This is a genomic window from Crossiella cryophila, from assembly GCF_014204915.1.
GTDB lineage: Bacteria > Actinomycetota > Actinomycetes > Mycobacteriales > Pseudonocardiaceae > Crossiella > Crossiella cryophila.
This window is the reverse complement of the sequence record NZ_JACHMH010000001.1, coordinates 8,396,609-8,627,294: the sequence shown is the minus strand read 5'-3', so window position 1 is coordinate 8,627,294 and position 230,686 is coordinate 8,396,609. Positions and strand designations below refer to the sequence as shown.

At 70.8% G+C, this 230,686-nt stretch carries 196 protein-coding genes (2 of these 196 cut by a window edge); 102 read left to right on the top strand and 94 right to left on the bottom strand.

What is annotated here, in order from left to right; translation table 11 throughout:
- The 5 genes from HNR67_RS37025 to HNR67_RS37005 form a co-directional block, all read left to right on the top strand.
- Positions 1 to 532 carry the end of a branched-chain amino acid ABC transporter substrate-binding protein gene (locus HNR67_RS37025; RefSeq protein ID WP_312988910.1) on the top strand. 677 nt of this gene lie to the left of the window's left edge, so the window shows 532 of its 1,209 coding nt (coding positions 678-1,209); its start codon lies beyond the left edge, outside the window; it ends in the stop codon at positions 530 to 532.
- Between the two features lie 99 nt (positions 533 to 631).
- Positions 632 to 1,642, top strand: a complete 1,011-nt coding sequence (locus HNR67_RS37020) for a branched-chain amino acid ABC transporter permease (protein ID WP_312988908.1) — start codon at positions 632 to 634, stop codon at positions 1,640 to 1,642.
- Positions 1,639 to 2,781, top strand: a complete 1,143-nt coding sequence (locus HNR67_RS37015) for a branched-chain amino acid ABC transporter permease (protein WP_185007686.1) — start codon at positions 1,639 to 1,641, stop codon at positions 2,779 to 2,781. The genes HNR67_RS37020 and HNR67_RS37015 overlap by 4 nt, the downstream gene beginning before the upstream one ends.
- Positions 2,782 to 2,843: 62 nt before the next feature.
- Positions 2,844 to 3,701: an ABC transporter ATP-binding protein gene (locus HNR67_RS37010; protein WP_185011551.1), complete on the top strand. Its 858-nt coding sequence runs from the start codon at positions 2,844 to 2,846 to the stop codon at positions 3,699 to 3,701.
- Positions 3,688 to 4,401, top strand: a complete 714-nt coding sequence (locus HNR67_RS37005; protein WP_185007684.1) for an ABC transporter ATP-binding protein — start codon at positions 3,688 to 3,690, stop codon at positions 4,399 to 4,401. The genes HNR67_RS37010 and HNR67_RS37005 overlap by 14 nt, the downstream gene beginning before the upstream one ends.
- 120 nt (positions 4,402 to 4,521) lie before the next feature.
- On the opposite strand, the gene HNR67_RS37000 is transcribed toward HNR67_RS37005, so the two are convergent.
- A complete protein-coding gene (locus HNR67_RS37000; protein ID WP_185007683.1) occupies positions 4,522 to 4,950 on the bottom strand; it encodes a PaaI family thioesterase in 429 nt (142 codons plus the stop codon).
- Between the two features lie 124 nt (positions 4,951 to 5,074).
- On the opposite strand from HNR67_RS37000, the gene polA reads away from it, so the two are divergent.
- On the top strand, positions 5,075 to 7,717 hold the full coding sequence (gene polA / locus HNR67_RS36995) for a DNA polymerase I (protein ID WP_246493877.1): 2,643 nt from the start codon (positions 5,075 to 5,077) through the stop codon (positions 7,715 to 7,717).
- A gap of 43 nt (positions 7,718 to 7,760) precedes the next feature.
- Here polA and HNR67_RS36990 read toward each other — a convergent pair whose 3' ends face one another.
- Entirely contained in the window at positions 7,761 to 8,057 is a 297-nt protein-coding gene (locus tag HNR67_RS36990) for a hypothetical protein (protein ID WP_185007679.1), read from the bottom strand.
- A gap of 97 nt (positions 8,058 to 8,154) precedes the next feature.
- Between HNR67_RS36990 and HNR67_RS36985 the strand changes: the two genes are divergently transcribed.
- The 5 genes from HNR67_RS36985 (at position 8,155) to HNR67_RS36965 (ending at position 12,220) form a co-directional block, all read left to right on the top strand.
- Positions 8,155 to 8,703: a P-loop NTPase family protein gene (locus HNR67_RS36985; RefSeq protein WP_312988904.1), complete on the top strand. Its 549-nt coding sequence runs from the start codon at positions 8,155 to 8,157 to the stop codon at positions 8,701 to 8,703.
- Between the two features lie 78 nt (positions 8,704 to 8,781).
- Entirely contained in the window at positions 8,782 to 9,675 is an 894-nt protein-coding gene (locus HNR67_RS36980; protein ID WP_185007675.1) for a carbohydrate ABC transporter permease, read from the top strand.
- Positions 9,672 to 10,514 carry a carbohydrate ABC transporter permease gene (locus HNR67_RS36975; RefSeq protein ID WP_185007673.1) on the top strand — a complete coding sequence of 281 codons (843 nt, stop codon included), beginning with the start codon at positions 9,672 to 9,674 and terminating at the stop codon, positions 10,512 to 10,514. The genes HNR67_RS36980 and HNR67_RS36975 overlap by 4 nt, the downstream gene beginning before the upstream one ends.
- Before the next feature lie 6 nt (positions 10,515 to 10,520).
- Positions 10,521 to 11,123 carry a hypothetical protein gene (locus HNR67_RS36970; RefSeq protein ID WP_185007671.1) on the top strand — a complete coding sequence of 201 codons (603 nt, stop codon included), beginning with the start codon at positions 10,521 to 10,523 and terminating at the stop codon, positions 11,121 to 11,123.
- Positions 11,120 to 12,220 (top strand): Gfo/Idh/MocA family protein, encoded by a 1,101-nt coding sequence (locus HNR67_RS36965; RefSeq protein ID WP_185007669.1) that lies wholly within the window; start codon positions 11,120 to 11,122, stop codon positions 12,218 to 12,220. The genes HNR67_RS36970 and HNR67_RS36965 overlap by 4 nt, the downstream gene beginning before the upstream one ends.
- A gap of 7 nt (positions 12,221 to 12,227) precedes the next feature.
- Here the strand turns inward: HNR67_RS36965 and HNR67_RS36960 are convergent, their stop codons facing one another.
- From HNR67_RS36960 to HNR67_RS36925, 8 genes are read right to left on the bottom strand one after another with little or no spacing between them, the layout of a single operon-like run.
- Complete coding sequence (locus HNR67_RS36960; protein ID WP_185007667.1) at positions 12,228 to 13,322, bottom strand: hypothetical protein; 1,095 nt, start codon at positions 13,320 to 13,322, stop codon at positions 12,228 to 12,230.
- A 5-nt stretch (positions 13,323 to 13,327) separates the two neighbouring features.
- Positions 13,328 to 14,404 (bottom strand): hypothetical protein, encoded by a 1,077-nt coding sequence (locus HNR67_RS36955; protein WP_185007665.1) that lies wholly within the window; start codon positions 14,402 to 14,404, stop codon positions 13,328 to 13,330.
- A 5-nt stretch (positions 14,405 to 14,409) separates the two neighbouring features.
- The gene (locus HNR67_RS36950; RefSeq protein WP_185007664.1) at positions 14,410 to 15,504 is read right to left on the bottom strand and encodes a hypothetical protein; all 1,095 of its coding nucleotides are present in this window, start codon (positions 15,502 to 15,504) and stop codon (positions 14,410 to 14,412) included.
- A 5-nt stretch (positions 15,505 to 15,509) separates the two neighbouring features.
- On the bottom strand, positions 15,510 to 16,601 hold the full coding sequence (locus HNR67_RS36945) for a beta propeller repeat protein (RefSeq protein WP_185007662.1): 1,092 nt from the start codon (positions 16,599 to 16,601) through the stop codon (positions 15,510 to 15,512).
- Between the two features lie 4 nt (positions 16,602 to 16,605).
- Positions 16,606 to 17,715: a sialidase family protein gene (locus HNR67_RS36940; protein ID WP_185007660.1), complete on the bottom strand. Its 1,110-nt coding sequence runs from the start codon at positions 17,713 to 17,715 to the stop codon at positions 16,606 to 16,608.
- Between the two features lie 46 nt (positions 17,716 to 17,761).
- Complete coding sequence (locus HNR67_RS36935) at positions 17,762 to 18,823, bottom strand: WD40/YVTN/BNR-like repeat-containing protein (protein ID WP_185007658.1); 1,062 nt, start codon at positions 18,821 to 18,823, stop codon at positions 17,762 to 17,764.
- Complete coding sequence (locus HNR67_RS36930; RefSeq protein ID WP_185007656.1) at positions 18,823 to 20,046, bottom strand: WD40/YVTN/BNR-like repeat-containing protein; 1,224 nt, start codon at positions 20,044 to 20,046, stop codon at positions 18,823 to 18,825. The genes HNR67_RS36935 and HNR67_RS36930 overlap by 1 nt, the downstream gene beginning before the upstream one ends.
- Complete coding sequence (locus tag HNR67_RS36925) at positions 20,039 to 20,530, bottom strand: RNA polymerase sigma factor (RefSeq protein WP_221490176.1); 492 nt, start codon at positions 20,528 to 20,530, stop codon at positions 20,039 to 20,041. Before HNR67_RS36925 ends, HNR67_RS36930 begins: the two co-directional genes overlap by 8 nt.
- 68 nt (positions 20,531 to 20,598) lie before the next feature.
- Between HNR67_RS36925 and HNR67_RS36920 the strand changes: the two genes are divergently transcribed.
- Positions 20,599 to 22,827: a tetratricopeptide repeat protein gene (locus HNR67_RS36920; RefSeq protein WP_185007652.1), complete on the top strand. Its 2,229-nt coding sequence runs from the start codon at positions 20,599 to 20,601 to the stop codon at positions 22,825 to 22,827.
- A 144-nt stretch (positions 22,828 to 22,971) separates the two neighbouring features.
- On the opposite strand, the gene HNR67_RS36915 is transcribed toward HNR67_RS36920, so the two are convergent.
- The 4 genes from HNR67_RS36915 to HNR67_RS36900 form a co-directional block, all read right to left on the bottom strand.
- On the bottom strand, positions 22,972 to 24,624 hold the full coding sequence (locus tag HNR67_RS36915; protein WP_185007650.1) for a serine/threonine-protein kinase: 1,653 nt from the start codon (positions 24,622 to 24,624) through the stop codon (positions 22,972 to 22,974).
- Positions 24,625 to 24,726: 102 nt separating this feature from the next.
- Complete coding sequence (locus tag HNR67_RS36910) at positions 24,727 to 25,326, bottom strand: TetR/AcrR family transcriptional regulator (RefSeq protein ID WP_185007648.1); 600 nt, start codon at positions 25,324 to 25,326, stop codon at positions 24,727 to 24,729.
- Positions 25,326 to 27,290 carry a YhgE/Pip domain-containing protein gene (locus tag HNR67_RS36905; RefSeq protein WP_185007646.1) on the bottom strand — a complete coding sequence of 655 codons (1,965 nt, stop codon included), beginning with the start codon at positions 27,288 to 27,290 and terminating at the stop codon, positions 25,326 to 25,328. Before HNR67_RS36905 ends, HNR67_RS36910 begins: the two co-directional genes overlap by 1 nt.
- Positions 27,287 to 27,949, bottom strand: a complete 663-nt coding sequence (locus tag HNR67_RS36900) for an ATP-binding cassette domain-containing protein (RefSeq protein ID WP_185007644.1) — start codon at positions 27,947 to 27,949, stop codon at positions 27,287 to 27,289. Before HNR67_RS36900 ends, HNR67_RS36905 begins: the two co-directional genes overlap by 4 nt.
- Positions 27,950 to 28,120: 171 nt before the next feature.
- Here HNR67_RS36900 and HNR67_RS36895 point away from each other — a divergent pair, with 171 nt between their 5' ends.
- Positions 28,121 to 28,828, top strand: coding sequence for a hypothetical protein (locus tag HNR67_RS36895; protein ID WP_185007642.1), 708 nt, complete (start codon positions 28,121 to 28,123; stop codon positions 28,826 to 28,828).
- Here HNR67_RS36895 and HNR67_RS36890 read toward each other — a convergent pair.
- Together HNR67_RS36890 and HNR67_RS36885 are read right to left on the bottom strand one after the other, a co-directional pair.
- Positions 28,803 to 29,732: a GNAT family N-acetyltransferase gene (locus HNR67_RS36890; RefSeq protein ID WP_185007640.1), complete on the bottom strand. Its 930-nt coding sequence runs from the start codon at positions 29,730 to 29,732 to the stop codon at positions 28,803 to 28,805. The genes HNR67_RS36895 and HNR67_RS36890 overlap by 26 nt on opposite strands.
- On the bottom strand, positions 29,729 to 30,577 hold the full coding sequence (locus tag HNR67_RS36885) for a class I SAM-dependent methyltransferase (protein ID WP_185007638.1): 849 nt from the start codon (positions 30,575 to 30,577) through the stop codon (positions 29,729 to 29,731). The genes HNR67_RS36890 and HNR67_RS36885 overlap by 4 nt, the downstream gene beginning before the upstream one ends.
- Positions 30,578 to 30,795: 218 nt before the next feature.
- Here HNR67_RS36885 and rpsA point away from each other — a divergent pair, with 218 nt between their 5' ends.
- From rpsA to coaE, 3 genes are all read left to right on the top strand, one after another.
- Complete coding sequence (rpsA, locus tag HNR67_RS36880; RefSeq protein ID WP_185007637.1) at positions 30,796 to 32,280, top strand: 30S ribosomal protein S1; 1,485 nt, start codon at positions 30,796 to 30,798, stop codon at positions 32,278 to 32,280.
- A gap of 1,073 nt (positions 32,281 to 33,353) precedes the next feature.
- Positions 33,354 to 33,989: a hypothetical protein gene (locus tag HNR67_RS36875; protein ID WP_185007635.1), complete on the top strand. Its 636-nt coding sequence runs from the start codon at positions 33,354 to 33,356 to the stop codon at positions 33,987 to 33,989.
- A gap of 19 nt (positions 33,990 to 34,008) precedes the next feature.
- Entirely contained in the window at positions 34,009 to 35,205 is a 1,197-nt protein-coding gene (coaE, locus tag HNR67_RS36870) for a dephospho-CoA kinase (RefSeq protein ID WP_185007633.1), read from the top strand.
- 1 nt (position 35,206) lies between these two features.
- Here the strand turns inward: coaE and HNR67_RS45310 are convergent, their stop codons facing one another.
- Together HNR67_RS45310 and HNR67_RS36860 are read right to left on the bottom strand one after the other, a co-directional pair.
- Entirely contained in the window at positions 35,207 to 35,467 is a 261-nt protein-coding gene (locus HNR67_RS45310) for a hypothetical protein (RefSeq protein WP_246492678.1), read from the bottom strand.
- 410 nt (positions 35,468 to 35,877) lie between these two features.
- Positions 35,878 to 36,414 (bottom strand): DUF402 domain-containing protein, encoded by a 537-nt coding sequence (locus HNR67_RS36860; protein ID WP_246492677.1) that lies wholly within the window; start codon positions 36,412 to 36,414, stop codon positions 35,878 to 35,880.
- A 148-nt stretch (positions 36,415 to 36,562) separates the two neighbouring features.
- Between HNR67_RS36860 and HNR67_RS36855 the strand changes: the two genes are divergently transcribed.
- The 4 genes from HNR67_RS36855 to HNR67_RS36840 all read left to right on the top strand — a co-directional run bounded on the left by HNR67_RS36855 (position 36,563) and on the right by HNR67_RS36840 (position 41,716).
- Positions 36,563 to 37,783, top strand: a complete 1,221-nt coding sequence (locus HNR67_RS36855; RefSeq protein ID WP_185007629.1) for a DUF5685 family protein — start codon at positions 36,563 to 36,565, stop codon at positions 37,781 to 37,783.
- A 19-nt stretch (positions 37,784 to 37,802) separates the two neighbouring features.
- The gene (locus tag HNR67_RS36850) at positions 37,803 to 38,933 is read left to right on the top strand and encodes a DUF5685 family protein (protein ID WP_185007627.1); all 1,131 of its coding nucleotides are present in this window, start codon (positions 37,803 to 37,805) and stop codon (positions 38,931 to 38,933) included.
- Between the two features lie 96 nt (positions 38,934 to 39,029).
- Positions 39,030 to 41,171, top strand: coding sequence for an excinuclease ABC subunit UvrB (gene uvrB, locus HNR67_RS36845; protein ID WP_312988895.1), 2,142 nt, complete (start codon positions 39,030 to 39,032; stop codon positions 41,169 to 41,171).
- On the top strand, positions 41,168 to 41,716 hold the full coding sequence (locus HNR67_RS36840) for an alpha/beta hydrolase (protein ID WP_221490174.1): 549 nt from the start codon (positions 41,168 to 41,170) through the stop codon (positions 41,714 to 41,716). The genes uvrB and HNR67_RS36840 overlap by 4 nt, the downstream gene beginning before the upstream one ends.
- A gap of 735 nt (positions 41,717 to 42,451) precedes the next feature.
- Here HNR67_RS36840 and HNR67_RS36835 read toward each other — a convergent pair.
- The 5 genes from HNR67_RS36835 to HNR67_RS36815 all read right to left on the bottom strand — a co-directional run bounded on the left by HNR67_RS36835 (position 42,452) and on the right by HNR67_RS36815 (position 50,316).
- On the bottom strand, positions 42,452 to 45,598 hold the full coding sequence (locus HNR67_RS36835; protein WP_185007625.1) for an AfsR/SARP family transcriptional regulator: 3,147 nt from the start codon (positions 45,596 to 45,598) through the stop codon (positions 42,452 to 42,454).
- A 215-nt stretch (positions 45,599 to 45,813) separates the two neighbouring features.
- Positions 45,814 to 46,710 (bottom strand): ABC transporter permease, encoded by an 897-nt coding sequence (locus HNR67_RS36830; RefSeq protein ID WP_185007623.1) that lies wholly within the window; start codon positions 46,708 to 46,710, stop codon positions 45,814 to 45,816.
- Positions 46,707 to 49,619, bottom strand: coding sequence for an alpha/beta fold hydrolase (locus HNR67_RS36825; protein WP_185007621.1), 2,913 nt, complete (start codon positions 49,617 to 49,619; stop codon positions 46,707 to 46,709). The genes HNR67_RS36830 and HNR67_RS36825 overlap by 4 nt, the downstream gene beginning before the upstream one ends.
- 116 nt (positions 49,620 to 49,735) lie before the next feature.
- Entirely contained in the window at positions 49,736 to 50,041 is a 306-nt protein-coding gene (locus tag HNR67_RS36820) for an antibiotic biosynthesis monooxygenase family protein (protein ID WP_185007619.1), read from the bottom strand.
- On the bottom strand, positions 50,038 to 50,316 hold the full coding sequence (locus HNR67_RS36815) for a putative quinol monooxygenase (RefSeq protein WP_185007617.1): 279 nt from the start codon (positions 50,314 to 50,316) through the stop codon (positions 50,038 to 50,040). The genes HNR67_RS36820 and HNR67_RS36815 overlap by 4 nt, the downstream gene beginning before the upstream one ends.
- Before the next feature lie 246 nt (positions 50,317 to 50,562).
- Between HNR67_RS36815 and HNR67_RS36810 the strand changes: the two genes are divergently transcribed.
- The 3 genes from HNR67_RS36810 to HNR67_RS36800 all read left to right on the top strand — a co-directional run bounded on the left by HNR67_RS36810 (position 50,563) and on the right by HNR67_RS36800 (position 54,157).
- On the top strand, positions 50,563 to 51,561 hold the full coding sequence (locus HNR67_RS36810; protein WP_185007615.1) for a TerC family protein: 999 nt from the start codon (positions 50,563 to 50,565) through the stop codon (positions 51,559 to 51,561).
- Positions 51,562 to 51,613: 52 nt separating this feature from the next.
- On the top strand, positions 51,614 to 53,560 hold the full coding sequence (locus HNR67_RS36805; RefSeq protein WP_185007613.1) for a S9 family peptidase: 1,947 nt from the start codon (positions 51,614 to 51,616) through the stop codon (positions 53,558 to 53,560).
- Between the two features lie 72 nt (positions 53,561 to 53,632).
- Positions 53,633 to 54,157 carry a GNAT family N-acetyltransferase gene (locus HNR67_RS36800; RefSeq protein WP_185007611.1) on the top strand — a complete coding sequence of 175 codons (525 nt, stop codon included), beginning with the start codon at positions 53,633 to 53,635 and terminating at the stop codon, positions 54,155 to 54,157.
- Between the two features lie 611 nt (positions 54,158 to 54,768).
- On the opposite strand, the gene HNR67_RS36795 is transcribed toward HNR67_RS36800, so the two are convergent.
- On the bottom strand, positions 54,769 to 55,425 hold the full coding sequence (locus HNR67_RS36795; protein WP_185007609.1) for an RES family NAD+ phosphorylase: 657 nt from the start codon (positions 55,423 to 55,425) through the stop codon (positions 54,769 to 54,771).
- A gap of 63 nt (positions 55,426 to 55,488) precedes the next feature.
- On the bottom strand, positions 55,489 to 56,073 hold the full coding sequence (locus tag HNR67_RS36790; RefSeq protein ID WP_185007607.1) for a MerR family transcriptional regulator: 585 nt from the start codon (positions 56,071 to 56,073) through the stop codon (positions 55,489 to 55,491).
- A 285-nt stretch (positions 56,074 to 56,358) separates the two neighbouring features.
- On the opposite strand from HNR67_RS36790, the gene HNR67_RS36785 reads away from it, so the two are divergent.
- Positions 56,359 to 57,591, top strand: coding sequence for a glycosyltransferase 87 family protein (locus tag HNR67_RS36785; RefSeq protein ID WP_185007605.1), 1,233 nt, complete (start codon positions 56,359 to 56,361; stop codon positions 57,589 to 57,591).
- Positions 57,592 to 57,702: 111 nt separating this feature from the next.
- Here the strand turns inward: HNR67_RS36785 and HNR67_RS36780 are convergent, their stop codons facing one another.
- From HNR67_RS36780 to HNR67_RS36760, 5 genes are all read right to left on the bottom strand, one after another.
- Positions 57,703 to 60,000 (bottom strand): glycosyl hydrolase family 18 protein, encoded by a 2,298-nt coding sequence (locus HNR67_RS36780; RefSeq protein ID WP_185007603.1) that lies wholly within the window; start codon positions 59,998 to 60,000, stop codon positions 57,703 to 57,705.
- A 152-nt stretch (positions 60,001 to 60,152) separates the two neighbouring features.
- A complete protein-coding gene (locus HNR67_RS45305; RefSeq protein WP_185007601.1) occupies positions 60,153 to 61,862 on the bottom strand; it encodes a sigma-70 family RNA polymerase sigma factor in 1,710 nt (569 codons plus the stop codon).
- A gap of 136 nt (positions 61,863 to 61,998) precedes the next feature.
- Positions 61,999 to 62,664, bottom strand: a complete 666-nt coding sequence (locus HNR67_RS36770; protein ID WP_185007599.1) for an NAD(P)H-binding protein — start codon at positions 62,662 to 62,664, stop codon at positions 61,999 to 62,001.
- A 96-nt stretch (positions 62,665 to 62,760) separates the two neighbouring features.
- Positions 62,761 to 64,029, bottom strand: a complete 1,269-nt coding sequence (locus tag HNR67_RS36765; protein ID WP_185007597.1) for an aminotransferase class I/II-fold pyridoxal phosphate-dependent enzyme — start codon at positions 64,027 to 64,029, stop codon at positions 62,761 to 62,763.
- A gap of 17 nt (positions 64,030 to 64,046) precedes the next feature.
- Positions 64,047 to 64,544 carry an OsmC family protein gene (locus HNR67_RS36760; RefSeq protein ID WP_185007595.1) on the bottom strand — a complete coding sequence of 166 codons (498 nt, stop codon included), beginning with the start codon at positions 64,542 to 64,544 and terminating at the stop codon, positions 64,047 to 64,049.
- A 394-nt stretch (positions 64,545 to 64,938) separates the two neighbouring features.
- Between HNR67_RS36760 and HNR67_RS36755 the strand changes: the two genes are divergently transcribed.
- Positions 64,939 to 66,255 carry a bifunctional o-acetylhomoserine/o-acetylserine sulfhydrylase gene (locus HNR67_RS36755; RefSeq protein WP_185007593.1) on the top strand — a complete coding sequence of 439 codons (1,317 nt, stop codon included), beginning with the start codon at positions 64,939 to 64,941 and terminating at the stop codon, positions 66,253 to 66,255.
- Between the two features lie 2 nt (positions 66,256 to 66,257).
- A complete protein-coding gene (gene metX, locus HNR67_RS36750) occupies positions 66,258 to 67,397 on the top strand; it encodes a homoserine O-acetyltransferase MetX (protein WP_185007591.1) in 1,140 nt (379 codons plus the stop codon).
- On the opposite strand, the gene HNR67_RS36745 is transcribed toward metX, so the two are convergent.
- The 4 genes from HNR67_RS36745 to HNR67_RS36730 form a co-directional block, all read right to left on the bottom strand.
- Positions 67,387 to 67,773, bottom strand: a complete 387-nt coding sequence (locus HNR67_RS36745) for a VOC family protein (protein ID WP_185007589.1) — start codon at positions 67,771 to 67,773, stop codon at positions 67,387 to 67,389. The two genes, metX and HNR67_RS36745, sit on opposite strands and share 11 nt — an antisense overlap.
- 176 nt (positions 67,774 to 67,949) lie before the next feature.
- The gene (locus HNR67_RS36740) at positions 67,950 to 68,786 is read right to left on the bottom strand and encodes a carbohydrate ABC transporter permease (protein ID WP_312988885.1); all 837 of its coding nucleotides are present in this window, start codon (positions 68,784 to 68,786) and stop codon (positions 67,950 to 67,952) included.
- Positions 68,783 to 69,667, bottom strand: coding sequence for a carbohydrate ABC transporter permease (locus HNR67_RS36735; RefSeq protein WP_246492676.1), 885 nt, complete (start codon positions 69,665 to 69,667; stop codon positions 68,783 to 68,785). The genes HNR67_RS36740 and HNR67_RS36735 overlap by 4 nt, the downstream gene beginning before the upstream one ends.
- Before the next feature lie 34 nt (positions 69,668 to 69,701).
- A complete protein-coding gene (locus HNR67_RS36730; protein ID WP_185007585.1) occupies positions 69,702 to 71,012 on the bottom strand; it encodes an extracellular solute-binding protein in 1,311 nt (436 codons plus the stop codon).
- A gap of 212 nt (positions 71,013 to 71,224) precedes the next feature.
- Here HNR67_RS36730 and HNR67_RS36725 point away from each other — a divergent pair, with 212 nt between their 5' ends.
- Positions 71,225 to 72,241 carry a LacI family DNA-binding transcriptional regulator gene (locus HNR67_RS36725; protein WP_185007583.1) on the top strand — a complete coding sequence of 339 codons (1,017 nt, stop codon included), beginning with the start codon at positions 71,225 to 71,227 and terminating at the stop codon, positions 72,239 to 72,241.
- A gap of 45 nt (positions 72,242 to 72,286) precedes the next feature.
- Here HNR67_RS36725 and HNR67_RS36720 read toward each other — a convergent pair whose 3' ends face one another.
- Complete coding sequence (locus HNR67_RS36720) at positions 72,287 to 72,748, bottom strand: PPOX class F420-dependent oxidoreductase (RefSeq protein WP_185007581.1); 462 nt, start codon at positions 72,746 to 72,748, stop codon at positions 72,287 to 72,289.
- A gap of 46 nt (positions 72,749 to 72,794) precedes the next feature.
- Here HNR67_RS36720 and HNR67_RS36715 point away from each other — a divergent pair, with 46 nt between their 5' ends.
- From HNR67_RS36715 to HNR67_RS36700, 4 genes are all read left to right on the top strand, one after another.
- Positions 72,795 to 74,198 (top strand): purine-cytosine permease family protein, encoded by a 1,404-nt coding sequence (locus HNR67_RS36715; protein WP_185007578.1) that lies wholly within the window; start codon positions 72,795 to 72,797, stop codon positions 74,196 to 74,198.
- 29 nt (positions 74,199 to 74,227) lie between these two features.
- Positions 74,228 to 76,165 (top strand): beta-propeller domain-containing protein, encoded by a 1,938-nt coding sequence (locus tag HNR67_RS36710; protein ID WP_185007576.1) that lies wholly within the window; start codon positions 74,228 to 74,230, stop codon positions 76,163 to 76,165.
- Positions 76,166 to 77,047: 882 nt separating this feature from the next.
- Positions 77,048 to 77,392 (top strand): PadR family transcriptional regulator, encoded by a 345-nt coding sequence (locus HNR67_RS36705; protein ID WP_185007574.1) that lies wholly within the window; start codon positions 77,048 to 77,050, stop codon positions 77,390 to 77,392.
- Complete coding sequence (locus HNR67_RS36700) at positions 77,389 to 78,339, top strand: hypothetical protein (protein ID WP_185007572.1); 951 nt, start codon at positions 77,389 to 77,391, stop codon at positions 78,337 to 78,339. The genes HNR67_RS36705 and HNR67_RS36700 overlap by 4 nt, the downstream gene beginning before the upstream one ends.
- Here HNR67_RS36700 and HNR67_RS36695 read toward each other — a convergent pair.
- Complete coding sequence (locus HNR67_RS36695; protein ID WP_185007570.1) at positions 78,299 to 83,095, bottom strand: tetratricopeptide repeat protein; 4,797 nt, start codon at positions 83,093 to 83,095, stop codon at positions 78,299 to 78,301. The two genes, HNR67_RS36700 and HNR67_RS36695, sit on opposite strands and share 41 nt — an antisense overlap.
- Before the next feature lie 107 nt (positions 83,096 to 83,202).
- On the opposite strand from HNR67_RS36695, the gene HNR67_RS36690 reads away from it, so the two are divergent.
- Complete coding sequence (locus HNR67_RS36690; RefSeq protein WP_185007568.1) at positions 83,203 to 84,150, top strand: phosphotransferase family protein; 948 nt, start codon at positions 83,203 to 83,205, stop codon at positions 84,148 to 84,150.
- Here HNR67_RS36690 and HNR67_RS36685 read toward each other — a convergent pair.
- The gene (locus HNR67_RS36685) at positions 84,147 to 85,280 is read right to left on the bottom strand and encodes an alcohol dehydrogenase catalytic domain-containing protein (RefSeq protein ID WP_185007566.1); all 1,134 of its coding nucleotides are present in this window, start codon (positions 85,278 to 85,280) and stop codon (positions 84,147 to 84,149) included. The two genes, HNR67_RS36690 and HNR67_RS36685, sit on opposite strands and share 4 nt — an antisense overlap.
- Before the next feature lie 68 nt (positions 85,281 to 85,348).
- Positions 85,349 to 85,762 (bottom strand): hypothetical protein, encoded by a 414-nt coding sequence (locus tag HNR67_RS36680; protein WP_185007564.1) that lies wholly within the window; start codon positions 85,760 to 85,762, stop codon positions 85,349 to 85,351.
- 64 nt (positions 85,763 to 85,826) lie between these two features.
- Between HNR67_RS36680 and HNR67_RS36675 the strand changes: the two genes are divergently transcribed.
- On the top strand, positions 85,827 to 86,213 hold the full coding sequence (locus HNR67_RS36675; protein ID WP_185007562.1) for a VOC family protein: 387 nt from the start codon (positions 85,827 to 85,829) through the stop codon (positions 86,211 to 86,213).
- Here the strand turns inward: HNR67_RS36675 and HNR67_RS36670 are convergent.
- From HNR67_RS36670 to HNR67_RS36655, 4 genes are read right to left on the bottom strand one after another with little or no spacing between them, the layout of a single operon-like run.
- On the bottom strand, positions 86,210 to 87,412 hold the full coding sequence (locus HNR67_RS36670) for an ABC transporter permease (RefSeq protein WP_185007560.1): 1,203 nt from the start codon (positions 87,410 to 87,412) through the stop codon (positions 86,210 to 86,212). The genes HNR67_RS36675 and HNR67_RS36670 overlap by 4 nt on opposite strands.
- On the bottom strand, positions 87,409 to 88,092 hold the full coding sequence (locus HNR67_RS36665; protein ID WP_185007558.1) for an ABC transporter ATP-binding protein: 684 nt from the start codon (positions 88,090 to 88,092) through the stop codon (positions 87,409 to 87,411). Before HNR67_RS36665 ends, HNR67_RS36670 begins: the two co-directional genes overlap by 4 nt.
- Entirely contained in the window at positions 88,089 to 89,195 is a 1,107-nt protein-coding gene (locus tag HNR67_RS36660) for a peptidoglycan-binding domain-containing protein (protein ID WP_185007556.1), read from the bottom strand. The genes HNR67_RS36665 and HNR67_RS36660 overlap by 4 nt, the downstream gene beginning before the upstream one ends.
- Entirely contained in the window at positions 89,182 to 89,748 is a 567-nt protein-coding gene (locus HNR67_RS36655) for a hypothetical protein (RefSeq protein WP_185007554.1), read from the bottom strand. The genes HNR67_RS36660 and HNR67_RS36655 overlap by 14 nt, the downstream gene beginning before the upstream one ends.
- 124 nt (positions 89,749 to 89,872) lie before the next feature.
- Here HNR67_RS36655 and HNR67_RS36650 point away from each other — a divergent pair, with 124 nt between their 5' ends.
- The 3 genes from HNR67_RS36650 to HNR67_RS36640 are packed head-to-tail and all read left to right on the top strand — an operon-like array spanning position 89,873 to position 94,556.
- On the top strand, positions 89,873 to 90,580 hold the full coding sequence (locus tag HNR67_RS36650; RefSeq protein WP_185007552.1) for a response regulator transcription factor: 708 nt from the start codon (positions 89,873 to 89,875) through the stop codon (positions 90,578 to 90,580).
- Positions 90,570 to 92,321: a sensor histidine kinase gene (locus tag HNR67_RS36645; RefSeq protein WP_185007550.1), complete on the top strand. Its 1,752-nt coding sequence runs from the start codon at positions 90,570 to 90,572 to the stop codon at positions 92,319 to 92,321. The genes HNR67_RS36650 and HNR67_RS36645 overlap by 11 nt, the downstream gene beginning before the upstream one ends.
- A gap of 60 nt (positions 92,322 to 92,381) precedes the next feature.
- Complete coding sequence (locus HNR67_RS36640) at positions 92,382 to 94,556, top strand: M28 family peptidase (RefSeq protein ID WP_185007547.1); 2,175 nt, start codon at positions 92,382 to 92,384, stop codon at positions 94,554 to 94,556.
- Positions 94,557 to 94,598: 42 nt separating this feature from the next.
- Here HNR67_RS36640 and HNR67_RS36635 read toward each other — a convergent pair whose 3' ends face one another.
- Positions 94,599 to 95,042, bottom strand: coding sequence for a DUF6228 family protein (locus tag HNR67_RS36635; RefSeq protein WP_185007545.1), 444 nt, complete (start codon positions 95,040 to 95,042; stop codon positions 94,599 to 94,601).
- Positions 95,043 to 95,141: 99 nt separating this feature from the next.
- On the opposite strand from HNR67_RS36635, the gene HNR67_RS36630 reads away from it, so the two are divergent.
- From HNR67_RS36630 to HNR67_RS36610, 5 genes are all read left to right on the top strand, one after another.
- On the top strand, positions 95,142 to 95,486 hold the full coding sequence (locus HNR67_RS36630; protein WP_185007543.1) for a YciI family protein: 345 nt from the start codon (positions 95,142 to 95,144) through the stop codon (positions 95,484 to 95,486).
- A 71-nt stretch (positions 95,487 to 95,557) separates the two neighbouring features.
- The gene (locus HNR67_RS36625) at positions 95,558 to 96,907 is read left to right on the top strand and encodes an MFS transporter (protein WP_185007541.1); all 1,350 of its coding nucleotides are present in this window, start codon (positions 95,558 to 95,560) and stop codon (positions 96,905 to 96,907) included.
- Between the two features lie 93 nt (positions 96,908 to 97,000).
- Complete coding sequence (locus HNR67_RS36620; protein WP_185007539.1) at positions 97,001 to 99,052, top strand: DNA gyrase/topoisomerase IV subunit B; 2,052 nt, start codon at positions 97,001 to 97,003, stop codon at positions 99,050 to 99,052.
- A gap of 32 nt (positions 99,053 to 99,084) precedes the next feature.
- Positions 99,085 to 102,879 carry a DNA topoisomerase (ATP-hydrolyzing) gene (locus tag HNR67_RS36615; protein ID WP_185007538.1) on the top strand — a complete coding sequence of 1,265 codons (3,795 nt, stop codon included), beginning with the start codon at positions 99,085 to 99,087 and terminating at the stop codon, positions 102,877 to 102,879.
- An 8-nt stretch (positions 102,880 to 102,887) separates the two neighbouring features.
- The gene (locus tag HNR67_RS36610; protein WP_185007535.1) at positions 102,888 to 103,535 is read left to right on the top strand and encodes a DUF6518 family protein; all 648 of its coding nucleotides are present in this window, start codon (positions 102,888 to 102,890) and stop codon (positions 103,533 to 103,535) included.
- Here HNR67_RS36610 and HNR67_RS36605 read toward each other — a convergent pair.
- Both HNR67_RS36605 and HNR67_RS36600 read right to left on the bottom strand, forming a co-directional pair.
- Positions 103,508 to 104,335: an arylamine N-acetyltransferase family protein gene (locus HNR67_RS36605; RefSeq protein WP_185007533.1), complete on the bottom strand. Its 828-nt coding sequence runs from the start codon at positions 104,333 to 104,335 to the stop codon at positions 103,508 to 103,510. The two genes, HNR67_RS36610 and HNR67_RS36605, sit on opposite strands and share 28 nt — an antisense overlap.
- A 40-nt stretch (positions 104,336 to 104,375) precedes the next feature.
- Complete coding sequence (locus HNR67_RS36600; RefSeq protein ID WP_185007531.1) at positions 104,376 to 104,660, bottom strand: cupin domain-containing protein; 285 nt, start codon at positions 104,658 to 104,660, stop codon at positions 104,376 to 104,378.
- A gap of 75 nt (positions 104,661 to 104,735) precedes the next feature.
- Here HNR67_RS36600 and HNR67_RS36595 point away from each other — a divergent pair, with 75 nt between their 5' ends.
- Together HNR67_RS36595 and HNR67_RS36590 are read left to right on the top strand one after the other, a co-directional pair.
- On the top strand, positions 104,736 to 105,266 hold the full coding sequence (locus HNR67_RS36595; RefSeq protein ID WP_185007529.1) for a MarR family winged helix-turn-helix transcriptional regulator: 531 nt from the start codon (positions 104,736 to 104,738) through the stop codon (positions 105,264 to 105,266).
- Between the two features lie 4 nt (positions 105,267 to 105,270).
- Positions 105,271 to 106,518 carry an RNA polymerase sigma factor gene (locus HNR67_RS36590; RefSeq protein ID WP_185007527.1) on the top strand — a complete coding sequence of 416 codons (1,248 nt, stop codon included), beginning with the start codon at positions 105,271 to 105,273 and terminating at the stop codon, positions 106,516 to 106,518.
- Here HNR67_RS36590 and HNR67_RS36585 read toward each other — a convergent pair.
- Complete coding sequence (locus HNR67_RS36585) at positions 106,476 to 107,426, bottom strand: RluA family pseudouridine synthase (RefSeq protein WP_185007525.1); 951 nt, start codon at positions 107,424 to 107,426, stop codon at positions 106,476 to 106,478. The two genes, HNR67_RS36590 and HNR67_RS36585, sit on opposite strands and share 43 nt — an antisense overlap.
- Positions 107,427 to 107,672: 246 nt before the next feature.
- Here HNR67_RS36585 and HNR67_RS36580 point away from each other — a divergent pair, with 246 nt between their 5' ends.
- Both HNR67_RS36580 and HNR67_RS36575 read left to right on the top strand, forming a co-directional pair.
- On the top strand, positions 107,673 to 108,821 hold the full coding sequence (locus HNR67_RS36580) for a sensor histidine kinase (RefSeq protein WP_185007523.1): 1,149 nt from the start codon (positions 107,673 to 107,675) through the stop codon (positions 108,819 to 108,821).
- Positions 108,818 to 109,429 carry a response regulator gene (locus tag HNR67_RS36575; protein WP_185007521.1) on the top strand — a complete coding sequence of 204 codons (612 nt, stop codon included), beginning with the start codon at positions 108,818 to 108,820 and terminating at the stop codon, positions 109,427 to 109,429. Before HNR67_RS36580 ends, HNR67_RS36575 begins: the two co-directional genes overlap by 4 nt.
- Before the next feature lie 26 nt (positions 109,430 to 109,455).
- Here HNR67_RS36575 and HNR67_RS36570 read toward each other — a convergent pair whose 3' ends face one another.
- The 5 genes from HNR67_RS36570 to HNR67_RS36550 form a co-directional block, all read right to left on the bottom strand.
- Entirely contained in the window at positions 109,456 to 111,627 is a 2,172-nt protein-coding gene (locus tag HNR67_RS36570) for a xanthine dehydrogenase family protein molybdopterin-binding subunit (protein ID WP_185007519.1), read from the bottom strand.
- Positions 111,624 to 112,604: an FAD binding domain-containing protein gene (locus HNR67_RS36565; protein WP_185007517.1), complete on the bottom strand. Its 981-nt coding sequence runs from the start codon at positions 112,602 to 112,604 to the stop codon at positions 111,624 to 111,626. The genes HNR67_RS36570 and HNR67_RS36565 overlap by 4 nt, the downstream gene beginning before the upstream one ends.
- Positions 112,601 to 113,227 (bottom strand): (2Fe-2S)-binding protein, encoded by a 627-nt coding sequence (locus HNR67_RS36560; protein WP_185007515.1) that lies wholly within the window; start codon positions 113,225 to 113,227, stop codon positions 112,601 to 112,603. Before HNR67_RS36560 ends, HNR67_RS36565 begins: the two co-directional genes overlap by 4 nt.
- Before the next feature lie 140 nt (positions 113,228 to 113,367).
- Complete coding sequence (locus tag HNR67_RS36555) at positions 113,368 to 114,258, bottom strand: SDR family oxidoreductase (protein WP_185007513.1); 891 nt, start codon at positions 114,256 to 114,258, stop codon at positions 113,368 to 113,370.
- A 117-nt stretch (positions 114,259 to 114,375) separates the two neighbouring features.
- Positions 114,376 to 114,759 (bottom strand): PPOX class F420-dependent oxidoreductase, encoded by a 384-nt coding sequence (locus tag HNR67_RS36550; RefSeq protein WP_185007511.1) that lies wholly within the window; start codon positions 114,757 to 114,759, stop codon positions 114,376 to 114,378.
- Between the two features lie 206 nt (positions 114,760 to 114,965).
- Here HNR67_RS36550 and HNR67_RS36545 point away from each other — a divergent pair, with 206 nt between their 5' ends.
- On the top strand, positions 114,966 to 117,155 hold the full coding sequence (locus tag HNR67_RS36545; protein WP_425554145.1) for an RICIN domain-containing protein: 2,190 nt from the start codon (positions 114,966 to 114,968) through the stop codon (positions 117,153 to 117,155).
- 82 nt (positions 117,156 to 117,237) lie between these two features.
- Here HNR67_RS36545 and HNR67_RS36540 read toward each other — a convergent pair whose 3' ends face one another.
- Entirely contained in the window at positions 117,238 to 117,744 is a 507-nt protein-coding gene (locus HNR67_RS36540) for an ATP-binding protein (protein ID WP_185007509.1), read from the bottom strand.
- Positions 117,745 to 117,888: 144 nt separating this feature from the next.
- Here HNR67_RS36540 and HNR67_RS36535 point away from each other — a divergent pair, with 144 nt between their 5' ends.
- A complete protein-coding gene (locus HNR67_RS36535) occupies positions 117,889 to 118,110 on the top strand; it encodes a hypothetical protein (RefSeq protein ID WP_246492674.1) in 222 nt (73 codons plus the stop codon).
- Between the two features lie 27 nt (positions 118,111 to 118,137).
- Here the strand turns inward: HNR67_RS36535 and HNR67_RS36530 are convergent, their stop codons facing one another.
- A complete protein-coding gene (locus HNR67_RS36530; RefSeq protein ID WP_185007505.1) occupies positions 118,138 to 118,503 on the bottom strand; it encodes a DUF2203 domain-containing protein in 366 nt (121 codons plus the stop codon).
- Between the two features lie 184 nt (positions 118,504 to 118,687).
- On the opposite strand from HNR67_RS36530, the gene HNR67_RS36525 reads away from it, so the two are divergent.
- The 3 genes from HNR67_RS36525 (at position 118,688) to HNR67_RS36515 (ending at position 122,034) form a co-directional block, all read left to right on the top strand.
- On the top strand, positions 118,688 to 120,568 hold the full coding sequence (locus tag HNR67_RS36525) for an ABC transporter ATP-binding protein (RefSeq protein WP_185007502.1): 1,881 nt from the start codon (positions 118,688 to 118,690) through the stop codon (positions 120,566 to 120,568).
- 69 nt (positions 120,569 to 120,637) lie between these two features.
- Positions 120,638 to 121,471, top strand: coding sequence for an HAD family hydrolase (locus tag HNR67_RS36520; RefSeq protein ID WP_407645160.1), 834 nt, complete (start codon positions 120,638 to 120,640; stop codon positions 121,469 to 121,471).
- 257 nt (positions 121,472 to 121,728) lie between these two features.
- A complete protein-coding gene (locus HNR67_RS36515; protein WP_185007500.1) occupies positions 121,729 to 122,034 on the top strand; it encodes a DUF3040 domain-containing protein in 306 nt (101 codons plus the stop codon).
- A gap of 236 nt (positions 122,035 to 122,270) precedes the next feature.
- Here the strand turns inward: HNR67_RS36515 and HNR67_RS36510 are convergent, their stop codons facing one another.
- Positions 122,271 to 123,254 carry a helix-turn-helix transcriptional regulator gene (locus tag HNR67_RS36510; protein WP_185007498.1) on the bottom strand — a complete coding sequence of 328 codons (984 nt, stop codon included), beginning with the start codon at positions 123,252 to 123,254 and terminating at the stop codon, positions 122,271 to 122,273.
- A gap of 93 nt (positions 123,255 to 123,347) precedes the next feature.
- Here HNR67_RS36510 and HNR67_RS36505 point away from each other — a divergent pair, with 93 nt between their 5' ends.
- The gene (locus HNR67_RS36505) at positions 123,348 to 124,418 is read left to right on the top strand and encodes an epoxyqueuosine reductase (protein WP_185007497.1); all 1,071 of its coding nucleotides are present in this window, start codon (positions 123,348 to 123,350) and stop codon (positions 124,416 to 124,418) included.
- Entirely contained in the window at positions 124,415 to 125,635 is a 1,221-nt protein-coding gene (locus HNR67_RS36500; protein WP_185007495.1) for a beta-ketoacyl-[acyl-carrier-protein] synthase family protein, read from the top strand. The genes HNR67_RS36505 and HNR67_RS36500 overlap by 4 nt, the downstream gene beginning before the upstream one ends.
- A gap of 187 nt (positions 125,636 to 125,822) precedes the next feature.
- Here the strand turns inward: HNR67_RS36500 and HNR67_RS36495 are convergent, their stop codons facing one another.
- Together HNR67_RS36495 and HNR67_RS36490 are read right to left on the bottom strand one after the other, a co-directional pair.
- Positions 125,823 to 126,278 carry a winged helix-turn-helix transcriptional regulator gene (locus HNR67_RS36495; protein WP_185007492.1) on the bottom strand — a complete coding sequence of 152 codons (456 nt, stop codon included), beginning with the start codon at positions 126,276 to 126,278 and terminating at the stop codon, positions 125,823 to 125,825.
- Positions 126,279 to 126,509: 231 nt separating this feature from the next.
- On the bottom strand, positions 126,510 to 127,697 hold the full coding sequence (locus HNR67_RS36490; protein WP_221490171.1) for an HNH endonuclease signature motif containing protein: 1,188 nt from the start codon (positions 127,695 to 127,697) through the stop codon (positions 126,510 to 126,512).
- 390 nt (positions 127,698 to 128,087) lie between these two features.
- Here HNR67_RS36490 and HNR67_RS36485 point away from each other — a divergent pair, with 390 nt between their 5' ends.
- On the top strand, positions 128,088 to 129,011 hold the full coding sequence (locus HNR67_RS36485; RefSeq protein ID WP_185007488.1) for a proteasome assembly chaperone family protein: 924 nt from the start codon (positions 128,088 to 128,090) through the stop codon (positions 129,009 to 129,011).
- Between the two features lie 664 nt (positions 129,012 to 129,675).
- On the opposite strand, the gene HNR67_RS36480 is transcribed toward HNR67_RS36485, so the two are convergent.
- The 3 genes from HNR67_RS36480 to HNR67_RS36470 form a co-directional block, all read right to left on the bottom strand.
- Entirely contained in the window at positions 129,676 to 130,803 is a 1,128-nt protein-coding gene (locus tag HNR67_RS36480; protein WP_185007486.1) for a phosphatidylinositol-specific phospholipase C domain-containing protein, read from the bottom strand.
- A gap of 222 nt (positions 130,804 to 131,025) precedes the next feature.
- Entirely contained in the window at positions 131,026 to 131,220 is a 195-nt protein-coding gene (locus HNR67_RS36475; protein ID WP_185007484.1) for a ferredoxin, read from the bottom strand.
- A 44-nt stretch (positions 131,221 to 131,264) separates the two neighbouring features.
- Positions 131,265 to 132,497, bottom strand: a complete 1,233-nt coding sequence (locus HNR67_RS36470; protein ID WP_185007482.1) for a cytochrome P450 — start codon at positions 132,495 to 132,497, stop codon at positions 131,265 to 131,267.
- Positions 132,498 to 132,931: 434 nt separating this feature from the next.
- Between HNR67_RS36470 and HNR67_RS36465 the strand changes: the two genes are divergently transcribed.
- The 4 genes from HNR67_RS36465 to HNR67_RS36450 all read left to right on the top strand — a co-directional run bounded on the left by HNR67_RS36465 (position 132,932) and on the right by HNR67_RS36450 (position 135,912).
- Complete coding sequence (locus HNR67_RS36465) at positions 132,932 to 133,531, top strand: TetR/AcrR family transcriptional regulator (protein WP_185007479.1); 600 nt, start codon at positions 132,932 to 132,934, stop codon at positions 133,529 to 133,531.
- Positions 133,532 to 133,535: 4 nt separating this feature from the next.
- Positions 133,536 to 134,210, top strand: a complete 675-nt coding sequence (locus tag HNR67_RS36460) for a TetR/AcrR family transcriptional regulator (RefSeq protein ID WP_185007478.1) — start codon at positions 133,536 to 133,538, stop codon at positions 134,208 to 134,210.
- Positions 134,211 to 134,500: 290 nt separating this feature from the next.
- Positions 134,501 to 135,103, top strand: coding sequence for a hypothetical protein (locus HNR67_RS36455; RefSeq protein ID WP_185007476.1), 603 nt, complete (start codon positions 134,501 to 134,503; stop codon positions 135,101 to 135,103).
- 92 nt (positions 135,104 to 135,195) lie between these two features.
- Entirely contained in the window at positions 135,196 to 135,912 is a 717-nt protein-coding gene (locus HNR67_RS36450) for a fibronectin type III domain-containing protein (protein ID WP_312988857.1), read from the top strand.
- Between the two features lie 6 nt (positions 135,913 to 135,918).
- Here the strand turns inward: HNR67_RS36450 and HNR67_RS36445 are convergent, their stop codons facing one another.
- From HNR67_RS36445 to HNR67_RS36435, 3 genes are read right to left on the bottom strand one after another with little or no spacing between them, the layout of a single operon-like run.
- Positions 135,919 to 136,773, bottom strand: a complete 855-nt coding sequence (locus tag HNR67_RS36445) for a protein NO VEIN domain-containing protein (RefSeq protein ID WP_185007474.1) — start codon at positions 136,771 to 136,773, stop codon at positions 135,919 to 135,921.
- Between the two features lie 23 nt (positions 136,774 to 136,796).
- Positions 136,797 to 137,465 carry an endonuclease V gene (locus HNR67_RS36440; RefSeq protein WP_312988855.1) on the bottom strand — a complete coding sequence of 223 codons (669 nt, stop codon included), beginning with the start codon at positions 137,463 to 137,465 and terminating at the stop codon, positions 136,797 to 136,799.
- The gene (locus HNR67_RS36435; protein WP_185007472.1) at positions 137,453 to 137,989 is read right to left on the bottom strand and encodes a hypothetical protein; all 537 of its coding nucleotides are present in this window, start codon (positions 137,987 to 137,989) and stop codon (positions 137,453 to 137,455) included. The genes HNR67_RS36440 and HNR67_RS36435 overlap by 13 nt, the downstream gene beginning before the upstream one ends.
- Positions 137,990 to 138,099: 110 nt before the next feature.
- Between HNR67_RS36435 and HNR67_RS36430 the strand changes: the two genes are divergently transcribed.
- The 6 genes from HNR67_RS36430 (at position 138,100) to HNR67_RS36405 (ending at position 145,972) form a co-directional block, all read left to right on the top strand.
- A complete protein-coding gene (locus HNR67_RS36430) occupies positions 138,100 to 139,110 on the top strand; it encodes a LacI family DNA-binding transcriptional regulator (protein ID WP_246492673.1) in 1,011 nt (336 codons plus the stop codon).
- Positions 139,111 to 139,254: 144 nt separating this feature from the next.
- The gene (locus HNR67_RS36425) at positions 139,255 to 140,616 is read left to right on the top strand and encodes an ABC transporter substrate-binding protein (RefSeq protein ID WP_246492672.1); all 1,362 of its coding nucleotides are present in this window, start codon (positions 139,255 to 139,257) and stop codon (positions 140,614 to 140,616) included.
- A complete protein-coding gene (locus HNR67_RS36420; protein ID WP_185007468.1) occupies positions 140,591 to 141,517 on the top strand; it encodes a carbohydrate ABC transporter permease in 927 nt (308 codons plus the stop codon). Before HNR67_RS36425 ends, HNR67_RS36420 begins: the two co-directional genes overlap by 26 nt.
- A gap of 2 nt (positions 141,518 to 141,519) precedes the next feature.
- Positions 141,520 to 142,395, top strand: coding sequence for a carbohydrate ABC transporter permease (locus HNR67_RS36415; RefSeq protein ID WP_185007466.1), 876 nt, complete (start codon positions 141,520 to 141,522; stop codon positions 142,393 to 142,395).
- 25 nt (positions 142,396 to 142,420) lie between these two features.
- On the top strand, positions 142,421 to 144,079 hold the full coding sequence (locus HNR67_RS36410) for a glycoside hydrolase family 13 protein (protein ID WP_312988851.1): 1,659 nt from the start codon (positions 142,421 to 142,423) through the stop codon (positions 144,077 to 144,079).
- Positions 144,080 to 144,223: 144 nt separating this feature from the next.
- Positions 144,224 to 145,972, top strand: a complete 1,749-nt coding sequence (locus HNR67_RS36405; protein WP_185007464.1) for a helix-turn-helix transcriptional regulator — start codon at positions 144,224 to 144,226, stop codon at positions 145,970 to 145,972.
- On the opposite strand, the gene HNR67_RS36400 is transcribed toward HNR67_RS36405, so the two are convergent.
- Positions 145,966 to 146,466, bottom strand: coding sequence for a hypothetical protein (locus HNR67_RS36400; RefSeq protein WP_185007462.1), 501 nt, complete (start codon positions 146,464 to 146,466; stop codon positions 145,966 to 145,968). The two genes, HNR67_RS36405 and HNR67_RS36400, sit on opposite strands and share 7 nt — an antisense overlap.
- Positions 146,467 to 146,756: 290 nt before the next feature.
- On the opposite strand from HNR67_RS36400, the gene HNR67_RS36395 reads away from it, so the two are divergent.
- The 3 genes from HNR67_RS36395 to HNR67_RS36385 all read left to right on the top strand — a co-directional run bounded on the left by HNR67_RS36395 (position 146,757) and on the right by HNR67_RS36385 (position 151,726).
- Positions 146,757 to 148,994, top strand: coding sequence for a discoidin domain-containing protein (locus HNR67_RS36395; protein ID WP_185007459.1), 2,238 nt, complete (start codon positions 146,757 to 146,759; stop codon positions 148,992 to 148,994).
- 218 nt (positions 148,995 to 149,212) lie between these two features.
- A complete protein-coding gene (locus HNR67_RS36390; protein ID WP_185007457.1) occupies positions 149,213 to 150,349 on the top strand; it encodes a S1 family peptidase in 1,137 nt (378 codons plus the stop codon).
- A gap of 186 nt (positions 150,350 to 150,535) precedes the next feature.
- Complete coding sequence (locus HNR67_RS36385; RefSeq protein WP_185007455.1) at positions 150,536 to 151,726, top strand: glycoside hydrolase family 64 protein; 1,191 nt, start codon at positions 150,536 to 150,538, stop codon at positions 151,724 to 151,726.
- 70 nt (positions 151,727 to 151,796) lie between these two features.
- Here the strand turns inward: HNR67_RS36385 and HNR67_RS36380 are convergent, their stop codons facing one another.
- The gene (locus HNR67_RS36380) at positions 151,797 to 152,507 is read right to left on the bottom strand and encodes a GntR family transcriptional regulator (RefSeq protein ID WP_312988848.1); all 711 of its coding nucleotides are present in this window, start codon (positions 152,505 to 152,507) and stop codon (positions 151,797 to 151,799) included.
- Positions 152,508 to 152,703: 196 nt separating this feature from the next.
- Between HNR67_RS36380 and HNR67_RS36375 the strand changes: the two genes are divergently transcribed.
- The gene (locus tag HNR67_RS36375) at positions 152,704 to 154,095 is read left to right on the top strand and encodes a cellulose binding domain-containing protein (RefSeq protein WP_185007452.1); all 1,392 of its coding nucleotides are present in this window, start codon (positions 152,704 to 152,706) and stop codon (positions 154,093 to 154,095) included.
- Between the two features lie 1,081 nt (positions 154,096 to 155,176).
- Positions 155,177 to 155,518, top strand: a complete 342-nt coding sequence (locus tag HNR67_RS36370) for a hypothetical protein (protein ID WP_185007450.1) — start codon at positions 155,177 to 155,179, stop codon at positions 155,516 to 155,518.
- Positions 155,519 to 155,622: 104 nt separating this feature from the next.
- Here HNR67_RS36370 and HNR67_RS36365 read toward each other — a convergent pair whose 3' ends face one another.
- Positions 155,623 to 156,012, bottom strand: coding sequence for a VOC family protein (locus tag HNR67_RS36365; RefSeq protein WP_185007448.1), 390 nt, complete (start codon positions 156,010 to 156,012; stop codon positions 155,623 to 155,625).
- Positions 156,013 to 156,585: 573 nt separating this feature from the next.
- Here HNR67_RS36365 and HNR67_RS36360 point away from each other — a divergent pair.
- The 7 genes from HNR67_RS36360 to HNR67_RS36330 all read left to right on the top strand — a co-directional run bounded on the left by HNR67_RS36360 (position 156,586) and on the right by HNR67_RS36330 (position 165,851).
- Complete coding sequence (locus HNR67_RS36360) at positions 156,586 to 159,198, top strand: sensor histidine kinase (RefSeq protein WP_312988846.1); 2,613 nt, start codon at positions 156,586 to 156,588, stop codon at positions 159,196 to 159,198.
- A 52-nt stretch (positions 159,199 to 159,250) separates the two neighbouring features.
- Positions 159,251 to 159,676 carry a roadblock/LC7 domain-containing protein gene (locus tag HNR67_RS36355; protein ID WP_185007446.1) on the top strand — a complete coding sequence of 142 codons (426 nt, stop codon included), beginning with the start codon at positions 159,251 to 159,253 and terminating at the stop codon, positions 159,674 to 159,676.
- Between the two features lie 4 nt (positions 159,677 to 159,680).
- Complete coding sequence (locus tag HNR67_RS36350) at positions 159,681 to 160,052, top strand: DUF742 domain-containing protein (RefSeq protein WP_185007444.1); 372 nt, start codon at positions 159,681 to 159,683, stop codon at positions 160,050 to 160,052.
- Entirely contained in the window at positions 160,033 to 160,662 is a 630-nt protein-coding gene (locus HNR67_RS36345) for a GTP-binding protein (RefSeq protein ID WP_185007442.1), read from the top strand. Before HNR67_RS36350 ends, HNR67_RS36345 begins: the two co-directional genes overlap by 20 nt.
- Positions 160,663 to 160,849: 187 nt before the next feature.
- A complete protein-coding gene (locus tag HNR67_RS36340; protein ID WP_312988844.1) occupies positions 160,850 to 161,947 on the top strand; it encodes a tryptophan dimethylallyltransferase family protein in 1,098 nt (365 codons plus the stop codon).
- Between the two features lie 20 nt (positions 161,948 to 161,967).
- Positions 161,968 to 163,335: a tryptophanase gene (locus HNR67_RS36335; RefSeq protein ID WP_185007438.1), complete on the top strand. Its 1,368-nt coding sequence runs from the start codon at positions 161,968 to 161,970 to the stop codon at positions 163,333 to 163,335.
- A gap of 1,601 nt (positions 163,336 to 164,936) precedes the next feature.
- Positions 164,937 to 165,851, top strand: coding sequence for a hypothetical protein (locus HNR67_RS36330; protein WP_185007436.1), 915 nt, complete (start codon positions 164,937 to 164,939; stop codon positions 165,849 to 165,851).
- A gap of 13 nt (positions 165,852 to 165,864) precedes the next feature.
- Here HNR67_RS36330 and HNR67_RS36325 read toward each other — a convergent pair whose 3' ends face one another.
- Positions 165,865 to 167,346: an SDR family NAD(P)-dependent oxidoreductase gene (locus HNR67_RS36325; protein WP_185007434.1), complete on the bottom strand. Its 1,482-nt coding sequence runs from the start codon at positions 167,344 to 167,346 to the stop codon at positions 165,865 to 165,867.
- A gap of 65 nt (positions 167,347 to 167,411) precedes the next feature.
- Complete coding sequence (locus HNR67_RS36320; protein WP_185007432.1) at positions 167,412 to 168,596, bottom strand: M28 family metallopeptidase; 1,185 nt, start codon at positions 168,594 to 168,596, stop codon at positions 167,412 to 167,414.
- Positions 168,597 to 168,743: 147 nt separating this feature from the next.
- Here HNR67_RS36320 and HNR67_RS36315 point away from each other — a divergent pair, with 147 nt between their 5' ends.
- The 3 genes from HNR67_RS36315 to HNR67_RS36305 all read left to right on the top strand — a co-directional run bounded on the left by HNR67_RS36315 (position 168,744) and on the right by HNR67_RS36305 (position 171,634).
- Positions 168,744 to 169,700 carry a M28 family peptidase gene (locus tag HNR67_RS36315; protein WP_185007430.1) on the top strand — a complete coding sequence of 319 codons (957 nt, stop codon included), beginning with the start codon at positions 168,744 to 168,746 and terminating at the stop codon, positions 169,698 to 169,700.
- Between the two features lie 84 nt (positions 169,701 to 169,784).
- The gene (locus tag HNR67_RS36310; protein WP_185007428.1) at positions 169,785 to 170,804 is read left to right on the top strand and encodes a helix-turn-helix transcriptional regulator; all 1,020 of its coding nucleotides are present in this window, start codon (positions 169,785 to 169,787) and stop codon (positions 170,802 to 170,804) included.
- A complete protein-coding gene (locus HNR67_RS36305; protein WP_246492670.1) occupies positions 170,801 to 171,634 on the top strand; it encodes a hypothetical protein in 834 nt (277 codons plus the stop codon). Before HNR67_RS36310 ends, HNR67_RS36305 begins: the two co-directional genes overlap by 4 nt.
- Here the strand turns inward: HNR67_RS36305 and HNR67_RS36300 are convergent.
- Entirely contained in the window at positions 171,631 to 171,954 is a 324-nt protein-coding gene (locus tag HNR67_RS36300; RefSeq protein ID WP_185007426.1) for a hypothetical protein, read from the bottom strand. The two genes, HNR67_RS36305 and HNR67_RS36300, sit on opposite strands and share 4 nt — an antisense overlap.
- A 33-nt stretch (positions 171,955 to 171,987) precedes the next feature.
- Complete coding sequence (locus HNR67_RS46510; RefSeq protein WP_185007424.1) at positions 171,988 to 172,821, bottom strand: GNAT family N-acetyltransferase; 834 nt, start codon at positions 172,819 to 172,821, stop codon at positions 171,988 to 171,990.
- Between the two features lie 42 nt (positions 172,822 to 172,863).
- Between HNR67_RS46510 and HNR67_RS36290 the strand changes: the two genes are divergently transcribed.
- Positions 172,864 to 174,636, top strand: a complete 1,773-nt coding sequence (locus HNR67_RS36290; RefSeq protein ID WP_185007422.1) for an HSP90 family protein — start codon at positions 172,864 to 172,866, stop codon at positions 174,634 to 174,636.
- Positions 174,633 to 177,434, top strand: coding sequence for an ATP-binding protein (locus HNR67_RS36285; RefSeq protein WP_185007420.1), 2,802 nt, complete (start codon positions 174,633 to 174,635; stop codon positions 177,432 to 177,434). Before HNR67_RS36290 ends, HNR67_RS36285 begins: the two co-directional genes overlap by 4 nt.
- A gap of 2 nt (positions 177,435 to 177,436) precedes the next feature.
- On the opposite strand, the gene HNR67_RS46505 is transcribed toward HNR67_RS36285, so the two are convergent.
- Positions 177,437 to 178,282: a helix-turn-helix domain-containing protein gene (locus tag HNR67_RS46505; protein ID WP_185007418.1), complete on the bottom strand. Its 846-nt coding sequence runs from the start codon at positions 178,280 to 178,282 to the stop codon at positions 177,437 to 177,439.
- Between the two features lie 18 nt (positions 178,283 to 178,300).
- Here HNR67_RS46505 and HNR67_RS36275 point away from each other — a divergent pair, with 18 nt between their 5' ends.
- From HNR67_RS36275 to HNR67_RS36265, 3 genes are all read left to right on the top strand, one after another.
- Entirely contained in the window at positions 178,301 to 178,771 is a 471-nt protein-coding gene (locus tag HNR67_RS36275; protein ID WP_185007417.1) for a VOC family protein, read from the top strand.
- 439 nt (positions 178,772 to 179,210) lie between these two features.
- On the top strand, positions 179,211 to 181,256 hold the full coding sequence (locus HNR67_RS36270; RefSeq protein WP_185011522.1) for a glycoside hydrolase family 2 protein: 2,046 nt from the start codon (positions 179,211 to 179,213) through the stop codon (positions 181,254 to 181,256).
- A 204-nt stretch (positions 181,257 to 181,460) separates the two neighbouring features.
- Complete coding sequence (locus tag HNR67_RS36265) at positions 181,461 to 185,300, top strand: nSTAND1 domain-containing NTPase (RefSeq protein WP_185007414.1); 3,840 nt, start codon at positions 181,461 to 181,463, stop codon at positions 185,298 to 185,300.
- Between the two features lie 984 nt (positions 185,301 to 186,284).
- On the opposite strand, the gene HNR67_RS36260 is transcribed toward HNR67_RS36265, so the two are convergent.
- The 3 genes from HNR67_RS36260 to HNR67_RS36250 all read right to left on the bottom strand — a co-directional run bounded on the left by HNR67_RS36260 (position 186,285) and on the right by HNR67_RS36250 (position 189,202).
- Entirely contained in the window at positions 186,285 to 187,112 is an 828-nt protein-coding gene (locus tag HNR67_RS36260) for an aldo/keto reductase (protein ID WP_185007412.1), read from the bottom strand.
- A gap of 41 nt (positions 187,113 to 187,153) precedes the next feature.
- A complete protein-coding gene (locus HNR67_RS36255) occupies positions 187,154 to 187,939 on the bottom strand; it encodes an SDR family NAD(P)-dependent oxidoreductase (RefSeq protein WP_185007410.1) in 786 nt (261 codons plus the stop codon).
- A gap of 66 nt (positions 187,940 to 188,005) precedes the next feature.
- Complete coding sequence (locus tag HNR67_RS36250) at positions 188,006 to 189,202, bottom strand: MFS transporter (protein ID WP_185007408.1); 1,197 nt, start codon at positions 189,200 to 189,202, stop codon at positions 188,006 to 188,008.
- Positions 189,203 to 189,353: 151 nt separating this feature from the next.
- Here HNR67_RS36250 and HNR67_RS36245 point away from each other — a divergent pair, with 151 nt between their 5' ends.
- Together HNR67_RS36245 and HNR67_RS36240 are read left to right on the top strand one after the other, a co-directional pair.
- Positions 189,354 to 189,800, top strand: a complete 447-nt coding sequence (locus tag HNR67_RS36245) for a MarR family winged helix-turn-helix transcriptional regulator (protein ID WP_185007406.1) — start codon at positions 189,354 to 189,356, stop codon at positions 189,798 to 189,800.
- Between the two features lie 125 nt (positions 189,801 to 189,925).
- The gene (locus HNR67_RS36240) at positions 189,926 to 191,584 is read left to right on the top strand and encodes an FAD-binding dehydrogenase (RefSeq protein WP_185007404.1); all 1,659 of its coding nucleotides are present in this window, start codon (positions 189,926 to 189,928) and stop codon (positions 191,582 to 191,584) included.
- 1 nt (position 191,585) lies between these two features.
- Here the strand turns inward: HNR67_RS36240 and HNR67_RS36235 are convergent, their stop codons facing one another.
- Positions 191,586 to 192,017: a glycine cleavage system protein H gene (locus HNR67_RS36235; RefSeq protein WP_185007402.1), complete on the bottom strand. Its 432-nt coding sequence runs from the start codon at positions 192,015 to 192,017 to the stop codon at positions 191,586 to 191,588.
- A 315-nt stretch (positions 192,018 to 192,332) separates the two neighbouring features.
- Here HNR67_RS36235 and HNR67_RS36230 point away from each other — a divergent pair, with 315 nt between their 5' ends.
- The 4 genes from HNR67_RS36230 to HNR67_RS36215 all read left to right on the top strand — a co-directional run bounded on the left by HNR67_RS36230 (position 192,333) and on the right by HNR67_RS36215 (position 195,311).
- A complete protein-coding gene (locus HNR67_RS36230) occupies positions 192,333 to 193,082 on the top strand; it encodes a DUF998 domain-containing protein (protein ID WP_312988833.1) in 750 nt (249 codons plus the stop codon).
- A gap of 108 nt (positions 193,083 to 193,190) precedes the next feature.
- Positions 193,191 to 193,520 (top strand): hypothetical protein, encoded by a 330-nt coding sequence (locus HNR67_RS36225; protein ID WP_185007400.1) that lies wholly within the window; start codon positions 193,191 to 193,193, stop codon positions 193,518 to 193,520.
- The gene (locus HNR67_RS36220) at positions 193,517 to 194,113 is read left to right on the top strand and encodes a DUF3558 domain-containing protein (RefSeq protein WP_185007397.1); all 597 of its coding nucleotides are present in this window, start codon (positions 193,517 to 193,519) and stop codon (positions 194,111 to 194,113) included. Before HNR67_RS36225 ends, HNR67_RS36220 begins: the two co-directional genes overlap by 4 nt.
- Before the next feature lie 16 nt (positions 194,114 to 194,129).
- The gene (locus HNR67_RS36215) at positions 194,130 to 195,311 is read left to right on the top strand and encodes a hypothetical protein (protein WP_185007395.1); all 1,182 of its coding nucleotides are present in this window, start codon (positions 194,130 to 194,132) and stop codon (positions 195,309 to 195,311) included.
- Here the strand turns inward: HNR67_RS36215 and HNR67_RS36210 are convergent.
- The 11 genes from HNR67_RS36210 to HNR67_RS36160 all read right to left on the bottom strand — a co-directional run bounded on the left by HNR67_RS36210 (position 195,245) and on the right by HNR67_RS36160 (position 206,600).
- A complete protein-coding gene (locus HNR67_RS36210; RefSeq protein WP_185007393.1) occupies positions 195,245 to 196,027 on the bottom strand; it encodes a hypothetical protein in 783 nt (260 codons plus the stop codon). The genes HNR67_RS36215 and HNR67_RS36210 overlap by 67 nt on opposite strands.
- Positions 196,028 to 196,144: 117 nt before the next feature.
- Positions 196,145 to 196,981, bottom strand: coding sequence for a hypothetical protein (locus tag HNR67_RS36205; RefSeq protein ID WP_185007392.1), 837 nt, complete (start codon positions 196,979 to 196,981; stop codon positions 196,145 to 196,147).
- Complete coding sequence (locus tag HNR67_RS36200) at positions 196,974 to 199,025, bottom strand: hypothetical protein (RefSeq protein ID WP_185007373.1); 2,052 nt, start codon at positions 199,023 to 199,025, stop codon at positions 196,974 to 196,976. Before HNR67_RS36200 ends, HNR67_RS36205 begins: the two co-directional genes overlap by 8 nt.
- Entirely contained in the window at positions 199,022 to 199,933 is a 912-nt protein-coding gene (locus HNR67_RS36195; RefSeq protein WP_185007372.1) for a hypothetical protein, read from the bottom strand. The genes HNR67_RS36200 and HNR67_RS36195 overlap by 4 nt, the downstream gene beginning before the upstream one ends.
- Positions 199,934 to 200,047: 114 nt before the next feature.
- On the bottom strand, positions 200,048 to 200,728 hold the full coding sequence (locus tag HNR67_RS36190; protein WP_185007370.1) for a Crp/Fnr family transcriptional regulator: 681 nt from the start codon (positions 200,726 to 200,728) through the stop codon (positions 200,048 to 200,050).
- A complete protein-coding gene (locus HNR67_RS36185) occupies positions 200,725 to 201,327 on the bottom strand; it encodes a hypothetical protein (RefSeq protein WP_185007368.1) in 603 nt (200 codons plus the stop codon). Before HNR67_RS36185 ends, HNR67_RS36190 begins: the two co-directional genes overlap by 4 nt.
- A gap of 144 nt (positions 201,328 to 201,471) precedes the next feature.
- Entirely contained in the window at positions 201,472 to 202,659 is a 1,188-nt protein-coding gene (locus HNR67_RS46500) for a cytochrome P450 family protein (protein ID WP_185007366.1), read from the bottom strand.
- Complete coding sequence (locus tag HNR67_RS36175) at positions 202,656 to 203,819, bottom strand: MAB_1171c family putative transporter (RefSeq protein WP_312989685.1); 1,164 nt, start codon at positions 203,817 to 203,819, stop codon at positions 202,656 to 202,658. The genes HNR67_RS46500 and HNR67_RS36175 overlap by 4 nt, the downstream gene beginning before the upstream one ends.
- A gap of 40 nt (positions 203,820 to 203,859) precedes the next feature.
- The gene (locus tag HNR67_RS36170) at positions 203,860 to 204,342 is read right to left on the bottom strand and encodes an ImmA/IrrE family metallo-endopeptidase (protein WP_221490169.1); all 483 of its coding nucleotides are present in this window, start codon (positions 204,340 to 204,342) and stop codon (positions 203,860 to 203,862) included.
- Positions 204,343 to 204,425: 83 nt separating this feature from the next.
- A complete protein-coding gene (locus HNR67_RS45285) occupies positions 204,426 to 204,893 on the bottom strand; it encodes a helix-turn-helix domain-containing protein (RefSeq protein WP_185007360.1) in 468 nt (155 codons plus the stop codon).
- A gap of 672 nt (positions 204,894 to 205,565) precedes the next feature.
- A complete protein-coding gene (locus HNR67_RS36160; protein ID WP_185007358.1) occupies positions 205,566 to 206,600 on the bottom strand; it encodes an LLM class F420-dependent oxidoreductase in 1,035 nt (344 codons plus the stop codon).
- 36 nt (positions 206,601 to 206,636) lie between these two features.
- On the opposite strand from HNR67_RS36160, the gene HNR67_RS36155 reads away from it, so the two are divergent.
- From HNR67_RS36155 to HNR67_RS36135, 5 genes are all read left to right on the top strand, one after another.
- The gene (locus HNR67_RS36155; protein WP_312988830.1) at positions 206,637 to 207,461 is read left to right on the top strand and encodes an AraC family transcriptional regulator; all 825 of its coding nucleotides are present in this window, start codon (positions 206,637 to 206,639) and stop codon (positions 207,459 to 207,461) included.
- Between the two features lie 4 nt (positions 207,462 to 207,465).
- Complete coding sequence (locus tag HNR67_RS36150; protein WP_185007357.1) at positions 207,466 to 207,858, top strand: VOC family protein; 393 nt, start codon at positions 207,466 to 207,468, stop codon at positions 207,856 to 207,858.
- A 13-nt stretch (positions 207,859 to 207,871) separates the two neighbouring features.
- Entirely contained in the window at positions 207,872 to 209,212 is a 1,341-nt protein-coding gene (locus HNR67_RS36145; protein WP_185007355.1) for an MFS transporter, read from the top strand.
- Between the two features lie 120 nt (positions 209,213 to 209,332).
- Positions 209,333 to 210,127: an ion transporter gene (locus HNR67_RS36140; RefSeq protein ID WP_185007353.1), complete on the top strand. Its 795-nt coding sequence runs from the start codon at positions 209,333 to 209,335 to the stop codon at positions 210,125 to 210,127.
- A complete protein-coding gene (locus HNR67_RS36135; protein WP_185007351.1) occupies positions 210,120 to 211,250 on the top strand; it encodes an ABC transporter substrate-binding protein in 1,131 nt (376 codons plus the stop codon). The genes HNR67_RS36140 and HNR67_RS36135 overlap by 8 nt, the downstream gene beginning before the upstream one ends.
- On the opposite strand, the gene HNR67_RS36130 is transcribed toward HNR67_RS36135, so the two are convergent.
- The 5 genes from HNR67_RS36130 to HNR67_RS36110 all read right to left on the bottom strand — a co-directional run bounded on the left by HNR67_RS36130 (position 211,240) and on the right by HNR67_RS36110 (position 215,519).
- Positions 211,240 to 211,746: an allene oxide cyclase barrel-like domain-containing protein gene (locus HNR67_RS36130; RefSeq protein ID WP_185007349.1), complete on the bottom strand. Its 507-nt coding sequence runs from the start codon at positions 211,744 to 211,746 to the stop codon at positions 211,240 to 211,242. The two genes, HNR67_RS36135 and HNR67_RS36130, sit on opposite strands and share 11 nt — an antisense overlap.
- Positions 211,747 to 211,766: 20 nt before the next feature.
- Positions 211,767 to 212,528, bottom strand: coding sequence for a bestrophin-like domain (locus HNR67_RS36125; RefSeq protein WP_185007347.1), 762 nt, complete (start codon positions 212,526 to 212,528; stop codon positions 211,767 to 211,769).
- A 123-nt stretch (positions 212,529 to 212,651) separates the two neighbouring features.
- Positions 212,652 to 213,065, bottom strand: a complete 414-nt coding sequence (locus tag HNR67_RS36120; protein ID WP_185007345.1) for an SsgA family sporulation/cell division regulator — start codon at positions 213,063 to 213,065, stop codon at positions 212,652 to 212,654.
- Positions 213,066 to 213,185: 120 nt separating this feature from the next.
- A complete protein-coding gene (locus HNR67_RS36115; protein ID WP_185007343.1) occupies positions 213,186 to 214,646 on the bottom strand; it encodes a glycoside hydrolase family 28 protein in 1,461 nt (486 codons plus the stop codon).
- 216 nt (positions 214,647 to 214,862) lie between these two features.
- Positions 214,863 to 215,519 carry a TetR/AcrR family transcriptional regulator gene (locus tag HNR67_RS36110; protein ID WP_185007341.1) on the bottom strand — a complete coding sequence of 219 codons (657 nt, stop codon included), beginning with the start codon at positions 215,517 to 215,519 and terminating at the stop codon, positions 214,863 to 214,865.
- 82 nt (positions 215,520 to 215,601) lie between these two features.
- On the opposite strand from HNR67_RS36110, the gene HNR67_RS36105 reads away from it, so the two are divergent.
- Together HNR67_RS36105 and HNR67_RS36095 are read left to right on the top strand one after the other, a co-directional pair.
- Positions 215,602 to 216,927, top strand: a complete 1,326-nt coding sequence (locus tag HNR67_RS36105) for a flavin-containing monooxygenase (RefSeq protein WP_221490168.1) — start codon at positions 215,602 to 215,604, stop codon at positions 216,925 to 216,927.
- A gap of 1,283 nt (positions 216,928 to 218,210) precedes the next feature.
- Positions 218,211 to 218,849 (top strand): dihydrofolate reductase family protein, encoded by a 639-nt coding sequence (locus tag HNR67_RS36095; RefSeq protein ID WP_312989683.1) that lies wholly within the window; start codon positions 218,211 to 218,213, stop codon positions 218,847 to 218,849.
- 45 nt (positions 218,850 to 218,894) lie between these two features.
- Here the strand turns inward: HNR67_RS36095 and HNR67_RS36090 are convergent, their stop codons facing one another.
- Together HNR67_RS36090 and kstR are read right to left on the bottom strand one after the other, a co-directional pair.
- A complete protein-coding gene (locus HNR67_RS36090) occupies positions 218,895 to 220,544 on the bottom strand; it encodes a discoidin domain-containing protein (protein WP_185007337.1) in 1,650 nt (549 codons plus the stop codon).
- A 243-nt stretch (positions 220,545 to 220,787) separates the two neighbouring features.
- Positions 220,788 to 221,414, bottom strand: coding sequence for a cholesterol catabolism transcriptional regulator KstR (gene kstR, locus HNR67_RS36085; RefSeq protein WP_185007335.1), 627 nt, complete (start codon positions 221,412 to 221,414; stop codon positions 220,788 to 220,790).
- 200 nt (positions 221,415 to 221,614) lie between these two features.
- Here kstR and HNR67_RS36080 point away from each other — a divergent pair, with 200 nt between their 5' ends.
- From HNR67_RS36080 to HNR67_RS36055, 6 genes are read left to right on the top strand one after another with little or no spacing between them, the layout of a single operon-like run.
- The gene (locus HNR67_RS36080) at positions 221,615 to 224,221 is read left to right on the top strand and encodes an acyl-CoA dehydrogenase (RefSeq protein WP_185007333.1); all 2,607 of its coding nucleotides are present in this window, start codon (positions 221,615 to 221,617) and stop codon (positions 224,219 to 224,221) included.
- Entirely contained in the window at positions 224,113 to 225,702 is a 1,590-nt protein-coding gene (locus HNR67_RS46805) for an acyl-CoA dehydrogenase family protein (protein ID WP_407645159.1), read from the top strand. Before HNR67_RS36080 ends, HNR67_RS46805 begins: the two co-directional genes overlap by 109 nt.
- On the top strand, positions 225,692 to 226,840 hold the full coding sequence (locus HNR67_RS36070) for an acyl-CoA dehydrogenase family protein (RefSeq protein WP_185007329.1): 1,149 nt from the start codon (positions 225,692 to 225,694) through the stop codon (positions 226,838 to 226,840). The genes HNR67_RS46805 and HNR67_RS36070 overlap by 11 nt, the downstream gene beginning before the upstream one ends.
- A gap of 10 nt (positions 226,841 to 226,850) precedes the next feature.
- Positions 226,851 to 227,744, top strand: coding sequence for a bifunctional MaoC family dehydratase N-terminal/OB-fold nucleic acid binding domain-containing protein (locus tag HNR67_RS36065; RefSeq protein ID WP_246492669.1), 894 nt, complete (start codon positions 226,851 to 226,853; stop codon positions 227,742 to 227,744).
- Positions 227,741 to 228,139: a MaoC family dehydratase gene (locus HNR67_RS36060; RefSeq protein WP_185007327.1), complete on the top strand. Its 399-nt coding sequence runs from the start codon at positions 227,741 to 227,743 to the stop codon at positions 228,137 to 228,139. Before HNR67_RS36065 ends, HNR67_RS36060 begins: the two co-directional genes overlap by 4 nt.
- Positions 228,136 to 229,305, top strand: a complete 1,170-nt coding sequence (locus HNR67_RS36055; protein WP_185007326.1) for a lipid-transfer protein — start codon at positions 228,136 to 228,138, stop codon at positions 229,303 to 229,305. The genes HNR67_RS36060 and HNR67_RS36055 overlap by 4 nt, the downstream gene beginning before the upstream one ends.
- Here the strand turns inward: HNR67_RS36055 and HNR67_RS36050 are convergent.
- Positions 229,295 to 230,095, bottom strand: coding sequence for a Rossmann-fold NAD(P)-binding domain-containing protein (locus tag HNR67_RS36050; protein WP_185007324.1), 801 nt, complete (start codon positions 230,093 to 230,095; stop codon positions 229,295 to 229,297). The two genes, HNR67_RS36055 and HNR67_RS36050, sit on opposite strands and share 11 nt — an antisense overlap.
- Before the next feature lie 142 nt (positions 230,096 to 230,237).
- Positions 230,238 to 230,686 carry the 3' portion of a MaoC/PaaZ C-terminal domain-containing protein gene (locus HNR67_RS36045; RefSeq protein ID WP_185007322.1) on the bottom strand. 385 nt of this gene lie beyond the right edge of the window, so 449 of the gene's 834 nt are visible here — the last part of the coding sequence; its start codon lies beyond the right edge, outside the window — the gene reads right to left on this strand; the stop codon is at positions 230,238 to 230,240.

Sequence of the window (230,686 nt, the reverse complement as noted above, 5' to 3'; positions counted from 1 at the left end):
CTGCGAGGACCAGATCAAGACCAACCAGCGCGAGTTCTCCGCCACCGCGAGCAAGCTGAAGTCCGCCAACGTGGACGCCATCTTCTTCGCCGGCTACTACGCCGAGGGCGGCCCGCTGGCCTCCAAGCTGTTCGACGAGGGCATCAAGGCGAAGTTCGTGGCGCCGGACGGCACCAAGGACGATGAGTTCATCAAGGGCGGCGCGGACGGCGCCGAGGGCGCGTACCTGACCTGCCCGTGTGTGCCCGCGGACGCCTTCACCGAGTTCTCCACCGCCTACAAGCAGCTCTCCGGCAAGGAGCCGTCGACCTACTCGGCCGAGGGCTACGACGCCGCGACGATCCTGCTCAAGGGCATCGACAAGGGCCTCAAGGACCGGGCCGGTCTGCTGGACTTCGTGAAGAACTACGAGGGCCAGGGCCTGACCAAGAAGTTCAAGTGGGACGCCACCGGCGAACTCACCGACACGCCCGTCTGGTCGTACAAGGTCGAGGGCGGCAAGATCGTCAAGTTCAAGCCGATCACCAAGTAATCCCGACCTGAGACATCACCGCACTGGGGCACGGATGCACGCATTCGCCTGCGTATGTCCGTGCCCCAGGCGTGTGCACCGTAAGAAACGGGCGGATCTGTGATTCAGCAACTAGGCACAGTTCTCGCGCAGGACTCGGGAAGCGGAATCGGCTTCAACGTTGACCTGCTGCTGGAGAACTTCTGGGCGAACACCGTGGACGGTTTGTCCTACGGCAGCATCTACGCGCTGATGGCGTTGGGCTACACCCTCGTCTACGGCGTGCTGCGGCTCATCAACTTCGCGCACTCCGAGGTGTTCATCGCGGGCGCCTTCGGTATCTGGTTCACCTTCGACGCACTCGGCTTCAAGCCGGGGCCGACTCCCTCGCTGGGCACGGGGGAGATCATCGCCACCCTGGTGCTGGCCATCGGGGTCGGCATGATCGTCTCCGGCGCGGTGGCGGTGATCGTGGAACGCGTCGCGTACCGCCCGCTGCGCAAACGGAACGCGCCATCGCTGGTCTTCCTGATCACCGCGATCGGCGCGTCCTTCGTGCTGCAGCAGATCTTCTTCGTCTGGCGGGGCGGCAACGCCGAGGGTGCGATCCGCATCATCCGGCCCACCACCCAGTTCGAGATCTTCGGCGCGCGGGTCACCAACGTGCAGATCATCGTGTTCCTCGCCGCGCTGGTGCTGATGTTCGCCGCGGACACCTTCATCAAACGCAGCAGGCTCGGCCGCGGCATCCGCGCGGTGGCCCAGGACCCGACCACCGCGACGCTGATGGGCGTCAACCGGGAGCGGGTCATCATGGTGACCTTCCTCATCGGTGGTCTGCTGGCCGGCGCCGCCGCGTTGTTCTACGTCATGCAGATCCCCTCCGGTGTCATCTACACCGGCGGCTTCCTGCTGGGGCTCAAGGCGTTCACCGCCGCGGTGCTCGGCGGGATCGGTAACCTGCGGGGGGCGGTGCTCGGCGGATTGCTGCTGGGTGTGGTGGAGAACTACGGACAGTCCCTCTTCGGCGGGCAGTGGCGCGATGTGGTCGCGTTCGTCCTGCTGATCGTCGTCCTGATGTTCCGGCCCACCGGCATCCTCGGCGAGTCCCTCGGGAAGGCACGGGTATGAACGCACAACACGAGAAGACCGCGGCCGTGCCCTTCGGCCAGCGCGTGCGTGACTGGTGGAACGGCCTGAACCGGTTCCAGCAGTGGGGTGTGCTCATCCCGCTGGTGGCTCTGCTGTACCTGCTGCCGCTGATCAACCCGCCGCTGCTGACCACTGAGCCGGGCACCGACTTCCAGATCGCGCTGTTCAACGCGGCCCGGTTCGCGCTGATCGCGATCGGGCTCAACGTGGTGGTCGGCCAGGCCGGTCTGCTCGACCTGGGCTACGTCGGCTTCTTCGCCGTCGGCGCCTACGTCGCGGCGCTGCTGACCTCGCCGGAATCCCCGCTGCGCTGGGACTACCCGTGGATCGCGGTGATCCCGGTCGCGATGCTGGTGACCATGGTCTCCGGCGTGTTGCTGGGGACACCGACACTGCGCTTGCGCGGGGACTACCTGGCGATCGTGACCCTGGGCTTCGGCGAGATCGTGCGCCTGCTGGCCGACAACGTCCCTGGGCTGCGCGGCAACCGCGGCTTCCAGGAGGTCGGCCGCCCTGAGCTGGAGAACGCGGCGGGTCTGCCGATCTTCAACTCCACCAACGGAACCCCGTGGTACTGGCTGACCATCACGATCATCATCATCGTGCTGGTCTTCGTCGGGAACCTGGAGCGCAGCCGGGTCGGCCGGGCCTGGATCGCCATCAGGGAGGACGAGGACGCGGCCGAGATCATGGGCGTGCCCACGTTCAAGTTCAAGCTGTGGGCCTTCGCCATCGGCGCCGCGATCGGCGGTCTGTCCGGGGTGTTGTACGCCGGCCAGATCGGGTTCGTGAACAACCAGAAGTTCGACGTGGTCACCTCGGTGCTGTTCCTGGCCGCGGTGGTGCTCGGCGGATCGGGGAACAAGGTCGGGGTGATCCTGGGCGCGTTCGTCATCTCCTATCTGCCGGATAGGTTCCAGGAGATCGCCGAGTACAAGTACCTGATCTTCGGTATCGCGCTGATCGTGCTGATGCTGTTCCGCCCGCAGGGTCTGCTGGGCGCGCGGCAGCGGCTGCTCGCCAGGGGCAGGCAGGCTTATCAGAAGCTGCTGGGCAAACCGGAGCAGATCGCCACGGAGAGTTCGATGCTCGACTCGAAGAAGGGGGTGCAGGGGTGAGCGCGGACAAGCGCGACGACGAACCGGTCGTCGAGGGCGGTCTGGTCGCCGAGCTGGAGCGGATGACCCCGGAGGAGCGGGCCGCGCACGAGGCGGAGGTGGCCGAGGCGGTCGCCGCCGACCGGGACATCGCGGTCGAGGTCGGGGACACCCTGCTCAAGCTGGACGAGGTCACCATGCGCTTCGGCGGGCTGGTGGCGCTGGACGGGGTGAACTTCGAGATCCGCCGCGGCGAGATCCTCGGGCTCATCGGCCCCAACGGCGCCGGCAAGACCACCTGCTTCAACGCGATGACCGGCGTCTACCGGCCCACCAGCGGCCAGGTGCTGCTGGAGGGCAAGCCGATCGGCAAGCGCAAGCGCTTCCAGATCACCCGGCTGGGCATCGCCCGCACCTTCCAGAACATCCGCCTCTTCGGCGAGATGACCGCACTGGAGAACGTGGTCGTCGGCACCGACGCCCGGCACAAGACCAGCGTGATCGGCGCCCTGCTCCGCCTGCCCCGGCACCACGCCGAGGAGAAGTCCGCGGTGGAGAAGGCCATGGCGCTGCTGGAGTTCGTGGGCATCGCCGACCGCGCGGCGGAGAAGGCGAAGAACCTGCCCTACGGCTACCAGCGCAGGCTGGAGATCGCCAGGGCGCTGGCCACCGAGCCGAAGCTGCTGTGCCTGGACGAGCCCGCTGCCGGGTTCAACCCCGCGGAGAAGGAAGAGCTGATGGGGCTCATCCGCAAGATCCGCGACGACGGGTACACCGTGCTGCTCATCGAGCACGACATGAAGCTGGTCATGGGCGTGACGGACCGGATCGTGGTGCTGGAGTTCGGCAAGAAGATCGCCGAGGGCCTGCCTGCCGAGATCCGGGACAACCCGGCCGTGATCGCCGCCTATCTGGGGGTGCCCGACGATGGCGCTGCTTGAGCTGAACAACATGTCCGTGCACTACGGCCGGATCCAGGCCCTGACGGGCGTCTCGCTGCACGTGGAGCAGGGTGAGATCGTCAGCCTGATCGGCGCCAACGGCGCGGGCAAGTCCACCACCATGCGCGCCATCAGCGGCGTGCGCCCGCTCTCCGGCGGCACCATCCGCTTCGACGGCGAGGACATCACCAAGCTGCGCGCCGACCTCCGGGTCGTCCGCGGCATCTGCCAGTCCCCGGAAGGCCGGGGCGTTTTCCCCGGCATGACGGTGCTGGAGAACCTGGAGATGGGCTGCTACACCCGCAAGGACAAGGCGGCCATCGCCCAGGACTTCGAGCGGGTCTTCGAGCTGTTCCCCAGGCTGGCCGAACGCAAGAGCCAGGTCGGCGGCACCATGTCCGGCGGTGAGCAGCAGATGGTCGCCATCGGCCGCGCGCTGATGGCCCGGCCGAGGGTGCTGCTGCTGGACGAGCCCTCGATGGGCCTGGCCCCGCAGTTCATCCAGCAGATCTTCCGCATCATCCGGGAGATCAACGAGCAGGGCACCACGGTGCTGCTGGTGGAACAGAACGCGCAGCAGGCCCTGAGCCGGGCCCACCGCGGTTACGTGCTGGAGACCGGCCGCATCGTGAAGGAGGGCACGGGCGCGGAGCTGCTGGCCGACCCGTCCATCAAGGAGGCGTACCTGGGCGTCGCCTGACGTCCACAACAGCCAAATTGGCGTACAAGAACGGCAAACACTCCGGCAGGGGGTCCCAACCTGCCGGAGTGTTTGCCGTTGTGGGACGGGGTTTTGGCCGTTGTGGCACGGCCGGGAGGGTCAGCTCTTCGGGTCGCCCGGCGGGCGCTCGCGCAGGATGCAGGTCAGCTTGGCCGTGCACAGGCGGTGGCCGTCCTCATCGCTGATGACGATCTCGAAGGTGGCCGTGGTCTTGCCCCGGTGCAGTGGCTGGCACACCCCGGTGACCAACCCCGACCGCCCCGCCCGGTGGTGCGTGCAGGCCAGCTCCAGCCCGAGCGCGATCCGCTCCGGCGCGGCGTGCATGGCCGCGGCCACCGACCCCAGCGTCTCGGCCAGCACCGCGCTGGCGCCGCCGTGCAGCAGCCCGTAAGGCTGACGATTGCCCTCCACCGGCATCGTGCCGACCAGCTTCTCCGGGTCCCACGAGGTGATCTCGATGCCCATCTTCTCCGTGAGCTGTCCTGCGGGGGAGCTGCTCAGGTCGACCGTGCTCACCAGGCTCACCATCACCTTTCCGGGGGTCCGCGCGCGGGTGGCGCGGGAATCGTCGTACCGTCACCTTAGACTCGCCGCCGTGACCCAACCCGACCGCCTTGACGCGCGCCGACTGTTGCTCATCGATGGGCACTCGATGGCCTACCGGGCCTTCTTCGCCCTGCCCAAGGAGAACTTCCAGACCGCGACGGGGCAGACCACCAACGCGGTGTACGGGTTCACCTCGATGCTGATCAACCTGCTCCGGGATGAGCAGCCGTCGCATGTCGCGGTCGCCTTCGACGTCTCCAGGGTCACCTTCCGCACCGAGGCCTACGCCGAGTACAAGGCCACCCGCAGTGCCACGCCGGATGAGTTCCGCGGGCAGGTCAGCCTCATCCAGGAAGTGCTCTCCGCGCTGGCCATCCCGTTCCTGAGCAAGGAGAACTTCGAGGCCGACGACCTCATCGCCACGCTGACCACCCAGGCGGAGGCGGACGGGTTCGACGTGCTCATCTGTACCGGGGACCGGGACGCGCTGCAGCTGGTCACGCCCAAGACGACCGTGCTGTACCCGGTCAAGGGCGTCTCCGAGCTGACCCGGTTCACCCCGGAGGCGGTGCAGGCCAAGTACGGCCTCTCGCCCAACCAGTACCCGGACTTCGCCGCGCTGCGCGGCGACCCCTCGGACAACCTGCCCAAGATCCCCGGCGTCGGCGAGAAGACCGTCACCAAGTGGATCCAGGAGTTCGGCTCGCTGGCCGCGCTGGTCGACCGGGTGGACGAGGTCAAGGGCAAGGCCGGGGAGAACCTGCGGGCCAACCTGGACGCGGTGCTGCTCAACCGGCGGCTCACCGAACTGGTCAGGGACGTCGAACTGCCGGCCACCATCGCCGACCTGGCCGCCCAGTCCTGGGACCGGGACGCGGTGCACCGGCTCTTCGACGAGCTGGAGTTCCGGGTGCTGCGGGACCGCCTGTTCGCCACCCTGTCCACCGCCGAACCCGAGGCCGAGGAGGGCTTCGAGGTCAGCGGCGAGACCCTGGCCTCAGGGGCGGTCGCGGACTGGCTGGGCGAACACGGGCGCGGCGGCAGGCTCGGCCTGTCCTTCGTCGGTGACTGGGCCCGCGGCGCGGGTGACCTCACCGGCATCGCGCTGTCCACTGTGGACGGTCAGGGCGCCTTCGTGGACGTGACCGCGCTGACCCCCGAGGACGACGCGGCACTGGCCGCCTGGCTGGCCGATCCGGCCGCGCCCAAGGCCGCGCACGACGTCAAGGGACCGCTCTACGCGCTGCGTGCCCGCGGCTGGACGCTGGCCGGGCTCACCTCCGACACCGCCCTGGCCGCCTACCTGGTCCGCCCCGGTCAGCGCTCCTTCGACCTCGGCGACCTGGTGCTGCGCTACCTCCAGCGCGAACTGCGTGCCGAGGACACCGGCGGCGACGGCCAGCTCTCCCTGCTGGAGGACGAGACCGAGACCGTGGCCAAGGCCGCGACCAGGGAACTCCTCCGGGCCCGCGCCGTGGCCGAACTGGCGGGCGCGCTGGATGAGGAACTGGCCAGGATCAGCGCAACCGGCCTGCTCGCCGAGCTGGAACTGCCGCTGCTGGGGGTGCTGGCCGAGCTGGAGATCACCGGCATCGCGGTGGACGACGACAAGCTCACCGAGCTGGAGGCGCACTTCGCCGGCCGGGTCAAGCAGGCCGCCCAGGACGCCTACGGGGTGATCGGCAAGGAGATCAACCTGGGCTCGCCCAAGCAGCTCCAGGTGGTGCTCTTCGACGAGCTGAACATGCCCAAGACCAAGCGCACCAAGACCGGCTACACCACCGACGCCGAGGCGCTGCAGAAGCTCTACGAGGACACCCAGCACCCGTTCATGGCGCACCTGCTCGAACACCGGGACGCCACCCGGCTCAAGACCACGGTGGACGGGCTGCTCAAGTCGGTCTCCGACGACGGCCGCATCCACACCACGTTCAACCAGATGATCGCCGCCACCGGCAGGCTCTCCTCCACCGAGCCGAACCTGCAGAACATCCCGATCCGCACCGAGGAGGGCCGCACCATCCGGCAGGCCTTCGTGGTCGGCGGCGGCTACGCGGAGCTGATGACCGCGGACTACAGCCAGATCGAGATGCGCATCATGGCCCACCTGTCCAAGGACGAGGGCCTGATCGCGGCGTTCAACTCCGGCGAGGACCTGCACACCTACGTGGCCGCCCAGGCATTCGACGTGCCGACCGGCGAGGTCACCGGCGAACTGCGCCGCCGGGTCAAGGCCATGTCCTACGGCCTGGCCTACGGCCTGTCGGTGTACGGCCTGGCCCAGCAGCTGCGGATCTCCGCCGAGGACGCCCGCGCCCAGATGGACGCCTACTTCGCCCGCTTCGGCGGCGTCCGCGACTACCTGCACGAGGTCGTGGAGAAGGCCAGGCGGGACGGCTACACCGAGACCATCCTCGGCCGCCGCCGCTACCTGCCCGACCTCAACAGCGACAACCGCCAGCGCCGCGAGATGGCCGAGCGGATGGCCCTCAACGCCCCCATCCAGGGCAGCGCGGCCGACATCATCAAGGTCGCCATGCTGGGCGTGCACCAGGCCATCGCCGGCTCCGACCTGCGCTCCCGGATGCTGCTGCAGGTGCACGACGAACTCGTGCTGGAGATCGCCGAGGGCGAACGGGCCGCGGTGGAGGCCCTGGTGCGCGAGCACATGGGCAACGCCTACCAGCTCGACGTGCCACTGGACGTCTCGGTCGGGGTCGGCCAGTCCTGGGACGAGGCCGCGCACTGAGTCAGGCGCGTGGGCGTGACCGGGAGGTCGCGCCCACGCCGGTTCAGCGGCGCGGCTCCTCCGGGCGGCCCAGGTTCACCGGCCCGGAGATGTCCCTGGCCTGCACCACCGAGCCGGTCACCGTGCCGCTGACCGAGTTGGTCACCGAGCCGCCGCGCTCGCCGTCGTCCTCGGCCGAGGATGCCTGCGCCCACAGCGCCACCCCCGCCGCGGCCAGCGTCAGCACGCCAACCGCGACCCAGGCCCACACGTTCGTGCCCAGTTCGGTGGCCACGTTGACCGACACCCCGATACCGGAGGCCACCATCGCGGTGGCCAGCGCGAACATCCAACGGCGCATCCGAGCGACCCCTCCGCAACATGGTCGGCCCTGACAAGCAGGCCTCCGGAGATAAATGACATTCGGATACGCAGAGTACGCCAGTAAGCTACCTGCCGTGTTGCTCCACTGGGCCGAGCCGTTGAGTCAGAAACCCCGCCGCATCCTCGTCGCCGGCGCCTCCGGGGCCGGGAAGACGACCATGGTCCGGGAGCTGGCGCGGATCTTCGCCGCGCCCGCGGTCGAGCTGGACGCGCTCTACCACGGTCCACAGTGGATTCCCCGGCCCACCTTCCTGGCCGAGGTCACCGAATTCGCCAACAGCGAGAGCTGGGTGTGCGAGTGGCAGTACGAGTCGGTGCGGCCGCTGCTGGCCGAACGGGCCGACCTCATGGTGTGGCTGGACCACCCTCGGCACACCGTGATCCGCCGGGTCACCTGGCGGACGCTGAGTCGCCGCGGTCGCCGCGAGCCGCTGTGGAACGGCGAGCAGGAACCACCGCTGCACACCATCCTCACCGACCCGGAACACGTGATTCGCTGGGCCTGGACCACCTACCCCAAGGTGCGCGCGCGGGTGCGCGAGATGCTGCCCACCCCGCTGCCCGTGGTGCGGCTGTGCGGACAGCGCCAGACCGATGCCTGGCTGCGCTCCATCGTCGGCTGAAGTTGTTGACACCCGCCTGATCCGCCGCCTACGGTCCGCCTTGGTAAACGCTTTCATTCTGGGTGGACGGGGGTGGCCATGCGGCAACGCGCGTGGCCGGCCTACGTGTTCCTGCTGCCCTGGCTGCTCGGCGCGGTCACCCTGACCCTGCTGCCGATGGCCGCCTCGCTCTACCTCTCCTTCACCGACTACAACCTGTTCGAGACCCCACGCTGGGTAGGTCTGGCCAACTACGTCGAGCTGTTCACCCAGGACGACCGCTATCGCACCGCGGTCGTGGTGACGCTGAAGTACGTGCTGGTCTCGGTGCCGCTGAAACTGCTGCTCGCCTTCGCCGCCGCGCTGCTGCTGAACTCGCTGCGCGGCCGGGGGAAAGCCTTCTACCGCTCCGCCTTCTACGCGCCCTCGCTGCTGGGCGCCAGCGTCGGACTGGCGCTGGCCTGGCGTTCGCTGTTCGACCGCGGCGGCGCGGTGCCCTCCCTGCTCGGGCAGCTGGGCATCAGCACGCCGAGCTGGGTGGACGATCCGGACTGGGCGCTGTGGGCGGTGGTGCTGCTCTCCGCCTGGCAGTTCGGCGCGCCCATGGTGATCTTCCTGGCCGGGTTGCAGCAGATCCCGCCGGACCTGCTGGACGCGGCCGCGGTGGACGGCGCTGGCTGGTGGCGGCGGCTGGTCAGCGTGGTCTTCCCGGTGCTCTCGCCGGTGATCTTCTTCAACCTGGTGCTGGAGGCCATCCACGCCTTCCAGGCGTTCACCTCGGCCTTCATCATCAGCTCCGGCCGCGGCGGACCGGCCGACGCGACCCTGTTCTACACCCTCTACCTCTACGAACGCGGGTTCGGTGACTTCCGCATGGGCTATGCCGCCGCGATGGCCTGGATCCTGCTGCTGGTGATCGCCCTGGTCACCGCGCTGCTGTTCCGCTCGGCCCGCCGCTGGGTGTTCTACGGCGACGACCTGGCCGGCCGATGACCGCCCGCCGGTTGCGGCTGCTGGCCACCCACCTGGCCGCGCTCGCCGCGCTGCTGCTGGTGCTCTACCCGCTGCTCTGGCTGCTCACCGCCTCGGTCCGCCCGGTCGCCGAACTGATGGGCAGGCTGGACACGTTGTGGCCCAAGGTCATCGACCTCAGCGGCTACCAGCAGGCCCTGGAAGGCGCCGGTGGCGTCGGGTTCGGCACTTTCCTTGGCAACTCGCTGATCGTGGCCACCGGCACCGCGCTGGGCAACGTGATCTCCTGCGCGCTGGCCGGATTCGCCTTCGCCCGGCTGCGGTTCCGGCTGCGCGCGCCGCTGTTCGCCTTCGCCCTGCTCACCATCATGCTGCCCGCGCACGTCACGCTGATCCCGCAGTACGTGCTGTTCCAGCGCACCGGCCTGATCGACACCTTCCTGCCGCTGGTGCTGCCGAAGATCCTGGCCACCGACGCGTTCTTCGTGTTCCTGATGGTGCAGTTCATGCGCGGTATCCCACGGGAGCTGGACGAGGCGGCCACCATCGACGGCTGCGGCCCGTTCGCCACCTTCCGGCACATCGTGCTGCCGCTGGCCAGGCCGGCGATCGTGACCACCGCGCTGTTCAGCTTCATCTGGGCCTGGAACGACTTCTTCAGCCAGCTCGTCTACCTCAACTCCGCCGACAACTACACGATCCCGGTGGGGCTGCGGCTGTTCATCGACCAGACCTCCTCCTCGGCCTACGGCGCGATGTTCGCCATGTCGGTGCTCTCATTGGTGCCAATCCTGCTCTTCTTCCTTGCCTTCCAACGCTTCCTGGTTCAAGGTGTAGCGACCTCGGGCTTGAAGGGGTGAACGCCGATGGCGGATCGGACGCCTGCCGGGCACCTACGGCGCCCCACCGTGTGGTGGGACCGCCTGTCCGCACTGTCCGACACCGTCCTGCTCGGCCTGCTCGTCGCGTTGTGCGCGGTGCCGGTGCTGACCCTGCCAGCCGGGTTCGCCGCCGCCTGCGCGGTCATCGCCCGCTGGCGCGAGGGTGACTCGCCCGCGCTGCTGCCGGTCTTCCGGGACACCCTCGCCGACGGCCTGCGCAGGCACCTGCTCGCCGGGGTGGCCTTCGTCGCCGCGAGCCTGCTGCTCGCGCTGAACCTGAGCCTGCTGCTGGACCTGTCCCTGCCCGGTGGCGCGGTGCTGCGCTGGCTGGTCGCCGGGGTCAGCCTGTGCGCGTTCACCCTGCTCACGCTGACCGCGGCGGTGGCAGGGGCGACCGGTCGGGGCTGGCTGTCCGCGGTGCGCGCCGCCTACGGCAAGGCCGTGCTGGGGCCAGGGGCCTTCCTGCTGCTGGCCACCGCGCACGTGGTGGCCGGTGTCCTGGTGTGGACGCTGCCGCCGCTCGCGCTGGTGGTGGCCGGACCGCTCGCGCTGGCCGCCACCGCGGCGAGCCTGCGGGAGGAACCGTGAGCGGTGCGCCCCGGCTGGCACTGGCCGGAGTGCACGGCCACGGCCGCCACCACCTTCAGCACGCCCGGGACCTGCACGAGCAGGGCCGGATCGACCTGGTCGCCGTCTGCGACCCGCGTGATCCCGGCCCGCTGCCGCCCGGGGTGCGGCACCACCCGAACCTGACCGTGCTGCTGGCCGCCGAGGCGCCCGCGGTCACCATCATCGCCACCCCGCCGCACACCCACCGCGCGCTGACCGTGGCCGCCCTGCGTGCGGGCAGCGATGTGCTGCTGGAGAAACCCCCGGTGCTCGACCTGGCCACCCTGGAGGAACTCCTCGCGCTGGAGGCGGAGACCGGGCGGCGCTGCCAGGTCGGCTTCCAGACCATGGGTTCCCCGGCCCTGCACCGGCTGGCCGAGCTGGTCGCCGACGGCGGCCTCGGCGAGGTCCGCGGCATCGGCGGCCAGGGCGCCTGGACCCGGACCGACGCCTACTACCGGCGCGCGCCCTGGGCGGGCCGCCGTCGCCTGCACGGCGAACCGGTCCTGGACGGCGCGCTGAGCAACCCGTTCGCGCACACCGTGCACGCCGCCCTGGTCGCCGCCGGTGCGCAGCGGGCCCGGCCACTCGGCCTGGACCTGGAGTTGTTCCGCGCCAGGGACATCGAGGCCGACGACACCGGCTGCGTGCGCCTGCGCTTCGCCGCGCACCCCACCGTCACCGTCGCGGTCACCCTGGCCGCCGAACAGTCCACCGCACCCCGGCTGATCGCGCACGGCAGCACCCGCCGGGCCGAACTGGCCTACGAAGCGGACCTGCTCACCGTCGACGGCGAACCCGTCCCGACCCCACCGCGGTCCGACCTGCTGGCGAACCTGCTGGACTTTCGCGCGGACGGCACCCCGCTGCGCTCACCCCTTGCCGACTGCCGCACCTTCACCGAGGTGGTCGCCGCCATCGGCGATGCCCCGGCCCCAGGGCGTGTCCCGGACCGCTTTCTGTCCGAAGTGGACAGTGGCGAGCGGCGCCGGGTGATCGTGTCCGGGGTGGACGCGCTGGTGACCGCGTCGGCCGAGCGGATGGCCACCTTCACCGAACTGGGCGCGCCGTGGTGAGCGGGATTCAGGCCACCCAGAGCCGGGTCCAGGTGCTGCCGTCGGCGGAGACCAGGTGCTCGTAGGGGGTTTCGGCCAGGTAGCCGCCGCGGGTCCAGGTCACCGTGCCCTTGGGCAGCCGCTGCTCCGCCGCCACCGTCCGGAACTCGCGGCCGCCGCCGGTCCCGGTCACGGTCTGTCCTGACCGGTCCAGCAGCCGGGGCTCGCCGTCCGCGCCGACCACCAGGGCCGCGGTCAGCGAGGGGCTGGCCACCCCGGCCTGCACCCTGGCCCAGCTCGCGCCGCCGTCCCCGCTGCGGTACAGCGTCAGCAGCGATCCGGCCGCCTCCGCCCCCGGCCCGGTCACCCCGACGTACACCGCGTTGCCCGCCACCGCCACACCCGCCTGCCACCAGCCGGCATAGGGCGCCGCGGGCAGTTCCCGCACCAGCCAGTCCCGTCCGTCCACGCTGCTGGCCACCACCGGCGCGCGCCCGTCGACGGCCCGGCCGACCACCCACCAGCGCCCGTCCCGCGCGGGCACCGGCAGCGGGCGTGGATCGGTCAGCGCGGGCGGGTGCCGCAACGCCGCCGACTGCCCGGACCCTGGCAGCACCACCCGCAGCACGCACCGGCTCTGCTGGCACTGCCGTTCCAGCCGCGACCCGGCCGGGATCCCGTCCACCGGCGCCGCCTCGCCCTCGACCCTGGTCCAGCTCCGCCCGCCGTCCCCGCTGTAGTGCTGATCCGGGCCCGCGCCGACCCGCAGGCGTTGCGGCCCCAGCACCACGAACCCGGTGAGCCCGCCCAGGTAGCCGCCGACCCCTGGCGGCAGGTCGCGGTGCTCGGCGGACTGGAAGCCGTCGGTGGTGGCCAGCAGGTGCGCCTGGCAGACATCGGCCGGGCCGTCCCGGCAGACCCGGCGGACCGCGTAACCGTGCCGGTCGTCGGCGAAGTCCAGGGCCACGATCCCGGTCGGCGCGCGGTCCGGTTCCAGTTCGGCGCTCGTCTCGGGTGCGGCGGTGGGTTCCGGCGGCGGCCCGGCCTGTTCGCGCAACGCCACCACGGCCGTGACCGCCACCGCGAGAGCCAGGGCGGCGAGCAGGATCCGGTTGCGGCGCATGGCGTTCAGCCCTTCGGCAGGAGAGTCCAGGTTACGCCGTCGGGGGAGTGGCTGGTATCGGTTTCGGCGGCCAGCAGGTGCCCGGAGCGGGTGGGGTAGGCCGCCCACCCGTTGAGCACCTCCTCGGGCCGCGCCGGGCGGAAGGACCGGCCGCTGTCCTCACTCACCCAGGTCTGACTCGCCTGGTCGAGCCCGGTCAGCCTGCCGTCCGGCCGGGGGATGAGTGCCAACAGGACGTTCGGGTACCGGCCCTCGGTGCTGTGCCACCTCAGTTCCCACCGCTGGCCGTCGCCGCGATACAGGTTCTGCAGGACGCGGCCCTGCGGCTGGGCCTCGCCGTCGATCAGCAGGTATCCGGTGTGCCCTGCGAAGACCAGCTGCACGCGTTTCGGCCTGGCCACCGGACCGGGCGGCAGCTCCCGCACCTGCCAGCCGCGCCCCGCGTCGGCGGTGTCGGCCACGGCCAGTCGGCCGCGGTGCGTCCCGACCACCCGCCAGCGGCCCGCGGCGTCCGGGTGCGGCACCGGGCGCACGTCGCCCAGCGGTGGCAGTCCACGCAGTTCGGCCCTGCGCCCGGACTCCGGCAGCACGACCAGCACCCGCGGCGCGCAGCCGGTGGGCGTGCAGTCCGGTTCGAGCACCGCGCCCGCCGGGATCCGGTCCACCGGCGGGGCGTCCTCGTCGACCCTGGTCCAGCTCTGCCCGGCGTCGGCGGTGAACCAGCGGCGCGACCCCTCCCACACCACCAGCCGGGACGGCCCCAGCGCCACCAGGTTGATTGCCAGGTGCTGCTGGTCGCCACGCAGTTCCGGTGGCAGCTCGCGCGGCGCCACCCGGCCGTCCTGCCCGGCCAGCAACGTGTGCGCGCACCAGTCCTGACCGTCGTCGCGGCAGTGGGCACGCACCCCGAACCAGTGCCGCTCGTCGGCGAACTCCACGCCCCGCAACGCGATCCGCCGGGGCGGCTCGGCGGCGGCCTCCGGCTCGGGCGGCGGCGGTCCGGCCTCCTCCCGCAGTACCAACACGGCCGTCCCGGCCAGTGCGAGCACCAGGGCGGCGAGCAGGATCCGGTTGCGGCGCATGGGATTCAGTCCTTGGGTAACAGCGTCCAGGCCACGCCGTCGACGGAGTGGCGGAGTTCGGTCTGCGAGCCGATCAGGTGGCCGGTCCGGACGTGCCAGATGAACTCGCCGGGCAGTTCCTCCTCGGGCCGTGCCCGCCGGAACGTGCGGCCGCCGTCCTCGCTGACCCGGTTGAGGCGTTGCTGGTCGAGTGCGGTGATCCGGCCGCCGGGACCGGGCACCAGGTCGTAGAGGGAGCGCAGCGGCTGCTCGCCGGAATCGTTCCGCCACACCAGCTCCCAGCCCTCGCCCTGGCCGCGGTACAGGAATGTGGGGATATCGCTCGGGTATTGCCGAGGCACGGCATCGATCTGCAGGTACATGCCGCCGTCGGCGGAGGTCAGCCGGACACGTTCGATCTTGTCCGGACTGCCGGGCGGCAGCGCGCGCACCTGCCAGCTGTGCCCCTGATCCGCGCTGGTGACCACCACCGGTTTCCCGTCCAGCACCCCGACCACCCGCCAGCGGCCCTGCCGGTCCGGGATCGGCACCGGGTGCGCCTCGGTCAGCGGTGGCAGGCCGCGTAGTTCGGCGCGGCGGCCGGAGTCCGGCAGGACGACCACGACCCGCTGTTCGCACCCGGCGAGGGTGCAGTCCCGTTCCAGCACCGCGGCGGGCGGGATCCGGTCCACCGGCGCGGCCCGCTCATGGATCTCGGTCCAGCTCTGTCCGGCGTCCCCGGAGTACCAGCTCCGGAAGTACCTGGTGTGCACCAGGACCTGGCGCGGCCCCAGCGTCATCAGTCTGACCTGCGGCCGTTCCTGCTCGCCACGCAGTTCCTCCGGCAGCTCGCGCACCCGGGTCACCCCGTCCTCGACTGCCAGCAGCGTGCGCACGCACCCGAACATCGGTGGCCGGTGGCACCGGGCCCGCAGCCCGAACCAGTGCCGTTCGTCGGCGAAGTCCGCGGTCTCCAGCACGGCTTCCCGCGGCGGCTCGGCGAACACGGTCGGACCCGGCGGCTCCGGCGGCGGTGGTCCGGCCTGCTCGCGCAGTGCCACCAGCACCGCGGCGACCAGCGCCACCGCGAGCAGGGCGAGCAGGATCCGGTTGCGGCGCATGGGGTTCAGCCTTTCGGCAGGACGGTCCAGGTGCCGCCGTCGGGGGAGTGGCTGATGTCGGTGAAGGAGGTGACCAGGTGGCCCTTCCGGGTGTGGCTGATCCACACGCCGGGCAGCTCCTCCTCGGGCCGGGCCGGCCGGAACGTGCGGCCGCCGTCCTCGCTCACGCCGGTGGCCCGCTGGTGGTCGAGGGAGACGAGCCGGTTCCCCGGCGCGGGGACCAGGCCGTACATGCCGCTCAGCGGCTTCTCGCCGGGGGTGCTGCGCCAGACCAGCCGCCAGTCCGCGCCCTCCCCCCGGTACAGGCCGGTGCTGGTGTCGCCGCCGGGCGGCGGCTTGCCGTCGACCTGGAGGTAGCCGCGGTCCCCGGCCGGGATCAGCTGCACGCGTTCGATCTCCGTGGGCCCGCCGGGCGGCAATGCGCTTGTCTGCCAGCTGTTCCCGTGGTCCGCGCTGGTGGCCACCACCGGTTTCCCGGCGAGCGTCCCGACCACCCGCCAGTGGCCCTGGCCGTCCGGGATCGGCACCGGGTGCGGGTCGGTCAGCGGTGGCAGCCCGCGTAGTTCGGCAGGGCGCCCGGACTCCGGCAGCACGACCACGATCCGCTGTTCGCAGCCGGAGAGGGAGCAGTCCCGCTCCAGCACCGCGGCCGGTGGGATCCGGTCCACCGGCGCGGCCCGCTCGTGCACCTCGGCCCAGCTCTGCCCGGCGTCCCCGGAGTACCAGCTCCGGAAGTACCGGTTGCGCACCGCGACCTGGCGCGGCCCCAGCGCGAGCAGGGTGAGCCGCTGGTGTTCCTGGTCGCCGCGCAGTTCCTCGGGCAGCTCGCGCACCCGCGGCGCCCCGTCCTCGACGGTGACCAGCGTGCGCACGCACCGGTCCCGGTTCGGCTCCCGGCATTGGGCGCGCAGCCCGAACCAGTGCCGTTCGTCGGCGAAGTCCGCGGTCTCCAGGATGGTCGGCCGCGGCTGCTCGGCGATCGCGGTCGGACCCGGCGGCTCCGGCGGCGGTGGTCCGGCCTGCTCGCGCAGCACCACCAGCACCGCGGCCAGCAGGGCCACCGCGAGCAGGGCGAGCAGGATCCGGTTGCGGGTCATCGATTCATCCGTTCGGCAGTGGCGTCCAGCGCACGCCGTCGGGGGAGTGGCTCAGTGTGTTGCCTGCCTCGGCCAGGTAGCCGGTGCGGGCCCGCCGCGGCCGGCCGCGCGGGATCTGGTCCTCGGGCCGGGCGGGCTGGAAGGAGCGGCCGCCGTCGGCGCTCACCCAGCCGTCGCCCCGCTCGTCGGTGGCGGCCAGCTGCCCGCCCGGCCGGGGCAGCACCCCGGTCAGCGAACGCGGTTCCGGCCCGGCCGGATCGGACTGCCAGACCAGCTGCCAGCGGGCGCCGTCGTCGCGGTACAAGGCCGTCGCGGGTTTGCCGTCCCGCTCCGGCGGCCTGCTCGCCAGCCGCAGGTAGGTGCTGCGGCCGGACAGCGCCACCTCGGCGTCGATCAACTGGCCACGCGGTCCCGGCGGCAGTTCGCCGACCTGCCAGCTGCGGCCGCGGTCCGCGCTGGCGGCCAGCACCGGCCGGTCCGCACGCCTGCCCACCAGGCGCCATTTCCCGTCGGCGTCGGCGAATCCGGTGTGCAGCACGATCTCGGTCAGCGGCGGCACCCCGCGCAGCTCGGCCCGGCGACCGGAGTCCGGCAGCGTCACCATGATCTTCGGCGTGCAGCCGGGCAGCGGTTCGCAGTGGCGTTCCAGGACGCCGTTCGGCGGGATCTCGCCCACCGGCGGCGCGTCCGGGCCGACCTCGGCCCAGTGCTGCCCGCGATCAGCGGAGTACCAGCGCCGTCCCGGATCGCTCTGCACCAGCAGCCGTTCCGGCCCGAGCACGGTCACCCCGACCGCGGTCCCGCCGCGCTGCCCGCGTAGTTCGGCTGGCAGTTCCCGCGACCGCACCTGGCCGTGCTCGGACTCCAGCAACGTGTGCGCGCACCGCCGGGCGTCGGTCTCCTGGCACCGGCCCTGCACACCGAACCAGTGCCGCTCGTGCACGAAGTCCACCGCGCGCAGCACCAGCACCATCGGCTGATCGGAGACCGTGCCTGCCGGCGCGGCAGGCGGCGGCACCGAGTCCTCGCGCAACACGATCACGATCGCCACCAGCACCGCGCACACGGTCGCCCCGGCCAACGGCATCCGCCACCGGGAGGGCAGCTCGGTCACCGGTGACCACCCCCTCGTCCCCACACCCCTGCCGGCCAGGTTAGCGCTAGCCGAAGGGCAACGGTGTCCACCGCCTGCCGTCCACCGAGTGGCTGGCCCCGCGTTCGGAGGTGCTGAGCATGCCGCCGCGGACCGAGCGCAGGGTGTCGCCGGGCACCCGCTGTTCGGCGATCTGCCCGGCGTGGAAGGTGTGCCCGCCGTCCGCGCTGAACCAGGAGCCGCCACCCTGGCTCACGGCCAGCAGCGTGCCGTCCGGCGCGGCGGCCAGCCCGGTGATCTCCGGCGGTTGCCCGTCCGGCCGGGCCTGCCAGACCTGTTCCCATTTCTCGCCGGCACCGCGGTAGAGCGTGCTCGCGAACGGCTGGTGATCGGTGGTGATCAGCACGTACGCGGTGTCGCCGGAGACGACCACCTCGGCCCAGCGGAAGGCGCCCGGCGGGGTGGACGGCAGCTCCCTGGTCTGCCAGCGGCGACCATTGCCGTCGCTGGTGGACACGGCCGCCCGCCCGTCCCGTTTGCCCACCACCCACCACCGTCCGGCGAGCTGACGCGGGAACGGGAACGGCTCGGTCAGCGGCGGGGTGAACTCGGGCGTCAGCGGAACCTGCTGCCCGGTGAAGGACAGCACCGCGTCGATCCCCGGCACGCACGGGTCCTTGCCGTGGCAGGAGTGCTGGAGCAGCATGTCCGGCAGCAGGCCGTCCATCGGCCAGTCGACCGCCATCAGCCCCTCCTGCCAGGTCCGGCCCCGGTCCTCGGAGTGCCAGCGCCGCTCCGCCCCGGCCACGGCCAGCTTGCCGCCCAGCACGTGCAGCCGCGGCGGCGGGCCGGAGCGGTGGGCACGCAGTGGCTCGGGCAGTTCGCGGACCTGGACCACGCCGTTGTCCACGTCGAGGAGCTGGTGCGTGCAGTCCGCCTGCTCGCACCGGGCCCGCAGCGCGAACCAGTGCCGCTCGGTGGCGAAGTCGATGTCGAGCAGCCGGAGATCGGTCGGCCGTTCCGGCGCGGGTGCTGGTTCGGTGTCCTGGCGCAGCACCAGCACGGCCGAGGCCACCAGGACGATCAGGGCGGCCGCGATCACCGGCAGCCGCAGGCGGGAGCTGATCATCACGGCACCTCCCGCCAGGTCTCGCCGTCACCGGACTGGTGGTACAGCCTGCTCGCGTGGTTCGCGGTCCAGGAATAGGCGAGGAAACCGTTGCGGGTCCACTCCACCTCGGTGCCGGGGATCTGCTGTTCCGCCTTGGCGAAGCTCTGCCCGCCGTTGTCGCTGCGCCAGGTCACGCCCTCCTTGTCGATCAGCCGCAGCCGCCCGCCCGCACCGGGCACCAGGTCGCCGCGCAGGGTCTCCGGCCCGGGGAGCCGGGAGGCGGCGGTCGAATCGCGTGGCACCCATGCCTGGGTCCAGGTCTGGCCGCCGTCACCGCTGCGCAGGATCGTGACCAGGTTCTCGCCGTTGGTCACCGGCAGGTAATAGGTGCCGTCGGGTGCGGCGACCGGGGTGCCGATCTGCTTGCCGGTGGCCACCGCGGGCAGTTCCCGCACCTGCCAGCTCCGCCCGTTGTCCCGGCTGCTCGCCAGTGCGGACCGGTCCGTGCCGGGGATCGTCCCGGCCACCCACCAGGTGCCGTCCGGGGCGGGGGCCTTGAACACCGTGCGGATGTCCAGCGCGGGCTGGGTGCTCAGGGTGCGCCGCTGCCCGGTGGCCGGGTCGTGCACCGTCACGAACTCCTTGGTGCACTCGACCGCCAGGTCGCCGGCGCAGTTCTCCAGGAACCCGCCCTTGGGGATCTCCGCGGCGTCCGGCCCGTTGAACTCCCGCCGCCGCCAGGTGAGGCCGCCGTCGATGCTGTGCCAGTAGCCGCCGTTGCCGTTGATCACCAGGTTGCCGGGGCCGAGCACCTTGACCGCGGGCAGCCGCCCGTACCCGGCCACCTCCGCTGGCACCGCCCGCTCGGCCTGGTCCTTGCCGTCGACGGTGGACAGCAGCATGTTGACGCAGGTCTCCTGGCCACCGGGACAATCCGCCCGCAACGCGTAACCGTGCCGGGGGTCGGCGTAGTCCAGCATCGTCACCGAACGCTCGGCCGAGCCGCCCGAGTGCGCGGGCGGCTCGGCGAGCTGGCCCGCCCCGAGCAGGCCGTAGAGCAACCCCAGCGAGGCCACCACGCCCACGCTCACCGTGCTCACCCCGAACGCCGTGCGCCGCCGCTGGGCCCGCCTGCGCACTCGTTCGAGCACCGGGCCCTGCCCCGGATCGCGGACCGCGGCCCGCAGGTCCGCGCGCAGACCCGCCAGTTGGTCGTCGAGTCGGTTGTCCAGCTCAGTCATGCCCCACCTCCGTCGTCAGCCGCTGGGCGAGCGCGGCCCTGGCCCGGGACAGCCGGGACTTCACCGTGCCCACCGGCACCCGCAGCACCGCGGCCACCTCCTCCACCGGCAGGTCGGCCAGGTAGTGCAGCACCACCACCGCCCGCCGTTCCTGCTCCAGCGCGCCGATCGCGGCGTGCAGTTCCGCGTGCTCGGCGCCGATGTCCGCGGGCGGACTCGGTTCCGCCCTCGGGATCAGCAGCCGGTGCAGCAGACTGCGCCGCCGCCAGCGTTTCCGGGCCAGGTTGACCACCACCGTGCGCAGCCAGGCCGCCGGGCTGTCCGTCTCGGCGACCTGGCCGCGCTTGCGGTAGGCCACCGCGAACGTCTCCTGGGCCAGGTCCTCGGCATCCCCCAGGTCGTTGGTCATGGCGTAGGCCACCAGCACCAGCGACCGGTAGTTGTCCTGGTAGAGCCGGGCGAACCATTGCGAGTCGATCCCCACACCTCTCACCCCTCCTTCACCCAGCATGAGCCGCGAACGCCGATCCAGGTTCCCGCTAGGTTGGGGCAATGTTGTGGTGGCGGCGGAATCGTGGCTGGGCGCTGATCGTGCTGGCCGCGCTGGCGGTCGCCGCGGTGGCCGGCACGGCCTGGCTGTTGCTCGCGGACAAGGTGGCCGCCGCGGTGATCGGCCTGGTCACCGCGGTCTTCGGCATTCTCGCCGCGCGCGGCCGGGTGCTGCTGGAGCGCAGCCAGGAGCGGCGGCGGGCGCTGACCGGGGACGTGCTCGGCGCCGGTGCCGGACGGCTGCCCAGGGTGCGCGAGATGGACGACCCGATCGCGCTGGGCGTGCACCGCGCGGCCGGACTCGGCGCGGACCGGGTGCCCGGCTACGTGCGCAGGGACATCCAGGACCGGCTGGACGCCGCGGTCTCCGCCGGTGGGTTCGTGCTGATCATCGGCGAGTCCACCGCGGGCAAGACCAGGGCCGCCTACGAGGCCATCCGCCGCCTGTGCCCGGACCACCTCTTCCTCGCCCCCGCCGGCAACCTGCCGTTCCAGTCCATTGTGGACACGGTGCGGGAGCTGCGCCGGGTGGTGTTGTGGCTCAACGACATCGAGCGCTACCTGCGGCCGGACGGGCTGACCGTGGCCGGGGTGAGCCGGATGCTGGCCGAGCCCGGCCGGGAGGTGCTGTTGCTGGGCACCATCCGCACGCCCGCGCTGGAGGCATTCGGCGCGCGCCGGGAGGCCGAGCTGGACGGGGACGAACTCGGCGCCTGGCGCACCGGCCGCGAGGTGCTCAACCTGGCCACCGAGATCCCCCTCTCCCGCCGCTGGAGCCCGGCCGAGGTGGCCCGCGCCGGTGCGCACGCCGACCCCAGACTCCGTGCGGCGGCGGCGAAATCCGGCGATTTCGGGGTGGCCGAACTGCTCGCCGACGGACCCGAACTGGCCAACGACTGGCGCAACGCCTGGCGGGTCGGCGGCCACCCCAGGGGCGCCGCCCTGGTCAGTGCCGCGGTCGACTGCCGCCGCGCCGGACTGCACGATCCGATGCCCCGGCACGTGCTCACCGCGCTGGCCGAGCACTACCTCACCGAACGCGGCGGCGCGGCCCTGCGCCCCGAGCCGGAGACCGAAGCCCTTGCCTGGGCGGTGAAACCGGCCCGCGCCACCAGCAGCCTGCTGCTGCCCGGCGCCGATCCCGGGCACTACCGCGCCTTCGACTACCTCCTCGACCTGCCGGACAACCCGCCGGTGCCCGCGGCGGTGTGGCAGGCGCTGATCGAGTGGGCCACCCCGGTGGCCGCGGTGGAGATCGGCCACGCCGCCCGCCGCTTCGCCCAGTTCGACCGGGCACACGAGGCATTCGGCAAGGGCGCCGAGCACGGCGTGCCGGGCGCGGATGTGTTGCTGGCCGACGAGATCGGCGCGGCGGGCGACCCGGAGGGCGCGATCCGGATGCTGCGCGCCGGCCTCGCCCGGCGCGAGGCCGCACTCGGCCCTGAGCACCCGGAGACCCTGCGCAACCGGATCACCCTGCTGCGCTACGCGGGTTCGGCCGAGGAGTTCGCCACCCTGCTGGCCGACTGCGAACGCGTGCTCGGTCCCCGCCACCGCGATTCGCTGCGGGTCCGCCGGGTCTTCGCCGGGCACCTGGCCGAATCGGGCCGGGTCCCCGAGGCCATCGCGATGTTCGAGGCGGTGCTCGCCGAGGCCACCCAGGTGTGGGGCGCGGACCATGTCGACACCTTCGCCGTCCGGCACCAGCACGCCACCTGGCTCGGCGAGTCCGGCGACCACACCACCGCCCTGGCCCGCTGCCGCGAACTGCTGGCCGACCGCGTCCGGGTCTTCGGCCCGGACCACCCCAACGTGCTCAGCTCCCGCTTCCAGCTCGGCGTCTGGACCGGCCGCGGCGGCGACCCGGCCAAGGCCGCCGAACTGTTCACCGCACTGGTCGCCGACTCCGCCCGCCTGCTCGGCGCCGACCACCCGCACACCGTCTCGGCCCGCTACCGCCTGGCCATCAACAGCGGCAACTCCGGCAACCCCCGGCTGGCAGGCGAACTGCTCACCGAGGTCGTCCGGGCCCGCACAGCCAGCCTGGGCGCCGACCACACCAGCACCCTCAACGCCCGCCTGCAACTGGCCAACTACCAGGCCCAATCCGGCGCCCTGGACACCGCGAGGGAAAACGCCGAATCCCTGGCCCTGTCCTGCACCCAGGTCCTAGGCCCGGACAACCCCTTCACCCGCCGAGCCCTAACCCTGCGCGACCGCCTGCGCGACTAACCAGAAACCGTCGTGTTGGCCGTTCTCGTACACAGTCTTGGCCGAACTGGTACGCCGATCCGCCAACACACCGTCCACAACGGCCAACACACCGTCCAGTTCGGCCAACACACCGTACGAGAACGGCCAACACGGTGGTGGGTGTTACTGGGGACCGGCGAGGGCGGAGGTCTTCTGGGCGGCTGCTTCCACCCAGGGCTTCTCCACCGTGCCCGAACTCAGGTTCACATACATCGCCCTGGCGTGGATCAGGTAGCGGTGGGTGCTCCGGATGTAGCCGGACTGGGCGGCCTTGTTGTAGTCCCCCTGGCACACCGTGGACCCGGGCCCCGAGGTCGGGCACCAGATGCCCCAGTCCGCGGTGTTGCTGCCCTTGAGTTCCTCGTAGGCGGTGCTCGCGGCGGTCGCGCTGGCCAGCGGGACGACCACCACCGACACCAGGATCTTGTTGGAGTGGTCCACGAAGGTCGCCGCGAGCATGTTGGAGCACCTGGCCCGGCGCAGCCCCGCGCGCACGGGCTCCCGTTCGGCGTTGCCCAGGCAGCTGTGCACCCCGCTGGAACGCAGCGAGTACTCCACGTTCTTGCTGTCCCGGAAGGTCTTGGGCAGCAGCCCGGCCGCGGTCAGCGGGGTCCGGTCGGTCTCCTGCCGGTCCAGGCTGCGCGAATCGGCGGTGGTGCTGGGCGTGGTCGTGCCCGGCCGGGTGGTGCTGGTGGCCGGGGTGGTGCGCCGGGTGGTGTTCTCCCCGCTGAGCCCGGCCCGCAGGGTCGAGGAGGTGGTGGGCGCGGCGCTGGGCGTGGTCGTCCCGGACCAGCCCAGCTTGCTGTCCACATAGTCGGTGAACGGCGGATGCCCGTTGTACAGCAACACCAGGCCCACCGTGACCAGCGCGGAGACCACCAGTGCCGCGCCACCCCGGTTCGGCGTCGGCCGGTCCGGCGGCCGGATCTCGTCCCTGGTCGCGGTCAGCGTCTCCGACGGCGGATCCAGCAGCGCCCGCGCCTCCGCGACGGTGGGCCGCCGGGCCGGATCCTTGGCCAGCAGCCGGGAGATCAGCGGCTCCAGGTCACCGGCCCGCTTCATCGCGGGCGCCTCGGCGAACTTGACCGCGTCCAGCGCGCCGATCGGCGGCTCCCGGCGGAACGGCGAGAACCCCTCCACCGCCCGGTACAGCGTCACGCCCAGCGAGAACAGGTCACTCGGCGCCGCCCCGTCCTCACCGCGGGCCCGTTCCGGCGACAGGTACTCCAGCGAGCCGATGATCATCCCGGACTCGGTGACCCGCCGGTCCGCCCGGTGCACCGCGATGCCGAAGTCGGTGAGCAGCACCTCGCCGCCCTCGGCCAGCATCACGTTGGCCGGCTTGACATCCCGGTGCACGATCCCGGCGCCGTGCGCCGCGCCCAGCGCCGCCAGCAACGCGGTGGCGACCTCCCGCGTCTCCGCCTCGGACAGCCTGCGCTGCTGCAACCGCTCGGCCAGGGACCGGCCCTCGATCAGCCGCATCACCATCCACGGCACGCCGTCCTCGATCACCAGGTCGTAGACCGGCACGATGTTGGGGTGCGCCCGTAGCGCCGCCGCGTTGCGCGCCTCCCGCTCGGCCCGCGCCAGCCGCTCGGCCCGTTCGGTGTCGGACAGCGTCGGCGGCAGCCACACCTCCTTGACCGCCACCTCCACCCGCAGCGATTCGTCGTAGGCGCGCCACACCCGCCCGAATCCGCCCGCGGCCAGCCGCTCGACCAGCCGGTACCGGCCGCCGATCACCCGGCCCGCCCGGGTCTCCTCCGGCGCCATGAACCCCCCAGCACGAATCGGGCATGTGAACAGCTCACTATGACCGTCAGTGCCGGGAAAGTCGTCGGTAGTTATACGGATCGTGACCGGGCGCTGACCGGCTCAGCGTTTGCCCTGCCCCCGGCCCATCCCGCGCACCAGCAGCATCACCGATTCGCGCACCTCCTCGCGGGTGCGCTGCCGCTGGAAGGTCTGCCAGTCCAGGGCCACCACCAGCAAGGTGCCGAACAACGCGGCCGAGGCGGTGCCCACCTCGACCCCGCACAACCGGCCTGCGTCGGCGTGCCGCTGCAGCACCCGTTTGACGATGGCCACGATGTCGTCCCGCAGCAGCGACAGGGTGCCGTGGAACTGGCCAGGCGTCCGCCACATCTCGCTCACCAGCAGCTGGGCGAACTCCGGGTACTCGCCGAAGAACAGCAGCGCCCCGTCCACCAGGGTCTCCACCGAGGACTCGGTGTCCGGCACCGCCTCGGCCCGCCGCAACTGCTCGGCCAGCAGGTCGACCCCGTGCCGCAGCAGGGCTTCGACCAGACCGTCCTTGCTGCCGAAGTTGTAGTAGACGGTGCCCTTGGCCACGCCCGCGGTGGCCGCGATCTGGTCCACGGTGACCCCGGCCGCGCCGCGTTCGCCGATCAGCCGCAGCGCGGCGTCGAACAGCTTCTGCTTGCTGCTGGGCTTGGTCGCCTTGGCGGTGGTCATCACAGCACCAGCTCGGGCTTGAGCTTCGTCGGGGTCCACACCCGTTGTTTGTAGGCGGCCAGCGTCGACAGCGCCAGCCCCAGCACCAGGTAGATCGAGAGCACCGTGACGTCCTCCCACACCGTGTTCAGCCCGCCGCCGTAGAGCAGGTGCCGCATGCCGTCGACCACGTAGGACAGCGGCAGGATCAGGTGCAGCGGCTTGAGCGGATCGGGCACGGTCTGCCAGGGGAAGGTGCCGCCCGCGGTGGTCAGCTGCAACACCAGCAGCACCAGGCCGACGAACTTGCCAGCCGGGCCGAGCAGCGCGTTGAGGCCGTGCAGCACCGCGGTGAAGGCCAGTGAGGTCAACAGCATGAAGCCGAGCACGCCCCAGGGCCTGGCCGGTTCGATGCCCAGCGCCAGGGTCACCACGCCGAAGAGCAGCGCGGTCTGCACCGCGCCGAGCAGCGCGGCGGGCAGCCAGCCGCCCAGCGCCACCCGCAGCGGGCTGGCGCCGGAGGCCAGCGCGCGCTTGGACAGCGGGCGCAGCAACAGGAACAGCACGAACGCGCCGATCCACAGCGCGAGGCCGAGGAAGAACGGGGCCAGGCCGGAACCGTAGTTGGACGCCTGGTTCTCGCCGACCGCGCGGATGGCGACCGGATCGCCGATGGTGCGCGCGGTGGCCTTGCGGGTCTCGTCGTCCGGGTTCGGGATCTGGCCGGCGCCCTCGGCGAGTTTGCCGTGCAGCTCACCGTTTCCGTCGGCGACCTTCTTCGCGCCGTCCTGGAGTTCCGCGGTGCCGGTGTAGAGCTTGCCGGAGCCGTCGTCGGCCTTGTGCACGCCGTCCCGCAACGTCTTCGCGCCGTCGGCCAGCTTCTTCGCCCCGTCCGCGGCCTCGCCGATCTTGCCGGTCAGCTCGGCGCTGCTGGTCGCCAGGGTCTTGGCCCCGTCGGCGACCTGCTTCGAGCCGTCGGCGAGCTGCTTCACCTGGCCGACCGCGCCCTGGATCTTGTCGTTGGCGTCCCGCACCGGTTTCCCGGCCTCGGTGACCGCGGCCAGCACCCGCTGCACCTGCTCCTCGGCCAGGCCGATCTCGCGCAGCCGCTTGGCCAGGTCCTCCTTCTTGCCGCCAAGGAAGTCCACCAGGTGCTGGGCGCCCTCGGCCACCGTGCCGGCCTTCTGCGCCAGCTGGGCGTTGCCGTCGGCGACCTTGGCCGCGCCGTCCGCGAGCTGCTGGGTCTTGCCCGGCAGCGGCGCGGTCTTCTCCTTCATCGTGCCCAGACCCGTTGCCAGCTCACCGTTCTTAGCAGCGAGGGTGTCCGCGCCGTCGGCCAGCTTGCCGAGTCCGGTGTGTAGTTCGTTGATCTTCTCCCGGGCGGTGCCCACCCCGTCGGAGACCTTCTTGGACCCGTCGGCCAGCTTGCCGGCGCCGTCGGCGGCCTCCAAGGTCTTGTCCCGCAACGTGGAGAAGCCCATCAGCAGCCGGTCCGCCGCCTCGGTGCCCGCGTCCGCCGCGACCGCCCGCCGCACCTCGCTGACCACCTTGTCCGCGATGGTCCGCACGATGTAGTTGTTGGCGTCGTTGGTGGTCAGGATCAGCGTGCCCTGCTTGGGCTCGAACTTGCCCGGCGAGGCCAGCGCGGCGGAGAAGTCGGCTGGCAGGGTCAGCGAGAAGGTGTACTTGCCGTCCCGCACCCCGGTCTCGGCCTCGGCGGCGCTGACCCGGTGCCACTCGAAGGCATCGGAGTTGGCCAGCTTGTCCGCGACCTTCTCCCCGGCCCGCAGGTCCCCGCTGCCGGTGTCGGCGACCACCAGCGCGGCAGGCACGTCCTTGAGCTTGCCGTAGGGATCCCAGTTGGCGTACAGGTACAGCGCGCCGTAGAGCAGCGGCACCAGCGCCAGCGCGACCACGGCCAGCTTGGGCAGCCTGCCCGCGGTGATCCGTTGGAACTCGCCCTTGGCCAGGCGGAAGGCAGTCATCGGGTCTCGTCCTCAGTGTTGCTGACGGTGAAGGGCGGCGGCTGGATCTGGCGGCCGAGGCGGGCCGCCGGCAGGTCGAGCAGCCGCGCGGAGGTCTCGGTGCACAGCACCACCACCGCTCGATCGCGGGTGGCGTGCTGGCGGGCCACGGTCCACCAGGTGTGCGGGTCGTCGCAGTGCCGGTCAGGGCAGTCCAGGACCAGTAGCCGCACGTCCGGGCGTTCGGCGGCGAGTTCGGTCAGCAGCCGGGTGCGCACGGTCGGCGGGATCCGGTCGAAGCGGGTGGCCGCGTGCTGCTCGGCGTCGTGCCGGGTCAGCCAGTCCCGCACCGCGGCCCGGCCGGCCGGTTTGCCCGCGAAGGACAGCTCCTCGCCGACCACGGTCTTCAGCGGCAGCGCGTCCTCGGGTTCGGTCACCCCCGGCGCGTCCACCATGGCCACGAGTTTGCGCAGCGCTGACGGGTCGGCCTGCCCGTTCACGGTGACCTCGCCTGCCGAGGGCGTCATCCGCCCGGCCAGCATCAGCGCGAGCGGGGTGTGCCCGGTGCCGGGCTCCCCGGCCACCAGTGCGACCTGCCCGGCCCGCACCCGCAGGGTCGTCGGTCGCAGCAACGGCCCGTGCGCGCCGTTCACGCCGACTTCCCTGGCCAGGATCTCCACCGCGTTCTCCTCGCTGGTTCTTTACCAATTCTTTGAACTGACCGGTCAGTTCAAATTTTGCCCGCCGGACGCGCCCCGCGCAACCCGGACACACCGCGCAGAGCGCTCTTACCGCCCGTCCCGCCGGGAAAACCCCTGGACCCGGCCCCACCTACCGGCAAAGCTGCCGGTGTGCGGCTTCCGGTCATCTCCCATCCCGTGCGGCGGCACGGCTCGCTGCACCGGATCCTCATCCCGGCCGCCGCCCTCCGCCACACGTGGCTGCGCTCGCCGTTCCTGACCGGCTACGGCAAGATCACCGCCTCCCGCGCCGACCTGCTGCGGCTGGGCGCGTTGTTCCGGCTGGCCGCGATCAGCCCGCACAGCGCCGTGCACCTGCCCCTGCGCGCCAACCAGGTCCCCGAGGACCTCGCGCACTGGTTCACCGACCACCGCCCGGCCGACCTGCTCATCGCGCACCGGGACGCTGGCCTGCGGGCCTCCGCCTGGCCCGGCCTGCGGGCCAGCACCCGCCGCCGCGCGACCCAGGCCGACCGGCAGACCGCGACCACTCCGGCGGCCCGGCCCGATCCGGATCCGCACTCCAGGGACTTCTCCGCGGACCGGCGGCTCGCGCTGTCCGAGCACGCCGAGACCCTGCTGATCACCGCTCCCGGCCAGGGCCTGCACCAGGTCGGCGACCTGCTCAGTCAGGCAGGCGAGGCGGTCGCCACCCACCGGGACATCCACCGCAACGGGTTCGCGCTGCTGTCCTCGCTCACCCCGGTGCTGCGCGGCGGGGGAGGGGCGCCGGATGAGCTGGAGATCGACATCTACGCCCGCGAGCCGATCTTCCACAAGGCCCGCTGGGCGGCTAGCGCAACGCCCCCGCCGGCCTGATCTCCCACATCGTCCACAGCGGCCGGTAGCCCTGCCGGGCCCAGAACACCGAGGACAGCGGGTTCGGCGGGTTGAAGTAGAGGTAGCTCCCGGCCACCCCGGCCCGCTCGAACTCCGCGTGCGCGGTGGCCATCAGCAACCGCCCAACGCCCGAACCGCGCGCGCCGGGCAGCACCGACACGCAGTTCACGTAGCCCCACCGCCCGCGCGGCAGCCGGGCCGCCGCCGCGGTGTGCGGTCCGGACTCGGTCCAGCCGCATTCGGCCAGGCCCAGGATCACCCCGTCGTGTTCGGCCAGCCAGACCGGATCGCCCGAGCGCAGCCGGGTCGCCAGGGCCTCCCGCTTGAGCGCAGCCGCCTCCGGGCGGATCATCGCCGAACCGACCAGCGCCGAGTACTCCAGCTCCAGCATGGACAGCTCGACCGTGGCGTCCAGGTCGGCGGTGCGGGCCCGGCGCACGGTCAGCTGGCCGGGGCGCACCGCGGTGGCGCCCAGGTGTTCGCGCACGGCCAGCACGGACAGCGGGACCAGGCCGTGGTCGAGCAGGGCGCGGGTGGCGCCGACATCGCGGCTGGGCCAGTTGAGCACGCAGGCCGAGTCCGGGTCGAAGTCGGCCTGCCCGGCCATCCGGTGCTGCCAGGCCCGCAGCAGCGCGTCCATGCCCGCCCCGCCCGTGCCGCCGAGCACCGGCACCAGCTCCCAGACCCTGGCCGCCGACCACAGCCGGTTGGCCGATCCAGGCGGGTACTCGGTGAAGTTGACCAGCCCGGCCACCCGGCCGCCGTCGGGCAGCGCGGCGCTGACCGCGTCCCCCCTGGCGAGTCCGGTGGCGGCCGGCAGCAGCGGGTCCAGACCGGCGAAGTGCGCGGTCTGGGCGGCGAGCAGGTCGCCGACCAGCGTCATTGCCCGGCCTTGTGGCAGCAGAAGATCGCCGTGCCGGGGAAGAGTTCACCGCGCAACGGGCTCCACTGGCCCCATTCGCGGGTGTGACCCTCCGGCCATTCCGGTTCGAGCAGCTCGGTCAGGACCAGTCCGGCCAGGTTCAGCTCGCGGATGTAGTCGCCAAGGGTGCGGTGGTGCTCGACGTAGGTCGGGTTGCCGTCCTCGTCGACCTCCAGGTACGGGGTGCGGTCGAAGTAGGACTGCATCGCGGTCAGCCCGGCCTCGCCGGGGTCGTCCGGGAAGATCCAGCGCATCGGGTGGGTGACCGCGAAGACCCAGCGGCCACCCGGCTTGAGCACCCGGTGCACCTCGCGTAGCAGCAACCCGATGTCGGCCACGAACGGGACCGCGCCGAACGCGCTGCACACCGTGTCGAAGGCGTTGTCGGCGAAGGGCAGCTGGTCCCCGCTGGCCTGCACCAGCGGCACCGGGGTGCCGCAGTCCAGACCGGCCTGCCGAGCGTGCCGGAGCATGCCCGCGGAGACGTCGAGGCCGACCGCGAGCGCGCCCTCGGCGGCCAGCCAGCGGGCGCAGGCGGCCATCCCGCAGCCCATCTCCAGGATGCGCTGCCCCTTGACCTCGCCGAGCAGGCCGAGGTCGCGTTCCAGCAGGCCCTCCGGGCACCAGACGAACTCCGCCGCACCCAGGAAATCCGCGTGTTCTGCCTGGTAGTCGTCGGCGTCGGCGTCCCACCAGACCCGGCTGGCCACCCGTGACTCGGCGGCGTCCACCCGGCGTTTGACCACCTTCGAGGTGCCGAGCACCCGTTCGGCGGTGGCGTGGCGGTCCTCCGCTGGCGCGGCCACGGCTGCTCCTTCTGGCTAGAGACACCCCACCGGGTTTGCCCGGCGATCGAGAGGGTGCGTACGATACTGAACGCGCTATAGGTGCGCTCTGCCCGGAACCGGCATTGTTGTGGATCTCCTCGTCGGCTGCGTTGGCTGGAGCCGCGCCGCCTGGCGCGAGCTTCACCCACAACTTCAGTCCGTATCGACACCCAATCCGTACCGGAGCAACCCACCTAATGTCCACCGACACCACCACCGTTCCCGCCGCGGCCGCGCAGGTCGCCATCAACGACATCGGGACGGCGGAGGACTTCCTCGCCGCCATCGATCTCACCATCAAGTACTTCAACGATGGCGACATCGTCGAAGGCACCATCGTCAAGGTCGACCGTGACGAGGTGCTTCTCGATATCGGCTACAAGACCGAGGGCGTCATCCCCTCGCGCGAGTTGTCGATCAAGCACGACGTCGACCCCGCCGAGGTTGTCACTGTCGGCGATCACGTCGAGGCCCTCGTTCTCCAGAAGGAGGACAAGGAAGGCCGGCTGATCCTCTCCAAGAAGCGTGCTCAGTACGAGCGCGCGTGGGGCACCATCGAGGCGCTCAAGGAGAAGGACGAGCCGGTCAAGGGCACCGTCATCGAGGTGGTCAAGGGTGGGCTCATCCTCGACATCGGGCTGCGTGGCTTCCTGCCCGCCTCCCTGGTCGAGATGCGCCGCGTGCGCGACCTCCAGCCCTACGTCGGCCGCGAGCTCGAAGCCAAGATCATCGAGCTGGACAAGAACCGCAACAACGTGGTCCTGTCCCGTCGCGCCTGGCTGGAGCAGACCCAGTCCGAGGTCCGCAGCGAGTTCCTCAACCAGCTGCAGAAGGGCCAGGTCCGCAAGGGCGTCGTGTCCTCGATCGTCAACTTCGGTGCCTTCGTGGACCTGGGTGGCGTCGACGGCCTCGTGCACGTCTCCGAGCTGTCTTGGAAGCACATCGACCACCCGTCCGAGGTTGTCGAGGTCGGCCAGGAAGTCACCGTCGAGGTGCTCGACGTCGACATGGAGCGCGAGCGCGTCTCCCTGTCGCTGAAGGCGACCCAGGAAGACCCGTGGCGCCAGTTCGCCCGGACCCACGCGATCGGCCAGATCGTGCCGGGCAAGGTCACCAAGCTGGTTCCGTTCGGCGCGTTCGTCCGGGTGGACGAGGGCATCGAGGGCCTGGTCCACATCTCCGAGCTGGCCGAGCGCCACGTGGAGATCCCGGAGCAGGTCGTCCAGGTGGGCGACGACGTCATGGTCAAGGTCATCGACATCGACCTGGACCGCCGCCGGATCTCGCTCTCGCTGAAGCAGGCGAACGAGGGCTTCACCGCGGAGTCCGAGTTCGACCCGACCCAGTACGGCATGGCCGCCGAGTACGACGCCGAGGGCAACTACATCTACCCCGAAGGCTTCGACCCGGAGACCCAGGACTGGCTCGAGGGCTTCGACAAGCAGCGCGAGGAGTGGGAGAAGCAGTACGCCGAGGCGCGTACCCGCTTCGACGCCCACATCAAGCAGGTCGTCAAGGCCTCCGAGGCCGACGCCGAAGCCGCGGCCGCAGGCCCGGCCGAGGGCGGCGCCCCCGCAGCCAGCGGCGGCGGCAACTACAGCTCCGGCGGCGAGACCAGCGGCACCCTGGCCAGCGACGAACAGCTCGCTGCCCTCCGCGAAAAGCTCTCCGGCGGCGCCTGACCCGCACCCCGGCTAGCTAGCTAAACCCCCTCGGCCCCGCACCCCCACCAGGGTGCGGGGCCGAGCCACGTCCCCCCAAAAAACCACCAGCGTGTTGGCCGTTGTCGTACGCCACGTTGGCCGTTCTTGTACGCCTTGGGCACTGCGAGCGGGCGAAGCCCGAACACCAGCAGCGGGGGTGGCTTTTCAACACTCTTCGAGCGGTTCCCCCATCCCCGTCAGCCTGGAGAGGACACACCGCATCCCGGGTGCGCAGACCGCAACCTGCCGCCGCCCTAGCTTCCCAACCGCAACGGTCTGCGTGCCCGGGATGTGGTTTGGTATCGGAAGGCTGACGGGGATGGGGGAACCGTACGAGCACTGCGTCTTTGCTCTTGTTCTTGTCTTTGATTTTCCCCCCCATCCTTTGATTTCTGCCCGTCCGGCGAGGACGATCTTGATCTTGACTTTGGTTTTAGATCAAGATCAAAAGCGAAAGGATGGCCTCGCCGGCCGGGCAGACCACCGGAGGGGGGTGCACAGATCAAACCCCGGGATGAGCAGGTTGCGGGGCGGGGTTTGTGCTGCCGGGGCCGGTTCCAGCGTGGCTCCGAGGGCTCGCGTGTTCTCCGCACGGCCTTCCGCAAGCCAACCACACCCCGAGGAGCGGCCCCCGTCACGTTGGGAGGCTAGGGCGGCGGTTTGTGTTGCAGGGGCCACTCCTCGGGGCGCGGTCAGCAAGCTCCAGGCCGTACGGAGAACACACGAGAACCCTCGTCGTGGGGGTTTCACCCCTCCGCCCCGCCATAGGGCTCGAACCCCTGAAGACCGCCCCCCGCCTCCACCCCCGGACAACCCAGGCCCCTCGGCCGCCGCCCCACAACAGCCAACGACCCGTCCCACAACCGCCAACACTCCGTACAAGAACGGCCAACACGGCGTACAAGAACGGCCAACACGCGCGGAGGCTCGAAACCCCGCACACCCCCTCCGGCGTGTTGGCCGTTGTCGTACCCAGTGTTGGCCGAAGTGGTACGCCACGTTGGCCGAAGTCGTACCCCACCCACCCCACCCCCACCCACTACCGTGACCCCATGACCAGGGCTCTCGTCCTCCCCGCCACCCTCCTCCTCACCGCCCTGACCGCCTGCTCCACCAGCGAGCCCGCCAAGGAGAACCCCGCCCCACCCCTCCCCACCTCAACCACCACCCCCACCCCCAGCTCCCTCGCCCCACCCAAACCCCTCGCCAAGGACTGCGCCGAAGTCCTCCCCACCCCCGAAGTCGACCGCGCCCTCGGCAAACCCCCGGCCTCCACCGGCGTCCGCTCCATCGTCGGCGTCCCCGAGCCCAAGATCGGGCGCACCGGGCGCCTCGGCTGCTACTACGCCCCGCCCTCCGACGTCCCGCCCCGCGACGCCCCGCCCGGCCAGACCCCGGGCACCCAACTCGAACTGGGCCTGGCCACCTACGCCGACGAGGCCGCTGCCCAGAAGCGGGTCCGGGCCACCGTCGAGACCGAACGGGCCAAGGGCGCCGCCGTCAACGACGTCCAGGTCGGGTCGGACAAGGCTGTGTTGATCGTGGGGGAGAAGCAGCGGGTACTGGTCTTCGCGCTCGGGCGGAGCACCATCGCGTTGACCTTGGCCGCTGGAGTCGTGGCTGATGACCGGGCGGGGCCCGCGTTGACCGAGTTGGCGGCCAAAATCGCCTCGGCGGCGCCGCGCTGACCTGGCAGACTGCCGTCTCGTGTTGCGTATTGGGCTGACTGGTGGCATGGGGTCCGGCAAGTCGACGGTGGCGGCTCGGCTCGCCGGGCTTGGGGCGGTGGTCATCGACGCGGACCGGATCGCCCGTGAGGTGGTCGAGCCGGGGACCGACGGGCTCGCCGAGGTGGTCGCCGGGTTCGGGGACGGGGTGCTCGCCGCGGACGGTTCGCTGGACCGGGCGGCGCTGGCCGGGATCGTCTTCCACGATGAGTCAGCCCGGTTGCGGCTCAACGCGATCGTGCATCCCCGGGTCGGCGCCCGCACCGCCGAGCTGATCGCGGCCGCCCCTGCCGACGCGATCGTGGTCTACGACGTGCCGCTGCTGGTGGAGAACGGCATGGCCCCCGGCTTCCACCTGGCGATCGTGGTGGACGCCCCGGTCGAGGAGCGGGTCCGCCGTCTGGTCACCTACCGCGGCGTGCCGGAGCAGGACGCGCGCGCCCGGATCGCGGCCCAGGCCACCGATGAACAGCGGCGGGCGGCGGCCGATGTGTGGCTGGACAACAGCGGCCCGCCCGACCAGCTGCTGCCGGTGATCGACGCGCTCTGGACCGACCGCCTGGTCCCGTTCGAGGCCAACGTCCGGCTCCAGCGCCGCGCCGAACGCGGCCCGGCCCGCATGACCGACCCCCGGCCTGACTGGCCGGCGGACGCCGAGCGCCTGATCAACCGGGTCCGGCTGGCCGCGACCGGGCGGGCGCTGCGAGTGGACCACATCGGGTCCACCTCGGTGCCCGGACTGGCCGCCAAGGACATCATCGATCTACAGCTCACCGTCGGCTCCCTGGCCGACGCCGACGCGCTGGCCACCCCGCTGGCCGAGGCCGGATTCGCCCCGCTGACCTGGATCGACCGGGACAACCCCAAGCCAAGCGACCCCGACATGACCCGCTGGCTCAAGCGCCTGCACGCCGGCTCGGACCCGGGCCGCGCGGCCAACCTGCACATCCGGGTCGCCGGCCTGCCCAACCAGCGCTTCGCCCTGCTGTTCCGGGACTGGCTGCGCGCCCTACCGGCCGAACGCGCCGAGTACGAGGCGATGAAGCGGGACGTCGCCGAGCGCTTCGCCGACGAGCCGACCGCAGCCGAGTACGCGGAGACCAAGGAACCCTGGTTCGACGCCGCTTTCGAGCGGGCCAACCTCTGGGCCGAGGACACCGGCTGGTCCCCGGTCTGAGCTACAGCGGCGGCCAGATCTCATACACCCCGCGGGAGGTCAGCCAGGCGCCCAGATCGTGCCGGTGCCTGCTGATCTCCTCCAGGGTGCGGTGCACCACGCGCAGTGCCAGGTCGGCATCTGCCGAGCGCAGCACCTGACCGGCGACCGCGGCGGCGAACTCCTCCGAGCGCACGATGCGCGCGGTGGTCCCGCCCGGCACCGCCAGCCCGAGCAGAAGGTCCGTCGTGCGCCACGCCCGGGTGTCCCGCTGCACGCGCACGGCGGTCAGCACACTCGGGGCGGTCCGCGCATGGCGGGACCGCGGCCGGTAATGAGTCAACCGGAGACTGAGATCTGGCAGCAACCAGGTCACCTCGGCCTCAGCGAATGGATCTTCCGGAGTCCAGCACTCCGTACGAAGACCCCACGGTTCCACCCGGCACTCGGAGAGTTCCCGGGTTGTTCCCGACGAATAACTGCGCACCGCGGTGAACGTGTCGACCACGTCGACCAGCTGCGGAGTGATGACCGCGCCCACAACCCCAGACAGTAGTGGGAGGGGTGCGAGCGGTGACAAGCCGGGTCGTTTCGTTACATCACGGCTGGTGAGCGATCCGGTATCGATCGAGTGAGTCGGCCCGACACGCGACCAACGTCGGTTGACCACGCTGACGCACGGCGACTAATGGGCTATTCGGTTCGCCAGGTCAGGGAAATGCCTTCGGTTGCCAACCACTTCTCGGTCAAATAATCATATCGGGTGATGCCCTCGACCGCATGATGCACTGTCCGCAATGCCCGTTCGGCCGTTGGAGTGTTTATCAGGCCGGCGTTGACCGCCGCCAGCAGTTCGTCGGTGTCCAGCACCTCCAGCCGCCTGCCCGGGTACACCACGATGTCCAGGTAGTGGTCCACGCTGCGCCACACCCCCGGACCGCGCTCCACGTCGACGATGTCCAGGTAGAGGTAGTGCTCCCGGCACTGCTCCGGCCGGAAGCTCCAGTTGGACACCCGCAGCCCCAACCCGGGCAGCAACCAGCTCTGCAGGTAGGTCATCTTCGGGTGATCCACCACCGGCCGGGCCAGGTACAGGCCGTACGGCTCGATCCGGTACTCCTCGACCCGCCGCACGAACCCCTTGGGGTCGGTGTTGGTCATCGCGGCGACGTCGAACAGCTCCACCTTCGGCGGATGGATGTGCGGGCTCTCGGCGGCAGCGCTCATCATGCCGCCATCCTGCCTAGAGCAGCGCGCGGATGATTCCGCTGACTGAACCAAAACAGTTACCCGATTCGGTGAACTTGCCTGGGCAACCGCTTCTAGGATCCCGGCATGCCACCGGTGTGGGCCGGCGGCTTGCTCTGGGGGCACACGCTTGTTCGGGATCATTCGACCTTGCCGGCACCGGCTGCCGGAACCACTGCGTACGGCCTGGTGGGCGCACCTGTGCGGCCTCTGCCTGGCCCTGCGCGACGCGCACGGGCAGCTCGCGCGCGCCGCCACCAACTACGACGGCCTGGTCATCTCCGCGCTGGTGGAGGCCCAGCAGACCGGCTCGACGGCCCGCAGGGAGGCCGGCCCCTGCCCGCTGCGCGGCATGCGCTCGGCCGAGGTCGCGGTCGGCGAGGGCGCCCGGCTGGCCGCCGCGGTGTCCCTGCTGCTGGCCTCGGCCAAGATCGCCGACCACGTCACCGACCGGGACGGCCCGTTCGCCACCCGCCCCGGCGCGCACGCGGGCCGCAGACTGGCCGCCCGCTGGCACCGGCAGAGCACCGCGAGCGCCGAGGTGGTCGGCTTCGACAGCACGCTGGTGCTGGCCGCGATCGACCGCCAGCCCGCCCTGGAGGCCGCCGCCGCCCTCGGCAGCTCGGTGCTGACCGTCACCGAACCCACCGAGACCGCCACCGCGGCCGCCTTCGCGCACACCGCGGTACTCGCCGGCCGCCCGCACAACGCCGCCCCGCTGGGCGAGGCAGGTCGCCTGTTCGGGCGCGTCGTGCACCTGCTCGACGCGGTCGAGGACCTGCGCGCGGACGCCGACAGCGGCGCCTGGAACCCGCTGACCGCCACCGGCACCGGCCTGCCCGAGGCCAGGCGGCTCTGCGACGACGCCGTGCTCGGCGTGCGGCTCGCGCTCCGGGAGGCCGATTTCGCCGACCAGCGCCTGGTGCACGCGCTGCTCGCGCACGAGCTGGAACACGCCGTCGAACGGATCTTCGCCCAGCAACCCGAGGATCCGCCGACCGAACCGTTCCCGATCCCGCCCATGCCGCCCGCCGACGTGCTGCCTGAGCAGGGAAAACGCCGCCGCTGGCCGTGGATCACCGGCTGCTCCGGCCTGGCCCTGGCCGCCTGCGGTGGCTGCGTGGCCTGCCTGAAGTCCAGCTGCGACGGCGGGCTGCGCTGCAAGACCGACGGCTGTCAGCAGTGCGCGGACGGCTGCCAGTGCAAGGACCTCTGTAATTGCGACAAGTGGACCTGCGGGTGCACCGGGAAGTCGTGTTCGAGCTGCTGCGACGGCAGTCAGTGCGCGGACTGCGGAAACTGCGCCAGTGGCTGTGGCAACTGCGGCGGGGGTTGTCAGTGTCAGTGTTGAAAAAGGGGGACTGACTTCAATGTTCGGGATCATCCGGCCCTGCCGGCATCGATTGGACGAATCACTGGCCGCGGCCTGGTGGGCGCACCTGTGCGGGCTGTGCCTGGCGCTGCGGGACGACCACGGGCAGGTGGCGCGCACGGCCACCAACTACGACGGCCTGGTCATCTCCGTGCTGGTGGAGGCCCAGCAGGAGAGCAGCGCCAAGGCGCGGCGCAAGGCCGGTCCGTGCCCGCTGCGCGGCATGCGCGGCACCGAGATCGCCAACGGGGAGGGCGCCCGGCTGGCCGCGGTGGTCTCCCTGGTGCTGGCCTCGGCCAAGATCTCCGACCACGTGGCCGACCGGGACGGGATCTTCGCCGCCCGGCCGGTGGCCGGCGTGGCCCGCACCCTCACCGCGCGCTGGGCCCAGCGCGCCGGGCGCACCGGCGCCGACCTGGGCTTCGACACCGCGGTGCTGCTCGACGCGGTGCACCGCCAGCCCGAGCTGGAGGCCGCGGCCGGACTGGGCAGCTCGGTGCTCGCGGTGACCGAGCCGACCGAGACCGCCACCGGCGCCGCCTTCGCGCACACCGCGGTGATCGCGGGCAGGCCGCACAACATGCGGCCGCTGCGCGAGGCCGGTCGCCTGTTCGGGCGAATCGTGCACCTGCTCGACGCGGTGGAGGACCTGGAGGAGGACCGCGCCAACGGCGCCTGGAACCCGCTGCTGGCCACCGGCATCGACCTGGCCGAGGCGCGACGGCTCTGCGACGACGCGGTGCTGGGCGTGCGGCTCGCGCTCAAGGAGGCCGATTTCACCGACCAGCGGCTGGTGCACGCGCTGCTCGCGCACGAGCTGGAGCAGGCGGTGCGGCGGATCTTCGCCCAGGCCGACCCGCAGGCCCCGGAACGGCCCGACTCGCCGAACAAGCACGAGGCGCCGGAGACCAAGGGCAAACAGCGCGGCCTGATCATGGGCTGCGGAGTGGCCGCGCTGGCCTTCTTCACCTGCCAGACCTGCTGCGCCTCGGAGTACCACGACCCGTGGACCGGGGAGCGCAAGGAAGGCTGGTGCCACCGCAACGACTGCTGCGGGGACTGCGGCTGCAACGGTTGCGAGCAATGCTGCTGCCAGAGCTGCTGCGATGGTTGCAGCTGCGACTGCTGACCCGGTTATCCACAGGGCGACCCCGGCCGCGAGTTATCCACAGCCCCGCGCGGCCGGGATCGCAGACTGTCGGTCCCTGCGCCTACAGTCGCAGACGTGGCTGAAGCACCCGTGATCGCGCACTCGCAGTTCCGTCCCGTCGGCGACATCGCCCGCGCCGACGGCCGATTCCGCATGGCCGCCGACTACCAGCCCGCCGGCGACCAGCCCGCGGCCATCGAAGAGCTGGAACGGCGGATCAGGGCTGGTGAGGAGCACGTGGTGCTGCTCGGCGCCACCGGCACCGGCAAGTCGGCCACCACCGGCTGGCTGGTCGAACGGCTGCAGCGGCCCACCCTGGTGCTCGCGCCGAACAAGACCCTGGCCGCCCAGCTGGCCAACGAGCTGCGCGAGTTCTTCCCGGACAACGCGGTCGAGTACTTCGTCAGCTACTACGACTACTACCAGCCCGAGGCATACGTCCCGCAGACCGACACCTACATCGAGAAGGACTCCTCGACCAACGACGAGGTCGAGCGGCTCCGTCACTCCGCCACGATGAGCCTGCTGACCCGGCGGGACGTCATCGTGGTCGCCTCGGTGTCCTGCATCTACGGCCTCGGCACGCCACAGGAGTACCTCGACCGCTCGGTCCAGCTCAAGGTCGGCGACGAGGTGGTCCGCGACCAGCTGCTGCGCGCGCTGGTGGACGTGCAGTACACCCGCAACGACATCGCCTTCGCCCGCGGCACCTTCCGGGTCCGCGGCGACACCGTCGAGGTGATCCCGGCCTATGAGGAACTGGCCATCCGGATCGAGTTCTTCGGCGACGAGATCGACAAGCTGTACTACCTGCACCCGCTCACCGGCCAGATCGTGCGCGAGGTCGAGGAGCTGCGGGTCTTCCCGGCCACCCACTACACCGCCGGAGCGGAGCGGATGGAGCGGGCGATCCGGGACATCGAGGCCGAACTCGCCGGCCAGCTGGCCAGCATGGAGAAGCAGGGCAAGCTGCTGGAGGCGCAGCGGCTGCGGATGCGCACCGCCTACGACATCGAGATGATGCGCCAGGTCGGCTTCTGCTCCGGCATCGAGAACTACTCCCGGCACATCGACGACCGGCCGCCCGGCTCCGCGCCCGCCACCCTGATCGACTACTTCCCGGAGGACTTCCTCCTGGTCATCGACGAGTCGCACGTGACGGTGCCGCAGGTCGGCGGCATGTTCGAGGGCGACGCCTCGCGTAAGCGGACCCTGGTCGAGCACGGCTTCCGGCTGCCCAGCGCACTGGACAACCGGCCGCTGAACTGGGAGGAGTTCTGCGACCGGATCGGGCAGACGGTGTACCTCTCGGCCACGCCCGGCCCGTATGAGATGGGGCAGGCGCACGGCGAGTTCGTCGAGCAGGTCATCCGGCCCACCGGCCTGATCGACCCGGAGGTCATCGTCAAGCCCACCGAGGGCCAGATCGACGACCTGGTGCACGAGATCCGGCTGCGCGCCGAACGCAACGAGCGGGTGCTGGTCACCACGCTGACCAAGAAGATGTCCGAGGACCTCACCGACTACCTGCTGGAACTGGGCATCCGGGTGCGCTACCTGCACTCCGAGGTGGACACGCTGCGCCGGATCGAACTGCTGCGGCAGCTGCGGCTGGGCGAGTTCGACGTGCTGATCGGCATCAACCTGCTGCGCGAGGGCCTCGACCTGCCCGAGGTGTCCCTGGTCGCGATCCTGGACGCGGACAAGGAAGGCTTCCTGCGCAGCGCCACCAGCCTGATCCAGACCATCGGCCGCGCGGCGCGCAACGTCTCCGGCCAGGTGCACATGTACGCGGACCGGATCACCGACTCGATGCGGCGTGCCATCGACGAGACCAACCGCCGCCGGGAGAAGCAGACCGCCTACAACACCGAGGCCGGCATCGACCCGCAGCCACTGCGCAAGAAGATCGCCGACCTCCTGGACGTGGTCTACGCCGAGGCCGAGGACACCGAGACGGTGGAGATCGGCGGCTCCGGCCGCAACGCCAGCCGCGGCAAGAGGTCCTCCGGCAGCCGCGGCACCAGTGGCGTGCTGGTCGACCGGGACGTCAAGGGCATGCCCAGGGCCGAGCTGGCCGACCTGATCCAGCAACTGACCGACCAGATGATGAACGCGGCGAGGGAACTCCAGTTCGAGCTGGCCGGCCGTCTCCGCGACGAGATCGCCGACCTGAAGAAGGAGCTGCGCGGCATGGACGCCGCCGGAGTCCAGTGACCGGGCGTCGGGTGGTGGTCGTCCCGGGCAGTTCCTTCGGCCCGTACGCCCCACTGCTCAAGTTCACCGCCGACGCCGCGGAAGCACGCGGCGCCCAGCTCAACGTGATCGAGTGGACCCCGGACGACTCGATCAAACTCGGCTCGGCCGCCAGAGCGGAGTTCGTGCTCGCCCAGGTCGAGCCGGTGCTCGCCGCCGCGGCGGCCCACACCGACAGCGTCCTGGTCACCGGCAAGTCCCTGGGCACCCACACCGCGAGCCCAGTCGCCGACCACGGCTGGCCCGCGATCTGGCACACCCCACTGCTCACCGACCCCGAGGTCCGAACCGCACTGGCCAGAACCACCGCCCCCTTCCTGCTCATCGGCGGCACCAGGGACCACTGGTGGGACGGCGAACTGGCCCGACGCCTCACCCCACACGTACTGGAAGTCGAAGACGCCGACCACGGCATGTACGTGCCAGGCCCACTGTCCAATTCAGCCGCGGTACTAGGCCAGGTGGCCACCAAGGTGGAGGCGTTCCTGGACACCATCGACTGGTAACACAGCGAATTCGGGGCCCGCCCCACGAAACCCAGGCCACCACGGATCACGAGGCGAGCCCCGGCATGCCTGCCACAGCCCGGTCGCCCCGTGCGGCGCCCCGCGCCACACGGGGCGACCACCCCGTGCCCTCGGCCACCCCACCCAAGCGGCGTGCCTGACCACACGACACGTCCACCCGGCGGTCATGCCAGACCGGCGTGTCTGACCGGCGTGTCTGACCGGCGGGCATGTCTGGCCAGCGGGTGCGGCAGACCGGCGAGCGTGGCAGAGCGGCGAGCGTGTCTGGCCAGTGGGCGTGCCGGACCGGCGAGCACGCCTGATCGGAGGCTGTGCCTCGCCAGCAGGTATGCCGGACCGGCGAGCGTGCCTGACCGACGGGCGCGACAAACCGACGGGCGTGCCTGACCGACGGGTGTGCCTAGCCGATCTGTGTGGCAGAAGACCGGCGGCGGTGTCCTGCCCGCAGGTGTGCCGGACCGGCGTTCGTGTCCCGCCAGCGCCCGCGCCCGACCAGTGGCCCCGCCCAGCCAGCGGCCCGGCCCGGCCCTCCGGCGTGCCCGGCCAGCGGGCGTGCCCGACCCCGCCCGCGCGCCCGGTCCTCCGGCGTGCCCGGCCTTCCGGCGTGCCCGGCCCTCCTACGCGCCCGGCCCGCCCACGTCCCGGCCCGGCCCGCGCCCCAGCCCGGCCCACGCGCCCGGCCGTCCGCCCCAGCCCCCGCCGCCCCAGCGAGCACTACCCCAACTCCGCGATCAACTCCCCAGCCTCCCGAACCCCCAACGGATGCCCACGCTCCTCAAACACCGCCAACGCCGCCCCCGCCGCCTCCCGCGCCCCCACCACCGCACCCCGAGCCCGCCGCACCAGCGCCACCGCCTGCCAAGCCCGCCCCACCAGCAACCCGAACCCATGCTGCCGCGCCAACAACAACGCGTGCTCGGCGAGTTCCTCCGCCCGCGCCTGGTCGCCCAGGGCGAGGCGGGTCAGGGCTAGTTCGGTGCTGACGGTTACCTCGCCGAAGCGGAATTCGGCGGTGCGGATCAGGGCCAGGGCACGTTCGCCCTGTTCGGCGGCTTCCTGGTTTCGGTTGAGCAGGCGGAGGGCTTGGGAGGTGGAGTTGAGGAGTTCTACCGCGATCACGCCCAGGCCCGCCTCGGTGGCGACCTGGTGGCCGAGGCGGCTCAGGTGCAGGGCGCCCTGGAAGTCCTGGTGGGCGCAGCGTTGCTGGGCCAGGCCGCGCAGGGCCATGGACTCTACGTAGGCCATCTGGAAGCGGGCGCCGAAGTCGCGGGCCTCGGTGTTGGCGGTCTGGGCTTCCTCGTACCGGCCCAGTTCGTGCAGGGCGCAGCCCAGTTCGATCATGCCGAAGGACTCGGCCAGTGGGGATCTGGCCGCGCGGCCCACCTCCACCGTGCGGGTGGCCAGCTCCAGGCAGGCCTGCAGGTCGCCGCGGGCGTAGGCGACGCCGGTGCGGCCGGAGAGGACCAGGGCCTGGTTGGGCAGGTCGTCGATCTCCTCGAAGACCCGCAGTGCCCTGGTGTGGTGGTCGTCGGCCTCGTCGAGTTCGCCGCGGTCCCAGCGCAGCAGGCCCAGCACGTGCAGCACGCTGGCCTCGGAGGCGACCATGCCCAGGGCCCGGTAGCCGGTGAGGGCCGCCTGGGCGTGTTCCTCGGCGAGTGCGGCCTCGCCCAGGCTCCAGTAGGTCTCGCCGAAGATGTCGTGCAGCACGGTCTGGGCCAGCGGGTTGCGTTCGGCGGTGGCGGCGGCCAGTGCGGCGGTGACCGCGCCGAGCCAGCCGGGGAGCAGGCCGCGGAAGGTCATGGCGCAGCCGCGCAGGGCGTCGGCGAGCAGCCAGGCGCCGTCGTGCGGGCCGTGTTCGGCGCAGTGGTGGATGGCGGCGATGAGGTTGGCGCGTTCGTCGTCCAGCCAGGCCATCGCCTCCTCGGTGCTGGCGATGGCGGCGGGTTCGCCGCTCTCCTCCACCCAGCGCGCGGTGCCAACCAGCTGGGCCAGGCCGGGGCCGAGCAGGTCGACCGCGGCGCCCGCGTGCCGCAGGTACCAGCCGATCAGGCCGCGCACCGCCCGGTCCCGCTGCTCCTGGCCCAGTTCGGCCTCGATCCGTTCCCGCGCGTACTGCCGCAGCAGGTCATGACACCGGTACCGGCCGGGCCCGGACTGCTCGACCAGGCTGGCCGTGCGCAACTCGGCCAGCCGGCGCCGGGCCTCGGCCTCGCTCACCCCGGCCAGCGCGGCCAGCGCGGACGGGGTCAGGTCGTCGCCGGTCATCAGGCCGAAGCAGGCGAACACGTGCGCGGTCTCCGGTTTGAGCGCGCGGTAGGACAGGCCGAAGGTGGTGCGCACCGCGGCCTGTTCGTCGCCGTGCACGGTCAGCCTGCCCATCAGCCCGTCCGCACCCAGCTCCGCCACGAACTCCGCGACCGTCTGCTCCGGGTGCACCGCCAGGTCGGCCGCGGCGATCCGCAGGGCCAGGGGCAGGTGCGCGCAGCGCTGGGCCAGTTCGGTGGTGGCCGCCGGATCGGCCGCGGCGCGGGCCGGGCCGATGATCCGGGACAGCAGCCGCACCGATTCGGCCGCGGGCAGCACGCTCAGCGTCAGGGTGTGCGCGTCGTCGAAGGCGGCCAGCCCGCGCAGCGCGTCCCGGCTGGTCACCACCACCGCGCAGCCCGGGGTGGCCGGCAGCAGCGGGCGGACCTGGACCACGCTGCTGGCGTTGTCCAGGATGATCAGCACCCGGCGTTCGGCCAGCAGCGAGCGGAACAGCCCTGCCTGCTCGTCCAGGTCGGCAGGCACCCGTTCGGCCCGCACGCCCAGTGCGCGCAGGAACCTGGCCAGGGCCTCGGTCGGGCCCAGCGGCGGGCCCTCGGCGTAGCCGCGCAGGTTGACGTAGAGCTGCCCGTCCGGGAACCGCTCGCGCACCTGGTGCGCCCAGTTCACCACCAGCGTGGTCTTGCCGACGCCCGCGCTGCCGGTGACCGTGCCCAGCACGGTGGCCTGGTCCGGGTCGGCGAGCAGCCGGTCCAGCCAGGCCAGCGCGGTCTCCCGCCCGGTGAAGCCGCCGGTGGCCGGCGGCAGCTGCCGTGGCACCACCAGTTCCGGGCCGGGTGGTTCGGCTTCGCGCAGCAGCAGGCCGGGGTCGCCGGTGAGGATGCGCTGGTGCAGTTCACGCAGCTCCAGGCCGGGTTCGATGCCCAGTTCGGCCCGCACCACGGTGCGCGCCTGCCGGTAGGCGGAAAGCGCTTCCGCCTGTCGCCCGGAGCGGTACAGCGCGAGCAGCAGCCGCGCCCACAGCTTCTCCCGCAGCGGGTCCTCGCCGATCAGTCCGCGCAGCACCGCGGTGGCGTTCTCGTGCTGCCCGGTGGCCAGCAACGCCTCCACCCGCACGTCCTGCACCTGCCAGCGGGTCTCCAGCGCGGCGGTGGCGGCCGCCCTGGCCAGGTCGGTGTCGAGTTCCTCGAACGGCTGGCCACGCCACAGTTCCAGGGCCTCGCCCGCCAGCCGCAGCGCGATCTCCGGGTGGCCCGAGTTCAGCGCGGTGGTGGCGGCCTCGAGCTGCCCGCCGAGCACGTCGAGATCCAGCGCGTCGGCAGGCAGGTCCAGCCGGTAGCCGCCGGGCTGGCTGGAGATGCGCAGGTCGGGGTGCAGCTGGCGGCGCAGTTCCCAGACGTAGGTCTTGAGGTTGCCGGGCGCGGACCGCGGTGGCGTCTCGCCCCAGACCGCGTGCACCAGTTTCTCCACCGACACGGTGGTCCCGGCGTGCAGGGCGAGGGTGGCCAGCACCAGCCGCTGCTTGCGCGCGGGCAGGCTGACCAGCTCCTGGTCCGGCCCTCGCGCCGCCAGCGGACCGAGCACGAGCAGCAGCATCCAGCCCCCCGGTGGACTCCGCTGGACCGGCGCTGGACCGGCCGCGGGCATCCTGTCACTTGGTTCGGCACGGGCACGCCCGGGTACGGGGCACCACCTCAGCCGAACCAGCCTAGGCGTGCGGGCGTCGCGACCGGGGGTGTTGCACAAGATCTCCGATGCCGGGCAGCGGCGAATCGGCGGGTGGAGGGGCCTCCATCCGCCGATTCAGCGCGTCAGCTGGTGATGTCCTTGGTGGCGAACCGGCGGGCGGCCAGCAGCAGGAACACCGTGCCGTACACCAGCGCGGAGAGCACCCCGCTGGCCATGCCGGTCCAGTCGATGTCGGTACTGAGCAGGTCGGACCAGGCGAAGGAGTAGTGCGTCGGCAGGTAGTTGCGCAGGCTGCCCAGGTCGGTGATCTGATCCAGGATCTGGGAGACGATGGAGACCAGCGCGGCCCCGCCGACCGCGGACAGCGGGGCGTCGGTGGACACCGACAGGTACAGCGCGAGTCCGGCCACCCAGAACAGGTGGATCATCAGGTACACCATGGCCAGCCCGAGCGCGGTGAGCCCGTCGGCCAGCGCCACCGACTCGCCGGTTGGCGTGACCATGTCGCCGCCGCCGTAGAAGATCAGCCCGACCACCAGTGCCATGCCGGGCAGCACGATCAGCCCGGCCACGGCCAGCATCCCGGACACGATCGCCTTCTGCCGCAACAACCTGCCGCGTGGCACCGGGACCGCGAGCAGGTATTTCAGGCTGGACCAGGATGCCTCGCTGGCCACGGTGTCGCCGAAGAACAGCGCGACCACGACCACCAGCAGGAAGCTGGAGGAGGCGAACAGCGCGAAGGTGACGAAGTTCTGGCCGCTGGCGGTGGCCAGGTCGACCAGGCCGCCGGAGCGGCGCGCGTTCTGGCTGGCGCCCAGCTCGAAGGCGATCAGCAGCACCACCGGCAGCAGCGCGAGCAGGGCCAGGGTGACCTGGGTGCGCCGCCGTCGCAGCTGCCGGGCCAGTTCGACCCGGATCGGCAGCGTGCGGGAGGCGCGATAGCCCTCGATGGAGCCGTCCGCGGCGATCGCGCGGTCGGTCAGCGGGTGCGTCACGGCTGTGGTTTCCTCGCTCACTGCACGGTGTCCTCTCCCACGAGCTGGAGGAACGCGTCCTCCAGCCGTCGCCGCGGCCCGACCTGTTCGACCGCGACCCCGGCGTACACCAGCGCGTTCACCGCGACCGAGCGCGGCAGCGCGCCGAGGTCGGCGTGCACGGTGCTGCCGTCGGCGCTGACCTCGCCGATGCCGTCCACCGCCTTGAGCGCGACCACGGCGTCCTCCGGGTTGTCCACCCGGAAGCTGACCTCGCCGCCACCGGCCACGATCTCGGCCACCTCGCCCTGCGCGACCAGCCTGCCGCGGTGCATGACCACCACGTGCGAGCAGGTCTGTTCGACCTCGGCGAGCAGGTGGCTGGAGACGACCACGGTGCGGCCGGTCTCGGCGTAGCGGCGCAGCACATCGCGCATGTGGTGGATCTGCGGCGGGTCGAGCCCGTTGGCGGGTTCGTCGAGCACCAGCAGGTCCGGCAGGCCGAGCATGGCCTGGGCGATGGCCAGCCGCTGCCGCATGCCCTGGCTGTAGGTGCCGACCTTGCGCCGCACCGCGGTGCCGAGTCCGGCGATCTGCAGCGCGTCCTCGAACCTGGCCTCTTCGAGGGGGCGGCCGGTGGCGGCCCAGTAGAGGTGCAGGTTGGCGGTGCCGGACAGGTGCGGCAGGAAGCCGGAGCCCTCCACGAACGAGCCGGTGCGGGAGAGCACCGGCGCGCCGGAGTGCACCAGGTGCCCGAACACCCTGATCTCGCCCTCGGTGGGCTGCACCAGGCCCATCAGCATCCGCAGCGTGGTGGTCTTGCCCGCGCCGTTGGGCCCGAGCAGGCCGAGCACCTGACCGCGTTTGACCTGGAAGGACAGTCCGTCCACCGCGGTCAGCTTGCCGGGGTAGGACTTGGTGAGGTCGCGGATGTCCAGCGGGGTGTCCAGCAGGTCAGGGTCCACGTCGTCGGCCCGGCGGCGGCGGATCGCGGCGATCACGGTGGCGATCAGCGCGACCAGCAGCACGCCGCCGATCCCGGCCAGGGTGCCCCAGGGGATCACGCTGGCCGAGCGCTGACCGGGCACGATCGGCACGGACAGGGCGTTGTCCCCGGCCAGTCCGATCTTGTACACGGCGGGCTCGACACTGGGCGCGAACGCCTGGTCGGTGGTGGCCGCGACGACCATCAGCTTGTTGCCCTCGGCGACCGGCCGGACCACGCCGGGCAGGGTCACGGTGACCTCCACCGGGCTGCCGTCCTGCGGCAGGTCCTTGACCCGGATCGGCGCGACCGCGCCACCGGCCAGGGTCCGCTGGCCTTCCTTGGCGACCTCGTAGAGCTTGACGAACAGCACCGCCTCGCCCGGGTTCGGCTGTCCAGGCAGGCCGCTGGCCTTGAGCCGCACCTGCGGCGCGCCCGCGATCAGCACCTGTTCGGTCATCGCCTCGGTGCCGAAGGCGGCGAACTGGCCGGGGATGTCCACGGCGAGGCCGGTGGCCAGCGCGGAGGACCCGCTGCCGCCGCCGACCCGGCCGCTGAGTCCGGGCACCGCGCTCAGTGCCGCCGGGTTGCCGCCAGCCGGGTTGAGCGCGGGCTGGTCCGGGCCGGTCAGACCGAGTTTGCGCAGCTCGGTGGGGGTGTTGCGGTCCCCGGCCAGGCCGGGGTAGTTCGAGGTGGACACGGTGCGCACCGAGGGGCCGCCGGTGCGCCGGAACGAGCCCTGCACCGCGTACTCGAACTCGGTGCCGGGGTCGCTGCCGCGGTTGGCCAGGTGGAAGTCGAACCACTGCCCGATCTCGGCCCGCAGTGCCGGTCCGGGTGCGCCGCCGTCGTGGCCACCGGCGTACCAGACCGTCTTGACCTTGCCGCCCGCCGCGGCGATCTGGCGGGCGTTGGCATCGGCCTGGTCCAGGCCGAACAGGGTGTCCGCCTCGCCCTGGACGATCATCGACGGCACCGTGATCCGGTTGGTCACGCTGGCGGGGGAGGAGCGCTGCAGCAGGTCCACGGTGGCCTGGGAGGCGCGGCCGGTGGTGGCCGCCTCGCGGTAGGCCGCGCACACCTCGGGCCGGAACCGGCCGCAGGTCAGCTCAGGGCCGCCGGTGGTGCGTCCGCCGGGACCGCCCGCGCCCTGCTGGCCGCCGGGAGAGCCCTGGCCGCCGGGTGCGCCGCCGGGCAGTGGTTCGGGCTGGCTGGAGGTGCTGGAGCCGGGTTCGGGAGCCTCGCCGCGTGGTTCGCCACCGGCCACCGAGGCCGGGCCGAGCCCGGCGGAGAAGAACAGGCCGGCCCAGGTGCGTTTGAACACCCCGTCCGCGCCGAAGGCGCCCGCAGCGGGCGTGGTCGCGCTCAACGGAGAAGTGGAGGCGGCGTTGGGCAGCAGGGCCTGGGTGAGGTCGTTCCAGGTGATCACCGGCGCGATCGCGTCCACCCTGCGGTCATAGCCGGCCAGCATCAGCGCCAGCGCGCCGCCGTAGGAGCCGCCGGTGACCCCGACCTTGGGGTCGTTGTCGGCGTCCTTGAGCACCTCGGGCTGCCGGGAGAGCCAGTCGACGAGCTGTTTGGCGTCCTCGACCTCGTACTCCGGCGCGTTCAGCGCGATCTGGCCGGTGGAGGCGCCGAAGCCGCGCGCGGAGTAGGCCAGCACCACGAACCCGCGCTCGGCCAGCTCCCGCGACTCCTGCGCGACGCTGTTCTTGTTGCCGCCGAAGCCGTGCGCGACGATCACCGACGGAGCCGGGGTGCGCTCGGGCAGATAGAGCGTGGCGTCGAGCTGGACTGGCTCGTCCTTGCGCGGACCGTCCACCACGTCGAGCTTCAGCTCGCGTTGGCTGACAGCGGGTTTGACCTCGTCACGCTGCGACCACCAGAAGCCACCCGCGGCGATCAGCAGCAGGGCGACAACGGCGAGCAGGGACCATTTCCTGCGGGCACGGGAGGGCCGGGACACCTCGCCAAGTTATGCCAACGATGGTGACGGGAGTGTGTGGCCGAGCCGAATCGGTATAGATCCGGTGTCCAGCGGCGAACCTGAGAACTGTCGGTTTCGCGCAGGGCGGAAATGGATCACCGGGTGATCAATCCGGTGAGGTCCTCGGCGTGTTCCACGCGGGGTGGTTCGCACAGGTGCTCGCTGACCGCGTCCCGCCACCGCAGGAACGCCTCGGAGCGGTAGAAGTCCTCGGTGTGCGACTCCAGCGTGGCCCATTCACTCAGCAGCACGAACCGTTCCGGCGCCGAGGTGCACCGGACCAGCCGCGCGGAGTGGCAGCCCGCGGCGCCGAGCAGTTCGGGCAGCGCCTTGTCCACCGCGATCAGGAACTCGGCCTCGGCGCCGGGCACGACCAGCAGTTCGGTGATGGTCAGGATCACGGCGCACCGGCCGGATCGAATAGTTCGATCACCGGCGGCTCGGCCAGCAACGCGGCCAACTCCCCTGGCCAGTGCCGGTCAGGCGGCGCCGAACGGGTGATCGTCTCCCATTCCACCAGCAGCACGAATCGGCTCGGGTTCTCCACCCCGCGGGTCAGCCGGGCCGAGACGCACCCGGGTTCGGAGAGCAGCCCACGCACCGTGACCTCGGCGAACGCGGTGAACCGCTCCGCTGTCTCCGGTCGGAGCAGGAGCTCGGTGATCTCCAGCACCATGCAGGGGATCTTTTCACCCCAAGGGGGTCTGAGACAGTGCCCCGCATCACCCCTACTGGTGGACTTCAGGGTGCACATGAGAACGTTACACAGCTTGGAGGGGAGTATTCCTTCGCGGCGACATCGTCATCACGGCCGTCCCCAGTGACGTCCCGGTGCCGTCGACCGGCCTTCTGGTCCGGTGGAAGAGACCTCCGGTCAGTGGCGTGTGTCTGGTGGCGTGTGCCCATGAACCGGAGGTGAACTGTGCTCGTCCCCGCTTGGCTGTGGATCGCGACTGTGGTCGGACTGCTGGCCCTGATCGCTATCGACCTCGTGATCGTCGACCGCAAACCGCACGAGGTGACGGTCGGCGAGGCTTCCCGCTGGGTCATCTTCTACGTGGCCGCCGCGGTGCTCTTCGGACTAGGGCTCTGGTATTTCTCCGGATCCCAGTACGCCGGGGAGTTCTTTGCCGGCTACATCACCGAATACTCGTTGAGTATCGACAACCTTTTCGTGTTCGTGATCATCATGAGCACGTTCGCGGTTCCCTCGATCCACCAGCACAAGGTGCTGCTCATCGGCATCCTGCTGGCGCTGGTCATGCGCGGTGGGTTCATCGCGGCGGGCGCGGCGCTGATCGAGCAGTTCAGCTGGATCTTCTACATCTTCGGCGGCTTCCTGCTGTTCGTGGCCTACAAGCAGGCGCGACAGGGTGAGGGCAACGAGGAGGAGTTCAAGGAGCCCAAGCTCGTCGGCTTCGCCCGCAAGGTGCTGCCGGTGACCAAGGACTACGTGGGCGCCAAGTCGTTCGTGAAGATCGACGGCAAGCGCTGGGTCACCCCGATGTTCATCGTGATGCTCGCGATCGGCCTGACCGACCTGCTCTTCGCGGTCGACTCGATCCCGGCGATCTTCGCGCTGACCAAGGAGCCCTACCTGGTCTTCACCGCCAACGCCTTCGCGCTGATGGGCCTGCGGCAGCTGTACTTCCTGATCGGCGGCCTGCTCAACCGGCTCGTCTACCTGCACATCGGCCTGGCCGTCATCCTCGGCTTCATCGGTGTGAAGCTCGTCTTCGAGGCGCTGGCCAGCAACAACCTGCCGTTCCTCAACGAGGGCCAGCCGATCGCCTGGGCGCCGCACATCGGCATCGAGATCTCGCTGCCGTTCATCATCGGCGTGCTGATCATCACCACCGTGACCAGCCTGCTCAAGACCCGCAACGACGCCCGCAAGGACGAGAAGGCCCCGGCCAAGTAGTTCTTCCGGCAAGGCTCGAGGGAAGGTCCTCCGGGCGGGTAGCTTGGCCCGCATGCGCCCGGAGGATCTTCCTTTTCTGCGAGTTCCCGGAATCCCGGCCCTGCACGGCGACACCCTCGTGGTGGCCGTGTCCAGCCCGGACCTGCGGGCCGACGGCTATCGCGGCGGCCTGTGGCAGGTGCCGCTGACCCCTGGCGGCACACCCCGGCGGATCACCGGCGGCCGCTCCGACACCCAGCCGCGGATCTCCCCGGACGGCGCCTGGGTGGCCTTCCTGCGGGTGGCCGGTGACTCCGGCACGGCGGCCAGGCCCCAGGTCTACCTGCTGCCCACCGCGGGCGGTGAGGCGATCCAGCTCACCGACCTGCCGCTGGGGGCCGGAGTGCCAGCCTGGGCGCCGGACTCACGCTCGCTGGCCTGGACCGCCAGGGTGCCCGAACCGGGCCGCTACGGGACCACCGCGGGCGTGGGGCCGGAGGCCGAGGCGCCGCGCCGGATCACCCGGTTCAGCTACCGCTTCGACGGCATCGGCTTCATCGGCGACCGCCCGGCCCAGGTGCACGTGGCCGAGTTGCCCGGCCCCGACGGTGTGCCCAGCCCGCCCCGGCGGCTCACCGAGCTGGACGTGGACGCCGCCGATCCCGCCTTCACCCCGGACGGCAGGCACGTGCTCTTCACCGCTCAGCGTGCCCTGGGCGCCGACGGCGACACCCTGCACACCGACGTCTACGCGGTGTCGGTGGCAGGCGGCGAGCCGGTGCTGGTGGTGCGCAGTGAGGGCACCGCGGAGTACCCGACCGCCGACGGCGACACGGTCTACTACTGCGGTGAGCAGTTCACCGGCCGCGCGGTCGCGCTCAACCCCGGCCTGTGGTCGGCCCCGCTGCGGCTGACCGGCGAACCGGGCACCCCGCTGCGGCTGACCGACACCGAGACGGTCGCGGTGGAACGCGCCCCCGGCCCGCCGGTGCTCATCGAGGGCGGCGTGCTGGTGCCGGTGGCGCACCGGGGCGCGGTGCAGGTCCGCCTGGTCCCCACCGGCGCCAAGGAAGCACTCTTGGACGAGCTGCCACTGCTGGCGGGCGAGGACGCCGCGGTACTCGGCTTCACCGCGCACAGCGGCCGCACGGTGGCAGCCGTGTCCACTGTGGACGATCCAGGCGAACTCGTGCTGCTCGGCGAGAACCCGGTCACCCTCACCGAGTTCAACGCCGAGGCCCGCGCCACCGGCCTGCTCGGCTGGCAGGAGATCGACACCGCCGCCCCCGACGGCTACCCGGTGCACGGCTGGGTGATGCTGCCCAAGGGCCCCGGCCCGCACCCGGTGCTGCTCAACATCCACGGCGGCCCGTTCCGCTTCTACAGCCGCGGTTTCTTCGACGAGGCGCAGATCTACGCCGAGGCCGGGTACGCCGTGGTGCTCGGCAACCCGCGCGGCTCGGCCAGCTACGGCCAGGCGCACGGCGCGGTACTCGCCGGCCCCGGTTTCGGCACCGTGGAGGACACCGGCGACCTGCTCGCCCTGCTGGACGCGGCCCTGGAACTCCCCGGCCTGGACCCGGCCCGCGTGGGCGTGATGGGCGGCTCCTACGGCGGCCTGATGACCGGCATCCTGGCCGCCAAACACGGCGAGCGGTTCGTGGCCGCCTGGAGCGAACGCGCGCTCAACGCCTGGGACTCCTTCGTCGGCTCCTCCGACATCGGCTGGTCCTTCGCCACCGACTACTGCGCCGACGAGGAAACCCAGCGCCGCAGCAGCCCCCTCACCTACGCCGACCAGATCACCATCCCGTTCCTGATCGCCCACTCCGAACAGGACTGGCGGTGTCCCCTGGAACAGGCCCAGCGGATGTTCGTCGCCCTGCGCCGCAACGGCACCCCGACCGAGATGCTGCTCTTCCCCGGCGAGGGCCACGAACTCACCCGCGGCGGCAGGCCGAAGCACCGGCTGCAGCGCTTCGAGGCCGTTCTCGACTGGTGGTCCCGCCATTTGGGCTGATCAGGGCCGCGCGCCTGGTCCGAACGGGAAATTCCCTGGCCCGGACCCGGTGCCGTCCCGCAGGCTCTTGTCATGACATGGACGGTGCGCCAGGCAGAACCGGCGGATGCGGCGGAGATCGCCCGTATCAACGTGTTGAGCTGGCAGTACGCCTATCGAGGCATCGTCGCTGACGAGCTGCTCGACCAGATGAGCCCGCAGCGCCGAGCCCCCGGCTGGGAAACCTGGCTGAGCAGGCCAGGAGCGGACACGGTGTTCGTCGCCGAAGACCGCACCGGCCGCATCGGCGCGTACTGCGCGGTCCGCGAGACCGAGAACTCAACCGGAGAACTGATCGCCCTGTACGGCGACCCGAGAATGTGGGGCACCGGAGCGGGCCGGGCGGTCCACCACGCCGGCCTCCGCCACCTGGCCGCCCTAGGCCACACCCACGCCGAACTCTGGGTCTTCCAAGCCAACATGCTCGCCCGCAACTTCTACCGCGCCCACGGCTGGCGCCCAGACGGCACCACCAGCACAGACCACCTGCAAAACCAGGAAATCCCCACCTGCCGCTACCGCCGCCACCTCCCCACCCACCTCCCCAAAACCGCCTAACCCCACCCACAACAGCCAACAAGCCGTACAACAACGGCCAACACACCGTACGAAAACGGCCAACACCCGGTACAAGAACGGCCAACACGCTGGCGAGGGTTTCAACCCTCCGCGCGTGTTGGCCGTTATGGGACGGTGTGTTGGCCGTTCTTGTACGGCACGTTGGCCGTTGTGGGCGGGCGAAGCCCGGAGCGGTGAGCGTCGGGGGCAGGCGGGCGAAGCCCGAAGCGTGGCGGCTAGGCGGTTCGACCGCGCCGCGACCGGGCGGAGCCCGAGGACAAGCAGCCGGGGTGGCTTTTCAAACCCCACCTGAGCGGTTCCCCATCCCCGTCAGCCTGGAGAGGACACACCGCATCCCGGCAAGCAGCCCCGCAACACAAACCGCCGCCAAGTCAACACAAACGCAACCGGGCTGCTTGCCGGGATGTGGTTTGGTATCGGAAGGCTGACGGGGATGGGGAACCGTACGAGCACTGCTCTGTGCCTTTGATTTCCCCCCATCCTTTGATTTCTGCCCGTCCGGCGAGGACGCTCTTGATCGTCGCTCGTGTCCCACAACGGCCAACACCCCGTACGACAACGGCCAACACGCCGAGGAAGGGGACCCCGGCTCAGCCAAGCAGCGTGTAGTTGAGTTCCTCGCAGATCCGCGCCAGCGGCAGATCCAGCCCCGGATGATCCAACGGCAACAACACATCCGGCGCGATCGGCAACGCGCTCATCCCCGGCGGATCCCACAGGCAGATAGCCGGATTCCCGGTGTCCATCGAGGACCGGTACCAAAGCCCATCCAGCTCCGGATAAGCCGCCCGGATCGCCCGAGCCCAAGCCTGCGTACGGTCCTTCGGCCCAGTGCTGATCGACTGCGACGCACCGGCGCGAGTGGGCCACAGCCCGGAAAGATCCAGCAACCGCAACGTGCGCCGCGGCCGAAGCACCACCAGGTGCGGGCTGCGGGTGCGCCGGTCCACCGTCGATGTCGCCTGGTAGACCTCGGCGACGCTGGTCCGCACGGACAGGCCGAAATACAGGACCCCGTGTTCGTGGGTCTCGATCGGGCGGCCGTCCAGGGTGGCCGGGTGCGGGTCGAACCGGGCGTGCGGCAACGGTCCGGCGTACCGGAAGGAGTTCCACCGCTGGGGGTGGGTGCCGCCCGCGGCGAAGATGCGCACCAGACGGGTCGCGCGGTGTACGGCGACGACGTCCTCGGTTCGGCGCAGCAACGCTTGCAGCGCAGCCGGAGTCGGCGGCGGAGGAAGCCGGGCCAAGTCGTGTGTCCTGTTCGCTGGTCTCGCGTGAGTTCGCTTACCTGGGTGGTCTCAATGGACCAGTCAGGCCGGCGTCCCCAGCGTCGAGGCCAGCGTCGCGACCCGGCGCGGGTCACCACCGGCAAGCAGCCAGTCGCGGGGGGAGGTCGGCCGGTCGCCGAGCAGCAGGTCCTCCTGAGGGGTCGTCATGAACGCCGCGACCACCATCTGGGGCTGATCGGCAGGCACCTTTGCCAGCACCATACCCAGACCGGGCAGCACCCCGCTGTCGGTGAACTGCCAGGCGGGCAGTCGCCAGCCGCCGCGGTCCTTCCAGCCGGTGAGCCGACCCGCGCTGACCCGGTGCCGGATCCGGCTGGTGTCCACGCCCACCCGTTCGGCCGCTTCGGCCACGGTCATCGCCGAGTCGCGCAGCACGGCCTGGGAGGCCACCGCCTTCGCCCTCGGGTCGCGCTCGCCGTCGGCCCTCGGACTCAGGTCCACCCCGACCGCGGCCAGCGCGGCGCGCTGATCTGCGGAGAAGTAGGCCCCGGGGTCCGGGTGCGGCGGCGCCAGCTTGCGTGCGGCGTCCTCCACCAGGGACAGGAACTCGGTGGCGGTGACCCGCAATCCGGCTCTGGCCAAGACATCCTCCAACGCAATGCTCATGCGCACAGAGTAGCTCATCTGTGCGCAAACGTGCGCTTTCGTAGCTGAGGAGAACTAGTTTCCTAGGCCAACCGTGTGTGGGTAGATCACAGTCCGTACACGGATCCTCGTGGGAAAGTCACACATCTTGTCAGGGTCCCATGACCTGCGGTGATCCCGCGGTCACAACTACGTGACGGCGCACCGGGCCGCCCATGACGCGGGTGTGAGAACGCTGTTGGGTACCCTCGCCCGGAGTAGCAGCGCCGCCAGAAGTTCGGGGTGAGGGACATCTCCAAGGTCAACATGTCAGCATCGAATGCCGCGCCCGCCTGGCGACTGCCAGTCGTGGTCGCCCTGATGCTGGCCGCGGGATTCGGTGTCATCACGCTGTTCAACATCGGCAAGGCGTTCTACTACCTCGACCTGCAGGTCTACCGCGCGGGCGGCCTGACCTGGCTGAACGGGCTGAGCCTGTACGAGCCGAGCTTCCCGCGCCCGTTCACGCTGGACTTCCCGCTGCCCTTCACCTACCCCCCGCTGGCCGCGGTGCTGTTCGCGCCGGTGGGGCTGCTGCCGTTCTGGGTCAGCGCGGTGCTGTTCGTGGTGGTCAGCCTGCTCGCGCTGTTCGGCACCGGCGCCATGGTCGGCCAGCGCCTCGGCCTGGACCGCCGCAAGGCCTGGTACATCGCCTCGGCGGTCGGCCTGGTCTGCGTGGTGCTGGAGCCGATCCGCGAAACGCTGATGTTCGGCCAGGTCAACCTGATCCTGATGGTCATGATCGCGGCCGACTGCCTGCTGAAGAAGACCCCGTGGCCGCGCGGCATGATGATCGGCCTGGCCGCCGCGATCAAGCTCACGCCACTGGCCTTCCTGCTGTTCTTCCTGGTGAAGCTGCAGTGGAAGCCGATGTTCGTCGCGGTCGGCTCCTTCTTCGGCTTCGGCGCGCTGGGCTTCCTGCTCTCGCCAGGCAACTCCATGCAGTACTGGTTCCAGACCCTGACCGACCCGGGCCGCATCGGCTCCCCGGTCTACGCCACCAACCAGTCCGTCCGCGGCGTCATCTCCCGCCTCGGCCTGGACTCCACCGTGCTGTGGGTGGCCCTGGTCGCGGTGATCGTGGCGGTGACCGCGCTGGCGGTGTACCGGCTGCGCGCGGCCGATCAGGACCTGCTGGCCCTGCTGCTGGTGGCCACCGCCGGCCTGCTGGCCTCCCCGGTGTCCTGGTCGCACCACTGGGTGTGGATCGGGCCCGTGGTGGTGCTCCTGGTGGTGAAGTTCACCCAGACTGCTGACGCCCGGATCCGGTTGCTGGCGATCGGGCTGCCGGTGGCGGTGATCTTCGGCATCGGCGGGCACCAGCTGGTGCCCAAGGAGGCCGACCGCGAGCTGAAGTGGACGCTGGGCGAGCAGTTGCTCGGCAACAGCTACGTGATCGTGGCGCTGGTGTTCATCGTGGCCGGGTGCGTGTACGCGCTGCGGCTCAGCACACCCGCCGCGCCGTCACCGGTGCAGGCGGACCCGGCCCGCGCGGCCTGACGCGCCGCTGGTGCGGGCACCCGCTGCCCCGCGCCGCCGATCTTCTCCGCACACGGCGGGGCGAGCCTTCCCAGGCCCGCCCCGCCGTTGCTGTCAGTGCTGCCGTGCCGGCTAACGCAGCCCGTTGTCCAGCGCCGTGGTGAGGCTGCCGGTGTCCCCGGACATCTCCCACACCATCGCGCCCAACAGGTTCTTGCTCTTCAGCCAGGCCGTTTTCTTGCCGATCGACCAGGCGTCGTCGAAGCTCCACCACTGGCCGTTGTTGCCGGTGTAGCCGTAGGTGGCCACCGACTGCTCGTCGTGGTAGATCGTCATGCCCGGCACGCTGGCGATCAGGTTGCTGTAGCCCCTGGTGCCCGCCTCCTCGGCGAACTGGCCCGGCGCGGCCCCGTTCGCGGCCTGCCACTCACCCTTCTTGCCGCCGTCGGTCACCTGTTGCCAGCCGCGGCCGTAGTAGGCGAAGCCGATGGTGAGCTTGCGTGGGTTCACCCCGGCGTTGAGGTAGTGGTTGACCGCGTTCTCCACGCTGAAGTGGAAGTTGTACGGGTCCTCGGCGTCGGTGTAGAGGTTGCCCTGGTGCCCGGCCCGCTTGGGCTCCCAGGAGTTGTCGCTGCCCGCCCCGTGGAAGTCGTAGCCCTGCACGTTGGCCATGTCGAGGTACTTGAAGACGTGGTCGGGGCCGGAGATCTCCCAGCCCGCGTCGACCTTGGCCGGGTCGGCCGGGGTGAACGCGGTGAGCTGGTACTGCTTCTTGTTCTGCTGGCCAAGCGCGTCCAGCTGCCTGCGGAACTCCGCGACCAGCAGGGTGTTGTTGCGCTTGTCGTTCGGGCTGATGTGGTTGCCCGCGTGGCCTTCCGCGCCCGGCCACTCCCAGTCCAGGTCGATGCCGTCGAAGATGCCGGCGGCCGAACCCACGCCGCCGGCGCCGTTGTAGGTGGGCAGGTTGCCCTTGATGTAGATGTCCAGGCAGCTGGTCACGAACTTCTTGCGGGCCGCGTCGGTCGCGGCCACGTCGGAGAAGTACTTCGAGTAGGTCCAGCCGCCCAGTGAGATCAGGATCTTCAGGTGCGGGTGCTTGGCCTTGAGCTTGCGCAGCTGGTTGTAGCTGCCGCGCAACGGTTCCCAGCCGGTGTCGGCCACCCCGTCGACCGACTGGGCGGCCGCGAACGGCCTGCTGTAGTCGGCCTCGGCGTCGCCTGCCCCGTCACCCTGGTTGGGGTCCTGCGGGTTGGCGCTGGTGCCCTTGGTGACGCCCTGCAGGCAGGTCAGGTTGACCGGGTCGATGTTGGCGAAGGCGTAGTTGATGTGGGTCAGCTTGGCCGCCGCGCCGGTGGTGTCCAGGTTGCGCACGAAGTACTGGCGACCGTAGATGCCCCACTGCACGAAGTAGCCGACCCTGGCGTAGTTGCCGCCGCCGACCAGGTCGTCGGTGGTCACCGCGACCTCGGCGCTGGCCGCGGACAGGTTGTCGTAGTTGTCCCGCGCCCGCACGGTGAACCGGTACGCGGTGCTCGGCGACAGACCGTCCACAGTGGACGAAGTCCCGCTCACGGTCGCGGCATATACACCGTCGCGATATATGTCGTAGTTCGCGATACCCGAGTTGTCGGTGGAGGCGTTCCAGGCCAGCGCGACACTGGTCGAGGTCTTGCCGGTGCTGCGAAGGTTGCCGGGCACGGTCGGCGGCTGGGTGTCGTCGCCGGGATTGTTGGTGCGCACGGTCACCGCGGCGCTGGCGGGGGAGAGGTTGCCCCTGGTGTCGCGGGCCTTGACGGTGAAGGTGTAGTCGGTGTTCGGGGTCAGTCCGGCCACCGTGCCCGAGGTCCCGGTCACCGACACCAGTGCCGGTCCGCCTGCGATCTCATAGCCCGCCACCGGGAAGTCCCCGGCCACCGCGGCGTTCCAGGCCAGCGTCGCGGTCTTGGTGGTCTTGCCGGTGCCGCGCGGGTTCGTCGGCGCCTCCGGACCGCGATCGGCCGCGCCGTCGCACTTGTTGCCGTTGATCCGGCAGTTCGCCGGCACCCCGGTCCCGGTGAGCTGGAACATCGGGCTGTACGGCTCGGTGTTGGCCCCGCCGTTGACCCTGGCGTTGTAGTGCTCGTTCTCGACGGTGACGTGGTTGCCGGACACGGTGGACTTGCCGTACCAGGTGTTGCTCAACGTGGTGCCGGCAGGCAGATCGAACTCGATCTTCCATCCGGTGATCGCCGCGGTGGTCGGGTTGCCGACGATGTACTTGCCCTGTTTCCAGGACCCCATGTCGGCGATGGAGAAGGTCGCGGTCAGGCCCGGCGCGGCGCTGGCGGACGGGGCGAGGGCGGTGAGTCCGAGCACGGGCAGGAGCAGCAGGGTCGCGCCTGCGGCCAGGACACGGCGGCCCCGGGACAGCGCGGAGTTGATCCTGGGCATGGTTCTCCCTCACAGGGATTCGGGGCGCTCGGCGGAGCACTCCGGCAGAACTGAAGAACCAGCGGCGGATCGGAATTTTCCCGACGTTGCACCGAAGTTAGGGCGATTGGCCGCACCACGTCAATGGGTCTAGACCATTCGGGGAACGCGGTTCAGAACCAGCGCCGGGCGTCCACCCGCACCGCCCCGACCGGAGCGCTCAGCGGCCCCGAGTACACCGTCCCGGACACCGGCCCACCCGCGCTGAACACGCTGACGTGCAAGGAGATCCGCACCGTCGACTGGGCGCCCGCCGCGAGTGAATCGGTCAGGAAACACTCCGCCACCCGCCCGTCCTGGGTGCACCGGCTACCGCCGCCACCACGCGCGAACACGCCCTCCGGCAACGACAACCGCACCCGCACCGGCCCGGTGGCGGCGGCGCCGTCGTTGCGCACGGTCAGCGCGTATCCAGTGGTGCCACCGGGATGCGTCCGGTCGGCCGTGGCGCTCGCGGTCAGTCGCGCCGGGGCGGGGGGAGGTGGGGTGGTGGTCGGGGGAGGAGTGGTGCCGGGGGAAGTGCCCGGGGTTCGCGGTGGGGTCGGGCCGGGTGGCCGGTTCGTGGTGGTGGCCGAGGGAGTGGGGGCCGGGGGAGTGCTGCCCGGCTGGGTGGTGGCGGGTGGGGGTGGGGTGGCGGTCGAGGGGTGCTCCGGCGTGGCGGTGGCCGGGGCGAGGGCGGGGGCCTGGACACGTGGTTGGGCGGCCTCGGTGGGCTGGGCTGCCAGTGCCATGGTCACCGCGCCGACTCCGGCCGCCACCGCGACCAGCGCCGCCCACGACTGCCCCAGCACACCACCCGCGCTGCCAGCACCCGCACCGCCAGCTCCGCCCGCTCCAGCTCCGCCCGCACTCGCTCCGCCAGCGCCACCCGCGCCCGCGTCGCCGGTCCCGCCAGCACCCGCGGCTCCGCCCGCGCCCCCGGCGCTCGCCGAGCCGCCGCCCGCCGCACCGCCAGTCCCACCAACGCTTCCCGCGCCCCCAGTTCCCGCCGCGCCACCGAGTCCGGCCCCCGCCACCCCGATCCCGCCATCGCTGGCCGCACTGGCCAGATACCCCGCCGCCCCGACCCCCAGCACCAACGGTCCCGCCGCCGCCCGCAACGCCCCGTTGAGGTCAACCAGCTCCGCCGCCAATGCCCGGCACTGCTCGCACGTGTCCAGGTGCGCCTCGACCTGCGCCGCCTCGCGCTTGGACAACCGGCTGCGGGTCCACGCGCCCAGGCGTTCCACCGTGGCGCGGCAGCGGCTGTTCTCGGTGTCGGCGAGGTGGACCTGGAGGTAGGCCTGGCGCAGGCCCTCGCGGGCGCGGTAGGCCAGGGCGGAGACGCCGTTGGGGTTGAGGCCGAGCAGGGGGGCGACCTCGGCTGGGGCGTGTCCCTCGATCTCGGTATACCAAAGCACCGCCTGCCAGCGTTCCGGCAGACGTTGGAAGGCCTTGGCGGCCAGCGAACGCTCGATGTCCTCGAACACGCTGGCCTGGGTCTCCACCTGGTCCGGGACCTCGCCCAGGTCGTTGCTCAGGGTGACCGGCTTGGCCCGGCGGTGGCGTTCGTAGGCCACGTTGCGCAGGGTGGTCAGCAGGTAGGAGCGGAAGGCCAGTTCCGGGCCCTTGCCGGCCCGCAACGCGTCCAGGACCTTGGTGAACGCCTCCGCGACCAGGTCGTCGGCCTCGGCGGTGGCATTGGCCAGCTGGCGGGCGAATGCGGTGGCCGAACCGACGTGCCGCCGGTACAGCTCGCCGTAGCTCTCGGTGACACCGGCGCGCACCTTGGTGATCAGCTCAGCGTCGCTGGGCACCTCGGTTCCTGGGGGTGTCTCCGACATGCTCGTCCTCCGAATGGGGCAGGGTCCGGCTGAGTGGGTGACCCTGGTCCCTCGGGTTCATGACGCGAACATGCGGGACTGCGAGCGAAGTCATGCCCGTCATATATCGGAGTGCGATATATGACGGGCACGCGTACTACTGGGCGATCTTGGCCACGGCCTCGGCGACCGGGGTGCCGCCACCGGTCAGCTCGATGGTCAGCCGGGCGGTGCCGGGGGTGTCCAGCAGCGCGAGCAGCACCGCGGCCACATCGGCGCGCGGGATCTTGGTCGGCTCGACCCGCTCCGCCAGGGTGACCACCCCGGCCGGTTCGTCGTTGGTCAGCGTGACCGGCCGCAGGATGGTCCAGTCCAGGTCCCGGCGGCTCAGGTCCGCGTCCGCCTCGCCCTTGGCCCGCAGGTAGGCGGCGAAGCTCTCGCTGTACCCGTCCCTCGGCGCCACGTCCGCGCCGTAGGAGGAGATCATCAGGTACCGGCGCACCCCGGCCCGCTCGGCCGCGTCGGCCAGCAACGCCGCCGCCCCGCGATCCACGTTGTCCTTGCGGTCACTGCCATCCGAGGCCGCCTTGCCGCCTGCGCCCGCCGCGAACACCACCGCGTCCGCCCCGGCCAGCGCGGCCACCACCTGGGCCACGGTGGCCGATTCCAGGTCCAGCTCGACCGGTTCGGCGCCGATGGCACGCAGGTCGGCGGCGTGCTCGGGATTGCGGATGAGGCCCGCCGCGCTGTCCCCGCGGGCGGAGAGCAGTGCTTCGAGCTTGAGGGCGATCTGGCCGTGGCCTCCGGCGATGACGACTCGCATGCGGCCAAGGCTAATGCGCCCCACCCGGCCCCGCCGGACGCCAGGGGGCTGGGTGGGCCCGGCCGATGATCACCGGCCGGGCCGGGCCCGGCGGCTTCAGTTGCCGCTGAGCTTCTCCACCGCGGCCAGCAGCACGCAGGTCACCACGCCCTCGGTGGCCAGTGCGACCTCGCGGATGTCCGGGAAGGTCGGCGCCAGCCGGATGTTGCGGTCGCGCGGGTCGTCACCGTGCGGGAAGGTCGCGCCGGCCGGGGTCAGCACGATCCCGGCCTCCTTGGCCAGCTGCACCACGCGCTTGGCGGTGCCCTCCAGCACGTCCAGGCTGATGAAGTAGCCGCCCTTGGGCTTGCTCCACTGCGCGACGCCGGTGCCGCCCAGGCGCTTCTCCAGCATGTACAGCACCATCTCGAACTTCGGGGCGATCACCGCGCGCTGCTTGTCCATGTGCGCGAGCAGGCCCTCGGTGTCCTTGAGGAAGGCCACGTGCCGGAGGTGGTTGACCTTGTCCGGGCCGATGGTGCCGAAGCTCTGGTTCTTGGTCAGCCAGGCCACGTTCTCCGGTGAACCGCCGAAGAAGGCCACCCCCGAACCGGCGTGGGTGATCTTGGAGGAGGAGGCGAAGACGAAGGGGCGGTTGGGGTTTCCCGCCGCGGTCGCCAGTTCGAGCACGTTGGCGATCTCCACCGCGTCCTCGGTGAGGTGGTGCAGCGCGTAGGCGTTGTCCCAGAACAGCCGGAAGTCCTTGGCCGCGGTGGGCATCGAGGCCAGCCGGCGGACGGTGTCCTCGGAGTAGACCGCGCCGGTGGGGTTGGCGTACTTGGGCACGCACCAGATGCCCTTGATCGAGGCGTCCTCGGCGACCAGCCGCTCGACCACGTCCATGTCCGGGCCGTCCTCGTGCAGCGGCACCGGCACCGCCTCGATGCCGAACTGCTTCAACAGCGAGAAGTGCCGGTCGTAACCGGGCACCGGACACAGGAACTTGATCTGCTGCCCCACCCACGGCTCGCCGTCGACCGGGCCCTTGAGCAGCGCGAAGACAATGGTCTCGTGCATCACCGCGAGGCTGGAGTTGCCCAGTGCCAGCAACTGCGGCACCGGCACGCCCAGCGGGCCGCTGAAGATCTCGCGCAGTTCCGGCAGGCCGGCGAGGCCACCGTAGTTGCGGGTGTCCGTGCCGCCCGCCTTGAAAACGTCCTTGCCCGGCAGGCACAGCAGCTCGTTGGACAGGTCGAGCTGTTCGGCAGCGGGCTTGCCCCGGGTCAGGTCCAGGGACAGGTTCTGCGCCTTCAGCTCGTCGTAGGCCTTGCGCAGGTCGGCCAGGGGGGCGGGCAGCTCGTCGGCGTCCAGCTTGGTCAGTTCCATGCGGGCATTTTCCGGGCTCAGCGCAGCTCGGTGCCCACCGGGGTCTCCGCGCGGAACAGGTCGAGCACCGGACAGTGCCGGTCGACCTCGCGCCGCAGCTCCTCGTAGCGCTCCCTGGTCTCCGGTCCGTCCAGCCGCACCCGCACCGTGATGCCGGTGTACCCGGGCCTGGTGTGCTCGGTGAGCCCGAAGAACCCGCGCCGGTCCAGCTCGCCGGTCACCTCCACCGACACCGAACTCAGCCGCAGCCGCAGTTTCGCCGCCCAGAACTGGTAGGTGACCACCTGGCAGGAGCCCAGCGCGGCCAGCGCGTACTCCACCGGGTTCGGCCCGGTGTCCGCGCCGCCGCGGGCCACCGTCTCGTCCGCGGTCTGCTCGTGCCCGCGGATGCGCACCCGAACCCTGGTGTCGGTGCCGGCCACCACCGCGCAGTGCGCGTCGAAGACCGCGCCCGCGTGGTACGGATCCTCGGCGACCGCGCTCCGGGTGGCCTCGATGACATCGGTCAACGACATGGCGGCACTCCTGATGGGAATTGAGGGAATACCGAATCGTGCTGAGCCAAACCGGGTGCGGTCAAGGGTGGAAACAATAATCTTCGACCAGAAGGCGGAATTACTCTCACATGGTGGGCGGTTTCTGCGGAAACCTCCGGTCCGCTGCTAGTCTCCGGACTGTGAGCACCCTGGTGTCCCGTATCCACGTCGATCTGCGACGTGTGACGGCCATGGCGTGTTGCTGCACTCCTGCTGCCTGACGACCAGGCACAACCCTTCCCCGCGCACCTGAAGGCCGATGCCCTCGGCCGGTCGGACGCTGCCCGGGGTCAATTCACCGGCGGTCGCTAATCGGCCGTTCGGGCTCATTTCGCGTGCCCACATTTCGCAATTCTCACTCGGGAGTATCCGCATGTCCGCAGCAGCCAGTGCCGCCTGGTCCTTCGAGACCCGTCAGATCCACGCAGGCGCCCAGCCCGACCCTGCCACCGGGGCCAGGGCCACGCCGATCTACCAGACCACCTCGTTCGTCTTCCGGGACACCCAGCACGCGGCGAACCTGTTCAGCCTGGCCGAACCGGGCAACATCTACACCCGGATCAACAACCCCACCCAGGACGTCCTGGAGCAGCGGGTGGCCGCGCTGGAGGGCGGGGTGGCCGCGGTCGCGCTCGCCTCCGGCCAGGCCGCCGAGACCCTCACCGTGCTGACCCTGGCCAGTGCGGGCGACCACCTGGTCTCCAGCGCCTCGCTCTACGGCGGCACCTACAACCTGTTCCACTACACCCTGCCCAAGCTGGGCATCGAGGTCAGCTTCGTCGAGGACCCGGACGACCTGGACGCCTGGCGGGCCGCGGTGCGCCCCAACACCAAGCTGTTCTTCGCCGAGACCCTGGCCAACCCGCGCAGCAACGTCCTGGACGTGGCCGCGGTCGCCGGGGTCGCGCACGAGGCCGGGGTGCCGCTGGTGGTGGACAACACCGTGCCCACCCCGTACCTGCTGCGCCCGATCGAGCACGGCGCGGACATCGTGGTGCACTCGGCCACCAAGTACCTCGGCGGGCACGGCAACGCGATCGGCGGCGTGGTCGTGGACGGCGGCACCTTCGACTTCGGCGCCGACCCGGCCCGCTTCCCCGGCTTCACCGAGCCCGACCCCAGCTACAACGGTCTCCAGTACTGGCCCGCACTCGGTCCCGGCGCCTTCGCCGCCAAGCTGCGCGTGCAGGGCCTGCGCGACCTCGGTCCGGCGCTGTCCCCGTTCAACGCCTTCCTGGTGCTGCAAGGGCTGGAGACGTTGTCGCTGCGGATCGAACGGCACGTGGCCAACGCCAAGGCACTGGCCGAATGGCTGGAGGCCCGCGACGAGGTGGAGACCGTCTACTACGCCGGGCTGCCGTCCAGCCGCTGGCACGAACTGGCCCAGAAGTACCTGCCCAAGGGCGCCGGCGCGGTGGTCTCCTTCGACCTGCGCGGCGGGGTCGAGGCGGGCAAGGCGTTCGTGGACGCGGTCGAGCTGTTCAGCCACCTGGTCAACATCGGCGATGTGCGCAGCCTGATCGTGCACCCGGCCAGCACCACGCACAGCCAGCTCTCCGCGGCCGAACAGGTCGCCACCGGCGTCACCCCCGGCCTGGTCCGGCTCTCCGTCGGCATCGAGGGCCTGGAAGACCTCAAGGCCGACCTGGAGGCCGGTTTCCGCGCCGCCAAGGCAGCGCTCGGCGGCTGAGGATGCTCACCGATGTGGTCGCCCCGCCCGCCACCGCCGCCTGGCGGGCGGGCGACCCACCCGGCCGCCGCCGCTGGCTGGACCTGCGCGGCCCACTGCCGTTGCAGGCCGGGGGTGCACTGCCGGGGGCCCGGCTCGCCTACGAGACCTGGGGCAGTCTCAACCCCAAGCGGGACAACGCGATCCTGGTGCTGCACGCGCTCACCGGGGACAGCCACGTCAGCGGGGCGGGCGGGCCGGGCCATCCCACCGCGGGCTGGTGGGACGGCCTGGTCGGGCCCGGCCGCGCGGTGGACACCAACCACTGGTTCGTGGTCGCGCCCAACGCCCTCGGCGGCTGCCAGGGCAGCACCGGCCCGGCATCGGCCGCCCCGGACGGGAAACCGTGGGGCAGCCGGTTCCCGTTCCTCACCCTCAACGACCTGGCGCGGGCCGAGAACGACCTGGCCGACCATCTCGGCGTGGACGCCTGGGCCGCGGTGATCGGCGGTTCGCTCGGCGGCATGCGCGCGCTGGAATGGACGCTGTGCCAACCGGATCGGGTGCGTGCGCTGCTGTTGCTGGCCTGCACCGCGGCCAGCAGCGCCGAGCAGATCGGCTGGTGCTCGGCGCAGGTGCGGGCGATCGAGGCGGATCCGAACTGGCGTGGCGGTGACTACCACCACGCCGCGCCCGGCCACGGCCCGCACGCCGGACTCGGCCTGGCCCGGCGGATCGCGCACCTCACCTACCGCAGCCCGGCGGAGCTGAACGGCCGCTTCGGCCGGATCCCGCAACCCGGCGAGAACCCCTGGCAGGGTGGCAGATACTCGATCGAGTCCTATTTGGACCATCAGGCGGCCAAGCTGGTCGGCCGGTTCGACGCGGGCAGCTACGTCACGCTCACCAAGGCCATGGCCGACTACGACGCGGGCCGCGGCCGCGGTGGCGTGGCGGCGGCGCTGGCCTCGGTGCGGGCCCGCACCCTGGTCGCCGGGGTCGCCGGTGACCGGCTGTTCCCCCTTGTCCAGCAACAGGAACTGGCCGACGGCATCCCGGCGGCCGGGCCGCTGCGGGTGCTCGGCTCGCCGTACGGGCACGACGGGTTCCTGATCGAGACCGGTCAGCTGGGGCCGATCGTGGGGGAGCTGCTCAGTCGCTAGGGGGCCGGGAATCCTTGCGGATGGGGTGATCCGGGGGCACCTCGACGAGCACGATGCGCACCCCGTCCGGATCGCTGATCCACATCTCGTGCAGGCCCCACGGCTCGCAGCGCGGTTCCCGCTGCACGGTCACGCCGCGGTCCACCAGTTCGCGGTGGGTGGCCGCGAGATCCCTTACCTGCAACCACAACGCGACGTTGCCCGAACCGCCGTCCCCGCTGTGCCCGGAGACCTCCAGGTAGCCCTGGCCGAGGAAGAACACCGTGCCGCCGGGGAACTCCCGGCTGATGGCCAGGCCGAGGGTGTCCCGGTAGAACGCGGTGGAGCGGGCCGGATCGGTCGGCCGCAGGATGATCCGGCTGTTGATCGGGTGCACGTCGTGGCCTCCCAGGTCGTGTTTGGTGGGTATTGGTCGATGAGCGCCGGAGTCCAGATTGCTTCTGGTCGTGTCGACGTGGTGGCCTCGTACCGCTGTTGTACGTGGCCGCCGCGGCGGCGCGGCCAGGGGCGATCTGGGCCCGGCGATCGCGGCCAAGGTCCACCAAACCCGACCTAGCCTTTGACGCCCGTGGTGGTGATGCCCCGCACCACCTGGCGCTGGAACACCAGGAAGAACACCAGCAGCGGCAGCCCGCCGAGCACGCTGCCTGCCATCACCTGGGCGTACCGCAGACCGTAGCTGCTCTGCACCGAGGCCAGGCCGACCGGGATGGTCATCATGTCCGGGTCGGTGGCCACGATGAACGGCCACAGGAAGTTGTTCCAGGTGGTGACGAAGGTGAAGATGGCGACAGCGGCCAGTGCCGGGCGGGCCAGCGGGAGCATGATGCTCCAGTAGATCCGCCACCGGCTCGCGCCGTCCACCCTGGCCGCCTCCTCCAGTTCGCGCGGCACGCCGTCGAAGAACTTCTTCAGCACGTACACCATGGCGGGCAACACGATCTGCGGCAGCACCAGGCCCCAGTAGGTGTCCACCAGGCCCAGCCCGACCATCTGGCTGAACAGCGGCACGATCAGCACCTGTGGCGGCACCACGATCCCGGCCACGATCACCCACAGCAGCACCTGGCGGCCGCGGAACTCGGTGCGGGACAGGCCGTAGGCGGCCATGCTGGCCAGCAACACGGTCAGCACCGTCACCAGTACGCCGACCAGCACGCTGTTGCCGAACCAGGTCAGCAGCCCGGTCTCGCCGAGCACCTTGCCGAAGGCGTCCAGGGTCGGCCGTTCCGGCAGCCAGCGCACCGGGATCCTCGTGGTGTCCGCCTCCGGGCGCAGTGCGGTGGACAGCGCCCAGCCCAGCGGCAGCAACCACATCAGCGCCAGCGCGAGTGCCACGGACAGCCGGGTGGCGCGGGCGGCGGGGCGTTCCCGGTCGAAGGCGCTCACGAGGTCCGCTCCGCTCGGGCCCGCAGGATCCGGAACTGCAGCACGGCCAGTGCCACGATCAACGCGAAGAACAGGTAGGAGATCGCCGAGGCGTAGCCCACCCGGAAGTTGGTGAAGCCGCTCTCGTAGATGTACTGCACGATGCTGCGCACCTCCGGGTTGGTGCCGCCGGTGAGCAGGTAGACCTGGTCGAAGACCTTGAGCGAGGCCAGGATCTGCAACACCAGGACCAGCACGTGCGTGCGGCGCAACAGCGGCAGGGTCAGCCAGCGCAGCCGGGACCAGGCGGTGGTGCCGTCCAGCGCGCCCGCCTCGTACAGCTCGCGCGGGATCTCCTGCAGCCCGGCCAGGTAGAGCAGGTAGTTGAAGCCCACCGTCCACCAGACCGTGGTGATCACCACCGAGACCATCAGCACGTCGTTGTCGCTGAGCCAGCCCACCTCGCCGAGGCCGAGCCAGGTCAGGGTGTCGTTGATCAGGCCGAAACCCGGTTGGTAGAGCCACATCCAGATCAGCACCACCACCGAGACCGGCAGCACGTACGGGGCGAAGAAGGCCAGCCGGAACAGCCAGGCCGCGGGGAGTCTCCGGTGGGTCAGCAGGGCCAGGCCCAGGCCGATGGCCACCAGCGGTGGGGTGCTGAGCAGGGTGAACACCAGCGTGTTCCACAGCGAGCGCCACACCGCCGGATCGCCGAACAGTTCGGCGTAGTTGTCCAGGCCCACCCAGGCGTCCGAGCCGGCGCCGGTGATGCTCTGGTTGGTGAAGCTCATCTTCACCCCGAGCAGCAGCGGCACCACCAGGAAAGCCAGGTACAGCAACAGGAACGGGGCCACGAACCAGAACCCGGACCACTCGCGCCCCCGCACGGCCCTGCTCATCGGCGCCCCCTGTCCGGTCGTCATCGCGCGTTGGTCATAGCTGCGGTCGTGGCGTGGCCAGCAGGGTGCGCATGGCCGAGGTGAACTCCGGGATGGCCGCCTCCGGGGTCAGCCCGCCCGCGCAGACCTGGCTGAACACCGCGCCCGCCCGGTTCTGCAACTCCGAGGCCGCGCCGCCGAACCAGCACGGCGGGTCCAGTTCCAGGCTGTCCGCGGCCGCGGCGTACCGGGAGGCCGGGCCCAGCTGGGCGTACTCCGGGCTGGTGGCCACCGGGCGGTAGGCCGGGATGTGCCCGCCCTTGGCCCAGGTCAGGCTGTGCTGGAGCAGGAAGCGCACGAAGTCCACCGCGGCCCTGGTGCGGGCGGGATCACGGTCGGCCCGGTGCGGCAGGACCAGCGCGTGCGCGTCGCCGTGCACTCCGGCCGTGTCATATATCGCCGGGAAGGGTATGACGTCGAACGGAGTGTTCTGTTCGACGAAGGTGGGCATCTCCCATTCGCCGTTCCAGAAGAACCCGGCCTGTCCGCTGCCGAACATGGCCACCGCGGCGTTGTTGTTGAGGTCGCCGCGGGCCACCCCGGACTCCACGGTGATCGCGCGCAGGAACTTCAGCGCGCGCAGTGCCTTGGCCTCGTCCAGGACCAGCCTGGTGGCGGCCGGGTCGAACAGTTCGCCGCCCTGCTGCCGGTACAGCGTCCAGAACAGCCGCCACGGGTTGATGTCCGCCGACACCGCCATCACCACGCCCTGCTGGGCCCCGGCCTGCTTGGCCCGCCGGAAGGCGTCCAGCAACGCGGCCTCGCCACGCAGTGGCAGCAGTCGCCCGTCCGGTCCGAGCAGACCGGCTTTGCCGCAGATCTCGGTGTTGTAGAAGAGCACCAGCGGGTGGGTGTCCAGCGGCAGCGCGTAGACCAGGCCCTGGTGCTGGGCGCGTTGCCAGGCCGCGGCCGGGAAGGCCGAGGCGGTCAGCCCGAACTCCGCCAGCAGCGCGGGGTCGTACGGGTCGAGCAACCCGGCGGGGGCGTACCCGGCCAGCCGGGACAGGTGCAGCACCGCGACGTCGGGGGAGCGGCCACCGGCGGCGGCCATGGCCAGCTTGGTGTAGTACGGCGTGCCCCAGGACAGTGTGGTGGCCTGCAGCGACACCTCGGGCCGGGCCTGCTGGAACGCGGTGACCAGCTCCATCATCCTGGCCCCGTCACCACCGGTGAACAGGTTCCAGAACTTCAGCGGCGTCCCCTCAGCCGCACCCTGCGGACCGCATGCGCTCGCGCCAACCCCCAAACCCAGCGCGAGCGCCGCGGTCCCCTGGAGGAACCGCCGCCGGTCCAGGTGACCGTCCACCCGGGTACCACCCGGCTGTCCGATCCTCCGACTGCGTCTTGACACGGCGCCTCCAGAACCCCCAGCACGACCAATCCCCCTCGGCCGCGGCTAGTTTCTACAGCGTTGTAAACAACGTTGTAAAGGTGCGAGCGGGGGACTTCGCCCGATAAGGCGTGAATTGTGACAGTCCCGCGACCGAGGTGTTTTACAACGATGTAAAGTGCTTCTCCATGGGCGTGAGCCTGAAAGACGTCGCCGCGCTGGCCGGGGTGTCGGTGAAGACGGTCTCCAACGTCGTCAACGACTACACCCACGTCAGCGAACAGACCAGGGCCAAGGTGCGGCAGGCCATCACCGAGCTGGGATACCAGCCCAACCTCACCGCGCGCCACCTGCGGTACGGCCGATCCGGCATCATCGCCCTGGCCCTGCCCGAGCTGGACATACCCTACTTCAGCGAGCTGGCCAGATCCGTCATCGGCTGTGCGGAGGCCCAGTCCTGGGCGGTGCTGATCGAACAGACCGAGGGCGTGCGCGAACGCGAGCTGCTGCTCGCCTCCGGCCTGCGCACCCGCACCGTGGACGGCCTCATCCTCAGCCCGCTGGCCCTCGACGGCGAGGACCTGGCCCGGCTCGGCACCGAGATGCCCGTGGTGCTGCTGGGCGAGCGGATCGGACCCGGCGCCGCCGACCACGTGGTCATCGACAACATCGCCGCCGCCCGCGCCGCCACCGAACACCTGATCGGCCTTGGCCGCCGCCGGATCGCCGCCATCGGCGCCAGGGTGGTGGTCGGCCAGGACACCTCCAACCTGCGGCTGGCCGGATACGCCCAGGCACTGGCCGCCGCCCGCATCCCGCTGGACCCCGACCTGGTCGTGCCGGTGCCCAGCTACCACCGCCCGCCCGGCGCGGAGGCCATGGCGGCGCTGCTCGCGCTGCCCGAACCGCCCGACGCGGTGTTCTGCTTCAACGACCTGCTCGCCCTCGGCGCACTGCGCACCCTGCTGGCCAGGGGCCTGCGGGTGCCCGAGGACGTGGCCCTGGTCGGCGTGGACGACATCGAGGACGGCCGGTTCAGCACCCCCACGCTGACCACGATCCGCCCGGACAAGGCCCAGATCGCCTCGGTCGCGGTCCAGATGCTCCTGGAACGGATCAACGGCGCGGACATGCCCGCACGGGAGTTCCAGGCCGACTTCACCCTGGAGATCAGGGAGAGCACGGTCGGCCGGGCGAGCGACTGAACACGCCTGGCCGGCGCGACCGCGCCGAACGCGAGCCGTCGCCGGTCAGGCCAGGTGCGCCGGGAAACCGCCGGTGGCCACCGGGCCCCAGCGCTCCGGGGTCAGCCGCAGCAGTGACTTGCCCTGCCTGCGCATGGCCTCGCGGTACTCGTCCCAGTCCGGGTGCTCGCCGGAGATGCTGCGGAAGTACTCGACCAGCGGTTCGATCGCCTCCGGCTGGTCGATGACCTCGATCGTGCCGTCGACCTGCACCCACGGACCGTTCCAGTCATCGGACAACACCACGATGCTGCCGCGCGGATCGCGGCGGGCGTTGTTGGCCTTGGCGCGGTCCGGATAGGTCGAGACCACGATCCGGCCCTCGGCGTCGACGCCGCAGGAGACCGGGCTGGCCTGCGGGCCGCCGCCGGCCCTGGTGGTGATCAGCAGGCCGTGGTGGCGCGGGCGGAGGAACTCCAGCAGGGCGTCGCGGTCCACCTGGGTGTTGGTGGCGATGGGTCGAGGCACGCGTCCGAGCATAGGGTGTTCCCGGGTTCAGACGTCGGAGGTGTGGATGACGGAGAGCGTGCGAGCCGCGGCCACGATCGAGGCGCGGTCCATCGACCCGGTGCCCGAGGCCGAGCGGCACGGCAGGCCGCGCAGCCTGTTCACGCTGTGGTTCGCGGCCAACATGCAGGTCACCGCGGCGGTCACCGGCGCGCTCACCCTGCTCAGCGGGCTGCACCCGGTGTGGGGACTGGTCGCGATCGCGCTGGGCAACGTGCTGGGCGGGGTGCCGATGGCACTGCACGCCGCGCAGGGGCCCAAGCTCGGGGTGCCGCAGATGATCCAGAGCCGGGCGCAGTTCGGCGTGTACGGCGCGGTGCTGCCGCTGGTGCTCGTGGTGATCATGTACCTCGGCTTCTTCGCCAGCGGCAATGTCCTTGGCGGACAGGCGATCTCCGGGATCAGCGGGCTGCCGATCGATGTCAGCATCGTGCTGTACGCGGTGCTGTCCGGGGTGTTCGCGGTGATCGGCTACCGGTTGATCCACCGCTTCGGCTGGGTGGCCTCCGCGCTGTCGGTGGTGGTCTTCGTCTACCTCTCCATCCGGTTGATCACCACCCAGGACCTGGGCGCGGTGCTGGCCGCCCCGCGGCTGGACTTCCCCAAGTTCCTGCTCGCGCTCTCCCTCACCGCGTCCTGGCAGCTCACCTTCGGGCCCTATGTCGCCGACACCTCCCGCTACCTGCCCTCGGCCACCTCGGTGCGGGCCACCTTCTGGTGGACCTACGGCGGCACCGTGCTCGGCGCGGTGTGGGCGATGTCCTTCGGCGCGCTGGCCTACGCGGTGGCCGGGAACGCCTTCAAGGGCAAGGAGGTCGCCTACCTGGTCGGGCTCGGGCACGCCGGGCTGGTGGTGCCGCTGCTGCTGTCCATCGCGCTGGGCAAGTTCACCGTGAACGTGCTCAACATCTACGGCGGGTACATGTCGGTGGCCACCACGTTCACCGCCTTCACCCGCCGCGCCGCGCTCTCCCCCGCGGTGCGGATCGGTTACGTGGCCGCGATCGCAGTGCTCGGCGCGGTCATCGCCATCCTCGGCCGCGGTGAGTTCCTGAAGAACTTCGTGCTGTTCCTGGAGTTCCTGCTCTACTTCCTCACCCCGTGGAGCGCGATCAACCTGATCGACTTCTACGCGGTGCGCAAGGAGCGCTACGACCTGGCCGCGATCTACGACCCCGACGGTATATACGGCCGGTGGGGTATATCGGCGCTCATGGCATACGCGGTGGGGGTGCTGGTGCAGATCCCGTTCGCCAACGTGCCCGGCGTGTTCACCGGCTTCCTGGCCCCGCTGCTGGGTGGCGCGGACATCGCCTGGCTGCTCGGGCTGACCGTGCCCGCGGCGTTGTACCTGGTTTTCTCCCGCCGCCAGGCAACGCGAAGTGGGGTGTCCTCCGTCCAGAGGACATGAGGCAGTCAGGCGGAGCGGGAACGGGTTGGGTGCGCGCGGGTGTGACCGCGGTGGTGGCCGGGCTGGTGGCCGGTGGCGCGGTGTCCGCGGCGGGCCCACTGGCCCAGTCCGAACCACCACCGGTCACCGACGCCGCGGTCCGCCTGGTCGCCTACGACTCCTGCCCCGCCGCGCTGGCGGGTTTCCGGCAGGCCGCGGCCCCCGTGGTCAGCGCCTACGGCTTCGCCCAGCACGGCAGGCCGTCCATCGACGCGCGCACCGGCGCCGAGCTGAACACCCCCGGCGCGGCAGGCGACCGCAGCATCGAGAGCAAGGCCCCCGACCAGGGCCACTCCACCACCAACCGGCACGAGGCGGGCGCCGACGAGCCGGACCTGGTCAAGAGCGACGGCAAACGCCTGGTCTCCATCGTCGACGGCAAACTCCGGGTCATCGACCTGGCCACCAACAAGGCCACCGGGGTGCTGGAACTCCCCGGCGGCCCGGCCACCCAGCTGCTCACCCACGGCGACCGCGCCCTGGTGCTGACCTCCGGCGTCAGCCACGCCGAACCCCGCTCACACCCGCCGGGCGACTGGCCATCCGGCTCGGCCAAGCTGGTGCTGGTCGACCTGTCCGGCGCGCCGAAGACGTTGGGCAGCCTGGACGTCGACGGGTCCTATGTGGACTCCCGGCAGGTCGGCGGCGTGGCCAGGGTGGTCATCCGGTCCATGCCGAAACTGAAGTTCGCCTACCCCGACGGCACCCTCAACGCCGAACAGGCGTTGCGCCGCAACCAGGACATCGTCCGCGACTCCGCCATCGGCGACTGGCTGCCCCGCTACCGCCTGGACAGCGAGTCCGGCAAGAGCGAGGGCCAACTCGTCGACTGCGCCCGGGTGAACCACCCCGCCAAGTTCAGCGGCGCCTCCATGCTCACCGTACTGACCCTGCCCCTGGACAAGGCCCTGGGCAACGGCGACCCGGTAACCGTGGCCGCCGACGGAAACACCGTCTACGGCAACGAGAAAAGCCTCTACGTGGCCGACGACCAGTGGCCCCGAGCGGTGCCACTGCGCGGCGGCGCCGAGGTCGCCCCCGAACCCCAGCCCCGCACCCAGGTACACCAGTTCAGCATCGACGGCTCCGCCCCACCGAAATACCTGGCCTCCGGCGCGGTCCCAGGAGCCCTGCTCAACCAGTACTCCCTCTCCGAACACAACGGAAACCTGCGCATCGCCACCACCACGAACCGCGGCGGCGCCCAGCCCCGCCAGGTCCCCGACTCCCAGAGCGCCGTCACCGTGCTGTCCCGCCAGGGCGACAAACTCACCGAGATCGGCAAACTCGACGGCCTTGGCAAGGGCGAACGCATCTACGCCGTCCGCTTCTACGGCGACACCGCCTACGTGGTCACCTTCCGCCAAACCGACCCCCTGTACACAGTGGACCTGCGCGACCCCAGACGCCCCCGCGCCGCAGGCGAACTCAAGATCACCGGCTACTCCGCCTACCTGCACCTGGCAGGCCCAGGCAAACTCATCGGCGTAGGCCAGGAAGCCAGCGACCAGGGCCGGGTCCTCGGCACCCAGGTCTCCCTCTTCGACGTCTCCGACCAGTCCAACCCCCGCCGCCTGGCCCAGCACCACCTCCCCGGCGCCTTCTCCGAAGCCGAGTTCGACCCCCACGCCTTCCTGTACTGGCAACAAACCGGCCTCCTCGTCCTCCCCGTGAACCGAGGCTGGACAGCCCCCCGAGGCGACCGCTCAATGCCCCCCGCTGGCGGCGCCCTGATCCTGAAAATCACCGACGGCAACGTCACCCAACTAGGCCAGGTCGCCCACCCCCAAGACCGCTCAGCAGGCTCCGACGCCACAGTCCGCCGCTCCCTGGTAGCAGCAGACTCCCTCTGGACAATCTCCTCAGCCGGCGTAAAACGCCAAGACCTCACCACCCTCACCGACCAATCCTGGCTCCCCTTCACCTAACCCACCCACAACGGCCAACACCCCGTACAACAACGGCCAACACCCCGTCCCAGAACGGCCAACACGCCGACGAGGGTTTCAACCCTCCGCGCGTGTTGGCCGTTGTCGTACCCAGTGTTGGCCGTTCTTGTACGCCATAGGCACTGCGACCGGGCGAAGCCCGAGGACGGGCAGTCGGGGTGGCTTTTCAACACTCCCCGAGCGGTTCCCCCATCCCCGTCAGCCTGGAGAGGACACACCACATCCCGGGTGCGCAGACCGCAACCTGCCGCCGCCCTAGCCTCTCAACCGCAACGGTCTGCGTGCCCGGGATGTGGTTTGGTATCGGAGGGCTGACGGGGATGGGGGAACCGTACGAGCACTGCTCTTCTTCTCTGCCCTTGTTCTTGACTTTCCCCCCCATCCTTTGATTTCTGCCCGTCCGGCGAGGACGCTCTTGACTGTCGCTCGTGTACCTCAGCAACAGAGGCCACAAGCGCAAAGATCAAGAGCGGAAAAGATGGCCTCGCCGGCCGGGCAGACCACCGGAGGGGGAGGGCAAGTCAAGAGCCGGGCAAGCAGGTTGCGGGGCATGGGTTTGGGCTGCCGACTCAAGACCCAGCGTGGCTCCGAGGGCTCGCGTGTTCTCCGCACGGCCTTCCGCAAGCCAACCACACCCCGAGGAGCGGCCCCCGTCACGTTGGGGAGGCTAGGGCGGCGGCGGGTTGCAGGGGCCGCTCCTCGGGGCGCGGTCAGCAAGCTCCAGGCCGTACGGAGAACACGCGAGAACCCTCGTCGTGGGGGTTTCACCCCTCCGCCCCACGGGGCGTCAACCCCGCGCGATCCCCGCGGCCTGTGGATAACTGGTTGGCGTATATATCGTGGCACTGTATATTCAGCTCCATGGAGAGTCTTTCCGAGCAGGCGTTTCTCGTGCTCACCGCCCTGGCCGACGAACCCCGGCACGGCTACGGCCTCATCCAGGAGGTCAAGGAACTCTCCGGAGACCGGGTCCAGCTCGCCGCCGGCACCCTCTACGGACTCCTGGACCGCCTCGCCAAGCAGGGTCTGGTCGCGCTCGACCGGGAAGAGGTCGAGAACTCCCGGCTCCGGCGCTACTACCGGCTCACCGACGAGGGGGCCGAGGTGGTGCGGGCCGCGGCCGAGCGGATGGCCGAGGGGGCGAAGCTGGCCAAGCAGCGGTTGGTGCGGCGGCGGTTGTTCCGGGCTACGGGGAGGCTGGCGTGAACATCGGGGAGTCGGTTGCGGACAGCTGTCGTCGGCTGGTTCGGGTGTTGCCTGCCGATTACCGGGCGGCGCATGGGGAGGACCTGGTCAGCACGTTGGCCGACACCGTGGACGAGCGTGGCGTGCTGCCCATTCGGGAGCGGTTGGCGGTGCTCGCGCTGGCGCTGAAACTGCGGGTGGTGACCCCGGTGACGGGGCCCGCCGCGGCGGCGCTGGTGGCGATGCTGGTGCTGGCGCAGGCGGGGCTGGCGCTCGTCGGGGCGTTGATGGGTGTGCTGTCCATGGTGTTGTACCTGGGGCAGGCGTGGACGCCCGCGCCGATGAGTGATGTGCCGCTGACCTTCGACCTGGGCGGTGAGCTGGCCGGCCAGGTCGGGCAGGACCTGGTGTTCGCGTTGGGGTGGCTGGCGGTGCTGTACGGCCTGTTGTACCGGCGCCGGTACGCCGCGCCCTTGGCGGTGGTGCTGGCGGCGGTGCCGCTGGTGCTCCAGGTGATCAACAATCCGTACGGGATGGCCTGGGCGGGGCGGCTGCTCACGTTCGGCACGCTGGCCGTGGCGGTGTTGGTCTGGTGGCGTGGACCGCTGGCGGTGCCGGGGCGGCCGAGCCGCTGGTTGCTCGCGTTGCCGGTGACCATGGTGGTGCTGCTGGGGCAGGCGCAGATCCTGTGGATGTTGCCGAGTGCCTTCGAATCCGTGGTGGTCTGGGGACTGGCCGCCGGGGTGACCGTGGCCGCGGTGCTGCTGGCCAGGAACCGGCCGTGGGCGCTGCTCGCGGGCAGCTGGCTGGCGTTGCTGGTGGCCTTCGCGCATGGCGTGACCCAGCTGGCCTTCGCCTTCGGTCCGACGGCGCCGCACGCGGTCGCGGCGCTGGCGGTCTCGATCGTGCTGGGCGCGGTGGCCTGGTTCAGCCCAGCCGGGGCAGTTCGCCGCGTGGCCCGGCGTTGAGCGAGCGGTCCGGGCGGCCCTCGGTGCGATGCCCGACCAGGCGGCCCGGCCCGTAGCTCAACTCGCCGGTCGGGCCGGCGGAGAGCTGGTTCATGCTCGCCGCCAGGTCCGCCTCCACCCCTCCCGGCAGTTTCAGCTTCACCAGCAGTGGCAGCACAAAACCGAGTGCGATCAGGCCGGTCAGCACCGGGGTGAGCGTGGCGAGCACGACCGTGTTCACCTTGTCGGTGAAGAAGAAGCCGACCCACAGCGCCACCAGCAGACTGGTCGCCACCGACACCAGCGCGGCGCTGCCGACCAGGCTGCGGCGGGCCACCGCGAGGCTGTGCGTGGCCAGCTCGACCAGCCTGCGTGCCTCCACATGCCCCGGTTCGCGTTCCAGGCAGCGGCGCAGGAAGCGGACCGCGCGGCGGCGGTGCGCCGGGCGGGCCTGCACCTCGGTGCCGTTCTCGCCGATCTTGAACGCGGCCACGCCCGCCACGAAATAGGGCTCGGCCTCGGTGGCGGCCGCGCCGATGGCCTGCTGGGCCAGGGCGAGGGCCTCCAGGTGGAACTCGCGGCGCTGGGTGGCGTCGCCGCGCTCCACCAGCAGCCGGGCCAGGGTCAGCCGCAGTTGCCAGGCCGGTGAGTCGCAGTCGGTGCGGTCCAGTGCGTCGCGCAGCACGCGTTCGGCGGCGACCAGGTCGCCGGGGGAGCGGGCCAGTGCGAGCGCCAGGCCGATGGCGGCGGCGCCGCTGCGGGGTTCGCACAGCAGGGCCTGCCGGAAGTGCTGGGCGGCCGCCCTGGCGTCCGCGCCCGGTTCGGCGCCGTCCTGATCCCGTTGCAGCAGCAGGCTGCCCAGCTCCACGTGTGCCTGCGCGTCGTAGAAATCGCGGGCCAGTGCCTTGTCGAAGAGTTCCTCGGCCTCGCCGAAGCGTTCCAGCTGGGCCAGCAACGCGCCCAGGTCGACGTAGCTGCCGCTGAACGGGTCCAGGGTGATGGTGCGGCGCAGGTGGTGCTCGGCCAGCGGATAGTCGCGCTGGCGGGCGTAGAGCACCCCGGCGCAGGTGTGCGCGAGCAGGTTGACCGGATCGCGGTTGAGGATGTCCAGGCAGAGCCGCTCGGCCTCCTCCTCGTGCTCCGGTTCGCCGCCGCGCACCAGCGTCCAGGCCAGCCCGCCCTTGACCGCGGCGTCCTCGGGGTCCAGCAGCGCCGCCGCCCGGAAACGGGCCGTCGCCTCGGCGAAATCACCGTCGGCGAAGGCCACCCAGCCCAGTCCACGCAACGCGTCCAGCTTCTCGTCCGGGTCCTCGGCCAGTTCCAGCAACGCGCTGAAGTCCTTGCGTGCCAGGCTGGACCGGCCCTGGTCGCGGTGCACCCAGCCGCGTTCGGCGAGCAGTTCGGGCTGGGTGGGCCGGTCCGCGAGCGCGGTCTCCATGAGCTGCCGGGCCTCGCGGAAGCGGCCCAGTGAGCGCAGGGTGGCGGACTTGGCGGTGATGGCGCCGACCGAGAGCGGGTCCTGCACCAGGATCCGGTCGAAGCAGTCCAGTGCGTCGGCGTACCGGTTCTGCCCGTCCAGGATGTTGCCCTGCAACAACATCAGCCCGGTGTCGGCCGGGAACCGGACCAGTCCGGCCTCGACCTCGGCGGCGGCCTCGGTGAAGTGCTTGCGCACGAACAACAACCGGACCTTGTCCTGGATGATCTCCGCGGTGGGCTCGAACTGTCCGGTGATCCGGTCCAGTTCGGCGCGGGCCTCCGCGAACCGTCCCAGGTGCAGTTCCAGCCACACCACCTGTAGCCGCAACGAGATCCGGTCCGGATGGGCACTGGCCCCGGCCCGCAGTTCGCGGACGGCCTGCTCCTGGCGGCCCAGCCAGCCCAGGCAGTCCAGCCGCCCGGACAGCGCACCCGGACTGACCGGGTCGACCTGCCCGATCGCGGTGTACTCGGCCAGCGCGGCCTCGATCCGCCCTTCCCGCACCAGGATCCGCGCGTGCTGCACCCGCAGGTCGGTGGACCACGGGAACAGTGCGAGCGCCGCGTCGGCGGCGAGCCGGGCCTCGGCGAACCGGCGGGCGGCGCGCAGCGTCCGGATCCGGTGCCAGTGCACCCGCTGGTTGCCGGGATCGCGCTCGCCCAGCCCGGCCAGCAGGGCCAGCGCCTCCTCGTGCCGGTGCCGCCCGCGCAGGTGGTTGACCAGGTCGTGGCCGACCGAGGTGACCTCCGGCAGGTCCGCGACACTCGCCCGCAGCAGCGCCTCGGCCTCCGCCGCGCGGCCCTGCACCTTGGCCACCCTGGCCTGCCGGTGCCGCAGCGGCGGGTTGCGCGGGTGCAGCACCACGGCCTCGGCGGCGATCTGGGCGGCCTCGGCCACCCGGCCGGACTCCAGCAGGGTCTCGGTCAGCAGCAGCCACAGCGTCGGGTCGCCGGGCGCCCGGTCGACCGCGTTCTGGGCCGCGGTCACCGCCTCGGCCAGTCGGCGCGCGCTCAGCCGGGCCGAGCTGATCTCCTGCCACAGCCCGGAATCCCACGGCCTGCGACTCACCTCGGCCGCGACCAGCCGGTCCGCCTCCTCGGCCCGGCCGACCTGGTAGCGCAACCGGATCCCGGCGCCGAAGGCCTCGTTGTGCCCGGCGTCCAGGACCAGCACCTGGTCGCAGGCCTGGATGGCATCGGAGAACCGGAACAACTGCTCCAGCGTCCAGGCCAGTTCCACCTGCAGCTCCACCGCGTCCGGCTCCTTGGCCAGCGCGGTGCGCAAAAGCGGTTCGGTCTCCGCGACGCGGTTGAGCCTGCGCAGGCAGCGGACCAGGCCGCGCAGGATCACCCGGTCCGTCGGGTGCGCGGCGTGCGCGGCGGCCAGCGCGGCCTCGGCGGCCACCTCCTGGTCCACCTCGATCAGGCTCCAGGCGTTCAGGAAGCTCAGCCGCGCGGACTCCGGCAGGGCCAGGTGCGCGGCCTCGGCGGCGGCCCTGGCCTCGGTGCGCCGGTTCAGCTGGAACAGCAGCTGGATCCGCCAGTACAGCAGGTCCTCATCGGCCGGGTCCGTCGCGAGTCGACTGTCCACTTCGGACAGTGCGGTGGTGAAGCGGCGGCCCCAGTTGAGGTGGCGCACCAGATCCAGGGGCAGGGAGGTGGAGTCGGGGAAGCGGGCGATGGCCGCGCGCAGGGCGGCCTCCACGCTCTCGTCGCTCGCGGTGTCCTGCAGAAGCGCGACGCGCCTGCGGTGCAACGCCTCGGCGTCCGGACGCAGGGCCAGCGCGGTGTCCAGCAGGCTGCTCGCCTCGGCCAGTCTGCCCCTGGTCATCAGGTGGCCGACCCGGGCGTACCAGCCTTCGGCGTCGGTGGGGATCAGTTCGGTGGCGGTGCGGTAGGCGGTCTCGGCGGCCTCGTGATCGCCCTGGATCTCCTGGGACCGCCCCAGGTCCTGCCACAGTTCGCCGTGCCGCGGCCGGTGGGTCAGGCACTGCCGCAGCACGGTGACCGCCTCGCCCGCGCGGTCCAGGGTGCGCAGCAGCGAGCCGAGCGCGAGCGCGACCTCCGCGTTGGCCGGGATGCGGTCGAGTGCGCTGCGGTACAACGCGATCGCCTCCTCGACCCGGTCCTCCTGCCGCAGGTGCCAGCCGAGCGCGCGCACGTTCTCGTTGTCGTAGGGCCGGTTCGCGATGAGCCCACGCAGTAGCGTCTCGGCCTCGGCCGGCGAGCCGGACTCGCGGCGCAGCCGGGCCACCAGCCGCGGTGTCCACAGGTCGGCCGGGTCCAGGTCCAGTGCGCTCTCCGCGATCGGCAGCGCGGCCGCGGCGTCCTGTCGCGCCTCGACGAGTTCGGCCTGTTCGGTGCGGATGTCGGCCTCGTGCGGCAGGCGGCGGGCGGCCTCGGCGAGCACCGCGTCGGCCTCGGGCAGCCGGTCCGCGAGGCGCAGCGCGCTCGCCCACAGCCACCAGCCGGCGGCTTTGCCTGGGTTGAGCCGGACCACGACCGCGAACTCCGCTGCCGCCGCGGTGTGCTCGAGGACCTGGGTGTACGCGCTGCCGAGGGCGTGCCGCAGCGCGGACAGGTGCGGCCGGGCGCGCACCGCGGGGGTGAGCAGCCGGACCACCGCGGCGGGGTCACCAGCGGTCTGCAGGGTGTCGGCGTGGGTGAGGATGGCGGTGATCCGGCGCGGGAACCGCTCGTGCAGCGCACTGGCCGCGGCCACCGCCTCGGCGTGCCTGCCCTGGCCACGCAGGCTGCGGATCAGCTCGTCGTGCACGTCCACCGCGTCCGGCGACTCGGCGAGGAACTCCCTGGCCAGCGCTTCGGCCTCGGGGTGGCGGTGCAGGCAGCGCAGCGCGGCCAGCCGCCATTCCACCGCGTCCTCGGCCCTGGCCGCGGTGAACGGGACCGGCTCGGTGACCGCGAGCGCGGCCGGGTAGTCGCCGAGCGCGTAGTGCAGCCGGGCCTGCGCGGCCCGCAGTCCGGCGTCCGCAGGCCAGCGGGCGCGGGCGACGGCCACGGTGGCCAGGGCCTGCTCGTACTGGTTGCGCCAGTTCAGCACCGCGACCAGCCAGCCGTGCGGGCGCGGATCGTCGGGGGCCAACTCGGCGGCCCGGTGGAAGTGCTGGTCAGCCTGGTCGAGTTGACCGCGTTCCAGTGCGATCCGGCCGAGCTGGACGTGCAGGTCGGGGTCCTCGGGACTGTGCCGCAGCTCCCGGCGGACCAGCCGGGCGAGCCGGGTGCGCGCGCCCTCGCCGAGCAGTTCGCGTGCCTCGTCCTGGATCCGGTCCCAGCCCACCGCCACCTCCGTGCCGCCTCGCCCGGGTGATCATCGCTGCTCGGGCGGCCGCGGTGGGCCGGAATGGCGGAATGAAACCTGTTTGGCGGTACCCGCATCATGGACACATGACCGACTCAGCCCCCGCCGCCACCGGCCGGCGCCGATCCTGGAGCGAGGTCGCCGCGCCGGTGCGCGCCGCGGTCGAGGAGTTCCTGGGCGCCCCGGTGACCGAGGCGATCAGCCAGTCCGGCGGGTTCTCCCCCGGGGTGGCGGCCCGGTTGCGGCTGGCCGATGGGCGGCGGGTGTTCGCCAAGGCGGTGGACTGGCACACGAACAAGCACTCCGCGCCGATGCACCGGGCCGAGTCGATCATCTCGAAAGGACTGTCCACTGTGGCCCCGGTGCCGGAGCTGCTGGCCAGTTTCGACCAGGACGACTGGGTGCTGCTGCTCTTCGCCGACGTCGACGGCAGGCAACCCGAGATCCCTTGGCGTACCGGGGAACTGGACCGGGTGCTGGCCGCGATCGCCGAGCTGGCCGAGGCGCTGACGCCGTGCCCGGTGCGGGTGCCGGACACCCTGGCGAAGTTCGAGCGGATCTTCACCGGCTGGCGCAAGCTCGCCGCCCAGCCCGATGACCGCCTGGACCCATGGGTACTGCGCAACCTGGACCGGCTGGCCGAACTGGAGTCCGGCTGGCCCACGGCCGCGGCCGGGAACACCTTGCTGCACGGCGATCTGCGCGCGGACAACCTGCTGCTGACCGCGGACCGGGTGATGGTGGTCGACTGGCCGCACGCCTGCCGCGGCGCGGCCTGGATCGACCTGCTCGCGCTGCTGCCCAGCGTGCGCATGCAGGGCGGCCCCGAACCTGAGCCGGTGTTCCGGGCGCATCCCGTTGCCGCGCAGGCGGATCCGGACGCGGTGAACGCGGTGCTGGCCGGACTTGCCGGATACTTCACCCACGGCGCGCTGCAACCGGCGCCGCCCGGCCTGCCCACCCTGCGTGCGTTCCAGGGCGCGCAGGGGGTGACCGCGGTGGACTGGTTGCGCGGCCGACTCGGCTGGGCCTAGGGCGTTAGCAGGACCTTGACCGCGCCGTCCTGCTTGGTCCGGAACAGCTCGTACCCGTGCGGCGCCTCGGCCAGTGGGAGGCGGTGGGTGGCGAATCCTTCGGTGCCAAGGGGATCGTCGTCGCCGAGCAGCGGCAGCAGGTCGGCCACCCAGCGGTGCACGTTGACCTGGCCCATCCGCAGCTGGATCTGCTTGTCGAACAGGATGCGCAGCGGCAGCGGGTCGGCCAGGCCGCGGTAGACCCCGGACACCGAGATCGTGCCGCCGCGCCGCACCAGGTCGATGGCCAGGTGCAGCGCGTGCAACCGGCCCACGCCCGCGGTGCGGATCAGCTTGGTGGCCACCGATTCCGGCAGTAATCCGGTGAGCTGCCGGGGGATCCGGCCGATCGGGGATCCCTGCGCGGCCATGCCGACCGCGTCGATCACCGCGTCCGGGCCGCGGCCGCCGGTGCGGTCCCTGACCTGTTCGAGGAGGTCGGCGCCGCGCACGTCGATGGCCTCGATCCCGTTGCGGCGGGCCCGGTCCAGCCGTTCCGGCACCAGGTCCAGGCCGAGAACCCGTGCCGCGCCGAGGTGTCGGGCGATCCGGGTGGCCATGTCGCCGATCGGGCCGAGGCCGAGCACCGCGACGCTGCCCCCGGGCGGGATCGCCGCGTAGGCCACGGCCTGCCAGGCGGCGGGCAGCACGTCGGAGAGGTAGACGAACCGGTCGTCCGGCGGACCGGCCGGCACCTTGATCGGCAGGGTGTCGCCGAAGGGCACCCGCAGGTATTCCGCCTGGCCGCCGGTGCCCCGCACCCGCACCTGGCCGGTCTCGCACTGGGAGTGCAGACCGGTGTCGCACATGAAGCAGGCCCCGCAGGAGATGGTGCACGGCACCACCACCCGGTCGCCCGGCGCGATCGCGGTGACCTCGGGGCCGACCTCCTGCACGATGCCCATCGGCTCGTGCCCGAGCACGTCGCCGGGCTCCGGGAGCGGGCCGAGCAGTTCGTACGGGTGCAGGTCGGATCCGCAGATGCCGGTCGAGGTGATCCGCACCAGCACATCGTGCGGCTCGGTGAGCACCGGGTCGGGCACGGTCCGCACACGCACGTCCCGTTTCCCGTGCCAGGTCACGGCTTTCATGCTCGCCTCCCGGAGAAGTCGCGGTAGCCGTTGGCCTTCCCGCCGCCCGCGTCCGGAAACGCCGCCGGTCAGGTGGTACCGCGGGTAGGCCAGAGCAGTGCGAGGAGTCCCAGCGCCGCCGCGGCCCAGGTGGTGCTCGCGATCAGCACTTGGTCGATGACCTCCGGATAGGCGTGCAGGTGCAGCGAGTGGTAGAGCGCGTGCGGCAGGTTGAAGGCCAGGATCGCCGCCCCGGCCCAGCGTGCGGCGGCCGTGGTGGCCATCAGCAGCGCGCCTGTCGCGGTGACGGCCAGGGCCAGGTTGAGGCCGCCGAAGTCGCGCAGCAGGTGCTCGTTGAACGGGCCGTCGGCGGCGACCCAGCCGGTGCGCACGCCGGGGAAGTCGGTGTGGAAGGCGGTGGGCCAGAGCAGGGCCCACAGGCCGACCACGGCGTTGATCAGCGCGGTCAGGACCAGGGCGAGGCGGGTCGGTAGTGGTTGCATGCCCGGTGGACGAGACAGCCCAGCCGGGTGTGACAGACTCGCGCGGCGATCAAGGAGGACAGCCATGCCGCACCTGGGTCTGCTGACCGTGCTGGTCCGCGACTACGACGAGGCCATCCGCTTCTACACCGAGGCGCTGGGCTTCACCCTGGCCGAGGACACCGCGCTGCCCGGCGGCGCGCGCTGGGTCGTGGTGCGGCCGGACGGCGCGGGCCCGACCGGCTTCCTGCTGGCCCTGGCCGCGGATCCGGTGGAACTCGGCCGGGTCGGCGCGCAGACCGGGCAGCGGGTCTTCGCCTTCCTGCACACCGAGGACTTCGCCCGCGACCACGCCCGGATGTCCGCGGCCGGGGTGAGGTTCCTGGAGCAGCCGCGGGTCGAGGTCTACGGCACGGTGGCGGTGTTCGAGGACCTCTACGGCAACCGGTTCGACCTGATCCAGCCCGCCTAGGCGGCGGCGAGGGCCTGGGTGGGGGACAGCCGGGCGGCGCGGGCGGCGGGGTGGATCCCGGCGGCCACGCCGACCAGCACCGCGCCCAGCACGCCCCCGGCGACCGCCAGCGGCGGGATCACCGGCGGCCAGTCCTGGTAGGTCACGTATCCCAGGGTGCCCAGCACGCCGATCACCGCGCCGGCCAGGCCACCGAGGCCGGACAGCGCGACCGCCTCGGTGAGGAACTGGCCGCGGATCTGCCCCCTGGTGGCGCCCAGCGCGCGGCGCAGGCCGATCTCACGGCGGCGTTCCAGCACCGAGATGAACATGGTGTTGGCCACGCCGATCCCGCCGACCAGCAACGCGATCCCGGCCAGGCCGAGGAACAGACCGGAGAAGTTGTTCTGGGTGGCCCGTTTCGCGGCCAGCGCGTCCGAGGGCTTGCCGACCCGGACCAGGCCGGGCAGCTGCGGGTACAGGGTGGCCGGCAGCACCGCGCGCACGTCCTCCATGGCGTCCTCGCGGGCGGTGACGTAGACCACGGTGGGGTGGCCGTCGAAGCCGAGGTGCTCGCGAGCGGCCTGGGCGCCGACGAAGACCGAGCGTTCCAGGTCCGGGTGCAGCGGCAGTTCGCCGAGCACACCGGTGACGCTGAACCAGGTCTGGCCGAGGTAGAGCTGGGGCGCTGGTTCGCCGGGGTGGAGTTCGGTGATGCCGAGCCGGGTGGCGGCCCGGTTGCCCAGCACCACGGTGGGGAAGCGCGCGCCGACCTCGTCCAGGAACCGTCCGGAGTGGACGGATCCGTGCACTGTGGACAGCAGGTCCGGGGTGGTGGCGAGCACGGTGATGCCCGCGCCGTCACTGGGATCGGCGCGGTCGGAGCGGCGGATCACGGCATGGGTGTTGGCGACCGCGGCGCTGCCGGTGACCGGGCCGATCCGGGCGGCCAGCGCGGCGGAGTTGGCGGGCAACAGCACCGGCGGGTCCTGGTTCTGCGCGGGTTCGGCGCGCAGCAGGTTGGTGCCCAGTGCGGAGAGTTCGTCGAGCAGGGCCTGGTGACTGGAGGCCGGCACGCCGGTGACGATGACCGTGGTGGCGATGCCGATCGCGATGCCCAGTGCGGACAGCGCGGCGCGCAGGCGGCGGGTGCGGATGCCGAGCAGGCCCAGCCGCAGGGTGTCGGTCAGGCTCAGCCGCACCGGCCCCTCGCCGCTCACACCGGGCTCCGGCGGTCGGCGATGATCCGGCCGTCGCGCAGTTCCACCTGACGTGGCAGCCCGGCGGCGATGTCCCGATCGTGGGTGATGATCGCGATGGTGGTGCCCTCCTGGTTCAAGGCGCGCAACAACTCCAGCACCGCCCGGCCGTTGGCGGTGTCCAGCGCGCCGGTGGGTTCGTCGGCCAGCACCAGGGCCGGGCGGTTGACCACGGCCCTGGCGATGGCCACCCGCTGGCGTTCCCCGCCGGAGAGCTGGTGCGGCTGGTGATCCACCCGGTGCGCCAGGCCGACCCGGTCCAGCGCGGCCAGTGCCAGGGCGCGCCGTCGCCGACGCGGGACTCCGGCGTAGAGCAGTCCGGTGGCCACGTTCTCCGCCGCGGACAGGCCGTCGACCAGGTGGAACTGCTGGAACACGAAGCCGAGCCGCCGCCCGCGCAAGGCGGACAGCCGCCGGTCGGAGAGCGCGGTGACGTCCTGGCCGTCGATCTCCACCCGGCCGTGCGTTGGCGCGTCCAGGGTGCCGATGATGGTGAGCAGGGTGGATTTCCCGGACCCGGACGGGCCGACGATGCCGAGCAGCTCACCGGATTCCACGGTCAGCGACACCTCGTCCAGGGCCACCACACCACCGGGGTGGATCTTGCTCGCGGCGTGCACGGCCAGCACCGGGGTGTTCACGAGACCGTCACCACGGCCTGGCCCTCGGTGATGCCGGGGCCGCTGATCTCCACCAGTTCCTTGGCGAACAAGCCGGTCTGCACCGGTTTCAGCTCGCCGCCGGGCAACTGCACCGCGTACCCGCCCTCGCGCAGCGCGAGCAGTGCGCCGACCGGCACGGCAAGGACGTTCGGCCGCGCCTCGGCGACCACCCGCACCTGTACCGAGGCAGCGTCCAAATCGGACAGTGCGGCCGGGTCCTTCGGCGTCACCGTGACGGTGAGCTTGGGCTGGGTGTTCTGCCCGCCGGACTCGGCGCCGCCCTGCACCACGGTGCCGACCTGGCTGATGACCGCGGGCACCTCCTTGGTGTCCGGGCGCTGGATCACCACCTCGGCGCCCTGCTTGACCTTGTCCGCCTCGGTGGCGGCGATCTCCACGCTGACCGCCTTGGTGGTGCCGGTGACCTTCAACAGCGGCCCGGTGGCCGGATCGCCGAGCTGCGCGGTGACCATGCCGACCCGGGACGGTCCGGGCAGCACCAGCAACTGTCCGATGTCGACGGTGCCGGTGGCGGGCAGCCCGGCTTTCTGCTGCCACTTCTTCAGCGCGGTGCTCAGCGCGGCGGTGAACACCGCGGGTTTCGCGGACTCGCCGGGGCGGGCGCTGGTCTTGGGCTGGATGCCGATCGAGTAGCCCAGCGCGCGCAGGTTGTCCGCGATCACGGTGACATCGTTGCCGCTCAACGGATCCCCGGCGACCGGGACCTCCAGCTTGCGGAACAACGGGGTGGCGCCGTAGAAGACCGGCACCGGCTGGTCGTTGACCCAGAACAGCGGCTTGCCCCGTTCGGTGCCGTCCCCGCCCGCGGGCAGCCGGGTGACCAGACCGGCGCCCGCGCCCTTGACCACCTGGTCCGCGCCGAAACCCAGGGTGCCGGGGAAGTTCTGGCTGGTGCTCAGTTCGGTGCGCTGCACCTTGACCGTGCGCACCGGCGGACCGGAGGGCTGCGCTGAGGGTGTCCCTTGTGGACTGAGCGTGAACCAGGCGATCCCGCCCGCGGCCGCCAGGGTCACGGCCACCGCGGTCACCGGGAACCAGCGCCGGGTCTCACCTCTTGGCACTGAACGCCTCGATCTTGCAGTCCCGTTCGACCTGGTGCCGCTGCTGCTCGGTGAGCTTGCTCGGGGTGTCGGAGTAGTTCCAGCCGCTGCCGAAGGGTTCGATCGGCACCACCTTGAGTCCCTTGCCGTCCATGCACTTCAGGTAGGCGCGGTAGTTGTCGGTGTACTCCGGGTTCTTCTGGTCCAGCTCCGGCGGCTGCACCGGGATCTTCCCGGCACACGCGGCCTTCGCGGCCTGGGAGGCCGGACTGGTGTCCCGCTGGTCGGGCGAGTCCCCGCCCCGGCCCTCGTACATCTTGTGGCCGTTCTGCTTCAGGCAGGCGCGGTAGACCGCCCAGTACCGCTTCACCTCCTCCTCGGAACTGTCCAGCCGCAACTGCGGGCGCTCGGCCGCGCCGGTCGCGGCGCCGGTGCTGGGTACGGTGGTGGCGGGCGCGCTGTCGCTGGTGGTCAGCGCGGCCACCTGGGCCGGGGGCGGGGCCTCGGGACCGCAGGCGGTCAGCAGGGCCAGCGCGGCCGCGGCGAGCAGCGCGGCGGGGAACAGTCGGGTCATGGCGGACACCGTCGCCGACGATTGTCAGGAACCTGTCAGGAACTATTCGTCATCCGATGGCCTCACCCTGAAGTGGGGCCTGCGCGGGCCGCCGACGGCCGGGGACGCGCCTAGGATCGCCGGTATGTGCGCCCACATCGTGCTCGCCGAGGACGACGAGCACCAGGCCGAACTCATCCGCCGCTACCTGGAACGGGAGCGGCATTCGGTCGTGGTCGTCGGCGACGGGCGCAGCGCACTGGAGGAGGTCCGGCGGCGGCAGCCCGACCTGCTGGTGCTGGACGTGATGCTGCCCCTGGTCGACGGCCTGGACGTGTGCCGGATCCTGCGCGCCGAATCCGAACTTCCGGTGCTCATGCTCACCGCCCGCTCCACCGAGGACGACCTGCTGCTCGGCCTCGACCTCGGCGCCGACGACTACATGACCAAACCGTTCAGCCCGCGCGAACTCATGGCCAGGGTGCGCACCCTGTTGCGCCGCACCGGATCCGGCAGGCCCGAAGTCGACCCGGTGCTGCGGGTGGGCGCCATCGAGATCGACCCGCGCCGCCACCAGGTGCGCTGCGCCGGCGAGCAGGTGGAGTGCACGCCGGGGGAGTTCCGGCTGCTGGAAGCCCTTGCCGCGCAACCGGAACGCGTCTTCACCAGGGAACAGCTCCTCGAACGGCTGCACGGGTTCGACCGGTACATCACCAGCCGCACCATCGACGTGCACGTGATGAACCTGCGCCGCAAACTCGAACCCGACCCACGCCGCCCGGTCCGCCTGGTCACCGTTTACGGCGTTGGCTACAAGCTCTCCGACGACAGCGAGCGCCGCGGTGCGCCGTAGCCTGTTCGCGCGGCTGCTGGCCGCCTCCATCCTGATCGCGGTCTGCGCGGTCGGCGCCACCGCGTGGCTGGCCGTGCGCACCACCACCGTGGCCATCCAACAGGAACAGGGCCGCGCGCTGGCCGACGACGCCCGCGTCTACGACCAGCTCGTCGGCTACGCCGCCACCCACCCCGACTGGTCCCAGGTGGACGGCCTGGTCCGCGAACTCGCCGCGAGCACCGGCCGCCGGATCGCCCTCCTCACCCCGGACCAGAAGTCCATTGTGGACACCGATCCTGGAAAGGAGCTGCCGGTCAAGGCATCCGCGACCATCGACCCGCTGAACCTGGACCGCTCGCTGGCCCCCGGCGCGCCAGGGGACCGGATCGATCCGCGCGCGGTCGGCCCGTTCCAGCTCAGCCCGGCCGAACGGGACGCGCTGCGCCGCTCCGCCGAGGCCGCGCTGCCCTGCGTGCAGACCCGCACCGGCGGCCTGGCCCAGCTGGTCACCAAACCCAACGGGCGCACCCAGATCGAGACGGTCAACCCGCTCAGCGTCAACGGCTGCTCCCAGCTCGCACTGGACCGGGCCCAGCCCACCGAACTGGCCGCGATCGGCAAGCTCAACGAGCTGTTCAACGACTGCCTGACCCGCCGCGGCCTGTCCAGGGCCACCCTCAAACTCGACCTCACCTGGGTCTTCGACCGGCCCGCGGTCAGCGCGCCCAACGGCGGCGAACTGGTGGACAACTGCCTCACCTCCTCCCGCAAGGAACAACTCGACCCGTTCGTGGCCGCCCCCGCCGTGCTCTACGTGACCACCCCCGGCAACACCCCCTCGGCCTCCCTCGACCTGTCCCCGGCCAACCAGACCCGGATCCTCTGGGTGGCCGCGCTGGTGCTGCTGTTCACCGTGGTGATCACCGTGCTGGCCGGACGGCGCCTCGTGCGCCCGCTGCGCGCGCTCACCGGCGCCGCGCAACGGATGAAGGACGGCGACGCCGCCGCACGGGTCCAGGTCACCGGCCGGGACGAGATCGCCCGGCTGGCCGCGGCCTTCAACGAGATGGCCGAGAGCCGGGCGCGGGTGGAGGAACTGCGCAAGGCCATGGTCGGCGACATCGCGCACGAGCTGCGCACCCCGCTGTCCAACATCCGCGGCTGGCTGGAAGCGGCCGAGGACGGCGTCACCCAGCCCGACCAGGCGCTGATCACCTTCCTGCTGGCCGAATCCCGGCAACTGCAACGCATCATCGACGACCTGCAGGACCTGGCCATGGCCGATGCCGGCAAACTGCGCGTGCACCCCGAACAGCTCAGGGTGGCCGACCTGGTGGACACCCTGGTCTCCGCGCACCGCGCCGCCGCCGACGCCGCGGGTGTGCACCTGGAGTCCACAGTGGACGGCGACCCGGAACTCTGGGCGGACCCGGTGCGGCTGCGTCAGGCCCTGGGCAACCTGGTGGCCAACGCGGTCCGGCACACCCCGGCGGGCGGCCGGGTCACCGTCACCGCGCACGCCGAACCCGAGGCGGTGCTCTTCCAGGTCGCCGACACCGGCAGCGGGATCAGCCCCGAACACCTGCCCCAGGTCTTCGACCGCTTCTGGCGCGCGGAGAAATCCCGCAGCAGACAGTCCGGCGGCAGCGGCCTCGGCCTGGCCATCGTCCGCCAGCTCGCCCAGGCGCACGGCGGCACCGTCACCGCCGCCAGCGAACCCGGCGCCGGCTCCACCTTCACCCTGCGATTGCCCCGATAGAACCGGCTCCTCACCGCGGCACAACAAGTCCCTGACATTTCCCGCTTACGCTCCCCGAGCATGCGATCACCCCTCAGACGGCTGCTGCCGGTGCTGCTCGGCGCCGCCGTCGTGCTCACCGGCGTCGCGCCGGCCACCGCCCAGCCAGGCGCCACCGGCGCGGGCGGTGTGCCCACCGTGTCCTATGCGGACGTGCTGCCGCACCTCCAGGCGTTCCAGCAGATCGCCGATCACAACGGCGGCAACCGCGCACACGGCACCCCCGGGTTCAAGCAGTCCCTGGACTACGTCAAGGCCCGCCTGGACCTGGCCGGATTCCGCACCACCGTGCAGAAGTTCCAGCACGACGGCAAGGACGGCTTCAACCTGATCGCCGACTGGCCCGGCGGCGACGAGTCCCGCACCCTGTTCCTGGGCGCCCACCTGGACAGCGTGCCCGAGGGTCCCGGCCTCAACGACAACGGCTCCGGCTCGGCGGCGCTGCTCACCACCGCGCTCACCGTGGCGAGGAAGAAGCTGCCCACCGACCGGCACCTGCGCTTCGCCTGGTGGGGCGCTGAGGAAAGCGGACTGGTCGGCTCGCGGCACTACGTCGGCGGGCTGACCCCGGTGCAGCGGGACCAGATCGAGGTCTACCTCAACTTCGACATGACCGCCACGCCCAAACCGCAGTTCTTCATCGTGATCGACACCGGCACCCCGGCCACCCCGCTGTTCCAGAAGTACTTCAAGGACCGCGGCAAGGACACCTTCGAGGTCGGCGCGGGCGGCGGCTCGGACCACACCGCCTTCCACGAGAAGGGCGTGCGCACCGGCGGCTTCATGACGCCGCTCGACGACTGCTACCACAAGGCCTGCGACACCCTGGCCAACCTCGACCCCGAGGTCGAGACCATGAGCACCAACGCGATGATCACCGCGGTCTGGGGCCTGGCCCAGGACCCGGCCGGGGTCGGCGACCCGTACTACCCCAAGGACGGCAACTCCGGCTACCAGGTCGAGCACTACGACGTGAAGATCGACTACGACCCGGCCAAGCCCGAGGCGCTGACCGGCGACACCACCGTCACGGCCGTCGCCCAGCGCGACCTGGACCTGTTCCACCTGGACCTCAACGGATTCACCGTCGACTCGACCACAGTGGACGGTGCCCAGGCGGGTAACCGGCGTGAGGCCGAGCACGAACTGGTGATCACCCCGAAGCAGCGGATCCGCAAGGGCAGCAAGTTCAAGGTCCGCGTCCGCTACTCCGGCAAGCACGGCACCGAGGGCTGGAATCCGATCCAGGGCGGCGGCTTCAGCGCCAGCGGCGAACCGCACTCGGCCGCCAGCTGGTACCCGGCCAACGACCACCCCTCGGACAAGGCCACCTTCTCCCTGACCGCCACCGTGCCGGAGGGCTGGACCGCGGTCGGCAACGGCAAACCCGGCCAGACCAGCAAGGCCGACGGCCGCAGCACCTTCCACTGGCACGAGGACCAGCCCATGGCCACCTACCTGTCCACGGTCGCGGTGGACAAGTTCACCATGCGCACCAGCACCCTCAAGGACGGCAAGCCGGCGATCTACGCCTGGGGCAGCGGCACCACCCCGGAACCGGCCTCCGAGGCCCTGATGCAGCCGATGCTGGACTACTTCAGCTCGCTCTACGGCCCCTACCCGTTCAGCAGCACCGGCGGCATCATCGTCAACGCCAGCGGCCTCGGCGCCCTGGAGACGCAGAGCCGCCCCACCTACTCCGGCGGCATGTGGGACGCCTCCATGGCACACGAGCTGACCCACCAGTGGTTCGGCAACGCCGTCTCGGTCGCCGACTGGCGCAACGCCTGCCTCAACGAGTGCGTGGCCCAGTACGCCAACCAGCTCTGGGAGGAACACAACGGCGCCGACCTGGACAAGGGCTTCTACCGCGGCGTCGTCGAGGAGAACCGGAACAAGCCCGAGTTCTGGAACGTCCCGCTGTTCGACCCCGGCCCCGGCAAGGAACTGGACCCGGCGCTCTACCACAAGGGCTCGGTGATGATGCACGCCCTGCGCCGCACCGTCGGCGACCAGGCATTCTTCGGCCTGCTCAAGCGCTGGATCCGCGAGAACAACGGCGGCAACGCCACCTGGCTGCAGTTCGAGGCTCTCGCCCAGCAGGTCAGCGGCAAGGACCTGCGCGGCTTCTTCGACGCCTGGGCACACGGCAAGGTGATCCCGGCGGAGAAGTACCTGTACCCGAACGGGAAGTAACTCCCAGGGAATTCTGAACGGCCGTGGTCCGTCCGCGGCCGTTCAGTCCTGCCCGCGATGATCCCCCTGGCCCAGGAACTCCATCAGCTCGGCCACGAACCGGTCCCGGGACCCGCCCTCCAGCACCGTCGTCACCGAGGCCGCCCACTCGCCCTGCGCCGACTTCCGCCACGGCCGCACCGTCCAGGTCAGCCGCATATATCCGCGGCCGTCATATACCGCGCACACGGATATATCGCGATCCGTACTATGCCAGGCCAGTTCACCAGCCCAGCCGGTCAGCTCCAGGCGCTCCAGGAACCGGGGCAGCGCCATCCCGTCCACGTAGTGCGTCACCCCGTGTGCCACCGCGTCCAGTCCCGGCGCGCTCACCCGCACGGCGAACGTCAGCGGACTGTCCAGGGGGTTCGCCGTCACCTCGGCCCCGGCGAAGGTGATCGACACGCGCGGATCCTGGGCGCAACGCAGGATGAGGTCCTCGGACATCGCCGTACCGTAGCCACGATCTCGTCGCCGGTCCTGTCGATTAGCCGCCGGGCCGTTCGTCGTGGGGGAGTACCGGGTTCGCGAGAAAGGACAACGACCATGCAGTACCTGTTGCTGATCTGCCAGGACGAGAGCCGCGCCGACGAGACCTCCGAAGGCTGTGGCACCTGGGGCCAGGACCTGGCCGAACGCGGCATCACCAAGGGCGGCGGCATCCTCCAGCCCAGCTCCGACGCCACCACACTGCGCCTGGGCGCCCAGGGCGAGGTGTTGCTCTCCGATGGGCCGTTCGCCGAGACCAAGGAGCAGATCGCCGGATTCGTCCTGATCGAGTGCGCCGACCTGGACGAGGCGGTCGAGATCGCCAAGGGTCACCCCGGCGCGATCCAGGGCGGCTCGGTGGAGATCCGGCCGCTGTGGGTCGGCGGCATGAACCAGGGCTGACCTGGCGAATCCCCGCACCTGGAGATCCTTCGTCGGCTGACCGGCCGATGCCGGGAACGTAGGGTGGCCGGGTGACCACACTGCGCGAGCCCGCCACCCGCACCGGGTTGCTGACCACGGTCCTCGCGTTCACCGCGCTGGTCACCCTGCTCACCCACACCATGCTCATCCCGGTCCTGCCCGGCCTGCCGGAACGCCTCGGCGCCTCCCCGGCCACCACGAGCTGGCTGGTCACCGTCACCGTGGTGGTCGGGGCGGTGGCCAACCCGCTGCTCGGCCGACTGGCCGATCTCTTTGGCCGCAAACGGGTTCTGCTGCTCGCGGTAGTGGCCTTCGTGCTCGGCTCGCTGCTCTGCGCGCTCACCACCGACCTCACCCTGCTCATCGTCGGCCGCGCGATCCAGGGACTGTCCACAGTGGCCATTCCGCTGGGTATCAGCCTGATCGCCGCGCTGGTCCCCGCCGAGCGGCGGGCCGGCGGGATCGCACTGGTCAGCGCCATGCTCGGGATCGGCGGCGCGGTCGCGCTGCCGCTGGCCGGACTGGTCGCCGACGTCTGGGGCTTCCACGGACTGTTCTGGGTCTGCTTCCTCGCCGGGCTGCCCGCGCTGGCCGCGGTCCACTGGCTGGTGCCCGAGGTCCCTGCCAACGGCGAACGCGCCCCGGTCGACCTGGTCGGCGCCACCCTGCTCGTCCTCGCCCTCACCGCGCTGCTGCTGCCACTGAGCCGCGGCGCCGAATGGGGCTGGGACTCCCCGCTCACCCTGGGCCTGCTCGGCGCCGCCACCCTCGGCCTGGCCGTCTTCGGCCTGGTCGAGTTACGCCGCCGGGCGCCCATCGTCGACCTCCGGCTGGCCGCCCGTGCCTCTGTCCTGCTGACCAACCTGTCCGCGTTCCTCACCGGGTTCGCGCTGTTCGTCAACTTCCTCGGCACCGTCACCGTGTTACAGACCCGGTACGAACTCTCCGTGGTCGCCTCCGGCCTGTACATGCTGCCCGGCGGCCTGCTGATGGCCGCCCTGTCCCCGGTCGCCGCCCGCCTCATCACCCGCCGCGGGGGCAGGTTCACCCTGCTCATCGGCTGCGCCGGGGTCGTGCTCGGCTTCGCCCTGCGACTGGCCTTGGACAGCTCGCTCTGGCACGTGGTGCTGGCCACCACGGTCATCTCCGGCGGCGCCGGCCTGGCCTATTCGGCGATGCCCGCGCTCATCCTGGACGCCACCCCACCGGCGCAGGCCGCCGCCGCCAACGGGCTCAACTCGCTCGCCCGGACGCTGGGCAGCTCGGTCGCCAGCGCCGTCTTCGGCGCCCTCGCGGCCACAGGTGGCCTACCTCTCTTCTTCCTCCTCGGCACGATCGCCGCCCTGCTGGCTACGCTGGTCGTCGCCGTGCCAGTCCGCACCCGGCCCGACATTTCCTGATGGCCGCTCAGGACTGTCGGAGCACCCGGCTAGGCTCAAGTACGGTGTCATGCTGGCGAATCACCTCGTGCCACGATCCGGGAGAACGACCCTGTGACTGCTGAGACCCTTTATGGGGCCGACGACCTGACCCATCTGGAGGGTCTGGAAGCCGTGCGCAAACGGCCCGGCATGTACATCGGGTCCACCGACAGCCGGGGTATCAACCACCTCTTCACCGAGGTCGTGGACAACTCCACCGACGAGGGCATCGCCGGGCACGCGGCCAGGATCGTGGTGACCCTGCACGCCGACGGCAGCGTCCAGGTCGACGACGACGGCCGCGGCATCCCCACCGGGGTGCACGCCAAATCCGGCCTCTCCGGCGTCGAACTGGTGCTCACCCGGCTGCACGCGGGCGGCAAGTTCGGCGGCTCCGGCTACAAGACCTCCGGCGGCCTGCACGGCGTCGGCGCCTCCGCGGTCAACGCGCTCTCACACCGCTTCGACGTCACCGTCAAGCGCGAGGGCAAGGTGCACCAGATGTCCTTCGCGCACGGCGTGCCCGGCGAGTTCGACGGACCCGGCCCCAAGGCCAAGTTCACCCGCGTCTCCGGGCTCAACGTCACCGGCAAGATGAAGCGCAACGAGTCCACCGGCACCTCCATCCGGTACTGGCACGACGCCCGCTACTTCGAGAACGGCGCCGCGCTGGACCGCGAGGCCGTCCGCGGCAAACTGCGCAACACCGCCTTCCTGGTCCCCGGCGTCACCTACGTGCTGCGCGATGTCACCGAGGGCGGCATCACCGAGGAGACCTTCCACTTCCCCAACGGCCTGTCCGACATGGTGGAGTTCCTCACGCCTTCGGGTGACAAGGCGGTCTCGGCGATCATCCACGCCAACGGCGAGGGCACCTACACCGAGAACGCCGCCGACGAGAACGGCGTCATGCGGTCCAAAGTGGAACGCACCGCCCAGGTCGAGGTGTCGCTGCGCTGGGGCACCGGCTACGAGCGCACCGTGGAGTGCTTCACCAACACCATCCGCAACATGCACGGCGGCACGCACCGCCGCGGCTTCGACCGGGCCGCGCTGAAAGCCTTGCAGGAGGCCATCTCCAAGAGCCGTGGCCTGCTCAAGCCCAAGGAGGACCTGCCCCAGCTCGACGATGTGCTCGAAGGCATGACCGCGGTCATCCACGTGCGCATCCCCGAGCCGCAGTTCACCTCCCAGACCAAGGACGAACTCTCCACCGCCGGGATCACCAAGGTCATCCAGAACGTGGTGGAACGGCACATCAAGGCCTGGACCGAGGACAAGCGCAGCAAGGTCGAGGCCAAGACCGTGCTGCAGAAGGTGGTCGACGCCGCCCGCGTCCGGCTCACCCAGAAGCAGCAGAAGGACGCCGCCCGCCGCAAGACCGCGCTCGAGGGCGCGGCCATGCCGCCCAAGCTGGTCGACTGCCGCACCACCGGCGTGGCCCGCAGCGAGCTGTTCCTGGTCGAGGGCGACAGCGCGCTCGGCTCCGCCCGGATGGCCAGGGTCTCGGAGTACCAGGCGCTGCTGCCGTTGCGCGGCAAGATCCTCAACGTGCAGAAGGCCAGCCTGGCCGACACCCTGCGCAACGCCGAGATCTCCAGCATCGTCCAGGTCCTGGGCGCCGGCAGCGGCCGCACCTTCGACCTGACCACCATGCGCTACGGCCGGGTGATCCTGATGGCCGACGCCGACGTGGACGGCTCGCACATCCGCACCCTGCTGATCACCCTGTTCGCCAAGTACATGCGCCCGGTGATCGAGGACGGCAGGCTCTACGCCGCCATGCCGCCGCTGCACAAGATCACCACCAAGGGCCGCAACAGCGAGACCATCTTCACCTTCACCCAGCGCGAGATGGAGAACACCGTCACCAAGCTGGAGAAGGCCGGCAAGCAGATCGTCACCCCGGTGCCCCGGTTCAAGGGCCTCGGCGAGATGGACGCCGAGGAACTCTGGGACACCACGATGAACCCGGCCACCCGCTCGGTCCGCCGCATCACCCTGGACGACGCCGAAGCCGCCGAAGCCGCGCTGGAGCTGCTGATGGGGGAGAAGGTCGAGCCCCGGCGCAACTGGCTGGTCGACTCGGCGGCCAGGGTCGACCGGGCCGCGATCGACGCCTGAGGCGCACGTTTCTTCAGAGGAGCCAGACAGCTATGGCACGCCGCAAGGGCAGCAGCACCACCAAGGTCGACCCGGCCGCCTTCGACCGGGCGGGCGCCCAGGTCTTCGACAACTCCCTCAAGACCGAGATCGAGGACTCCTACCTCGAATACGCCTACTCGGTCATCCACGCCCGCGCCCTGCCCGATGCCAGGGACGGACTCAAGCCGGTGCACCGGCGGATCCTGTTCTCGATGAACGAGCAGGGGTACCGGCCCACGCACGCGTATGTGAAGTCCTCGCGCGTGGTCGGCGACTGCTTCGTCCGGGGCGCGCTGGTGTCCACCCCGGGTGGACTGCGCCCCATCGAGGACATCGAGGTCGGCGAGCAGGTGCTCGACGGCCACGGGCAGGCGGTCCCGGTCACCGCGGTCTATGAGAACCCGCGGTCCGAACTGGTCCGCGTGCGGTGGTCCAACGGCCACACCATGCTGGTGACCCCCGGCCAGCGGTTCCGCACCGTCGGCGCGGACTACGCCATCGGCTGGACCGAGGCCAGGGACCTCGCCGGGCAGCAGACCATCGGCTACGGCCGGGCCCGGCGCGCCACCCTGCCCGGTGGCCACGACGTGTACCCGTACGTCCTGGGCCTTGTGGTCGCCGAAGGCTTCGCCGTGGACCGGGCCAGGGCCGCCGACGGCCGGGTCCGCATCCACATGTGCGACACCGAGCCGATCGACACCCTGCACGGCTGGGCCATCATGAACGGGCTCACCGTCTCCCGTGGCAAGCGCGAGGCCAGGAACCCGAAGCACCGCGACCAGCACGTGCTGACCTTCGCCCGGCACACCGGCCTGCTGGAGGCCGGAACCCCGCTCAGCGATCACAAGTTCGTGCCAGCGAGCGTGCTCGGCGACCGCTCCGCCTGGCTGCCGTTCCTGGCCGGCTTCTTCGACGGCGACGGCTACGTGCGCAAGCGGAACCGGGAGATCGTGCTGGTCAGCACCAGCGAGCAGCTGCTGCGGCAGATGTACTCGATGCTGGCCGACCTCGGCATGCACGGGCACTGGTGGTCGCGGGCGAGCAAGACCGGGCACAAGACGTTGCACGGCCTGTCCCTCGCCGGGCAGGACGCGGCCCAGCTCGCCAAGGCGCTGCTGCCCTGGTCCACGATCGGTTACAAGCAGGACGGGCTCCGGCAGCTGGCCGGGCTGGACTACGCCTACGGCGGCAAGCAGGGCAACGACCGGCTGCCCTGCGGGCCCGTGATCGCCGAGTTCACCGCGGCCCACCAGGGCGGCGGCTGGTTCCGGGACACCGACGGTGTGGCGTTCCGGGCCTCGCTGTCCGCGGTCTCCGGCGCCAAGGTGCGCTACGGCAAGGACCGGCACGGCAACCCGCTCGCCGAGCGCTCATTCCCGTTGTGGCGCGCGGAAACCGACGGCTGGATCGACAAGCTGCGCCGGATCGGCTCCCCGCTGGCGGACCGGCTGGCGGCACTGTCCGGGTTCTCCTTCCTGACCGTGGAATCGGTGGAACCGGTCGACTCCGACACCACCTACGACATCCAGGTCGGCACCGAGGAACACGCCTTCGTCGTCGAAGGCTTCGTCACGCACAACTGCATGGGCAAGTACCACCCGCACGGCGACGTCGCGATCTACGACGCGATGGTGCGGATGGCCCAGGACTTCTCCCTGAACGCCCCGCTCGTCGACGGGCACGGCAACTTCGGGTCCCCGGACGATGGACCGGCCGCCTCGCGGTACACCGAAGCTCGCATGTCCCCGGAGGCGATGCTGCTGGTCAGCGAGCTGCACGAGGACACTGTCGACTTCCGCCCGAACTACGACGGTTCCCTCCTGGAACCCACCGTGCTGCCGGCCGCCTTCCCCAACCTGCTGGTCAACGGCACCTCCGGCATCGCCGTCGGCATGGCCACCAACATGATCCCGCACAACCTCGGCGAGGTCGTGGCCGCCGCGCGCTGGCTGATCAACCACCCGGACGCCACCCTGGACCGGCTGATGGAGTTCGTGCCCGGCCCCGACCTGCCAACCGGCGGCATGCTGCTCGGCCTCGACGAGGTCCGCAAGGCCTATGAGACCGGCCGCGGCGTGGTCCGGATGCGGGCCAAGGTCGAGACCGGTCCGCTGGAGGGCAGTCGCGGGCGGCAGGCCATCACGGTCACCGAACTGCCCTACGGCGTCGGGCCGGAGAAGATCATCGAGAAGATCACCGACGAGGTGAACAAGTCCAAGCGGCTCACCGGCATCGCCGACGTCAAGGACCTCACCGACCGGGAGAACGGCACCCGCCTGGTCATCGAGTGCAAGGTCGGCGTCAACCCGCAGGCGCTGCTCGCCGACCTCTACCGGCTCACCCCGCTGGAACAGTCCTTCGGCATCAACAACCTGGTCCTGGTCGACGGCCAGCCGCAGACCCTCGGGCTCAAGGAACTCCTCGAGGTCTTCCTGGCGCACCGGTACGAGGTCGTCACCCGGCGCACCTCGCACCGCCGCCGCAAACGGCAGGAACGGTTGCACCTGGTCGAGGGCCTGCTGCGGGCGCTGCTGGACATCGACAAGGTCATCAAGCTGATCCGCAACAGCGACAACGCCCAGGCCGCCAAGGACGGCCTGATGAAGCAGTTCAAGCTCTCGGAGATCCAGGCCGCCTACATCCTGGACACGCCGCTGCGCCGCCTCACCAAGTTCGACAAGATCGAACTCGAGGCCGAGCAGGAGAAGCTGGAAGCCGAGATCGCCGAACTGTCCAAGATCCTCGACGACGAGTCGGTGCTGAAGAAGGTCGTCTCCACCGAACTCGCCAAGGTCTCCAAGGACCTCGGCTTCGAGCGCCGCACCGCCCTGATCGACGGCGATCTCAAGGAGGTCCTGGCCGCCTCCAAGCCCGCCGGGCCCCTGGAAGTGGCCGACGACCCGTGCCAGGTGATCCTCTCGGCCACCGGCCTGGTCGCCCGCACCGCCGCCGAATCCGAGGAGTCCTCCGAGGCCCGGCGGCGCAACGGGCGCACCAAGCACGACGCGGTCGCCGCGGTGGTGCACTCCACCGCCCGCGGCCAGGTCCTGCTGATCACCACCCTCGGTCGCGCGTTCAAGACCGACGTGCTGCCGTTGCCGGTGCTGCCCGAGCAGTCCGGCACCGTCTCCCTCTCCGGCGGCATGGCCGCCAGCGAACTCGTGCCCCTGGAGAAGGGGGAGAAGGTCGTCGGCATCGCCCCGCTCGGCGAACAGGCCGGGGACTCGCCTGGCCTGGCCATCGGCACCCGGCAGGGCGTGGTCAAGGTGTGCTCGCCGGAATGGCCGGTCCGCTCCGATGAGTTCGAGGTCATCTCGCTCAAGGACGGCGACGAGATCGCCGGACTGACCTGGCTCGTGGACGGCAGCGAGACCCTCGCCTTCGTCACCAGCGACTCCTCGCTGCTGCGCTACCCGGCCAACCTGGTCCGGCCGCAGGGCCTCAAGGGCGGCGGCATGGCAGGGGTCAACCTGGGCAAGGACGCCAAGGTGGTCTTCTTCGGCGCCATCCGCACCGACGACGACGAGCACGGTGAGCCGATGGTGGTCACCTCCACCGGGCAGAGCGTCAAGGTCACCCCGTTCGCCGAGTACCCGCCCAAGGGCCGGGCCACCGGCGGGGTCCGCTCGCAACGCTTCCTCAAGGGCGAGACGCACCTGCACATGGCCTGGATCGGGCCGCGTCCGGCAGGCGCCAACGGCAGCGGGTCGCCGGTGGAGCTGCCGGAGGTGGACCCCCGGCGGGACGGCTCCGGCCACGCCCACCCCGGTCCGGATGTGGTGGGACACCTCATCGAACGCGACTGAGGCCCGCGATGCTCCCCCCGGCGCAGGTCCAGGGCGACACCCGGACCGGCCGCGACTGGCTGATCGTCACCCTCGCCGGGCTGCTGCTCGGCGGGGTGACGTTCCTGTTGCAGGCCACCGGCCTGACCTGGCTGGCCAACTCCACCGCCACCTGGGCGGCCACCGCCTACCTGGTCGGCACGCTCACCAGCTGGAGCCTGTGGCGCTCCCCGCTCTACGGCGTCACCACGCTGTGGATCGGCCTGACCGTCTGGTACGTCGGCGCGGAGATCCTGCCGGGCCACTTCGGCTGGGCCACCCTGGGGGAGGCCGGGATCTGGCTCGGCGCGGCGGTGATGGCGGGCTCGGTGTTCGGCTACGCCGGGGCCTGCCGCCGCTACTGCGTGCGCCCCTGGTCCTTCCTGGGCATCGGGGTGATCGGCGGGGTGCTGCTGTGGGAGGGCCTGTACCGGCTGTTCGTGCTCGCCCCCGACCAGCCCGGCAACACCCAGGAGATCGCCGGAGGCACCATGCTCGGCTGCGGGGTGCTGGCCGCGTTACTGCTGCCGCGCACCCTGCAGGACCGGTGGTACGCGCTGGGGGTCACCGCCGCGGTCACCGCGCTCGGCGCCCCGGCCGCGCCCCTGTTTCAGCTGATCCTGGAGAGCAACGCCTGACGTTCGGCCCCGGTCAGCTCCACCCCGAACTCCGGCAGCAGCTCGACGGCCTCGGCCGGGGTGACCGGCCTGGTCTCGGTCGGGCCGTCGGCGCGTTCCACGATCAGCTCTCCGCCGACCAGGCGGCGGCTCACGCCCGGTGCCAGGCGCATCACCACCAGCTGCTGGGCGAACGGGGAACGCGGGTGGGTGGAGACGAAGTGGTGCGCGACCGCGTAGTCCACCGGGTGCTGCACCTGCTCGTCGAAGCCGTGCAGGGACCGCCAGTTCCCGTCCTCCAGCTTCTGCAGCACCCAGTTCGGGGCGTCCCACACCAGCCGGTGCGGCCACCCGGCCTGCTCGGTGACCAGCCCGTCGACCAGGGGCATCGGCGCGAACATGCCGGCGCCGAAACCGATGTCCACCAGGAAGTCCCGGCCCTCGGCGGTGATCACCAGGGTCATGTGGGTGCGGAAGCTGGGCTTGTACGGGTCGATCCGGGACAGCAGCCGCCGGACCGGATAACCGAGCTGGGTGGCCACCGCGGCGAAGAGCAGCCCGTGCTCGTAGCAGTAGCCGCCGCGCCTTCGGTTGATCAGCTTGTCCGCGATGAGCTTCAGGTCCACGCCGGGGTGCTGGTGCAGCAGCACGTCGATGTTCTCGAACGGGATCGCGGAGCTGTGCGCGGCGTGCAGGGTGCGCAGCGCCTCGACGGTCGGCGCGGGCACCGGCGGGTGGGCGATCCGGTCCAGGTAGGCGCGCACGTCGACGGCGTCAACGGTCCACTCGTCGTTGGTGGTCGGCTGGGTCGGCGTTGTCATGCCCGCAGTCTCTTACCTCCAGTGCGCTGGAGGTCAAGGTTCAGCTCGCGGTGATCACGACCATCTCCACGCCGCTGTCCACCGGGGTCCGCCAGCTGTGCCGCGCGCCGGCCGGGAGGTAGAGCTGATCGCCGGTGGCCAGGTACTCCATCCGGTCGTCCACGGCCACGTCCAGCGCGCCGTAGACCACGAAGATCAGCAGCGGCACCTCGGCGGGATGCGACGGCTGCCACTCGGAATCCGGCGGCAGGGTGGTGCGCACCGCGTTGAGCACGGTCGAGTTCGGCGCGGTCGCGTTCGGGATGGTCGCGTTGAGCACGGTCATGGAGCCCCCTCCGCAGTAGTTCTACAACGTAATAGTACGGAGGCTAACTATCTCGCGGCAAACTAGAGTGCCCTTATGGGTATCGACGGGCTGGCCGACGCGGACGGGATCCTGGCGGCCTGGCGGCAGGAGCGGCCGGACCTCGAGGTGTCCTCGCTGGGTCCGTTCATCCGGATGTTGCAGGTCACCCAGTTGATGTCGGCCGCGGTGGAGCGGGTGTTCGTGGAACACGGGCTGCGCCGCGGCGAGTTCGATGTGCTCACCTCGCTGCGCCGCTCCGGACCGCCGTTCACGCTGACCCCCTCCGAACTGGCCGGGCTGCTGATGCTCTCCCGTGCGGGCATGACCAACCGGGTGGACCGCCTGGAGGCCGCCGGGTACGTGGAGCGGCGCCTGGACCCGGCGGACCGGCGCAGCTTCCTCATCGCGCTCACCCCGTGCGGCCGCGAGGTCATCGACGAGGCGTTCTCCGCGCACATCGCCAACCTGCACCGGCTCACCGCGAACATCTGCCCCGAACAACGCGGACAGCTCGACGTCATGATGCGCACCCTGCTCGGCGACCTGCGTGCCGAAGGTGGCTGTCGGCCCCCCGGGCTACCGTGAGGCCATGACGGTCCAGTCGGCGGTCGCCGAGGCCTTCCGCACCGAATGGGGCCAGGTGGTGGCCACCCTGATCCGGGTCACCGGCGACTGGGACCTGGCCGAGGAATGCGCCCAGGAGGCCTTCGCGCTGGCCCTGGAGACCTGGCCGAGGGACGGCGTGCCCCGGCGGCCGGGCGCCTGGCTGACCACCGCCGGCCGCAACCGGGCGCTGGACCGGCTGCGCCGGGAGGCGGTCGGCAACGCCAAACTCCGCGAACTCGCCACCACCCCGCCAGCCGACCCCGGCCCTGAACCGGAGTCCGACGACGACAGCGGCGTGCGCGACGACCAGCTCCGCCTGATCTTCACCTGCTGCCACCCCGCGCTCCCGCTGGAGGGCCGGGTCGCGCTGACCCTGCGCACCCTGTGCGGCCTGACCACCCCGGAGATCGCGCGCGCCTTCCTGGTGCCCGAACCCACCATGGCGCAACGCCTGGTGCGGGCCAAACGCAAGATCCGCAACGCCGGCATCCCGTACCGGGTGCCGCCGGCGCACCTGCTGCCGGAGCGGACGACCGCCGTGCTCGGCGTGCTCTACCTGCTGTTCAACGAGGGCTACTCGGCCACCGCTGGCGAGGACCTGCTGCGCGGCGGCCTCAGCGGTGAGGCCATCCGGCTGGCCAGAGTCCTTTGTGGACTGATGCCGGACGAGCCCGAGACGCACGGCCTGCTCGCCCTGTTGCTGTTGCAGGACGCCCGCCGCGCGGCCCGCCTGGACGAACACGGCGACCTGGTCACCCTGGAACACCAGGACCGGAACCGCTGGGACCAGGACGAGATCGCCGAGGGCACCGCGCTGCTGGAATCGGCGCTGCGCCAGGGCCGTCCCGGCGTCTACCAGCTCCAGGCGGCCATCGCGGCCTGCCACGCCAACGCCAAACTGGCCGAGGACACCGACTGGCCGCAGATCGCCGGTCTCTACGGCGAACTGGCCGGCCGGATGCCCTCCCCGGTGGTGCGGCTCAACCAGGCGGTGGCCATCGCGATGGCCGAGGGCCCGGCCGCCGGGCTGGAACTGGTGCGCGCACTGGAGGAGTCAGGTCAGCTGGACGGCTATCACCTGCTCCCGGCCACCCGCGCCGACCTGCTCCGCCGCCTTGGCCGCGACGCCGAGGCGGCGCAGGCGTACCGGGCGGCGCTCAAGCTGGTCACCGCCGAGGCGGAACGCCGCTACCTGGACCGCCGGCTGGCATCGCTGGCCCAGGACGGGTAGTCGGTCCACGCGGCCAGCGTCAGCCTGCTGCTGAACCGGTGCTCCTGTCCGGTGATCGGGTCGGTGAAGCCCAGCGTCCTGGCCAGCAGCTGCAGTGGCCGGGTGAAGTCGTCCAGGGGTCGTTCGGTGAGCACGGGGTAGAAGTCGTCGCCCAGGATCGGGATGCCCAGCCGGGTCAGGTGCAGCCGGAGCTGGTGGGTGCGCCCGGTCTTGGGCCGCAGCCGGTACCGCCCGAGCCCGTCCCGCTGTTCGAGGAGTTCCACCTCGGTCTCGGCGTTCGGCGGCCCGTCCACCTCCTGCGCGGTGATCACGCCGCGTTCCTTGAGGATCCGGCTGCGCACCGTGGTCGGCAGCACCAGCCCCGGATTCACCGGCGCCACCGCCTCGTATTCCTTGTGCACCAGCCGGTCCCGGAACAACGTTTGATAGGCCCCGCGATCGGCCCGATTGATCACGAACATCATCAGTCCCGCGGTGACCCGGTCCAATCGGTGCGCGGCACTCAAATCGGGCAGATCGTACTGACGGCGCAACTTCACCAGCGCGGTTTCCTGGATGTGTTTCCCACGCGGAATCGTGGCCAGGAAATGCGGTTTGTCCACCACGAGGAGGTGATCGTCGCGGTGGACGACCCCGATCGGGAACGGCACCGGCACCTCGATCGGCAACTCCCGGTGAAACCACACCACCGCGCCCGGCACGTACGGCGCGTCCAGTTCGAGCGGACCACGCAGGTCAGCGATCCGCCGCTCGGTGAACATCGCGTCCAGCACAGCCGGGGTGACCAGCGGCAACCGGTCGGCCAGGTGCGCGCGCACAGTGGGCCAGCTCCCGGTCTCCGGCAGCCGCATCCGGGCCGGGTCTAGCCCGAAGCGCTGCGGCAACGGGGCGGGAGTTTTCCGTCTCACCACCTGAGCCTAGTGGCTCCCGCGGATCCGAGGTCGGGGCATGGACCCACGGGAGCCGTCCTCGCCCCCCGAGGGTTCCCCAGCCTGCCCGGGTTCCCGGTGAAATGGCAGCGTGGAAAATCGAACAAATCCACCATGAGAAAGTCATGCTTCATGAGCAAGGTCTCATTTCCGGTGGATGTCATCACTATTCGCCGCGCACGAAGTCCCGACTGCGACTATTTTTTGTGCCGGGGAGGTTCGCCAATGCCGTTCGTGGAACGACGACTGCCGCTGACCGGCGTCGCGGTAGCGGTGCTGCCGGTCTGCCTGGCGGTGCCCTGGCTGTCGCACCTTGGCGTCCCGGACCGCGGCCCGTCGATCTGGTGGTCGGCGCCGTTCCTTGCGGTCAGCGCGGTGCTGTTGACCATCGCGGCCTCGATCCGGTTACGCCGCGGCCTGCCAACCCCCCGGCAGCGCGTCGCGGTACTGCTGCCCCAGGTCCTGCTCGCGATCACCGCGCTGTTCGTGCTCGGCCCCACCACCTTCGCCCCGGTCTTCACCGCCTGCACCCTGCTGGTCCTGCTGCCCGACCCCTGGGCCGCCCGGGGTTTCCTCGCGGTGCTGGCCGTCGAGGTGCTCGTACTGGCGCTGCGCCCGGAATCCCTGGTGCCGGTGTTCTCCCGGATCGGACACCTGCTGATCGCCGGCCTGGCCGTCTACGCCACGGTCCGGGTGGCCGAACTGGCCCTGGAGCTGAGCCGGACCAGAGCCAGCCTCGCCGACCTGGCCGTGGCCAGGGAACGCACCAGGGTCTCCCGCGACCTGCACGACACCCTCGGCCAGGAGATCACCGCGATCGGCCTGCGCGCCGACCTGGCCGCCCGCCTCACCCGCGAGGACCCGGCCGCCGCTGCCGAACACCTGGCCGCCATCCAACGGATCACCGAAAGCACCATGGGCACCGTCCGCCGGGTGGCCAACGGCGACTGGCAACCCGAGTTCGGCGAGGAACTCAGAAGCGCCGTCGCCCTGCTCACCGCGGCCGGCATCAGATACCAGCTCCGCTTCGGCGCGGTGGTCCCCGCGCACGCGGCCGAGACGGCGAGCTGGGTGGTCCGCGAGGCGATGACCAACGTCCTCAAACACAGCGCGGCCCGCCAGGTCACCCTGACCACCGAGGACAACGAGGGCTGGTACCGCCTGACCGTGCACAACGACGGCGCCCACCCCACCACTGCCGCCGCCATCCCGCCCGGCAGCGGCCAATCCGGCCTCGCCGCCCGTCTCGCCACCCTGGGCGGCCGCCTGCACGCGAGCCGGGTCGACCGAACCTGCTACCGCCTGACCGTCGAGATCCCCACCACCCCACCCACCTCCCCGACCGCCCCCACCGCGAGCGAGGTCCCCCGATGATCCGCGTCGCCGTCATCGAGGACATGACCGTCCTCCGCGAAGCCCTGGTGGCCGTGCTCAACTCCGTCCCCGACATCCAGGTCACCGCCGCCCTCGCCCGCGGTGACCACGTCGCCGCCCTCGTCCAGCACGCCCCGCCCGAGGTGTTGCTGCTCGACGTCGAACTCCCCGGCCGGGACGGCCTCACCGTGGCCGCCGATCTGCGCACCACCGCCCCGGCCACCCGGATCCTCATGCTCAGCGTGCTCGACCGCCCCGGCGTCGTGCACCAGGCCCTGGCCGCTGGCGTGGCCGGGTTCCTGCCCAAGGGCGTCTCCATGGACCGGCTGCTGGACGCGATCCGCCGGGTGCACGCGGGAGAGTCCGTCTTCCCGCCGGGACTGCTCAGCACCGCGCTGCGCCGCGGCCAGAACCCGTTGACGCCAAGGGAGACCCTGGTGCTGCGGTTGATGGCCGACGGGGACAGCGCCAAGGAGGTCAGCCGTCGGCTCGGCCTGGTGGCCGGCACCGTGCAGAACCACATGACCCGGGTGCTGCACAAACTCGGTGCGCGCAACAAGGTCGAGGCGATCCGCATCGCCACCGACAGCGGCTGGCTGACCGGCTGACCGCCCGGTCCGGCAGAAGACTTGCCCTACAACAACTTGTCCTGGGTGATCGGCAGGTCCCGGATCCGGCGGCCGGTGGCGTGGAAGACCGCGTTGCCGATCGCCGCGGGCACCCCGGTCATCGGTGTCTCGCCGAAGCCCCTGGCACCCAGCGCCGCGCTGCTGGGGTCCGGCTTGTCCACGAAGTGCGTCTCGATCTCCGGCACGTCCGCGTTCACCGGCATCAGGTAGGTGGACAGCGTGGCGTTGACGATCCGGGCGTGCGCCGGGTCCACCACCGCGTGTTCCATCAACGCGAACCCGATGCCCCAGATCGCGCCGCCGATGGCCTGGCTGTGCGCGGTGCGCCGGTTGAGCACCCGGCCGGGGTCGTAGGCGCCGACCACCCGGCTCACCGTCACCTTGCCGTAGCGCGGATCCACCCTGACCTCCACGAACACCGCGCCGGTGGTGTAGTTCGGCGTGTTCGCGCTGGCGCCGGTCGACTCCACCGGTTTCCCGTGCCGGGCGAGGACATCGCGGTAACTGTCCCGGCGACGGCGGTCCGGCGCGAACAGATACCCGTGTTCGCTGACTATGTCCTCGGCCGGTATGCCATGCAGCGGTGACCGTGGATCGGCCACGGCCAGCCGGATCACCTCGGCGCGCACCGCGGTGGCGGCCTGGTTGACCGCGCCGGTCACGCTGTTCACCGTGCCGGAACCGAAGGAACCCATGGCCACCGGGTAGTCGGTGTGGCCGAGCCGGGTGGTCACCTCGGTCAGCGGCAGGCCCAGCACCTGCGCGGCCACCTGGGTCAGCACGGTGTACGTGCCGGTGCCGATGTCCTGCGCCCCGGTGCTCAGCGTTGCCCTGCCGTCCACGCCCAGGCTCAGGTGCGCGCCGGAGGGCATCGCGCCGCAGGTGTGCGCCTCGGTGGCCATGCCCCAGCCGATCCGGATGTCCCCGTCCCGCATCGACCCGACCCGCGGATCCCTTCTGCCCCAACCGAAAGCCCGCGCGCCGATCCGGTAGCACTCGTCCAGGTGCTTGCTGCCCCAGCGCGCCCCGGTCTCCGGGTTGGTCGCGGCGTAGTTGCGCAGCCGCAGTTCCACCGGGTCGATACCGAGCTGGTGGCTCAGCTCGTCCAGTGCGGTTTCCAGGCCGTGGTGGGCGGCGAGTTCGGGGGAGCGGATGAACGCGCCGTTCTGCAGGTCCAGCCGCACGGCCTGTTGCCGCACGTGCAGGTTGGGCACGGCGTAGAGCAGCCGGGAGGAGTGGCTGCTGTTGAACACCCGGTCCTCGGTGGCCGAGACCTGCTGGGTGGAGACGTGCACCAGCGCGGTCAGCCGCCCGTCCCGTTTCGCGCCCAGGGTGATCCGCTGGCTCAGTTCGCTGCGGTGGCCGTGCGCGGTGTAGAGCTGGGCCCTGGACAGCACCAGCTTCACCGGCCGGTCCAGTTCCCTGGCCGCGGCGGCGGTGAGCAGGGTGTGCGGCCAGGTGGGGCCCTTGGCGCCGAACCCGCCGCCGAGGTAGGGCGAGACCACCTTGACGTCGGCCAGCGGCACCCGCAACGCCTGGGAGACCGCGCTGCGGGCGAAGGTCACCGACTGGGTCGACTCGTACACGGTGACCTGCTGACCCGTCCAGTGCGCGATGGTCGCGGACGGCTCCATCGGGTTGTGCAGATGTATCGGCGAACTGTATATGCCCTCGATGCGGATATCCGCATCGGCGAGTCCGGCGGCGGGGTTGCCGCGGATCGTCTCGTTGGGCGTGCCGCTCTGCACCGGCGGCACGAACTCCTCGCCCTCGGCCTCGTGCAACGCGGACCGGTGCTTCTCGGTCTGATAGCTGGCGGTCACCAGGGTGGCGGCATGCTGGGCCTGTTCCAGGGTGTCGGCCACGACCAGCGCGATCGGCTGGCCGTTGTGGTGGATCCGGTCCTCCTGCACCGGGAGGTAGCTCTTGCGGTACGGGCCGACCGGCAGGGTCAGCCGCGGCATGGTGTGGTGGGTGAACACCCGCCGCACACCGGGCGCGCGTTCGGCCGCGGTCACGTCGATACCGGTGATCCGCCCCCTGGCGATGGTGCTGAGCACCAGGAATCCGTGCAGCAGCCCGGGAATCCGCTGGTCGGCGGCGTAGGTGGCGGCGCCGGTGACCTTGGCGTGGCCGTCCACCCGGTCCACCGGGCGCCCGATCAGTCCGCCGGTCATCGCTGCCTCCCGAGTTCGGTGAGCACGCCGGTGAGTGCCCTGCGCATCAGCTCCACCTTGAAACCGTTGTGCGCCAGTGGTCGCGCGCCGCGGACCGCGGCCTCGGCGGCCGCGGCCAGACTCGCGACGTCCAGGGGCCTGCCGCGCAGGGCGGCCTCGGCCTCGGGGGTGCGCCAGGGCCGGGGCGCGACCCCGCCGAAGGCCAGCCGGACCTCCTGCACCCGGCCGCCGCGCTGGGTGAGGCAGGCGGCCACCGACACCACGGCGAACTCGAAACTCTCCCGGTCCCGCAACTTCAGGTAGCGCGACCTGGCGGTCAGCGGCCCGGTCGGCACCTCCACCGCGGTGATCAACTCACCGGGGCGCAACCCGGTCTCCAGCTGCGGGGTGTCCCCTGGCAGCCGGTAGAACTCGGCGAACGGGATCCGCCGCGCGCCCTCGGCGCCCAGGGTCAGCACGGTCGCCTCCAGGGCCTGCAAGGCGACCGCGAGGTCGGAGGCGTGCACGGCCACGCAGTGCTCGCTGGCCCCGAACAGCGCGTGCATCCGGTTGTGGCCCTGCCGCGCCGGGCAGCCACTGCCGGGCTGCCGCTTGTTGCACGGGAAGCCGCTGTCCCGGAAGTAGCCACACCGGTTGCGCTGCAACAGGTTCCCGCCGATCGCGGCCATGTTGCGCACCTGCGGCGAGGCCGAGTTCAGCAGCGCCGAGGACAGCACCGGGACCTGGGTGCGCACCGCCGGATGCGCGGCCACCTCGGCCATCCGGGCCAGCGCGCCGATCCGGATCCGCCCGGCCGACACCTCGATCTCCTTGAGCGGCAACGCGTTGATGTCGATGACCCGGTCGTGCGCCTGCACGCCGTCCTTCATCAGGTTCAGCAGTTCGGTGCCACCGGCCAGGTAGGCCGCACCCGGCGCGGACCCCGCCCGCACCGCCTCCGCGCTCGCCCGCGGGCGCAGGTAACCGAAGGGCCTCATCCCCGCACCTCCCGCGCGGCATCGCGCACCGCGGCCACGATGTTGGGATAACAGCTGCACCGGCACAGGTTCCCGCTCATCCACTCCCGGATCTCCGCATCCGACCCGGTGTGCCCCTCCTCGATCGCGGCCACCGCGGACATCAGCTGGCCCGGTGTGCAGAACCCGCACTGGAAGGCGTCCCGGCGGATGAACGCCGCCTGCACCGGGTGCAGTTCGCCGTCGGCGGCCAGGCCCTCCACGGTGCTGATCCGCTGACCCTGCCGCATCACCGCCAGGGTCAGGCAGGACTTGATCCGCTGCCCGTCGGCCAGCACCGTGCAGGCCCCGCATTCCCCGCGGTCGCAACCCTTCTTGGTCCCGGTCAGCCCCAAGCGCTCCCGCAACGCGTCCAGCAGGGTGACCCTGGGCTCGACCGCGACCCGGTGCCGCTGCCCGTTGACGGTGAGTGTGATGTCCACAGTGGACCCGGGCTCGATACTGTCCACTGTGGACTCGGCGGCGGCGGGTGCGGCGACCGCGGGCAGGCCGCCCGCGGCGAGCACCCCTGCGGTGGTGCCCCCGGCCTTCAGCACTGTCCTTCTACTGGGCCGGATCCCGGCCGGATCGGCTTGCTCGGACATCGGACCTCCTCGACGCGCCCCAGGTGCTGCGGCGCGAACTCTGCGTCGTCGACCTGAACCTGCTCAAGGCACTGGCCATCCTGCTCGCGCGATGCCCAGTCCCGCAACGACTTCGGGCTACCCGAGCCGTCACCTGGACCTCAGTGCGCCGGGTGCAGCAGTTCGGTCAGCTCGATCCGGCGGTAGAAGTCGCCGCGGATCTTGTCCGCGACCGCGCTGACCACCTCGGAGCCGTCGTCGGATGGGTCGATGTGGGTGCGGAACGGGCGGGTGCCGTGCGGGCGGTCCACCACGTCCACGATCGCCTCGGCCACCAGCGCCACGTCGGCCTCCGGGGGGATGAGCGCGCCGAGCCGGTCCGGGATCTCCCGCTGCAGCTGCCCGTACTTCTCCTCGTAGGCATCGACCCGGTCGGTGTCGGCGGGGTGTCCGGCGTTGGGGAAGTGGTTGGTGCCGTTGGTGAACGCGCCCGGCACGATGATCGCGGTCTCGATGCCGAAGCGGGAGACCTCGGCGGCGTAGCCGACCGCGAGGGAGTCCAGCGCGGCCTTGGCGGCGAAGTAGCCGGTCAGGAACGGCGGGGTGCCGCCGCGCACGCTGCTGCTGGAGGTCCACAGCAGCAGGCCCTGGCCCTGGGCGCGCAGGTGGGGGAGCGCGGCCCGGTTGACCCGCTGCGCGCCAAGCACGTTGGTGTTGTAGACCGCGGCCAGCTCCTCCGGGCTGAACGCCTCGGTCGGCCCGACCACCAGGTGGCCCGCGTTGTGCAGCACCACGTCCAGGCGGCCCTGCTCGGCCACGATCCGCGCGATCGCGGCGTCCACCGAGTCCTGATCCAGCACGTCCAGCTCCACCGAGTGCAGCCTGACCTTGTTGGCGGTGGCGAACTCCCGGAGTTCGGCGACCCGCGGCGCGTTGCGGCCCTGGGTCTGCCGCATCCCGGCGTAGACGGTGTGTCCGGCGCGGCTCAGTGCCCGCGCGCTGAGTGCCCCGATGCCGCTGGAAGCCCCGGTGACCACGATGACCTTGCTCATGACCCGCTCCTTGTTATCGCTGTTCCGCTGTCTGCGTGAGCAACGATAACACCCAGGCGTTAGCGACGCTAGCCCCTGGGTGTTATCAGCGATATTAGCGGGTTTGTGCAGGTCAGCTCAGTGCTCGACGACCTTCTTGGCGCGCACGCGGACGATGACCCGCTCCGCACCGGGCGTCTTCTCGGTCCACCCCTGGCCGGTGTAGCGCTGCGACAGCTCCTCGATCAGCGCGCCCGCGGGGTCGTCCTCGATGGTCACCTCGCCACGCAGTTCGGCCGTGCTGAACGGGTTCGCCGGGTCGAACACCAGCACGCTGACCCGGGGGTCGCGCACCAGGTTGAGGTGCTTGCGGCGGCCCTTGAGGGTGGAGAAGACCAGGTCCTCGCCGTCCAGGCGACCCCACACCACGGTGCTCTGCGGGGCGCCGTCCGGGTTGACGGTGGCGACGGTCAGGTAGTTGGCGCCGTCCAGCAGTGCGCGCGCCTTGGGGGACAAAGTCATGGGATGAATCTTCCGCCGTGCGCGGCTGATCCGCTGAACCGGCTCTGTTCAAGACTTATTTTTAGCCATGTATTGACTTGCCACTGTGACCGTCATTACGTTCGGGCCGCCAACAAATTCGCCGCCGCCACCCCCTGCGCGACACCTGGGAAACCGCTTCCCGGCCCCCGGTGCCGCGTCCCTGCATCGTGGCAGAGGAGCGCCCTGTGACGTGGAGACGGATGGCGACGGCGGCGACAGCCGCGGTGGTCGCCGCGAGTTCGCTGACCCTGGTGTCCGCACCGGCCGCCCAGGCGGCCGTCACCCCTGACGGCTGGTACAAGGTGGTGAGCAAGACCAGCGGGAAGTGCGTGGACGCCCGGGGCGCGGTCGCCGGCAACGGCACCGCCGTGCAGCAGTACACCTGCAACGACAGCACCGCCCAGCAGTGGCAGTTCCAGGAGAGCGGCGGCGGTTTCTTCCGGCTCAACAGCCGGATCGACGCCGCCCAGGTGATCGACGTGGCGGAGAACTCTACCGCCGACGGCGGCCCGGTGCACCTGTGGACCTACGGCGGCGGCGGGAATCAGCAGTGGCAGCCGGTGGAACAGTCCGACGGCTCCTACCGGCTGGTCAACCGCAACAGCGGCAAATGCCTCGACCTGACCGAGGGCTCCCAGGCCGACAGCGTGCAGTTCCAGCAGTGGGCCTGCTTCGCCGGTTCGCCCAACCAGTCCTTCAACCTGGTCCCGGTCGACGGCGGTGGTCCAGGACCCGGTGACCCGGACTTCGGCCCGAACGTCTTCGTCTTCGACCAGTCCACGCCGCAGGCCACCATCCAGAGCCGGGCGAACACCATCTTCCAGCGGCAGGAGCGGGCCCAGTTCGGCCCGGACCGCTACGCCATGCTGTTCAAACCGGGCACCTACAACGTCGACGTCAACGTCGGCTACTACACCCAGGTCCTCGGCCTGGGACGGCATCCCGACGACGTGAACATCCGCGGCGCGGTGCACGTGGAGGCGGACTGGTTCCAGGGCAACGCCACGCACAACTTCTGGCGGGCCGCGGAGAACCTGTCGGTGACCCCGACCGGCGGCACCGACCGGTGGGCGGTCTCCCAGGCCGCGCCGTACCGGCGGATGCACGTGCGCGGCAACCTGCAGCTCGACGACAACGGCTGGTCCAGCGGCGGTTTCATGGCCGACAGCAAGATCGACGGCCAGGTCCGCTCGGGCAGCCAGCAGCAGTGGTTGTCCCGCAACACCAACTGGGGCAGCTGGACCGGGTCCAACTGGAACATGGTCTTCGTCGGCGCGAACAACGCCCCGGCCGGCAACTTCCCCAGCCCGCCCTACACCAGGGTCGACCAGACCCCGCAGATCCGGGAGAAGCCGTACCTGCAGGTCAACGCCGCCGGCGGCTATGAGGTCTTCGTCCCTGCGCTGCGCAACAACTCCCGCGGCACCACCTGGGAGAGCGGCAGCACGGCAGGCCAGGCCCTGCCGATCAGCTCCTTCTTCATCGCCAAGCCCGGCACCAGCGCCGCCGCGATGAACCAGGCACTGGCCGAGGGCAAGAACCTGATCGTCACCCCCGGCATCTACCGCCTGGACCAGACCCTGCGGGTCACCCGGCCGGACACCGTGGTGCTTGGCCTTGGCCTGGCCACCCTGATGCCCAACAACGGGATCACCGCGATGACGGTGGCCGACGTGCCCGGCGTGAAGATCGCCGGCCTGCTCATCGACGCCAACACCACCAACTCCAACCTGCTGATGGAGGTCGGCCCGGCGGGCTCGGCGGGCAACCACGGCGCCAACCCCACCTCACTGCACGACCTGTTCATCCGCATCGGCGGCATGGTCGCGGGCAAGGCCACCACCAGCCTGGTGGTCAACAGCCGCAACGTGATCGGCGATCACCTGTGGCTGTGGCGCGGTGACCACGGCGACGGCATCGGCTGGAACACCAACACCGCCGATGTGGGCCTGGTGGTCAACGGCGACAACGTCAGCATGTACGGCCTGTTCGTCGAGCACTACCAGAAGTACCAGACCATCTGGAACGGCCAGGGCGGCAAGACGTTCTTCTACCAGAACGAGATGCCCTACGACCCACCCAACCAGGCGTCCTGGATGAACGGCTCCACCCGCGGCTACGCGGCCTACAAGGTCGCCAACCACGTCACCAGCCACGAGGCCTACGGCCTTGGCAGCTACTGCTTCTTCAACGTCAACCGGAGCGTGGTCGCCGACCGGGCCTTCGAGGTCCCCAACCACCCGAACGTCCGCTTCCGCAACATGGTCACGGTCTCCCTTGGCGGCGGCGCGGGCACGATCAACCGCATCATCAACAACTCGGGCGGCACCGCTGGCGCGGGGCAGACCGTGCAGTACCTGGTGAACTACCCGTAGTTTCCGGGTGACACCAGCGGACGGTCCGGGTCGCGTCGGTCCCAGCGACCCGGGCCGTCCACTATGGACAGCGGTGCGATGGTCAGCTTCCGTGCGCGCTCGCGCGCCCCAGCCCCATCAGCAACCGCTCCATCACCTCGGGGTCCACCTCGTGCGGGTCGTTGGCCAGCCGCTCCGCCTCCGGCGAGCGCCGCCGCTCCCGCCGCGGCAGTGGCACCGCCTCCGCGGTCACCCCGGACGGCAGCGGCAGCGTGCACCACAGCATCCGCCCTCGGCCCTCCAGGGGCACCACGCCCAGGTTCGGGCCCTCCATGTCCGGGGTCGCCTCGGCCGGGCGGCCGTCGGCCACCTCGATCACCAGGCTGTTCCCGCTGACCCGCAGGCGCACGGTCAGCAGGCCGGGCCGGTCCGGATCAGCGCTTTCCACCACCGCGGCCACGAGCTGACCGGCCGCGGTGGAGGCCTCGTCGAGCATCGGCCGCAGGGACCACTCGCGCAGGGTGAACTGAGCGAACAGATCGGCGCAGTTCACCGCGGTGGGTAGCGCGACCAACTGGATGTCGTCGACCTGTGCAGTGTGTGGGGTCACCGGGTTCCTTCTTCCGCCATTTCGGGAGCCTCGGGTGTCACTCGAATAGGGGATCCTGCCACACGCCGTGAACGTCCGCTGATTCCGCGTCTACTTCGTTGCCAGTTGTCAACCTAGGATGACCAGGTGGAGATGGATCGGCTCATGACGTTGACCAGGGCGACCGGAGTGGACGACCCGATCGAGGGACTCGCCGCCACCGCGGAACTACGCAGCGAACTCGAACGTCTGGAGGCCGTGCTGGTCCGCCGGGCCCGGGTGCGGGGCTGCACCTGGACCGAGATCGCCACCGTGCTGGGCGTCAGCAAGCAGGCCGTGCACAAGAAGCACGGCCGCTCCGCCCTGTTCGGCCGCCGCAACGCCTGACCGGCCCGCGACCCACCGGCGCCGGGCCTACTCCGGCAACAGCCGCCTGCCGGCGAAACCGAGGTCGCGCCGGTGGTACCAGCGCAGCTCGGTGTCGCCCTCCAGCCAGCACAGCAGCACCGGCACCCGGTCCAGCTCGGCCGGGAAGTCCACCAGCAACGGCGCGAAGCCCTTCAGCTCGGCCCCGGTCTGCTGCACCTGCGTCATCAGCTCGTCCAGCCGCGCCTGCGCCGCCTTGAACTCCGGCAGCCCGCCCAGCGGACTCGGCTGCCCGCCGGGGGCCACCGCGACGGCCAGTTCGGCGGCGTCGGCGCGCAGCGCCACCAGCTCGGTCAGTACCGGCAGCAGCGCGGTCAGCTCGGCCCTGGCCTCCGCCACGGTGAACAGTCCCATGCGCACAGCCTCCCATCCCGGCGTCCCGGAGCGCTTGACCTCTAGTTAAGTCGAGCTTCCACACTCTCCTCATCAGCGACTTCGGTCCACCAAGGACCACGGCGGGAAATTCACGCCGATTTTGTCGGGGGTGTGCGGAACCATCATCCTGCACACCGCCCCGGCCCGGACACTGTGGGGAGCCATGGACATCGACATGAACGCCTGGATGGCGCTGGAGAGCGCGATGCAGGACAAGTCGGGGCGCACGGTCACCCGTGCCACCCTGCGCCGCATCGGCCGCTTCGCCAAGCCGCAGCACCGCGCGGTGGCCATCCTGCTGGTGCTCAGCGCGCTGGCCGCGGTGCTGGCGGTGGCCACCCCGGTGCTGGCGGGCTGGGTGGTCGAGGCGATCGTCAACAAGCAGCCGGTGGACACCGTGCTGTGGCTGGCCGGGCTGATCGCGGCGATCGCGGTGGTCGAGGCGGGACTGAGCCTGGCCGAGCGCTGGCAGTCCTCCCGGGTCGGCGAGGACCTGATCCTGCGGCTGCGCGAGTCGGTGTTCGCGCACGTGCAGCGGATGCCGATCGCCTTCTTCACCCGCACCCGCACCGGCGCGCTGGTCAGCAGGCTCAACAACGACGTGATCGCCGCCCAGCGCGCCTTCTCCTCCACGCTGTCCGGGGTGGTCACCAACATCATCGCGCTGGTACTGGCCGTGGTGGTCATGCTCAGCCTGTCCTGGCAGGTCACCGTGCTCGCGCTGATCCTGCTGCCGATCTTCGTGCTGCCCGCCCGGCGGGTCGGGCGGCGGCTGGCCGGGATGGAACGCGAGTCGGCCAACCTCAACTCGGCGATGACCACCCAGATGACCGAACGCTTCTCCGCGCCCGGCGCCACCCTGATCAAGCTGTTCGGCAGGCCGGCCGACGAGCAGGCCGAGTTCGGCTCGCGGGCCAGGCGGGTGCGCGACATCGGCGTGCGCACCGCGGTCAAGCAGTGGGTGTTCATGGTGGCCCTCGGCCTGGTCTCCGCGCTGGCGCTGGCCCTGGTCTACGGCCTTGGCGGCTACTTCGCGCTCACCGGCCAGCTCGAGGCCGGCACCGTGGTCACCCTGGCGCTGCTGATCACCCGGCTGTACTCGCCGCTGACCGCGCTGGCCGGGGCCCGGCTGGACATGATGACCGCGCTGGTCAGCTTCGACCGGGTGTTCGAGGTGCTCGACCTCAAGCCGCTGATCGAGGAGAAGCCGGATGCCCGCGCGGTGCCCGAGGGGCCGGTCGCGGTGGAGTTCGACAACGTGCGCTTCAGCTACCCGGCCGCGGACAAGGTCTCGCTGGCCTCGCTGGAGGAAGTGGCCACTTTGGACAGTCGAGGCGGCGAGGAGGTGCTGCGCGGGGTGTCCTTCCGGGCCGAACCCGGTCAGCTGGTCGCCCTGGTCGGCTCCTCCGGTGCAGGCAAGTCCACCCTGGCCTCGCTGACGCCGCGGTTGTACGACGCGGACTCCGGCACCATCCGGCTGGCCGGCGTGGACGTGCGCGACCTGTCCTTCGACGCGATCAGGGACACCGTCGGCATGGTCACCCAGGACGGCCACCTCTTCCACGAGAGCATCGGCGCCAACCTGCGCCTGGCCCAGCCCGGGGCGAGTGATGCGGACCTGTGGGACGCGCTGCGCCGCGCCCGGCTGGAGGACCTGGTCGCCTCCCTGCCCGACGGCCTGGACACGGTGGTGGGGGAGCGCGGCTACCGCCTCTCCGGCGGTGAGCGGCAGCGGCTGACCATCGCCCGCCTGCTGCTGGCCCAGCCCAGGGTGGTCATCCTGGACGAGGCCACCGCGCACCTGGACTCCAGTTCGGAAGCCGCGGTGCAGGAGGCACTGGTCGAGGCGCTGGCAGGCCGGACCTCGCTGGTCATCGCACACCGGTTGTCCACCATCCGCGCCGCGAACCTGATCCTGGTGGTGGAGAACGGCGAGGTGGTGGAGCGGGGCACGCACGAGGTGCTGCTGGCCAAGGGCGGCCGGTACGCCGAGCTGTACAACACGCAGTTCGCGGACAGCAAGGAATCGGTGGTCGCTGGATAACCTGTACGCCTCGCGGCGCCCGCATCCCTGCGCGGCGCCGCGAGCGGACGCGGGGACAAAGGAGTTCAGGTGTCGGTGCAACGGGATGTCGGCAGCGTGTCCGGGACGGTGGTCGAGCGGGCCCCCGCCCCCGACCCCACCGCGGCCGCCTTCTTCGACGTGGACAACACCATGATCATGGGAGCGTCCATCTTCCACCTGGCCCGCGGCCTGGTGGAACGCAAGTACTTCCGCACCGCCGACCTGGTCGGCTTCGCCTGGCAACAGGTCAAGTTCCGGGTACTGGGCCGCGAAGACCACCAGGGCATCGAATCCAGCCGGGAACAACTCCTCTCCTTCGTGGCAGGCCGCCGCACAGACGAGTTGGCCGCCCTCTGCGAGGAGATCTTCGACGCCCGCATCGCCTCCAGGGTCTGGCCCGGCACCCGCTCCCTGGCCGAACTGCACCTGGCCGCGGGCCAACGAGTCTGGCTGGTCACCGCCGCCCCGGTGGAACTCGCCGAGATCATCGCCCGCCGCCTGGGCCTCACCGGCGCCCTCGGCACCGTCGGCGAACGCGAGAACGGCGTCTACACCGGCAAACTCACCGGCGGCCTGATGCACGGCCAGGCCAAAGCCGACGCCATCCAAGCCCTGGCAGTCCAAGAAGGCCTCACCCTGGCCAACTGCACGGCCTACTCCGACTCCCACAACGACCTGCCGATGCTGTCCACGGTGGGAACCGCCATCGCGGTCAACCCCGACTCCGGCCTACGCGACATAGCCCGCACCCGAGGCTGGGAGATCCGAGACTTCCGAACCGGCCGCAAAGCCATCAAAATCGGCCTCCCCTCCCTTCTCGGCGCCACCGCCCTGGCCGGCGCGGTACTCACCGCCCTCGCCAACCGCCGCCGCCCCCGCTGACCTCAACCGCCGCCCTGCCCCGGCTGCCCACCGCCCCTGACCCCTCTCCCGATATCCCGCCTGCCCCGGCCTCGCCCTGCCCGAAGCCGCCCGCATCGACCCCGGCTGTTGCCGCCGCCCCACACCTGCGCCCGCCCCGCCGCTCAACGCGGCCCACCAGGTTTGCCCCCGCCCCCGCCGGGCACCCGATATCTGCGCTGGCGCCCCAGCGCCCGCCCCGCACGGCGGAAACCGGATGCGTTCGCGGGAGGCCCGCCATGCTGAGCCAGGACGATCGCCGCCGCCTGGCGGAACTGGCCGACCACTTACAGGCCAACGACCCCGCGTTCACCGAGGGCCTGCGCACCGGCCACCCAACCCCACCCCGCGACGACCGCCGCTGGCCAGTCGTGGCCGCGGGCCTGCTCGCCGCCACAACCCTCTTGATAGCCCTGGCAACCCTGTCGCTGCCGCTCACCTTCGTCGCGCTCGTCGGCCTGGGTTGGGCGATCGTCGCCTACCACCAACGCGTCCGCCGCGCCCACCACTGGACCACCCGCCCCCAATGGCACCGCCTGGGCTAGCTGCTCCCTGCTTCGGCCGACCTTTCTGCCTCGACCGACCCCCGGCCTGACCGACCCCCGGCCTGACCGACCCCCGGCCTGACCGACCCCCGGCCTGACCGACCCCCGGCCTGACCGACCCCCGGCCTGACCGACCTTTCTGCCTCGACCGGCTTCCCTGCCTCGGCCCCTCCGTCAGCCAGTCCACCCTCGCGGCGCTCCGATCCACGTCCCCGGCCACTCTCGAGGAGTCGCGCCTACTCCTCTGCCCGCACTTTGCCCCGCGCCGCCTCCGGCACCGCCCGCTGCAGCCGCTCGGCCATCGCCACCAGGTTCGCCGCCAGCTCCGGCGCGTCCACCACCTCGAACTCGATCTCCATCGACCCCAGCATCCACGCCAGCGACCGCACATCGGACGCGCCCACGTGCAGCAGACAGCTCTCCGGCCCCTCCGGCTCGACCCGCCCGATCCCGGCGAAGTTCTGCGCCTCCGGCGCGTCCGCGGGCACCGGCAGCCGGACCTTCGACTGGTACTGCCACAGCCGGGCCACCCGCTCGGCCACGAACGCGCCCGCGTCATCCGTTGGCAGCTCCCGTGGACTGAACCGGGGACCGGTCGGCGTCCTGGGCCGCAGCCGGTCCACCCGGAAGGTCCGCCAGTCCGACCGGGCGACATCCCAGGCCACCAGGTACCACCGGCGGCCCCAGGTCACCAGGCGGTGGGGTTCGGCCTCGCGCAGGCTCTCGGTGCCGTCGTGGTTGCGGTAGTCGAAACGCAATCGCTGGTGGTCGCGGCAGGCCGCGGCGATCGCGGTCAGGGTGTCCGCGGCGACCGTCGGCATGGACGAGCGGCTCGGCACGGTCGAGATCTGCAAGGCCGCCACCCGGTGCCGCAACCGCGAGGGCAGCACCTGTTCCAGTTTCACCAGCGCCCGCAACGACGCCTCGCCGATGCCCTCGACACTGCCGTTGGTCGCGGTGCGCAGCCCGATCGCCACCGCCACCGCCTCCTCGTCGTCGAGCAGCAACGGCGGCAGGTCCGCGCCCGCCCCCAGCCGGTACCCACCGGTGACGCCCTTGGTCGACTCGACCGGGTAGTCCAGGTCCCGCAGCTTGTCGATGTCCCGCCGCACCGTGCGGCCGGTGACGCCCAGCCGGTCGGCCAGGTCGGCACCGGACCACTCGCGGCGCATCTGTAGCAGGGTCAGCAGCCGGAGCAGCCGCGCCGAGGTCTCCTTCACCGCCTCATTCTGCCGCGATCGAGTGGGTCTTGATTTCAAACTAACTCGATGACATGGTGAGTTTGATTTTCCAGCTGACCTCGGGAGCGCGTCATGACAAGACTTCCGGCCCGCCTCGCGGACCACCCCTCGGTGCGCGCGGTCCGTGCCCGGCAGGCCGCGGCCGGTCCCCGTACGCCCCGGGTGATCGACGCGGACTGGCTGCGCGAGTTGTGCCTGGCGGCGGGCGCCGACGACATGGGCGTGGTGTCACTGGATCACCCGGACCTGGCCGGTGAACGCGAGTCCGCGCTGCACGCCCTGCCCGGTACCCGCAGCCTGATCTCGCTGGTGGTGCGGATGAACCGGGACAACGTCCGCTCACCCGCGCGCAGTGTCGCCAACCAGGAGTTCCACCGCACCGGCGAGATCATCAACGAGACCGCGCGCGGCATCGTCCGCGCCCTGGAGGACGCGGGTCACCGCGCGCTGAACCCCTCCGCCACCTTCCCGATGGAGATGGAGAACTACCCCGGCCGGATCTGGGTGATCGCGCACAAGCCGGTCGCGGTGGCCGCGGGCCTGGGCGCGATGGGCATCCACCGCAACGTCATCCACCCCAGGTTCGGCAACTTCGTGCTGCTGGCCACCCTGCTCCTGGACGCCGAGGTCAGCGCCTACGGCGTGAAGCTGGACTACAACCCCTGCCTGGAGTGCAAGCTCTGCGTCGCGGCTTGCCCGATCGGGGCGATCGGCAAGAACGGGGAGTTCGACTTCCGCGGCTGCGCCACCCACAACTACCGCGAGTTCATGGGCGGGTTCACCGACTGGGTGGAGACGATCGCGGAGAGTGCGGACGCCGCGGAGTACCGCGAACGGGTCACCACCGCCGAGAGCGCCTCCATGTGGCAGAGCCTGGCCTTCAAGCCCAACTACAAGGCGGCCTACTGCCTGGCTGTTTGCCCAGCAGGGGAGGATGTACTCGAGCCCTACCTCCAAGACCGGAAGGACTTCATGGACACCGTGCTGAAGCCCTTGCAGGACAAGGTGGAGACGCTCTACGTCACCCCCGGCTCGCCGGCCGGGGACTATGCCCGACGTCGGTTCCCGCACAAGCCGGTGAAGGAAGTCGGCAATGGACTTCCCGTCACCCGGCCGCGGCAGGAGAAGAAGGACGGTCGATGACCGAGGTTGTGATCACCGGGCTCGGCGCGTTGAGCCCCCTGGGCGGCACCACGGCCGACACCTGGTCCGCGCTGCTGGCCGGCCGGTCCGGGGTCGAGACGCTCACCGACGACTGGGCGCAGGAACTGCCCGCCCGGCTCGCCGCCCGGATGGCGGTCGACCCGGCCAGTCAGCTCGATCGCGTGCAGGCCCGCCGGCTGGACCGGTCCGCCCAGGCAGCGCTGGTCGCCGCCCGCGAGGCATGGGCCGACGCCGGCCTGGAGAAGGGCGCGGTCGACCCGAACCGCGTCGCGGTCGTGCTGGGCACCGGCATCGGCGGCGTCGGCACCCTGCTGGACAACTACGACGCGCTCCTCGGCCGCGGCTACCGCCGGGTGTCCCCGCGCATGGTCCAGATGATCATGCCCAACAGTGCGGCCGCCACGGTCAGCATCGACCTGGACGCCCGCGCCGGCGCCATCTGCCCGGCCAGCGCCTGCGCCACCGGAGCCGAGGCCCTCGCCCACGCGCTGGACCTGATCCGGCTCGGCCGCGCCGACATCGTGATCACCGGCGGCACCGAGGCATGCGTCCGCTCGGTGACCATGGCCGGCTTCGCCCAGGCCCAGGCCATGTCCACCCGCAACGACGAGCCACACCGCGCCTCCCGTCCGTACGACAAGGGACGCGACGGCTTCGTCCTCGGCGAAGGCGCCGCCGTCCTGGTCATCGAACGCGCCGACCTGGCCGCCGCTCGCGGCCGCACGCCGTACGCGACCTTCGCCGGCGCCAGCATCACCTCCGACGCCTACGACATGGTCGGCCTGCACCCGCAGGGCGATGGCCAGATCAGGGCCATGACCACGGCCCTGAAGGAAGCCGGCCTGTCCGCCACGGACATCCAGCACGTCAACGCCCACTCCACCGGCACGCCGGGCGGCGACATGCTGGAGGCCAAGGCCATCTACGACGTCTTCGGCCACCAGCCCCTGGTCTCGGCGACCAAGTCCATGACCGGTCACCTCCTGGGCGCCGCCGGCGCACTGGAAGCGATCTTCACGGTCCTGGCCATCCACCACGACGTGGCCCCACCGACCCGCAACCTGGAGAACCCGGAGGACGACCTCCAGATCCAGGTCACCAGGGAGACCCCGGTCAACCTGCCCATCAACGCCGCCCTGTCGAACTCCTTCGGCTTCGGCGGTCACAACACCGCGCTGGTCTTCAAGAAGGCCTGACCGACGACCCGGCCAGGGCCAAGTCTGGAGTCGGGTCGGGTCGGGTCGCGGACCTTTGTCAGGGCGGGCCAGTCAGTCCAGCCTGGGCTGACTGGCCGCGTCTGACCCGAACCGGGCCGGGCGTGAGCTTCGGCCCGACAACTGTCGGTGGCCAGGCGTCCCGAACCCGCTGGGACCGGGAGAGCGGTCAGTCGGCCACCCGGCCCTGCGGCGTCCATTCCGGACTGGCGAACCGCGCGCGTAGTTCGCCGACAGCCGGTTCGGCGCCGCAGGCCCGGCAGGCCGGGACCGTCTCCAGGTCCTGGCCGCAGCTGTGCTCGAACATCACGGGCGGTGTGTCCACGAGATGCCGATCACCCCACTGCCGCAACAGGTGCAGGACTCCACGTAGCTCCAGTCCCGCCTCCGTGGCGTGATACTCGAACCGCGGCGGCCGCTCGCTGTACTGAACGCGTTCCAGCACACCCGCATCGACCAGCTTCCGCAGCCGGACGGCGAGAACATCGCGTGGTGCCCCGATGTTCCGGACCATGCCGTCGAACCGGCACACCCCATAGAACACCTCACGCAGCACCAGCAACGAGTACTTCTCCCCGACCACGGCCAGCGTGGCGGCGATGGAACACGGGCGCGGCTGGCTCATGCCACCCACGGTAGACGAGACCGTTTGAATACCCAATGCTCTCGTGTCGAAGGGACCTCCTGTCGTTGTGCTTCCTTTGTGGACGATGCCGGGCAGTGCCTCATGCCGGCCTGAGGCACCCGGTGACCAGCACGTGCTGAGCGGAGCCCGCGGTGGTCGGTCCGCCTGGCCGGGCCACCGGCACCGAGGGTCGCGGCGCGGCAGCGGGCCAGGCGGGGCTTGCGGTTCAGGTCATCGCGGCTCCGGGGAGGTGTGGTAGACGCGGTTGGTGGGCGAGGTCCAGGTGAAGCGGCCACCTGGATGCTGGTGCAGCCGCCAGGGCCAGGCGGCGGTCTGCTTGAGCCGGTGGTGGTGACGGCACAGCGGACCGAGGTTGTCCGGGCTGGTGGGACCTCCGTTCTCGTGCGGGATGGTGTGGTCCAGATCCGCGTCGTGGGCCTTGCGACGACAACCGGGGAAGGTGCAGCGCGGGTTGCGCGCCTTGACCACTTCGGTCATCCAGGTCGGCGGTTTGTAACGCCGGGCGTCGTAGCCGACCACCGAGCCGTCCGGGCCGGTGAGCAGCCGTTTGATGTTGGCGTCCATGGCCAGTTCGCGGGCCATCTCGGCGGTGATGGGGCCGTGATCGGCCAGTTCGGCCGGTTCGTCGTCATCGCCCAGCAGGGCGGTGATCGGCACGGTCACCCGGATCTCGGTGCTGACCGAACCGCCGTTCGCCTTGCCGGACAACAGGTCCAGGGCCACGTCGGTGCGCGTCTGGTCGAGCGTCCGATCCTCGTCCTTGACCGTGCGGGCGAGCTTGTCGACGTAGCAGAAGGCGGCCTGGGTGCGTGGGGCCGGCGCCTTCACGGAGAGCACGGCCATGCCGTCGTCCTCCGCCCACAGCGACAACTGCCGGGATTCCGCTGCTTTCTCCTCTCTCTTGCGGGCGGCGCCAGGATCGGCGCGGATGACCGCGCGGCGCAGCATCGACCGAACGCTGCCGACGCTGCGGGCCTCCGCGTCGGGCAGCACCCGTTGTTCGACCGCGGCCGCCTGGGCGTCGGTGAGCGGGGTGACGGCCTCGGCGATCGCCTTGGCCTTCGGGTAGTCGATCCGGCCTTCCTCCAGCGCTGCCAGGGTTCTGGGCACGCGGCGGAGGTCGAGGGCGGTGGCCAGCCGGACCGCCGCCGCACGTGGGCTCCAGCCCAGCGCCGCGGCGATCTCGTCCCCGACGAACTCGTGGATTCCGTACTTGTCATGGGTTCGGTGCTCGACGAACCTGGCCAGGGTCTGCATCTCCACCGACTCGACGTACGCCTTGACCCGCTGGCAGTTCCGCAGCCGATCGAGCAGCGCGTTGTCGTCCAAAGTGGACATATCAGCGGAGAGGGCGCCCATCGTGGCGTCAACAGACCGGGGCTGAGGTGTGTCGAGCACAGCGAGCTGCTCGAACATGGCACAGCCTAAGGGTGGGGGTGGGATGGGAATGACAGTTTCGCCACCGGCGGAACTCGCGACTTGCCTGTCAGGGAATTATGTTGGTGGGCAACGAAAATGCGCTGACAAGAGGCAGATTCTCCTGGTGCGCAAGGAGTCCGCGTGGGGTGGCGGCGGGAGCGGGCCGGGCCAGTGCGGGCCGGGACGAGGGGGTGGGCGGCGCTGTGCGGGGGTCGATCTGGTGTTGGTGGGGGTCTCGGCGATCGAGGTGAGTGCCATGTAGGGCATATAACCGTGCGATCATCTGGCTCGTCAAATTGATCAGGCGGGAATGGTGTCACCCGGTCGGGCGTTCTTGATACGGACGCGTGGAAAGACAAGTTGGAGGCTGTGGTGCTGGATCCGGAGAACCTGTACGAGGTGGACTCCGATGTCCCGGACCTGACCGGAGCGGTACTGCTGCACCACTTCGACGGGTTCATGGACGCGGGAGCGGCCGGGCGGGTGCTGGTCGAGCACCTGCTGGAGACCTACGAGCACCGCGTGATCGCGCGGTTCGACGTCGACGGCCTGCTCGATTACCGGTCGAGGCGTCCGTTGATGACCTACTCGACCGACCGGTGGGCCGATTTTGCGGCTCCCGAGCTTGTGGTGTATCTGTTGCATGACGCCATCGGCACCCCCTTCATCTTGCTCACAGGGTCTGAGCCGGATCTGCGGTGGGAAGCCTTCACCCAGGCGGTTCGTAGCCTGATCGAACGCTGGGGCGTCCGGTTGACCGTCGGTTTCCACGGAATTCCCATGGGTGTTCCGCACACGCGACCGCTGGGCGTGGTGGCCCACGCGACGCGCCGGGAACTGATCTCCGAACACCAGTCGTTCTTCAACCGGGTGCAGGTGCCCGGCAACGTGAGCGCGTTGCTGGAGCTGCGCCTGGGCGAGAGCGGTCACGACGCCGTCGGGTTCGCCGCGCAGGTGCCGCACTACCTCGCGCAGTCGACCTATCCGGCGGTGGCCATGACCCTGCTCGACCATGTCGTGCAGGCGACCGGCCTCGTGCTTCCCGCGGACTCGTTGCGGGAGACCGCGCGCCGGGCCGACGCCGAGGTGCAGCGGCAGGTCGTGGAGTCGGAGGAGATCTCGCAGGTGGTGGGCGCGCTGGAGCGGCAGTACGACGCGTTCGCCGAGGCCGCGGGCAAGGAGAGCCTGCTGCTGGAAACGGCCGAGGACATGCCGAGCGCCGAGGAACTGGGCGCGGAGGTCGAGCGGTTCCTGGCTGAGCAGCAGGGGTTCACCGACCCCCGCGACAACTGACCTACGAGAACACTCGGACGCTCCGGCTGATTGGGCTGGGCGTCGCGGGGCTGTGGTGTGGGCTGGCTGAGCACCGACAGGGTTGATGTTGGTGCTGAGGCTGGGTGCATGCCGTGGCGATTCGGCTGGCGGCCGATGCTGCCGTGCCGAGTGCACTGGACGTGTTTGGCGTGAACGCTGTGCGCAGGGACCCGGCTTGGTCTGCGCGCGGAGCGGGCTAGGTGCTGAGGCGGGCGTGCGTGGTGTGTCAGCCGCGTGTCCCGGCTGGCCGAGGGCCGTGGGACGGCCGTGCGAGGCGAGGCTGGCCGTGCGCGGTGAGCTGGGCTGGCTGGCGATGAGTCTGAGGCGCGGTGTGGTGCTGAGGGCGTGGTCACCGGCCGCGTGGTGGTGTGGGCGCGGGTGACCGTGGTGGGTTCTGGCGGTGTCGCCGGGGCCGCGACCTGTCTGCGGAAGCGGCGGGTTGTGCGGGCCAGGGCGGCGGGCCGGCCCGCACAACGTCCACGGCCGCTGAGCGCGGATGTCAATCATCCTACGATTGGGCCGATGTGGTGACAACGTCCGATGGCGGACGGGGTGACCCGTTCGAAATGGGCGCGGCCCCACCGTGGACAGGGTCGTCCTGGTGGAGCCGCTGGGTGGTGCTGGTTGGCCGGAGTGGTGCTGGTCAGCCGGTGGTGTAGGAGGCGATGGCGGGGTTGCGCCAGTCGCTGGAGACGATGGTGGCGCCCTTGGCGGCCAGGTCCCGGACCCGGGCGTGGGCGTCGGGGACCGGTGGGTTCACGCCGTCGATCGCCGGGGCGACCCGGTGGGCGTCGGTCATGACGACCAGGTACTTGCCGCCGAGGTAGCTGCCCGGGTAGCCGGCGTAGGCGCTGGCGTCGCCGTCGAAGGCGACGAGCCAGGGCGCGCGGTTGCCGCCGCGGTCGCCGGTGCGCGGGTCGGACTGGCTGGCGCCGTTGATCGCGGGGAAGGCCATGGTGGAGGGCAGGGTGCCCGCGCTGTTGGCGTTGAGCAGGCGGTCGGCGTATTCCACGTCGGTGTGATAGCGGTCGAAGGGGTTGGCTGCCTCGAACGTGCCGCGTTCGACCAGGATCAGGAACTTGCCGGTCAGAGCGGCGCGGGTGGGCCACGCGCCGGCCTGGGCGGCGGCGTCCAGGGTGGCGTGGCCGCCCTTGAGCTGGGCGGGGCCGAAGACGTTCGCGGCGCCCAGGTTGTCGGCGATGACGCGGTCCAGTTCCTGGGCGCCGAAGCCGCCGCGGCCGTCGAAGCCGTTCTTCAGTTCGAGCTTGAGCACGACCAGCGGGTGGTTCGGCTTGTTCTCGTGCCACAGGCGGATGTTGCGCAGGCAGGTGGCCAGGTTCTGGTTGCGGGCGCCGGTGCGCAGCTCCGGGTAGGTGTTCGCGGCAGCGCAGTTGTTGCTGTTGCCGGGGTCGTGGCTGACCTTGAAGTCCCTGGTGCCGAAGAAGTTCGTCCAGATGTCGATCTCGAGCATGCCCGCGCCGGTGTCCAGGGCGTCGGCCAGGTACGGGAAGGTCGCCTGGATGTAGGCGTTGTGCAGGCCGACCGAGGCGGCGCCGGTGGCGGTCACCATCTGGGCGGCGGTGGCTGCGGCGGCCTGGGCGGATGTCGCGGCGGCGGGTGCGGCCGGGGTCGCGGCCGCGGGGGTTGCCGCGGGTGTCGCGGCGGCTGGGGTCGCTGCTGCGGTGGCTCCGGTGGAGCCGCCGGCTGCGGCGGCCAGGACCAGCAGGCCCGCGCCGACTGCGGTGGCCGCGCGAGCGAGTGGGCGATGCATCGTTGCGCTCCTCAAACCGTTACCCGGTGGTGGCGGATGAGGAGAAACTAGCCTGGGTAGGTGTGCGCGGGATGTCCGCTGGATGGCGCATTGATCCGTCTGGGTGCGGGTATTCCCATTCGGGCGGGCGGAGGGGTTATTACGCAAGCCCCATTGGTCGCCGACCGGCGCACGATTGGCGCGCGCCGGCCGGGAGTTCAGATATGTGATTGTCCGGGGAATTCAGTCCTGGACGTGGATCGCCATCGCCGGGCACAGCACGGCCGCCTCGCGGACCGCCTCACCCAGTTCGGCCGGCGGCTCCTCCTGGAGCAGCACCACCACGCCGTCCTCGTCCCGCTGATCGAACACCTCGGCGGCGGCCAGCACACACTGACCGGCGCCTACGCAGGCTTCTTCGTCGATGTTGACGCGCATTTCCAACTCCTGTTGTGCGGTGGTGGGTCGCGGTCGGCGGCCGGTCAGGCCTGAGCGTCCCAGGTGACCGGCAGCGACCGCACGCCGTACACGAGTGCGTCGTGCTTGAACTCAATGTTCTCGAACGGGATCGCCAGGCGCAGCGTCGGGATCCTGGTGTACAGCCGGGCGAAGACCTCCTGCAGCTCCACCCGGGCCAGCTGCTGGCCGAGGCACTGGTGGGCGCCGTAGCCGAAGGTCAGGTGGGCGCTGGCGTTGCGGCCGAAGTCGATCTCGTCGGGGTTGCCGAAGACCGACTCCTGCCGGTTGCCCGAAGACAGGGCGGCGATGACGAACTCGCCCTCCTTGAACACCTGCTCGCCGATCGGCAGGTCCTCGACCACCCGGCGGAACACGCCGAACTGCACCACCGAGAGGTACCGCAGCATCTCCTCGACCGCGGCGGGCGCGATCGAGGCGTCCGCGCGCAGCTCGGCCAGGCGGTCCGGGTGCTGCAGCAGGGCGGCGGCGCTGAGCGCGATCATGTTCGCGGTGGTCTCGTGCCCGGCGATGAGCAGCGAGATGCCGAGGGTGACCAGCTCCTCGATGGTCAGCGGGGTGCCGCCGGCGGTGGCCCGCTGGATGAGCCTGCCGAGCAGGTCCTCGTCGGTCGGGTTGGCCATCTTGGCCATCACGAGCTGGGCCATGTAGCCCTGGACCTGACCGCTGGCCGCCAGCCGCTGCTCCTGGGTGATGTCGACCTTGAGTAGCACCCCGCTGGCCGCCTGGAACATCTCCCGGTCGGCGTAGGGCACACCGAGCAGCTCGCAGATCACCAGCGACGGGATCGGCAGGCCGAAGTCGTGGTACAGGTCAGCCTCGGTGCCTTCGAGCATCTTGTCGATGTGCTGATCCACCAGGTCGGCGATGTAGGGCCGCATCGCCTGGATGCGCTTGACGGTGAACTCCGGGGTCAGCAGCCTGCGCAGCCGGGAGTGCTCGGGGCCGTCGTGGTGCAGGATCGAGCCGGGGGCGGCCGGGGCGTCCAGGTCGGCCTCGGTGTTGACGTGGTTGGACGGCGAGGCGGCGCGGGAGGACAGGCGCGGGTCGGCCAGCACGCTGCGCACGTCCTCATACCGGGTGACCAGCCACGCGTCCACGCCGACCGGGCAGCTCACCTGGCTCACCGGCGCGGTTTCGCGCAGCTCCTGGTACTCCGCGGCGGGGTCGAACGGGCAGCCCGCGGGCCGGGTGTCGGGGAAGGCGGCCTTGGCGGGAGCGTTCGCGGTCTCGGTCATGACCTCGGGTCCTTTCGGTGGTGGGACGTCAGTGCGGCGGTGGCGGCGGCTGGCGAGTTCGGTGGTGATCGGCCCGGTGGGGCCGGTCCGGCCGGCCTGGTGGGGACGGGCTGGGAAGCGGCTGAGGGCACTGGTCGGCGGTTGGGCGGCGGCAGGTGGGGGCGGCGGTTGGTGGCGGCGCGGCGGTAGGTGGTGGGGGCGGTTGGCGGTAGGGCGGCGGTAGGTGGTGGGGGCGTGCTGGGCGGGTTGTGCGTGGTCGCCGGGGGTGGCCACGCGGTGGGTGTGACCGGGTCCCGGTGGAGCTGTCGGGCGGAATCTGGCAGTTACTGCCATTCTGCCAACACTGCCACTATGCCACGTGTGTCGAATGCACGTCGAACACGGTCCGTGCTGTTAGCCTCCGGGCGAAGAGGGGCTGGTCAGGAGGTGTGCCGATGGGGCTGCGTGAGCTGAAGATGCAGCGCACCCGGTTACAGATCGCCAACAAGGCGCTGGAGCTGTTCGCGGCGCAGGGCTTCGAGGCGACCACCATCGAGCAGGTCGCGGTCGCGGCCGAGGTCGGCACGCGCACGCTCTACCGCTACTTCCCGACCAAGGAATCGCTGATCGCGGGCTTCGTGGAGGAGCACCTCACCGACTCCCTGGAGGTCATGCGCGCCCAGCCCGCCGACCGGCCGCTGCCCGAGGCGCTGCACGTCGTGCTGGACCGGCTGATGCGGGTGGTCGCCGAGGACGCCCAGCGGGTGCGCGCGGTCTACGCGCTGGCCAGGCACACCGACTCACTGCAGGCCCGGCTGGCCGAACAGACCTGGCGCTGGCGCAACGAGCTGGCCGAGGAGATAGCCACCAGGGTCGGTGGGCCCTCGGCCGGGTTGAAGGCCGCCTTGTCCGCGGCCGCGACCATGGGGCTGATCGAGGTCGTGCTGCGGGAATGGGTGGACGGTGACGGCCGCCGGCCGTTGCGGGAGATCACCCAGGACGCGCTGAAACTCCTGCACACCGGCGATATCCCGCTACCGGAACACCGGGGCTGAGCCGGTGGAGGCGAACTCCGGCCTACCCGGGACGCCGCGCCGGGTACGCAACCCGTGGGGACACGGGGACCGGCTGCGGCAGGAGATCATGGCCGCCACCGAGCGGCTGCTCGGCGCCCTCGACACCGACGACGCGCTGACCATCCGCGGGGTGGCCAGGGCCGCCGGGATTGCCCCGGCCAGCATCTACCCGCACTTCGGCGACCTGACCCAGCTGGTCGGCGCGCTGATGCAGGACCAGATGCAGCGCATGGCCGACGCCATGGCCCTCGGCCGCGACTCCGTGCCCGAAGGCGATCCGCTCGGCAGGCTGTGCGCGATCCTGCGCGCCTACCTGGACTTCGCCATCAACAACCCCGCGCACCAGCGGATCCTGCTGGCCTTCCCCAAGGGCGTCGGCGTGTCCTGGGGCGACACCGGCACCATGCGGCCCAGCGCGGAGATCGGGGTCATCCTGATCGAGGCCCTGGACGCGTGTGTGGCGGCCGGGCACCGGTTGCGGGTCGAGCCCGCGGTCGCCAGCCAGATCATCATGGTCGGCGCCTTCGGCCGGGTGGTGTTGTCGCAGGCCAGCCGGGGTCTCTACGACGGGCTGAGCGTGCCGGAGTTCCTGTGCGAGCTGATCAGGCTGGTGTTCGAGCCCGGAGTGGAACTGGCCGCCTCCGACACCGGCGGCTGACCGGTCAGAAGTGACGGCGAGGCATCCGGGGCGGGCGTCTGCGCTCTTCTGTCTGTGCTCGATGCGGTTCACGGTTGTGGACGAGTGGCCGTTGTGGAGTTTCGCCAGCCCGCGTCACTAGGCGTTCTCGGCCGCACTTCCGGTCGCATATGTGAAAGTCTTGTCGGACCCCCGATCGTGTCCTAATGTGGCTTCACCCCGCCAACCTGTAAGCGCTTTCGAGTAACGGATGCCGGCCCCTGCAAACGTCGGCATTTGTTTTCTCGCTGCGCCTTTTCCTGGAGGTTGGAATGCCGAGAAAACACCGTGTCCTCGCTGGGATCGCGTTGCTGGGTGGGCTCGTGCTCACCGCCCCTGCCGCGCAGGCCCAGGTCGAGGGCGGTGGCTGGACGTCGCGTTCCCCTGGCTTCAACGTGCAGGAGCGCGGCTGCGGCCAGGTCAACAACCTGACCTTCACCCTGACCTGTTCCACCGCCAGCGGCGACCAGCGCGCCGAACGCAGGTATGACACCTACGGCGGCGGCACCTACCAGTTCGAGGGGTCGTTCCGGATCCAGAGCATGGGCGGCACCCGGATCTCGCTGAAGCAGACCTTCCAGGACGGGCCCTCGGCCGGACCGTTCTTCATGCTGGCCGTCGAACGCGGCGGCAGGCTCTACGCGGTGCACGGCGGCGCGACAGTCGCCACCGGCGCCACCGTCGGCGCGACCGTGCGGGTCAACACCGTGCACCAGGTCGGCAGCCAGCACCGCACCTACATCAACGGCTCCCAGAAACACAGCTACAGCAGCCCCAGCGGCAGCTTCTACGACAAGTTCGGCGCCTACCGCACCAGCAGCGGCCAGGGGCCCGCCACCGTGGTGTGGAGCGGAATCCGCTTCTGGCGCAAGTGATCCCGCGCCGCTGACCCTGCCCTGACCAACGCGGTCGTCCCGGTTTCGCGCGCCGGGACGACCGCGTGCCCCGCCCTGTCTCGAGGTCCCCCGTGCTCAAGTCCCTCGCTGTGCTGCCTGTCCTGGCCCTGCTGTTATCCGCCTGTGCCGCAACGGAATCCGCGTCCCCTGGCGGCGCGCTGTCCGGGAAACTGGACACCCCGGTGGACGTCACGCTGCGCTGGGAGAACACCGGGCAGCCGGTGGCCGGGCGGGTGCTGGAGTATGCCAACGAACCCAACGGCGAGTACACGGTGCTGAAGTTCCTCGCCCCCGAGGAGACCAGCTACCGGCACCCCGACCTGATCCCGGAAACCCGCTTCTTCTACCGCCTCCGGCCCTACTACGGCACGGCCTCCCCCGAGCAGTCGGTGACGTTGCCCGAACCGAAACCGGGGGACAAGCCGGAGGAGGACCCGCACGAGTGGGCGGTGCCACAGACCCTGCCCGGCGCGCCCGCGGGCACGCAATCCTTGCGCGCCAACGCATCCGCCGCCACCCCCACCGAGGTCAAGGCGACCGTGATGACCAGCCAGGGCATCCGGTTCACCTGGCGGGACAACGCCTCCGACGAGGAGCACTACGCGGTCGAGGTGAAGGCGGGTGCGGCGCCGGCCTGGTCGACCGCGGCCCTGCTGGACCCGAACATCAACTCCTTCGGGCTGGTGACCCTGCCCGAGGAGCGGACCGCGGCCTACCGGGTGCGCGCGTTCTACTACGGGCCTGCCTCCAACGTGGTGGAACTGAGAACCGGGCGCGGCAAGCCCTAGGTCAGCTCAAGGCAGCGTGACCTGGTACTGGATCGGGTCAGCGAGCCCGCGGATCCGGTCTCCCCGGTGGATGGCGACCTTCGGCGAGGTCAGGGCTCCAGTGACCACGGCGAGTCGCCAATCCGGCCGGGTCGCCTTGGCGAACTCGTTGCGGGTTAACAGGAACCGTGGACGGTCCCCACGCACGCCCTTGACCTCGACCCGCAGCACCTCGCCGTTGCCCAGGTGACAGTCGAGGTCCCAGCCGCGCCGGTGCAGGCTGACATCCTCGACCCGCGCGCCCCGCTTCGCGTAGTAATCGGTGACCGCGGCCATCGCGGCCAACTCGACCTTCCGGTTCAGCTCAGCGGACCCGAACCCCGCACCTGAGCCGGTCGGCGGCAGACCGGGTGGCAGGCTGAGTAGATCCTCCAGTGCGGCAAGCTGTTCCGGTGTCAGCTCGAACGGGTTGGACCCGTAGGGCTGTTTGAGGATGGTGAGCTTGTCCAGTCCGGGGAAGGCACGCACGGTGTCCCGCGAGATCGGCGTTTCCCAGATCGGCAGGTCGACCGGCACAAAAGCCTTGGCCTTGGCCAGCTCGGCCGCGTTCGCCCAGTACTGCTGATGGGTTCGTGGCGGTCCCGACTGGACGAGGCCGGTGACGTGGCCCGCACCCCACAGCCCCGCCTGGTCGCCACTGAGCCAGAGGAAGATCCGCTGCCCGGCCCGCATCCGGTTGGCCCGGGAGTCAGGCTTGGCACCCCGCACTACCGACCACTGCAGCAGCTTCGGGTGGGTTTCGTCGGCGAGCAACGCCGGGACGTTGAAGCGCTTGGGGTTGCCGGACAGCAGCCAGCCCCCGATTTTCTTGTTCTCCCCCATGATCAGGAGTGTGTCAGAAGCGATCAGCCCGCGGCCAGCGCGCGGCGGCAGGCCTGATCGGCGGCGCGGGTCGTCTCCGGCAGCCGGTAGCTCGGCGTCAGCGCCAGCGTGTGCGCGCAGGCCGTGTCCAGGTCGATCCGGTGCCCCACCGAGACATACACCGGTTTCACCCCCGGCCGCGTGCGCAGCACCCGCCCCACCAGCTCGCCCTCGTCCACCAGATCGCTGTGCGCGCCGCGGTCCGGACCCGGTTCCGCCGCCGTGCCGATCAGCCGCGTCTTGCCCACCCCGAACACCGGCAGCCCGGTCAGCACACCCAGGTGGCAGGCCAGGCCGAAGCGGTGTGGGTGGGCCAGGCCGTGGCCGTCGACGACCAGCAGGTCCGGGGTGGCCGGCAGGCGGGACAGGGCGGTGAGCAGGGTGGGCAGCTCGCGGAAGGCGAACAGGCCGGGGATGTAGTCGAAGGCGGGCACGCCGGTGGCGGTGGACTCGGCGAGCACCTCGTGGGTGGCGAAGTCGAGCAGCACCACGGCGGCGGCCAGGGTGCGCTCGTCCTTGGCGTAGGCGACGTCCAGGCCCGCGACCGTGGCCGGGCGCTGTGGGCCGGGGCCGGTGGTGTCGACCTGGGTGCGCAGGGCCTGCTGGATGGCGCGGGCCTCCGCCTCCGTGGCGGGTGGGATCAGGGATGCCACAGCGTCACTTCGGCGCCCTGGCCGTCGCCCTTGGGGCCGGTGATCTTCAGCAGGGCGAGTCGGCCGAGTCCGGACCGGGCGCAGTAGACGTGGCCCTGGGCGATGTTCGCCTTGTGCACCGACTCGGCCGCCAGCAACTGGCCGCACTCCTCGGCGGTGGGCGGCTGCGACCCGGTCCAGCGGGCCAGGTTCTTCGAGCTGGCCCTGAAGGTGATCAGCTGCGGCGTGCCGTAGTAGAAGTCCCAGTCCTCGGCCTTGGGCTTGCGGGTCGGCGGGGTGGTGTCCAGGTCGAGGCCACTGCTGTCGAGCACCAGCGTGCCCTGCCAGTCCACCTTCCTCGGCCCGGCCGGAGTCGCCGGTGGGGCACCGCCACCGGGCTCACCCACCGGTGCGGCACCGGGGTTGCCCGAGGGCGCCGGTTCGTCCTTGAACAGGCCGAACACATCCGTGGAAGCGGAGACGACCGCGGCGACCACGCCGATGGCGGCCAGGGTGATTGCCAGGCGGCTGTTGTTGTCGGACATCGCCGGGGATCTTCGCACGGGCACCCGCCGCGGCGGAGCGGATCCGACACGTTGCAAGCCTGCTGCAAGAAATGTATGCATCTTGCGCTCGCTTGCGTCATCATTGCCTCATGACTCGACGACTCGCCGAGGTGGCGCGCAAGGTCGGGGTGAGTGAGGCGACGGTCAGCCGGGTGCTCAACGGCAAACCCGGCGTCTCCGAGTCCACCCGCAACGCCGTGCTCACCGCACTCGACGTGCTGGGCTACGAGCGCCCCACCCAGCTCCGCGGCGAACGCGCCCGGCTGGTCGGCCTGGTGCTGCCCGAACTGCAGAACCCGATCTTCCCCGCCTTCGCCGAGATCATGGGCAACGCGCTGGCCCAGCAGGGATTCACCCCCGTGCTGTGCACCCGCACCGCTGGCGGGGTCTCCGAGGCCGACTACGTCGAACTGCTGCTCGCCCAGCACGTCTCCGGGGTGCTCTTCGCCGGCGGCTCCTACGCCCAGGCCGACGCCTCGCACGAGCACTACCGCCGCCTGGTCGAACGCCAGCTGCCCACCGTGCTGGTCAACGCCGGCATCGACGAACTCGGCTTCCCCAGGGTCTCCTGCGACGACGCCGTCGCCGCCGAACAGGCGCTGACCCACCTGCTCTCCCTCGGGCACACCAAGGTCGGCATGGTGCTCGGCCCGCCCGACCACCTGCCCTCCCGGCGCAAACTCGCCGCCTTCACCGCCTCGGCCGCCAAAGCCGGGCTCACCGTGCCCGCCGAATGGGTCGGGCACGCCATGTTCTCCCTGGAAGGCGGCCAGGCCGCGGCCGCCCGGCTGATCGAACGCGGCGTCACCGGCATCGTCTGCGCCTCCGACCCCCTCGCGCTGGGCACCGTCCGGGCGGTGCGGCGGCGTGGGATGGCGGTACCGTCGGACGTCTCGGTCATCGGCTACGACGACTCCGCGTTCATGAACTGCACCGACCCGCCGCTGACCACCATCCGCCAGCCCATCGAGGCCATGGGCCGGGCCGCGGTGGACCTGCTCGCGGCGCAGATCAACGGCGCCGAGGTCACCGCGGAGGAGCTGCTCTTCGAGCCGGAACTGGTGGTCCGCGGCTCCACCGCGCCCGCACCGGAGAAGTGACGGGGTGCGCGAGTAGATAACGAGAATCAGTCAACTTCTTGCTTAATCTCATCGGGATATTGCACTCCGGCGGGCTGGGCTCCTATCGTGAGCCGCGCCACAGGTCCCGCCGGAGCGACCTCCCACCGAGAAGAGGCACGAGCGATGCTGAGACCTCGTACCCGCAGCGCCATCGGAGTACTGCTCGTCGCCGGACTCGGCCTGACCATGGCCGGGTGCGGCGGCGACGCGGCGCCCGCGGCCGGCGGCAAGGTCAAGATCTCCGTCAACGGCCAGCCGCCGGGCACCCAGGCCTTCCAGCGCAAGATCTTCGACGAGGACGTGGCCGCGTTCGAGGCGGCCAACCCGAACATCGACATCGAGCCGCGCGAAGGCTTCATGGACCCGAAGACCTTCGCCACCAAGCTCTCCGGCGGCCAGCTCGAGGACGTCTTCTACGTCTACCTCACCGACCCGGCGCAGATCATCGCCCGCCGCCAGGCCGCCGACATCACCGACCACCTCAAGGACGTGCCGCTGGCCGGTGAGCTGAACCCGCAGCTCACCCAGGTGTTCAAGGACGCCAAGGGCCGCCAGTACGGCCTGCCCACCGCCAACTACTCGATGGGCCTGCTCTACAACCGCACCCTGTTCAGCAAGGCCGGCCTCGATCCGGCCAAGCCCCCGGCCACCTGGGCCGAGGTGCGCGAGGCCGCCAAGAAGATCAGCGCGCTGGGCAACGGTGTGGTCGGCTTCGGTGAGCTGAGCAAGAACAACCAGGGCGGCTGGCACCTGACCAGCTGGCTCAACTCCCTCGGCGTCAGCGTGGCCCGCCAGGAGGGCGAGACCTGGAAGGCCGACTTCAACAACGACAAGGGCAAGGCCGCCCTGCAACACCTCCATGACATGCGCTGGACCGATGACTCCATGGGCAGCAAGCAACTCCTGGAGATCCCCGACCTGCAGCGGCTGATGGGCGCGGGGCAGCTCGGCATGTACATCGCCGCCCCGGACAACGTGCCGGTGCTGGTCAACCAGTTCAACGGCAAGTACGAGGACTACGGCCTCGCCCCGCTGCCCGGCGGCCAGGGCACGCTGATCGGCGGCGAGGGCTACATGATCAGCCCCAAGGCCACCCCGGAGAAGATCAAGGCCGGCCTGACCTGGCTGCGCTGGAAGTTCCTCGACCCGTCCCGGATCGAGGGCAACCTCAAGCGCTACGCCGAGCAGAAGCAGCCGATCGGCCTGCCCGTGCCGCCAGCCGCCGACGTCTGGGTCGGCCCGGTGCGCGAGCAGCAGGAGAAGTTCAAGGCCGCCAACGCGACCATCCCGGTGGCCAACTACCAGCCCTACATCACCGCCGCGCCCAGCCTGAAGGGCAACCTGGAACCGCCCAGCGCCCAGCAGGTCTACGCCGCGCTGGACACGGTGATGCAGGCGGTGCTGACCAACAAGGACGTCAACATCGGCCAGGTGCTCGCCGAGGCGGAAACCAAGGTCAATGGTGTTCTCGCGCAGCTCAGGTGAACTGAGTGAGGTGGCGCCGCCGGTGCAGGGCCGGTGGCGCCGCAAGCTCGGTGAGAACCTCACCGCCTACGGCCTGCTCGCCGCCGCGCTGGTGGTCTTCGCGCTGTTCTCCTGGTGGCCGCTGATCCGCGGCGTGCTGCTCAGCTTCCAGCAGGTGGACTTCGTGAACCCGCCCAGCTGGGTCGGTTTCGAGAACTTCGAGCGGCTGTTCAACGACCCGCTCTTCGGCGCGGCCTGGCGCAACACCCTGCTGTTCACCGGTCTGGCGCTGCTGCTCGGTTTCGCGGTGCCGTTCCTGACCGCGGTGGTGCTCAACGAGTTGCGGCACGCGCGGTCGTTCTTCCGGGTCGCGGTGTACCTGCCGGTGATGTTGCCGCCGGTGGTGACCGCGTTGCTGTGGAAGTGGTTCTACAACCCGGGACCCGGCCTGTTCAACGAGGGCCTGCGTGCGGTCGGCCTGCCCGGACTGAGCTGGCTGGACTCCGGCAGCACCGCGATGATCTCGCTGGTGCTGGTCTCCACCTGGGCCAACATGGGCAGCACCACGCTGATCTACCTGGCCGCGCTGCAGACCATCCCCGGCGAGCTGTACGAGGCGGCCGAACTCGACGGCGCGAACCTGTGGCGGCGACTGGTGCACGTCACCATCCCGCAGACCCGGTTCGTGCTGCTGGTGCTGCTGCTGTTGCAGGTGGTGGCGACCATGCAGGTGTTCACCGAACCGTATGTGATGACCGGCGGCGGACCAGAGGACGCCACCGTCACGCTGCTGCTCCTGCTCTACCGCTATGCCTTCTACTACAACGACTTCGGCACGGCCAGCGCGCTGAGCCTGCTGCTGTTCGTGGTGCTCGGCATCTTCTCCGCCACCTATGTGCGGCTGACCAGGACCAGGAGCTGATCATGTCCACGCGCACCCTGGTCTCCCCGGCCGCACTGCGTTCCCCGCGCGGGAAAGCCTTGTACTGGCTCGTGTTCGGCGTTGTGCTGGTGCTGTTCCTGCTGGCCTTCGTCTTCCCGTTGTACTGGGCGGTGACCGGCGCGATGAAGTCGCCGGTGGAACTGGCCAGGACCCCGCCGTCGGTGGTGCCCGAGACCTGGTTCCCGGAGACCTTCTGGCAGGCCTGGCAGGAGCTGGACCTGGGCCGGTACTTCCTCAACACGCTGATCGTGGCCGGAGGTGCGGTGCTGGTGCAGCTCGCGGTGTGCGTGCCTGCCGCCTACGCGCTGTCCAAGCTGCGACCGGTGCTGGGCAACGTGATCCTCGGCCTGATGCTGGCCACGCTGATGCTGCCCGCCTCGGCGCTGCTGGTGCCGACCTACATGACCATCGCCGACGTGCCGCTGTTCGGGGTGAACCTGCTCAACAACCCGGCTGGCATCTGGCTGCCCGCGGCGGCCAGCGCGTTCAACATCTACCTGCTCAAGCGGTTCTTCGACGAGATCCCCGGCGAACTCCTGGAAGCGGCCAGGATGGACGGCGCGGGACCGGTGCGGGTGCTGATCAGCATCGTGCTGCCGATCTCCCGGCCGATCCTGGCCGTGGTGTCCATCGTCGCGCTGGTCACCGCGTGGAAGGACTTCATCTGGCCGCTGCTGGTCTTCTCCGACCCCAACGAGCAGACGCTCAGCGTCGCGCTGGAACGGGTCGCGCCGGACACCGCGCTCAACGTGCTCACCGCGGGACTGGTGCTGGCCAGCATCCCGATGATCCTGGTTTTCCTTGTGTTCCAACGCCAGATCCTGGCCGGCCTGACCGCCGGCAGCCTCAAGGGCTAAGCACACCTCTCCGGAAGGCGGCATCGTGATCTCCTCCGAGCGCACCTCTGCAACTCAGTCCACTGTGGACGGACAAGGGACGTCCTGGTGGCGCGGGGCGGCGATCTACCAGGTCTACCTGCGCAGCTTCGCCGACGGCGACGGGGACGGCGTCGGCGACCTCGCCGGGGCCCTGGCCAAGCTGCCCTACCTGGCCGAACTGGGCATCGACGCGATCTGGTTCAGCCCCTGGTATCCCTCGCCGATGGCCGACGGCGGCTACGACGTGGCCGACTACCGGGACATCGAACCGGTCTTCGGCACCCTGGCCCAGGCCGAGGAGTTCATCGAGCAGGCGCACCGGCTGGGCATCCGGATCATCATCGACATCGTGCCCAACCACTGCTCGGACCGGCATCCCTGGTTCGCCGAGGCACTGGCCGCCGAACCGGGATCGCCCGCGCGGCAACGGTTCTGGTTCCGGCCGGGCCGCGGCGCGGACGGGTCCGAACCGCCGAACGACTGGCAGTCCCGCTTCGGCGGACCGGCCTGGACCAGGGTCACCGAGGCCGACGGCAGGCCGGGTGAGTGGTACCTGCACCTCTACGCCGCCGAGCAGCCCGACCTCAACTGGACCAACCCCGAGGTGCACGCGGAGTTCGCCGACATCCTCCGGTTCTGGTTCGACCGCGGCGTGGACGGGCTGCGCATCGACGTGGCCGACGGCCTGGTCAAGGCGCCCGGACTGCCCGATGTGGCCGGGGCCAACGGACAACTGCCCTTCTCCGACCTCGACGGCGTGCACGAGATCTACCGGGCCTGGCGGCGGATCGCCCAGGAGTACGGCGAGGACCGGATCTTCGTCGGCGAGATGTGGCTGCCCGACCCGGTGCGCTTCGCCCGCTACCTGCGCCCGGACGAGCTGCACTCGGCGTTCAACTTCGATTTCCTTTCCTGCCCTTGGGAAGCCGGGCAACTCAAGACGGTCATCCAGGCCACAGTGGACAGTCACGCGCCGGTGGGCGCGCCGCCCACCTGGGTGCTGTCCAACCACGACGTGACCCGGCACGTCACCCGCTACGGCAGGCCAGGCGACACCGGCTTCACCTTCGCCGACCGCCGCCACGGCACCCCGGTTGACCGTGAACTCGGCGCCCGCCGGGCCCGCGCGGCCGCCCTGCTCAGCCTGTCCCTGCCCGGCGGAGCCTATGTGTACCAAGGGGAGGAGCTGGGGCTGTGGGAGATCGAGGACGTGCCGGACGAGCTGCGCGAGGACCCGGTGTTCGCCCGCACCCAGGGCGCGGACCCCGGCCGGGACGGCTGCCGGGTGCCACTGCCCTGGTCCGGCCAGGCCGCCCCGTTCGGCTTCGGACCCGAGGGCTCGGTGCCCTGGCTGCCGCAGCCCGCCGAGTGGTCCGGGCACACCGCCCAGGCGCAGCGACAGGATCCGGCCTCGATGCACGCGCTCTACCGGGAGGCGCTGCGGTTGCGCCGGGAGCTGCCCGCACTCGGTGACGGCCCGATGCGCTGGCTGGAACTCGGCGCCGACGTGCTGGCCTTCCACCGCCCGCCCGGCTTCACCTGCGTGGTCAACCTGGCCGCCGAACCGGTCGCGCTGCCCGCGCACGAGCGGGTGCTGCTGGCCAGCGGCGGACTGACCGAGGCGGGCGAGCTGCCGCCGGACACTGCGATCTGGCTGGCCTGACCAGGTGGTCGGACAACGGCGTCCGGCCCAGTCGACCATATGCCAAAACACCTGCTCAGGGCCGATCGGACAGGTTCGATCGGCTGATCTCGACTTGCCGGGCAGGTTCAGGTAATCCATTACCTGAACCTGCCTGGAGGACCCATGAACACCACCACACCGGGGATTCCCCGGCCGCTGCCCGCTCGGGCGGTCGGCATCCTCGGCCGGACCGCGGAACTGGGCCGGATCCGCGCCCTGCTGACGGACCGGCGGATCGACGGCGTCGCCGTGTCCGGGGTGGGGCGCAGCCGGGTGCTGGCCGAGATCGCGGACTGGGCGCAGGGCCACGGGTTCCGGATCGAGCCGATCATCGGCGGGCGCGGGCTGTCCACGCTGGTGTGCACGGTGCTGCTGGGCCCGGCCACCAGGGTGCTCGCGGTGGTCGACGACGCGCACCTGCTGGCCGAGGCCGACGCCGAACTGCTCCTGGAACTGGTGCGCCAGGGCCTGGTGCGGGTGATCGCCGCCGGGCCGGACGGACTGTGGCCGGGGGAGAACCTCGGCCGGGTCGACCTGCCGCCACTGGGCGCCACCGACATGATCGAGCTGGCCAGGGCGCTCACCGGCGACCACCCGGCCGCCCGGCGACTGGCCCAGCTCGCCCAAGGCAGTCCGCGACTACTGCGCGAGCTGGTGCACCTGGCCGCGGATCACCCTGCCGACCAAGGCGGTTCCCTGACCGAGGTGATCGAGCTGCGCCTGGCCGGACTGGACGCCGCGCAACGGCAGGCCCTGGACCTGATCGCGGCCACCGGGTTCGCGCCGCTGCCGGTGTTCGAGCGCCTGGTCGACCGGCACGACCTGATCATCCTGGCCGAACAGGAACTGATCACCGCGGTGGAGACCCCGACCGGCTGGCGGGTCGAACTGGCGCACACCGGGATCGGCGCGGCACTGGGCGCCACCCCGGTGCCCGAACCGTCCACTGAGGACGATCAGGACCACGTGACCGGACTGATGTGCGCCGGGCGGATCGAGGAGGCGCTGGCCGCGGCCACGGAACGCTTCGCCGCCGCCGATGCCGCGCACCGGTCCGGGCACGGCGTGATCCTGGCCTCGATGCTGTTGGCGCACGGGCAGATCCGCCGCGCCCACGACCTGCTGTGCCTGTTACCCGACGACGATCCGCGCTGGGCCATCCTGCGCCTGGCCGCCGCCGCCCAGCTCGGCGACCCGGCCGCGGTGGCCGCCGGTGCGCTGCCCCCGGCCGAAGCCGCCACCGCGCACCTGGCCGCCTCGACCGCGGTGGCCCGCGCCTGGGCCGCGGCCGTCCGCGGCGATCTCGACCAGGCCAGGGACCTGTTGTGCGCCAAGGCCGAGGACACCACCTGGGACCGGGCCGCCCGCGCGCACACCCTCGGCCGCCTCGGCCTGGCCCGCTCCGCCGCCCCGTTCTGGCACAGCATCGGCCAGCACGGCTACCTGCGGGCCCGGCTGGACTACAGCCGCGCCATCGCCACCGCGGACGCCGACCTGCTGGCCGCGGTGGCCGAGCAGTTCCTCACCGCGGGCGCCCTGCTCTACGGCGCGGAGGCCCTGGCCGAACTCGCCGCCCTGCACCAGCGGGCCGGGCAGTCCCGCAAGGCCGCCGCCGCGATCCGCCGGGCCCGGATGCTGCCGGTGCGGCACAGCGGCGCCCGCACGCCGGGACTCGCGCTGCTGGCCCAGAACGAACCGCTGTCCACCAGGGAGAGCGAGGTGGTGCGGCTGGCCGTGACCGGGCTGACCGACCCGCAGATCGCGCTGCGGCTCGGCGTCTCGGTGCGCACCATCAACAACCACCTGCACCGCGCCTACCGCAAACTCGGCTGCGCCGGCCGCGCGGATCTGCCGCCCGGCGCCGGTCAGTGAGCCGCCGCGACCACCCGTAGCCCGGGGTTCATCGCCCGCTCCACCGCCAGGTGCACCAGGCACCAGCGCCGCCGCTCGCCGGTGGCCGGGTGCTCCACCACCGCGGCCATCGGCGCCGCGCAGTGCCGCCGCCAGCCCTCCCCGCGCCACGGACAGCTCGACCTGGTGCCGGGGCAGCGCAGGCCGCGACCGCGGAACATCTTGCGTACCAGGGGATCGTGCACCGGGCACACCGCGGCGAAGGACTCGCACACGGACTCATCCGCGGCCAGCGCGGCGTCCTGCTCGCGGTCGGCCTGATAGCCCAGCGCGGTGCGCACCTGCCGCTCGGGGGGTAGCAGCAGGTGCACATCCGCCCTGGCCACCCCGTGCGCGACCAGCAGTTCGCTGATCCGCCACAGCACATCCCGCGCCGGATCGGCCGGACCCTCCGGGTTCGGGGGATAGGGGGTCCAGACCGAGGCGGCGCGGTGCTGCTCCACGAGGTGGTCCATGTCCGGGCAACGGGTGCCGGACCCACTCCGGTTCAGCCCCACCTCCGGATTCGGCCGAACGGGTCTGCCGGTGCCGCAAGCGGTTTGCGCTGCCCTCGGCAAGCCCCTTGCGGAGTGGAGCCCGTTTTCCGGGAGTCACCCACTGGATTGTGCAAGTTTTGCGCAATCCAGTTGAAGTATTGCGGTCATCTGTCGGAAACATCTACCTTCTCGGCACGACACGCACCGATCCGCCGGGGATCGCCGCCGCCAACGGCCATACCCAGATCGACGCAAAGGTGCGCCCTGCCATGACAGACCTGCCCGTACGGCGGCTGGCTCCACTGGCCGCAGCGTTAACCGCGGTGGTCCTGACCGCCGCCACGATCACCGTCCTCAGCACCGCGCCCGCCGCGCTGGCCGCCCCCAGCGCGGACATACCCGCCGGGTATGGCGCGAGCGTCCCGTTCACCACCTACGAAGCCGAATCCGCCGCCACCAACGGAAGCGCGGTCGGCCCCGACCACACCCAGGGCACCGTCGCCTCGGAGGCGTCCGGGCGGCGCGCGGTCCGCCTGGATCCGGGCCAGCACGTGGAATTCACCCTGGCCGGGCAGGCGAACGCGGTGGTGGTCGCGCACAACGTGCCGCGCGGCCAGTCCGGTTCGCTCTCGGTCTACCTCAACGGGCAGAAGCTGCCCGGCAAACTCGCGCTCACCGCCCGCTTCGGCTACCTGGAGACCGCCTGGATCCCCGGAGCCAAGACGCACCAACTGTTCCAGCACGCCCGGCTGCTGCTGGGCCGCCAGGCCAACGCCGGGGACCGGGTGCGGCTCCAGGTCGACGGCGGCGACCTGCCCGCGATCATCGACCTCGCCGACTTCGAGCAGGTCGCCGGGCCCGCCGGTCAACCGGCGAACTCCGTCTCGATCACCGCGACCGGCGCGGATCCCAGTGGTGGCGGCGATTCCACCGGCGCGATCAACCGGGCCATCGCGCAGGCCCGCGCCCAGGGCCGGTCGGTGTGGATCCCGCCGGGCGATTTCCGGGTCACCAACAAGCTGGAGATCGACAACGTCACCGTGCGCGGCGCCGGACCCTGGCACGCCACCCTGCGCGGCACCCACCTGATCGACAACGCCAGCACCTCGGGCACCTTGCGGCTACACGACTTCGCGGTGATCGGCGAGGTGGCCCAGCGGGTGGACGAGCGGCCGGACAACTTCGTCAACGGCAGTCTGGGCAACGGATCCGTGGTGTCCAACATCTGGATCCAGCACCAGAAGGTCGGGCTGTGGCTGGTCGGCCCGAACAACAACAACCTCACCATCGAGAACAGCCGCTTCCTCGACCTCAAGGCCGACGGCCTCAACTTCAACGGCACCGTGACCAACTCGGTGGTGCGCAACAACTTCCTGCGCAACACCGGTGACGACGCGCTGGCCATGTGGTCGATCCACTCGGCCAACCGCGGCAACACCTTCAGCCACAACACCATCGTGCAGCCCAACCTGGCCAACGGCATCGCGATCTACGGCGGCACCGACACCACCGTGTCCCGCAACGCCATCGTGGACACCAACGCCCTCGGCAGCGGCATCGCCATCTCCAACCAGGAATTCCTGGCCGGCAGGGGCTTCACTCCCTTGGCCGGCACGATCGCGGTGCGGGACAACGTGACCGTGCGGGCCGGTGCGATGAACCCCAACTGGGGACACCCGATGAGCGCGCTGCGCATCGACTCCTACGACCATCCGGTGGAGGGCGGGGTGCGGGTCGAGCTGACCGGGAACCAGTTCCTGGACAGCCCGTACAGCGCGATCCAGGCGGTCAGCGGCGGCGGCAAGGGACTGCCGGTGAGCAGCGTGCACATCAACGGCGCCACCGTGCGCGACGCGCGCACCGTGGTGCTGCAGGCCGAGACCCGCGGCTCGATCACCGCGGCCAACGTCACCGCCACCGGCACCGGCCGGGCCGGGGTCTACAACTGCCCCTACCCCAACGGCAGCTTCAGCCTGCAGGCCGGCGGCGGCAACAACGGCTGGCAGGACCACGTGTGGGCGGGCTGCACCTGGCCCGAGCCCGGTGGCGGCGGCAACCCGACCACCACCAGCACTCCGCCGCCCGGTGGCGTGAACGTGGCCCAGGGCAAGCCGATCAGCGCCGGCAGCAACGTGTTCGACCTGGTCGCGGCCCGCGCGGTGGACGGAAACGCCGACAGCTACTGGGAAAGCGCCAGCAACGCCTTCCCGCAGGAGATCACCGTGGACCTGGGCTCGACCCACCAGGTCAACCGGGTCGGCCTGGCCCTGCCGCCCAACCCGGCCTGGGGTGCGCGCACCCAGACCGCCACCATCCTGGGCAGTGCCAACGGATCCGGCTACACCGAACTCGTGGGCGCACGCGGATACACCTTCGACCCCGCCACCGGCAACACCGCCACGGCTGGTTTCCCGGTCACCGGCGTGCGCTACCTGCGGGTGCGGATCACCGGCAACACCGGCTGGCCCGCCGGACAACTCGCCGAACTCCGGGTCTTCACCGCCTGAACCGGCGGCAGGCCACACCTGCCCGGCACAGCCTGTTTCCCCTGCACCACCGGCCCCCTGTCCGTTCGGGCGGGGGGTCTGTGGTGTCCCCGCCCGGAGTTGTCCGGATGCGGTCAGCGTTGGCCGAGTCCTTGACCGGTCTGGACCACCGTGTCACGTTGGGCGTCCGCACTGAACCTCCGCCGCCAGGTTCCTCCTTCCGCCACAAGGAGATTCAGATGCCACGCAGCGCCGCGGTCCGGTTGGGCCTCGCCGTGTCCCTCGCCCTGTCGGCCGCCGCCGGTCTCGCGCCGGTCGCCATGGCCGATCCCGTGCTCTCCCCTGGGTTGCTGCCCGCCATGCGGCAGGACCTCGGGCTCACCGAACGCCAGGCCGTCGTCCGGGTGAAGCAGGAGGCCGATGCCTCCCGCCTGGTCCCGGCCGCCGAATCCGCCGCGGGGGAGTCCCTCGGCGGATCCTGGTTCGACCCCGGCCGCGGCAAGCTCGTCGTCGCGGTCACCGACCCGGCCAAGGCCGCCGCGATCCGGGCCACCGGCGCGGAAGCCGTGCCGGTCACCCACTCGGCGCGGGTCCTGGACCGCGCCAAGACCACCCTCGACCAGCTCGCCGCGACCAGACAGGCCCCGGCCGAGGTCGCGAGCTGGCACGTCGACCCACGCGGCAACACCGTGGTGGTCAACGTGGTCGAGGGCGCTGATTCGCCCGCCCTGCGCGGATTCCTGGACCGGGCCCGCGCGGCCGGACCGGTGACCGTGCACCGCCAGGGGGTGCGCACCCCGCGCACCTACGCGGCCGGGGTGGTCGGCGGCGACCCGTACTACACCGGGAATGTCCGCTGCTCCATCGGGTTCTCCGTGCACGGCGGCTTCGTCACCGCAGGGCACTGCGCGGGAACGGGCGCCCAGGTCAACGGCTGGGACCGGTCCTGGATGGGCACCTTCGCCGGTTCCTCCTTCCCCGGCAACGACTACGCCTTCGTGCGCACCGGCGGCGGCTGGTGGACGGTGCCGGTGGTGCTCGGCTGGGGCACCGTGCCGGACTCGCTGGTCCGCGGTTCCTGGGTGGCCCCGGTGGGCACCTCGGTGTGCCGCTCCGGCTCGACCACCCGCTGGCACTGCGGACAGGTGCTCTCGCACAACGAGACCATCAACTACGCCCAGGGCGCGGTGCACCAGATGACCGGCACCAGCGTGTGCGCCGAGGGCGGTGACTCCGGTGGTTCCTTCATCACCGGCGACCAGGCCCAGGGCGTCACCTCGGGTGGTTACGGCGACTGCCGCGGCGGTGGCCGGACCTGGTTCCAGCCGATCAACGAGATCCTGTCCACCTACGGACTGGCATTGCATACCGCGTGACGGTATATACCGCGATCCTGAACATATCCCCGAGCTGAACACCTTGACTTTCCTCGGGGATCGGCGTCACCGTAGGGAGTGTGTGAGAGCGCTCTCGCACACTCCCTGTGTCCCAACTACTGGAGCGTTTCCAGGTCGCAGCCGCCAGTGGCATGGAGTCAGCTTCCTCGACGTGGAGGAACACTCATGATCTCTCGTCGCCTCTTCCTCGGCGCAACCGCGACAGCACTGGCCACCCCTGTCATCGGCCAGCTCGCCGCGGGTTCCGCCTCCGCCGCGACGCCGCAGAGATTCACCCTGAACCTGGTCAACAACTCCGGATCGGCCACCGCCTACGCCTATGTCGTCGGCCTGTCCGGCAACCGCCCGCTGTTCGTCCGCCGCGACGGCAGCTCGTACTACCCGCCCTCGCCGGGCGCGCCGGTCACCCCGCTCGGCGAGGATCCCTCGATCCCGTTGGGCGGCCCCGGTTCCTCGACCACGGTGTCCATCCCGCGGATGTACGGCGCGCGGATCTACGTGGTCACCGGGCAGAAGCTGAACTTCTTCGTCAACCCCGGCCCGCACATCGTGCACCCCAGCTTCCTCAACCCGGCCGACCCCAACATCAACAAGAACTGGACCTTCGCCGAGTTCACCTTCAACGAGGCGGAACTGTTCGCCAACATCAGTTACGTGGACTTCGTGGCCGCGCCGCTGGGGCTCTCGCTGCGTTCGCTCTCCGGCCGGGTGGAGACCGTGCCAGGGTTGCCGGCGGGCGCGCTGGACGGGATCTGCTCGGCGTTGCAGGCCCAGGCGTCCCGGGAGGGTTCGGCCTGGAACCAGCTGATCCAGAAGGGCCCGGACGGCCGCAACCTGCGGGCGATGAGCGCGCACTACAAGGCGAGCGCGTTCGCCAACTACCTGGGCGGCTACATCGACCAGTGCTGGTCGAAGTACGCGGGCACGAACCTGGTGGTGGACACCCAGAGCGGACCGGGCAGGCTGACCGGCCGGGTCAGCGGCGGCGTGCTGCGCTTCGCCAACGGCGAGGCGTTCACCAAGCCCAGCACCGCGGACGTGTTCAGCTGCGACTCGGGTCCGTTCAGCCTGGCCGGGGCCAGTGACGTGCGCAAGGCGATCATCCCGCGGCTGGCCGCCGCGCTGAACCGCACCACGTTGCTGAGCAACCCGAACCAGCCGCACGGCGAGGTCGCGAGCAACTTCTACCGCAACGCGGCCACCAACCACTACGCCCGGATCGTGCACGAACGCCTGCCCGACAACCGCGGCTACGCCTTCCCCTACGACGACGTGTCACCCGGCCCGGACTTCAGCGGCGCCACCCGCTCCGGCGACCCCGGCACGCTGACCGTGGACGTGAAGCGCCTGCGCTGATCACCCTTACTCCGCAAGACAAACGTGTGCCCGACCGCCCACCGCTCCCCTGTTGCGGTGGGCGGCCGGGTCACGCCAGCGACAACCGCGAGACGATCCGGTACCGGTCCCCGCGGTAGATCGAACGCGCGTACTCCACCACCCGCCCCGCGGCATCGGTGGTACACCGCTCGAACAACAACGCCGGACTGAGCACCGGCACGCCCAGCAGCGCGGACTCGGCCTCATCGGTCACCGTCGGCTCGATCGACTGCGTGGCCTCCTGCACCAGCACCCCACGAGCCCGCAACGCCGCGTACAACCCGGCCCCCTCGAAGTCCACAGTGGACAGATCAGCGGCCACCTCAGCCGGAATATGCAACCACTCCAACGCGATCGCCACCCCATCAACCAACCGCAACCGCGTCACACACAACACCTCCGCGGCAGGCGAGACCCCCAGCTTGCGCCCGATCCTGGCCCCGGCCGGAACCCGCACCAGCTCCAGCACCCGACTCCGCCACTGTCCATCGGCCCTGGGTGCGCTCAACACGGTGTCGGCCCCGACCAGCTCCTGCGTGATCTTCGCCTGCGCCACGAACATGCCCCGCCCATGCTCACGCACCAGCAAACCGTTGTGCACCAACTCGTCCACGGCCGCGCGCAGGGTGGGCCGGGACACCGACAACAGCGCGCACAGCGTCCGCTCGGACGGGATCGAGGTCCCCGGCGGCCGAGTCTCGACCAGTTCCAGCAGGTACTCCCGCACCCGCTCGCGCTTGTACGCCACCGCCCTCGTCACCACCCCAGTATGTCGCCGAACCCCAAACCCGACCACTGGTCAGCTCAGTCCCTTACCAGTGTCGGCCAGAACCGTTGACTACAGCGCGACTCTGTGCCAACGTCGTTCACGTCCCTGAACTTACCAATTGGTCAAGTCAGGACGCCCGACACCGCCGCCACCCCTCGCAGCTCCCTGCGGTGTTGAGGAGAAAGCCGTGCCCCAGCAACACATCCCGGCCCGCCGACGAAGGCGCCTGACCGGTGGCCTGGCCGTGACCATGACCAGCCTGGCCGCCCTCGCCCTGACCACCGCCCCAGCAGGCGCCGCCCCACAACCCCCGCTCCTGCAGTACGGCACCACCGCCACCCAGCCAACCCACCACCAGTCCGAACCCTGGTTCCGCCTGACCAACCAGGGCGACGTGGCGATCCCGTTGGCGGAGTACACCATCCGCTACTACTTCCGCTCCGAGGACGGCGAAACCGACTACCGCTACGCCTGTTCCTGGGCGACCCCCGGCTGCGACAACCTCACCGGCGCCATCCACCGCCTCCCCACCCCAACCCCCGAAGCCGACCACTACCTGGAAGTCGGCTTCCGCCCCACCGCAGGAGCGCTGGCCCCCGGCCAGCACACCGGCGACCTCCAACTCCGCTTCAACCGAGCCAACTGGGCCCAACTCACCCAATCCAACGACTACTCCTTCAACCCCACCCAACCCCCCTACGGCCCCGCCCCCAGAACCACCCTCCACCGAGCAGGCCAACTCCTGTCCGGCACGGCCCCCGGCAGCCAATCCCCAGCCCCCGCCCAAGTCTTCTTCGACGACTTCCACTACGACACCAACACCGACCCCCGCCTCAACCAACGAGGCTGGACAGTCCGCACCGGCTCCGGCGGCCCCGGCGTAGGCGGCGCAACCTGGGACCCCACCCTGGTCACCTTCCCCACCGTCAGTGGCCAAAAAGTCGCCCAACTCAGCGCCCAAACCAACGGAACCCCAAGCGGCACAAGGCAGTCCCAGATCAACACCGGCCGCAAGTTCTTCGAGGGCACCTACGCCACCAGATTCCACATGACCGACACCCCCGCCTACGGCCCCGACGGCGACCACGTGGTCCAAACCTTCTACACGATCACCCCGCTCCGCCACGACCGCGACCCCGACTACGGCGAACAGGACTTCGAGTACCTCCCCAACGGAGGCTGGGGCGAGTCAACGAACACCATGTTCCTCACCTCCTGGGAGACCTACCAACCAGACCCCTGGTGGGCCGACAACAGCTCAACCCGCGTGCACCGCAGCTTCGCCGGCTGGCACGACCTGGTGCTGCAGGTGTCCGGCGGCCGGATGAAGTACTACCTCGACGGCCAGCTGGTAGCCGACCACGGCGACCGCTTCTACCCGGAAACCCCCATGCTGATCAACTTCAACCACTGGTTCATCGACCTCAACGGAGCAGGCCCAGACCGCCGCTACCACCAACAAGCAGACTGGATCTACTTCGCCCGCAACCAGATCCTGTCCCCGGCCCAGGTCCAGCAACAGATCAACAACCACCGAGCCGCAGGCACCCAGTTCATCGACACAATCCCGGCCTCCTGACCCAACCACCCGGCTGCCCCACCAGCCGTCCCGCCGACCAGGCTCCACCTCGGGTCGCCGAGCCCGCTCCACGTCCGGTCCGCTCCACCCAACCTGCTCCACCTCAGTGGCCGTCCGTCGTGGCACCACGCAGGGGCCGTGCGGTTGGTGCGGCCCGGCCCGGCCGGAGGCTCGGAGCGACCCCGGCGGACCGAGAAGCGGACAAGTCGAAGCAGGGCTCAGTCCCCCAGCCGGGCGGCCACCCCGCGACACCAGACACGCCCTCAACCCCACCTCGAGGCCCAGCCAGATCGCCCGACCCCGACTCCCCGCTCGGAACCCGTGCATGCCCCCAGAACCCGCGCGCACCGCACCCCGAGCCCACACTCGATCCCCGCCCCGCCGCGCCCCGCCTCGCGCCGCGCCCCGCCTCGCGCCCCGCCTCGCGCCGCGCCCCGCCTCGCGCCCCGCCTCGCGCCGCGCCTGAGCTTGCGCCTGGGCCCGCACCCGATCGCCGAACCCGCGCCCGGAACCCAGCGGCCCGGAGCCGGATCGGCCCGGAGGCCGAATGTGGGTGATGCCGAAGGCGGGCGCGCGGCCGCAGCCACCTCTTGTCAGCTGAGTCGCCGATCGACGATTGCCTCCGGCGCCTGCCCTGCTGCCAATCTCCCGAGTGCTACCGCTCTCCCGACCCCAGGGCTGCATGCCTCCCCGGCCAGGGCTGCCCATCTCCTGGGCCACGGCCACTCACTTCGCCGGACCAGCGCCGCCCCAGCCCGGCCCACGCCGCTCTTCTCCCCGAACCAGGCAGCCTGCCGCGCCACATGCAGTCCGGCCCACCCAGTCCTCGACCGCGGCCTGCCCACCCACCCCGCCGACCGGGCCTGCCCATCTACCCGGCTAGCCGCGGCTGCCTGCCTTGCCCGACCCCGCCGCCCTACCCGACACCCTGCCTGCCCTACCCGACCCTGCTTACCTGCCCCAGGGCGTGGCGCGTGCTCCGGTCCTGCCCGCCGCCGCCACCGTTCCTCTGCGGAACGCAGAAACCCCGATTTTGGTTGCCTTCATGTTTCGATCATTCATCCCAACGGATGATAAGACGATGACCGAACCACCTGCCAAGCCCGCCGAGCCCACCGCGGTTCCCTGGCCATACTACGAGGTCACCGCCATCGCCGTGCTCGCGATCGAGCCGCACGAGCTGACCACCCGCGCCGGCATCCAGTTCGGCGATCACTACACCGACCTTGACAACTGCAAGGCCACCGCTCTCACCCTGCCCTCCGGTCGTCAGGTCGTCCTGTTGAAGCACCGTGGGAACCCGACTCCGGGTGTCCAGTTGCACGGCGATCTGGCCAAGGACCAGGACGAGCAGTTGGCGGAGACGGTGGTGTTCCTGGGGGTGCCGGAGGTTGAGGTGACCTGGCGGGGCGCGGTCGACTGAGAGGTGTCGGCGCGGGGCCGGGTTCGGGTGGGGCTTGGTGAGCCGGGGCTGCGGTCAGTCGAGGTTGAGGTCGAGGTCGGGCGTGTGGCTGCCGGGTGTGGTGGTCAGGGGGATTCGCGTTCCGCCGCGCTGCGCTCGACGCAGAACTCATTGCCCGCTGGGTCGGCCAGCACCACCCAGCCCCGGCCGTCCGCCGTGCGCTGGTCGTCGACGAAGGTCGCGCCCAGGTCCACCAGTCGCTGCACCTCCTCATCCCGGGGTAGTTCGGGCTGGAGGTCCAGGTGGAGGCGGTTGCGGGTGGTGGGTTTGGGGTCGGGGACCCGGATGAAGAGCAGGCCGGGGGAGTGGGGGAGGTCGATCAGGATCTCGTCGTCGCCGGGCTGGTCGTCGGGGTGGACCGGGTGACCGAGGGTCGCGCTCCAGAACTGGGCCAGGGCGTAGGGCTCCAGGGGGTGGGGGCAGTTGACGGTGATGTGGCGGATGGCGGACTTCATGGGGCGGATCCTCGCAAAGAGAGTTGAAAACTGCTCACGTTTTATTCGGAAAGGCTGTGGAGAACACCCGTGCGTGATTCTCTCTTGCTTCGTGACCGCGATCACGCTCGTCCGTTGGGCATTGTGCTACTGCCCGACCGGGCGTCGGCGGGCAGGGGAGCGCTAGTGCGGCCGGTGGCCGGGGCGCGACCGCCGTCCGAGGGACTTAGGGCATGATCGACACGTGCCGACGTCGTCCGATGACCGGGAGTGATCCAGGTTACGTGTGGAAAAAGCGCAGGTGACGGACCCAGGGGTGCAATACCCGCCAATCGGGTCTGGGCTCCGGGTAGGGCTCGCTGGTATGGTTTCGCGTCTTCTGTGTTTATGCGCATTCGTTGGGGCTGGTAACGAAGCCAGCGTCCGTGTTAATCTCCCCGCGCTCGGGCGGGAGAACTCCTCGGTATGGAAGGTGTCGTATTCAACCAGGAACTCGTTACCGTCCCCTCCGGTCCAACTTCCCCTGGTGGATAGCGGCGTGGTGAATTGCCACCGCGGTTTCCCGGGGTGGTCTTTCACAAGCAGTGGAGCGTCGTGAGCTCGGAAGAAATCGGTTCTCAGAAGAGCCACCGGTCGATCAGGACACGGCTGACCGGCGCCGTCCTGATCCCGAGTGTGGCCCTGCTCGTCATGTGGGTGTCCGGCTCGTCCTACCTGATCTTCGACGGGTACTACCTGCGTGAGGTCGCCTCGAGCGTCCGCTCGGTGTCCATCCCCGCGGTCAACGCGCTCGCCTCGGCACAGAAAGAACGTCAGCTCGGCATGGTCTACCTGGGCAAACCCGCCACAGGACTGACCGAGTTGCGCCTGGTCCAGCAGCAGACCGACGAAGCCCTCGGCGTCATGAAGGCAGCCCTGCCGCCGGTGGTGGACAACGCCCCGCCCGCGGTGGTCGACCGCATCAACCAGCTCAACTCGCTGCTGGAGGAACTACCCCGGATTCGCACCAGGATCGAGTCCTCCGGTATCGACAAGGGGCAGGTCTACGCCTTCTACAACCGACTGCTGCATTCCGCCGCCCAGTTGTTCGACACCCAGGCCCGTATCGTGCCCGATGTCAAGTCCACCCAGGGCGCTATCGGCGCGACGGCAATTTTCCGGGCAGCCGACCGCATGTCCAGGTCCGGTTCGCTGATGGCCGGCGCGATCGCCACCGGCGCTCTCCCGGCGACCGACCACCTCGAGTTCACCAACTTGGTCAGCGCATACCACTCCGAGCTGGAGAGCACAATCCCCTTTGCGCGCCAAGAAGTGCAGGACAGTAATCGCAGGCTGCGTGACAGCGATTCCTGGAAAAGGCTCACCGAGGTCGAGAACGCGCTGATCAGCAATGGTCCGTGGGTGGCCCGCACCGGTCGCGGCAGCCTCGGCGCGGTCGGCATCAGCGAGGACGAGTGGCAGCGGCTGACCGTGGCCGTGGCCGACGAACTGACCAAGCTCACCGTCCAGCAGGCCGACCTGGTCTCCGGTCAGGCACTGGAGGACGGCGGCGACTCGCTGACCAACGCCCTGCTCGGCTCGCTGGTCGCCCTGGTGCTGGCCATCGTGGCGATCATGGTCGCGCTCAAGGTGTCCCGCAAACTCGTCGACCGGGCGCTGGTGGTCCGCCTGGACAGCCTGCGCAAGGACGCCCTGCACCTCGCGCACGAACGGCTGCCCGACATCGTCCGCCGCCTCCGCCAGGGCGAGCCGGTGGACGTCTCCGTCGAGGTGCCCGACCTCGACTACGGCCGGGACGAGATCGGCCAGGTGGCCCGCGCCTTCAACGCCGCCCAGCTCACCGCGGTCGCCGCGGCCGTGCAGGAGGCGCAGGCCCGCGAGGGCGTCAACAACGTCTTCCTCGGCATCGCGCACCGCAACCAGGCGCTGGTGCACCGCCAGCTCAAGATCCTGGACCGGATGGAGCGGCACGAGGAGGACCCCGAGCAGATCGAGGGCCTCTTCCAGCTCGACCACCTCGCCACCCGGGCCCGCCGCAACGCGGAGAACCTGATCATCCTCGGCGGCGAGCAGCCCGGCCGCCGCTGGCGCAAGCCGATCCGCCTGGTCGACGTGCTGCGCGCGGCCATCTCCGAGACCGAGCACTACGCCCGCGTCCGGCTGCAGCGGATCCCGGACGCCGCGGTGATCGGCTCCGCGGTGGCCGACACCATCCACCTGGTCGCCGAACTGGTGGACAACGCCACCTCCTTCTCCCCGCCGCGCTCGCAGGTGCAGGTGCACGGCTCGATCGCGGCCAAGGGCGTCGTGGTCGAGGTCGAGGACCACGGCCTCGGCATGAGCGAGGAGGACCGGGACCGCGCCAACGCGATGCTGGCCAACCCGCCGGAGTTCGACGCGATGGCGCTCAAGGGCGACTCCCGGCTCGGCCTGTTCGTGGTCGCCCGGCTCGCGCTGCGGCTGGGTGTGCGGGTCGAACTGCGCGACTCGCCCTACGGCGGCACCAGGGCGGTCATCCTGGTGCCGAACGAGATCCTCGCCTCGGACGTGCGCACCCAGCTCTCCGAGGACACCCTGCGCGAACTCACCAAACGGGAGCGGGCGACCGGCTCGGGAAAACCCGTGCGCACGCCGCTCGGACCGGTCCACCAGCAGCGCGCGGCAGAAGCAGACCAGGTGGACGACGACGAGCGGGGCGAGGCTGAGTCCGACCGCGCGGCCGGACCCGGCCGGGAGCTGCACAGCTTCTGGGCCGATCCGCTCAACGACGGCGAGGACACCCCCGGCCGCTCGATCAACCTGCTCGGCGGCGCCACCTTCGCCGCCATCAAGGAGGAGCGGCCCGCCGCGCCGGAGGACCGCTTCGAGCACGAGGACCTGACCCCGGAACCCAAGCCCGCGCCCGAGCCGGAGCAGCCCGCCGAACGCACCGGGGGCCTGTCCCTGGAGCAGACCGGACCCGGCGCGCTGCTCACGCACGCCCCACTGCTCACCCACAACACCCCCACTGGGGAGCGCCCTGAGCTGCCGGTCCGCCGGCCGCAGCAGAACCTGGCGCCGCAGTTGCTCGACTCCGGCACCGAGGACACCGGCGAGAACGAGGCCCCGGCCACCACCGGGCGCACCGCCGAGCAGGTCCGCGACACCATGGCCGCCTTCCAGCGCGGAACCCGCGAGGGACGCGACGCAGACCCATTCCCAGGATGATCAATGGCCGCCGCCCGCCCGAGGCGGCCTCGACGAAGAAGGTCAGCCCAGCATGAGCGACAAGGCTTCTCGGAACACCGATCTGAACTGGCTGCTGGACGAGCTGGTGCAGCGGACCGTCGGCGTCCGGCACGCGGTCGTGCTCTCCTCCGACGGCCTGCTCATCGGCCGTTCACAGGACCTGTCCAAGGATGACTCCGAGCACCTGTCCGCGATGGCCTCGGCCTTCCAGAGCCTGGCTCGCGGCACCGGCAGGCACTTCGGCGGTGGCGCGGTGCGCCAGACCATCGTCGAGATGGAGCACGCCTACCTCTTCGTCACCGCGGCCGGACGCGGCGCCTGCCTGGCGCTGCTGGCCGAGGAGACCGCCGATGTCGGCATGATCGCCTACGAGATGAACCTCCTGGTCAAACAGGTGGGTGTCTACCTGAGTTCGGCACCACGGGAGACCGCCGCCGCCAACCTCCCGAGGAGCTGAGCGCATGCCGGTGGACGAGGAAATTCACTGGTTCGACGAGGCGGCCGGTCCGCTGGTGCGGCCGTACGCGATGACCAGGGGGCGGACCAGGCCCGGCAACACCGAGCTGGACCTGGCCACCCAGATCGTCAGCGTGCTGACCGACAACGACCTGCAGACCCTGACCCCGGAGCAGTTCTCCATCATCGACCTGTGCAGGCATCCCCTGTCGGTCGCCGAGGTCGCCGCCTATATCGATGTGCCGCTCATCGTGGTCAAGGTGCTGGTCAGCGACCTGATCGAACGCGGCGACGTGGTCACCCGGTACGCCGGGGCCGTGGAAAGACCGAGTAGGAACCTACTGGAGGCGGTGCTCGATGGTGTCCGCAGGATCTGACCCGCAAACCGAGTTGGTGATCCCCACCTCGGTCAAGGTGCTGGTCGCCGGCGGCTTCGGCGCGGGGAAGACCACGCTGGTCGGCTCGGTCAGCGAGATCCCCCCGCTGAGCACCGAGGAGTTGCTCACCGAAGCCGGTGAGGACGTCGACGACCTCGCCGGGGTCGAGGGCAAGACCACCACCACGGTCGCCCTGGATTTCGGCCGGATCAGCATCAGCACCGAAATCGTGCTGTACCTTTTCGGCACGCCGGGACAAAATCGGTTCTGGTTCATGTGGGACGAATTGGCCAATGGCGCGATCGGCGCGATCGTGCTGGTGGACACCCGTCGGTTGGACAGTTCTTTTCCGTCCGTTGATTTCTTCGAGCGGCGGAAAATCCCGTTCGTGGTCGCGGTCAACTGTTTCGACGGAGCGCACAGTTACGCGCCGGAAGAGGTGCGCAAGGCGCTGGTGCTCAACCCGGAGGTGCCGGTGCTCATGGTCGACGCGCGGGAGCGCGAGTCGAGCAAGCGGGCCCTGGTGACCCTGGTCGAGCACGTGCTCGCCCGGATGGCCGAGTCGGCGGGTGAAGACGCGGCGCTGGTCAGCCCGGGTAACAGTGTGTAACCGTGTGATCTCGTACCTGTGCACGAACGGCGGGCGCGGTGCGTCCGCCGATCATGCCCGATCCCATGAAAAATGCGTTCCGTAACTTGCAGCTGGTTGTCATGGTCACCGGGAGAGCGGTGTCGTCGTGATCTCCGTTCGGCTAAGTTGATCAGCCGTCGGTCCAATAACGACGATACGGAGTCAGATGGGCATGGCTGCGCTCTCGCTGGCTGACGACATTTCCGCAAGAACGAACGAGCTGTGTCGAGCGGTCGGTTTTTCGGAATTCACCGATGAATACGCCGACCTCGTGCGGGAAATGCTGGGACCCGGTGGTGACCGTCCGCTGGGACAACCACCGGCCTGGCCTTCCGACGTGGCTGACGACCACACCCCGGTCGAGTTCTCCCTCGCCGTCGACCACGCGGGCCGCCCCGCGGTGCGCCTCCTCCTGGAAACCCAGGGGGACCGCGCGTCCGTCCGAGCAAACGTTTGCGCTGCTCGGGACCTGTTGCCCCGGCTGGCCGAGCGCTACGGCTTCTCGCTGGCCCCCTTCGAGGCGGTCGCCGACCTGTTCCTGCCCGCCGACCCACAGGGCGGCTTCGCCTGGTGGTGGTCGGTCGTGCTGCGACCGGCCGCGCCACCGGCGTTCAAGATCTACTTCAACCCGGAGGTCCGCGGCAGGCACGTCGCCGCCGGCCTGGTCGCGGCCGGACTGGACCGGCTCGGCTTCGGCGGCGCCTTCGGCACACTCAAGCGGCGCGCGCTGCGCCCCGGCGGCGACCTCGACCGCTACTCCTTCTTCTCCATCGACCTGCACACCCAGCCCGACCCCAGGGTCAAGGTGTACCTGTCCCACCACGACGGCGACCTGGCCCAGCTGCTGCGCGCGGCGGGCGCGGCCAGGGAGGTCGACGAGGAACAGGTCCGCGAGTTCACCGCGATCGCCGGCGGCAACCAGGGCCGCTTCACCGGCAGGCCGTTGATCTCCAGCCTGTCCTTCCTGGCCGGGGACACCGACCGGGCCAGCGGGTTCTCCGTCTACCTGCCGGTGCGCGACTACGTCGAGGACGACGAGGTCGCGCTGGACCGGGCGCACGCGCTGCTGGCCCGGCACGGCCTGGACCGGGCGCTGCTGGACCGGGCGCTGTCCGCACTGGCCCGCCGCCCGCTCAACGAGGGCGTCGGCCTGATCCCGCACCTGTCGCTGCGCACGGGCCGGCCGCACGCCGGGCTCACCGTGTACCTGTCGGCCGAGAGCTACGCGGTCACCCCGCCGCGGCCCGAATCGCTCGCATCCTGAAAAGAGACGGAGCACCCCGCATGCCGTTGATGGAGCCGTACCGGATCAAGGTCGTCGAGCCGATCCCGATCACCACCGCGGAACAGCGCGAGGCCGCGCTGGTCGAGGCCGGGTACAACCAGTTCAACCTGCCCGCCGACGTGGTCACCATCGATCTGCTCAGCGATTCCGGCACCGGCGCGCTGTCCGCGGCCCAGCAGGCGGCCTCGGCGCTGGGCGATGAGTCCTACGCCGGGGCGCGCTCCTTCTTCCGGTTCCGCGAGGTGGCCGAGGAGCTGACCGGCTACCCGCACCTGATGCCGGTGCACCAGGGCCGGGCGGCCGAGCGGATCCTGTTCACCGCGTTGCTGAAGCCGGGGCAGTTCAGCGTCAGCAACACCCACTTCGACACCACCAGGGCCAACGTCGAACTGCTCGGCTGCACCGCCCTCGACCTCCCCGGCCCCGCCGCCAGGAACCTCGACGAGCCGTCCCCGTTCAAGGGCGACATCGACCTGGAAGCCCTGCACCGGGTCCTCACCGACGGCACCCCCGTCGGCCTGGTGATCATGACCATCACCAACAACGGCGGCGGCGGCCAGCCGGTCTCCATGGCCAACCTGGAAGCGGTCGCGCAGCTGTGCCGCACCCACGAGGTGCCGTTCTTCCTGGACGCGGCCCGCTTCGCCGAGAACGCCTGGCTGGTCACCCAACGCGAACCCGGCTACCAGAACCACACCCCGCGCGAGGTCGCCCGCCAGGCATTCGACCTGGCCGACGGCTGCGTGGCCAGCCTGAAGAAGGACGGCATCGTCAACATGGGCGGCCTGCTCGCCCTGCGCGATCCGGACCTGGCAGGCCGCTGCGAACTCCTGCTGATCGCCACCGAGGGCTTCCGCACCTACGGCGGCCTGGCAGGCCGAGACCTGGACATGCTCGCCCAGGGTTTGCGCGAGGTCACCGACCCCGCCTACCTCGCCACCCGAGCCGACCAGTCCCGCTACCTGGGCGACCTCGCCGTGGCCGCAGGCGTCTCCATCGTCCAGCCCGCAGGCATCCACGCCATCTACCTCAACGCCGGCCGCCTACTCACCCACCTACCCCCCAGCGCCTTCCCCGGCCACGCCCTCGCCCTCGAGCTGTACCGCCGCGGCGGCATCCGCTGTGCGGAACTGGGCTCGCTGTACCTGGGCGAGTTCGACGAGCAGTCCGAGCTGACCAAGCCCGCGCCCCACGAGCTGGTCCGGCTGGCCATCCCGCGCCGGGTGTACACGCAGAGCCATCTCGAGTACGTGGCGGAGATCCTGGCGGAGATCGCGAAGGATCCGGAGCGGGTGCCGGGGTATCGGCTCACGCACAACCCGCCGCTGCTGCGGCACTTCAACTGCCGACTGGCTCCTCGCGCCTGACTCGCTCGTCCGGGGCTCGCGGCGCGTTGCCCGGTGCCTGCTGCTGGGCACGCCGCGGTTCCTGCTCGTCGCCGTTCCCGCTTGCCGCTGTCCCGCTCGCGGCTGGCACCGGCCTGGCTGCTTGCCGCTGGCGACTTGCTGCTGGCGACCAGCCAGACCGAGGCTGGTGCCGTGCTCGGCTCCGGCGACGACCCTCTGCCCGGCAGCACCGCAAGCTCCGCGTGCGAGCCCCCGCACAGCAGCGGCCCCTGGCTCCTGCTCGGCTCCGGCCGCGGTCGCTGCTTGGCTGCCCGCCCAAGCGAGCGGTTGCTGCTTTGGCTGCCGCGCGAGTGGCCGGTGCTCGTCGCTCGTCCTGTCTGAGCCGGGGAGCCCGGTCCGCCGCCGCCACCGTTCCTCTGCGGAACGCGGAAACCCCGGTTTTGGTTGCCTTCATGTTTGGATCTTGTCGCTCGGACGAGTGAATGGTGGCCGTTCACTACGCCTGAGGCGGGTACGAAGTGGGGGCGAAGTGGTGCTGGTTCGGACCGCTGGTCTGTTGTGTTGCGAGGTGGTGTGCCAGCCATTTTACGGCCGAGTTCGAGGGGTGCCGGACCAGTTTCCACAGGGCCGGGGGTGGCGTGTCGGCGCTGGGGGTGGGCTGGGTGGGAGGTGGCAATTTTCTTGCGTTCGCGGCAACGGGGGTGGGTCTGGTGCTGATGTGGTGGTGCTGCCGGGTGGGTTGTTGAGCGGATCTGTCCCCGTCGGCATGGTGGCCAGAGGATCCGTCGCCGACCTCACCTCGGGTTTTGCCTAGAGTCCTTGATGGAGCGGCCCAGAGGACGGCGGCCCCTTGCCGTCCCCCTGTGGCCTCGGCGCCGCACTTGCGCCGGTTCTCCGTCAGTGCGTGCCGGAGTTGCCGGTGTCGAGCACTTCCTGCTTTTTCGGGTTCACAGCGTGACCTCCCCACTCTTCTGGTACCTGCTTTCGTGGGATCGCAGTCACTCCCACGGGTGTTAGCCATACCTCATCACTGTCCCCCCGTGTCCGGCAAACCCGCCACAAAGTCACGCATCCGGAACCTGCCTTGACCTCAGGTCACCGCTCAGGGTTGCGGAGATGGGGAGGAACCTGAATCCGCCGCGGCCGGTTGGCGACCAGTCCCAGCCCGTCCGGCCACGGCTGCGGTTGGTCCAGCCTGTGGGGCCGGCTCCGGGGCAGCCGCCGCCGCAGTGGCCTGGTCCGGATCTGCCCGCGCTGCGACCCCGGCCCGCCACCGCCCACCCACCGGGCCCGGCCCCCGCCCCGGCCCCGGTGGCGCGGTCGCGCAAGCCCACCGACGAGACCGACGTCCGGCTGGCCATGGAGTGCCCGTTCGGGTGTGGGGTCACGGTGCGTGGGCATGTCGCCGAGATCGTGGGGGAGGTGATGGGTGTGCATGTGTGGCTTTGGCATGAGTGGCAGTTCTCTGATCGGCATCATGGGCTGCCGCCGATCGTGACGTTCCGGTAGTCCGTGCGCCGCCGACCGGGTTGAGTTGGCCGCCCCACCGGGTGGTTCCGCAGGTCAGGGGACGCGCTCGCCAGTACCTTCGCGCCAGGCCCAGGTACGGCGAACGGGGAGACATGAGCACCGGGACCACTGACGCCACCACGTTGACCGTCGAGTTGCGGCGGGACGAGCACGTCGATCTGCGGCTGGTGCACGAGATGTTCCAGACCCTCGGCGAGCCGCGACCTGAGCTGGACGAGGAGGACCGTGGGGTCCTGGGCGCGGTGGTCGCGCGCCGGGGCGAGGTCCTCCTCGGCTGGGTCGAGTTGTTCTGGCCGGAACTGCCGGAGACCGATGCCGGGTTGCAGTGGGTGTTGGTCGAGCGGGAGGCCCGGCGGGTCTCCGGCTCGGTGGGCGAGGGCTCGGCCAGTGAGGTCGAGGTGTTGTCCGTGCTGGTCACGGCCGCGGTGGAGCTGGCTCGCGAGGCGGGCTGCACCGGGGTTCGGTGGTGTGACACCGAGGGTGGACTGGATCGGCGGGTGGCGGCCGAGGTACAGGCCGTCACCGCGGCCGAGCTGGGGCGGGTCTGGCGGCTGGAACTGGCCGGCTGGCAACCGCCTGCCGGCCTGCCGGAGGTCGCGGTGCGCGAACTGCCGGTGGAACCGACCGACGCCGAGCTGGCCGAGTACGTGGAACTGTGCTCGGCCGTGCTCGGCGGCGACTGGACCGTCGACGACGTGGCCGACGCCGTCGGCGCCGACCTGGCCGGTTACCTGACCGTGGACCTGCGCGACGCCGACGGGCGCCCCAAGGCGTTCACCACCGCGGTGCTCGTCGACGACGAGACGGCCGAGGTCGAACTCGTCGTGCACCGGGACACCAGCGCGGCCGAACTGCTGGTGCTGCTGGTCGCGGTGATCGAGCAGGCGCGCGCCGAGGTCTCCGGGCTGGTGGTGCGCGAACTGGAGGATCCGGTGCTGGCCGAGGCCCTCGCGGGGGCCGGGCTGGTGGTGGCCGACGAGTGGCTGGCCTACCGGCTGGCCTGCTGAGGCACCGGGCGGGTCACCACGCTGAGGGCGCGTAGTCCTTCAGGAAGCAGCCGAACACGTCCTCGCCCGCCTCGCCGCGCACGATCGGGTCGTACACCCTGGCCGCGCCGTCGACCAGGTCGAGTGGGGCGTGGAAGCCCTCCTCGGCCAGGCGCATCTTGGTCGGGTGCGGGCGTTCGTCGGTGATCCAGCCGGTGTCCACCGCGGTCATCAGGATCCGGTCGGTGGTCAGCATCTCGCCCGCGCTGGTGCGGGTGAGCATGTTCAGCGCGGCCTTGGCCATGTTCGTGTGCGGGTGGCCTGGGCCCTTGTACTTGCGGCTGAACTGGCCTTCCATCGCCGAGACGTTGACCACGTACTTGCGTCGCGCCGCCGCGGCGGCCATCGACGGGCGCAACCGGCTGATCAGGATGAACGGCGCGGTCTGGTTGCAGAGCTGGACCTCGAGCATCTCCAGCGCGTCCACCTCGTGCACCCGCTGGGTCCAGCTGTTCACATCGTGCAGGTCGGGCACCAGGCCGCCGGCGTCGATGGCGATCTCGGCGGCCACCCGCTCCGGCGAGGCGGAGCCCGCGGTGAGGGCGAGCGCGGTCAGGTTGTGCGCCGCCGCGCTGGCCTCGCTCGGCGAGGCCGAGGACAGCGAACCGGCCAGCGCGGCCGGGTGCGCGTCGCTGGTGTGGCCGAAGGTGATCAGCTCCGGCAGCGGGCCGGCGGGCAGCGGCGCGGACTCGGCCGATTCCAGCAGCGCGTAGGAGCCGGGGGAGCGGCGCACGGTCTGCGCGGCGTTGTTGATCAGGATATCGAGGGGGCCCTGTTCGGCGACCGAGTCGGCCAGCGCGACCACCTGGGCCGGGTCGCGCAGGTCGATGCCGACCACGCGCAGCCGGTGCAACCAGTCGGCGCTGTCCTCCATGGCGGCGAAGCGGCGCACCGCGTCGTTGGGGAAGCGGGTGGTGATGGTGGTGTGCGCGCCGTCACGGAGCAGCCGCAGCGCGATGTACATGCCGATCTTGGCGCGGCCGCCGGTGAGCAGCGCGCGCCGCCCGGTCAGGTCGGTGCGCGCGTCCCGGCGGGCCCGGTTGAGCGCGGCGCACTCGGGGCAGAGCTGGTGGTAGAAGGCGTCGACCAGGTTGTAGCGCTGTTTGCAGTGGTAGCAGGCGCGGGCCCGGATCAGGGTGCCCGCGGTGGCGCCGGCGGCGTTGGACACCAGCGGGATGCCCCTGGTCTCGTCGTCGATGCGCTCGGGCGAGCCGGTGGCGGTGGCCGCGGTCACCGCCCGGTCGGCGTCCAGCACGGCCAGCCGTTTGGCCTGGCGGCGGCGCTTGCGCACGTCCTTGAAGATCCCGGCGGTGGCGCGGCGGACGGCCACCGCGTCCGGGTGTTCGGTGTCGAGTTCGCCGACCTCGGCCAGCACCTGGAGGCAGATCGCCATCCGGTCCCGGTCGATCCCGGGGCCGTCCGCCTGCTCGATCTCCTCGTCGACACTCGCTGTCATCGCTGCTCAATCCGTTCCGCTACGCCGCTACCGCCCTGAACACTGTACGTGGCGGCCGGGCGCGGTCAGCCGGACAGGGACCAGACCGCGTGCGCGACCGCGTCGGTGTTGCGGTCCAGCGCGGTGACGTCGATGTTGCGCGCGGTGTCGCAGGCCCGGTGGTAACAGGGGTCATAGGGCGCACCCGCGGTGCCGCCCCACTTGCGGGCCTGGGCGGCGGTCTTGCGGCCCTCGGCGCCGGTGAACGGGCCGCCGACCGGGATGTTGTACCGGGTGAAGGAGGCGTGGTCGCCGCGGCCGCCCATGTCCAGGTCCTCCACCGGCACGCCGATCCGGGCGTAGTACTCCTTCAGCGCGCGTTCGATGGCCAGCGAGCCCGCGGGGTAGCGGTCGCCGTCGAGCACGAAGTAGGCGGTGTTCACCGAGCCGATCATGTCCACGTTGAGGTAGGACTTGATCTTGGCGCGCTCGGCGGCAGGCAGGGTGTTGACGTAGTGCGCCGAGCCGATCATCCACAGTTCCTCCGCACCCCACCAGGCGAACCGCAGGTGCCGTTTGACCGCGGGCTTCTCCCTGGCCACGGCGAGGGCGACCTCCAGGATCGCGGCCGAGCCGGAGCCGTTGTCGTTGACGCCGGGGGCGGTGGTGACGCTGTCCAGGTGCGCGCCGGTGAGCAGCACGTCGGACTCGTCGCCGCCGGGCCAGTCGGCGATCAGGTTCCAGCCGGTGGCGCCGCGGTAGGTGAAGGGCTGCAGGGTGGTGCGGAAGCCCGCGGTGTCCACAATGGACTTGAGGTGGTCGATGGAGGCGCGGTAGCCGGGGCGGCCGTGCGCGCGGTTGCCGCCGTTGGCTGCGGCGATGGCGTCGAAGCGGGCGAGGTGGCGTTGCACGGCGGCGACCGGGATGTCGGGGGCGGCGGGGGCGGAAGCGCCGTGGGCGACGGTCGCGTCGGCGGGGATTCGCGGGGTGGCGAGGGCCGGGGTGGCGGAGGTGTCCGGGGTGGCGGTGGTTTGGCTGGAGGCGATTCCCGGAGTGGCGGCGCTCCGGGAAGTGGCGGCCGCGAGGGTGGCGGCGATCCGGTCGGAGGCGATCCGCGGAGTGGTGCCGATCCGGACAGCGGTGGTCGCGAGGGTGGCGGCGGGCAGGACGGCGGCGGTCCCGGGGTTGATGGCGGGCCGGGCAGTGGCCGTCGCGGGGGTGGCGGGGAGCAGCAGGGCGGTGGCCGTGGCGGCGAGGAGCAGTCTTCGCATGGCGGAAGTCTGTTGTGGCGCAACGCCTCGGGCGGGCTCGCGACGTAATTGCGCCAGCGGCACACCGCATCTCCGCCAGCCCGCCCGGGACCCCGCGCCGGGCACCTAGCGTGCGGCCGTAGGTTCCCGGACCCTAGGAGCGTGCTCATGCCTGTGACAAGGACAGTCTCGCGGGCCCTCACCGCGCTGACAACCGTTGCCCTGCTTGGCTTCTCCCTCGCCGCCCCGGCGATCGCGGCCTCCAGCACCGGCCAGGCCCGCGCGGCCGCGATACTCAGCGCACCGATATATGCCGCGCCGCCGAATATCCCGGACGCGAACGTGATGGCGCACATGCAGCAGTTCCAGGCCATCGCCGATCGCAACGGCGGCAACCGGGCGCACGGCCGTCCCGGCTACCGGGCCTCGATCGACTACGTCAAGGGCAAGCTGGACGCCGCCGGGTTCCGCACCACCCTGCAGTCCTTCACCCACAACGGCGCCACCGGCTGGAACCTCACCGCGGACTGGACCAGCGGCGACGCCAACCAGGTGGTGTTCCTGGGCGCCCACCTGGACTCGGTGACCGCCGGACCGGGCATGAACGACAACGCCTCCGGCTCGGCCGCCGCCCTGGAGACCGCCCTCGCGGTGTCCAGGGAGAAACTGGTGACGCAGAAGAAACTGCGCTTCGGCTGGTGGGGCGCTGAGGAACTCGGCCTGATCGGCTCCCGCTACTACGTCAACGCACTGCCGGCCGCCGAACGCGCGAAGATCAAGAGCTACCTCAACTTCGACATGGTCGGCGCCCGCGGCACCACCACCTGGGGTGTCTACAACGACAACGCGAGCATCCAGCAGATGTTCCAGGCCTACTTCCGCGGCAAGGGCATCCCGACCCGCACGATGAGCATCGGCGGCCGCTCCGACCACGCCAGCTTCGCCAGGGTCGGCGTCCCGGTCGGCGGCATCGGCAGTGGCAACGATCCCTGCTACCACCAGCGCTGCGACACCATCACCAACGTGGCCGCCAACGTCATGGGCGTGGCCACCAACGCCGCCGCGCACAGCGCGTGGACCCTGGCCGGTGCGACGGTCGCGGCGAGGCAACCCGCCGCCGCGTAGGTGGGTGACCCTCCGGGCGGCGGGTAGCCTCCCGCCGCCCGGGGCGGTAGATGTCGAGTACCCCTGCTGCTCGGAGTGTGTGGCATGTTGGAGGTGCTCGGCCTCACCGCTGATCAACAGCGCGTCTACGAGATCGTGCTGACCCGCCCGTCCTGGACCACCGACGAACTGGCCCTGACCGCCCGCCTCGACCCCGCGCACACCGCCGACCTGCTCACCTTCCTCGACCAGGCCGGCCTGGTGGTCGGCGCCGACGGGCGCTGGACCAGGGTGCCGCCGGACTCGGCGATCGAGTCCTACATCGTCTCCCACCACCAGCGGCTGCACCGGGTGCGCGCGCTCATCCCGGCGCTGATGACCATCTACGACCGGGCCACCGGCGACTCGGAGAACCACGGCCCGGTCGAGCTGCTGCGCGGGCACGCCGCGATCGGGCGGCGCTGGGCCGGGTTGCAGCGCGCCGCCCGGTTCGAGGTGTGCCAGTTCGAGCGGCCGCCCTACGTCGCGGGCGCGGCCAACGAGGAGGCCAGGGGCGCGCTGGCCGCCGGTGTGGTCTACCGGACCGTCTACGACGCGTCCTATGTGGACTGCGCGCACGTGCTGGACGCCTTGCACCGCAGGCGATCCCGTGGCGAACGCATCCGGGTGCTGCCCGGACTGCCGACCAAACTCGGCCTGGTCGACCGGCGCTGGGCGATCCTGCCGGTGGCCATCGGCCACGAGACCGACAGCGCGCTGCTGGTCTCCGCCTCCGCCCTGCTGACCGGGTTGCGCTCGCTGTTCGAGCACTCCTGGCAGCGCGCCGCCCCACTGCCCGGCCAGCACGCCACCCCCGGCGTGGACTGGCGGGTACTGGAACTGCTCGCCGCCGGGCTCACCGACAAGACCATCGCGCTGCGCATGGGCGTCAGCCTGCGCACCGCGCAACGCCACGTCCGCGCGCTGATGGACACCCTCGGCGCCACCAGCCGGTTCCAGGCCGGGTTGCGCGCGGCCGCATTGGGACTACTCGACCGCGGAATGCTCGACCGCGGCCAGCGTGGCCGGGTAGGGTCCGAACCGGCTCCGCCGCGCCATCCGTCCGTCCCCCAGGAGCGAGCATGACCCGCAGGAACGCCCTGCGCAGCGCCGCCACCGCCATCCTCGTCTCGACCGCCCTGATCCTGGGCGCCCTGCCTGCCTCGGCCGATGTCGGTCCCTGGCGGACCCTCGGCTCCGACTACGCCCGCCCACTGGATGAGAGCCAGGGCCTGACCACGATCATCCGCAACGGCAACGGATCCATCCGCTACACCGGCATCGGCACCATCCCCCTCGACGTGCGCACCAGGGGCTGGGACCACGTCGGCGACCCCGGCTCCCGCGCGGGCGTCTACGTCGAGCCGTACCAGAGCAGCACGTTGCGCGCCAAGATGTTCCGGGTGCAGACCCCGGACGGCCGGTGGGCGGAATACGTGCACCAGCTGGAATCCTGGGAGGCCATCAACAACTCCTTCGCCGCCGTCTCCCCCGACGCCAGGTGGCTGGTGTCAGGGGAGTGGGGTGAGATGAACCGGCTGCTGGTCTTCCCCAACCCGGGGGTGACCGTCACCGATCCGGGCAAGAACCTGCCGTACGCCTTCGCGATCCGGCTGGACCGCACCGTCAGCAACCTCCAGGGCTGCGAGTTCACCTCGGCCACGCAGCTGCTCTGCCCCTCCGACGGGCCGGGCAAACAGCTGCTCCAGGTCGATCTGGACGCCGCGCTGGGCGGCACGGACGTCCGGGGGGTGGTCCGGGAGCTGGGCCAGTTGCCGTTGCAGAGCGGGTGTTCCGGCAGTTTCGAGGTCGAGGGCATCGACTACGACTTCCGGGACGGCACGTTGCGGGTGGTCGTGCTCTCGCCGAGCATCTGCGTGGCCTTCGACAGCAAGACCTGGCGGTTCCGCCGCTAACTCCGGCGCAACCTCGGGTAGTAGGCGAGGTGATCGGCGTCCTCGCGGGCGCGGATCTCGGCCACCGAATGCATGGTGGGCAACGGCGCGTACCGCGGCAGCCGGCTGCGGTGCGCGCCGATCCGCACCGCCGGTGCGGGTCGCGGACGTCGGGGCGGGGCCAGCCGGTCCATGACCTGCCTGGCCTTGGCGAGCAGTTCCCTTGGCTGGGGCAGGGGTTTGGGCTCGGCCAGGCCCGGTCCGCTCCACCGCCACAGGATGGCGATCCCCACCAGCGCGGGCAGCATGACCAGGATTCCGGCGATCGATGCGGTGCTCATGCTCCGGCCAACGTCCGGTGGTACGGCAATGGTTCAGCGGGTTCGGGTGAACACCACCGATCGGCCGATCGGCGCCAGACCCAGCCCGGCGTAGAGCCGCGCGGGCACCGGGTAGGCGGCATCGCCCCTGGGTAGCACGGTGGCCGTGCTCGCGCCCAGCGCCCGCATCCGGTGCAGTGCGGCCAGGCACACCGCCCTGGCCAGGCCCAGCCCGCGGAACTCCGGATCGGTGCCCACCGGCTCGAACGTGCCGACCCTGGCCCGCGAATCCAGCCAGCCCAGGCAGAACGCGGCCGCGCGGCCGTCCGGGGCGTGCACCACCAGGTCCAGCTCCCGCCGGTACAACCAGGCCCTGGTGACCTTGGTGTAGCTCTCCACGGTCACCCGCGACGGGTGGAACGCGATCCGGTGGATGTCCACCCTGGCAACAAGATCGGTGGCCTCGGCGATCGTGAACCCTTCCGGCAGCACGACTTCCGGCAGCTGGTCGAGACCGCCGACCATCCGCCGGAAAAACGGACCATCCACAGTGGACTCGGCGTACCCGTTGGCGCGCAGGGAGTCCACCAGGTGCCACTCCCGGTCCAGCACGTGCACCGACAGCGGCTCCGCGGCCACCGACCCGGCCCAGTCCAGCACCTCGCCCACCAGGTCCGCCGACTCCGGCCGGGTCTGCAGGTACAGCGAGCCGGGCAGGTCCACCCAGCCCCAGGCCAGCACCGTCGATCCCCGCCGCCACAACCGGGTCGGCCAGTCCGGCCCGCGACCGAGATGCTGCAACCGGGACCAGGTCAGCTCACCCGGATGCCAGCGGGAGCCCGGCGTCCACACCGCGTCCGACAATTCCTGCATGCCGCGCTCGTCCACCGGCCTAGGATGGCCCGAGCACATCAGGGGGGACGAATCATTTTGGATCGCACATTCCAGGTGGACCTGCGTGGCGTGGTCGACCTGCTCAGCCACCACCTCTACTCCAGCCCGCGGGTCTACCTGCGCGAGCTGCTGCAGAACGCCGTCGACGCGGTGACCGCCCGCCGGGCCGTCGAACCAGGGGCGCCCGCCGCCATCGCGATCGACACCACCGGCACGACACTGACCATCACCGACACCGGCATCGGCCTGTCCGAGGAGCAGGTGCACGAACTGCTGGCCACCATCGGCCGCAGCTCCAAACGCGATGAGCTGGGCTTCGCCCGGCACGAGTTCCTCGGCCAGTTCGGCATCGGCCTGCTCTCCGCGTTCCTGGTCGCCGACGAGGTCACCGTGCTCACCCGCGCGCACACCGGCGCGCCCGCGGTGAAATGGGTCGGCCGGGCCGACGGCACCTACCGGATCGCCGCCGCCGACCGCGCCGAGACCGGCACCACCGTCGTCCTCACCGCCAGGGCTGGCGCGGAATCCTGGTTCGCCGGGCCCACCGTGCTCGAACTCGCCACCCTCTACGGCTCGATGCTGCCCTTCCCAGTCACCGTCGGCGGCCGGCGGGTCGCAGGCGACGGACCGCCCTGGCGCGCGGACGAGCGCCCGGCGGGACAGCGGCTGGCCGACCTGGTCGGCTACGCCCAGGACACCTTCGACTTCACCCCCTTCGACGTGGTCGAACTCGACGTGCCCCAGGCCGGGCTCACCGGCGTGGCCTACGTGCTGCCGTTCCAGGCCAACCCGGCCGAACGCGCCGGACACCGCGTCTACCTCAAACGCATGCTGCTCACCGAGAGCGCCGACGGGCTGCTGCCCGGCTGGGCCTTCTTCGCCCGCTGCGTCATCGACGCCGCCGAACTGCGCCCCACCGCCAGCCGCGAGGCCCTCTACGACGACGGCCTCCTGGAAGAGGTGCGCGAGGCCCTCGGCGCGCAGCTGCGCGGCTGGCTGGTCGGTCTGGCCGCCACCGACCCCGGCAGGCTGGCCCGGTTCCTGGGCGTGCACCACCTCGGCGTCAAAGCCCTCGCCCTGCACGACGACGACATGCTCGCGCTGGTCGACGAGTGGCTGCCCCTGGAGACCAACATGGGGCGGATGACCCTCGGCGAGTTCCGCGCCCGGCACGGCCGGATCCGCTACACCAGCACCGCCGAGGACTTCCGTCAGCTCGCCGCGGTCGCCTCCGCCCAGGGCCTTGCCGTGGTCAACGGCGGCTACACCTACGACAGCGAGATCATCGCCAGACTGCCCGCCCTGGACCCCGACCTGGTCGTGCAGCGCCTGGAACCCGGCGAGGTCATGACCCGGCTGGCCCCACTGGACCCTGGCGTCGAACTCGGCCTGCGCCCCTTCCTGGCCAACGCCCAGCGCGCCATGGACCGGCTCGGCTGCGAGGTCGTGCTGCGTGCCTTCGACCCGGCCGCGCTGTCCGTGCTCTACCTCATCGACCGCGACGCGGCCTTCCAGAGCGAGCTGAAAGCCACCAGGGCCAAGGCCGACCAGCTCTGGGCCGGGGTCCTGGCCGCGTTCGAGAAACCCGCCGAGGACCGGCCGCGACTCGTGCTCAACCACCGCAACGCCCTGGTCCGCCGGATCTGCGCGCTCACCGACCCGGCCATGGTCGGCCTCGCCGTGGAAGCCCTCTACGGCCAGGCCCTGCTGCTCGGCTACCACCCCATCCGGCCGGCGGATGCCGCCCTGCTCAACCGCTCGTTCCTCGGCCTGCTCGAGGCGGCCGTGCCCCAGGAGGACAACCAGTGAGCCCCGAGGAACTCGAGGACAAGCTCCGGGTCAGCCACGACCTGCCCTACGGCCCGGCTCGCACCGCCGCGGTCGAGGAGGTCATCCGGCACGCCGACGCGCTCGGCCTGGCCGAACTCCAGTACGCCGCCCGGATCTTCAGCCTGCAGGCCTACCGCTACGGCGCCGAACCGGCCAAGACCTTCGTGCCCTTCGCCTGGTGCCTGGCCGCCTACGACCGCGGCGAGGGCGACCGGCGCTTCGACCACCACCTGTTCTGGAACTTCAAGGGCATCGTCAGCGCACTGGCCGACTTCCCCGAGGTCCCCCTGGCCCAGACCCAGGCCGTGCTCGACGACATGGAACGCCGCTACCGGCTGGCCGGCCACGGCATGAATCCCGTGCACCAGTACCGGGAAATGCTCGCCAGGCACATCGGCGACCGGGACACCGCCGCCGAACAGTTCCGGCTCTGGGACGCCAGCCCGCGCGGCGAACTCTCCGACTGCGTCGGCTGCGAACCCAACGGCAAGATCAACCACCTGGTCTGGCTGGGCCGGGACGAGGACGCGGTGGCCGCCGCGCTGCCGGTGCTCACCGGGCAGCTCAACTGCCGGGAACAACCGCACAGCATCCGCACCGACCTGCTGCTGCCCTACCTGCGCACCGGCAGGCTCACCGAGGCGGCCGAGGCCCACCGCAGCGCCTACCGGGCCGTCCAGCACGACCGCGCCGAACTCGGCCTGATCGCCAAACACCTCGTCTTCTGCGCCCGCACCGGCAACCAGCCGCGCGGCCTGGACATCCTGACCCGCCACCTCGGCTGGCTCGACGAACCCAGCAACCCCAACGCCGCCATGCGCTTCGCCGCCGCGGGCGCGCTGCTGCTGACCAGGGTGATCGAGGCCGGTCACCCGGACACCCCGGTCCGCCGCCCCGCGCACCGCGACCGGGCCGCCGTGGACTGGCCGGCCACCGCGCTGCGCGACGAACTCGCCGACCAGGCCCTGGCCCTGGCCGCCCGTTTCGACGCCCGCAACGGCAGCACCGAACAGGGCGACCGGATCCGCGCCACCCTGGCCGCGGAAACCCTGGTCGAGCACCTGCCGCTGTCCGGCCCGGCCCGCGCCGCCACCCGCCTGAGCGTGGCCACGCCGCCGCCGGTCAGCTACCCGGACACCCCCGGCGACCTCGCCGACGCGGCCGAGGCCGCCACCCACCGCGAGGACGACGAGGTCGCCGCGGCGCTGTGGGCCCGCTTCGACCAGGTGTGCCCGGAACCGCCGCCGCTGCTGCGCGCCCGGCGACTGGCCGCCACCGCGCAGGCCGGCTTCGACACCGACCCGGACGGCGCCAAGCACTGCCTGCGCGAGTCCATCGCGCTCTTCGCCGAGCACGGCGAACCGGTGCGCGCCGAGACCTCCCGCAGTCGCCTCGGCCTGGTGCACTGTTACGACGGCGACGGCGACACCGGACTCGCCCTGCTGCGCGCGGCCGTCGAGGCACTGCGCACGGCGGGGGACGAGGAGGCGTTGATCCGCGCCGAGTCCAGGCTCGTCGACGGCCACTTCCGCCTGGACGAGGACGAGACCGCGGCCCGGCTGGCCCGGGAGCTGGTCCAGCGCACCGACGGGCACCCGGACCGGCAACTCGCCGCCGACATGCTGGTACTGGCCACCCACATGGAACTGGGCCTCGGCGAGGAAGGCGTCCCCGCCGCACTCGATCTCGCCCGGCGCGGCCTGGCCGTGCTCCGCGAACTGGCGCCGGCCGGCGCGCTGTGGCAGCACCTGTGCACCACCGGCAACCTGACCGCCGCGACCGGTGAGCTGGAAGCCGGTTACACCCTGCTCACCGAGGCGTTCCAGGCCGTCGACCCGGTCGTGCGCAGCTACGCCCTGCACGAGGCCGGCCGGGTGGCCATGGCCATGGAGCGCAAGGCCGACGGCTACCGGCACCTCACCGACGCGGTCGCCGAGGCCCTGCGCCACCAGGTCGAATCCCTGCCCCGGATCAGGATCGACCTGGCCATCGCGGCCATGGCCATGGACCTGCCGGAGGAGGCCGCCGACGCCGCCGAGGAGGCCATCGCCGCGATCGAGGACCCGGACCTGCTGGCCCGCGCCAAGTTCATCCTGGCCGACCCCTACCGCGTGCTCGGCCAGCACGACTCGGCGCTGGCCCTGCTGGATGACGTCGCCGCGCACTGCGCCGCCGGGGACAACGTCTACGGCCTGGCCCAGATGCACGGCATCGCCGCGGACATCCTGGACGAACTCGACCGCGACGCCCAGTCCGCCCAGCGCCACCTCGCCGCCGCCGAGGCGCTGAGCCGGGTCGAGGAGACCCTGCGCGAACTCGCCCACCGCCGCCGCGCCGCCCTGTCCTGGCACTGGGCCCGCGAACCCGGACAGGCCCGCGCCGCCCTGGCCACCGCCGACCAGCTCGCCACCACACTGGGCCAGGAGCCCGAAGAGGTCTTCAACCGCGCCATCCTGGACTACGACGCGGCCCGCATCCTCTCCGCCGCCGAGGACCTCAACCCGGCGCTGGCCAGGGCGAACGCCGCCGCCGAGCAGTTCAGGAGCCTCAACGGCGCGGAGGAGCCCACGCTGACCGCCGACGTGCTGCGCGGCCGGTTGCTGGTCCAGCTCGGCCGGGGCGAGCAGGCACACCCGCTGCTCACCGCGGCCCTGGCCCGGCTGCCCCAGGACGCGCCGCAACGCGAGCAGATCGAAGCACTGCTCACCGAGATCGGCCCGGTGGCCGAGGAACCCGAGCCACCCCGATCCCGCTGGCCCTGGCGCAATCGCGGCTGAGGTCAGGCGCTGACCGGGGCCTGCCGCGACCGGCAGGCCTCGGCGTAGGCGACCGGCGTCAGCCCGATCGCCCTGGTGAAGTCGCGGATGAAGTGCGACTGGTCGAAGTACCCCAGCTCCAGGGCGACCTCGGTCCAGGTGCCGGAGGTGCCCTCGGCCAGCCGCGCCGCGGCCTCGTGCAACCGGTACCGGCGCAGCACCCACTTCGGACTCACCCCGACATGCCGGTGGAACAACCGCTGCAACGACCGCGGCGAGATCCCGAAGCGTGCGCACACATCGCCCACCCGGCTGATCTCCCGGTCATGCAGCAACGTCCGCACGATCCGCCCCACCTCGGCGGTCTCCGCCGCCACCCCCGGCCAGCGCGCCCGCAGCCACCGCTCCGCCACCGCGACCAGCTCATCCAGCCCCCGCGCCGCAGCCAGCTCGGCGGCCATCACCTCCGCGTCAGCGCCCCACAACGCCGACAACGGCCGCACCTGATCGGTCAGCTCCGCCACCGGCGCACCCAGGAACGGCAGGAACCCACCCGGCCGGAACTTGACCCCGAACACCCGCCCCGCGCCCTCATAGGCGTAGCTGAACCGCGAGCTGCCCACCCCGCTGACGGCCAGCCGCCCCCGGTCGAACACCAGGTTCACACACGGATGCGGCAACAACGTCACCGAAGCCCGCCTGCCCGGCGGCAGGTCCCAGGACACCAGCCAATACCGCTCCACCAACGGCGCCAGATCCGCCGACACCGGCACCCGCTCCAGGGTGAAGTCGACATCCCGCACCCCGAGCACCCCGTACTCGCTCGTCGTGGCGAGCTGTCGCGTTTGTCCAAGCCGGTCGGTCGGCACCCGGTCAGGATGCCTCACATGACCGACAACACCGCCGCGACCGGCCCCGCCCCCACCGGCTACCACCGCCTGAACACCTTCTTCGCCACCCCCGACTGCGCCAAGGCCATCACCTTCTACCAGGAGGCACTGGGCGCCGAGGTGGTCAAACGCATGGACGCCCCCGACGGCCAGGTCCTGCACGCCGAACTCCGCCTCGGCGGCTCGATGTTCCAACTCAGCGAACCCATGCCCGACTACGGCATCCTGCCCAGCCCGGCCGAGGGAAACGCCTTCACCATGACTTTCTGGACCGCTGAGGTGGACGCGGTTTACGCCCGCGCGATCGAATTGGGCGCGACTCCGGTGAGTCCGGTCGACGATGTCTTCTCGGGGGACCGGATGGGGGTTTTCCGCTGTCCGGCGGGAATCCGCTGGTGCATCGCCCGGCATGACCGCGACGTCCCTGACGAGGAAATCGCCGCCGCGGCCCTGGAATGGAGCAGTTGACCGGACCCGCCCGGAAACCCTGGACTGATCGGCGATCGAGGAATACCGCAACCCCAACCCGACCCGAATCGCCAAGCCCAGGGTGTCCGGGCGGGGCGTGACGGGGTCGCAGTGGGAGTGGCGGCCCCGCCACGTGCGGTCGAGGGAGACCGCCGGCGACACCGTCGCGACCCCCAGTCACGACGGTGCCTTCGGTGATCAGTTGTAACCGGTACCGCGTTGTCTGGCTTCGATGGCGACGACGTACAACCAACCGCCGCACAACGCAGGCAGACTGACCTGCGCGGACAGCTCCGGCGACTAATGGCTCTTGCTGTCCGGACCGGACGCTGGCTACCTTGCTGGATCGTTCAACCAGCAGAACACCGTTCACACACATGAACAATGAGGTGGTGTTGTGTCCCGGTTCCGCCTGTTCGCCCTGGTTCTCTCGCTCGTCATGGTCACGACCGGTCTGGTAATCACCGCGCCGGTCGCCGCCGCCTACGAGGCGCCCCTGCTACGTCAGCATTCCGGACTGGATTCCGGCTGGCGATTCACTCGCGCCGATGTGCCGGGTGCGCAGGCGCCCGGGTTCAATGATTCCTCCTGGTCGGCTGTTTCCGTTCCGCACACCTGGAATTCGCGGGACGGGCAGGACGGGGGGAGCAATTATCACCGTGGGGTTGGCTGGTATCGGCGGACGGTGACGCCGTCGGCTGGGTGGACTGGCAAACGCGTGTGGTTGCAGTTCGACGGGGTCAATTCGGTGGCCGAGGTGTGGCTCAACGGGACCCGGCTCGGTGAACACCGCGGCGGGTACGCGGCATTCCGGTTCGACGCCACCGCCGCCCTGCGCATCGGGCAGGACAACATCCTCGCGGTGCGGGTCAACAACGCGGCCAACCCGGATATCGCGCCCATCTCCGCCGACTACACCTTCTTCGGCGGCATCTACCGCTCGGTCCGGCTCACCGCCGTCGACCCCCTGGCCATCCGGCTCGGTGACTACGGCGGGCCCGGTGTCTACCTGCGGCAACGCTCCGTCACCGCCGCCTCCGCCACCGTCGAGGTGACCAGCAAGGCCTGGAACAACCACCCCGCCGCCCGGCAGGTGCGGGTGCGGACCGTGGTCACCGACGCGGCCGGTGGGATCGTCGCGGAGACCACCTCCGCCACCAGGAGTGTGGCCGCGGCCAGCGAGTTCGCCACCGTGCAGAGCCTGACCGTGCGCAACCCGCGGCGCTGGCAGGGCAGGACCGACCCCTACCTGCACCAGGCGCATGTGGAGATCATCGACGCGGCCACCGGGCGGGTCACCGACGTGCTCACCCAGCCGCTCGGGCTGCGTGCGGCCACCGTCGACCCGAACACCGGGTTCTCGCTCAACGGGCAGCGGCTCCAGTTGCGCGGGGTCAACGCGCACCAGGACCGGCTCGACCACGGCTGGGCGGTCAGTCCGGCGCAGCAGACCCAGGACTTCGACCTCATGGACGAGATGGGGGTCAACGCCTACCGGACCGCGCACTACCAGCAGTCCCAGCACGTCATGGACCTGGCCGACCGGCGCGGCTACGTGGTGTGGACCGAGATCCCGCTGGTCAACCAGGTCACCGACTCAGCGGGCTTCCGGGCCAACCTGCAGCAGCAGCTGTATGAGCTGATCCGGCAGAACTTCAACCACCCCTCGGTCTTCTTCTGGGGCATCGGCAACGAGCAGGCCAGCGACAACGCCGTCACCAACGGGATACTGGACACCCTCGCCGCCCAGGTCGACGCCGAGGACTCCGGCCGGCTGTCCACCTACGCCACGCACAAGGGCGACACCGACGGGCTCGCCGGTCACACCCAGGTGATCGGCTACAACAAGTACTACGGCTGGTACGGCCTCAGCGACACCGGCCCCGGCAAATGGGCCGACCAGTTGCACGCCAAGGATCCCGGCCGCCGGATCAGCATCAGCGAATACGGCGCGGGCGCCAGCGTGCACCAGCACGAGGAGAACCCGAAACCGCCGGTCACCACCGGGAAATGGCACCCGGAGGAATACCAGAACCTGCTGCACGAGAACCACTGGAAACAGCTCGACGCCCGGCGCTACCTGTGGGGCAGCTTCGTCTGGAACATGTTCGACTTCGCCGTGGACAGCCGCTCCGAGGGCGACACCGACGGCCGCAACGACAAGGGCCTGGTCACCTACGACCGGCAGATCCGCAAGGACGCCTTCTACTACTACAAGGCCAACTGGACCGAGACGCCCACCGTCTACCTGGCCAGCCGCCGCTGGACCCAGCGCACCGCCGCGGCCACCACGGTCAAGGTCTACGCCAACCTGGACTCGGTCACCCTCACCGTCAACGGCGTCTCGCACGGCGCCAGGACCTCGGCCGACCGTATCCACACCTGGCCGGTGACCCTGCGGCCCGGCGCCAACACGGTCACCGTGACCGGCCTCAAGAACGGCCACACCCACACCGACACCGTGACCTGGAACCTGGCCGGCTGAGCCGGAAGGAGAGAAGGCCCGCACAACTCCTCCTGTTGTGCGGGCCTTCCCTGTGCGCGATCCCCAGTTCTCGCGCCCTGCACGGCCCCAGTACTCCCCAGTACTCGCGCCAGCCCCTCACGAACAGTTTTAGCTGTTCCGCAGTTGTGTGGCTTCGCACCGCCGACTACACAATCAACCCGCACACAATCCGGGGTGGGGGTTATGCCACGTCCAGAACGTCCGCTGGATCCGGCTGCCGGACCGGTCCAGCGCTTCGCCGGTGAGCTGCGCGTGCTGCGTCAGCAGGCCGGGAACCCGAGCTATCGCGAACTCGCCCGCCGGGCGCACTTCTCCATGGCCACCCTGGCCCAGGCCGCGCGCGGCGACCGGCTGCCCAGCCTGGCCGTCACCCTCGCCTACGTCCGGGCCTGCGGCGGCGCGGAAGCGGACTGGGAACAGCGGTGGCGGGACACGGTCGCCGAACTCGAACCGGCCGGTCCGCGCGAGGCCGACGCCGACCAGCCGCCCTACCCGGGACTGGCCGCCTTCCAGGCCGAGGACGCCGACCGGTTCTTCGGCCGCGCCGACCTGGTGCGCAAACTCCTCGACCTGCTCACCACCCGGCGCTTCGTCGCGGTGGTCGGCGCCTCCGGCTCCGGCAAGTCCTCGGTGCTGCGCGCCGGCGTGCTGCCCAAGGCCGGGCCCGCGCTGGTGATCACCCCCGGCGCCCGCCCCCTTGAGGAATGCGCGGTGGCCCTGGCCGCCCGGCTGCGCACCCCCGCCGGCGGACTGGTCGCCGACCTGCGGGAGCAACCGCGCAACCTCGGGCTCGCGCTGCGCCAACTGCTCGAGGGCGAACCGGCCGAGGCGGAGTTCCTGCTGGTCGTGGACCAGTTCGAGGAACTGTTCACGCTCTGCGCCGACCCGGCCGAACGCTCCGCCTTCCTGGCCGCCCTGCGCGCGGCCACCGACGACGACAGCGGCCGGGCCCGGGTGGTCATCGGGGTCCGCTCGGACTTCTACACGCACTGCCTGCAACGCCCCGAACTCGCCGGGATCCTGCAAGACGCGCAGATCGTCGTCGGCAGGCTCGGCACCGACGAACTGCGCGCGGTCATCGTCGAACCCGCCGTCCGGGCCGGCTGCACGGTGGAGACCGCACTGGTCACCCGCCTGGTCGCCGATGCCGCCGGCCGACCGGGCGTGCTGCCGCTGGTCTCGCACGCGCTGCTGGAGACCTGGCGGCGGCGCCGCGGCACCACGCTCACCCTGGCCGGTTACGACGCCGTCGGCGGCATCGAACACGCCGTCGCCCGCACCGCCGAGGAAGTCCACAGTGGACTCACCGAGGACCAGCGGGCCCTGCTGCGGCGGATCCTGCTGCGCCTGACCGCGCTCGGCGAGGGCACCGAGGACACCAAACGCCGCATCCACCGCGGCGAACTCGACACCGCCGACCCGGACACCGCGCTGGTGCTCGACCGGCTCACCGCGGCCCGCCTGCTCACCCGCGACGGCGACACCGTGGAGATCACCCACGAGGCGCTGATCCGGTCCTGGCCCCGGCTGCGCGGCTGGCTCACCGAGGACCGGGAGGGCCTGCGGGTGCACCGCCAGCTCACCGAGGCCGCCGCGGGCTGGGAGACCGACCACCGTGATCCCGGCGCGCTCTACCGCGGCTCCCGGCTGGCCGTGGCCAAGGACTGGGCCACCCGCAACGACGCCACGCTCTCCGCGGGGGAGCGGCGTTTCCTCACCGACAGCCTGGCCGAACAGGCCCGGCAGGACCAGACCGACCGGCGGCGCACCCGGCGGCTGTGGCAGGCCGTCGCGCTGCTCACCGTGATGCTCGTGCTCAGCGTGGTGGCCACCGGCTTCGCCGTGGACTCCCAGCGGATGGCCGACGAGGAACGCACCACCACCCTCGCCCAGCAGGTCTCCGACCGGGCGATCTCCCTGCGTGGCACCAATCCCGCGCTGGCCGCCCGGCTCAGCCTGGCCGCCTACCGGCTCGCGCCGATCCCGGAGACCCGCGGCAACCTGTTGAGCACCAACGCCACCCACTACGCCAGCCCGCTCACCGAACAGGGCAACACCGTCGGCGCGGCCATGTACAGCCCGGACGGCAGGCACCTGGTGGTGGCCAACCAGAACAGCACGCTGAGCCTGTGGGACGTCAGCGACCGCAGGCATCCGTACCGGCTGCGCACCCTGCACGGGCACCGCGGCCCGGTGGTCGCGCTGGCCTACCGGCCCGGCGGCGGCGTGGTCGCCTCCGGCGGTGCGGGCGTGCTGTTCTGGGATGTCAGCGATCCGCGGCAGAGCAAGGAGATCGGCCGGTTGCCGTGGCAGGGCGCCCCGGTCAGCGCACTGGCCTTCGACCGCAGCGGCGGACTGCTGGCGGTGGCCGGGGTGGACGGCGTGGTCGAACTCTGGGACGTGCGCGATCCGGCCGCGGCCAAGCCACGGGCCAAGTTCAAGGACGCCAGGACCGTGCACGGCATGGCCTTCAGCCCGGATGGCCGCACCTTCGCCATCGCGGGCTCCGGCGACCAGCCGGTGCGGTTCTGGGACATCCGCGACCCGGCGGCCCCACGCCAGCTGGGCAGCCTGCAGGTGGCCCGCTCCGGCAACCTGCCGGTGGACCGGCAGACCGCCTTCGGCGCGGCCTTCAACCACGACGGCACCCTGTTCGCCACCGGCGCGGTCGACCGCAGCGTGCGGGTGTGGGACCTGCGCGACCCGGCCAACCCGGTCGCGCTGCCGCACCTGGAGGGGCACCGGGACACCGTCTTCGACCTCACCTTCAGCCCGAGCGGGGACACCCTGGTCTCCGCCGCGCTGGACAACGACATCCGGGTCTGGCACCTGCGCGACCGGGCCCGGCCGAGGGCGGGCGCGGTGCTGAGCAAGCACACCGACATCGTGCGCTCGGTGGTCTTCCACCCCGACGGCACCACGCTGGCTTCCGGCAGCCTGGACCAGAGCGTGCGGCTGTGGGACTTCGCCAACCCGGAACGCCCGGTGGAGCTGCCCGAGCTGAGCGCGCACAGCGGCCCGGTGCGCACCGCGGTGCTGCACCCCAACCAGAAACTGCTCGCCACCGGCAGCGCCGACCGCACCGTGCGACTGTGGGACGTGCGCGACCAGCGGCACCCGAAGCTGGTGAAGGTGTTGCCGGGCCACGACGACGTGGTCTACGACGTCCGGTTCAGCCCCGACGGCAGCCTGCTGGCCACCGCCACCCTGGACGGCAAGGTCCGCCTCTGGTCGGTCACCGACCTGGCCGAGGTCACCCTGCGCGGCACCCTGGAAGGGCATGAGGACGGGGTGCTGTCGGTGGCCTTCGCCGAGGGCGGCGCCACCCTGATCACCGGCAGCATCGACAGCACGGTGCTGATGTGGGACATCCGCGACCCGGCCAACCCCCGCCGCGGCGCCCAGCTGACCAGCCCCACCGACGCCATCATGGCCGTGTCCTACAACGAGAAGACCCGCATCCTGGCCGCCGCGGCCGCCGACCGCTCCGTCCGGCTGTGGCGGATCGAGGACTACCAGCGCGCCACCGCCCTGGCCACCGCGGGCGGCCACCAGGACCTGCCGTACTCGGTCGCGATCAACCCGGAGGGCACGCTGGTCGCCTCCACCGGCGCGGACCACTCGGTGCGCATGTGGGACATCCGGAATCCGGCCGATCCGAAGCTGGTGGAGGCCAAGACGGAGCACGGCAACACGACGTACTCGGTGGCGTTCAGCCCCGATGGCCGGACGCTGGCCTCGACCGGCGCCGATCAGACGTTGCGGCTGTGGGAGGTCTCGGCCGAGGGCAGGCTGACCGAGTCGGCGGTGCTGGCGTTGCACAAGGACCGGGTGTACAGCGGGCAGTTCAGCCCGGATGGGAAGACGGTGGTCAGTGGGGGGCATGACGGGGTGGTGTTGCTGTGGGACGCGGATCCGGAGCAGGCCGCTGCGGCGGTGTGCGGGTTGCCGGAGGCGGAGCTGACCGAGCAGGAGTGGGATCAGTATTTCCCGGGCGTCCCACAACGCTCGCAGTGCACCTGACCCGAGGCTGACCGGGAGGAAGATCATCCCGAGTGTTGGCCGTTCTCGTACGGTGTGTTGGCCGTTGTTGTACGGCCGCAGGCCGGGGTTTGGGGTTGGGGGTTTGGGGGTGAAAACCCCACGACGAGGGTTCTCGTGTGTTCTCCGTACGGCCTGGAGCTTGCTGACCGCGCCTCGCCGAGTGGCCCCTGCAACCTGCCGCCGCGTGCCCACGAATCCGCAACGGGGGCCGCTCGGTGAGGTGTGGTTGGCTTGCGGAAGGCCGTGCGGAGAACACACGAGCCCTCGGAGCCACGCTGGTTCAGGCCCCGGCAGCACAAACCCCGCCCCGCAACCTGCTCATCCCGGGGTTTGATCTGCCCTCCCCCTCCGGTGGTCTGCCCGGCCGGCGAGGCCATCCTTTCGCTTTTGATCTTGATCTAAAACCAAAGTCAAGATCAAGATCGTCCTCGCCGGACGGGCAGAAATCAAAGGATGGGGGGGAAAATCAAGAACAAGGGCAGAGAAGAAGAGCAGTGCTCGTACGGTTCCCCCATCCCCGTCAGCCTTCCGATACCAAACCACATCCCGGGCACGCAGACCGTTGCGGTTGGGTGGCTAGGGCGGCGGCAGGTTGCGGTCTGCGCGCCCGGGATGTGGTGTGTCCTCTCCAGGCTGACGGGGATGGGGGAACCGCTCGGGGAGTGTTGAAAAGCCACCCCGGCTGCTGGTGTTCGGGCTTCGCCCGGCCGCAGCGCGTCAGAACCGCCTAGCCGCAGTGTTCCCGGGCTTCGCCCGCCTGCCCCCAACGCTCCCCGCTCCGGGCTCCGCCAGCCCGCCCGCCGTCCCACAACGGCCAACGTGCCGTACGACAACGGCCAACACTCGGTACGACAACGGCCAACACGCGCGGAGGGTTGAAGCCCTGCCGCGCGTGTTGGCCGTTCTGGGACGGTGTGTTGGCCGTTGTGGTACGGGGTGTTGGCTGTTGTGGGGCGGGTGGGGTTAGGCGTTGAAGGTGTCGGGGTTGGGGCCGGTGCGGTGGTTGTCGTCGAGGGTGGAGATGGTGGCGAGGTCGTCCTGGGTCAGGTCGAAGTCGAAGACGTTGAGGTTTTCCTTGATGCGGGACGGGGTTACCGACTTCGGGATGACGATGTTGCCGAGCTGGAGGTGCCAGCGGAGGACGACCTGGGCGGGGGTGCGGTCGTACTTGGTGGCCAGGGTGGTCAGCAGGTCGTGGTCGAGCAGGCCGCCCTTGGCCAGGGGGCTCCAGGCCTCGGTGGCGATGCCCAGGTCCTGGTGGGCGGCGCGGACCTCGGACTGGATCAGGCGGGGGTGCAGTTCGACCTGGTTCACGGCGGGGACCACGCCGGTGGCGTCGATGACGTCCTTGAGGTGGCCGGGCTGGAAGTTGGACACGCCGATGGCGCGGACGCGGCCGTCGGCCTGGAGCTTGGTCAGCGCTTTCCAGGAGTCCACGTAGCGGCCGTTGGCCGGGGCGGGCCAGTGGATCAGGTACAGGTCCAGGTAGTCCAGCTTCAGTTTGTCCAGGCTGGTGTCGAAGGCACGCAGGGCGCTGTCGTAGCCCTGGTCGCTGTTCCACAGCTTCGTGGTGATGAACAGCTCCTCGCGCGGGACGTCCGCGGCGGCCAGGGCGGCGCCGACGCCCGCCTCGTTGCCGTAGATGGCCGCGGTGTCGATGCTGCGGTACCCGGCCGCCAGGGCGTGCGTGACGGCGGCCTCGGTCTCGGCGTCCGGCACCTGGAACACGCCGAAGCCCAGCTGCGGCATGGCCACCCCGTTGTTGAGGGTGAGGGACGGAACGGTGCTCATCGATCTTCCTTTCGTGGCGTGCGGGAAATCAGGGGGGTGGGTCAGATGGTGGGGATCAGGCCGCCGTCGACGCGCAGCGCGGCGCCGGTGGTGGCCGAGGCGCCCTCGCTGGCGGTGTAGACGATCAGGTTGGCGATCTCCTCCGGCCGGATCAGCCGCTTGAGCAGCGAGGTCGGCCGGTCGGTTGCCATGAACTCGCGCTCGGCCGCCTCGAAGGGCAGGTCCGGGTACAGCTCGCCGATGAAGGTGCGCACGCCCTCGGTCAGGGTGGAGCCGGGCAGCACGCTGTTCACCGTGACCCCGGTGCCGGCCACCTCCAGGGCCAGGCCGCGGGCCACCGAGAGCTGGGCGGTCTTGGTCATCCCGTAGTGCACCATCTCGCGCGGGATCATCACCGCGGACTCGCTGCTGACGAAGATCACCCGGCCCCAGCCGCGCGCTGCCATCCGCGGCGCGTAGTGCCGGGACAGCCGTACCCCGGAGAGCACGTTGACCTCGAAGAAGCGCAGCCAGTCCGCGTCGGTGATCTCGAAGACCGGCTTCGGCTCGAAGATCCCGGTGTTGTTGATCAGGATGTCCACGTCCGGGAGCTGCTCGAACAGCCCGTCGGCGCCCTCGGCGGTGGCGATGTCGGCCGCGACGCCGGTGATGGTGGCCGAGCCGGTCTCCGCCTTGAGCTTGGCCACGGCCTGCTCCACCCGGTCCGCACTGCGGCCGTTGACCACGACCGCGGCGCCCGCCTGGGCGAACCCGGCGGCCACGGCGTAGCCGATCCCGCTGGTCGAGCCGGTGACGAGGGCGGTGCGTCCGGTCAGGTCGATCTTCATCGCTGCTTGCTGCCTTTCGTGGGCGAGGATATTCAGTACGGCGATATATGCGGTGGAGACTGGTATTCAGCGGGCCAGGGCGGTGGCCGGTTCGATCGACGCGGTGTCGATCGTCGCGCGCCCGCGCCGGTCCAGCCAGCCGGAGAACAACGCGACCGCCAGTCCGGCCACAGTGAGCGTGCCGCCGATCCAGTTCGGCGCGGTGTAGCCCAGCCCGTTCTCGATGGCCAGTCCGCCCAGCCAGGCGCCACCGGCGTTGCCCAGGTTGAACGCGGCCACGTTGGCCGCCGAGGCCAGTGCGGGCGCACCCGCCGCCTTGGTCAGTACCCGCATCTGCAGTGGCGCAACCGTGGCGAACCCGGCGATGCCGAACACCGCGATGGTCAGCACCGAGCCGAGCTGGGAGTGCGCGGTGAAGGTGAAGGTGAACAGCACCGCGGCCAGCACGGCCAGGATCACGTACAGGCTGGGCATCAGCGCGCGGTCCGCGGCCCTGCCGCCGAGCAGGTTGCCCACGAACAGTCCGGCGCCGAAGAGCACCAGCAGCCAGGTCACGGTGCCGCCGGCGAACCCGGCGACCTGGGTCATCATCGGCGCGATGTAGGTGAAGGAGGCGAACACCCCGCCGAAGCCGAGCGTGGTCATCGCCAGCGCCAGCCACACCTGCGGGATCCGGAACACCGCGAGTTCGCCGCGCAGCCCACCGCCGGGGGCGGCCTGGGTGCGCGGGACCAGGGCGAGGATGCCGATCAGGCCGAGCACCCCGAGCACGGTCACCGCCCAGAAGGTGGACCGCCAGCCGAGCTGCTGACCCAGCGCGGTGCCCAGCGGCACGCCGAGCACGTTGGCCATGGTCAGCCCGGTGAACATCAGCGCGATCGCGCTGGCCCGCCGCTCCGGCGCGACCAGGTCCGCGGCCACCACCGAGCCGACGCCGAAGAACGCGCCGTGCGCGAGCGCGGCGACCACCCGGCCGGTCATCAGCAGCCCGTAGGTCTCGGCCAGCGCGGAGAACAGGTTCCCGGCGATGAACAGCACCATCAGGCTGACCAGGATCGTCTTGCGCGGCAGCTTCGAGCCGACCGCGGTGAGCACCGGGCCGCCGACCACGACACCGAGCGCGTACCCGGTGATGAGCAGCCCCGCGGCCGGGATGGACACCCCGAAATCGGCCGCCACCTCGGGCAACAGCCCCATGATGACGAACTCGGTGGTGCCGATGGCGAACGCGCTGATCGCCAGGGCGAGCAGTGCAACGGGCATGTCCAGCTCCCAGGTAGGTAGCGTACTCAACTAGCGGCGTTCACAATAACCCGCGTCTGCGATAGTTGCACACGCTGGTTATTGCACGAGCTGTATGATGCACCGGTAGACCGGACGGCGCAAGCCGAGCAGCTCAGACGGGGTGAAGGCGATGGGACTGGCCGACGACGCGGTCGAAGCGCGGGCTCAGGGGTGGCGCACCCTGGCGGCGCTGCACGGCCGGATCGAGGACAAACTCGAGCGGGCGCTGCAGAAGGAGCACGAGTTGTCCGTGCGCGAGTTCAGCGTGCTCTCCATCCTGTCCCGCCAGGACGGCTGGCACATGCGGATGAACCAGCTGGCCAACGCGGTGGTGCTGAGCCAGTCCGCGACCACCCGCCTGGTCACCAGGCTGGAGGAGCGCGGCCTGCTGGAGCGCTACCTGTGCGCCGACGACCGGCGCGGCATCTACACCGAGGTCACCGCGGCAGGCCAGCGCCTGGTCGACCAGGCCCGCCCGATCCACGACGACGCGCTGGCCGAGGCCCTCGCCGAAGCCCAGGCACTGCCCGAACTGGCCCCCCTGGTCGCCGTCCTGGAGCACGCCTGGACCCCGTGACCCGCCGGCAATCCGCGCAATCCGCTACCCGCGAGTAGAAATCCGCGCGCGTCACTAGGACCAGCCCCCGCCGAAGCGGCATGATCGGCGCATCCGCGTCACCTGCTCCGGGAGAAGGGTCGTCAATGGCTGCCGATGCCGATGTCATCGTGGTGGGCGCTGGGCTGGCCGGTCTGGTCGCCACCGCCGAACTCGCCGACGCGGGCAGGCGGGTGCTGCTGCTCGACCAGGAACCCGAGACGAGCATGGGCGGACAGGCGTTCTGGTCCTTCGGCGGCCTGTTCCTGGTCGACTCGCCCGAGCAGCGCCGGCTGCGCATCCGCGACTCCTACGACCTGGCCTGGCAGGACTGGCTGGGCACCGCGGGCTTCGACCGCGAGGAGGACCACTGGCCGCGCAAGTGGGCCGAGGCCTACGTGCAGTTCGCCGCGGGGGAGAAGCGGTCCTGGCTCAAACAGCAGGGCATCGGCATCTTCCCGGTGGTCGGCTGGGCCGAACGCGGCGGCTACGACGCCAACGGCCACGGCAACTCGGTGCCGCGCTTCCACATCACCTGGGGCACCGGCCCCGGCGTGATCGAGCCGTTCGTCAAACGGGTACGCGCCGCGGTCGAGCGCGGCCTGGTCACGCTGAGGTTCCGGCACCGGGTGGACGAGCTGACCGTCACCGGCGGCGTGGTCGACGGCGTGCGCGGCCAGGTGCTGGAACCCAGCTCGGTGGCCCGCGGCGAAGGCAGCTCGCGCACCCCGATCGGCGACTTCGAGCTGCGCGCCCAGGCCGTGATCGTCACCTCCGGCGGCATCGGCGGCAACCACGACCTGGTCCGCCGCAACTGGCCGCAGCGCCTGGGCACCCCGCCGGCCAAACTGCTCTCCGGCGTGCCCGCGCACGTGGACGGCCGGATGCTCGGCATCACCGAGGCCGCGGGCGGGCGGATCATCAACCCGGACCGGATGTGGCACTACACCGAGGGCATCCAGAACTGGAACCCGATCTGGGCCAAGCACGGCATCCGGATCCTGCCCGGCCCGTCCTCACTGTGGCTGGACGCGCGCGGGCAGCGGCTGCCGGTGCCGCTGTTCCCCGGCTTCGACACCCTGGGCACCCTGGAACACATCATGCGCTCCGGGCACGAGCACACCTGGTTCATCCTCACCCAGAAGATCATCGAGAAGGAGTTCGCGCTCTCCGGCTCCGAGCAGAACCCCGACCTCACCGGCAAGAGCGTGCGCCAGGTGCTCGGCAGGGCCCGCGCGGGCGCGCCCGCGCCGGTGGAGGCGTTCAAGCGCAACGGGATCGACTTCATCGTCGAGCAGACCCTGCCCGCGCTGGTGCGCCGGATGAACGAACTCACCGGCGGCGAACCGCTGATCGAACTGTCCGATGTGGAGCGTCAGGTGCTGGCCAGGGACCGCGAGATCGCCAACCCGTTCACCAAGGACCTCCAGGTGACCGCGTTGCGCGGGGCCCGGAACTACCTGGGGGACAAGCTGATCCGGGTGGCCAGCCCGCACCGGCTGCTCGATCCCAAGGCTGGACCGCTGATCGCGGTGCGGCTCAACATCCTGACCCGCAAGACCCTGGGCGGCCTGGAGACCGACCTCGACGGCCGGGTGCTGCAGGCCGGTGGCGACGTGCTGCCCGGCGTGTACGCGGCCGGCGAAGTGGCGGGCTTCGGCGGCGGCGGCATGCACGGCTATCGGTCCCTGGAGGGCACTTTCCTTGGTGGCTGCCTGTTCTCCGGCCGCACGGCGGGCCGGGCCGCGGCGGCCGCGGTCGGCTGAGTCAGTCCTTGGCGTGACTGGGGAAGGCCGAGCCGACGCACTCCCGGTACTCCTCCGGGGTCAGCACGTGCTCCGGCCACGCCGTCAGCCGCACCTTCACCAGCCACGAGACATCGGAATCGTTGCTGCACAACAGCAAGGAGGGGTCGTCGAGCACCTCGGTGTTGACCTCGACGACCTCTCCGCTGACCGGTGCGAACAAGTCGCTGCACAGCCGGATCGAGGCGATCAGGCCACAGCGCTCACCCGCCTCCAGTCGCGCGCCGCGCGGGGGCAGGCTGAGGTAGCGCACCGTGCCGAGGCATCGGGAGGCCGGCGCGGTCAGGCCGAGCTTGACCGTGTCCTCGCCGAACTCGATCCACGCGTGGTCCGCGGTGTAGTCGAATTTGTCCGGTACGTCCGCTAGCTCCTGGTACAGGTCTTTTACCGCCATGCCGAGTGACGCTAGGACATCTGACTGTGTGTGGCCAACCCGTCGACGTTGCGTCGTGAGATCGATTAACCCGCATTTCGAAACCCTTGTGTATAGGTAATCGGTTGCTGGGCTGAACGCCCTGGTCGCGGCGCTGCTCCATCCGGGTTGTGGCTTTGGGCACCCTCAAGTCGGCAGAACCCGGAGCTGTCTTCAGGATGTCGACAGCCGCGAGTGGGAACGTGCGCCACCCGCCCCCGCGTTGTGTGGGCAGAAGATCACAACGACCTGGCGCCGGCGGAGTGCAGACCCCGGCGCCCTGCCGCGGAGGTGCCCGTGCTGGTTCCCGAGGTTCCCCCAACCCAGGCGGAACCGGCCCGCACCGCCGTCGCGGCGGCGCCCAGACCCTTCCCCGAACGGGTACTGGGCGCCGCCGCCCCGCTCGGCACCGTGCTGGTGCTGGCCGGGATCGCCCTGGTCGGCCTGCTCGATCTGCTGCCCAGCTCCGCCCCGCTGCGCCGCACCATCAGCCACTACGCGCTCACCGACGCCCGCTGGGTCTTCGACCTGGCCCTGCTGATCCTGGCCGCGGGCTCGGCGGTGATCCTGGTCGGCCTGGTGCGCAAGGGGGTTACCCGCCCGGCCGCGCCCGCCACGGTGTTCCTCGGGCTGTGGGTGGTGGGCCTGGTGATCGTGGTGCTCTTCCCCAAACACGACTGGTCGGTCGGGCCGAGCATGAGCGGTGACATCCACCGGATCGGCAGCGCGCTGGCCTTCCTCGGCCTGCCGATCGCGGCCCTGCTGCTGGCCAGGCCCTGGCTGCGGGAGGCGGCCGCGCGCGGCTTCGCCAGGACGGTGTGGTGGCTGGGCCTGGTGTCGCTGCTGTGGTTCCCGCCGCTGATCGCGGTGATCGCCTACTACGGACCGCTGGGCGTGGCCTGGTGGGAGATCTTCCCGCTCGGCCTGTGGGAACGCCTCCTCGCTTTCACCGAGGTAATGGCGGTGGTGGCACTAGGCTGGTGGGCGCACAGAATTCCGGCCAACGGTGGCAAATTGCAGGCGGACACAAGCAATTTTTCCGCCTGATTCAAACATCCGGGTGAAGGTCCGGAGCTGTGTGCGAATAGTCACGGTGGCACCCGCTTTCCTCATTCACGGTTACTGATCGTTAAGTGTGGGAATCGGGGGGTAGTCGTGGGGCTGGATGATCGGGTACGGGTCACCAGGGAACAGGTGCTCGCCGCCTACGCGGTGCTGCGCAGGGAGGGCGAGTGGCTGCGGGACCGGCTGGAGGAGTTGCAGGACGATCTCCGGCTGCGGCCCTGCGGTGGTGATCCGGTCAGCCGGGACACCGCCGAGGTGTTCAGCTGGAAGTTCGTCCAGGCGCCGGATTCGATCTATCGGCAGTACCTGAAGTACAGCCAGACCCTGCTGGACGCGGCGGTGGAACTCCGGGTCGCCGCCGAGACCTACGGATTCACCGAATCCGATATCGCCGAATCGCTGGCGCGGTATCGGCCATGAACCGGAAACCCGCACTGGGAATGGCGATGCTGCTCTTCCTCGCCGGGTGCGCGGTGCCCGGTTCGCCGGTGGCCATGGACGAGGCGGCGGCGAACGCGGCGGCCAGGGCGCAGGTGTCCGCGCGGCCCAGTGAGATCCGCCTCGACGGCTTCGCCGGGGAGCAGGTCTGCTCCCTGCTCACCGCGGCGCAGCAGAAGGACCTCGGGGTCGACTACGTGATGCCCGCGGAGGCGGGGGACCGGTTCGACAACCGGGGCTGCCGGTTCTCCCGGTCGCTGGAGAAGCCGCGCTATGCCTACCGGGTGACGCCGGTGACCCAGGAGGGCGCGGACGTCTGGCTGCGGCCGGGGGAGACCAACCTGGAGGTCCAGGTGGTGCGGGTGGCCGGGTTCCCCGCGGTGCAGAACCGGCGGCGAACCGACGACCGCGGCTGCTTCGTCGACGTCAGCGTGGCCGACGGGCAACGGCTGGGGATCCAGTACTCCTACGACACCCACCCGGTGCCGCTGACCGCGGCCGAACTGTGCGGGCGCGCGATGGCCATGGCCGAGCTGGCCATCCGGAACCTGGTGGAGCTGCGCGGCAGACGATGAACGAAGGGGGCGGGGGATGAGTGAGGGGCCACGGATACGGCACAACCGGTTCGAGGGCTATCCGCTGGAGGTGAAGTACGACTGGATGCAGCAGGGCGCTGGCAGCGGCGCGGTGCACCCGCCCGCGGAGGCGTTGCGGGCGGTGCACGAGGCCGCGGAACGCTGCCGGGACCGGGTGGCCAGGGCACTGACCGGGCTGGGCCTGGACTGGCACGGCGCGGCGGCCACCGCCCTGTTCGACGCGGCCCGCCCGTCCCTGGACTGGGCGATGGGCGCGATGACCGCGGCCCAGTCCAACCTGGCGGGCGTGTCCGCGCACGGCGTCGACTTCGCCGAGACCAAACCGAAGATCGAATCGGCCCAGCCGGTGTGCGGGCCCGGCCTGACCGAGGCGTTCAACCCCTTGGCGCTGCTGCAGATCCAGCAGGACATGCACGAGCAGCTCGAGGCCAACCGGGCCCGCGACGACGCGGCCAACCGCGCGCTGTACGCCTTCGAGACCGCGGCCAGGGCCCAGGCCGAATCGGTGCCCGCGTTACCCGACCCACCGCGGATCGCGGTCGAGGCGGTGCACACCGCTCCGCCCCCGACACCACCCGGCGGTCGCGACCGCGACCGCGGTCGCCGGGAACCACCCACCATCGACCCACCCACCCGCGTCACCGAGGACCCCGCCCGCACCCAGCCACCCACCGGCGCGAACCCCGCCGATCCCGGAAACCCCGCTCTCCCAGCCAATCCCGCGGACCCAGTCAACCCTGCGGACCCGGCCGACCCAACCAGGCCAGCCGACGCCACCCGCCCACAGACCAGTGCCCCGCCCGCATTCCGCCCGGAACCACCGATCCCCGGCGGCACGACAGCCGGTGTCAGCAACGGTTTCGGCGGCTCCAGCACCGGATTCTTTGCCACACCAGGGATTCCCGGCGTTCAGGGCGGCCCAGGCCACCGGTCGGCGACACCTCGAACCCCGGCCCCGACCACCACCCCAACCCAGCGCGCGACCCCCAGTGCGCCCGGAAAACCAGGCGCCCCAGGGGCTTCGCCGCTCCCAGTGCCACCGACCCCCGGCACCCGGCGGGAGGACGACGTCGAACACACCCCCAGGTACCGCAGGCTCAGCGACGAGATCTACGGGCTGGACGACCTGCCCACGGTCCCGCCGCCGGTGATCGGCGAGGGACCGGAACCGTCCTGAGGCCGCGGGCCCGGGAGCTGGTGGCGGGGCTCGAACTCGCGGTAGAGCGGGTGGATCTCGCTCTGGTGCACGGCGGACACCAGTCTGGCCAGCGGGCCCACCAACCGGACGGCTTCCTCGATCTCGTCCGGGTGGCGGGCCAGCCACCACGCGACCGCCGTACCGGGGTCGCGAAGCACACTGTCGGTCAGATACTGCCGCTGATCACATTCCCATTCCCGCTCCGCCGCCCAGGCCAACCGCTTGCGGCGCAGCCGTTGTAACTGCCCGACCAGGGTCAGGTCCTCGGCGTCGGCGGACAGTCCGATGTCCTCGGCCCAGCCCTGCACCCAGCCACCCGGATCGGCCTTGGGCGTGCCGAGTTCGGCGGCGAGTTCGGCGTTGACCCGCTCCCCGTCGGTCAGCTCCGCGACCCCGGTGATGGCCATCGCCCGGTGCAGCACCGCGTTCACCGCCACCCCGGCCGGATTCGGATGCCGGGGCCCGTCCGCGGTGACCAGACGCCAGCGCACCACGCAGGAGAAGCTGAACGCGAACTCCGCGGTCGAACTGGGCACCCGGCAGGCGGCGACCTCATACCGCGACACCGCGGCCGGACTGGCCGCCGGGGTCACGGCGGCAGCGCCGATCTCCTTCTGCAGCTGGCGGGAACGCCACCAGGTGCCCACCCCGGCGAACGGTCCGACCGTCCGCCGCACCGGTGTGGATCCGGTCATGTACGACCCTCCTTGGCAATGGACCCGCCGGAGCAGTGTGGAGGGCCGCACGCCTGGTGAACGTGACTTTTGTCACGCAGGGGGTCGCCTAACCCGGATGCCAGCGTGAGAACGGCCTCACTGTGGCGGAGCGTGGCGGCCGTTCGCGGGCCGTAACAGCGACTGCCGCAGTTCGGCGCTCGCGGTGCTCCGCCCGTATTGGTCGAGGAAGCGGACCAGGTGGTTGACGAACAGCTCGCGGCTCGCCTCGTCCATGTCCGCGGCCATCTCGACGACCGCGGTCGTGAGCGGCGGCCCGGCCGGTGACGGCCCGGGGTGGGCGGCGCCGTTGGCCGCGCGCACCCACTGGCCGAGGTGCTCGACCATGTCCGGGGCAGCTTCGGTGCGATCCGGGTTCCTGGCCAGCCACCAGGCGGCGGCCGCACTGGTGTCGCGCAGCACCTCCTGCTGGAAGTAGCGGCTGCGGTCGCGCTCCAACTGGGACTCCAGATCCCAGACCGCCTTGGCCAGCAACAGATCCTTGTACCGCTGCATCCGTTCCAGGGTGCCGTCGGCGATGGCCAGGGTCAGCGATTCGGCGCGAGCCGCGATCCGTCCGGTCGGGTCCACCATGGATTCGCCGAGTTCGGCGTTCAGCCGGATCTGCAGTGATACGTGATGGCCCGGGTACCCGTTGGCGGTCACCGCGCTCACCCGTTGCAGGATCGCGTGTCGCGCGATCCCCTCCAGATCCGGGTGGAAGCTCTTGCCCGGCAACACCTGCCAGAAGATCTCGCAGGTCAGCAGGAAGTCGACGCCCTGCACGGAACTGCGCACCTGCCAGTCCCTGACCTCGATCAGCCGCACCGGGTTCGGCGGCTCCGGCGGTGGCAACTGCTGACCCGCCTTGCGCATCCAGGCCGTGAGCTGACCGAGACACCCCTGCGGCTCACCGGGACGGACTGGCTCAACCACTGACATTCCCCTCTTCACGGATCCGCGTCCAGGCTTCGTCCTGCGCGTCCTCGATCTTGTCGTCCACCCAGGCCAGCACCCAATCCCGTTGGTTGGCCGGGATCTGCTCCGTCTCGTCGCCCACCCAGTCGGCGGCGATAAGGCGCAACACGGCCAGCAGCCGGTAGTCGCCCTCGCAGGCATCCACCAGCAGCCGCACCAGGACCGGCACCTTGTCACCATCCACAATGGAGCCATCCACCAGTCGAAGCCATGCCCGCACGGCTGTCACGGCCTCGACGGTGATGCCTTGTCCGAACGTGGCCCGCCAGCCGGTGTGCAGCAGGTCCCGAATGCCTGGTGTCGACCACAACGGCACCGAGACGCCGTCCGGGGCGAACAGTTCCCGTGGGGCGGTCAGCGCGTGGAACACCGAGGAGTTGGCCGGTACCGCGTCGCCACGGGCCATCGCCTCGGTGACCCGTCGGAGGACCGAGAACCGGGCACTGGTCGTGAAAGCCAGCTCCAGTAGCGCCGCGCGCGCGTCGGCGACCACCGCGGGATCGTGGTGCGCCAACAGGTTCTGCAGCATGGACAGGGCGAGTGGCTGGTGGGACTCGTTCAGCAACTCGGTACAGGCGGTGATGATCATTCTGGCCCGGTTGGCCGAACCGCCGGTCGTCCGGGACCAGTCGGCGAGCATCTGCCGGAAGTAGCCGCCGGAAGCGCGATCGAACACCGACAGCCGGAGTGTGCTCAGCGCCAGCGGCACCACCCTGGGATTGGTGGAGTCCGCCCAGTGCCGGGTGAGCCACCGCAGATCGGTGCGCTCGCCGGAGTTGAGGGTCAGCTCGGTGAACCGGTCGGCCATGCCGCGCCGGTCGGCGGCGGACATCATGGTGCGCGGCGCCGTGGGCAACTGTTCGACCCAGCGGGTGAGCAGCTCCCGTAGACCCGGCAGCTCCCGCCACACGTGGTTCAGTACCGCTTCGCCGTAGGCCAGTTTGGTGAACCGCACCCGGCCGGCCACCACCTGCGCGCCGACCAGGGTCAGCCGGTGCGTCAGGGGCTCGGCGGCCAGCGGGTGTTCCACCGAGACCGGATCACCCGCGTGCTCGAGCAGCCTCGCGCACGCGTGGTGCACTGCTTCCAGACGGGTCCCCTCCAGCAACGCCGCGGCCACGATCAAGGCCCGCCAGCGCGGATCGGTGTTGTCCTTGAATCGCTGGGTCAGTTCCTCCGCCCAGTTCCGATAGGCCGCCAGTGCGGTCTCCACCGTGTCCGCGAAGTCCTGGTGCCGGGGCCGCTCGGTGGTCAGCAGGTCGGCCAGCCGGGCCAGTTCGGCGGCGGGGTCCGCCCGGAGCACCACGTCGAGCCGGGGATCGTCGAGATCGGCGGGGGTGACGGCGATCCCGTTCTCACGCAGGTGGCGCTCCAGCACCAGCCTCCGGTGGTGGGAGTCGAGGGCCACCGCGGCCAGCGACTCCCGGAACCAGTCGTCCACCCTGGCCGTGCCACGTTCCGGGAGCACCACGGCCAGCGCGCCGTGCCGCTGCCGGACCTGGCCGGTGAGCACGCCGAGCAGCTCGCCCGCCCCGGCGAAATCGGGTCCGTCCAAAGTAGACAGATCGAGCAGGAGTCGTTCGGTCTCGCCGACATCCATGGGGTCGAACACGGCCGCGTCGCCGGGCACCACGGAGATCTCCCGGATCTCACCGGCCACAGCCACATCGGCGAGCAGCATGATCGCCGCGGTCCGGCGGCCGGACCCGGGGGAGCCGTGCACGAACACGGTCCGCCCGCGGTCCAGCCGACCGGCCGCCTCGCCGAAACCCCTCGGTTCGACGAAACGGTCCCGCAACCAGGTCACCTGCTCCGCCGATACCCAGCGGATCCGCTGAGACTGCCGGTCGTCCAGTTCCTCGCGGAACTGGTTGTAGGTGATGATCTGGATGCCGCTACCGGTCTGCACGGGACCGTCGTTGCCCGCCAGCACCTGGCCGCTGACCTCGTGCAGGTCGCCCATGCCGCCCCGGCCGCGGTCCGCGAAGGACGGCTCGGTCACGGTCGCCGCCCCCGCTTCCGGCGCGGCGCGGACTGGTGGATGCCCCCGGTGAACTCGGAGTTGTGCACCGCCAGGCCGGGATCCCCGATGATCTGCTGGCCGTCGCCGGTCTGCACCGAGCCGTCGTTGCCCGCGATGATCGTGCCGCTGACCTCGTGCAGATCGCCCATGCCGCCGCGGCTCCGGTTCCCCTCCGCGGCGGGAGCGGGCGGGTCGACCGGGGCCGCCGCTGGCGGGGCCACCGGTGCTGTCCCGGGGACCAGGCCGTTGGCCAGGGCATCGCCCGAGGCCCGAGACAGATACAGGTAGGCGGTGCCCTGGTACTGCTTGATCCGCACCTCGGCCGGGGTGAACTCGCTGGCGTCCACTCCGGTGTAGCCGGTCGCGACCGCGTCCTGGAACACCCGCTCGGACAGGATCGCGGCCACGAAGGTGAGCGTCGGGTTGGTCCGTTCCAGCAGCTCCTTCACCGCGGGCGCGTCCACCAGGCGGTGCGCCTCGACCCGGTGTGTGCCCTTGCCGTCGCCCAGCAGGTTGTGGCCGGTGTCGGTGAGCGGGCCGACGCTGAGGCTGACCCGCATGCGCACCGGGTTGTGGGCGGCCGTGCCGGTGGCCAGCTCGTGCCGGTGGGCCAGCTCCTGCTGCAGCCCGGTCAGGAACGGATCGATCAGCAGGGGCAGCCGCCGCGGGTCCAGGCCCACGGCGTAGCCGTCGCCGGTGCTGTCGTGGAAGCTCTTCTCGTCCCACACCTCTGGGCGGCCGATGCGGGCGAAGGTGGCGGCCAGGATCTCCGGCACCTGTTCGCTCAGCGACTGGTGCTCGACGCCCTGGTAACCGCTGTAGTCCTTGATGTCGACCACGAGCACCGCGCGGTACGGCGGCAGATCACTGGGCTGGTGCTGGGACATGCTGATGGCTCCGTGGTGTCGCCGAAGGTGATGGCCGAGGCCGGTACAGGACCAGCGTCGCCGGACCCAGCGACGGATTTTGTCCACTGCTGGACACAATTGGCGTGACTGGGGTCACAGATCATCGGGATCGTGACCGGACCGGTTCGCGCGTTCGCGTAGCCGGGCCGGGTCGGCGACCCTCAGCTGCGGACCCCCGTCGAGCACGCCGGCCGAACGCAGCTCGGCGATCACCGCGGCGACCTTGCTGCGGGACAGGCCAAGATCGGTGGCCAGCTCCTGCTGGGTGAACGGCAGTCGCCGCGAGTCGGCCAGCCGGGGACCGGCCAGGTCCAGGGTGTCGGCCAGCAGCCGCGCGATCCGCGCGCCCGGCCGGGCATGCGCCAGCCGGGTGCGGTTGGCCACGCTTTCCCTCAGCTTGCCGTAGGAGTACTCCAGCACCTTGTCGGTCAGCCCGTGCCTGCTGATGAAGTGGTCGAACTCTGCCGAGCCGACCCTGAGCGCACAGCAGGGATCCACCGCGAACACGGTGGCGCTGCGCGGCGCCGACCCGGTCTTGGCGAGTTCGCCGACCAGGTCGCCCGGCCCGCGGACGGCCATCAGCAACTGCTCGCCGTCCTCGTCCCGGTGCAGCACCTTGATCCGGCCCTCGGTCACCACGAACAGGAAATCGTCGTAACCGCCCTGACGAATCAGTTCCGCCCGCGGACGGAACCGGAGCGGTCTGCCCAGCGTGAGCAGTTCGGCCCAGTTGGTCTCGCCGACTTCCTTCCGGAAGGCCCGCTCCGGGTTCATGGGCGGTGCTGCGGCAGATGGAGGTATGCCGTGCCGTGGTACTGCTTCACCCGCACCTCGGTCCTGGTGAACTCCGCGGGCGTCAGCCGGGTGTAGCCGGCCCGCACCACATCGGTGAACACCCGGTCGGACAGGATCGCGGCGACGAAACCGACGCCGGGTTCGGTGCGGCACAGCAGGTTGCGCACGGACTGGGCGTTGACCAGGTTGTGCGCCTCGCCCCTGGCGGTGGTGTGCGGGGTGTCGGCGAGGGGACCGACGCTGAGGCTGATCCGCAGGCGCAGCGGGTGGCGCAGGGCGGGGCCGTGCGCGCGGCGGTGCCGGAGGGCGAGTTCCTGGTGCAGGGCCTGGAGATAGGGGTCGATCAGCAGCGGCAGGTGCCGGGTGTCCATGGCCAGGGTGTGGCCGTCGGCGGTGCTGTCCTGGAAGGTCAGTTCCTGCCACAGTTCGGGGTGGCCGATGCGGGCGAAGGTCGCGCACAGCACCTCGGGCACCGCCTCGTCGGGCGGCCGCCGCACCCCCTGGCCGGCGTGGTCCCGGCTGTCCGCGACCAGCACGGCCCGGTAGGGCGGCAGTGGTGGCGGCTGGTGCTGGCTCATCCTGGTGCTCCGGGAACTTCGGCGGCGGAGTCGGGCGGGCAACAGACTGCTCCTGATGATCACGTCAGTCTGTCCGCCACCGCACATCCGGAGCGTGACCGTGCTCACAGTGATGGGTGATCGTGACCGAGCCGCCGCGCCGGCCTAGATCTCCACCGGCAGCGCGCGCAGCGAGTGGCTGCGCCAGGACGGCCGCCAGCGCAACTCGTCCTCGCCGACCGCCAGCCGTAGCTTGGGGAAACGCCGCACCAGCGCGGTGATCGTCTCCTCGGCCTCGATCCGGGCCAGCGGTGCGGCCGGGCAGTGGTGCGGGCCGTGGCCGAAGGCCAGGTGCGGGTTGTGGCCGCGGCGCAGGTCCAGGCGTTCGGCCTGGGTGAAGCAGGTCTGGTCGCGGTTGGCCGAGTTGATCGCCAGCAGCACGGTGTCGCCCGCCGGGATGGTCACCTCGCCGATCTCGATGTCCTCGATCGGGAAGCGGCGGATGGCGAACTGGTAGGGCTGGTCGTAGCGCAGCAGTTCCTCCACCGCCTGCGCCGGGTCCACCTCGCCCTCACGCAGCAACGCCAGCTGTTCGGGATGCCGCAGCAGTGCCAGCACCCCGTTGCCGATCAGGTGCACCGGGTTCTCGTATCCGGTCCACAGCAACAGGAAGGCCAGCGACACCAGCTCGTCCTCGCTGACCCGCTCCCCACTGTCCCTTGTGGACACCAGTGCGGACAGCAGGTCCTCGGCGGGCTGTTTCCGCTTCTCCGCCACCAGGTGCACCAGGAACGCCTGCATGTTCCCGATCGCCTTCACGGCCGCGCCGGGGTCGTCCGGATCGGGTGCGATCAGCGTGGTGGTCCAGCCGTCGAAGTCGTGCCGCCCAGCCTCGGGCACGCCGAGCAGCTCGCCGATCACCTTCAGCGGCAACGGGAACGCCAGGTCGGCCAGCACGTCGCCGCCGCCCTGCACGGCGATCCGGTCCAGCAGCCGCGCGGTCTCGGCCTGGATCATCGGGCGCATCGCGGCCATCCGGCGCGGGGTGAACGCGGCGGTGACCAGCCTGCGCAGCCGGGTGTGATCGGGGGCGTCCAGGTTGAGCAGGTTGGCATCCAGCGCGGGCGGCAGCGCGAAACCGCGGTAGCCGGCGCCGTTGGAATTGCGCTTGCTCACCGACAACCGCGGATCGGCCAGTGCCGCGCGCACGTCGTACTCCCGGCTGACCAGCCACACCGGCGCGCCGTCCGGGGTGCGCGCGGGCACCGCGGCGGCCTCGGCCCGCCAGGCCGCGTAGGCCGGATACGGGTCGGCGAAGAACTCCTGGTCGAACGGGCAGGCCGGGACGGTCACGCGTGCTCCCTGCTGGTCTCGGCGAGCACCGCGGCCACCACCGGCGACCCGGAGAACGCCCTGGACACCCGCCGCAGCCAGGAAAGCTCCTCGGCCAGATCCCCGACCCCGTCCGAGCCCACCGACCCCGAATGCTCCGGCCGGTACCCCTCGGCCTGATCCCGCAACGCGACCCGCAACCGAGCCGCCTCCACCACGACATCCAGCTCGGACCCGCTCAGCCCGGCCGCGACCCCGAGCCGCCGCGCGGTCCCGGCCACCTCCGGATCCAGGTACGGCCGCAACGCGAGCTGCCCGTCCCGGATCTCGATCACCTTGCGGTACAACCGGAAGTCCAGCTTCTGCCGCTGCCCGCCACCCAGCGGGTCGATCAACGCGATATCCGGCGCGGACCGGTACAGCGCCTGCCACAACGGGGTCAGCTCCCGCAGCGCCCGCCGCCGGTCCACCGCACCCAGCGCCACCGACAGCCGAGGCCCCCACCCCGGAATGGTCCACCCCACCACCTTGAGCAGCGCGGCCAGCCCGATGCACACCTGCACCACCGGCTCCCACCACTCCCCGGTGTAGTCGAACAAAGCCGCGACCAGATCCCCGATCCGCCCCGCCGAATACACCAGCCCCAACGCCGACGAGGCCGCCGCCAGCCGCAACCCCCGCCGCAACCAGGGCCGCCCCGCCACCTTCGCGTACCGCCAGCACAACCGCATCACATCGGCCTGCCCCAAGGTGTAAGCACCCAGGTACAGCACCAGATAGACCTGGTAGTACGGCGAACGCACCAACGCCAGCACGTACTCGTGATCCTGTACCTCGGTCGCCAGCGCCAGCGCGTACAACACCGCCATCGCACCCAGCACCAAGCTGTACAACCACAACCGATACCGGATCCGCGGCCAGGCGACCTCAGCAGGCGCGGACCAGCGCAGCACCACACTCAACTGCGCCATGGTCAGCAGGATCACCATGCCCTGATTGATGATCCCGCCGATGTTGGGCACCCCCAACACCCGGTCGACCCACGCCCACACCACCGGAATGAACAACGTGTAGGTGATGGTCAGTACGGCGAAGGTCGCGCACAGCGCCAGCAGCCCCGGCTCCCGCCGATCCCGCCGCAGATCGCGCAGCTTGTACAGCAGCGCGATGAGGGAGACCAGCGCGCACAGTGGCGGCAGGACCAGGCTGACGGCGTCCAGGTCAGTGCACCGTTCGCTCGAGCGCGCGTTCGATCCGGCGCACCAGCTCCGCCGCTTCCGGCGGTACCGGCCGCACCGGTTCGGCCACCCACGAACTCGTCCGCTGGATGATCATCGACGCGATGATCTCGGCCTGCTGCTCCTCCACCGCCGAGTAACACCCCCGCCCGAGCACCCGCCGCACCATGGCCGGATCCAGCGAGGGCATCAGCAGCCGGGAGGCATCCGGGGTCAGCACCGGCGCCGCGTGGTGGTCGCACAGCAGATGACCCAGCTCGTGCAGCACGATGTGCCGCTGATGCAGCGGCGAGGTGTCAGCCTCGAAGAAGATGTAGTCGGCAGGCTCGGTATTGATCCACAACCCACACGGCCCACCGGTCGGCAGGCTGATCGGCGCCAGGAAGATCGGCCGCCCCCGGTCGCCGCCGATCCGGTCGCACAACACCTGCACGTCAAAGGGCTGGGGCAGATCCAGCCCGTTCACGATCGCTGTGCATTCCCGGTATGTGCGCCGCAACCCCGAGTCGCTTTCCCGCCTGACGTCCCCGCGACGCCACCTGGCGACCTTCATTCTGTCGGTGACTCATCCGGCCGTCGAGGGCCGTCCGTCTCCTTCAGCCGCCGAGCCTGCTCAACCGCCGCCCCAATCAGATCAAGCAACTCGGGCAACGAGGCGGACTCCATCGGCGCGGTAGACCGCAACGCCACCTTCTGCGCCCCAGCATCCTTCAACCGACTCAACAACCCCAGCTCAGCCCGGGTCCGCTCCGCGATCTGCTCATCCACGAAGTACCCCAAAGGCACCCCGAAAAACGAGGCCAAAGTAGCCATCGTCTCCACAGTCGGATTGGCCCGAGGCGACAACAACGCATAGATCCCCGACTGCGACAACCCAGTCCCCGCCGCCACCTCGGCAGGCGTGTGCGGCCCCCCGGGATGATGCTCCAGCAGGTACCGCAACCGCTCCACGAAGGCGGACCGCGCAGCCGTGACCCCATCGGACGCCCGCTGCCCCGGCACTTCCCGCTCTTCCACGACCCACCTCCCTTAGAACACTGAAGTGGAAACTAGCACCATCTCGTTCCACTGTGTTGCAAACGTGCTCGTTTTGACCCTAAGCTGCGACACGTGGGTCCCGCAGCACCGGGCCTCACCAGACGGGGCGACTCCCCGCACCAAGCGACTGGGGGTCGCTTGCGTACCCGGAGTCGCCCCGTTTGCATGAACAAGAGCAAGCAAACCATTGCCCCACAAGGGCTACGCCGCAGGAACGGCCAGCAAGCCGACGGCGAAGCCGAGCAACAAGAGGGCAGAACAACGGATCGAGGTCCCCAGCGGCGCAAGCGGGGGTCCGGGGGCGGGAGCCCGCCGGTCGGGGCCTGGGGGCTGAGCCCCCAGAAGATCATCGAGCGCACCCGGCGAAGCGCAAAGCGCGAGCAGGGTGCGCTCATGCGCGAGGTCGCCGGCCGGGACCTAGGGGGGAGGAAGTCGCGGCCGGCGACCTGGGCGCAGGAAGACGGATAGAACGCCTTCCCCGCATCGACTTGACGCATTCCGTCCGCCCGGGGGGATGGAACGGACGATCGCGCAGTCAGGGGCAGGATGGCAAAAGTCGGGGCGAAGCACAACTGAGGGCACCCATCAGAGCTAGTGGTGTCGGCATGTTGGACCCGCCCGAGTGGCCTTACAGCGTTGGAAAAAGTCCCATCACCCGAGGACGAACTCGGCGAGCTGCGGGATGTGCTGGGTCTGCAGGGTGTTGATCGAGAAGGTAGTGATCACCGTCTCTTTCCAGCGCTGGATCTCCTCGCGCACCTTCGCCATCGGTCCGATGATGGCGAAGTCCTCGACCATGGCGGTGGGCACCGCGGCGATGGCGGCCTGTTTGTCCCCGGCCAGATAGAGATCTTGGATGCGCTCGCACTCCTCGTGCCACCCCGCCTTGGCGATCACGTTGTGGTGGTAGTTGAGCCCCTTGGCCCCCATCCCACCCGCGTAAAGCGCCAGCACCGGCCGCAACCAGTCCGCCGCGGCCTCCACATCATCGTGAACGATGATCGAGTAAGGCCCGCCCACCACCTCAAACGTCTCCGCCGTATGCCGAGCCCCCTCCCGAGCCCACCCCTCCTCCAGCGACGCCTTGAACTCATCACTCGTCTTCGGCGACAACCACAACGGCAGCCACCCGTCCGCGATCTCCGCCGCCAGGGCCACGTTCTTCGGCCCCTCGGCCGCCAGGAAAATCGGGATATCCGTGCGCAACGGGTGCAAAGTGGACTTCAACGCCTTCCCCAGCCCACTGCCCCCTGGCATCGGCAGCTGGAAGTGCTTGCCCTCATAGGTCACCGGCCCCTCCCGGGCGATGACCTTCCGCATGACGTCGATGTACTCCCTGGTCCGCTCCAGGGGCCGCGGATACGGCACCCCGTACCAGCCCTCCACGACCTGCGGGTTGCTCGCGCCGATGCCGATGATCGCCCGCCCGTTGGACAGGTGGTCCAGGGTCATCGCCGCCATCGCGAGGGTGGTCGGCGGCCGGGCGGCCATCTGCGCGATCCCGGTGCCCAGCTTGACCCGGCTGGTGCTCGCGCCCCACCAGGCCAGCGGGGTCAGCACATCGCTGCCGTAGGCCTCGGCGGTCCACACCGACTCGAAGCCCAGCTCGTCGGCGATCTGGATGATCTTCGCGGCGTCGGCGGGCGGGCCGGCGCTCCAGTAACCCACTGTGGCTGCAACCTTCATGCGGCCACGTTAGGGGTTTGTGCCTAGGCTGACCGGGTGGAGCAGGCCACCCAGGTGACCGGATTGCCGCCGCCCCGGCTGCGACCGCTGGTCAACCGCTACATCGGCTACCACGTCCGGTCCGCGCCCGGCGTGCACCGCGGCCTGCCCTCCAGCAAGCTCACCTTCATCGCCACCCTCACCGGCACGGTCGACCTGCGCGCTCCGCACGGCCCACCGCGCCGCTACGCCGCACTCGTCGGCGGCCTGCACGAGACCCCGGTGACCATCGAGCACGACGGCCGCCAGCACGGCATCGAGGCCGATCTGACCCCGCTGGGCGCAAGGGCCCTGTTCGGCCTGCCCGCGGGCGAACTGGCCGGGCTGGACGTGCACCTGGGCGACCTGCTGGGCCGTCCAGCCGAGGAGCTGCTCGACCGACTGCGCACGGCGCGCACCTGGACCGACCGGTTCGCCTGCTTCACCGACATCCTGGACCGGGTCGCCCGCCCGGCCGCGATCCCCGCGCCCGAACTGGGCTGGGCCTGGCAGCGGCTCACCGCCGCCCCGGCCGCGGTCGCGGTGGCCGAGCTGGCCGCCGAGGTCGGCTGGAGCCGCCAGCACCTGCGCACCCGGTTCCAGCGCGAGTTCGGCCTCAGCCCCAAGGTGCTGGCCAGGGTGGTGCGCTTCCGGCACGCCCGCGACCTGCTCGTCCGCCCGGACCGCCCGGCACTGGCCGAGATCGCCGCCAGCGCCGGGTACGCCGACCAGGCCCACTTCACCCGCGACTGGCGCGCCTTCAGCGGCCTCTCGCCCACGGCCTGGCTGACCGAGGAGCTTCCATTCGCTCAAGACCCGGAAGCCACCCGGCCGCCAGCCTGAGCGCATGACGACACCAGCTCCCACCGTGTGGCCCGGCCTCGCCTACACCGACGCCCCGGCCGCGATCCGCTTCCTCACCACCGCCTTCGGCTTCACCGAGACCCTGCTGGTGCCCGGCGAGGCCGACGGCGAGGTGGTGCACGCCGAACTCGGCTGGCCGGAGGGCGGCGGCGTCATGCTCAACACGCACCGCGTCGGCGAGGTCTGCTGGACCGGCCCCGGGCACGGCTCGGTCTACGTGGTCACCGCGAAACCGGACGAACTGCTCGCCCGTGCCACCGCGGCCGGCGCCGAACTGGTGCGCGACATCGCCGACACCGACTACGGCTCGCGCGGGTTCACCGTGCGCGACCCCGAGGGTCACGTGTGGAGCTTCGGGACCTATCCGGGGGCCTGACAGACTGCTCGCCGTGCGAACAGGCGATCAGGTGGTGCAGGACCTGCCGTGGCGATGGGGCACCCAGGGCACGATCTTCCTCATCGGCGGCCTCGGGTTCATGTTCGACGCCTGGGACGTGGCCCTCAACGGCTACCTGATCCCCCTGGTCGGCGCCGAGTGGAACCTGAGCACCGCCGAACGCGGCTGGGTCGGCACGTCCAACCTGATCGGCATGGCCGTGGGCGCCTTCGCCTGGGGCGGCATCGCCGACATCGTGGGCCGCAAGAAGGCGTTCAGCCTCACCCTGCTGATGTTCTCGATCTTCACCGTGGCGGGCGCGGCCTCGCCGGACTACGTGACCTTCTGCGTGTTCCGGTTCCTGGCCGGGATCGGCCTTGGCGGCTGCATCCCGGTGGACTACGCCCTGGTCGGCGAGTTCACCCCGGCGAAGGTGCGTGGCAGGGTGCTGACCGCGCTGGACATCTGGTGGCCGCTGGGCGCCACCCTGTGCGGACTGGTGTCCACCGCGCTGCTGCCGTTGCAGAACTGGCGGTTGCTGCTGCTGGTCATGGTGCTGCCCGCGCTGCTGGTGTTCTGGGTGCGGCGCTCGGTGCCGGAATCGCCGATGTACCTGGTGCGCCGCGGCCGGGAAGCGGAAGCCCGCGAGGTGATCGACCGGTTGGTCCAGCGCACCGGGGCCACCCCGGAACCCTGGGTGCTGCCGGACAAACAGGACGTGCCGACGCTGTCGGTGCGCGCCATGCTGAGCCAGTTCCTGGCCCTGTGGACCTTCAGCGCCCGGATCACCTCGGCCATGTGGGCGGTCTTCCTCACCGTGTTCGTGCTCTACTACGGCGCGCTGACCTGGCTGCCCAGCATCCTGCGCGCCCAGGGCCACGGCGACTACGCGGCCTTCATGGTCACCACGCTGATGACCGCGGTCGGCACCCTCGGCGTGCTGATCTCGGCCTGGCTGGTGGAAGCGGTGGGGCGCAAGTGGGTCATCGGCCTCAGCGCCCCACTGGCCGCGCTCGCCCTGGTGCTCTTCGCCCACCACCTGGACCTGCCGTCGAGCGCGTATGCCTGGATCGCCGCCTACGGCCTGGTGATCCAGGTGACCATCCCGGCGCTGTACGCCTACGTCTCCGAGGTGTACCCGACCACGTTGCGCGCCAGCGGTTTCGGCTGGGCCTCCACGGTCAGCCGGATCGGCGCCGGTTTCGTGCCGGTGATCTTCGGGTCGGTGCTGTGGCCGCTGCTCGGCCTCACCACCACCTTCCTCGCCGTCGGCGTGCTGGTCGGACTCGCCGTGCTGTGGCTGGCCTTCGCCGCCCCGGAGACCCGATCGCGCGAACTGGACCGCATCGCCTGACTTGAGCCCCCGGCCGCCGGATTCACCGGAAAGTGCGGCAGCGTCAGGGAAAGGCACGCCTGGACCGGGTGAGGGGTTACGCTCCCGCCGCAGAGCACACCCGTCCGGGAAGGGAACGGCTTGCGCAGCCAGGTTCGGAGCCTCGTCGACTCAGCCCGCTTCCAGCAGCTCATCGTGGCCGTCATCGTGCTCAACGCGATCGTGCTCGGCCTGGAGACCGCGCCCGCGGTGGCCCGCGAGTACGGGTCCATAATGGACACTGTCGACCGGTGGGCGCTGGTGGTGTTCGTGGTCGAGCTGGTGCTGCGGCTCTACGCGCACGGCCGCGAGTTCTTCCGCGATCCGTGGAACTGCTTCGACCTGCTCGTCGTCTCGGTCTCGCTGGCCCCGTTCGCACACGGCTCCTCGGCGCTGCGCGCGCTGCGCATCGTCCGGGTGCTGCGGCTGCTCTCGGTGCTGCCCAACCTGCGCCGGGTGGTGGCCGCGCTGCTCAGCGCGATCCCCGCGGTGCTGTCCATCGTGGCCGTGCTGAGCCTGCTGCTCTACGTGGCCGGGGTGATGGCCACCAACCTGTACAGCACCGCGCCCGGCGGCTACTTCACCGATCTGGGCGCCTCCATGCTGACCCTGTTCCAGATCATCACCGGCGACGCCTGGTCCGACGTCATGCGCGAGGTGATGACGGTGGACCCGCTGGCCTGGATCTTCTTCGTCGGCTTCGTGCTGGTCGGCACCTTCACCGTGCTGAACCTGTTCATCGCCACCATGGTCAGCGCGATGGAGTCCCAGATCGCCTCGGAGAAGGAAGCGGTCATCCCCGAGCCGAGGGCGGCCGAACCGGCGGATCAGGCGGTGCTGCTGGAACTCCGGGCGTTGCGGGCGGAGATCCGCGAGCTGCGCAGCGCCCGTGACTGAGCCACTGCGGATCGGGGTGGCACTGCCCCGAACCGGCCGCCTGAGTCCACTGGGCGACCCGCTGCACTATGTGGCCCAACACTTCCGCGACCTCCGGCTGACCGCGCACGGCCGCCCGATCGAGTTCCGCACCGCCGACCACCAGTCCACAGTGGACGGAGCACGGCAGGCGGTGGCCGAACTGGCCGGCGACGGCGTGCGGCTCGTCCTCGCCCTCGGCGGCACCACCGTGCTGCCCGCGCTGGCCGCCGCCACCGCGGCCCGGCGGCTGACCTTCCTGTCCACCGCGCTGCCCTGGCAGGTGCACCGGATCAGCTGCGGTCCGGCCGCCTTCCACTTCTGCTGGGGCCTGGACGACATCGCGCGCACCTTCGCCGACCTGTGGTCCAGGATCCCCGGCGCCGACCCGGTCGGCCTGCTGTGGAACAACGGCCCGCAGGGCGCCGCGTTACGCGACCCCGCCCTTGGCTTCCTGCCGGCCGCCCTGCGCGAGCGGGCCCTGGTCGACCCCGGCGGCTACCCAGAACCCGCCACCGACCACCGCGCCGCGATCTCCGCCTTCCGGGTGGCCGGGGTGCGCATCGTCAGCAGCGCCGCCACCACCGCCGACCTGGCCCGGTTCAGCGCCGCCGCCAGGTCGCTGCGGCTGCGGCTGATCACCTGTTCCCGTTGGCTGGCCTACCCATTCGGCGTGGACGACCCCGTGCTGGACCGGGTCGCCACCGTGGTCGCCTGGTCACCCCGGCACCGCTGTGTGTCCAGTGTGGACGGACGCACCGCAGCCGAACTCGCCGCGGCCTACCAGCGTGACACCGGCCGATCCTGGTTGCCGCCCTTGGGTTTGGCGCACGCCCTGCTGGAGGTCGCCACGCACGCGCTGACCACCGCGGCCGACCCGGCGGATGCCATCTCCCTGGCCGAAGCCCTATCCCGCACCGATATCGGCACCATCGCGGGCAGACTCGACTGGACCGGTGGCCCCGTGCCCAACATCGCCGCGCTGCCCCTGGCCGGCGGTCAGTGGCGGCACGGACACGGGCGGCCGGAATTGCGGATCGTGGCCACCGAACAGGTCGCCGCCGTCACTGCCGACGGCGACCTGCTCGAAGCGCTCAGGCGCTGAGCTTGATGGTGAACTTGTAGGACACCGGTTTGGTCGGGTTCAACGGATCCCCGTCCTGCTTCACGGTGCTCGCCTCACCGCGGGCGGTGCGGTAGTCGCCGGTGCCGCCGATCACCGCCATCGGCCCGTCCTTGAAACTGGTCACCGCCAGCAGCGAGTAGCTGCGCAGGCTGGACAGGTGGATCTCGCCCTTGGCCAGCCGGAACGCCGAGGTGCAGTGCGCGGTCAGCTCGGGCAGCGCGACCTTGGCGATCAGGCAGCTCGAATAGCCCTCGCCCACCTTGGTACCGGCCACGTCGAACAGGTCGCCGCCACCCAGGAACGCCACCCCCACCGCGGGCACCGCGGGCAGGCTCAGCACACCGCGGGTGGCCACCACCTCGATGGTCTCGTCCTGCCGCGCGGGCGCGGCACTGGCGGCGGCCAGCGGCAGCAGCGCGGCCACCATGGCGATCACGGCCAGGCGCAACCAGCGGCGGGAAGGGTTGGCGGGCATGGCTTCTCCTCGGGTACTCGTCACGGCGGCGTCTGTCCCATCTGGACCAGCGCGGTGCGGAAGGCGTCCGGGGTCACCGCGATCTGCCCGCGGAAGGGGTGATCCATCAGGTAGGTGAAGTACAACGAGGCCGACACCAGGGAGGCCAGCACCGCGATCATCAACGCGTGCGGCAGGAAGGTCGGCGTGCCGAAGAACAAGGCGAACCCGATCACCAGGACCCCGCCGACGACCAGGCCGACCCAGAAGAACCGCGGCACCGAGGGTCTGGCCTCGTTCAACCGCTCACGACGGGTGGTGTTGATCGTGTTGACCCGCTCGATCATCGCCGAGTACAGGGCTTCCTGGCGCGGGGTCTCCACCTCGATGGACACGATCGCCCGGCGCATCCGCTTGGCCGCGTCCTCCACCTGCGGACCGGCCTGGCCACTGGCCAGCAACGGCCACTCCTCGGTGATCACCGCACGCGCGTAGGCCACGCTGATCTCCTGGAAGACCCGCTTGTCCTTGTCCGGGAAGTCGGTGGCCGCGAAATACAGGCCGGGCAACGCGTTCGCCTCGATGTAGGTGTTGCGGCGGGCGGATTCCATGTCCTCCCACACCGCGACCACCACGAAGGCCACCAGGATCGCGTAGAAGGCGCCGACCGCGGCGAAGAAATGCCCGGAGACGTCGTGGTAGCGGGCCCGCGTCTCCCGCGGGATCGCCCGATCCACCAGGTAGGCCGCCAGCACGCTGACCGCGATGGCGCCGCCCACCACGAACAGGGTGTCCCACAACACCGGCGCCCTCCCAGGTTCGGCTCTCGCCTGCCGAACCTAGGCGGCCGGATGCCGGGCCGGGTGTCCGCGCGTCGTCATTCCCTCGACAGGCGGACCTGCTTCACCCGGAGGTGGCCGCCGCCCTCAGTTGACGTTGCCCAGGTGGGTGAGTTCGTGCTCGAAGTCGAACCACTCGTGCTCGCTGCCCGGGGCGACGAGTTCGTAGCTGCGGTTGAGGAAGTCGGCCAGCTCCTCGGCGTCGGCGGTGAACCGCGCGTGCCCGGCCGGGGTGGTGAACTCGATGACGACCTGGTCCACCTGGTCCAGGATCGGCCACATCCGCACGTCGCCCTCGCCGCTGTCACTGATCAGCCCGTCGGCCAGCAGATCGCGAGCGAGGATCCACTCCACACTCGCGCTGCCGCCGGGGTTGAACACGGCGCGCACCGCGTACGGGTCGGAGGTCGAGTAGCCCAACTCGACCTCGACCGGCACCGGCGGCGCCACCAGCAGGTTGAACATCGTGGTGGTCTCGATCTCCGCGTGGTCCTCGCGCATGGCTGCTGCCCTTCCGTCTCGCCCGTCGCGTGCGGTGGGGGGACGTCTGAGGCTTCCCAGCTTTACGCGGTTCGGCGCGCATCACACCCATTCGTGCGAACGTTCGGGCAGAATGCCACGTCAGGACACCGGTTTGCCATTCACCTTCACATTGCTGAACACGGTCCGGTCCGCGTTCTTGATCGAGATGTTGGTGTCCTTGACCTCGGTGAACGTGCTGTTGGAGATCCGCACGTCCTGGATATGGCTCTCCGCGAGGCCGTCCAGGCGCACCGCCCACGGCGTGCCGCGCACGGTGAGCTGGTCCAACGTGACGTTGCGCACGGAAGGGTTGGCGATCGGCCCGAACCCGGGCCCGGTGAGGCTGTAGTTCATGGTGATGAACACCGCACCCCGGTCGATCTTGTCCGCGGTCAGCCGGCGCACGTGCACCCCGTCCACGGTGCCGCCCCGGCGCTTGTTGGTCTTGATGTAGACCGCGTGGAAGGTCTTGTAGTTGGGGCCAGGCCGGATGGTGATGTCCTGCGCGAAGACGTTGCGCACCCCGCCGGACATCTCACTGCCCACCGCGATCGCCCCCCACCGGCCCAGGAACGTGCACTTCTCCACCACGATGTTCTCGCTGGCCACCCCGACCCGGCGCCCGTCGATGTCCCGCCCGGACTTGATCACCACGCCATCGTCGCCGGTGTCGAAGGTGCACCCCGTGACATGCACGTCCGCACTGGCCTCCGGATCCACCCCGTCCACCATCCCGCCCCGGCTGTAGATGGTGACCCCACGCACGGTGACGTTGCGGCACAACACCGGGTGGATCGTCCACATCGCCGGATTCCGGATATCGAGGCCCTCCACCAGCACGTTCCGGCACCGGTAGAACTGGATCATGTTCGGCTTGAGGAAGTGCCCCCCGCCGAACACCCGCTTGTCCGGCGCCACGTTGTCCACGGCCTGCTTCTGCAGCTTCTCCCAGTCCGGCTGGCGTTTGGGGTCGAAGTCGAACCAGGGCCCGTTGGCCGCCTGCCCGTCGATGCGCCCGGAGCCGGTGAGCGCCACGTTGGTGGCCTCGTAGGCGTAGATGAAGGGCGAGTAGTTCATGCACTCGATCCCCTGCCACCGGGTACGCACCACCGGCAGGAACTTGGCGGGATCAGTGCTGAACCTGATTATACCGCCGGACTGTATATGCAGGTTCACGTTACTTGCCAGGTGGATGGCCCCGGTCAGGAACGTCCCAGCGGGCACGACCACCCGCCCGCCGCCCGCCTGCACACAGGCCGCGATGGCGGCCCGGAAGGCGGCGGTGTTGTCGGCCTTGCCGTCGCCCTTGCCGCCGTAGGCGGTGATGGGGAAGTCGCGGGCGGGGAAGGTCGGCGGCACGATCCGGGCCAGGATCCCCGGCACCGCGTCCCACGGATCAGCCGCGTCCAGTGATCCCGCCACACTCAGCGACCCACTCGCGTCCAACGCTCCGCCCGCGGCGCCCGACCCCGCCGCGAGCGCGAACCCCGCGCCGGGGAGCAACAGGCCGCCGGCGGCCAGCCCGGTCACCTTCAGGAAGTCCCGCCGAGACGGCCCCATCGCCAACTCTCCCTCTCCGGGCTGGCGGCGACCCCGGCATGGTGAATACGTTTTCATCCATCTTCGGGACCCCGTCCCGCCCGGTCAATCCGCCGATAGTCGCCACCCAGCCTCGCCTGCGGCGCACCCGCCTGCCTGCCGCCGCCCGCCGTCCGCGGCCTGCCCGCGCACCCGCCCGCCGCCGTCCGCCGTCCGTCCGCCACTCGGCGTCCGAAGTCAGCCGGACAGCCCCGCCACCCCGAACCCCGCGAGCACCGGCCGGATCAACCGCGCCGCCTCCGCCCGCAACTCCGCCACCGGCCGCCCGTGCAACCCCAGTGCCCCGTCGATCCCCGCCTCGAACGGCGCCAACGCCAAGTGCGGCAACAACAACAGGAACAACGCCAGCAACGCCTCCAGATCCGCCCCCCGGTGCAACGTCCCCCGTTCCCTGGCCAGGACGAAGTGCGGCAGCAACGCCTCCCGGTACCGCTGGTGCACCGGCCCGAGCACCACCGCGCGGATCGCCGGGTCCAGCTCCAGGTTGATCGCGGCGATCATCCCGCGGTCGGCCGGGTGCGCGGCGAAGTAGGCCATCCACGCCTGCGCCGCGTCCAGCACCGTCTCGGCGAACCCGCCGCCCGGGTCGAGGCGATCCAGCCACGGGTCCAGCGCCGCCCGCACCCGCAGCGCGGTGTGCTCGGTGACGTGCCGGAAGAAGTCGAACTTGTCCGGGAAGTACTGGAACAGCGAGCCCTTGGCGACCCCGGCCGCCTGCGCGATCACGTTGAGGCTGCCGCCGGAGTAGCCGTGCCGCCCGAACTCCGCGATCGCGGCCGCCAGCACCCGCTCCCGCCGTGGCGCCGGCAGGTTGGTCCAGGTCTGTGTGGGCATGGCGACCTCCGTTGGCGCGGTCTTGCCCTGGCCCCCCGACACAGAGCATGCTGCCATGACCACCCGGTCACAATCACAGGGGATGATCATGCAGCGGGTCTGTGTCATCGGCGCGGGATCCTCCGGCATCGCCGCCGCCCAGGTGCTCCAGGCACGCGGCGTCGAGTTCACCTGCTTCGAGACCGGTTCGGCGGTGGGTGGGAACTGGCGCTACGACAACGACAACGGCATGTCCTCGGCCTACCGCTCGCTGCACATCAACACCTCCCGGCAGCAGATGGAGTTCGCCAGCTTCCCGATGCCCGCCGACCTGCCCGACTACCCCAACCACGCCCAGATCGCGGCCTACTTCGACTCCTTCGTGGAGCACTTCGGCCTGCGCGAGCACATCCGGTTCCAGACCGAGGTGACCAGCGTCCGCCCACTGCCCGACGGCGGCTACCAGGTCGACACCAGGTCCACAGTGGACGGAACAGAGCGGAGCGAGACCTTCCGCGCCGTCCTGGTCGCCAACGGCCACCACTGGGACCCGCGCTGGCCCGAGCCCGCCTTCCCCGGCGCGGACAACTTCACCGGCACCCAGCTGCACGCCCACCACTACCGCACCCCGGACATCCTGACCGGCAAACGCGTGCTGGTACTGGGATTCGGCAACTCGGCCTGCGACATCGCGGTGGAAAGCTCCCGCATCGCCGACCGCACCCTGCTGGCCTTCCGCCGCGGCGAGTACGTGCTGCCCAAGTACTTCTTCGGCCGCCCCACCGACACGTTGAGCAGCCCGTTCGTCACCAGAGTCCTGCCGATGTTCGCCCGCAGGTGGTTACTGGGCGCCTTCCTGCGGCTGAAGCTGGGCAAGATGTCCGACTACGGCCTGCCCGAGCCCGACCACAAACTCTTCGCCGCCCACCCCACGGTCTCCGAGGACCTGCTCAGCCGCCTGGGCCACGGCGACATCCAGATCCGCCCCAACATCGCCAGGTTCGACGGCGACACCGTCCACTTCACCGACGGCGCCAGCGAACCCGTCGACGTGGTCGTCTACTGCACCGGCTACCGGATCACCTTCCCCTTCCTGGGCGAGGACATGGTCAAACCCGTCGACAACCAGATCGACCTGTACCGCCGAATCGCCTCGGTAGACCACCCCGGCCTCTACTTCATCGGCCTGCTCCAACCCCTGGGCGCCATCATGCCCCTGGCCGAAGCCCAGTCAGCGTGGGTAGCCGACCTCCTGGACGGCACCACCACCCTGCCCGCCCCGGACGCCATGCGCCGCAGCATCACCGACTACAACAACGCCCAGCGCAAGCGCTACGTCGCCTCGAAACGCCACACCATCCAGGTCGACTTCCACCCGTACATGCACGAGCTGAAACGCGACCGCCGAACCACTTCCCGCCGCCACTAGCCCGGAGTCCTGGGTGGCCCACCGGCGTGTCAAGTCCTAGCGCCGGTTTTCTTCGTCAGCTGGTGTCGCTGGCTCGGTTCGCGTTGGTTTGTGCTGGTAGGTACGCTGCGGTGGTGGATTCCGGGGCTGTTCGCCGAGAGGTGGATCGCTCGGGGAACTTTGGTGGCTGATCGTTTCGTTCCGCAGAAAGAAGCGGTGCGCGGGGCGGGGGAGAGGCGAGCGCCGAGGCCGGCCCGGGTCGGTGAGATGGATAGGCCAGGCGCTGTTTCCGGCAGGCCGAGGCTCCGGCAGGCCGTGGCTGGGGATGGGGCGGGTCACGGGCAGGCCGGGCTGGGGATGTGGCCAGGCCACGGGCAGGCCGCTCGCGGGTAGGTCGCGCGATCCGCGCACGGAGCGCGGGCCCAGGCGAGGCGCGCGTGTCGACAAGGTGTGCGAGCTGACGCGGCGCGCGTGCTGACACGGCGTGGGCGCAGGCGAGTTGGAGGCGCAGGCAAGCAGCCGCGGGGCTGGGCGCGGGGTGGGCGCTGGTCGCCGGCCGGGGCGCTGGTCGCCAGGCCGGGGATGGTCGGTCTGGGTGGGGATGGTCGGTCTGGGTGGAAGCCGGGCCAGTCGGTCCGCGGTCGAGTCTGGCCAGGGTGAGATTCGGCCAGGGCGGGAGCTGGGGCGGGGCGGGAAATGTCCTGGTTGTCGCTTTGGCGCTTGGCGCAGGGGATTCGGCCGGAGATGCCTGCTGGGCTGGACGCCGGAGGTGCCTGCCTGGCTGGCCGGGCAGGGCGGCGTCTGGCTCGCGGCGTGGAGGTGGCAGCCGATGAGCGCTCAGTCGCCGTGGAAGTGTCGCCCGATCAGGTCGTAGGCGGGGCCCGCGAGGGTGGGTGAGCGTTCATCGGCTTTTCTCAGCTGAGTAGGCATCGCTCAGGGTTCCGCCGGCGTTGCGGTTGCACCTGGGCGCTCTGCGGCTCGCGGTTCGCTGGCCGGTTACCCGCGCCCCAGCCCCAGCCCCAGCCCCAGCCCCAGCCCCAGCCCCAGCCCCAGTCCCAGTCCCAGTCCCAGTCCCAGTCCCAGTCCCAGTCCCAGCCCCAGCCCCGTGCCCCGTGCCCCGTGCCCCGTGCCCTGCGGCTCGCTGCCTGCGCCCGGCTCGCACGCGGAGCGTGCTGCGGCCCGTGGCCCGCGCCTCGCGATTTCGCTGCCCGTTGCCCGAGAGGTGCGAGCTGTGGAGGGCTCGTGAGCTGGGCTGGGTGTGCCTGACTGGGGAACTGCGTTGCAACCACTATGGGTGGAGTACTATGTTTGCAGTGGTTGGGGGTGTGGGGTGCTCCCGCGGATGTTCTGGGAGGCGATATATGCGTAAGTTGACTTACTTCGTGGCGACGACTCTGGATGGGTTCATCGCGGAGGTTGGTGGGGGCGATCCGACGCAGTCCGGTCATTTCCTCATGGAGGGTGACCACATGGGGCATCTGTTCCAGCACTACGGGGACACGTTGCCGTTCGTGGCGCGGGAGGCGTTGGGGATCGCGGGGGAACTCACCCGGTTCGACACCGTGCTGGAGGGGCGTAAGTCCTACGAAAGTGGTGTGGTGCAGGGGATTCCGGATGCCTACACGCATCTCAAGCACTACGTGTTCTCCTCGACGTTGACCGAGGCGGCGCCGACCGTGGAGCTGGTCGCCGGGGACGCGCTGGCCAAGGTCAAGGAGATCAAGCAGCAGGAGGGGCTGGGGATCTTCCTGGTTGGTGGGGGTGGGCTGGCCGCCACGTTGCTGCCGGAGATCGACGAGGTGTTCGTGAAGCAGCATCCGACCGTGATGGGCAAGGGGATCCCGATGTTCAACGGTGGGTTCAGCCCGGATCGGTTCGAGCTGGCCGATCTGACCCGGTTCGACAGCGGGGTGCTTTTCCTCAAGTACCAGCGTCGTGGGTGACCACCCGGGGGTGGGGAGCCGCCACTCCCCACCCCCGGTTCCCGGTCACCCAACCGGTTCCCACAGGGAGGCCGCGTTCGGCGGCTCCCAGCTCACGATCGAGGTGTGTGCCTGGCGGCACCGGTACCGCCGGCCGCCGTAGGTCACCTCCTGGCCGACCGCGTAGGCCATGTTCGGCGCCCATGTTCCGCCGGGTGGGGGGTCGGTGGTGGTCGTGGTCGAACCGGTGGTGGTGCTGGTGGGGCGGCTTGTCGGGGTGGTGGTGCCGGGGCAGGCGCCGAAGGCCTCCAGTTCCCACAGGGAGAAGCCGTATGGCGTTGCGCGGCGAATACCCTGCATCCTGATATATCTCGCGTTGCCGGATATGGGGATGTCCTCTATACCTCCGGCGCCGGAGTATGTCTCGAACGCGGTGGTCCAGGTGGAACCGTTGCCGGACAACTGGATCTGGTACTCCGTGGCGTAGGCGGCCTCCCAGTTCAGGCGCACCCTGGTGATCGGCTGCGTCGAGCCCAGGTCGACCTGTAGCCAGTTCGGCTCGTGGTGACCGCTGGACCAGCGGGTGCCGGGGTTGCCGTCCACCGCGAAGGCCGCGGCCTGGTTCGGGCTCTCCACCGACGACGCCGACACCGGACGTCCTTGTGACACAAGCCTTCCGCAGGTCGGCGGCGGGGTGGTGCCGGTAGTGGTCGTGGTGCTGGTCGGGTCGCTGCCGCCGGTGGTGCGCGTCCACACCGCGACGTAGTCCACCAGCATCGGCCTGCCCGGCACAGTGGAGCCGACCGGCGTGGTGATGCCCGAGACGTTGTTCGGGAACTCGCCGCCGATGGCGACGTTCAGGATGATGAAGTAGCCGGCGTGGTTGGTCATGTTCGCCCACGTGCCGGCGTCCACCCGGTCCTGCCGCACGCTGTGGAACTGCTGGCCGTCGACGTACCAGCGCAGCTGGTTCGGCGTGACCGAGCGGTCCCACTCGAAGCGGTAGGTGTGGAAACCCGCCTGGCAGCTCGCCCCGGGGCAGGCCCGGTTCGCGGCGATACCGTTCTTCTCGTTGCAGGGCCCGCCGGGACTCGTGCCGCAGTGCAGCACGCCCCAGACCGAGTTGATCCCGTTGACGTTCTCCATGATGTCGAACTCGCCGATACCCGGCCAGTTCCAGTAGTTCCCGCGATAGGGCGAGCCGAGGGCCCAGAACGCGGGCCAGTAGCCGAGCGCGGCGGCGCCGGTGACGTTGGGCATCTGAATGCGGCCCTCGATGCGCAGCATGCCGCCCGCCGGGGCCTTGAAGTCGCCGCGCCGGGTCTCGATCCGGGCCGAGGTCCAGTTGCCGCCGCCGTCGCGCAGCGGGGTGATGCGCAGGTTGCCGCCACCGTCGACGCTGACGTTGGCCGGGTTGCTGGTGTGCGCGGCGATCTCGCCGGTGCCCCAGTTCGCGGGACCGCCGGGATAGCTGTGGCCGATGTCGAAGATCCAGTTGTTGCCTGAGGGCAGCGATCCGGCTGGACCGGTGAAGTCATCCGCCCAGACCTGGGTCCAGCCGGGTGGCGGCGGTGGGACGACCGCGTCGGCCCGGTCGGTGAAGACGATCAGATAGGCGCAGAACAGGGACACCGCGGCCGCCAGCGCCGCGGCGATCCGGGTGCGCGCGGGGCGGGAGAGCGTTCGGTGACGGGGAATGAGGTCAGGTGTCGTCATGGCTGCCTTCCAGGGAAGAGGACGACAGAAGTCAGCAGGGTTCCGACTGCTACATGAGAGCGCTCTCATTACCAGGCTGGACCTGAATGTAACCGTTGTCAATGCGCTGTTCGCCCGAGTTTGACCGGGGCTGGGGAGAGGATGGGCGGGCTCTGGGGTCGCGATTGGCGCGCCGGAACCCCGCCCGCAACGGCTGCCGCCGGTGGCGCATCGGCGAGTGTCCCCGGTGCGCCACCGCGCGGGTCAGTCCTTGAGCAGCAGGCGAACCGTGAGTTCCAGGCGGGTGGCCACGTCGGTGGCTGATGCTCGGCGGGTCACCCAGGCCACCAGGTTGGACAGCCAGACATCGCCGATGACGCGGGCGATCGCCTTGCGTTCGGTGTCCGGCTCGCCGCCCATGGCGGTGACGAACATGCGCTCCATCAACAGGCCCACCGAGTCGACCTCGGCGGCGGCGCTGGCGTCGGCGAACATGAACGCGCGGGTCATCGCCTCGGTGAACAGCGGGTCCCGTTGCAGGCTGCGGGTGGTGCGGCGCAACACGAACAGCACCCGGTCGTAGGCGGTGTCGCCGGGGATGGCCGCGCGCTCGATCTTCTGGTTGGCCCGTTCCAGTTCCCTGGCCAGCGCGGTGACCAGCAGGTGCACCTTGGACGGGAAGTATCGGTACAGGGTGCCCAGCGCGACCTCGGCGCGGTCGGCCACCGCCCGCATCTGCACCGCGTCGTAGCCGCCTTTGGAGGCCAGCGCGATGGTCGCGTCGATGATCCGCCTGCGCCGGTCGCGCTGGGCCGCTGAGCCCAGCTCCTCCTCGGCGAGACCGGTCAGCGCCTCGGCCCCGCCCGCGCGCGCCTTGGGCGTAGTCGTCATGAGGTTAGGCTAACACCACGACAAAGGCGAAACTTGTTCCAGTTCTGCCTGTCGAACCTACCCGCTATCTCGGTGAGATCCCGCCCTGCGCTGGCCCGTTCGGGTCTGGTTGTTGGTGCGTCCGAGTGGAGGGTGGCATCCTGCTCCTCGGTCCGGCAAAGTGAAACACGTTCTACATCTTCGGTTCGCCTGGAGGTGTTGTGCCGATCGCGGTCACCGCGGAGCAGCAGGCGTTGCACGAGTCCGTGCTCGCCTATGGACAGGGCGCGGGCGCCATCGCCGCGGTGCGTGCGCAGGAACGGGGCGACCCGGCTTGGCGACGCCTGTGGCCGGGGCTGGTCGACCTGGGCGTCACCGGCATCGCCGTACCCGAGGAACTGGGCGGGGCCGGCGGCACCGTGGTGGACCTGGCCGTGGCGCTGGAGGCCGCCGCCGAGGCCCTGATCCCCGGGCCGATCCTGCCGACCGCGCTGGCCGGACTCGTGCTCGCCGATCAGCCAGGCGTTCGTGATCTGCTGCCCGCCGTGGTCGGCGGGTTGCCAGCCGCGGTCGCGCTGTCGCCGGGAACCCTGACCGCGCAACGGGATTCCGCCGGCCGGCTGCTGGTCACCGGGGTGACCGGGCCGGTGCTGGGGGCGAGTGCGGACGCCGTGCTGCTGGTGCCGGTCGGTGGGGAGACCGGGTGGATCCTGCTGACGCCGGGCGAGGCCGGGGTGCGGCCGTTGCCCGCCACGGACTTCTCCCGGGACCTGGCCGAGGTCGAGGTGGTGGCGGTGATCCCGACCGACCGGGTACTGCCGGACCTGACCATGGCGGCGGTGCTGGACCGGGCGGTGGTGCTGGCCGCGGCGGAGGCGGTCGGTATATCTCGTCGATGCGTATATATCGCGAGCCGATATGCCAGGGAACGCGAGCAGTTCGGGCGGCCGATCGGGTCGTTTCAGGCGGTCAAGCACCTGTGCGCGGAGATGTTGTGCCGGGCTGAGCGGGCGGCCGCGGTGGCGTGGGACGCGGCCAGGGCGGTGGAGGAGGACTCGCCCGCGGTGTCGCTGTCGGCGGCGGCCGCGGGGGCGGTCGCGCTGGACGCGGCGGTGGCCAACGCGAAGGACTGCGTGCAGGTGCTGGGCGGGATCGGGTTCAGCTGGGAGCACGACGCGCATTTGTATCTGCGGCGGGCGTTTGTGTTGCGGCAGTGGGTGAGTGGGGTGCGGTGGCGGGGGCGGGCCGCGGAGCTGGCGGGGCGGGGGGTTCGGCGGCGGTTGCGGGTTGAGGTGGGGGATGGCGGGGAGCAGGGGGAGACCGATGGCGGGGGCGGGGGGCTGCTGGGCGGGGTGGGCCGTGTGCAGGGGACGGGTGGGAGTGCGGGCCACGGCGGTTCGGGCTGGGGTGGTGACGGCGGTGCGGACCTTGCTGGCGGGGGGAGGGGGGATCGGGGGAACCGGGGTGAGGCGAGCACGGATGGGGCTGGGCTTGGGGTGGTTGATGGCGGTGCTGCTAGGGCGACCGTGGATGGACCCTGGCCTGAGGTGGTTGGCGGCGGGGCGACCAGGGGCAGTGCGGATGGGGCCGGGCCTGGGGTGGTTGATCGTGATGTGGCCAAAGCCAGCGAGGGTGGGGCAGTTGGCGGTGGGGTGGCTGGTTCCGGCTCGGATGGGGTTGGGGTTGGTGGCGGTGGGGTGGGACTTGGGGTTGGCGGGGATGAAGGTGTGCTGGGGATTGGGGGGCTTCGGGGGAAGGTGCGGGTCGCGGCGGAGCGGATTGCCGCGCTGGCCGAGGGGGAGCGGCGGGGGGCGTTGGTGGCGGCTGGGTTGTTCGCGCCGCAGTGGCCTCGGCCGTATGGGCTGGGGTTGGGGGCTTTGGGGCAGTTGGTGGTGGAGGAGGAATTGGCTCGGGTGGGGGTTGGCCGGGCTGATCTGGTGATCGGGGGGTGGGCGGCGCCGACGTTGTTGCGGCACGGCACTGAGGAGCAGCGGCGGCGGTTTGTCACAGCGACGTTGCTTGGCGAGGTGCGGTGGTGCCAGTTGTTCAGCGAGCCGGGGGCTGGGTCGGATCTCGCCTCGTTGCGGACCCGGGCGGTGCGGACCGACGGGGGATGGCTGCTCAGTGGGCAGAAGGTGTGGACCTCGTTGGCGGATCGGGCGGATCGGGGGATCTGCCTGGCACGGACGGATTCCGAGGTGCCGCGGCATCGGGGGTTGACGTACTTCCTGGTGGATATGCAGTCGGACGGTATATCCGTGCGGCCGTTACGTGAGATCACCGGGGATACCCGGTTTGCCGAGGTGTTCCTCGACGAGGTGTTCGTCGCGGATGCGGATGTGGTGGGGCAGCCGGGGGATGGATGGCGGCTGGCACGGGGGACGTTGGCCGATGAGCGGGTGGCGATGAGCCGGGGGTCTGCGTTGGGGGAGCCGGTGGAGGAGGTGCTGGCGTTCGCGGCGCGGGCGGGATTGCTGGCGGATCCGGTGGTGGCGGAGCGGGTTGGCGGGTTGGTGGTGGACGGGTTGGCGTTGTCACTGCTGGATCTTCGGGCTACTCAGCGGGCGGTGGCCGGCGGCGAGGCTGGGGCGGAGTCCGGGGTGCGGAAGTTGGTGGGGGTGCGGCATCGGCAGGACGTGGCGGAGGTGGCGGCGGAGTTGTTGGGGGAAGGGGCTGCGGTGGGGGATTCGGCTGAGGTGCACCGGTTTCTGTTGAGCCGGTGTTTGAGCATTGCCGGGGGGACTACGCAGGTGTTGTTGACGATGGTGGGGGAGCGGGTTCTCGGGTTGCCTCGGGATGGGGTTGCGGGAGAGGGGAAGGGGCGGTGAATTTTGAGCTTGATGAGACTCAGGTCGCGGTTCGGGAGTTGACGAGAAGTCTGGTGCGGCAAGGGGATTGGGGGGAAGGGGAGCAGGTCGTGCCGGGGGTGGGCTTGGCCGCGGTGGGGCAAGGGGTGGAGGGCGCGCGGGGTGTTGGGCTGGCTGCGCGTGGGTGGGTGGCGGTTGGCTCGGAGTTGGGGAGGAGGGAACGGGAGTCGGTTGGCTCGGCGTTGGCTGGGGCGGAGCAGGGGTCGGCGGGCTCGGCGTTGGAAGGGGGAGAGCGGGGCTTGGCGGGCTCGGCATTGATTGGGGCAGAACAGGGATTAGCGGGGTCGGCGTTGGCTGGAGTGGGGCAGCTGGATGCGGGATCGGCCTCTGCTGGGGCGGAAAAGTCGGAGGCGGGATCGGCCCTGGCTGGGGTTGGTCAGTTGACTGCGGCTGCCGCGGTGGCTGGGGCGGGGCAGGCGGGAGGGGGTGCGGGGTCGGCGGGCGTTGGTGGGCTGGGGGCGACAGCGACAGCGACAGCGACTTCGGCGGTCGAGCGGTTGGGTGGGGCGGGTGTTGGTGGGGCTGGGGCGTCGTGGGATGGGTTGTGGGGGCGATTGGGGGCGGCGGATCTGTTGTCGCTGGCTGTTCCTGAGCGGTTGGGTGGGTCTGGGCTTGGGGTGGTTGAGGTTGCGGTTCTGTTGACGGAGCTGGGGCGGGGTGGGGTGGTTTCGCCGGGAGTGGCGCATCTGGCGTTGGGGGTGTTGCCGGTGGCGCGGTTGGGGACAGCGGCGCAGCAGGAGATGTTGTTGGGGGGTGAGGGAATTACCGGGGCTGTGGGGCGTGGGGAGGTGGTATGGGGGGACGAGGGGTTGGTGGGGAAGAAGGTGGGGGTTTTGTTTGGGGGGTGGGCTCGGTGGGGGCTTGTTGGGGTGGGGCTTGGGGATGGGGGGCGGGGGGTGGCTTTGGTTGATCTTCGGGGAGCGGGGGTTGAGGTGGTGGGGACGCCTACTTCCGCTGGGGGGTTGGAGTGCACGCTGCGGTTTTCCGGGGCTGTGCCGGTGGGGTTGCTTGGGGAGGATCGGAGTGGGCGGGTTCTGCAAGAGGTGCGGTGGTTTGGGGTGGTGGGGGGTTGTGTTTTTGGGGAGGGGTTGCTGGGTGGGGCGTTGGAACTGACTGTGGGGCATGTGGGGTCTCGGCGGCAGTTTGGGCGGGTATTGGCTGAGTTCCAGGCGGTGGCTATGCAGGTTGCGGATGTTCGGGTGGTGGCTCGGACGGTTGAGGTGGTCAATCGGGCAGCTTGCTGGGGAGTGGGGGCTGGGGTCGGGGATCGGGGGGATGTGGATGTCGCGGGGTACTGGATGGGGGAGAAGTTGTTGGGGGCGTTGGAGGTTTGTCATCACCTGCACGGGGGGTTGGGGCTGGATGTGGGGTATCCGTTGCATCGGTACTCGGCGTTGGGGCGGGACCTGACCCGGTTCTTGGGGGGCTTGCGTGCTTATTGAGTTGAGTGCGGGGCAGGTGGCGTTGCGGGAGGAGTTGCGGGGGTACTTCTCGGGGTTGGTTTCTGTTGCTGAGCGGGAGGTTTTGCGGACTGAGCGGCATGGGCCTACCTATCGGGCGATTGTGCGGCGGTTGGGGCGGGATGGGTGGTTGGGGGTGGGGTGGCCGGTCGAGTTCGGAGGGCGGGGGTTTGGGGAGGTTGAGCAACAGATCTTTGTGAATGAGGCCGCTCGGGCGGATGTGCCGTTGCCGGGGGTGACGTTGCAGACGGTGGGGCCCACGTTGCAGGCGTTGGGGACTGACGAGCAGAAGGCGTTCTTCCTGCCGCGGATCCTGGCTGGGGAGCTGCATTTCGCCATTGGCTACACCGAGGCGGAGGCGGGGACTGATCTGGCCGCGTTGCGGACCAGTGCGGTGCGGGTGGGGGATGAGTATGTGGTCAATGGGCAGAAGGTGTTCACGACCGGGGCCCATGACGCGGACTACATCTGGCTGGCCTGTCGGACCGACGCGGGAGCGGCTCGGCATCGGGGGATCTCGATTTTGATTGTGGACACCCGGGATCCGGGGTTCGGGTGGACGCCGATCATCACCTGCGATGGGGCACATCATGTGAACGCCACCTACTACAGCGACGTGCGGGTGCCGGTGAATCGGTTGGTGGGGGCGGAGAACGCGGGGTGGCGGCTGATCACCATGCAGCTCAACCATGAGCGGGTGATGTTGGGGCCTGCGGGGCGGGTGGCCGCGTTGCTGGATCGGTTCGACTCCTGGGCCGCGGGGCATGGGTTGGCTGGGGATGTGGACATTGAGCGGGAGTTGGTTTTCGCTCGGGTGGGTTTGCGGGTCAATGAGTTGTTGAACTGGCAGGTGGCCGCGGCTTCGGGGGCGGTGGATGTCGCGGATGCCTCTATTACCAAGGTGTTCTCGTCTGAACTGGTGTTGCGGGTTGGGCGGGTGGTGCTGGATCTGGTGGGGCGGTATGGGGATCCGGCTGACGGCGACACGGCTGAGTTGATGCGGTGGTTGGACCTGCAGGCCAAGCGGAATCTGGTGCTGACCTTTGGTGGTGGGGTCAATGAGATTCAGCGCGAGCTGATCGTGACCGCTGGGCTCGGGCTGCCAAGGCCGCCTCGGTGAAGGGAGTGGGATGACGTCCACTGTGGACAGTGATGAGCTGGTGCGGGCGGCCGCCGCGCGGATCATGGACACCGGGGTCGGTGGGGTGCGGTCCGGGCGGGATCCGGTCAACGAGCCGATGATCCGGAGCTGGGTCGAGGCGATCGGGGACACTGATCCGCGGTACCCGGAGGTGGCGCCGCCGGCGATGGTCCAGGTGTGGACCATGATGGGACTGCGTGGGGAACGGGATCCGGATGATCCGTTCGGGCGGATCCTGGAAGTCCTGGACGAGGCGGGTTATCCGTCCATTGTGGCCACCAACTGTGAGCAGACCTATCACCGTTACCTGCGGCCGGGGGAGAACCTGACCGTCAGCACCCGGCTGGACCAGGTCACCGGGCCCAAGCGGACCGCGCTGGGCGAAGGCTGGTTCGTGACTGTGCACAACGTCTGGTACTCCGGCGCCGAGGCGGTGGCGGAGATGTCGTTCCGGGTGTTCAAGTACCGGCCGAAACCGCCACCGCCGCCGGCCGGGATTCCGCCGTTGGTGAGCCGGGACACCGAGTTCTTCTGGGCCGGCACCGCTGTTGGTGAACTGCGGGTGCAGAAGTGTGGGGCGTGTGGGGAGTTGCGGCATCCGCCGGGGCCGATGTGCCCTCGGTGCCACGAGTTGCGGCCGGAGTTCGTGGTGGTGAGTGGGCGGGGCACGGTGTACAGCTTCGTGGTGCACCACCACCCTGCGGTGCCTGGGCACTCGGGGCCGTTCGTGATCGGGCTGGTGGAACTGGCGGAGGGGCCGCGGATGGTGGGTGAACTGGTGGGCATCGAGCCGGGTTCGGTACACATTGGACAGTCGGTGGTGGTGGAGTTCCAGCGGCAGGGGGAGTTCTCGATTCCGGTGTGGCGGGTGGTGTCGTCGTGATCGCGACCGGGGTTGAGTTACCGCCGCTGGCCATCGAGATCACGCCGACGTTCGTCATCAGCACCGCCATCGCCACCCGGGACTACCAGGACGTGCACCACGACCGGGACGCGGCGATCCGGCGGGGGTCGCCGGACATCTTCCTCAACATCCTGACCACGACCGGGCTGGTGCAGCGGTTCGTCACCGACTGGGGTGGGCCCCGGGTGCTGGTGCGGGGGGTCGCGATCCGGCTCGGGGTGCCGTGCTACGCCTATGACACCTTGACCTTCCGGGGTCGGGTCGGGGAGGAGACCTTCGGGGACAACGGGTTCGTGGTGTCAGTGGTGGGGAGTTGCCGGCTTGGCGACCATGTGACCGGGACGGTTCGGTTCGAGCTGGGAGGCAGCGCATGAGCCCGTTGTCGGGGGCGGCGGCCATCGCCGGGATCGGGGCCACCGAGTTCTCCAAGGACTCCGGCCGCAGCGAGTTGCGCCTGGCCGTGGAGGCGATCCGGGCCGCGCTGGGAGACGCCGGACTTGATGTGTCCGATGTGGACGGTCTGGTGACCTTCACCATGGACGGGAACGCGGAGATCGCGGTGGCCAGGGAACTGGGGCTGCCGGAGCTGAAGTTCTTCAGCCGGATCAACTACGGCGGCGGCGCGGCCTGCGCCACCGTGCAGCAGGCGGCGATGGCGGTGGCCACCGGGGTCGCCGAGGTCGTGGTGGTGTACAGGGCTTTCAACGAACGCTCCGGCACCCGGTTCGGACTCGCGCACGCCGCGGCCGCACAGCAACCCAACACCAACGGCGTGGACAACAGCTGGCACTACCCGATGGGACTGGCCACCCCGGCCGCCATGGTGGCCATGTTCGCCCGGCGGTACCTGCACGACTACGGCGCGAGCACCGAGGACTTCGGGCGGGTCGCGGTCGCCATGCGCAGGCATGCCGCGACCAATCCGAACGCCTGGTTCCACCACCGGCCGATCAGCCTGGCCGACCACCAGGCCTCGCGGTGGATCGCGGAACCGTTGCGGCTGCTGGACTGCTGCCAGGAAAGCGACGGCGGGGTGGCGCTGGTGGTGGTGAGCGCGGAACGGGCCCGCGATCTGCGGCAGCCACCGGCGGTGATCAGCGCGGCGGCACAGGGCAGTGGACCGGACCAGTTCGTGATGACCAGCTACTACCGGGCCGGACTGGCCGGGCTGCCGGAGATGCGGGTGGTCGGCGAACAGCTGTGGCGGCAGGCCGGGATCGGGCCCTCGGACATCCAGGTCGCCGTGCTCTACGACCACTTCACGCCGTTCGTGCTGGTGCAGCTGGAAGAACTGGGGTTCTGCGGACCCGGTGAGGCCCGGCACTTCCTGGCCGACGGCGGCATCGAGATCGACGGCAGGCTGCCGGTCAACCCGCACGGCGGCCAGCTGGGCGAGGCCTACCTGCACGGCATGAACGGGATCACCGAAGGCGTGCGCCAACTGCGTGGCACCGCGGCCAATCAGGTGTCCACAGTGGACAACGTACTGGTCACCGCGGGAACGGGGGTGCCGACCAGCGCGCTGGTGCTCACCGGGTGAACGCGGCGGCGTGCGCGCGGGCCCACTCGGCCAGCGAGCGCGCCGGGTGACCGGTGATCCGCTCGACCACGTCGGTCGGACGTTCCGGGTTGTCCACCTGCTCGGCCATGTGGTCCAGGATGCCGTCGGCGTGCTCGGCCGACCAGGTGGACAGCAGCTGCTCGCGGAACTCCGCGCGTGGAACCTCCTGGTACCGCCAGGATTCGCCGAAGGTCTCGCCGAGGATGCGGGCCCGGTCGGCGTGGGTCAGCGCGGCCGGTCCGGTGACGTAGTAGGCCCGGCCCTCGTGCCCGCCGTCGAGCAGGACCCTGGCCGCCACCTCGGCCACATCGCGCTCGTCGACCAGGGTGCGCGCGGCCTGGGCGTAGGGGCCGCGCACCACGCCGGTGGCACGCAGCTGCTCGATCCAGCTCAGCGTGATCGAGGCGGGCATGCTGATCCGCAACGCGGTCCAGTCCGCGGTGGCGGCCCGCACCAGCAACTCCAGGGTGCCGTGGAAGGAAGCAGGCGGCTCGTGGTCGCGGACGGCGTGCGTGGACAGCAGCACGAACCGCCGGCCCTCCCCGGCCAGCGCGCCCACCACGTCCACCGCGGAGTCAGCGGCCGCGTACTCCGCGCTCGCCCGGTCGTAGGGCCAGTCCAGGAACACCGCGAAACAGCCGATCGCGGCCGCCCGCAGTTCCTCGGCCGAGCCCAGGCCGCGGCGCTTGACCGGAACACCAGCTTCGGTCAGTAATCGTTCGACCTCATCACTGATCGGACCGGGCTCGCCCACCACCAGAAAGCTCATGCCGTTGACGCTAGAAGCTACAGCGCGGTGGAGGTCAAGTGAAATTTTGCGCACTTGCCCGAGCGGGCGGGGTAGCCTGCCCGCTCTTGCCTGGATGGCGGCCTCGCAACAAGAACGTGACCTTGAGCTGGACCGGGGGCGGCTAGAGTGCCGTCAACGACCCGGTCAGCACCGGTGCATCCGCCCGTTCCGGCGCGGTGGTGACGAAGGTCCAGGACTCCGGTGACCGCCAGACCCGGGTCCGCACCGGCTCGCCGGGGTAGAGCACACCGGTGAACCTCGCGCCGAAACCGGCCAGCCGATCTGTCCGACCGGACAACATGGAGTCCACAATGGACTTGGCCACCATGCCGTAGACGCACAGCCCGTGCAGGATCGGCTGCGGGAAACCGGCCCTGGCGGCGAAGGCCGGGTCGATGTGCAGCGGGTTCCGGTCGCCGCAGAGCCGGTACAGCATGGCCTGCTGCGGCAGGGTCGGGGTGTCCAGGACCGCGTCCGGTTCGCGTTCCGGCGCGGCGAAGCGGACCGACGGGCCGCGGTCGCCGCCGAACCCGCCGGCGCCGCGGGCGAAGATGCTGGAGCGGGTGCTGA

Bases quoted from the DNA above. Each gene is read 5' to 3' on its own strand.
- HNR67_RS37015 (WP_185007686.1), top strand. From the start codon at position 1,639: ATGAACGCACAACACGAGAAGACCGCGGCCGTGCCCTTCGGCCAGCGC.
- HNR67_RS37010 (WP_185011551.1), top strand. From the start codon at position 2,844: ATGACCCCGGAGGAGCGGGCCGCGCACGAGGCGGAGGTGGCCGAGGCG.
- HNR67_RS37005 (WP_185007684.1), top strand. From the start codon at position 3,688: ATGGCGCTGCTTGAGCTGAACAACATGTCCGTGCACTACGGCCGGATC.
- HNR67_RS37000 (WP_185007683.1), bottom strand. From the start codon at position 4,950: ATGGTGAGCCTGGTGAGCACGGTCGACCTGAGCAGCTCCCCCGCAGGA.
- polA (WP_246493877.1), top strand. From the start codon at position 5,075: ATGGCCTACCGGGCCTTCTTCGCCCTGCCCAAGGAGAACTTCCAGACC.
- HNR67_RS36990 (WP_185007679.1), bottom strand. From the start codon at position 8,057: ATGCGCCGTTGGATGTTCGCGCTGGCCACCGCGATGGTGGCCTCCGGT.
- HNR67_RS36980 (WP_185007675.1), top strand. From the start codon at position 8,782: ATGCGGCAACGCGCGTGGCCGGCCTACGTGTTCCTGCTGCCCTGGCTG.
- HNR67_RS36975 (WP_185007673.1), top strand. From the start codon at position 9,672: ATGACCGCCCGCCGGTTGCGGCTGCTGGCCACCCACCTGGCCGCGCTC.
- HNR67_RS36970 (WP_185007671.1), top strand. From the start codon at position 10,521: ATGGCGGATCGGACGCCTGCCGGGCACCTACGGCGCCCCACCGTGTGG.
- HNR67_RS36960 (WP_185007667.1), bottom strand. From the start codon at position 13,322: ATGCGCCGCAACCGGATCCTGCTCGCCGCCCTGGCTCTCGCGGTGGCG.
- HNR67_RS36955 (WP_185007665.1), bottom strand. From the start codon at position 14,404: ATGCGCCGCAACCGGATCCTGCTCGCCGCCCTGGTGCTCGCACTGGCC.
- HNR67_RS36950 (WP_185007664.1), bottom strand. From the start codon at position 15,504: ATGCGCCGCAACCGGATCCTGCTCGCCCTGCTCGCGGTGGCGCTGGTC.
- HNR67_RS36945 (WP_185007662.1), bottom strand. From the start codon at position 16,601: ATGACCCGCAACCGGATCCTGCTCGCCCTGCTCGCGGTGGCCCTGCTG.
- HNR67_RS36935 (WP_185007658.1), bottom strand. From the start codon at position 18,823: ATGATCAGCTCCCGCCTGCGGCTGCCGGTGATCGCGGCCGCCCTGATC.
- HNR67_RS36930 (WP_185007656.1), bottom strand. From the start codon at position 20,046: ATGACTGAGCTGGACAACCGACTCGACGACCAACTGGCGGGTCTGCGC.
- HNR67_RS36920 (WP_185007652.1), top strand. From the start codon at position 20,599: ATGTTGTGGTGGCGGCGGAATCGTGGCTGGGCGCTGATCGTGCTGGCC.
- HNR67_RS36915 (WP_185007650.1), bottom strand. From the start codon at position 24,624: ATGGCGCCGGAGGAGACCCGGGCGGGCCGGGTGATCGGCGGCCGGTAC.
- HNR67_RS36910 (WP_185007648.1), bottom strand. From the start codon at position 25,326: ATGACCACCGCCAAGGCGACCAAGCCCAGCAGCAAGCAGAAGCTGTTC.
- HNR67_RS36905 (WP_185007646.1), bottom strand. From the start codon at position 27,290: ATGACTGCCTTCCGCCTGGCCAAGGGCGAGTTCCAACGGATCACCGCG.
- HNR67_RS36890 (WP_185007640.1), bottom strand. From the start codon at position 29,732: ATGACGCTGGTCGGCGACCTGCTCGCCGCCCAGACCGCGCACTTCGCC.
- rpsA (WP_185007637.1), top strand. From the start codon at position 30,796: ATGTCCACCGACACCACCACCGTTCCCGCCGCGGCCGCGCAGGTCGCC.
- HNR67_RS36875 (WP_185007635.1), top strand. From the start codon at position 33,354: ATGACCAGGGCTCTCGTCCTCCCCGCCACCCTCCTCCTCACCGCCCTG.
- HNR67_RS36860 (WP_246492677.1), bottom strand. From the start codon at position 36,414: ATGATGAGCGCTGCCGCCGAGAGCCCGCACATCCATCCGCCGAAGGTG.
- HNR67_RS36850 (WP_185007627.1), top strand. From the start codon at position 37,803: ATGTTCGGGATCATCCGGCCCTGCCGGCATCGATTGGACGAATCACTG.
- HNR67_RS36835 (WP_185007625.1), bottom strand. From the start codon at position 45,598: ATGCTGCTGCTCGTGCTCGGTCCGCTGGCGGCGCGAGGGCCGGACCAG.
- HNR67_RS36815 (WP_185007617.1), bottom strand. From the start codon at position 50,316: ATGGTGCTGGAGATCACCGAGCTCCTGCTCCGACCGGAGACAGCGGAG.
- HNR67_RS36805 (WP_185007613.1), top strand. From the start codon at position 51,614: ATGCGCCCGGAGGATCTTCCTTTTCTGCGAGTTCCCGGAATCCCGGCC.
- HNR67_RS36800 (WP_185007611.1), top strand. From the start codon at position 53,633: ATGACATGGACGGTGCGCCAGGCAGAACCGGCGGATGCGGCGGAGATC.
- HNR67_RS36790 (WP_185007607.1), bottom strand. From the start codon at position 56,073: ATGAGCATTGCGTTGGAGGATGTCTTGGCCAGAGCCGGATTGCGGGTC.
- HNR67_RS36785 (WP_185007605.1), top strand. From the start codon at position 56,359: ATGTCAGCATCGAATGCCGCGCCCGCCTGGCGACTGCCAGTCGTGGTC.
- HNR67_RS36780 (WP_185007603.1), bottom strand. From the start codon at position 60,000: ATGCCCAGGATCAACTCCGCGCTGTCCCGGGGCCGCCGTGTCCTGGCC.
- HNR67_RS45305 (WP_185007601.1), bottom strand. From the start codon at position 61,862: ATGTCGGAGACACCCCCAGGAACCGAGGTGCCCAGCGACGCTGAGCTG.
- HNR67_RS36770 (WP_185007599.1), bottom strand. From the start codon at position 62,664: ATGCGAGTCGTCATCGCCGGAGGCCACGGCCAGATCGCCCTCAAGCTC.
- HNR67_RS36765 (WP_185007597.1), bottom strand. From the start codon at position 64,029: ATGGAACTGACCAAGCTGGACGCCGACGAGCTGCCCGCCCCCCTGGCC.
- HNR67_RS36760 (WP_185007595.1), bottom strand. From the start codon at position 64,544: ATGTCGTTGACCGATGTCATCGAGGCCACCCGGAGCGCGGTCGCCGAG.
- HNR67_RS36755 (WP_185007593.1), top strand. From the start codon at position 64,939: ATGTCCGCAGCAGCCAGTGCCGCCTGGTCCTTCGAGACCCGTCAGATC.
- metX (WP_185007591.1), top strand. From the start codon at position 66,258: ATGCTCACCGATGTGGTCGCCCCGCCCGCCACCGCCGCCTGGCGGGCG.
- HNR67_RS36735 (WP_246492676.1), bottom strand. From the start codon at position 69,667: ATGAGCAGGGCCGTGCGGGGGCGCGAGTGGTCCGGGTTCTGGTTCGTG.
- HNR67_RS36725 (WP_185007583.1), top strand. From the start codon at position 71,225: ATGGGCGTGAGCCTGAAAGACGTCGCCGCGCTGGCCGGGGTGTCGGTG.
- HNR67_RS36715 (WP_185007578.1), top strand. From the start codon at position 72,795: ATGACGGAGAGCGTGCGAGCCGCGGCCACGATCGAGGCGCGGTCCATC.
- HNR67_RS36705 (WP_185007574.1), top strand. From the start codon at position 77,048: ATGGAGAGTCTTTCCGAGCAGGCGTTTCTCGTGCTCACCGCCCTGGCC.
- HNR67_RS36690 (WP_185007568.1), top strand. From the start codon at position 83,203: ATGACCGACTCAGCCCCCGCCGCCACCGGCCGGCGCCGATCCTGGAGC.
- HNR67_RS36685 (WP_185007566.1), bottom strand. From the start codon at position 85,280: ATGAAAGCCGTGACCTGGCACGGGAAACGGGACGTGCGTGTGCGGACC.
- HNR67_RS36680 (WP_185007564.1), bottom strand. From the start codon at position 85,762: ATGCAACCACTACCGACCCGCCTCGCCCTGGTCCTGACCGCGCTGATC.
- HNR67_RS36675 (WP_185007562.1), top strand. From the start codon at position 85,827: ATGCCGCACCTGGGTCTGCTGACCGTGCTGGTCCGCGACTACGACGAG.
- HNR67_RS36655 (WP_185007554.1), bottom strand. From the start codon at position 89,748: ATGACCCGACTGTTCCCCGCCGCGCTGCTCGCCGCGGCCGCGCTGGCC.
- HNR67_RS36650 (WP_185007552.1), top strand. From the start codon at position 89,873: ATGTGCGCCCACATCGTGCTCGCCGAGGACGACGAGCACCAGGCCGAA.
- HNR67_RS36640 (WP_185007547.1), top strand. From the start codon at position 92,382: ATGCGATCACCCCTCAGACGGCTGCTGCCGGTGCTGCTCGGCGCCGCC.
- HNR67_RS36635 (WP_185007545.1), bottom strand. From the start codon at position 95,042: ATGTCCGAGGACCTCATCCTGCGTTGCGCCCAGGATCCGCGCGTGTCG.
- HNR67_RS36630 (WP_185007543.1), top strand. From the start codon at position 95,142: ATGCAGTACCTGTTGCTGATCTGCCAGGACGAGAGCCGCGCCGACGAG.
- HNR67_RS36615 (WP_185007538.1), top strand. From the start codon at position 99,085: ATGGCACGCCGCAAGGGCAGCAGCACCACCAAGGTCGACCCGGCCGCC.
- HNR67_RS36610 (WP_185007535.1), top strand. From the start codon at position 102,888: ATGCTCCCCCCGGCGCAGGTCCAGGGCGACACCCGGACCGGCCGCGAC.
- HNR67_RS36605 (WP_185007533.1), bottom strand. From the start codon at position 104,335: ATGACAACGCCGACCCAGCCGACCACCAACGACGAGTGGACCGTTGAC.
- HNR67_RS36600 (WP_185007531.1), bottom strand. From the start codon at position 104,660: ATGACCGTGCTCAACGCGACCATCCCGAACGCGACCGCGCCGAACTCG.
- HNR67_RS36595 (WP_185007529.1), top strand. From the start codon at position 104,736: ATGGGTATCGACGGGCTGGCCGACGCGGACGGGATCCTGGCGGCCTGG.
- HNR67_RS36590 (WP_185007527.1), top strand. From the start codon at position 105,271: ATGACGGTCCAGTCGGCGGTCGCCGAGGCCTTCCGCACCGAATGGGGC.
- HNR67_RS36580 (WP_185007523.1), top strand. From the start codon at position 107,673: ATGCCGTTCGTGGAACGACGACTGCCGCTGACCGGCGTCGCGGTAGCG.
- HNR67_RS36575 (WP_185007521.1), top strand. From the start codon at position 108,818: ATGATCCGCGTCGCCGTCATCGAGGACATGACCGTCCTCCGCGAAGCC.
- HNR67_RS36570 (WP_185007519.1), bottom strand. From the start codon at position 111,627: ATGACCGGCGGACTGATCGGGCGCCCGGTGGACCGGGTGGACGGCCAC.
- HNR67_RS36565 (WP_185007517.1), bottom strand. From the start codon at position 112,604: ATGAGGCCCTTCGGTTACCTGCGCCCGCGGGCGAGCGCGGAGGCGGTG.
- HNR67_RS36560 (WP_185007515.1), bottom strand. From the start codon at position 113,227: ATGTCCGAGCAAGCCGATCCGGCCGGGATCCGGCCCAGTAGAAGGACA.
- HNR67_RS36555 (WP_185007513.1), bottom strand. From the start codon at position 114,258: ATGAGCAAGGTCATCGTGGTCACCGGGGCTTCCAGCGGCATCGGGGCA.
- HNR67_RS36550 (WP_185007511.1), bottom strand. From the start codon at position 114,759: ATGACTTTGTCCCCCAAGGCGCGCGCACTGCTGGACGGCGCCAACTAC.
- HNR67_RS36535 (WP_246492674.1), top strand. From the start codon at position 117,889: ATGACGTTGACCAGGGCGACCGGAGTGGACGACCCGATCGAGGGACTC.
- HNR67_RS36530 (WP_185007505.1), bottom strand. From the start codon at position 118,503: ATGGGACTGTTCACCGTGGCGGAGGCCAGGGCCGAGCTGACCGCGCTG.
- HNR67_RS36525 (WP_185007502.1), top strand. From the start codon at position 118,688: ATGGACATCGACATGAACGCCTGGATGGCGCTGGAGAGCGCGATGCAG.
- HNR67_RS36515 (WP_185007500.1), top strand. From the start codon at position 121,729: ATGCTGAGCCAGGACGATCGCCGCCGCCTGGCGGAACTGGCCGACCAC.
- HNR67_RS36505 (WP_185007497.1), top strand. From the start codon at position 123,348: ATGACAAGACTTCCGGCCCGCCTCGCGGACCACCCCTCGGTGCGCGCG.
- HNR67_RS36500 (WP_185007495.1), top strand. From the start codon at position 124,415: ATGACCGAGGTTGTGATCACCGGGCTCGGCGCGTTGAGCCCCCTGGGC.
- HNR67_RS36495 (WP_185007492.1), bottom strand. From the start codon at position 126,278: ATGAGCCAGCCGCGCCCGTGTTCCATCGCCGCCACGCTGGCCGTGGTC.
- HNR67_RS36480 (WP_185007486.1), bottom strand. From the start codon at position 130,803: ATGCATCGCCCACTCGCTCGCGCGGCCACCGCAGTCGGCGCGGGCCTG.
- HNR67_RS36475 (WP_185007484.1), bottom strand. From the start codon at position 131,220: ATGCGCGTCAACATCGACGAAGAAGCCTGCGTAGGCGCCGGTCAGTGT.
- HNR67_RS36470 (WP_185007482.1), bottom strand. From the start codon at position 132,497: ATGACCGAGACCGCGAACGCTCCCGCCAAGGCCGCCTTCCCCGACACC.
- HNR67_RS36465 (WP_185007479.1), top strand. From the start codon at position 132,932: ATGGGGCTGCGTGAGCTGAAGATGCAGCGCACCCGGTTACAGATCGCC.
- HNR67_RS36455 (WP_185007476.1), top strand. From the start codon at position 134,501: ATGCCGAGAAAACACCGTGTCCTCGCTGGGATCGCGTTGCTGGGTGGG.
- HNR67_RS36445 (WP_185007474.1), bottom strand. From the start codon at position 136,773: ATGGGGGAGAACAAGAAAATCGGGGGCTGGCTGCTGTCCGGCAACCCC.
- HNR67_RS36435 (WP_185007472.1), bottom strand. From the start codon at position 137,989: ATGTCCGACAACAACAGCCGCCTGGCAATCACCCTGGCCGCCATCGGC.
- HNR67_RS36430 (WP_246492673.1), top strand. From the start codon at position 138,100: ATGACTCGACGACTCGCCGAGGTGGCGCGCAAGGTCGGGGTGAGTGAG.
- HNR67_RS36425 (WP_246492672.1), top strand. From the start codon at position 139,255: ATGCTGAGACCTCGTACCCGCAGCGCCATCGGAGTACTGCTCGTCGCC.
- HNR67_RS36420 (WP_185007468.1), top strand. From the start codon at position 140,591: ATGGTGTTCTCGCGCAGCTCAGGTGAACTGAGTGAGGTGGCGCCGCCG.
- HNR67_RS36415 (WP_185007466.1), top strand. From the start codon at position 141,520: ATGTCCACGCGCACCCTGGTCTCCCCGGCCGCACTGCGTTCCCCGCGC.
- HNR67_RS36405 (WP_185007464.1), top strand. From the start codon at position 144,224: ATGAACACCACCACACCGGGGATTCCCCGGCCGCTGCCCGCTCGGGCG.
- HNR67_RS36400 (WP_185007462.1), bottom strand. From the start codon at position 146,466: ATGGACCACCTCGTGGAGCAGCACCGCGCCGCCTCGGTCTGGACCCCC.
- HNR67_RS36395 (WP_185007459.1), top strand. From the start codon at position 146,757: ATGACAGACCTGCCCGTACGGCGGCTGGCTCCACTGGCCGCAGCGTTA.
- HNR67_RS36390 (WP_185007457.1), top strand. From the start codon at position 149,213: ATGCCACGCAGCGCCGCGGTCCGGTTGGGCCTCGCCGTGTCCCTCGCC.
- HNR67_RS36385 (WP_185007455.1), top strand. From the start codon at position 150,536: ATGATCTCTCGTCGCCTCTTCCTCGGCGCAACCGCGACAGCACTGGCC.
- HNR67_RS36370 (WP_185007450.1), top strand. From the start codon at position 155,177: ATGACCGAACCACCTGCCAAGCCCGCCGAGCCCACCGCGGTTCCCTGG.
- HNR67_RS36365 (WP_185007448.1), bottom strand. From the start codon at position 156,012: ATGAAGTCCGCCATCCGCCACATCACCGTCAACTGCCCCCACCCCCTG.
- HNR67_RS36355 (WP_185007446.1), top strand. From the start codon at position 159,251: ATGAGCGACAAGGCTTCTCGGAACACCGATCTGAACTGGCTGCTGGAC.
- HNR67_RS36350 (WP_185007444.1), top strand. From the start codon at position 159,681: ATGCCGGTGGACGAGGAAATTCACTGGTTCGACGAGGCGGCCGGTCCG.
- HNR67_RS36345 (WP_185007442.1), top strand. From the start codon at position 160,033: ATGGTGTCCGCAGGATCTGACCCGCAAACCGAGTTGGTGATCCCCACC.
- HNR67_RS36340 (WP_312988844.1), top strand. From the start codon at position 160,850: ATGGGCATGGCTGCGCTCTCGCTGGCTGACGACATTTCCGCAAGAACG.
- HNR67_RS36335 (WP_185007438.1), top strand. From the start codon at position 161,968: ATGCCGTTGATGGAGCCGTACCGGATCAAGGTCGTCGAGCCGATCCCG.
- HNR67_RS36330 (WP_185007436.1), top strand. From the start codon at position 164,937: ATGAGCACCGGGACCACTGACGCCACCACGTTGACCGTCGAGTTGCGG.
- HNR67_RS36325 (WP_185007434.1), bottom strand. From the start codon at position 167,346: ATGACAGCGAGTGTCGACGAGGAGATCGAGCAGGCGGACGGCCCCGGG.
- HNR67_RS36320 (WP_185007432.1), bottom strand. From the start codon at position 168,596: ATGCGAAGACTGCTCCTCGCCGCCACGGCCACCGCCCTGCTGCTCCCC.
- HNR67_RS36315 (WP_185007430.1), top strand. From the start codon at position 168,744: ATGCCTGTGACAAGGACAGTCTCGCGGGCCCTCACCGCGCTGACAACC.
- HNR67_RS36310 (WP_185007428.1), top strand. From the start codon at position 169,785: ATGTTGGAGGTGCTCGGCCTCACCGCTGATCAACAGCGCGTCTACGAG.
- HNR67_RS36305 (WP_246492670.1), top strand. From the start codon at position 170,801: ATGACCCGCAGGAACGCCCTGCGCAGCGCCGCCACCGCCATCCTCGTC.
- HNR67_RS36300 (WP_185007426.1), bottom strand. From the start codon at position 171,954: ATGAGCACCGCATCGATCGCCGGAATCCTGGTCATGCTGCCCGCGCTG.
- HNR67_RS36275 (WP_185007417.1), top strand. From the start codon at position 178,301: ATGACCGACAACACCGCCGCGACCGGCCCCGCCCCCACCGGCTACCAC.
- HNR67_RS36270 (WP_185011522.1), top strand. From the start codon at position 179,211: ATGGTCACGACCGGTCTGGTAATCACCGCGCCGGTCGCCGCCGCCTAC.
- HNR67_RS36265 (WP_185007414.1), top strand. From the start codon at position 181,461: ATGCCACGTCCAGAACGTCCGCTGGATCCGGCTGCCGGACCGGTCCAG.
- HNR67_RS36260 (WP_185007412.1), bottom strand. From the start codon at position 187,112: ATGAGCACCGTTCCGTCCCTCACCCTCAACAACGGGGTGGCCATGCCG.
- HNR67_RS36255 (WP_185007410.1), bottom strand. From the start codon at position 187,939: ATGAAGATCGACCTGACCGGACGCACCGCCCTCGTCACCGGCTCGACC.
- HNR67_RS36250 (WP_185007408.1), bottom strand. From the start codon at position 189,202: ATGCCCGTTGCACTGCTCGCCCTGGCGATCAGCGCGTTCGCCATCGGC.
- HNR67_RS36245 (WP_185007406.1), top strand. From the start codon at position 189,354: ATGGGACTGGCCGACGACGCGGTCGAAGCGCGGGCTCAGGGGTGGCGC.
- HNR67_RS36240 (WP_185007404.1), top strand. From the start codon at position 189,926: ATGGCTGCCGATGCCGATGTCATCGTGGTGGGCGCTGGGCTGGCCGGT.
- HNR67_RS36235 (WP_185007402.1), bottom strand. From the start codon at position 192,017: ATGGCGGTAAAAGACCTGTACCAGGAGCTAGCGGACGTACCGGACAAA.
- HNR67_RS36220 (WP_185007397.1), top strand. From the start codon at position 193,517: ATGAACCGGAAACCCGCACTGGGAATGGCGATGCTGCTCTTCCTCGCC.
- HNR67_RS36215 (WP_185007395.1), top strand. From the start codon at position 194,130: ATGAGTGAGGGGCCACGGATACGGCACAACCGGTTCGAGGGCTATCCG.
- HNR67_RS36210 (WP_185007393.1), bottom strand. From the start codon at position 196,027: ATGACCGGATCCACACCGGTGCGGCGGACGGTCGGACCGTTCGCCGGG.
- HNR67_RS36195 (WP_185007372.1), bottom strand. From the start codon at position 199,933: ATGTCCCAGCACCAGCCCAGTGATCTGCCGCCGTACCGCGCGGTGCTC.
- HNR67_RS36190 (WP_185007370.1), bottom strand. From the start codon at position 200,728: ATGAACCCGGAGCGGGCCTTCCGGAAGGAAGTCGGCGAGACCAACTGG.
- HNR67_RS36185 (WP_185007368.1), bottom strand. From the start codon at position 201,327: ATGAGCCAGCACCAGCCGCCACCACTGCCGCCCTACCGGGCCGTGCTG.
- HNR67_RS36160 (WP_185007358.1), bottom strand. From the start codon at position 206,600: ATGAAGGTTGCAGCCACAGTGGGTTACTGGAGCGCCGGCCCGCCCGCC.
- HNR67_RS36150 (WP_185007357.1), top strand. From the start codon at position 207,466: ATGACGACACCAGCTCCCACCGTGTGGCCCGGCCTCGCCTACACCGAC.
- HNR67_RS36130 (WP_185007349.1), bottom strand. From the start codon at position 211,746: ATGCCCGCCAACCCTTCCCGCCGCTGGTTGCGCCTGGCCGTGATCGCC.
- HNR67_RS36120 (WP_185007345.1), bottom strand. From the start codon at position 213,065: ATGCGCGAGGACCACGCGGAGATCGAGACCACCACGATGTTCAACCTG.
- HNR67_RS36115 (WP_185007343.1), bottom strand. From the start codon at position 214,646: ATGGGGCCGTCTCGGCGGGACTTCCTGAAGGTGACCGGGCTGGCCGCC.
- HNR67_RS36110 (WP_185007341.1), bottom strand. From the start codon at position 215,519: ATGCCCACACAGACCTGGACCAACCTGCCGGCGCCACGGCGGGAGCGG.
- HNR67_RS36105 (WP_221490168.1), top strand. From the start codon at position 215,602: ATGATCATGCAGCGGGTCTGTGTCATCGGCGCGGGATCCTCCGGCATC.
- HNR67_RS36095 (WP_312989683.1), top strand. From the start codon at position 218,211: ATGTTTGCAGTGGTTGGGGGTGTGGGGTGCTCCCGCGGATGTTCTGGG.
- HNR67_RS36090 (WP_185007337.1), bottom strand. From the start codon at position 220,544: ATGACGACACCTGACCTCATTCCCCGTCACCGAACGCTCTCCCGCCCC.
- kstR (WP_185007335.1), bottom strand. From the start codon at position 221,414: ATGACGACTACGCCCAAGGCGCGCGCGGGCGGGGCCGAGGCGCTGACC.
- HNR67_RS36065 (WP_246492669.1), top strand. From the start codon at position 226,851: ATGACGTCCACTGTGGACAGTGATGAGCTGGTGCGGGCGGCCGCCGCG.
- HNR67_RS36055 (WP_185007326.1), top strand. From the start codon at position 228,136: ATGAGCCCGTTGTCGGGGGCGGCGGCCATCGCCGGGATCGGGGCCACC.
- HNR67_RS36050 (WP_185007324.1), bottom strand. From the start codon at position 230,095: ATGAGCTTTCTGGTGGTGGGCGAGCCCGGTCCGATCAGTGATGAGGTC.